The 230,686-nt window shown below is 39.4% G+C and carries 185 protein-coding genes and 6 pseudogenes (2 of these 191 only partly in view); 95 read left to right on the forward strand and 96 right to left on the reverse strand.

What is annotated here, in order from left to right:
* The 7 genes from GFH32_RS00300 to GFH32_RS00325 form a co-directional block, all read left to right on the forward strand.
* Nucleotides 1–990, forward strand: partial view of a SusC/RagA family TonB-linked outer membrane protein gene (locus GFH32_RS00300; protein ID WP_194285655.1) — the end only. It extends 2,259 nt beyond the left edge of the window; 990 of the gene's 3,249 nt are visible here — the last part of the coding sequence; the start codon falls outside the window, past its left edge; its stop codon occupies nt 988–990.
* Between the two features lie 12 nt (nt 991–1,002).
* Entirely contained in the window at nt 1,003–2,772 is a 1,770-nt protein-coding gene (locus tag GFH32_RS00305) for a RagB/SusD family nutrient uptake outer membrane protein (RefSeq protein ID WP_153509183.1), read from the forward strand.
* A 953-nt stretch (nt 2,773–3,725) separates the two neighbouring features.
* The gene (locus tag GFH32_RS00310) at nt 3,726–4,409 is read left to right on the forward strand and encodes a DUF421 domain-containing protein (RefSeq protein ID WP_153512962.1); all 684 of its coding nucleotides are present in this window, start codon (nt 3,726–3,728) and stop codon (nt 4,407–4,409) included.
* Between the two features lie 146 nt (nt 4,410–4,555).
* Nucleotides 4,556–4,807 carry a hypothetical protein gene (locus GFH32_RS18255; protein WP_228384174.1) on the forward strand — a complete coding sequence of 84 codons (252 nt, stop codon included), beginning with the start codon at nt 4,556–4,558 and terminating at the stop codon, nt 4,805–4,807.
* Nucleotides 4,808–4,827: 20 nt separating this feature from the next.
* A complete protein-coding gene (locus tag GFH32_RS18260) occupies nt 4,828–5,133 on the forward strand; it encodes a YciE/YciF ferroxidase family protein (RefSeq protein ID WP_262884796.1) in 306 nt (101 codons plus the stop codon).
* Between the two features lie 138 nt (nt 5,134–5,271).
* The gene (locus GFH32_RS00320) at nt 5,272–5,526 is read left to right on the forward strand and encodes a hypothetical protein (RefSeq protein ID WP_153509184.1); all 255 of its coding nucleotides are present in this window, start codon (nt 5,272–5,274) and stop codon (nt 5,524–5,526) included.
* A gap of 262 nt (nt 5,527–5,788) precedes the next feature.
* Nucleotides 5,789–6,217 (forward strand): metallophosphoesterase family protein, encoded by a 429-nt coding sequence (locus GFH32_RS00325; RefSeq protein ID WP_153509185.1) that lies wholly within the window; start codon nt 5,789–5,791, stop codon nt 6,215–6,217.
* A 15-nt stretch (nt 6,218–6,232) separates the two neighbouring features.
* On the opposite strand, the gene GFH32_RS00330 is transcribed toward GFH32_RS00325, so the two are convergent.
* Together GFH32_RS00330 and GFH32_RS00335 are read right to left on the reverse strand one after the other, a co-directional pair.
* Complete coding sequence (locus tag GFH32_RS00330) at nt 6,233–6,967, reverse strand: metallophosphoesterase family protein (protein WP_153509186.1); 735 nt, start codon at nt 6,965–6,967, stop codon at nt 6,233–6,235.
* 3 nt (nt 6,968–6,970) lie between these two features.
* Nucleotides 6,971–7,708, reverse strand: coding sequence for a nucleotidyltransferase domain-containing protein (locus GFH32_RS00335; RefSeq protein WP_153509187.1), 738 nt, complete (start codon nt 7,706–7,708; stop codon nt 6,971–6,973).
* A 318-nt stretch (nt 7,709–8,026) separates the two neighbouring features.
* On the opposite strand from GFH32_RS00335, the gene GFH32_RS00340 reads away from it, so the two are divergent.
* A complete protein-coding gene (locus GFH32_RS00340; RefSeq protein ID WP_153509188.1) occupies nt 8,027–8,698 on the forward strand; it encodes an SRPBCC family protein in 672 nt (223 codons plus the stop codon).
* A gap of 3 nt (nt 8,699–8,701) precedes the next feature.
* Nucleotides 8,702–10,867, forward strand: a complete 2,166-nt coding sequence (locus GFH32_RS00345; protein ID WP_153509189.1) for a mechanosensitive ion channel family protein — start codon at nt 8,702–8,704, stop codon at nt 10,865–10,867.
* A gap of 13 nt (nt 10,868–10,880) precedes the next feature.
* Here the strand turns inward: GFH32_RS00345 and GFH32_RS00350 are convergent, their stop codons facing one another.
* Nucleotides 10,881–11,042 carry a hypothetical protein gene (locus tag GFH32_RS00350; RefSeq protein ID WP_153509190.1) on the reverse strand — a complete coding sequence of 54 codons (162 nt, stop codon included), beginning with the start codon at nt 11,040–11,042 and terminating at the stop codon, nt 10,881–10,883.
* A 12-nt stretch (nt 11,043–11,054) separates the two neighbouring features.
* Nucleotides 11,055–11,654: a hypothetical protein gene (locus GFH32_RS00355; RefSeq protein WP_153509191.1), complete on the reverse strand. Its 600-nt coding sequence runs from the start codon at nt 11,652–11,654 to the stop codon at nt 11,055–11,057.
* Between the two features lie 186 nt (nt 11,655–11,840).
* On the opposite strand from GFH32_RS00355, the gene ligD reads away from it, so the two are divergent.
* A complete protein-coding gene (ligD, locus tag GFH32_RS00360) occupies nt 11,841–14,267 on the forward strand; it encodes a DNA ligase D (RefSeq protein WP_153509192.1) in 2,427 nt (808 codons plus the stop codon).
* Here the strand turns inward: ligD and ku are convergent.
* On the reverse strand, nt 14,259–15,014 hold the full coding sequence (gene ku / locus GFH32_RS00365; protein WP_153509193.1) for a non-homologous end joining protein Ku: 756 nt from the start codon (nt 15,012–15,014) through the stop codon (nt 14,259–14,261). The genes ligD and ku overlap by 9 nt on opposite strands.
* 91 nt (nt 15,015–15,105) lie before the next feature.
* Complete coding sequence (locus GFH32_RS00370; RefSeq protein ID WP_153509194.1) at nt 15,106–15,612, reverse strand: RNA polymerase sigma factor; 507 nt, start codon at nt 15,610–15,612, stop codon at nt 15,106–15,108.
* Between the two features lie 275 nt (nt 15,613–15,887).
* Between GFH32_RS00370 and GFH32_RS00375 the strand changes: the two genes are divergently transcribed.
* Together GFH32_RS00375 and GFH32_RS00380 are read left to right on the forward strand one after the other, a co-directional pair.
* Nucleotides 15,888–16,382 carry a hypothetical protein gene (locus tag GFH32_RS00375; protein WP_153509195.1) on the forward strand — a complete coding sequence of 165 codons (495 nt, stop codon included), beginning with the start codon at nt 15,888–15,890 and terminating at the stop codon, nt 16,380–16,382.
* Between the two features lie 58 nt (nt 16,383–16,440).
* Nucleotides 16,441–16,641 (forward strand): type 1 glutamine amidotransferase family protein, encoded by a 201-nt coding sequence (locus tag GFH32_RS00380; protein WP_153509196.1) that lies wholly within the window; start codon nt 16,441–16,443, stop codon nt 16,639–16,641.
* Nucleotides 16,642–16,650: 9 nt separating this feature from the next.
* Here the strand turns inward: GFH32_RS00380 and GFH32_RS00385 are convergent, their stop codons facing one another.
* The gene (locus GFH32_RS00385; RefSeq protein ID WP_153509197.1) at nt 16,651–16,902 is read right to left on the reverse strand and encodes a SemiSWEET transporter; all 252 of its coding nucleotides are present in this window, start codon (nt 16,900–16,902) and stop codon (nt 16,651–16,653) included.
* A 182-nt stretch (nt 16,903–17,084) separates the two neighbouring features.
* On the opposite strand from GFH32_RS00385, the gene GFH32_RS00390 reads away from it, so the two are divergent.
* The 4 genes from GFH32_RS00390 to GFH32_RS00405 all read left to right on the forward strand — a co-directional run bounded on the left by GFH32_RS00390 (nt 17,085) and on the right by GFH32_RS00405 (nt 19,676).
* Entirely contained in the window at nt 17,085–17,603 is a 519-nt protein-coding gene (locus tag GFH32_RS00390; RefSeq protein ID WP_153509198.1) for a YciE/YciF ferroxidase family protein, read from the forward strand.
* 234 nt (nt 17,604–17,837) lie between these two features.
* Nucleotides 17,838–18,485: an alcohol dehydrogenase catalytic domain-containing protein gene (locus GFH32_RS00395; protein WP_153509199.1), complete on the forward strand. Its 648-nt coding sequence runs from the start codon at nt 17,838–17,840 to the stop codon at nt 18,483–18,485.
* 28 nt (nt 18,486–18,513) lie between these two features.
* Nucleotides 18,514–18,795, forward strand: a complete 282-nt coding sequence (locus tag GFH32_RS00400; protein WP_153509200.1) for a transposase — start codon at nt 18,514–18,516, stop codon at nt 18,793–18,795.
* Between the two features lie 14 nt (nt 18,796–18,809).
* Nucleotides 18,810–19,676 carry an IS3 family transposase gene (locus GFH32_RS00405; protein WP_262884797.1) on the forward strand — a complete coding sequence of 289 codons (867 nt, stop codon included), beginning with the start codon at nt 18,810–18,812 and terminating at the stop codon, nt 19,674–19,676.
* A 45-nt stretch (nt 19,677–19,721) separates the two neighbouring features.
* Here GFH32_RS00405 and GFH32_RS00410 read toward each other — a convergent pair whose 3' ends face one another.
* From GFH32_RS00410 to GFH32_RS00420, 3 genes are all read right to left on the reverse strand, one after another.
* Nucleotides 19,722–20,930, reverse strand: coding sequence for a glycosyltransferase family 4 protein (locus GFH32_RS00410; protein ID WP_153509202.1), 1,209 nt, complete (start codon nt 20,928–20,930; stop codon nt 19,722–19,724).
* A gap of 146 nt (nt 20,931–21,076) precedes the next feature.
* Nucleotides 21,077–21,418 carry a four-helix bundle copper-binding protein gene (locus GFH32_RS18575; RefSeq protein ID WP_153509203.1) on the reverse strand — a complete coding sequence of 114 codons (342 nt, stop codon included), beginning with the start codon at nt 21,416–21,418 and terminating at the stop codon, nt 21,077–21,079.
* 92 nt (nt 21,419–21,510) lie between these two features.
* Nucleotides 21,511–23,667: an ATP-binding protein gene (locus GFH32_RS00420; RefSeq protein ID WP_153509204.1), complete on the reverse strand. Its 2,157-nt coding sequence runs from the start codon at nt 23,665–23,667 to the stop codon at nt 21,511–21,513.
* A 356-nt stretch (nt 23,668–24,023) separates the two neighbouring features.
* On the opposite strand from GFH32_RS00420, the gene GFH32_RS00425 reads away from it, so the two are divergent.
* Entirely contained in the window at nt 24,024–24,251 is a 228-nt protein-coding gene (locus GFH32_RS00425) for a hypothetical protein (RefSeq protein WP_153509205.1), read from the forward strand.
* Here the strand turns inward: GFH32_RS00425 and GFH32_RS00430 are convergent.
* From GFH32_RS00430 to GFH32_RS00450, 6 genes are all read right to left on the reverse strand, one after another.
* Complete coding sequence (locus tag GFH32_RS00430; RefSeq protein ID WP_153509206.1) at nt 24,239–25,300, reverse strand: DNA topoisomerase IB; 1,062 nt, start codon at nt 25,298–25,300, stop codon at nt 24,239–24,241. The two genes, GFH32_RS00425 and GFH32_RS00430, sit on opposite strands and share 13 nt — an antisense overlap.
* A 2-nt stretch (nt 25,301–25,302) precedes the next feature.
* On the reverse strand, nt 25,303–25,647 hold the full coding sequence (locus GFH32_RS00435; protein WP_228384175.1) for a DUF7218 family protein: 345 nt from the start codon (nt 25,645–25,647) through the stop codon (nt 25,303–25,305).
* Between the two features lie 132 nt (nt 25,648–25,779).
* Nucleotides 25,780–26,949, reverse strand: a complete 1,170-nt coding sequence (locus tag GFH32_RS18540) for a glycoside hydrolase family 15 protein (protein ID WP_317162867.1) — start codon at nt 26,947–26,949, stop codon at nt 25,780–25,782.
* The gene (locus tag GFH32_RS18545) at nt 26,879–27,583 is read right to left on the reverse strand and encodes a trehalase-like domain-containing protein (RefSeq protein ID WP_317162868.1); all 705 of its coding nucleotides are present in this window, start codon (nt 27,581–27,583) and stop codon (nt 26,879–26,881) included. The genes GFH32_RS18540 and GFH32_RS18545 overlap by 71 nt, the downstream gene beginning before the upstream one ends.
* The gene (locus GFH32_RS00445; protein WP_153509207.1) at nt 27,555–29,807 is read right to left on the reverse strand and encodes a bifunctional alpha,alpha-trehalose-phosphate synthase (UDP-forming)/trehalose-phosphatase; all 2,253 of its coding nucleotides are present in this window, start codon (nt 29,805–29,807) and stop codon (nt 27,555–27,557) included. Before GFH32_RS00445 ends, GFH32_RS18545 begins: the two co-directional genes overlap by 29 nt.
* A gap of 61 nt (nt 29,808–29,868) precedes the next feature.
* Entirely contained in the window at nt 29,869–30,987 is a 1,119-nt protein-coding gene (locus GFH32_RS00450) for a baeRF3 domain-containing protein (RefSeq protein WP_153509208.1), read from the reverse strand.
* 211 nt (nt 30,988–31,198) lie between these two features.
* On the opposite strand from GFH32_RS00450, the gene GFH32_RS00455 reads away from it, so the two are divergent.
* Entirely contained in the window at nt 31,199–32,086 is an 888-nt protein-coding gene (locus GFH32_RS00455) for an SDR family oxidoreductase (protein ID WP_153509209.1), read from the forward strand.
* A gap of 60 nt (nt 32,087–32,146) precedes the next feature.
* Here GFH32_RS00455 and GFH32_RS00460 read toward each other — a convergent pair whose 3' ends face one another.
* Nucleotides 32,147–32,644: an RNA polymerase sigma factor gene (locus GFH32_RS00460; RefSeq protein WP_153509210.1), complete on the reverse strand. Its 498-nt coding sequence runs from the start codon at nt 32,642–32,644 to the stop codon at nt 32,147–32,149.
* Between the two features lie 420 nt (nt 32,645–33,064).
* On the opposite strand from GFH32_RS00460, the gene GFH32_RS00465 reads away from it, so the two are divergent.
* Complete coding sequence (locus tag GFH32_RS00465) at nt 33,065–34,129, forward strand: hypothetical protein (RefSeq protein WP_153509211.1); 1,065 nt, start codon at nt 33,065–33,067, stop codon at nt 34,127–34,129.
* A gap of 8 nt (nt 34,130–34,137) precedes the next feature.
* Entirely contained in the window at nt 34,138–34,800 is a 663-nt protein-coding gene (locus GFH32_RS00470) for a response regulator transcription factor (protein WP_153509212.1), read from the forward strand.
* Nucleotides 34,801–34,838: 38 nt separating this feature from the next.
* Here the strand turns inward: GFH32_RS00470 and GFH32_RS00475 are convergent, their stop codons facing one another.
* Nucleotides 34,839–35,306: a PA2169 family four-helix-bundle protein gene (locus tag GFH32_RS00475; protein WP_153509213.1), complete on the reverse strand. Its 468-nt coding sequence runs from the start codon at nt 35,304–35,306 to the stop codon at nt 34,839–34,841.
* Between the two features lie 197 nt (nt 35,307–35,503).
* On the opposite strand from GFH32_RS00475, the gene GFH32_RS18220 reads away from it, so the two are divergent.
* Nucleotides 35,504–35,671, forward strand: a complete 168-nt coding sequence (locus GFH32_RS18220; protein ID WP_194285656.1) for a hypothetical protein — start codon at nt 35,504–35,506, stop codon at nt 35,669–35,671.
* A gap of 988 nt (nt 35,672–36,659) precedes the next feature.
* Here the strand turns inward: GFH32_RS18220 and GFH32_RS18270 are convergent.
* From GFH32_RS18270 to GFH32_RS00505, 6 genes are all read right to left on the reverse strand, one after another.
* Nucleotides 36,660–37,508 carry an ISAon1 family transposase gene (locus tag GFH32_RS18270; protein WP_228384176.1) on the reverse strand — a complete coding sequence of 283 codons (849 nt, stop codon included), beginning with the start codon at nt 37,506–37,508 and terminating at the stop codon, nt 36,660–36,662.
* Nucleotides 37,509–37,622: 114 nt separating this feature from the next.
* Entirely contained in the window at nt 37,623–38,003 is a 381-nt protein-coding gene (locus tag GFH32_RS18275) for an ISAon1 family transposase N-terminal region protein (protein ID WP_228384177.1), read from the reverse strand.
* A gap of 11 nt (nt 38,004–38,014) precedes the next feature.
* Nucleotides 38,015–38,347, reverse strand: coding sequence for a hypothetical protein (locus GFH32_RS00490; protein WP_153509215.1), 333 nt, complete (start codon nt 38,345–38,347; stop codon nt 38,015–38,017).
* A 54-nt stretch (nt 38,348–38,401) separates the two neighbouring features.
* Nucleotides 38,402–39,337 carry an IS3 family transposase gene (locus GFH32_RS00495; RefSeq protein ID WP_153509216.1) on the reverse strand — a complete coding sequence of 312 codons (936 nt, stop codon included), beginning with the start codon at nt 39,335–39,337 and terminating at the stop codon, nt 38,402–38,404.
* Nucleotides 39,283–39,564: a transposase gene (locus GFH32_RS00500; RefSeq protein WP_153509217.1), complete on the reverse strand. Its 282-nt coding sequence runs from the start codon at nt 39,562–39,564 to the stop codon at nt 39,283–39,285. Before GFH32_RS00500 ends, GFH32_RS00495 begins: the two co-directional genes overlap by 55 nt.
* Before the next feature lie 72 nt (nt 39,565–39,636).
* The gene (locus tag GFH32_RS00505; protein WP_228384279.1) at nt 39,637–40,296 is read right to left on the reverse strand and encodes a recombinase family protein; all 660 of its coding nucleotides are present in this window, start codon (nt 40,294–40,296) and stop codon (nt 39,637–39,639) included.
* A 67-nt stretch (nt 40,297–40,363) separates the two neighbouring features.
* On the opposite strand from GFH32_RS00505, the pseudogene GFH32_RS18280 reads away from it, so the two are divergent.
* The 4 genes and pseudogenes from GFH32_RS18280 to GFH32_RS18285 all read left to right on the forward strand — a co-directional run.
* Nucleotides 40,364–40,567 (forward strand): annotated as a pseudogene (locus GFH32_RS18280) (plasmid mobilization protein); the annotation flags it as partial.
* A gap of 93 nt (nt 40,568–40,660) precedes the next feature.
* Entirely contained in the window at nt 40,661–41,386 is a 726-nt protein-coding gene (locus GFH32_RS00510) for a DUF6577 family protein (RefSeq protein ID WP_153509218.1), read from the forward strand.
* A 28-nt stretch (nt 41,387–41,414) separates the two neighbouring features.
* Nucleotides 41,415–42,461 (forward strand): nucleotidyl transferase AbiEii/AbiGii toxin family protein, encoded by a 1,047-nt coding sequence (locus tag GFH32_RS00515; protein WP_153509219.1) that lies wholly within the window; start codon nt 41,415–41,417, stop codon nt 42,459–42,461.
* Nucleotides 42,458–42,943, forward strand: a complete 486-nt coding sequence (locus GFH32_RS18285) for a DNA cytosine methyltransferase (RefSeq protein ID WP_202111308.1) — start codon at nt 42,458–42,460, stop codon at nt 42,941–42,943. The genes GFH32_RS00515 and GFH32_RS18285 overlap by 4 nt, the downstream gene beginning before the upstream one ends.
* 89 nt (nt 42,944–43,032) lie before the next feature.
* Here the strand turns inward: GFH32_RS18285 and GFH32_RS18580 are convergent.
* The 5 genes and pseudogenes from GFH32_RS18580 to GFH32_RS00540 all read right to left on the reverse strand — a co-directional run.
* Nucleotides 43,033–43,488 (reverse strand): annotated as a pseudogene (locus tag GFH32_RS18580) (phage integrase SAM-like domain-containing protein); the annotation flags it as partial.
* Nucleotides 43,489–43,556: 68 nt separating this feature from the next.
* The gene (locus GFH32_RS18670) at nt 43,557–44,093 is read right to left on the reverse strand and encodes an AAA family ATPase (protein WP_409994061.1); all 537 of its coding nucleotides are present in this window, start codon (nt 44,091–44,093) and stop codon (nt 43,557–43,559) included.
* A 441-nt stretch (nt 44,094–44,534) separates the two neighbouring features.
* Entirely contained in the window at nt 44,535–45,488 is a 954-nt protein-coding gene (locus GFH32_RS00530; RefSeq protein ID WP_153509221.1) for a collagen-like domain-containing protein, read from the reverse strand.
* 33 nt (nt 45,489–45,521) lie between these two features.
* Complete coding sequence (locus GFH32_RS00535; protein ID WP_153509222.1) at nt 45,522–46,772, reverse strand: OmpA family protein; 1,251 nt, start codon at nt 46,770–46,772, stop codon at nt 45,522–45,524.
* Nucleotides 46,773–46,933: 161 nt separating this feature from the next.
* Complete coding sequence (locus GFH32_RS00540; RefSeq protein ID WP_160366929.1) at nt 46,934–47,803, reverse strand: AraC family transcriptional regulator; 870 nt, start codon at nt 47,801–47,803, stop codon at nt 46,934–46,936.
* A 578-nt stretch (nt 47,804–48,381) separates the two neighbouring features.
* On the opposite strand from GFH32_RS00540, the gene GFH32_RS00545 reads away from it, so the two are divergent.
* The 5 genes and pseudogenes from GFH32_RS00545 (at nt 48,382) to GFH32_RS18590 (ending at nt 50,597) form a co-directional block, all read left to right on the forward strand.
* Nucleotides 48,382–48,756, forward strand: coding sequence for a glycosyltransferase family protein (locus tag GFH32_RS00545; protein WP_153509224.1), 375 nt, complete (start codon nt 48,382–48,384; stop codon nt 48,754–48,756).
* 50 nt (nt 48,757–48,806) lie between these two features.
* Complete coding sequence (locus GFH32_RS00550) at nt 48,807–49,016, forward strand: hypothetical protein (RefSeq protein WP_153509225.1); 210 nt, start codon at nt 48,807–48,809, stop codon at nt 49,014–49,016.
* 573 nt (nt 49,017–49,589) lie between these two features.
* A pseudogene (locus GFH32_RS18585) lies at nt 49,590–49,781 on the forward strand (transposase); the annotation flags it as partial.
* Nucleotides 49,782–50,085: 304 nt separating this feature from the next.
* Nucleotides 50,086–50,349, forward strand: coding sequence for a DDE-type integrase/transposase/recombinase (locus GFH32_RS00560; protein ID WP_228384281.1), 264 nt, complete (start codon nt 50,086–50,088; stop codon nt 50,347–50,349).
* 26 nt (nt 50,350–50,375) lie between these two features.
* On the forward strand, nt 50,376–50,597 hold the full coding sequence (locus GFH32_RS18590) for an integrase core domain-containing protein (RefSeq protein ID WP_370659318.1): 222 nt from the start codon (nt 50,376–50,378) through the stop codon (nt 50,595–50,597).
* Nucleotides 50,598–50,955: 358 nt separating this feature from the next.
* Here GFH32_RS18590 and GFH32_RS00570 read toward each other — a convergent pair whose 3' ends face one another.
* Together GFH32_RS00570 and GFH32_RS00575 are read right to left on the reverse strand one after the other, a co-directional pair.
* A complete protein-coding gene (locus GFH32_RS00570; protein ID WP_153509227.1) occupies nt 50,956–51,804 on the reverse strand; it encodes an SDR family oxidoreductase in 849 nt (282 codons plus the stop codon).
* A gap of 106 nt (nt 51,805–51,910) precedes the next feature.
* A complete protein-coding gene (locus GFH32_RS00575) occupies nt 51,911–52,345 on the reverse strand; it encodes an RrF2 family transcriptional regulator (RefSeq protein ID WP_228384178.1) in 435 nt (144 codons plus the stop codon).
* Between the two features lie 418 nt (nt 52,346–52,763).
* Here GFH32_RS00575 and GFH32_RS00580 point away from each other — a divergent pair, with 418 nt between their 5' ends.
* From GFH32_RS00580 to GFH32_RS00590, 3 genes are all read left to right on the forward strand, one after another.
* A complete protein-coding gene (locus GFH32_RS00580; RefSeq protein ID WP_153509228.1) occupies nt 52,764–53,006 on the forward strand; it encodes a hypothetical protein in 243 nt (80 codons plus the stop codon).
* Nucleotides 53,007–54,246: 1,240 nt separating this feature from the next.
* Nucleotides 54,247–54,819 carry a hypothetical protein gene (locus GFH32_RS00585; RefSeq protein WP_153509229.1) on the forward strand — a complete coding sequence of 191 codons (573 nt, stop codon included), beginning with the start codon at nt 54,247–54,249 and terminating at the stop codon, nt 54,817–54,819.
* 908 nt (nt 54,820–55,727) lie between these two features.
* Complete coding sequence (locus tag GFH32_RS00590) at nt 55,728–57,026, forward strand: DUF389 domain-containing protein (protein WP_153509230.1); 1,299 nt, start codon at nt 55,728–55,730, stop codon at nt 57,024–57,026.
* A gap of 643 nt (nt 57,027–57,669) precedes the next feature.
* Here the strand turns inward: GFH32_RS00590 and nhaA are convergent.
* From nhaA to GFH32_RS00605, 3 genes are all read right to left on the reverse strand, one after another.
* The gene (nhaA, locus tag GFH32_RS00595) at nt 57,670–58,863 is read right to left on the reverse strand and encodes a Na+/H+ antiporter NhaA (RefSeq protein WP_153509231.1); all 1,194 of its coding nucleotides are present in this window, start codon (nt 58,861–58,863) and stop codon (nt 57,670–57,672) included.
* Nucleotides 58,864–58,866: 3 nt separating this feature from the next.
* The gene (locus tag GFH32_RS00600; protein ID WP_228384179.1) at nt 58,867–60,297 is read right to left on the reverse strand and encodes an alanine/glycine:cation symporter family protein; all 1,431 of its coding nucleotides are present in this window, start codon (nt 60,295–60,297) and stop codon (nt 58,867–58,869) included.
* Nucleotides 60,298–60,402: 105 nt separating this feature from the next.
* On the reverse strand, nt 60,403–60,648 hold the full coding sequence (locus GFH32_RS00605; RefSeq protein ID WP_160366928.1) for a TrkA C-terminal domain-containing protein: 246 nt from the start codon (nt 60,646–60,648) through the stop codon (nt 60,403–60,405).
* A 285-nt stretch (nt 60,649–60,933) separates the two neighbouring features.
* Between GFH32_RS00605 and GFH32_RS00615 the strand changes: the two genes are divergently transcribed.
* The 3 genes and pseudogenes from GFH32_RS00615 to GFH32_RS18490 all read left to right on the forward strand — a co-directional run.
* A complete protein-coding gene (locus GFH32_RS00615; protein WP_228384177.1) occupies nt 60,934–61,314 on the forward strand; it encodes an ISAon1 family transposase N-terminal region protein in 381 nt (126 codons plus the stop codon).
* A gap of 28 nt (nt 61,315–61,342) precedes the next feature.
* Nucleotides 61,343–62,026: an ISL3 family transposase gene (locus GFH32_RS00620; protein ID WP_458296207.1), complete on the forward strand. Its 684-nt coding sequence runs from the start codon at nt 61,343–61,345 to the stop codon at nt 62,024–62,026.
* Nucleotides 61,918–62,276: pseudogene (locus GFH32_RS18490) on the forward strand (transposase); the annotation flags it as partial. The gene GFH32_RS00620 and the pseudogene GFH32_RS18490, both read left to right, overlap by 109 nt.
* A gap of 141 nt (nt 62,277–62,417) precedes the next feature.
* Here GFH32_RS18490 and GFH32_RS00625 read toward each other — a convergent pair.
* Entirely contained in the window at nt 62,418–62,609 is a 192-nt protein-coding gene (locus GFH32_RS00625) for a cold-shock protein (RefSeq protein WP_153509233.1), read from the reverse strand.
* A 284-nt stretch (nt 62,610–62,893) separates the two neighbouring features.
* A complete protein-coding gene (locus GFH32_RS00630; protein ID WP_153509234.1) occupies nt 62,894–63,955 on the reverse strand; it encodes a fatty acid desaturase family protein in 1,062 nt (353 codons plus the stop codon).
* Nucleotides 63,956–64,670: 715 nt separating this feature from the next.
* Between GFH32_RS00630 and GFH32_RS00635 the strand changes: the two genes are divergently transcribed.
* The 4 genes from GFH32_RS00635 to GFH32_RS00650 all read left to right on the forward strand — a co-directional run bounded on the left by GFH32_RS00635 (nt 64,671) and on the right by GFH32_RS00650 (nt 71,266).
* Nucleotides 64,671–65,789: a DEAD/DEAH box helicase gene (locus GFH32_RS00635; protein ID WP_153509235.1), complete on the forward strand. Its 1,119-nt coding sequence runs from the start codon at nt 64,671–64,673 to the stop codon at nt 65,787–65,789.
* Between the two features lie 23 nt (nt 65,790–65,812).
* Nucleotides 65,813–66,007 carry a cold-shock protein gene (locus GFH32_RS00640; RefSeq protein WP_153509236.1) on the forward strand — a complete coding sequence of 65 codons (195 nt, stop codon included), beginning with the start codon at nt 65,813–65,815 and terminating at the stop codon, nt 66,005–66,007.
* Nucleotides 66,008–66,502: 495 nt separating this feature from the next.
* Nucleotides 66,503–69,772 (forward strand): SusC/RagA family TonB-linked outer membrane protein, encoded by a 3,270-nt coding sequence (locus GFH32_RS00645; RefSeq protein WP_153509237.1) that lies wholly within the window; start codon nt 66,503–66,505, stop codon nt 69,770–69,772.
* Between the two features lie 9 nt (nt 69,773–69,781).
* Nucleotides 69,782–71,266 (forward strand): RagB/SusD family nutrient uptake outer membrane protein, encoded by a 1,485-nt coding sequence (locus GFH32_RS00650; protein WP_153509238.1) that lies wholly within the window; start codon nt 69,782–69,784, stop codon nt 71,264–71,266.
* 100 nt (nt 71,267–71,366) lie between these two features.
* Here GFH32_RS00650 and GFH32_RS00655 read toward each other — a convergent pair whose 3' ends face one another.
* Nucleotides 71,367–72,383, reverse strand: a complete 1,017-nt coding sequence (locus GFH32_RS00655) for an acyltransferase (protein WP_153509239.1) — start codon at nt 72,381–72,383, stop codon at nt 71,367–71,369.
* A gap of 296 nt (nt 72,384–72,679) precedes the next feature.
* On the opposite strand from GFH32_RS00655, the gene GFH32_RS00660 reads away from it, so the two are divergent.
* The 6 genes from GFH32_RS00660 to GFH32_RS00685 all read left to right on the forward strand — a co-directional run bounded on the left by GFH32_RS00660 (nt 72,680) and on the right by GFH32_RS00685 (nt 81,663).
* Nucleotides 72,680–73,417, forward strand: a complete 738-nt coding sequence (locus GFH32_RS00660) for an SGNH/GDSL hydrolase family protein (RefSeq protein WP_153509240.1) — start codon at nt 72,680–72,682, stop codon at nt 73,415–73,417.
* Nucleotides 73,418–73,609: 192 nt separating this feature from the next.
* The gene (locus tag GFH32_RS00665) at nt 73,610–74,770 is read left to right on the forward strand and encodes a Pycsar system effector family protein (RefSeq protein ID WP_153509241.1); all 1,161 of its coding nucleotides are present in this window, start codon (nt 73,610–73,612) and stop codon (nt 74,768–74,770) included.
* A 1-nt stretch (nt 74,771) separates the two neighbouring features.
* Nucleotides 74,772–75,644, forward strand: a complete 873-nt coding sequence (locus tag GFH32_RS00670; RefSeq protein ID WP_153509242.1) for an SdiA-regulated domain-containing protein — start codon at nt 74,772–74,774, stop codon at nt 75,642–75,644.
* The gene (locus GFH32_RS00675) at nt 75,644–76,714 is read left to right on the forward strand and encodes a metallophosphoesterase (protein ID WP_153509243.1); all 1,071 of its coding nucleotides are present in this window, start codon (nt 75,644–75,646) and stop codon (nt 76,712–76,714) included. Before GFH32_RS00670 ends, GFH32_RS00675 begins: the two co-directional genes overlap by 1 nt.
* A 29-nt stretch (nt 76,715–76,743) precedes the next feature.
* Nucleotides 76,744–79,074: a hypothetical protein gene (locus GFH32_RS00680; RefSeq protein ID WP_153509244.1), complete on the forward strand. Its 2,331-nt coding sequence runs from the start codon at nt 76,744–76,746 to the stop codon at nt 79,072–79,074.
* 6 nt (nt 79,075–79,080) lie between these two features.
* Nucleotides 79,081–81,663, forward strand: a complete 2,583-nt coding sequence (locus GFH32_RS00685) for a BamA/TamA family outer membrane protein (protein WP_153509245.1) — start codon at nt 79,081–79,083, stop codon at nt 81,661–81,663.
* A 188-nt stretch (nt 81,664–81,851) separates the two neighbouring features.
* Here the strand turns inward: GFH32_RS00685 and GFH32_RS00690 are convergent, their stop codons facing one another.
* The 23 genes from GFH32_RS00690 to GFH32_RS00800 form a co-directional block, all read right to left on the reverse strand.
* Complete coding sequence (locus GFH32_RS00690; protein WP_153509246.1) at nt 81,852–82,880, reverse strand: carbohydrate kinase family protein; 1,029 nt, start codon at nt 82,878–82,880, stop codon at nt 81,852–81,854.
* A gap of 26 nt (nt 82,881–82,906) precedes the next feature.
* Complete coding sequence (locus GFH32_RS00695; RefSeq protein WP_153509247.1) at nt 82,907–84,058, reverse strand: Gfo/Idh/MocA family protein; 1,152 nt, start codon at nt 84,056–84,058, stop codon at nt 82,907–82,909.
* Entirely contained in the window at nt 84,055–84,894 is an 840-nt protein-coding gene (locus tag GFH32_RS00700) for a class I fructose-bisphosphate aldolase (protein ID WP_153509248.1), read from the reverse strand. The genes GFH32_RS00695 and GFH32_RS00700 overlap by 4 nt, the downstream gene beginning before the upstream one ends.
* 27 nt (nt 84,895–84,921) lie before the next feature.
* Nucleotides 84,922–85,689: a PIG-L deacetylase family protein gene (locus GFH32_RS00705; RefSeq protein ID WP_153509249.1), complete on the reverse strand. Its 768-nt coding sequence runs from the start codon at nt 85,687–85,689 to the stop codon at nt 84,922–84,924.
* A 7-nt stretch (nt 85,690–85,696) separates the two neighbouring features.
* On the reverse strand, nt 85,697–86,626 hold the full coding sequence (locus GFH32_RS00710; protein WP_153509250.1) for a sugar phosphate isomerase family: 930 nt from the start codon (nt 86,624–86,626) through the stop codon (nt 85,697–85,699).
* Between the two features lie 55 nt (nt 86,627–86,681).
* The gene (locus GFH32_RS00715; RefSeq protein WP_153509251.1) at nt 86,682–87,764 is read right to left on the reverse strand and encodes a Gfo/Idh/MocA family protein; all 1,083 of its coding nucleotides are present in this window, start codon (nt 87,762–87,764) and stop codon (nt 86,682–86,684) included.
* 13 nt (nt 87,765–87,777) lie between these two features.
* Nucleotides 87,778–88,377, reverse strand: coding sequence for a 3-keto-disaccharide hydrolase (locus GFH32_RS00720; RefSeq protein ID WP_153509252.1), 600 nt, complete (start codon nt 88,375–88,377; stop codon nt 87,778–87,780).
* A gap of 21 nt (nt 88,378–88,398) precedes the next feature.
* Nucleotides 88,399–89,223, reverse strand: a complete 825-nt coding sequence (locus GFH32_RS00725; RefSeq protein WP_153509253.1) for a 3-keto-disaccharide hydrolase — start codon at nt 89,221–89,223, stop codon at nt 88,399–88,401.
* Between the two features lie 164 nt (nt 89,224–89,387).
* On the reverse strand, nt 89,388–92,321 hold the full coding sequence (locus GFH32_RS00730; RefSeq protein WP_153509254.1) for a PVC-type heme-binding CxxCH protein: 2,934 nt from the start codon (nt 92,319–92,321) through the stop codon (nt 89,388–89,390).
* A gap of 38 nt (nt 92,322–92,359) precedes the next feature.
* Nucleotides 92,360–93,805, reverse strand: a complete 1,446-nt coding sequence (locus tag GFH32_RS00735) for a neutral/alkaline non-lysosomal ceramidase N-terminal domain-containing protein (protein ID WP_153509255.1) — start codon at nt 93,803–93,805, stop codon at nt 92,360–92,362.
* A 35-nt stretch (nt 93,806–93,840) separates the two neighbouring features.
* On the reverse strand, nt 93,841–95,301 hold the full coding sequence (locus GFH32_RS00740) for a neutral/alkaline non-lysosomal ceramidase N-terminal domain-containing protein (protein WP_153509256.1): 1,461 nt from the start codon (nt 95,299–95,301) through the stop codon (nt 93,841–93,843).
* 176 nt (nt 95,302–95,477) lie between these two features.
* On the reverse strand, nt 95,478–97,004 hold the full coding sequence (locus GFH32_RS00745; protein WP_153509257.1) for a hypothetical protein: 1,527 nt from the start codon (nt 97,002–97,004) through the stop codon (nt 95,478–95,480).
* 23 nt (nt 97,005–97,027) lie between these two features.
* Nucleotides 97,028–98,662: a RagB/SusD family nutrient uptake outer membrane protein gene (locus GFH32_RS00750; protein ID WP_153509258.1), complete on the reverse strand. Its 1,635-nt coding sequence runs from the start codon at nt 98,660–98,662 to the stop codon at nt 97,028–97,030.
* A 26-nt stretch (nt 98,663–98,688) separates the two neighbouring features.
* Complete coding sequence (locus tag GFH32_RS00755) at nt 98,689–101,919, reverse strand: SusC/RagA family TonB-linked outer membrane protein (RefSeq protein ID WP_194285657.1); 3,231 nt, start codon at nt 101,917–101,919, stop codon at nt 98,689–98,691.
* A gap of 587 nt (nt 101,920–102,506) precedes the next feature.
* Nucleotides 102,507–103,661 carry a sialidase family protein gene (locus GFH32_RS00760; RefSeq protein ID WP_153509260.1) on the reverse strand — a complete coding sequence of 385 codons (1,155 nt, stop codon included), beginning with the start codon at nt 103,659–103,661 and terminating at the stop codon, nt 102,507–102,509.
* A 12-nt stretch (nt 103,662–103,673) separates the two neighbouring features.
* Nucleotides 103,674–105,515: a family 20 glycosylhydrolase gene (locus GFH32_RS00765; RefSeq protein WP_160366861.1), complete on the reverse strand. Its 1,842-nt coding sequence runs from the start codon at nt 105,513–105,515 to the stop codon at nt 103,674–103,676.
* 68 nt (nt 105,516–105,583) lie between these two features.
* Nucleotides 105,584–106,804 (reverse strand): AGE family epimerase/isomerase, encoded by a 1,221-nt coding sequence (locus tag GFH32_RS00770; RefSeq protein ID WP_153509262.1) that lies wholly within the window; start codon nt 106,802–106,804, stop codon nt 105,584–105,586.
* A 1-nt stretch (nt 106,805) separates the two neighbouring features.
* Nucleotides 106,806–108,875: a GDSL-type esterase/lipase family protein gene (locus GFH32_RS00775; RefSeq protein ID WP_153509263.1), complete on the reverse strand. Its 2,070-nt coding sequence runs from the start codon at nt 108,873–108,875 to the stop codon at nt 106,806–106,808.
* Complete coding sequence (locus GFH32_RS00780) at nt 108,859–110,082, reverse strand: MFS transporter (protein ID WP_153509264.1); 1,224 nt, start codon at nt 110,080–110,082, stop codon at nt 108,859–108,861. Before GFH32_RS00780 ends, GFH32_RS00775 begins: the two co-directional genes overlap by 17 nt.
* A 5-nt stretch (nt 110,083–110,087) precedes the next feature.
* Nucleotides 110,088–111,182: a hypothetical protein gene (locus tag GFH32_RS00785; RefSeq protein WP_160366862.1), complete on the reverse strand. Its 1,095-nt coding sequence runs from the start codon at nt 111,180–111,182 to the stop codon at nt 110,088–110,090.
* Nucleotides 111,183–111,214: 32 nt separating this feature from the next.
* Complete coding sequence (locus GFH32_RS00790) at nt 111,215–112,138, reverse strand: dihydrodipicolinate synthase family protein (RefSeq protein ID WP_153509266.1); 924 nt, start codon at nt 112,136–112,138, stop codon at nt 111,215–111,217.
* 65 nt (nt 112,139–112,203) lie between these two features.
* Nucleotides 112,204–113,778 (reverse strand): RagB/SusD family nutrient uptake outer membrane protein, encoded by a 1,575-nt coding sequence (locus GFH32_RS00795; RefSeq protein ID WP_153509267.1) that lies wholly within the window; start codon nt 113,776–113,778, stop codon nt 112,204–112,206.
* A gap of 10 nt (nt 113,779–113,788) precedes the next feature.
* Nucleotides 113,789–117,085 (reverse strand): SusC/RagA family TonB-linked outer membrane protein, encoded by a 3,297-nt coding sequence (locus GFH32_RS00800; protein ID WP_153509268.1) that lies wholly within the window; start codon nt 117,083–117,085, stop codon nt 113,789–113,791.
* A gap of 141 nt (nt 117,086–117,226) precedes the next feature.
* Here GFH32_RS00800 and GFH32_RS00805 point away from each other — a divergent pair, with 141 nt between their 5' ends.
* Together GFH32_RS00805 and GFH32_RS00810 are read left to right on the forward strand one after the other, a co-directional pair.
* A complete protein-coding gene (locus tag GFH32_RS00805; protein WP_153509269.1) occupies nt 117,227–117,943 on the forward strand; it encodes a FadR/GntR family transcriptional regulator in 717 nt (238 codons plus the stop codon).
* Between the two features lie 150 nt (nt 117,944–118,093).
* Complete coding sequence (locus GFH32_RS00810) at nt 118,094–118,978, forward strand: glycoside hydrolase family 16 protein (RefSeq protein WP_160366863.1); 885 nt, start codon at nt 118,094–118,096, stop codon at nt 118,976–118,978.
* 74 nt (nt 118,979–119,052) lie between these two features.
* Here GFH32_RS00810 and GFH32_RS00815 read toward each other — a convergent pair whose 3' ends face one another.
* Nucleotides 119,053–120,537, reverse strand: a complete 1,485-nt coding sequence (locus tag GFH32_RS00815; protein ID WP_153509271.1) for a RagB/SusD family nutrient uptake outer membrane protein — start codon at nt 120,535–120,537, stop codon at nt 119,053–119,055.
* A 23-nt stretch (nt 120,538–120,560) separates the two neighbouring features.
* Nucleotides 120,561–123,665, reverse strand: a complete 3,105-nt coding sequence (locus GFH32_RS00820) for a SusC/RagA family TonB-linked outer membrane protein (protein ID WP_160366864.1) — start codon at nt 123,663–123,665, stop codon at nt 120,561–120,563.
* 603 nt (nt 123,666–124,268) lie between these two features.
* Between GFH32_RS00820 and GFH32_RS00825 the strand changes: the two genes are divergently transcribed.
* From GFH32_RS00825 to GFH32_RS00835, 3 genes are all read left to right on the forward strand, one after another.
* Nucleotides 124,269–124,985 carry a GntR family transcriptional regulator gene (locus GFH32_RS00825; protein WP_153509273.1) on the forward strand — a complete coding sequence of 239 codons (717 nt, stop codon included), beginning with the start codon at nt 124,269–124,271 and terminating at the stop codon, nt 124,983–124,985.
* Between the two features lie 503 nt (nt 124,986–125,488).
* Complete coding sequence (locus GFH32_RS00830; protein ID WP_153509274.1) at nt 125,489–128,998, forward strand: SusC/RagA family TonB-linked outer membrane protein; 3,510 nt, start codon at nt 125,489–125,491, stop codon at nt 128,996–128,998.
* 11 nt (nt 128,999–129,009) lie between these two features.
* The gene (locus GFH32_RS00835) at nt 129,010–130,653 is read left to right on the forward strand and encodes a RagB/SusD family nutrient uptake outer membrane protein (protein ID WP_160366865.1); all 1,644 of its coding nucleotides are present in this window, start codon (nt 129,010–129,012) and stop codon (nt 130,651–130,653) included.
* 138 nt (nt 130,654–130,791) lie between these two features.
* Here GFH32_RS00835 and GFH32_RS00840 read toward each other — a convergent pair whose 3' ends face one another.
* From GFH32_RS00840 to rbsK, 6 genes are all read right to left on the reverse strand, one after another.
* Complete coding sequence (locus GFH32_RS00840) at nt 130,792–131,649, reverse strand: hypothetical protein (RefSeq protein WP_153509276.1); 858 nt, start codon at nt 131,647–131,649, stop codon at nt 130,792–130,794.
* A 213-nt stretch (nt 131,650–131,862) separates the two neighbouring features.
* Nucleotides 131,863–133,389 (reverse strand): RagB/SusD family nutrient uptake outer membrane protein, encoded by a 1,527-nt coding sequence (locus tag GFH32_RS00845; RefSeq protein ID WP_153509277.1) that lies wholly within the window; start codon nt 133,387–133,389, stop codon nt 131,863–131,865.
* Between the two features lie 3 nt (nt 133,390–133,392).
* The gene (locus tag GFH32_RS00850; RefSeq protein WP_153509278.1) at nt 133,393–136,683 is read right to left on the reverse strand and encodes a SusC/RagA family TonB-linked outer membrane protein; all 3,291 of its coding nucleotides are present in this window, start codon (nt 136,681–136,683) and stop codon (nt 133,393–133,395) included.
* 57 nt (nt 136,684–136,740) lie between these two features.
* Entirely contained in the window at nt 136,741–138,294 is a 1,554-nt protein-coding gene (locus GFH32_RS00855; protein WP_153509279.1) for an ADP-ribosylglycohydrolase family protein, read from the reverse strand.
* A 50-nt stretch (nt 138,295–138,344) separates the two neighbouring features.
* Nucleotides 138,345–139,349, reverse strand: coding sequence for a GRP family sugar transporter (locus GFH32_RS00860; protein WP_153509280.1), 1,005 nt, complete (start codon nt 139,347–139,349; stop codon nt 138,345–138,347).
* A 32-nt stretch (nt 139,350–139,381) separates the two neighbouring features.
* A complete protein-coding gene (gene rbsK, locus GFH32_RS00865; protein WP_153509281.1) occupies nt 139,382–140,299 on the reverse strand; it encodes a ribokinase in 918 nt (305 codons plus the stop codon).
* A gap of 175 nt (nt 140,300–140,474) precedes the next feature.
* On the opposite strand from rbsK, the gene GFH32_RS00870 reads away from it, so the two are divergent.
* On the forward strand, nt 140,475–141,944 hold the full coding sequence (locus GFH32_RS00870; protein ID WP_153509282.1) for a hypothetical protein: 1,470 nt from the start codon (nt 140,475–140,477) through the stop codon (nt 141,942–141,944).
* Between the two features lie 49 nt (nt 141,945–141,993).
* Here GFH32_RS00870 and GFH32_RS00875 read toward each other — a convergent pair whose 3' ends face one another.
* Nucleotides 141,994–142,497, reverse strand: coding sequence for a hypothetical protein (locus tag GFH32_RS00875; RefSeq protein ID WP_153509283.1), 504 nt, complete (start codon nt 142,495–142,497; stop codon nt 141,994–141,996).
* 417 nt (nt 142,498–142,914) lie between these two features.
* Here GFH32_RS00875 and GFH32_RS00880 point away from each other — a divergent pair, with 417 nt between their 5' ends.
* Nucleotides 142,915–143,874 carry a hypothetical protein gene (locus tag GFH32_RS00880; protein ID WP_153509284.1) on the forward strand — a complete coding sequence of 320 codons (960 nt, stop codon included), beginning with the start codon at nt 142,915–142,917 and terminating at the stop codon, nt 143,872–143,874.
* Nucleotides 143,875–144,582: 708 nt separating this feature from the next.
* On the opposite strand, the gene GFH32_RS00890 is transcribed toward GFH32_RS00880, so the two are convergent.
* Both GFH32_RS00890 and GFH32_RS00895 read right to left on the reverse strand, forming a co-directional pair.
* Complete coding sequence (locus GFH32_RS00890; RefSeq protein WP_160366866.1) at nt 144,583–146,226, reverse strand: fimbrillin family protein; 1,644 nt, start codon at nt 146,224–146,226, stop codon at nt 144,583–144,585.
* Nucleotides 146,227–146,273: 47 nt separating this feature from the next.
* The gene (locus GFH32_RS00895) at nt 146,274–146,459 is read right to left on the reverse strand and encodes a hypothetical protein (protein ID WP_153509287.1); all 186 of its coding nucleotides are present in this window, start codon (nt 146,457–146,459) and stop codon (nt 146,274–146,276) included.
* Nucleotides 146,460–147,240: 781 nt separating this feature from the next.
* Here GFH32_RS00895 and GFH32_RS00900 point away from each other — a divergent pair.
* The 6 genes from GFH32_RS00900 to GFH32_RS00925 all read left to right on the forward strand — a co-directional run bounded on the left by GFH32_RS00900 (nt 147,241) and on the right by GFH32_RS00925 (nt 156,963).
* Entirely contained in the window at nt 147,241–147,765 is a 525-nt protein-coding gene (locus tag GFH32_RS00900) for an RNA polymerase sigma-70 factor (RefSeq protein ID WP_153509288.1), read from the forward strand.
* 64 nt (nt 147,766–147,829) lie between these two features.
* Entirely contained in the window at nt 147,830–148,969 is a 1,140-nt protein-coding gene (locus GFH32_RS00905) for a FecR family protein (protein WP_153509289.1), read from the forward strand.
* Nucleotides 148,970–149,166: 197 nt separating this feature from the next.
* Nucleotides 149,167–152,796 carry a SusC/RagA family TonB-linked outer membrane protein gene (locus tag GFH32_RS00910; protein ID WP_160366867.1) on the forward strand — a complete coding sequence of 1,210 codons (3,630 nt, stop codon included), beginning with the start codon at nt 149,167–149,169 and terminating at the stop codon, nt 152,794–152,796.
* 11 nt (nt 152,797–152,807) lie between these two features.
* Nucleotides 152,808–154,268 carry a RagB/SusD family nutrient uptake outer membrane protein gene (locus tag GFH32_RS00915; protein ID WP_153509291.1) on the forward strand — a complete coding sequence of 487 codons (1,461 nt, stop codon included), beginning with the start codon at nt 152,808–152,810 and terminating at the stop codon, nt 154,266–154,268.
* 2 nt (nt 154,269–154,270) lie between these two features.
* Nucleotides 154,271–155,647, forward strand: coding sequence for a substrate import-associated zinc metallohydrolase lipoprotein (locus GFH32_RS00920; protein ID WP_153509292.1), 1,377 nt, complete (start codon nt 154,271–154,273; stop codon nt 155,645–155,647).
* A 2-nt stretch (nt 155,648–155,649) separates the two neighbouring features.
* Nucleotides 155,650–156,963 (forward strand): DUF4302 domain-containing protein, encoded by a 1,314-nt coding sequence (locus tag GFH32_RS00925; RefSeq protein ID WP_153509293.1) that lies wholly within the window; start codon nt 155,650–155,652, stop codon nt 156,961–156,963.
* 145 nt (nt 156,964–157,108) lie between these two features.
* On the opposite strand, the gene GFH32_RS00930 is transcribed toward GFH32_RS00925, so the two are convergent.
* Nucleotides 157,109–158,119: a nucleoside hydrolase gene (locus tag GFH32_RS00930; protein ID WP_153509294.1), complete on the reverse strand. Its 1,011-nt coding sequence runs from the start codon at nt 158,117–158,119 to the stop codon at nt 157,109–157,111.
* Nucleotides 158,120–158,439: 320 nt separating this feature from the next.
* Between GFH32_RS00930 and GFH32_RS00935 the strand changes: the two genes are divergently transcribed.
* A complete protein-coding gene (locus GFH32_RS00935; RefSeq protein WP_153509295.1) occupies nt 158,440–158,721 on the forward strand; it encodes a hypothetical protein in 282 nt (93 codons plus the stop codon).
* A 148-nt stretch (nt 158,722–158,869) separates the two neighbouring features.
* Nucleotides 158,870–159,880 carry a LacI family DNA-binding transcriptional regulator gene (locus GFH32_RS00940; protein WP_153509296.1) on the forward strand — a complete coding sequence of 337 codons (1,011 nt, stop codon included), beginning with the start codon at nt 158,870–158,872 and terminating at the stop codon, nt 159,878–159,880.
* A 1-nt stretch (nt 159,881) separates the two neighbouring features.
* Here the strand turns inward: GFH32_RS00940 and GFH32_RS00945 are convergent, their stop codons facing one another.
* The 4 genes from GFH32_RS00945 to GFH32_RS00960 are packed head-to-tail and all read right to left on the reverse strand — an operon-like array spanning nt 159,882 to nt 164,288.
* A complete protein-coding gene (locus tag GFH32_RS00945; RefSeq protein ID WP_153509297.1) occupies nt 159,882–161,222 on the reverse strand; it encodes an MFS transporter in 1,341 nt (446 codons plus the stop codon).
* A 26-nt stretch (nt 161,223–161,248) separates the two neighbouring features.
* Nucleotides 161,249–162,043 (reverse strand): alpha/beta hydrolase, encoded by a 795-nt coding sequence (locus GFH32_RS00950; RefSeq protein WP_153509298.1) that lies wholly within the window; start codon nt 162,041–162,043, stop codon nt 161,249–161,251.
* Between the two features lie 5 nt (nt 162,044–162,048).
* Nucleotides 162,049–163,167, reverse strand: coding sequence for an alcohol dehydrogenase catalytic domain-containing protein (locus tag GFH32_RS00955; protein ID WP_153509299.1), 1,119 nt, complete (start codon nt 163,165–163,167; stop codon nt 162,049–162,051).
* Nucleotides 163,164–164,288, reverse strand: coding sequence for an alpha/beta hydrolase (locus GFH32_RS00960; RefSeq protein ID WP_153509300.1), 1,125 nt, complete (start codon nt 164,286–164,288; stop codon nt 163,164–163,166). Before GFH32_RS00960 ends, GFH32_RS00955 begins: the two co-directional genes overlap by 4 nt.
* Before the next feature lie 121 nt (nt 164,289–164,409).
* Here GFH32_RS00960 and GFH32_RS00965 point away from each other — a divergent pair, with 121 nt between their 5' ends.
* The gene (locus tag GFH32_RS00965; RefSeq protein WP_153509301.1) at nt 164,410–165,255 is read left to right on the forward strand and encodes an AraC family transcriptional regulator; all 846 of its coding nucleotides are present in this window, start codon (nt 164,410–164,412) and stop codon (nt 165,253–165,255) included.
* A 7-nt stretch (nt 165,256–165,262) separates the two neighbouring features.
* On the opposite strand, the gene GFH32_RS00970 is transcribed toward GFH32_RS00965, so the two are convergent.
* Both GFH32_RS00970 and GFH32_RS00975 read right to left on the reverse strand, forming a co-directional pair.
* Nucleotides 165,263–166,846, reverse strand: coding sequence for an alpha-amylase family glycosyl hydrolase (locus GFH32_RS00970; protein ID WP_153509302.1), 1,584 nt, complete (start codon nt 166,844–166,846; stop codon nt 165,263–165,265).
* Between the two features lie 20 nt (nt 166,847–166,866).
* Nucleotides 166,867–167,685, reverse strand: coding sequence for a phytanoyl-CoA dioxygenase family protein (locus tag GFH32_RS00975; RefSeq protein WP_153509303.1), 819 nt, complete (start codon nt 167,683–167,685; stop codon nt 166,867–166,869).
* Nucleotides 167,686–168,113: 428 nt separating this feature from the next.
* On the opposite strand from GFH32_RS00975, the gene GFH32_RS00980 reads away from it, so the two are divergent.
* Genes GFH32_RS00980 through GFH32_RS01005 form a run of 6 tightly spaced genes read left to right on the forward strand, consistent with a single transcriptional unit; the run spans nt 168,114 to nt 178,548 of the window.
* Complete coding sequence (locus GFH32_RS00980; protein WP_153509304.1) at nt 168,114–171,077, forward strand: SusC/RagA family TonB-linked outer membrane protein; 2,964 nt, start codon at nt 168,114–168,116, stop codon at nt 171,075–171,077.
* 17 nt (nt 171,078–171,094) lie between these two features.
* The gene (locus tag GFH32_RS00985; protein WP_153509305.1) at nt 171,095–172,675 is read left to right on the forward strand and encodes a RagB/SusD family nutrient uptake outer membrane protein; all 1,581 of its coding nucleotides are present in this window, start codon (nt 171,095–171,097) and stop codon (nt 172,673–172,675) included.
* Between the two features lie 17 nt (nt 172,676–172,692).
* Nucleotides 172,693–173,709: a SusE domain-containing protein gene (locus GFH32_RS00990; RefSeq protein ID WP_153509306.1), complete on the forward strand. Its 1,017-nt coding sequence runs from the start codon at nt 172,693–172,695 to the stop codon at nt 173,707–173,709.
* A gap of 13 nt (nt 173,710–173,722) precedes the next feature.
* Complete coding sequence (locus GFH32_RS00995) at nt 173,723–175,561, forward strand: glycoside hydrolase family 13 protein (protein WP_153509307.1); 1,839 nt, start codon at nt 173,723–173,725, stop codon at nt 175,559–175,561.
* A gap of 4 nt (nt 175,562–175,565) precedes the next feature.
* Entirely contained in the window at nt 175,566–176,216 is a 651-nt protein-coding gene (gene pgmB / locus GFH32_RS01000) for a beta-phosphoglucomutase (protein WP_153509308.1), read from the forward strand.
* 22 nt (nt 176,217–176,238) lie between these two features.
* On the forward strand, nt 176,239–178,548 hold the full coding sequence (locus GFH32_RS01005) for a family 65 glycosyl hydrolase domain-containing protein (RefSeq protein ID WP_153509309.1): 2,310 nt from the start codon (nt 176,239–176,241) through the stop codon (nt 178,546–178,548).
* A 189-nt stretch (nt 178,549–178,737) separates the two neighbouring features.
* Here GFH32_RS01005 and GFH32_RS01010 read toward each other — a convergent pair whose 3' ends face one another.
* A complete protein-coding gene (locus GFH32_RS01010; protein WP_153509310.1) occupies nt 178,738–179,790 on the reverse strand; it encodes a sugar phosphate isomerase/epimerase family protein in 1,053 nt (350 codons plus the stop codon).
* Nucleotides 179,791–179,954: 164 nt separating this feature from the next.
* Here GFH32_RS01010 and GFH32_RS01015 point away from each other — a divergent pair, with 164 nt between their 5' ends.
* On the forward strand, nt 179,955–180,365 hold the full coding sequence (locus tag GFH32_RS01015; RefSeq protein ID WP_153509311.1) for a hypothetical protein: 411 nt from the start codon (nt 179,955–179,957) through the stop codon (nt 180,363–180,365).
* A gap of 49 nt (nt 180,366–180,414) precedes the next feature.
* Here GFH32_RS01015 and GFH32_RS01020 read toward each other — a convergent pair whose 3' ends face one another.
* Entirely contained in the window at nt 180,415–181,632 is a 1,218-nt protein-coding gene (locus tag GFH32_RS01020) for a glycosyltransferase (RefSeq protein ID WP_228384181.1), read from the reverse strand.
* A 77-nt stretch (nt 181,633–181,709) separates the two neighbouring features.
* On the opposite strand from GFH32_RS01020, the gene miaE reads away from it, so the two are divergent.
* From miaE to GFH32_RS18595, 6 genes are all read left to right on the forward strand, one after another.
* Nucleotides 181,710–182,291 carry a tRNA-(ms[2]io[6]A)-hydroxylase gene (gene miaE / locus GFH32_RS01025; RefSeq protein WP_153509313.1) on the forward strand — a complete coding sequence of 194 codons (582 nt, stop codon included), beginning with the start codon at nt 181,710–181,712 and terminating at the stop codon, nt 182,289–182,291.
* Between the two features lie 74 nt (nt 182,292–182,365).
* Nucleotides 182,366–183,397, forward strand: a complete 1,032-nt coding sequence (locus GFH32_RS01030) for an LLM class flavin-dependent oxidoreductase (RefSeq protein ID WP_153509314.1) — start codon at nt 182,366–182,368, stop codon at nt 183,395–183,397.
* Between the two features lie 178 nt (nt 183,398–183,575).
* Entirely contained in the window at nt 183,576–184,472 is an 897-nt protein-coding gene (locus GFH32_RS01035) for a DUF4349 domain-containing protein (RefSeq protein WP_160366868.1), read from the forward strand.
* A 181-nt stretch (nt 184,473–184,653) separates the two neighbouring features.
* Nucleotides 184,654–185,724: a 23S rRNA (adenine(2503)-C(2))-methyltransferase RlmN gene (gene rlmN, locus GFH32_RS01040; RefSeq protein ID WP_153509316.1), complete on the forward strand. Its 1,071-nt coding sequence runs from the start codon at nt 184,654–184,656 to the stop codon at nt 185,722–185,724.
* A gap of 50 nt (nt 185,725–185,774) precedes the next feature.
* Nucleotides 185,775–186,257, forward strand: coding sequence for a ComF family protein (locus GFH32_RS01045; RefSeq protein WP_153509317.1), 483 nt, complete (start codon nt 185,775–185,777; stop codon nt 186,255–186,257).
* Nucleotides 186,233–186,475: a ComF family protein gene (locus GFH32_RS18595; RefSeq protein ID WP_370626519.1), complete on the forward strand. Its 243-nt coding sequence runs from the start codon at nt 186,233–186,235 to the stop codon at nt 186,473–186,475. The genes GFH32_RS01045 and GFH32_RS18595 overlap by 25 nt, the downstream gene beginning before the upstream one ends.
* Nucleotides 186,476–186,590: 115 nt before the next feature.
* Here the strand turns inward: GFH32_RS18595 and GFH32_RS01055 are convergent, their stop codons facing one another.
* Nucleotides 186,591–186,977 carry a VanZ family protein gene (locus tag GFH32_RS01055; protein WP_153509319.1) on the reverse strand — a complete coding sequence of 129 codons (387 nt, stop codon included), beginning with the start codon at nt 186,975–186,977 and terminating at the stop codon, nt 186,591–186,593.
* Nucleotides 186,978–187,165: 188 nt separating this feature from the next.
* Here GFH32_RS01055 and GFH32_RS01060 point away from each other — a divergent pair, with 188 nt between their 5' ends.
* From GFH32_RS01060 to GFH32_RS01075, 4 genes are all read left to right on the forward strand, one after another.
* Nucleotides 187,166–187,504, forward strand: coding sequence for a PadR family transcriptional regulator (locus GFH32_RS01060; RefSeq protein WP_153509320.1), 339 nt, complete (start codon nt 187,166–187,168; stop codon nt 187,502–187,504).
* Between the two features lie 21 nt (nt 187,505–187,525).
* Nucleotides 187,526–189,313 carry a PspC domain-containing protein gene (locus tag GFH32_RS01065; RefSeq protein WP_153509321.1) on the forward strand — a complete coding sequence of 596 codons (1,788 nt, stop codon included), beginning with the start codon at nt 187,526–187,528 and terminating at the stop codon, nt 189,311–189,313.
* Nucleotides 189,314–189,410: 97 nt separating this feature from the next.
* Nucleotides 189,411–191,828, forward strand: a complete 2,418-nt coding sequence (locus tag GFH32_RS01070; RefSeq protein WP_153509322.1) for an outer membrane beta-barrel family protein — start codon at nt 189,411–189,413, stop codon at nt 191,826–191,828.
* Between the two features lie 275 nt (nt 191,829–192,103).
* Nucleotides 192,104–192,691, forward strand: coding sequence for an LOG family protein (locus GFH32_RS01075; protein ID WP_153509323.1), 588 nt, complete (start codon nt 192,104–192,106; stop codon nt 192,689–192,691).
* A gap of 6 nt (nt 192,692–192,697) precedes the next feature.
* Here GFH32_RS01075 and uxaC read toward each other — a convergent pair whose 3' ends face one another.
* A complete protein-coding gene (uxaC, locus tag GFH32_RS01080) occupies nt 192,698–194,101 on the reverse strand; it encodes a glucuronate isomerase (RefSeq protein WP_153509324.1) in 1,404 nt (467 codons plus the stop codon).
* Between the two features lie 130 nt (nt 194,102–194,231).
* Between uxaC and GFH32_RS01085 the strand changes: the two genes are divergently transcribed.
* The gene (locus GFH32_RS01085) at nt 194,232–195,053 is read left to right on the forward strand and encodes an SMP-30/gluconolactonase/LRE family protein (RefSeq protein WP_153509325.1); all 822 of its coding nucleotides are present in this window, start codon (nt 194,232–194,234) and stop codon (nt 195,051–195,053) included.
* Nucleotides 195,054–195,131: 78 nt separating this feature from the next.
* Here GFH32_RS01085 and GFH32_RS01090 read toward each other — a convergent pair whose 3' ends face one another.
* Nucleotides 195,132–195,797 carry a TlpA family protein disulfide reductase gene (locus tag GFH32_RS01090; RefSeq protein WP_153509326.1) on the reverse strand — a complete coding sequence of 222 codons (666 nt, stop codon included), beginning with the start codon at nt 195,795–195,797 and terminating at the stop codon, nt 195,132–195,134.
* Nucleotides 195,798–196,061: 264 nt separating this feature from the next.
* Here GFH32_RS01090 and nagB point away from each other — a divergent pair, with 264 nt between their 5' ends.
* Nucleotides 196,062–197,981 (forward strand): glucosamine-6-phosphate deaminase, encoded by a 1,920-nt coding sequence (gene nagB, locus GFH32_RS01095; RefSeq protein ID WP_153509327.1) that lies wholly within the window; start codon nt 196,062–196,064, stop codon nt 197,979–197,981.
* A 258-nt stretch (nt 197,982–198,239) separates the two neighbouring features.
* On the opposite strand, the pseudogene GFH32_RS01100 reads toward nagB, so the two are convergent.
* A pseudogene (locus tag GFH32_RS01100) lies at nt 198,240–199,766 on the reverse strand (IS1182 family transposase); the annotation flags it as partial.
* Nucleotides 199,767–200,083: 317 nt separating this feature from the next.
* On the opposite strand from GFH32_RS01100, the gene GFH32_RS01105 reads away from it, so the two are divergent.
* Complete coding sequence (locus GFH32_RS01105; protein ID WP_153509328.1) at nt 200,084–202,504, forward strand: TonB-dependent siderophore receptor; 2,421 nt, start codon at nt 200,084–200,086, stop codon at nt 202,502–202,504.
* Between the two features lie 230 nt (nt 202,505–202,734).
* Here the strand turns inward: GFH32_RS01105 and GFH32_RS01110 are convergent, their stop codons facing one another.
* A complete protein-coding gene (locus GFH32_RS01110; protein WP_153509329.1) occupies nt 202,735–203,676 on the reverse strand; it encodes an AraC family transcriptional regulator in 942 nt (313 codons plus the stop codon).
* Between the two features lie 171 nt (nt 203,677–203,847).
* Between GFH32_RS01110 and GFH32_RS01115 the strand changes: the two genes are divergently transcribed.
* The gene (locus GFH32_RS01115; RefSeq protein ID WP_228384182.1) at nt 203,848–206,187 is read left to right on the forward strand and encodes a TonB-dependent receptor; all 2,340 of its coding nucleotides are present in this window, start codon (nt 203,848–203,850) and stop codon (nt 206,185–206,187) included.
* 16 nt (nt 206,188–206,203) lie between these two features.
* Nucleotides 206,204–207,559, forward strand: a complete 1,356-nt coding sequence (locus GFH32_RS01120; RefSeq protein WP_153509331.1) for a hypothetical protein — start codon at nt 206,204–206,206, stop codon at nt 207,557–207,559.
* A gap of 85 nt (nt 207,560–207,644) precedes the next feature.
* Here the strand turns inward: GFH32_RS01120 and GFH32_RS01125 are convergent, their stop codons facing one another.
* Nucleotides 207,645–207,992: a phage holin family protein gene (locus GFH32_RS01125; protein WP_153509332.1), complete on the reverse strand. Its 348-nt coding sequence runs from the start codon at nt 207,990–207,992 to the stop codon at nt 207,645–207,647.
* A gap of 152 nt (nt 207,993–208,144) precedes the next feature.
* Between GFH32_RS01125 and GFH32_RS01130 the strand changes: the two genes are divergently transcribed.
* The 4 genes from GFH32_RS01130 to GFH32_RS01145 all read left to right on the forward strand — a co-directional run bounded on the left by GFH32_RS01130 (nt 208,145) and on the right by GFH32_RS01145 (nt 212,270).
* Nucleotides 208,145–208,558, forward strand: a complete 414-nt coding sequence (locus GFH32_RS01130; protein ID WP_153509333.1) for a DUF2147 domain-containing protein — start codon at nt 208,145–208,147, stop codon at nt 208,556–208,558.
* Between the two features lie 157 nt (nt 208,559–208,715).
* The gene (gene kbl, locus GFH32_RS01135; protein ID WP_153509334.1) at nt 208,716–209,906 is read left to right on the forward strand and encodes a glycine C-acetyltransferase; all 1,191 of its coding nucleotides are present in this window, start codon (nt 208,716–208,718) and stop codon (nt 209,904–209,906) included.
* Between the two features lie 123 nt (nt 209,907–210,029).
* Nucleotides 210,030–211,835 (forward strand): translational GTPase TypA, encoded by a 1,806-nt coding sequence (typA, locus tag GFH32_RS01140; RefSeq protein ID WP_153509335.1) that lies wholly within the window; start codon nt 210,030–210,032, stop codon nt 211,833–211,835.
* A gap of 78 nt (nt 211,836–211,913) precedes the next feature.
* The gene (locus tag GFH32_RS01145) at nt 211,914–212,270 is read left to right on the forward strand and encodes a Rieske (2Fe-2S) protein (protein ID WP_153509336.1); all 357 of its coding nucleotides are present in this window, start codon (nt 211,914–211,916) and stop codon (nt 212,268–212,270) included.
* Here the strand turns inward: GFH32_RS01145 and GFH32_RS01150 are convergent.
* The 4 genes from GFH32_RS01150 to GFH32_RS01165 form a co-directional block, all read right to left on the reverse strand.
* Nucleotides 212,267–213,676 (reverse strand): aldehyde dehydrogenase family protein, encoded by a 1,410-nt coding sequence (locus GFH32_RS01150; protein ID WP_153509337.1) that lies wholly within the window; start codon nt 213,674–213,676, stop codon nt 212,267–212,269. The genes GFH32_RS01145 and GFH32_RS01150 overlap by 4 nt on opposite strands.
* Before the next feature lie 241 nt (nt 213,677–213,917).
* Complete coding sequence (locus tag GFH32_RS01155; protein ID WP_153509338.1) at nt 213,918–214,430, reverse strand: ecotin family protein; 513 nt, start codon at nt 214,428–214,430, stop codon at nt 213,918–213,920.
* A gap of 69 nt (nt 214,431–214,499) precedes the next feature.
* Nucleotides 214,500–215,252: an aspartate/glutamate racemase family protein gene (locus tag GFH32_RS01160; RefSeq protein WP_153509339.1), complete on the reverse strand. Its 753-nt coding sequence runs from the start codon at nt 215,250–215,252 to the stop codon at nt 214,500–214,502.
* Nucleotides 215,253–215,397: 145 nt separating this feature from the next.
* The gene (locus GFH32_RS01165) at nt 215,398–216,492 is read right to left on the reverse strand and encodes a DUF4407 domain-containing protein (RefSeq protein WP_153509340.1); all 1,095 of its coding nucleotides are present in this window, start codon (nt 216,490–216,492) and stop codon (nt 215,398–215,400) included.
* A gap of 161 nt (nt 216,493–216,653) precedes the next feature.
* Here GFH32_RS01165 and GFH32_RS01170 point away from each other — a divergent pair, with 161 nt between their 5' ends.
* The gene (locus GFH32_RS01170) at nt 216,654–218,780 is read left to right on the forward strand and encodes a M3 family metallopeptidase (RefSeq protein ID WP_153509341.1); all 2,127 of its coding nucleotides are present in this window, start codon (nt 216,654–216,656) and stop codon (nt 218,778–218,780) included.
* 249 nt (nt 218,781–219,029) lie between these two features.
* On the opposite strand, the pseudogene GFH32_RS01175 reads toward GFH32_RS01170, so the two are convergent.
* From GFH32_RS01175 to truA, 3 genes and pseudogenes are all read right to left on the reverse strand, one after another.
* A pseudogene (locus GFH32_RS01175) lies at nt 219,030–220,550 on the reverse strand (IS1182 family transposase); the annotation flags it as partial.
* 270 nt (nt 220,551–220,820) lie between these two features.
* Nucleotides 220,821–222,584 carry an ABC transporter ATP-binding protein gene (locus GFH32_RS01180; RefSeq protein ID WP_153509342.1) on the reverse strand — a complete coding sequence of 588 codons (1,764 nt, stop codon included), beginning with the start codon at nt 222,582–222,584 and terminating at the stop codon, nt 220,821–220,823.
* 10 nt (nt 222,585–222,594) lie between these two features.
* Nucleotides 222,595–223,383, reverse strand: coding sequence for a tRNA pseudouridine(38-40) synthase TruA (gene truA, locus GFH32_RS01185; RefSeq protein ID WP_370626527.1), 789 nt, complete (start codon nt 223,381–223,383; stop codon nt 222,595–222,597).
* Nucleotides 223,384–223,460: 77 nt separating this feature from the next.
* Here truA and GFH32_RS01190 point away from each other — a divergent pair, with 77 nt between their 5' ends.
* Nucleotides 223,461–223,934: a DUF4293 domain-containing protein gene (locus GFH32_RS01190; RefSeq protein ID WP_153509343.1), complete on the forward strand. Its 474-nt coding sequence runs from the start codon at nt 223,461–223,463 to the stop codon at nt 223,932–223,934.
* Nucleotides 223,935–223,947: 13 nt separating this feature from the next.
* Nucleotides 223,948–224,415 carry a hypothetical protein gene (locus GFH32_RS01195; protein ID WP_153509344.1) on the forward strand — a complete coding sequence of 156 codons (468 nt, stop codon included), beginning with the start codon at nt 223,948–223,950 and terminating at the stop codon, nt 224,413–224,415.
* A 203-nt stretch (nt 224,416–224,618) separates the two neighbouring features.
* Here the strand turns inward: GFH32_RS01195 and GFH32_RS01200 are convergent, their stop codons facing one another.
* On the reverse strand, nt 224,619–225,158 hold the full coding sequence (locus GFH32_RS01200; RefSeq protein WP_153509345.1) for a tetratricopeptide repeat protein: 540 nt from the start codon (nt 225,156–225,158) through the stop codon (nt 224,619–224,621).
* A gap of 94 nt (nt 225,159–225,252) precedes the next feature.
* On the opposite strand from GFH32_RS01200, the gene ung reads away from it, so the two are divergent.
* Nucleotides 225,253–225,924, forward strand: a complete 672-nt coding sequence (gene ung, locus GFH32_RS01205; protein WP_153509346.1) for a uracil-DNA glycosylase — start codon at nt 225,253–225,255, stop codon at nt 225,922–225,924.
* On the opposite strand, the gene GFH32_RS01210 is transcribed toward ung, so the two are convergent.
* A complete protein-coding gene (locus GFH32_RS01210) occupies nt 225,921–226,985 on the reverse strand; it encodes a DUF6695 family protein (RefSeq protein ID WP_153509347.1) in 1,065 nt (354 codons plus the stop codon). The two genes, ung and GFH32_RS01210, sit on opposite strands and share 4 nt — an antisense overlap.
* A 7-nt stretch (nt 226,986–226,992) precedes the next feature.
* Nucleotides 226,993–227,463, reverse strand: coding sequence for an Lrp/AsnC family transcriptional regulator (locus GFH32_RS01215; protein ID WP_093101265.1), 471 nt, complete (start codon nt 227,461–227,463; stop codon nt 226,993–226,995).
* A gap of 331 nt (nt 227,464–227,794) precedes the next feature.
* Between GFH32_RS01215 and sufB the strand changes: the two genes are divergently transcribed.
* The 3 genes from sufB to sufD all read left to right on the forward strand — a co-directional run.
* Nucleotides 227,795–229,246, forward strand: a complete 1,452-nt coding sequence (gene sufB, locus GFH32_RS01220) for a Fe-S cluster assembly protein SufB (RefSeq protein WP_153509348.1) — start codon at nt 227,795–227,797, stop codon at nt 229,244–229,246.
* Between the two features lie 61 nt (nt 229,247–229,307).
* Nucleotides 229,308–230,066: a Fe-S cluster assembly ATPase SufC gene (gene sufC, locus GFH32_RS01225; protein ID WP_153509349.1), complete on the forward strand. Its 759-nt coding sequence runs from the start codon at nt 229,308–229,310 to the stop codon at nt 230,064–230,066.
* Between the two features lie 48 nt (nt 230,067–230,114).
* A protein-coding gene (sufD, locus tag GFH32_RS01230) for a Fe-S cluster assembly protein SufD (RefSeq protein ID WP_202111307.1) crosses the window boundary here: on the forward strand, nt 230,115–230,686 show its beginning. Its footprint extends 733 nt past the window's final position; 572 of the gene's 1,305 nt are visible here — the first part of the coding sequence; the start codon lies at nt 230,115–230,117; its stop codon lies beyond the right edge, outside the window.

Below are 230,686 nucleotides of genomic sequence, written 5' to 3' on the forward strand. Positions count from 1 at the left end.
AATAAATTGAATGGATCAATCGAGGTTTTCAAAAGAGCAGAGACACACATTTTAGGTCCGAGGACAGTTTTGTTACCAGACACTTATGGTAGATCTTTAGCCCCCGAAAACTATGCTGCAAGGAGTTATAAAGGAGGTGAGCTTTCTGTGAATTGGAATGACCGCATAGGAGAAGTAGCTTATGGTATTTCAGGAAATTTAGGCTATGCTGTCGATCAATGGGATGTATTTGATGAACCAGCGGCCTATGCAGCAGGAGGGTTAGAACATTTTAGATCTAGAATTGGCCAACCTGCAAACATGTTATTTGGTTTTAATTCCTTAGGAATTGTTAGAACCCAAGAACAACTTGATCAGTTACTTGCTTCAGGTTTCAAAACATATGGTAGAGATCCCTATTTGGGAATGATTTTATATGAAGATGTTCGCGGACAAGGTTATTCTGAAACTCCTGACGGTAAAGTCGACGGAAATGACGTAGTTCTGTTATCAACAAACAACTCCCCACGTTGGGACTATGGTTTGGGATTGAACGGTTCATGGAAAGGCATTTCGGTGAATGTGTTGTTTCAAGGTGTTTTTAAATATGATCGTATGATTTCAAACCAAGAGGGAGGTGGTATGCGTCAGCATGGTGGAACATTCCGTCCGTATTACCCAATTTGGGCTGGAGATGTTTGGACACCCGAAAATCCAAATGCACAATATCCAAGACCAGTTGGTTACAACTGGGCAGAATCAGGGACCGATCCATCCTCTTTTTGGATGCGTAGCGGGTCATTCTTCAGATTGAAAGATTTGAATGTTGCCTATCAGTTACCCACAAGTTTCACAGAAAAAATCAAAATGAACAGCATCAATGTATTCTTCAATGGCACAAACTTATTTGTCTTTTCGCCAATGACGGAGTTTCATGACCCCGAACAGCTGAATTATGACTCATACCCATTAATGAAGACATTTACATTTGGATTGGACATTAAATTTTAATCGGAATTAATCATGAAAAAGATATTAATAATAGCATTGGGACTTTCAGCTCTATTTTCCTCATGTAAGAATGTGCTGGATATAGAGGATTTACAGTCGCTGGATGAAGATAAAGTGTGGCAGGATCCTAACTTGGTTAATGCTTATATGGCTAACCTTTATACGGTATTCGGAAACTGGAGCTCAGGACAAGACTCCTACAGTGAGCAACTGGTAGGAATACCCTTTCAATTAAATACTATTGCACCAACAACTGGTGCTTTTAAGACCTGGAACTACACAAACATCAGAAAAATAAACACGGCTATCCAAAAGGTTCAAGAGAGCGCGAATTTAACCCAAGATATTAAGGACAGAACTTTAGGAGAAGCTTATTTCCTTAGAGCATTTGTGTATTTTGATATGCTGAAACAATATGGAGGTATTCCGTACATTACTGTTCCACAAAATGCAGAAACAGATGATTTAAATACGCCAAGAAACTCAACAAAAGAAACTTTCGATCTTTTGGTGAAAGATTTGGATGACGCTATCAAATTATTGCCAGAGACCATAGAAAAATCCTCTGCGAATTATGGGAGGATAGATGGAAACTTTGCTGCAGCTTTTAAAGCGAAAGTTCTATTGTATAAGGCATCCCCACAATTTAACCCCTCAAATCCATATAACAATGCATACTGGAATGAGGCACATACAGCTAATAAAATGGCTTATGATCAATTAAAAAAGAATAATTATAGCCTAACCGCTGACTATTCAAATATAACCTTAATTGAAAAAGGTCCCGAAGTAGTATTTGCTGTTATTAACGCATACCCAAACAAAGTTGGAAACTGGGACAATGGAGTTAGACCAGGATTTGAAAGCCGTGGTCCTGCAAGTTCTGTTCCTACCTGGGATTTTGTTAAAGAATTCCCTATGAAAGATGGAAAACTGTATACAGATGCATCAGGGAAATACCATAAATCAGATGAAGAATTCTTACAATCTTATTGGTTGAACAGAGATCCAAGATTTGATAAATCCATTGTTTGGAATGGGAAAATCTACGAAGTTTCTGGGAAGGCAGGAAAACGTCAATATACGTCGTTAGGAATTGCCGATGCATTAGATAACTTTGGCGTCAACCCAGCAGCCGGTATCAACTCGACTAATCAAGATCGCTACAGTGGCTTCTTTATTTTGAAGAACAGCAAATTATCTCTAAAACAAACGGAGGTAGAAACACAGTATGATGTTGATTTTGTGTTAATGCGTTTAGCTGAAGTTATGTTGAACTATGCTGAAACAGCAAATGAAACGGGAGATTTTACAACAGCCCTAGACATGCTTGTTCAATTAAGGAAACGTGCAGGCATTGAAGCGGGAACTGATGGGAAATACGGAATCTCAGCAAATTCTCGTGACCAAATGCGTGAAGCTATTCTAGCAGAAAGAAACATCGAATTATGTTTTGAAGGACATCGTTTCTGGGATTTAAGAAGGAGCCGAAAACTAAACCTACTAGATAAATCAACAAAACACGGTGTTGAAGCTGTAGCCATCAATTCCAATGGTACAGAAATGGATATAAAACAAGCTGCTGAATTAGCTAAGACATATCAACTTAAAGAGGCAAATTTTAAATACAGTGTCTTACAGGTTCCCAAAAATGGAGTAAAGGTCATGGAAGTTCCTAATACCTATTATTTCTTCCCAATAGGTCAGTCAATTATTGATCGTAACCCTAAAATTTTGCAGAACAAAGATTGGGGTGGAGACTTCAATCCTACCATGGAATAGAATAAATACAGATAAACTCAAATTTTAACACCTCTAGAAATTTAATTTCTGGAGGTGTTTTTTTATCCGGTTAATAGGCGATAGAATCTAACTGAAATTCATTTCCTTCCAATTAGCTATAGACGACACGAGGGCGGCCCTTGCTTATACATGAATACTTTTCGCTGTTAATGCTTTTGATGAGTCCTTTACAGTAGGACATCGTTATTCTGCTCAAGATTATAACTTTAGATAAAGAGAACTTGTAGCTAAAGGGCTTGGCCACCTTCCTCATGCACAGTCTTGGGACAGGTAATAGAACGTTTTTAAGCCAATCAAATGAAACCCATTGAAGAAGATAAAGAACTATAGCAATTCCTCGCCCTATTGGACGTGATTAGGGTGGGCAAGATGCGTGAAAAAGTCGTATCAGAAAAAGGGTTGAACTAACAATTAGTGTAATGTTAAGAGCCTTTTCTGAAAAAAGTGGAGTTATAATCTTAATGGAGTTTGAATAAATAAAAATGCCTTTGTCATTGACCAAGACATTTTTTATTTTGACTATGTATCGTCCTATTATAGGTTTACTCTGTGCAAGTCTTATCAATCTATTGACTGCTGTGAAATAATCATTATAACTTTAGTACTTATTAATCAAAGTAAAAATTTTCAGTTGTGCATTCGAGTCTTTTTTCTACACTAATCGTACTCATTAGTATGGTCCGTTATGTACTTATTAAGATAGTTTGTTGTGACATTTAGCATATTGGAAATAGAAGTGGTATTAAAAACAAAAAAATTGAAACTATTATTGGCTAGGATTGTTCTATGTCCGAAACAACAATTAAAAATCAACAATAGGTAGTGCGCTGGACTCCCACTAACAGTTATGTGAGTCAGGAGTTTAGTGTGTGCAAATGGAGATGTTTTTTCATTCAAGAAGCATAACCTTTTTCTTTTTATGTGATTTTTGTATGATCGATTTGGAGGATATTATTGGCCGCGATTCGGAGATGATTTTTCTAGGAGAAATTGCTATACGCACAGTAGTTATGTTTTTGCTGATTCTTACCATCCTCCGTTTGTCCGGCAGGCGCGGTGTTCGCCAGCTGACAGTTTTTGAAGTTGCCATTATCATTAGTCTAGGTTCTGCAGCTGGTGATCCCATGTTTCAGAGCGATATACCAATTGTATATGCTGTCATCGTCTTTACATGCGTGATCCTGGTTTATAAATTGGTGACTTGGCTCGCATCTCGCTCTCAAAAAGTAACCTATCTGTTGGAAGGAAAGGTATTGCAAGTGGTACAAGACGGCATGTTTGATATTAAACATGAAAATGATAGTGAATTTTCAAAAATGGAGTTCTTCTCCGAACTCCGAAACTTGAATGTGGAGCATCTTGGACAGGTGCGCGAAGGCGTGTTGGAAATCGATGGGACACTGAGTGTACTTTTTTATGCTGATGAAGAAGTGCGATACGGCCTTCCGTTGTTCCCCTCAAGCTATATAAAAGTTGATATTGCCAACAGTGAGGGCCCTTTCGCCTGCATGTATTGTGGAGTTGTCGAACACGAATTAAACAAAGCATTGCCACAATGCAGGCGTTGTGGCAAGGACAATTGGACCATAGCTATTAATATCCAGAGGTACAGTTAATAGGACGTATCATAGGTGTTTGTACGTAATGTTAAGCAAATAGTACGCTTTTTGATTGGTAGGGGGCAACGTTCATCTCACAGTGTTGTTCAACGATTGATCATGGCTGCTAAAGCCTTAAATTATATCATATTATGGCAACAACGATGAAAAGTCTGACAAAGACTCCAACTACAGGTTCTAAAGCAAAGACAGGAGCAAAAGAGTTATCCACTTTGAATATGAAGAAGGAAAAAACTAATACGAACGCTACAAGCGCAAAGGTAAAGGCAAAAGCTGATTTAGCAAAGGATCTGCAGGATCTATCTGGAGACGGTCTTAAGGAGATTTTATTGGCTAAAAAGGCACTTTTGAAAGCACTTCCAAAGATGGAGAAAATGCTACGTCTGAGAAGCTGAAAAAAGCTATTACCCAACATATCAAAGAGACAGAAAGACATGTAAAGGGTTTGAAAGCGTGTTTTGAAAGTATCGATAAGAAGGCGCAGACGCAGAAATGCGATGCGATGGGAGGATTGATTGAGGAAGGGATCAGTATCATGGAAGAAACGCAATCTGGAGCAGTACGCAATGCTGGCATTATCGCGGCCGCTCAAAAGGTAGAACATTACGAGATTGCAACATATGGCACACTTGCTGCTTTTGCTAAAGTCTTAGAACATGAACAGACGCTCAAATTATTGATGCAGACCTTGAAAGAAGAAAAAAATGCGACGAGTTATTGACGAGTATAGCGGATACCAATCTCAATGCGAAAGCCGAGTAGAGGTTTACAGGTAGAGGCTGCCCAGCACAACATATGTTCTTCTTTTTTATTATATATTATAGGGCAGTCTATTTTTTAATTTTAGATATAGCCAGAGATGGAACAAGTGGTCACCAATAGAAATATCAAAATAATTAAACGTGTAGAAGCGCGCGATAAACTAACACATAGTGAAGTGTTATTCGGTGAGTATAGCGATGGCGATCAGGTTTTAAAAGCTTTAAAGGAGCTTGAATGCTGGTATTCGGAGAGTCTCATCTACGAGAAGTTGCATGGGCTTGAAGATCATCTTTCGATAAGTTTTAGACATAAAGATTCGCATGAGATCATCAGCTATGCGACCGAAGACTGATTTATACGGCGTTACACCTTGTTTAGGAAGCAGAGACGAACTAGTGCCCTCTGTTCTGGACACATTAATGCCTACTGCGTATCACTCGATAATGCGTTTTGCGAGGCATAAGCCGATACCTGTATCCTGATGTTCCGCGGTGTTACTCGATCTACTGAAAATACATAAGTTTTTGTTAAATTCGGATGAATACCTATACCGTTGTCTTTTATGAAGTATACCACCCTTTGTCCGTTTGCTCACTATAAATATCAATTTTCGCATGATCGAATATCTCTTTCATTCTACTTGGAATAGCGAATGGGACGAATTTGTTGTATATCTACAACAATTTAAGGATATATCATTTATTCTAACCAAGGGCAATCATGATATTCTTCCTAAAGCGGTATTGACCCTGTCTCCACTCCAAGTGGTAGATTACTTACAGCTTGGAGATCGTCTTATTCTATCGCATGAGGTTATACCGGATATTCCTCGCCATACCATGAATATAGTAGGACATCTTCATCCAGGTGTACAGATCCAGAGGCGCGGGAGACAATTGTTTCGTTTGCCTTGTTTCGTCTTGCAAGATAATGTATTTCTACTTCCAGCTTTTGGTCGGTGGACGGGGCTTCATATCCTAAAGAACACAGCCTACAATCAGGTATTTGCTATCGTCGGAAATGGAGTTATAGAGGTCTTTTGAATTTTTGTCAATTCATCATACTTCTATCACCATATAGTGTTTACCCAATTGTTGGTTTTTAAGTAAAGGCAGAGCAACATTGTAAACTGGTATATTACTTGAGGTCTGTCCAAATACCGTTCCGCCGTGCGCATGACCATGAAAGGCAACAGCAACGTTTCTCCTATTTAAAGCTTCTCCAAGATGTGAAGAGCCCAAAAACGGATACAGCTGTTCGGGCTCACCCTTTACAGTGTTTCTTATTGGAGCATAGTGGAGTAGGGCAACCTTAGGCAAAGTTGGATGTTCTTGCTCCAAGCGGGTAAGCGCACGATCAAGCTGCAAAGACTCATTCACTGCTTCATGGACAAACTGCTTCATCATGTCCTCGCCAAATACAGAGAGCATAAACTGGTCAAACCCACCGCCAAAGCCCTTTGTGCCTGCAAATCCTATATCACCCGCTACCGCATATTCCCCGTCGAGCAGTATCATCTTGTGCTCAGTAAGTATTTGCTTGATTATCTTCTGTCTTCCTTTTTCAAAATCGTGATTGCCCAATACGCCGATCACGGGTATATGTAAACTATTCAAAGCCTCGCCCAGTACGCTAGCTTCATCCTCATCCCCGGTATCGGTGAGATCTCCACAAATGACCAAAATATCTGCTTCTGCATTTAAAAGCTCAAAAGTATCTCTCCAGATACCGCGATCGGTAGATTTTACATGGATATCCGCCATCGCTGCTATTCTTTTTTTAGTTCTTTCCATTTTTTAAATTGTGGTTATCGTATACGATTTATAATCCCATTCTTTAATATCTACTTGGTACTGCGTTTGATCGATAAGAGGACCTCTACATACTTTTTCACGAGGTGGTGGCAAGTCATACTGTTCTTTGGCCCGTGCTAATAGTTCGTCAAAAATTCTTTTGGGAATGATATCCCGATAGTCTGCAGGATACACAAATTGAAAGATCAATAGTGCCGCAAGTAACAAATGCCAATGCCCATCCAATCGGTAGAGAAGATGGTCCCAGTCCAATTTTTGTCCGTATTGTAGTAGTATATGATTGATGTCTGCATTGTCATAGCGTTCTCTGTTTTGCACGTACATCTTGCACCATATCAGCTCTTCGGCAGGGATAAAGCGAACGGGGATGTCAAAGAGAATACCTTCGGCCGAGCGCTCGTACCAGTTATCTTCAACGGTGCATATGTGATTGACACTATCAAAAATAATATCGATAAAATATGCACCTCTAATTACTTTGGCTAGCCAGCGAACATCCGTCAGCTCGACCTGATAGCCTGCATTTTCAAAAAGTTTAAGTATTCTGGGGTATTCACTGCTTTTGCAGAATATATCCAAATCTTTAGTATCGCGATAAATGCCAGCGTAGTGGTACATCGCAAATGCTCCGCCAAGCATATAATCGTATTCGCTTTCGTGGAGCAGTAACAATACGTCCTTATAGAAGGATGTTGCTTCCAGTCTTTCACTATCCGTCATATTTATTTTTTTATATGAACAATTGGTTCTCATTTTCGTTGTTGGCCGTTTTAAATGGTCAGGATCTAAGGTGGGTAAACCTTTTTAGAATACGCCTGTTCACTCATAGAAAGAAGCAGTATGGCACATTCGAATGTTAAACGAAATAAGAGTTCAGGTTGGTATCTCTGGTTAATCCTCTCCATTGTCGCATTATTGGTGTTGCTTATGTGGATCAGGGGATGTACTAGCATTTCGAATACTAGTGCTGATTTTGTGGTTAACAGGTCTATTGTCCAGTTGTTTAAGAAGTATTGTATTTCATAAGTCCACTTCGTTATGGAAATTAAAAGTCTAATCAAGTCAAGAAATGAAAGTCTGCAGGATGAGTTGCTACGCTTGCTGGCGTTGTATGCAGGTCAGCGATTATTAAGGAGCAGTAATAAAAGACCTCTGTCCCTTTGGCGGTTGGCTTCTGGAGGCGTTTTACTTTATATCGGTGCTACGGGCAGGGTGCCATTTTTGTCAATTATGCATCGATTTAATACAAATCACGGTCAGGTTAATTTTAAAGAGCAGCTTATCATTCAGCGTACGCCCCAATATGTATTTTCATTTTTTCATGATCTACGAAATATGAAGCAACTTTTGCCTTGGCTGAAAGGAGTGAAAGCGCTCGATATTGAAAAGAAACATTGGGAGATGCATTGCGAAATATTGGGCAAATCCTTTATAACAGAATTATTTGTCGTGAAGGAAAAAGAAAATGAGTTCTTGGGATGGTCCGCTCGTCAAGATGCTTTTATATATTTCACCGGACGGATCGAATTGCGGGAGGGCGTAGTGCCGGGAGTTACTGTGATGGATTTTGTATTCAGTTATACACCACCGGGCGGGAAACTAGGAGACCTAGCGCTTAGTGGGTTGAGACATATTGTCAGACGACGAGTGCACAACTTTTTAAGAGATTTTAGCGTTTTGCTTAATTCAGGTACTGACTATACGTTCTAGCGAATGAGGAAGTTGCTGATTTGTTTAATCCTAAATTTGTTTATTGCCTATTGCGAAGCACAGACGATCGATTCTGCATTAGATAGCCCGAAAGTCTTAAAGGAAGAATTTTCTAGGACGAAGGTTCAGCAATGGCAGGACCTGCTAAATCAATGGTCTGGAGTGGTAGACAGTGTGAAGCGGAGACTATCTTGGGCAAAAAATCTCTCGGACACCTTATTTATCGACAGCGCTCTGGTATTCTTCTCAGATTTACAGTCACCCATAAGAGATTTGAGCCAAATCCTACACGAAGCTCGCCTGAAAGAGGAAATCATACGGAAGAAACAGAATTCCAATGATACGCTAGGGTTGGTCGAAATTGCGATTAGTGATTCTCTTAAAGTTCAAATCCCCAATTTGTCAGATTCTCTTCAGCGTATGGAGAATGGATTGGAAAGGCTGCATCGAGAGGTGGAATATCTTCAGGAATCTACCCTTAGACGCAGAGACGAACTTTTAGCGATAAAAACCACAAGTAATACCTATTCTACCCGGAGGCAGATCCTTAAGACTATGGAGAAAAACTGGATCAAGGATGGCGCTTCATTAACCTACTTTGACATGCCTTCATGGAGTAACCGTCTTTTTGTGCTGTTACTCAGCTTCTTTTATTTTTACTGGATATTTAAGATGGGAAGAAGGGCTCCAGAGGATCCAGAAGAATTGCCTATTCATAAGAATGACCCTTTATGGATACCAATCCTAAAAGCATTGATTTTATTTTTGATACTGTTACCCTTTACCAACTTGACCTTACCGGTAGTTGTATTGGAGGTTAGTTACCTTCTTATATTTATATTTTTAGGTCTTATTCTGTACAGTGAACTCTCTGTTTTAAAGAAGAGAGTCTTACTTTTTACGTTTGTTTATTATGCCGCAATAGTTGTCGCCAATCTCCTGTTGTCCGAGTCTGATTGGACCAAAATAAGTGCTGCTGTGGCAAATTTGGGAGGAATTTATCTATTATGGAGCTATGGGAAACGTACGGATCTAGACAATCCAATTGGCTATTTGCATAAATATACACGCACAGCGATTGCACTAGGTCATTTTGTAGCTGTTGTACTACTTGTGATGGGGTATTTAAACATTGCTCGGATGTGGAGTTTGGTTTCGGCCATAGGGTTATTACAGGGTTTATCTTTGCAGGCTTTTCGCGACATGCTACTCCATGATCTGGAAAAACAATATGAAATAGCTCGGGAAGAATCTTGGTTCAGAAGATTTGATGTAAGACAAATGCGGGCTACAGCCGATAGGGTGATTCGCTTTTGCTGTGCATTGTTAGTCGTTTTAGTGTTGCTGAATGGGCTACACCTCACCCGGGAAGCAGCCGTTATATTTGATAAACTTTTCAATAGTGCACATAAATTAGGAAATATTACGTTTTCCTATGGCAACTTGTTGTTGGCAGTCCTTGTAATCGCAGTCGCCAATTGGCTCCAAAAGAATCTGAAGAAGATAGTTGACACACCGATAGGCAAGGAGCAGCATCACAAAAAGCTGCCTTTATTTCCGATATTTAGGCTACTAATTGTGGTAGTGGGCTTTTTGATCGGAATAAGTATCCTGGGGCTGGGGATCGATAAGTTAACCGTAATTATAGGTGCGCTGAGTGTCGGGATAGGATTGGGGTTGCAAAATATCATCAATAACTTTGTGTCAGGTATTTTCCTTGTGTTTGAAAAGCCTTTCAAGATAGGAGATTACGTAGAACTTGCTGATAAGAAAGGACAGGTCTTGGAGATCGGTATACGTTCGAGTACGCTATTGACAGATCAAGGAGCCCGTGTTATTATCCCAAATGGAGATTTATTATCGGGCAGGTTGGTCAATTGGACGTTCTCGGACTCCGATATACGTGTCAACATGCAGTTATCAATAGAAAAGGGTTTAGAACTCGAAGAATGGAAAAGATGGCTAAGAGAACAAATTATGTCTTTTGAGGAAGTTGACAAAAATATACCTATCAAAATATGGACCCAATCCATGACAGCTGATAATTATCAGCTATCGCTTCAGGTAGGTATAAGTAATGTCGGGTTAATCGATTCGTTTAAAAGCCGCTTTCTAGAATCTATACAAAAAGAGATGGATGCTAGAGGTATCAAAATAGCCTCTTCGTAATCTATTTATTTTTCTACTCATCGTGGTTATCTACTTTGTTCGGATTTGGGGGAAGTGGATTGGTGTCTTTCTCTGGACGTTTGCCTGTATTGCTTTCCACTTCTGTTTTGGGCTTACGTTCTTTGTACTCTTTTTCTTTTTCTTGTTGAGCTGTTGTTGATTTTTGCTTTTTCATGTTGATGTGTATTTAATGTGTATTACCTAAACCTTCTACTAAAGCTTTCCACTGGGGGAATGATGCTCCCATCTTTGCACCAAGACCTATCATAAAATTCCTGACATTGTCCATTAATGAACTGTTATCCGTATTGATCACTTCATTCCGACCTGCATAATGCAAAAAGATGTGTTTGTCTTTTTGTTCAATTAGGATGGAGGAGGTCGCCAATCGCTTAAAAAAATGAGCTGTATCTGTGTTTTCACTTGTAGGGTCTGGGCTTGGTCTTAATGTTAGGCAGATCTGTCGACTTTCAGCAGTAGATTCTTCATTGATAGACTCGACGCGTACCCAATCGGACCCCTCCGCCGAGGGCAGGCCTGGTCCGGGTATATCTATCTGTATATAGTCGCCTTGCCGCACCGGACGATCCAGTTCCAGTCCGTATTCATCTTTTGTTTTAAATGTAGCAGAGGGGGTTCCCGCGATATCGTCCCAATGGTTGACATCCAATAACCTATTTTTAGCCTTCTGAAAAAACTGGTCGGCTTCTGTGATGCTGGAAAAATCTACGCTTTTAAAATAATCAAAGGCCTTGCCCTCAATTTGTTCTGGAATTTGTTCAGCCATAATTGTTTGATTTATGTGTACTTAAGTCTTTAACAGTTCGATTAGCATCAGGTTGTGGTATAAAACACCTGTTTTTGATGTATAGTACCTAGCGTCACGCGGGTAAATACCTAGATGTGAGTCACTATCAAATTTTATTAAAAACCTTCGCAACAGTCGATTGTTCAGCAGCTATAGGATAGGGATATGGTTAAGCTTACGACATACAATAAGAAACGGGATTTCGAGAATACAGATGAACCGAAGGGAGCCCCTTCTGTCTCTAAAAGAAAAAGTGCACATAAACTACGATTTGTGGTACAGCGTCATCATGCATCGAGGCTACACTATGATTTTCGACTTGAATTGGATGGTGTATTAAAGAGTTGGGCGGTTCCTAAGGGGCCATCTCTGTATCCCAAAGACAAACGATTGGCTATGCAGGTCGAAGACCATCCGATAGATTATGCTTCATTTGAGGGAAGCATACCTAAAGGTAATTATGGCGCAGGTACGGTTCATATTTTTGATTCAGGCTATTACGAGTTTTCAGAGGCAAAGGATGAAGCCGAATTTTTGAAAAACTGGCGAAAGGGATCTTTGAAATTTAAACTTTTTGGCCACATTTTACGTGGAGAATTTGCATTGGTACAGATGAAAGGCGATGAAGGCAAGGCTTGGCTGCTAATCAAACATCAGGATAGATACGCTACCGATGCTCCATACAATAGCGAAGATTGTATAGCGGATAGTATTAAAGAGGCCGGTATCGTTTTTAAGGAGCAACCTCCACCCAAACCTATGCTCACCAAGCTTGTCGATAAGCTCCCAACCGGAGGTGATTGGGTATATGAAAAGAAATATGACGGTTTCCGGATAATCGGGGTACGAAGTTCGCAAGCAGTACACCTGTATTCTCGTAGTGGAAAAAGTATGAATCATTTATTTCCTTCCATTGTTCAGGAGCTAGCTGCACTGGATAAGGAAGTGTGTGTAGATGGCGAGCTACTGATCGAAGACATGGAGGGACGCTCACACTTTCAACTTATAGCCAGTGGCGAGCCTGTACCCAGCACGCTGCATCTCCGCTACTACGTATTCGATATTCTACGTCTGGAAAATGAGGTGCTTAACGAATACACCTTGGTACAGCGTAAAGAACTACTGAGATTACTTCTTAAACGTTTGAAGAAAATTAAATTTATCAAGCCTGTCGAGGAGTTGCAAGGGGATATAGATACATTACGGCAAAAAGCGGAACAACAAAACTGGGAAGGAATTATTGCTAAAGAAAAGGAAAGTCGCTATCTCGAAGGCATACGTAATGCACAGTGGGTGAAGTATAAATTGAGACATAGCCAAGAGGCGATTATCTGTGGATACACCACACCGCAAGGTAACAGATCGCATTTTGGTGCACTCGTTTTAGGAATGTATAAAGAAGGCGTATTGACATATATTGGTAATTGCGGGACAGGATTTGACGAAGCGTTATTAGAATCCACCTATAAGCGGATGAAAAGGATAGTAAGCGATAAAAAGCCCTTCCCAAAAGCGATACACGTGGCAAAAGAGAAGGACGTGACCTGGTTGAGCCCCGAACTTATCTGTGAGGTCTATTATTCCGAATGGACATCGGATAAACATTTACGCCATCCCGTATTTAAGATGTTACGTACGGATAAGAAACCTCGAGAAATTGAATCAGAAGAATTATTACCTATGGAAAATAAAGACGAAAGTATTACTATTGGGAATAAAACGGTACAGCTTACGAATCTAGATAAGGTGTACTGGCCACAGGACAATTATATAAAAGGCCAGATGATTGCTTATTACGAGGAAATGGCAGATCATATGTTACCTTATCTGAAAGATAAACCAATCTCATTGCACCGCTTTCCAAACGGGATCGATGCCGATAGTTTCTTTCAAAAAGACGTAGACCCGGATAAAATTCCAGATTGGGTAAAAACAGTACCAATTCATGCCGAGAGCACAGGCAAGGATATTGATTATATTATTTGCAACGACAAGGCGACCTTATTATACATCGCGAATCTGGGGTCTATCGAAATAAATCCCTGGCTCGCAACTTACAAAAATCCAGAGAATCCAGATTTTGCAGTATTGGATTTAGATCCCAACGGAGCCGATTTTGAGGAAGTGATCCGAGTTGCAAAACTCGCCAAGGAATTCCTGGACAAAATGGGGGCATCTTCCTTTGTGAAAACATCGGGATCTACAGGTATGCACATTTATCTTTACGTTGCTAAAAAGTATGATTACGATATCGTACGCGATTTTATTCAATTGTTGGCGGAGATGCTGCACGAGAGGTGTTTAGAAACAACCAGCATTGTAAGGGATCCCAAAAAACGTAAGGGAATGATTTATTTGGACTTTTTGCAGAATAGAAGAGGGCAGACGATTGCTTCTCCCTATTCCTTAAGACCCAAGGAAGGCGCTACGGTCAGTGCACCACTTGATTGGAGCGAGGTACGACCTGGACTTGATATCAAAAGCTTTACGATTAAGAGTATGTTAAAGCGAGTGAAAGAAATCAAAGACCCATGGGCAGGCATTTGGAGTAGCCCCGTAGATATTAAAAAATCCCTGAAGCGACTAGGCTAGACTAGCTTTAAGTTTTTCCAATAAATCGGTCGACTTGGTGCTTTCGACATTGATTTTCCGTATCGATGTATGTTTGCCTTTAGCCTTCTGCTTGATGATTTTGAGAAGATCTGCAGTATATTCATTTTTGTAGGCGGATATATCGAATGCCTGCGAATGCTGCTTTATTAATTGCAACGCCATATCCATTTCTTCTTTTTTCATTTTTGTATTAACAGGGAGTCGTAGCTCTTCGGGGCTACGGATCTCTTCTTCAAAACGTAGTTTGTTCAGAAGCAATAGATTGCTGTGCGGTCTGACCAAGGCAAGGTTTTCAACGCTACGCATTACAAACGATCCCAACCCCGCGGTTTTACTTTTCTCAAGAGCTTTAAGTAACAGTTGGTAGGCTTTTTCACCGCCCTTGGCAGGTTCTAGATAGTAAGGGGTTTCGAAATATATACTATCGATTTCTTCTATTTTGACAAAAGAATGTAAGTTGATCATTTTATTCTTTTCCGGACTCGCTTCCTCGAAGTCGCTGGTCTCCAGCACTACATATTTATCCTTTAGTAAGTATCCCTTCACAAAATTGTCCCAGCTCACCTCTTTGCCCGTATTCTCATTTACTCGTTTATATTTTATGTTGGATTGGTCTTTGCGATCCAACATATCTAGATCCAAGCTGCTGCTCTGTGTGGCGCTGTAAATCTTAATAGGGATGTTTACTAAACCAAAACCGATAGCCCCTGTCCATATTGCTCTCATAATAATTCTCCTTGCAAATTTACCTTATCAAACAAGCAAAAGGCGGATTAGTTTACGCCGCCCGCCTCGTATGATAGATCTTGTTTTATCGCTACATATAGTGCGAAAATTGTTTTTGTAAACTCTTGCGTATCAAAAAAATCCTTGATTTAATCGTTCCCTCCGGAAGTCTGTACAATTCGGACAATTCCTTGTATTTATACCCTTGTACATGATACTCAAACATTTCTTTATGTTCTGTGGACAGTTTTGTTAATGCAAGCTCCACATCTTTTAATACCAAGCTTTTTTCCACAGTATTCTCAGTGAAAGGCTCGTGGCAGCCCAGATCCTGCAATTGGGATACTTTATGATTTTCATAAAGATGCCTATGCTTGCGATTCCGATAATGATTAATGTAGATGTTTTTCATAATAACAAACAACCAGGATATCACCCTTGGGTTATGAAAAAACTGATCTACGTATTTTAATGCACGCATTAGTGTCTCCTGTACCAAGTCTTGGATGTCTTCAGGATCATTGGTAAACTTGTAAGCAAGACTTTTTAATACCGAACGGTATTCAATAAGCTGTAGGTTCAAATCTTTGTTTTCCATGTTGAAGTTATTTTAGATGTACCAAGCCTGTTACAAAAAATATGCGAGAAGCATTAATTTTCAAGATTTCAGGTATTCACCGCCCGAGAAAGGATATATATACGCAGGTTGGATGAAAATACGCCTGTTAGTATGCTTGTGGGGTTAGCAAGCAGGTATTTAACAGGTCGGTAGTCGGTGTAAGTACGGTTTATCTTTCTGGGACAAGATAATGTTGAACAAATCAATTAGATAATTGTTAGCCTGTAAAGTATGTTAATGTAAATGAGTTGATTATGAATATCGAGGTTTGGGCATTGTTGTTTTTGTTTATTATTCCGATGCCGCGTTCTGAGGCACAAAGTGACGCGCGTGAATATGATGTTCTCCGCACAATTGTATTTATGCGAACGGAGGGCTTGGGCATGATTGATCTATTACATTCCCATAGTCACAATAAAGAAATAAAAGCACTCTGCCTCCGTATGAAGTCTTATTATACAGAGACCCAACCAGAAACCGTCGAATTATGCCGAGGTAAAGATTTACAACTTTCAGAGAAGGATGTAGACGTTCTGTTGGATCGGTTGAAAAAGGGCTTTGAGAATTATAATGTCGAAAGAGAAAGCGATTACCAGCATTTATTTGAAGAGCATATCAATAAAAGCATACAGCTTTATGCAGAACTCGTTCAAGAGCAGCGATGGGAGAATATTACTCATTTCTCCTTTACGGCATTACCTGAACTCTTTAACCTACAGCAAGAGATCCGTAAAATAAAGAAACGATAAAGGCACATTCAGGTTTGAATACAATACCTGGATACATTAATATATGGAAGAATCGATTGTGATGCGGAAAGATAATATTCCTTTTGAGCTCGAGACGAGGCTGGTTGATAATGGCGCAGACTTTACACATGCAGTTGTACCGTTTATGGCACATGTGGTGTTGGATGAAAACCTCATTACGGGACAAAATCCGCTTTCAGCAGCTCCAGCAGCGCGAACACTAATCGAACTGATCCGATCCCCAAACCGCTTTAATTGATTTTGCGGACTATTCTCTGTAGATTAAATAATAGGTTAGGAGGGTTGCATTCACCAGTACGGAGAATGCGTTGGATAATATAATCGGCCATTCGGATTTCATAATTCCATACACGACCCATAAGGAGACTCCCACTAATAATACAACGATCATGACCGGAGATAAGGTCTGTACGTCTTTTTCTTTTATGACTTTGATCAACTGGGGCAACATGGATACCGAGGTGAGTATTCCTGCAGCGATTCCGACTAGCATTTCCATACATAAGGGTTTAAAGTATTGTGTTGCTAGTGAAACAAGTCTCGGGCCAAAGCGTTTAGACGCGGAAAATTTTACCGTGTATTTACGGAGCGATAGGAATAAATACGCAAATTGAAGATATAACCAACCAAACTACCATTGAAATGTTTTAATCGTATTAAATCAATAAAACAAATATTATTATGGCACAAATGAAAGAATCTAATATGCCCAATGCGCATTTGCACGAATTATTTGTCGATGAATTGAAGGACATCCTTGGGGCGGAACGCCAATTGCTTACTGGACTGAAGAAAATGGCAAATGCCGCCAGTAGCGAAAAATTGAGAGGTGCATTTGAAGTGCATTATGGGCAGACAGAAGGGCAAATCGAACGTTTGAAAAGTATTTTTTCTTCATTGGGTTTAGCCCCGCGTGGAAAGAAATGTAAAGCAATGGAAGGCCTGCTCGCGGAAGCAGAAGAGATTATAGAAGATTATCAGGATAGTCCGGAAGTGATCGATGCTGCGCTGATCGTGGCTGCCCAAAAAGTAGAACATTATGAGATTGCGAGTTACGGTAGCCTAGCGACCTTTGCAGATCTTATGGAACATGCAGAGGCACAGGAGCTTTTGGGACAGACTTTGGCAGAAGAAAAAGAAACGGATGTGTTATTGACCGAATTAGCAATGAGTCGAGCCAATAAACCATCAAATGCATAAGCGGTGTTAAGTTAATTTGTTGTTTAGCGTGTTTACCAGATGATTCGTTTGTCTGGTAACACGCTTAATTTTTGAGAGCGGGCACAAACATAAAAGCTTGGCTCTTTTTATTTTATGGGGGATCACTACACAATAGATTGGGGTTTAAATACGCTTTCTGAAAGCAAACTCAACCTTAGCTGAATTAACATGTTCGGGTACTATTAAGTATAAATGCTTTAAAATTATTGGGATATGAAAGCAATGAATTATAGAGGGCCATATCGTGTGCGTATAGCAGAAAAGCCCTTGCCAGAGATCCAACATCCCCAAGATATAATACTCCAAGTGACGCGCGCCTGTATCTGTGGCTCCGATTTACACCTTTATCGCGGAAAAGTTCCGGATACTAGGGTCGGAACGACTTTTGGGCATGAATTTATTGGTGTCGTCAGAGAGATTGGAACGCAAGTGCAGAATCTCAAGATAGGGGATAAGGTTTTAGTACCCTTTAATATATCTTGCGGTAAGTTCACTTTTTGTTTGCAGGGCTTGTATGCTTACTGCCAGGAATCAAATGCGATGTCGGCTACAGTTGGTGGCGTGTTTGGCTACTCCCATCTTGCTGGCGGATTTGATGGAGGACAGGCGGAATATGTCCGAGTCCCTTATGGCGACGTAGGTCCGGTACTGATACCAGAGGGTATGAGCGACGAAGACGCTTTACTACTGACGGATGTCGTACCTACTGGATATAGCGCGGCGGAGATGGGAGGGATTAAAAAAGGAGATACTGTCGTTGTATTCGGTGCTGGACCGATTGGTATTATGGCGGCACGGTGTGCATGGTTATTTGGCGCAGCGCGGGTTGGAGTTGCTACCTTTAAGTGGAGACAGATTTAAAATAAAATAGAATTAAATTTGTTAAGACATGGCAAGAATATTTGATGAGTCATTTAAAAAAATGGCAGTAGAGTTGTCCTATCTAAAGGGCTCGGTTTTGGAAGCAGCAAAAGAGTTGAATCTAGATGCAAGTAGATTAAGTAAATGGCGTGTAGATCCTAGATATAATGGAGGTACACTATTACCAAAGAATGATAAATTAACTCCAGAGGAGCAAGAGATTAGGGAGTTAAAAAAGCGTTTAAATGAAGCAGAATTAGAAAACGTAATCTTAAAAAAGGCGGTAGCCATCTTTTCCAAGGGCGACTGAGAAAATATGAGTTCATAAAATCGCATATGAACCTATTCGCAGTTGAAAAGATGTGCAAGATTATAAATACAAGCAGAAGTTCGTTTTACAAATGGATTTCTAGACCAAAAAGCAACAGAGATAAGAGAACAGAGGAATTATCTATACTGGTAAAACAAGCACATCAGGACAGTGACCAAATATACGGCAGTCCTCGAATTACTTTAGAACTGAATAAGAAAAATCATAAAATATCACGTTCTTATGTCGCCAGATTGATGAGAAAATTGAATCTAAGAAGCAAGATTCGGAAGAAATTTAAGATAACGACAGATTCCAAACACAGTTTTCAACTTGCTGAGAATCTCCTTGGAAGAAATTTCTTTACAGATGGCCTATCGCAAAAATGGGTTGGTGATATTACCTACATCAAGACTGGATCAGGATGGCTGTATCTTACTACTGTTATCGACTTTGCCGATAGAAAAATCATAGGTTGGTCGTTCAGTAATGACATGACGGCAGAGCATACAACTTTAAAAGCACTTAAAATGGCTATTGCACAAAGGAATGTAAAACAGGGTCTGATTTTCCACTCAGATAGAGGTGCTCAATATGCATGCAACGAGTTTAAGTCTTTATTAGGAAAAAATGAAATTATCCAAAGTATGAGCAGGAAAGGTAATTGTTGGGATAACGCAGTCGCGGAAAGCTTCTTCAAAACACTAAAATGTGAATTAGTTTATCACAGAAAATTTGCAAACAGGGAAGCTGCGAGATTAGAAATCTTTAGATACATCGAAGGATTTTACCATCAAAAAAGAATCCATTCTGGATTAGGTAATAAAACACCAAATGAAATGGAAAAATTTTATAAATCAACTAGTTTATTAGTGGCATAAAAAGTCTCCACTTTTAAGTTGCAATTCCATTTCATCGCGTTTTACTTAAGAGGACAATTTTTGGCTTGAGGTATGCAATAGATTATTGATATGGTGGTGGACACCATTGAGTGGTAAAGTCACTGGTACAGTTGCTTCTTTTGTTATTAATCGTCTAAGAAGTTTGGACTGCAGCTTGCCTATATTACTCCAGCTCATAGATGCGCCATAACGGACCGCATTCTGTCTGTACTTGGCCAAGAGTTGTGGTTCATCTAAAAGTGCGCGGATAATCAAGCTGAGGGCTACGCTGTCTTTAAAGTCGAACAGTAGGCCACGGTCGTCTTTCAGCAGATCCTTAGCATACCAATACGGCGTAGACACGACAGCAGCTCCTGCACCTATCGCGAAGGACAAGGTACCGCTACTGATCTGATTCTCGTTGGGGTAGGGGGTGACATAAATGTCGCAGGCGCTGAGGTACTGCGTAAGCAATTCTTCGGAAGCAAACTCGTTTACAAAGCAGACCTTATCTCCTATACCCAGGTCTTGGGCTTTTGTCTGCAGATATTCGCGGTAAGATTCGCCGGCCTCGCGGAGAATATTGGGGTGTGTACTCCCTAAAATAATATAAATGAAGTCCTCATTCGGGACAGAAGCTACTGCTTCTATAGCGGTTTCGAAGCCTTTACTTGGCCCCAAAAAACCAAAGCTGAGCATAACTCGCTTGCCGCTGAGTCCCAGTTCTTGCTTGGCCTCGCTTTGACGGTAGGAAAAATGAGGTACGCCATGCGGGATAAGTTCGATCTTTCGAGGGGCGATGTGGTAGATGTCTTGAAGCATGTTTACGGCGGTATCGGTCATGACGGTCACGTTCTTGCTATAGGCAGAAAGCTGTTGGAGTACCCGAAGTTCTGCAGCGCTGGGTTGCTGCAGTACCGTATGAAAATTGGTAACAACAGGTATAGCGAGGGCGCGTACAAAATCCAATATATAGTCTCCAGCCTCGCCCCCAAATATGCCATACTCGTGCTGGACTATCACCGCATCAAAAGTCTCATTAATATGTCGGGCGGCCTGCATATAACTCGCTCTTTTGTTTTTTTCGATGCTGGTGTATACCTCCGACGGAAAGAAATCTTCGCTACCATCCGAGATGGCTATAATAGCCGGAGCTAAAGTTGGGTCTTGGTGTAAGGATTTAAACAAATCCTGAGTAAATGTAGCGATACCGCACTGCCTAGGTGGGTATGTTCCGATAATGGCGATATTCATAGTGACGTTGTTTTTCGTTTCTGCTATAAAGAACAGGAAATGAACGACTATGTTGTCGGAGAAATGTCGAAAACATAAAATGCCGTATTAAATCCGCACTATCCGTACAAATACTTACCTCGTAGAGCAATCGCTAAGCTGAGGCGTTACGCTACTGCACTCATCGATATACAGATATCGGCACATTCGCGACATAACCGCGCACACTCCCGGCATTGTTCCATACCATGAGTGGCATGCTTTTCACACTCCTCGGCACATGCGGTACAGATCTTTGCGCACAGTTCGCATAAGGCGTGGCTATTGTTACTATCCAATTGCATCAGCTCAGCCGTCGCTTTACATAAAGTGGAACATTCCAGATCCAATAGGATACACGCGCGCAACATTTCGATCTCGGACTCGTTAAGACAGGCTGATGCACATTGCATGCAGGCGCTGGCACAGGCCAGGCATTTTTCTATACATTCTTGCATTTTCTCTTTCATGATCTTGAGAATTATCGTTTAAAAAATAAGTATCCAACCAATCAATGAACACCGAAATACGTATTCGGTTTAAAAATGCATGAGAGAGATGACTACAACATGGAAGGTGGGAAAGGAGCTGTAATCGGAAAGTATAACCTAATGGCCGTACCCGTTCCTTCGGTAGACTCCACCTGAATAAGCCCTCCGAGCCGATCCATAATACGTCTGACTAAAGACAGGCCGACCCCTGTACCCTGAAAGGCCTGCGCATTATCGGCACGGGCAAAAATATCAAATATATGAGGAAGCTGAGCTGCAGGAATACCGATACCATTGTCTTTGATCGTATAACATACCTGCTGCTGGTCCATCGTGCTGTGTATCCATATCTTTTGCCGGTCGTTGGTACAGGAATATTTGACCGCATTATTGATGATATTAAGAAAGATCTGGTATAAGGCGCTCTTTTCTCCCCAAAGTGGCAACAGACGTCCGTAATAAATCTTGCAGGAAGCCGCATCGTGCAACAGGAGAGCTTCTTGCAGGATTTTCTTTATGGTATAGGACATCGGAATCGGATCCTTGGCCATAGCAGCAGTCTTGCTCTGGCTGATAGCGACAATGTTGTTGACAATGTCTTCAATATTAGCTACACTACCCGATAAGTTTTTAAGCCAATCTTCTTTCATGCCTTGCGATAGGGTCTCGCCTGCAGAACGCAGAAACTGTAATCCCATTTTAAGGATAGAGAGGGGATTTTTGAGGTCGTGCGAAAGGCTGAATGTAAGCATTTCAAGTTCGTTATTGAGCAGACGGAGCTCATCTGTCATGAGCTGCTTCTCTGCAGCTTTACTCACTATGGATTCTTTGATGCTTTGTTGGAGGTAACTGATAAACTTAAGGTCATTATCATCCCAAGGTCGGGCAGAGTCGTGAATGGGCTCCTCCCAGGTATGTACCACATAGTTTTTATTTCGTTGTTCGACATCCAGCTGAACCACCGTACAGAGATGTTCTTTGCGAAACCAGACCACGTAATAGTCTTTGTAACTGCCTAAAGTATAATACAGAAGTCCAGCAAAAGGCAGGGCTTTGGAAAGATTTCTCCGGTGATTCAGCCGGAAATTGTAATCCTTGAACAAGGTTTTATGGCTCGCCGTTTGGAGATAGGTGATAAGCTCGTAAAAAAGATCTACATCGGGTACCTCGCCATGAAAAAACACGTCGCCCTGATTATAGATAGCCACACCGTCTGCGGCAACCATATCCTGCAATAAATCCATATGTTGCACCAGAGCGCAATTGATCGTCTTGTTGTTGACTAAAGATTCCTTTAGCGTAAGATTGGCCGCAACTAGCTGCTCATTATGTTCGATCAAGCCTTGTTTGAAGAGGCTTTCAAATTTGGTCATCGCACTTTGAACAATAAACGTACTCAGTTTGCGCTGCTGCAGATCGACTTTCTTAGGCTTGGAATGCTGTGCAATGACCAAACCCCAAAACTCATCCTCCAGATAAAGGGGAAAGAATAAGGCAGAAGAAACACCCAAGGTATTAAGATAAATCTGATGTAACTTGGGGGGCGGCGCTAGCTGGCTACATAACAGATGTATATCCGGGTCTAGACTATATAGTTTTTGATGGGAACCCTCTAAATTAGGTATATATCGGTAGGACAGACTTTTATAGTAAGGCATCACTTCCTCAGGAAGAAAAGTTTCCGCAAACTCTTTGCCTATATATCTCATTTTATGATTCTTTTGATACTCTGCAATCACTGTACTATGGCCGGTCTCTTGAACCTGAAGGACAAATACGCGCTCGAATTTGAGTAGCTTCTGCAATGCCTTACAAAGAAAATTCCAATTGTTGGTGTAAGTTTCGTCGAAAAGAAAGCCCAGTTCATTCATGCGGGAGACCGAGATATTTTTATGGTGCTGCTCTTCCCATTCGACATAGACACGACCTTTATTGAGGCTGAGTTTGAAATAATAGCGGTTGTAGTTTATTCGCTTGGAAAAGACTTGACTCGGAATTCTTTTGTCCAGAACGGCTTGAACGGTATCTAGGAATTTGCCGCATTCGCCATTCCACAAAGAGGAGAAGAAATCTTCCAAAGGCAGACCCAAGAGATCTGATATGGTTAATTTGGTGAAAGAGCAGGCAGACTGACTAATGGCAATAACTGTTAAACTGGCATCTGTAATCATCAGATTGCCAAAGGTCTGTAAGGAAGCCTCCACAATAGGACAGTTAGTATCTTTCATAGGGGTCTGGATTGGGAATTTATACCTCAAGCCGTGATTATATCTTACATAACGTATCGTGTTGATAAATATTGTATTGCTGCAATTTATGTCATTTATTTCTTCTATTCTGTATAGGTTTGGCGCTATACATGAGGATAAAAACAAAAAGCAAAAATACCGAAGTAAAAAGTATAACTAACATATCAATCTCTTTTCTCTTTTTAGGTTATTATCAAAAATCAGGCATTTATTACCTTAACCAAGACATACCCGTATTTAAACAATATAATTAGGTAATATTACGTTAATTGCATCCTGTTTTTAACAATTTGATGGCCTACGCGTTCAATTAGGAGAACAAAATATCAAGGCGTATGAAAACGAATTATTTTTTTGCAATAGGTATTAGTGCTTTTTTACTCACTGGATGTGGGCAATCTAAAAAAGAAAAAACAGGAGGCCCAGGTCCAGTAACGGAATCGGATAAAACCCGATATAATATCAATCCAAATGATGAAGTACGATACGGTACGCCAGACACGGTGCGTAAAGACAGTACAAAAGGGGATACCGTAACCGATGTGAAAGACTATCCGCTATAACCCGCAGATCGGATCAATTGCATCAGTTTCTTTTTGTATGCAGCGTCTGTAGGGGAGCGTTCAGGATTCAGGGACACCCGTTTTATCCAGTTGTCCAATGCTCCATCAAGGTAGCTTTTCTGTATATAGGGATGTATATAATGACTACGGGTAATGGATCTGGTATTTCCCAATTGCTGTGCTACCTGATCGATAACGGTCACGAGTTGCTGTTTGCGTGCAGTGGCACTCGTAGGAAGTGCGGATTGGCCAAGGTAGTGGAGTGCAAGGATACAGCCGTACCAAGTACGGAAGGTCTTGCAGGTGATGTCGGCATCGGTGGCTGCTTTAAGATAGGCATTTAGCGTTCCGGAATCTAATGGTGTGGGTTGACCATCATGATCATAGTATTGAAAAAGACGTTGTCCAGGGATTTCCTTTACCTTAGCAAGCAAACGCACCAGCGATTTTTCCGTAAGATAGCTTTGTTGGCGGATACCTTTTTTACCTATAAATTTAAAAAATACTTTGTTTGTGCTGATCTGTACATGGCGATTGCGCAGGGTGGTAAGGCCATAGGACTTATTCTCCTTTTCGTAAGCCGTATTGCCGACTCTGAAGTAGGTCTTGCTCATCACGGCCAGCGCTAAAGCACAAATACGTTCTTTGGATAGCTGGCGCGAAGTAAGATCGGACGTGATATGTTTTTGTAAACGGGACATTCGCTGACCGAATATATAAAGTGAACCAAATTTATCCTTTTTACGTAGCTGGCTCCATGCCGGATGATAGAGGTACTGCTTTCTGCCGCGCACATCTATTCCGGTAGATTGGATGTGACCGTTGCTCGTAGCACAGATCCAAACCTGTTCCCAAGCAGGAGGGATCACCAAAGCCTGAATACGGGCAAGCGTCTGTGGATTTTGAATAGGCTTGCCTTGCTGATCGAGGTATTTAAAGTGTTTTCCCTGACGTACACGCTGATAGCCCCGCCCTTGGCACGAAACATAACGAAGCCCTGCTTCATGCAAGGCTTCGGAATCTGCTATTAAATTTTCTGATGTGGGCATAACTAGTGATTTCGAATAGCGTTTATTAATTCACTTTTCGTCATATCATGCCGTCCTGTTATGCCAATTTTTTTTGCTTCGCTCAATAGTTCCACTTTCGTGCGTTCGTCCATAGGACTGCTTTTGCCGCCTTTTTTGCTGGCATTGGGTGAATTGGCTATACGGGCAGCCTTTTCTTTGCTCGCTCCTTCTCGACGTAAGGCCTCATACTTGGCATCGTCTTTAATCTGTTTTCCGTGATTCTTTGTCATACCTTTCGATTTTGAATCGTGACTACCTACATTGATCATCGCAATAATCAAGCTTCTCATTTGGCCTGCTGTAATTTTCAAATCTTGTATATTCATAATAGTATGTTGAGTTGTTTGCATATACTATTTCAAAAAACAGGCCGAAATGAGGGGGAGACTACCTATTTTGAATCCGGAATCTACGGGTTTGCAACAGGTATTTATCCCTATTGCAGCGTAGAAAGCACATCATTCATACAGGCTATCAAAGAATGTCGGATTGTCCAATTTGATGGCGATGCGGTATGCTGCGTTGACAAGGCCCACATGGCTATAAGCCTGAGGGAAGTTGCCCCATTGACTCCCGTCCTGATCGTCGACGTCTTCACTGAATAACATGAGGTGATTACCAAATGACAGCAGCTGCTTAAAGACATCCTGCGCCTCTTCAAGACGGCCCACACAAGCCAAGGCTTCTACGTACCAGAAAGCACATACCAAAAAGGTCGATTTGGGACGACCGAAGTCATCCTTATGCAGGTAACGGTAAAAGAGGCCATGCTCTCCCTTCAGTACTTTTTCCAATTGGAGGAGATGCTCTTTGGCCTTGGGTGAATTGGGATCTAGGTAACCCATCATGATCAGCTGCAGGGTAGAGGCATCAAGATCGGTGTTGTCTTGGGCATTGGTATATACCTTTCGACGGTCATCATAACAACTTTCAATATGCTCGATAGCCCGCTCGCGTATGGCATTGGCCTGAATGGATATATCTTCCAGGCTATATTGACGGGCTATCTTTAGCGCCGCCGTGGCACCTGCCCATTGAAAGAGATTGGAATAACAATGTCTCTTTTCCATATTTCGGAATTCCCAGATTCCGGCATCTTTTTCATCGATGGTGAGTTCGATCTTTTTCAGGATAAATCGGGTCCATTGGGCTGCAAAACCGGTGTTTTGATGGCGGAAGCGATGATCCGTAAAAAGCGGAAGTAAAGCGATCATGGCCTGTCCATACACGTCATTCTGAATGTGTTCAGAGGCTTGATTGCCGATACGGATGGGTTTATTGCCCATATAGCCGTTAAGAAAGTCTAGTGTTTTTTCTTCCAAGTTGGATTGTCCCAGGATACCATATAGGGGCTGCAACCGACCTGCATCCGACTGGGTAATGTTGGCGATGTAAGAAGCGTATTTTTCCATTTCTTCAAAATGACCGATATGACTTAAAGCGGTCAGCACGTAATAACTGTCGCGCACCCAGCAGAAGCGGTAGTCCCAATTGCGACCTGCACCGGGGTGTTCTGGTAGACTGGTGGTGCTGGCTGCAATGATAGCTCCGGTGTCTTCATACTGATGTAGCTTTAGGGCGAGGGCCGACCGTATTACTTCCTTTTGGTAGAATGATGGAATGGACATTTTTTACCCAGCGGTGCCAGTATTGACGGGTACGGCTCAAAAACTCTTCGGCCGTACGTTCGATAGGTGCCTCAAAGGGATTGCCAAATGTGAGAATGAGATAGACCGGCTTGTTGATCAAGTAAGCGATATTGTCGAAGAAATGGCTGGTCGGCATATTTGTAACGAGGCGCATCTTTACATCACCGCATTCAAACTGAATGTGATTGCTGCCTCTATTTTTTTGAAAAGAAGATTTGCCGTAGTGGTATTTAGGATCGCAGACGACACGCACTTTGGGGTGCCCTGATATAGGCTCAATCTTTCGGATCAACATGAGCGGTTTGTAGTAACGCTCGAACTGCTCAAAGCGTGGGGCATAATCCGTAATCCGGTAACTCCCCTCTGCACTTTCTATAGTAGTACAGAGTATATTGGTGTTTTCTATATAGTACTGGCTGGAATGGATAATGCCACTAGGAGGCGTGATGCTAAATCGTCCTCCTTGGTGTTCGTCCAGCAGCGTGCCAAACACAAAGGAGTCTTCAAAGGAAGGCCAGCATAACCAGTTGATATTGCTGTCTTTGCCCACATGGGCTATGTATGCACAATTTCCGATTATGCCGCTATTGTATATATGCTTTTGTTTTGCCATTGGTGTCATTTATGGGTTTTCTGAATACTTTATTAGTCTGCGGTGTCAACTCTTGCAGGAGGTTGGTCACTTCTTCTTGGTTTTCGATATAGTAGCGTGCTAGGGTCTGTTTATTGCCCACCTTGATAGTTACCGCGGAATCGGGCAGTTCGTAAAACATATCTTCATCGGTCGAATCATCGCCAATAGCAAATATGAAATCGGGCTTATAGTGATCTACGACTTCTAAAGCTGCCTTTCCTTTATTCAAGCTGTTTATTTTGACTTCAATTACTTTATCGCCCATGAGCAATTGCAGGTCGTATTGCGGTAGGAGATAGCGGAGAGCATCCGCAAGTTCCTGCGCCCGCATCATGCCTAACCCTGTATGTACCTTGCGGTAGTGCCATGCTAATGAATAGTTTTTCTCTTCGATAATAGAACCGGGCGTCCGGTCGGTAAACTTGGCCATGATGCGTCTCACCGGAGCTTTCCAAGTGGTGGGCATACTGGGCTTGTCTCGCCATAGCCCATCAGGTACGTTGCTCCAGGCGCCGTGTTCACCGATAAGATAGTAACCGGTATCTCCAAACCACTTGTTGAGATCGGTATGTGGCCGGCCACTGATTATAGTGACCTGGTTGGCAGCATCACTCTGAAGATCCGCTAATAACTTCAATACCTGCACGGTCGGCTTAGCAGCGCTGGCATCATTCTTAAATCCGACCAAGGTACCATCATAATCGAGAAAAAATAGGCGTCGCTTGGCTTTTTGGAACTGATCGGTCAACTTCTTGAGCGTAGCCCCCTGCATTTTTCGGCTTGCGGACGTTTTCTGCTCCGTTTTCACCTCATGCAATCTGTTGAAAAACAGTTTTACCCAATGCGTGATGTTGAATTTTTTGACCATAGCGACATTGGCCCGCATGCGCTGCTGCCGCTCCATCTTGGGCATATAAATTGCGAGAGGTATCGCTTGCATAATGTCTTCGATGGCATTTGGGTTCACTTGGATCGTCTCGGGTAGTTCTTTGGCGGCACCTGCAAATTCGCTTAAAATAAGTACACCATTGTGATCTTGTGCTTTGCTGGCGATGTATTCCTTGCATACCAGGTTCATCCCATCCCGTAGCGACGTCACCAAACAGATATCTGCAGCTACATAGAGTGCCGAAAGATCTTCGATAGGCAACGAATTGTAGAAGTAGGTAATAGGAGTCCAGTCGTCCGAACCATAAACGGCGTTGATGTGTCCGACCATACGGTCTATTTCGTCCCGTAGGAGCTTGTATTGTGCCACATTGTCCCGGGAAGGAACAACCAGCATATACAATACCACCTTATTGCGCAGCTCGGGGTATTGCTGTAACAGGCTTTCGTAGGCCATTAACCGCTCTAAGATTCCTTTGCTGTAATCCAAACGGTCGATGGATAGAATTAATTTGCGCTTTTGATATTGTTCTTTCAGGACTTGTACTTTGTTCAGAACTACGTTGGATCGGGACAACTCTTCGAACTTATCAAAATCTATTCCCATGGGGAATACTTCGACGTGTACCCGACGGTCGCGGCAGCGAACGCTATTGTTTTTGGGTGAAAGCCCCAGAATATTTAAACAGGAATTGAGAAAGTGCTGGGCATCGTGGTAGGTATGAAAGGCGATTAAATCTGCGCCTAATAGACCTTTTAAAAGTTCATTACGCCAAGGGATACAACGGAATATCTCATCTGCGGGAAAGGGAATGTGCTGAAAGTAACCTATAGTCAAATCACTTCGCTGCTGACGGAGCAATTGCGGAAGTAGCATGAGCTGGTAATCATGTACCCATAATTCGTCTTTGGAAGTAATGTTCTGCGCCAAGATAATGTCACAGAAATGCTGATTCACTTTTTGATAAGCGAGCCAATAGGACTTGTCGAATACAGCATAGGATAAACGATAGTGACAGATGGGCCACAGTATCTCATTGGAGAAGCCCTCGTAATACCCCTCTAGATCTTCGGCGCTTAGAAAGACAGGGATGAGGTTTAATTTGGCAAGCTCTGTGCGAATCAATTGCACTTCGCTTTCATTCTCCGGAATGTAGCCCGGCCAGCCTACCCATATATTACTGCCGGTCTTGTAGTAAGATCCCAAGCCGGTAGCCAGCCCACCCTCGCTCGGGATAAAATGTAATTCATTGGCACGCTTTTCAATACGTACCGGTAATCGATTGGAAATAATTATAGTTCTTTTTTTTTGCATAAAAGGTAAGGTAACAAGTCGTCGACCTATATGATTTGGAAAAATATAGTGCCCGAGGGCATTAGTAGCGGGCTACACTGGCCGCTCCCTCTGTTAGCAGAAATTCTCCGGGATGTATAATGTGTGTTTTAGCACCGGTTTTATGGGCCAGTATAGCTAGTCTGTTTAAGATGTCTATGCTACTTTGTGGATCAGGTTTGACAGCGCGTTCTTCTAAGTATATATCGCCGTATATTTTTCTGCTCTTGCCCAATAAAAGGTGCTCGACCCGGGCATCCATTACTTGATTTGCAACCTTTCTCAACTGATCGGTGGCCAGATTTTCCGCTTTGGCTTTTTTGAACAATTGGATAATATTTGCCGATTCGTGCGACTGCTGATCTTCGATAATCCGTCGCACGGCCTGAAGCAATTCGGCGTTGGAAGCGGTCGTCGCAGACAGTTCGATATGTTCGTGCTGCAGCTTCGTGTTTTTGGAGATCTTTTTGAAAAGATGTAGATTTTCGGAAATCGTAGCCAGATATAGGGGGAAGTTGTAGGGCTTACTGTAATGCTCATATACGGCCCCGTCTACTATTCTGAAAAAACGCTCGTTGTCTATTTCTTTTTCATCTGTTATTTCCATATACCCATGGAGGGTCGCTGAACCACCGGCAGCGGCATGCAGATGATTGTCTGTAAGATCGTGGCCCAGCGCTTCTTGCATGGTGCGCGGTATCTCCGGTGCCAGTACAATCTCTTCTATGCCGTAATAGTTGCCTTGATACATCCGTACTGAATTTTTGCCCAAAGCCAGCACATGGTAAGGAGCAAGTTTCGGAATCAGATCTACCAGAGGCACAATATAAAACACCGCATCGACCTGATAGAAAGCATCACTACACGCAGGTAAGTAAACTGTTTCAAAAAGACCGCTTGACGATAGGAAAAACCCAATACAACCTTCGTGTCCCTTGAATAGCTCGGTATCCTCTGCTTTTTTCTCCAGTATAGATATAAGTGAAGCTAACTCCGTATTATCGCTGTTGGTAGATTTGATCTCTTTAAGCAGATTTTTTAACTGAAGTATATTGCTATTGACATCGGCTACTTCTCTGCCTACTGGGATATATATGGTAAGACAGCTTGATGCTTCTTCATCGATAAGTTGTTGAAATAGGGCAGTGTCTAATGTTTTCATGCGCATAAATTTTAGATGTTTTATATGTTGTACTATTATAAAAACGTCTTAAAGAATGTGAAAGTTTACCAGGGAAGCCATTTAACCTCGAAAGAGGTATTTACTACGGCAGTCTACTGGGGGTAAATACCCGTACGTATATTTGCCCGTAACTATTTAGTGGATGTTTTGTTCATAGATAACTTTTTGGGATAGATAAAAACAGTTGATTATGAAAACAGAACATAACAATCCGATCGATAAATTTGCGAAACCTCCTTTTGAAAAGCAGCCTCAGCCTGTACCTGGCGTAACAGCAAAGATGAATCCGAGACCGGATCATGGCGAAGAAGGATATCAAGGCAAGGATTTATTGATCGATAAAACCGTCATTATTACAGGAGGTGACTCTGGAATAGGAAAGGCCGTAGCTATTGCAATGGCGCGGGAGGGAGCTGACATCGTAGTATCTTATAAAGACGAAATTGAAGATGAGGATGCAAATGACACTAAAAAATGGGTGGAACAAGCGGGAAGATCCTGTATTTTGATACGTGGGGATATCCGATCCGAAGAGCATTGCAATGCCATTGTCGATTCCAGTGTAGAGCGATTTGGCAAAATCGATGTATTGATAAACAATGCCGCCTATCAAATGACCTATAAAACGGTCGAAGAAATTACGGCTGCAGAATGGAATAAAACATTTGAAACCAATATGAGTGCCATGTTTTATCTGGTGAAGGCAGCGAAAAAGCATATGCGACCTGGCAGCTCTATTATAAATACAACATCGGTAAACGCCTATGATCCGAACCCGACACTATTGCCTTATGCAGCTACGAAAGGGGCTATTCAGAACTTTACAGCGAGTTTGGCACAGCTATTTTTGGAGGACGGATCGGGGATACGTGTCAATGCCGTGGCTCCGGGTCCGGTTTGGACTCCGCTGATACCCAGCACCATTCCCGATCACGAGAAATTTGGAGATAATACACCTATCGGCCGACCTGGTCAGCCTGTAGAAATAGCGCCTGTATATGTGTTCTTGGCTTCGGAGGCTGCCTCTTATGTGTCTGGTGCTACAATACCTGTAACAGGAGGAAGGGTAACCATATAAAAAAAAGTGTCTCTCTTCGGGTCGAAGGGAGACACATAATATTCAACAGCAAAGTGTTTATTAAGCTGTGTATCCTTTTAAATCTTCTTTGAGCATTTTGCGCGCAATATGTATTCTTGTTTTTACCGTTCCTTCGGGCACCTGTAAGTAATCGGCTATCTCATTGTATTTATAACCTTCTACAAACATCGTAAAGGCTTTGTAATTGGACTCTGGAAGTTTCGAAAGCGCACCTTGAATGTCTTCTATCACGAATTTTGACTCCCCTCTATTAAATGACTTACTTTCAAAATGGGGGACACTCTGGAGATCGGATTCTATGGCCCTAAATTTTACTTGTCTACGGTATTTATTGATGTAAATATTCTTCATTATTGTATAAAGCCACGCGACTAGTTTGGGATTGTGAATGAATTTCTTTAATGAATTCAGCGAACGGATAAATGTTTCCTGAACAAGTTCTTCTTTTTCGTATGGATCGCTGGTAAACTTTTGAGCGATGCTATTAAGGATAGGACTGTTCTCTAAAATTGTTAAGTTTAATTCTGCTGTTCTCATATCGATATCTTTTAAGTTGTACTTGTTGTCTTGTTTATTGGATTACATCAAATATGGTGCAGAATTATGGCACGAAAGGAAACGGATAACACCGACGAAAGAGCAGAAGGTAAAAATACCCAGCATTCGTTAACTGGATTAAATGTGTGTGTGTAAATTATTGTTATTCAAATAATTGAGTTGTTTTTAGATCTCTTGATCTTACCTGTACGGATGAATATTTGGACAGATAGACAGGATCTAAAAACCGTATTTGTACACGATAGTTTGGGTGGAAATAATTCTGAGCACGTATAAACCGCAACAAAAAATACATAATGGGTATTAAACAGGGGAGAATGGGTTTGATTTTTGCTTAGAAACGGTAATACCTCAACATATAATCACTTTATTAGGAATCGTATAAATTTTTGTAATTAGATGGCCATAAGTAAAAAGAAAGAAGAACGGGAACTTTTCGAGCGATCAAAATTATTGATTAACCATTCGCCCAATGAAGTTTTTGTGATTAAAGAGGTATTTCCACACGGGGCGTGGGGAAGGATGTTGCTGAATAAAGCCTACGAGATAATCGAAGCAGATAGACAATTGGCAGACAGGTTAGGACATAGTCATGGGGAAGAGATGATTGGTCTTTCACTTTTTAAATTTTTTAGTGCGAAAGAGAGGATGAGGCTAAGTCATTTTTTTAAGAACTCCAGCCCGCACTATCTTTCTGTCTTATCTTATATTCAACTTTCCAGAGGAGTAATGGGGCGACAATGGGTAAGCCTGTATGCTAAGAAAATAGATATTAATAATGGTGAGATCGGCTACAGTATTGTTTTGCTCGATGAGGTAGATAGTTTTGCGACCCTCACGACGGACAAGTTTGATACGCTGTACCGTTCTTTTTTTGACATGTACGAGGCCGAGTTAGCGCAGATCGGGTTGACTTTACGGGATGATATTGCCCAAGAGCTCTACGCTTTGCGGGTAAGTATGCAGAATTTTATACTTACAAACGGTTATGAAGGTGAAATAACACTTTTAAAGAAGCGGCTAAATGACACTATACGTAAAATCTCAGAACTTTCGAACGATCTGTTACCCAATGTATTTGTAAATATGGGATTTTTGCCCGCTATGGAGGATATGGTATTTGCAGTAAAGCGATTGGGATACGATCTGCGTTATAAGGTAGATTCCTGTATTAAAGATAAGTCGCCAGAGTTTCAATTTTGCTGCTACCGTGTGGTACAGTCTTTACTACAGAGTTGGAAACAAAATGTCTTTCCCTATGAAGCTTCTCTGACCATAACTGTAAAAGGAAATAAGGTAAGTATCAATTTGAGTGAATCTAGAAGTGCATTGAACAGCAGTGTTCATCATTATTCGGAAGCTATATTGCATAATGTTCGCAACCGCATTGCGCTGTATGATGGTGCAATGGAGGCGAATCGGGTTTTAGAAAATAGTCAGTTAAAAATAACAATGTATAATTAAGGTCATATATGATTAAGATAATTTTAGTAGAGGACCATCTCGTGGTCCGCAATGGAATTAAATTATTATTAGACACACAAGAGAATGTACAGGTGGTAGCGGAAGCCAATAATGGCGAAGAAGCTATTGCTTATTTGGAAGAGAATAGTATTCCGGATATTATTATCACAGATATTAATATGCCAGGAATGGACGGTATTCAACTTACTGAAAAGTTGGTCGAGTTGTACCCGAAAGTGAAGGTTATCGTATTATCGATGTTGAACAATACACAAAATGTATCGCAGGCGTTTGAAAAGGGTGCAAAAGGCTATTTGGTAAAGAATGTAAGTTACGATGAACTCCTGTTTGCGATTAACCACATCGCCAACGGCGGTCGTTATCTTTGTGAGGAGCTGGCTATGCTACTACTCGAACGAGTGGTGGCGAAGGCTCCAGGCTTTGCAAATTACGAAAAAGATGTCTCAGCCAGTGGTGTAGAGCTGAGTGAAAGAGAACTGGAGGTACTACAGCTTATCAGCGAAGGATATACCAATGTGGAAATAGCGGATAAGTTATTTCTAAGTAAACGAACAGTCGAAGGACATCGACAGAATCTCATCGAAAAAGCAGGCGTTAAAAATTCCGCCTCGCTCATAAAATATGCAGTAATAAATAGGCTCGTAGATTAACAAAGAAGGCCATCCTTGCGGATGGCCTTCTTTGTTAATTACAACTCTATATTGTCCCTCAATTCTTTAATATGGTCATGGGCCTGTAATTGTAAACTGGCCTGACTTTGGATAATCGACAATATGTTTAATGGCGCAAGCTGTGAGTTGTTGAGAACGTCTTTGTAGACTTTCTTGAACTCATCTTCTCCTCGCACACAGCTTTCTAATATTGCTTTCGCCGTATAAGGCGCTATCGCTGATTTAATCTCCATCCAGGTTCTGAACAACTTACCACTGGTTTTGGTGTCGTCTGTCGGTTTATCACCTTCCCGAAATACAAGTGGAATAAGATCACTCTTGAATTGAATAGATTGGTCGCGGTATTTTTCAAATATAGCTTGTAGACCGTAGTTACTTTCGGTAGGGAGCAATGAAATTGCTTTTTCATATCCTTCAATGCGGTCGTTGTTGATCTCGACCAACTGATTTAGCAAATCTCCCGTTTCTTGATGTGAGTTTTCCATGTCTTTATATTTTTTACAATAGTGGACAGATGTAGGAGCATATGGTTGAGCTCGAATTTCAAATAGGGTATAAATACCAGCATTAGGGAAGAAAACCGCAATCGGAATGTTGTAATTACCGGGTAATAAGTGGTATCCAAACTAAAACAGCTTTAAACTGTTTATTCTTTAATATTAAAACTAAAAATTATTAGAGTATGGAAACCAACGATAAACAAGAATACGAAGGCCAAATTCCTGAGGTAGTGAAAAATGAGCCAGATGATGAACCAGCTGGACGTGGTATCATATGGGCATTTGTAATCGCAGTTATCCTATTGGCCATTATTTATTTCGTGTTTTTTAAAGAAGATCCTAAGGTTTAATCTTTGTAGTTTATGGATCTAAAATCTTCGGAAACTTTCTGGCTAGTGAAGAACGGATTGATTAATTCTTTCCCTTCTTTAAGAGATGACATAGATGTAATGGGTGCTCTTCGGCGGCATCAACGAACTTGAATTGTAAGAAGATAGTTATTTATACGACCTATAACCCAATGCTAATATATACGTCTATGCTTAAAGCACGAAACAATCGTATCCGAGTCCAAGGAAAAACCAGAATAATGGAGAGAATATCTCAACAAAAGTAAAAAAAAAATGCTATCAGCTGATTGTCCCTGATACTGTAGATGAGAGGCAACTAATAACAGAGTATTGGCCGATCTTAATTCTCAACTTGACCTGCGGTTAGCCCTCAAGTAATGGAGGTGAAATTTCAGATCGTCAAAGAAAAATAAGATCTTGAATATTCAGATCTTATCTGATCTTTTAAATTTCTTCGTGAGATGAACATCTAATCAATCCATATTCATTGACGAGTCCAGCTATTCTGGCAAGATAGAAGCCGAGCATTATAAAAAATTTCAAACAGATGTCAGTAAGATGACCCCGCGCCTTCCTGCTTCATTGACTTAGTATGTCTAAAGAGAAGCGTCTGTTAAAAGTGTACGTTATCAATGATGCAAAAACAGAATAAACCGACAATTGTTTCAATATTTATCAAACCACCCATTCGCAAGAGCAGATGGATTCTTTTGGGATAAAGAACGGTTGCGATTCCACAAAAAGTTTCATATCTTAGCCAAATAGCAATTGCAACTAAAACGTATGTCAAACCAGTGAGCTATTCGGTGAGTCGGGAAATCGATAGTTTGTAAATAACTGATAAAGAAACAGATGCTCAAAAGGTGTTATTCCCCTACGGGCTACTAAACAGGACAAATGAAATTAATTTTCGTTTGCCCTGTTCTTTTTTAGGGGTAATTCGTTGTTAATCTGAAAGATATTGAGGATCAGTGTCAAAACCTGTGGACTACGCAAATAATTTGGTCAATCTGAACAGGAAGAAATTGATGTCACCTACACCTCTAAACTGACTTCTGAAAGCTTTTATCTTTGCATTGATAGATTCTGCTGAAGCATTAGTACTCCTGTTATCGAAGTAGTTCAATATTTTTTTGTGATGGATATTTATGGTTCTGGAGACGGTGTTGAATGACTTGAAGCCGGCCTGTTCCACTTTATCCGCCCATTTTGCCAACCTAGTAAAGGCGTAGATCTTATCTATGGTGGTGTTGAATATCCAAGAGAGTTCTTGGGATAACCTGTACGCCTTTTCAATATCGGGATATCGCTCAAATAGTACAGCGGCCCTTTCTCTTTGCTCGGAAGTCCATTTATGTTCACTTTTATAAAGCAGGTATCGGCTTCTTGCAAGTAACTGTTTGATGGTGTCATTGTTGGATAGGACTTCCGGAAAAAAGGTTTCCTTATTCTTTCGTGCTTGGTCAATTGCCTGGTTTTCATCGTCAATGGCCTGCCAGCGGTGCTTTATCCTTATTTCCTGAAGCGCTTCGGTAGCAAGTTGCTGAACATGGAAACGGTCTATTACCTGAACAGCATTGGGAAAACATCTTTTGGCTATCAATCCCATATTACCGGCTAGATCAAGCGTTATCTCTTGAACTTTATTGCGTAATCTCTGTGGGATCTTTTGAAGGATCGGGATAATGTTCTCTGATTTTGTGCCGTTCAGTATGGCTACAATGGTCCCTTTTTTACCTCGTGTTTCTTTGTTGGTGACAACGGTATAGAGCTCGCCATGAGATAGGCAGGTCTCATCAATAGAAAGTGGGCACTGACACTTTTGTGGGAAGATCAATCCATTCGTGCATTTTCGCGATGCTCCCAATCCTGGAAACCGCTCAGCTTATTGCGGTAGTATCTCCTTAGTTTACTGGCCGATATCCCATAGAATGAACTGATAGTCTGAATGCTATGTGCCTGACTGTCCGCTGATACCTTTTAAAAAAGCTGCGAAATCCTGTGTGATGCGCGTTCCTTTGGCTACTAATTCCCAGTTTCTGTAAACTACTTTGTCCGTATCTTGGTTGAGCCATCTACGGCGCTTGACATGAAGATAGACCTGCATGCCACGAATAGGAAAATCTTGAAGGGTAATGGGGTCGAAAAATCCCTTGGAAATCAACTTCTGGCCTTGATATTCTTCAGGTGTAGTGTTGAGTTCTTCCAAAAAGATGTCCAGTCTTTTATCTTCTTTGGAATAGTGGGTCATCTCAAAATAATCGGAAACTCCTTCGGGAATAATTAAGGGCATTAAAGCGTTGAAAGATTCGTGCATCTGTATAAATATCAAAGCACAAATATCTAATTATTTCTTATCCCCTCCACAACTTTTGTAAATGATCCAATATGGCTTGCGATTACATTAATTCTGGCGGTTCGATACGTCTTTCCATCAAACTCCAATTTTTCAGGGAATATCGAACCGATTATCGCCCTCTTTGTATTGATTTCTCCCTCTCTGTACAGCTTCGGGATGTTTGCGATATTTTGTAACGCCCTATCTAAAGACTTATCAATATTGATTTTCTTAGAGTCAGAACCGTCCTTGCTCAACTGTTCTTCCAGACTTTCAATTCGTTCCTTACATTCCTTTTTTATTTCAAGATAATCCTCATCATCAATTGTTTCCGACAACAGTTTATTTCTCGCTACCGATAGTTGGAATTGCAACTTAAAAGTGGAGACTTTTTATGCCACTAATAAACTAGTTGATTTATAAAATTTTTCCATTTCATTTGGTGTTTTATTACCTAATCCAGAATGGATTCTTTTTTGATGGTAAAATCCTTCGATGTATCTAAAGATTTCTAATCTCGCAGCTTCCCTGTTTGCAAATTTTCTGTGATAAACTAATTCACATTTTAGTGTTTTGAAGAAGCTTTCCGCGACTGCGTTATCCCAACAATTACCTTTCCTGCTCATACTTTGGATAATTTCATTTTTTCCTAAGAAAGACTTAAACTCGTTGCATGCATATTGAGCACCTCTATCTGAGTGGAAAATCAGACCCTGTTTTACATTCCTTTGTGCAATAGCCATTTTAAGTGCTTTTAAAGTTGTATGCTCTGCCGTCATGTCATTACTGAACGACCAACCTATGATTTTTCTATCGGCAAGGTCGATAACAGTAGTAAGATACAGCCATCCTGATCCAGTCTTGATGTAGGTAATATCACCAACCCATTTTTGCGATAGGCCATCTGTAAAGAAATTTCTTCCAAGGAGATTCTCAGCAAGTTGAAAACTGTGTTTGGAATCTGTCGTTATCTTAAATTTCTTCCGAATCTTGCTTCTTAGATTCAATTTTCTCATCAATCTGGCGACATAAGAACGTGATATTTTATGATTTTTCTTATTCAGTTCTAAAGTAATTCGAGGACTGCCGTATATTTGGTCACTGTCCTGATGTGCTTGTTTTACCAGTATAGATAATTCCTCTGTTCTCTTATCTCTGTTGCTTTTTGGTCTAGAAATCCATTTGTAAAACGAACTACTGCTTGTATTTATAATCTTGCACATCTTTTCAACTGCGAATAGGTTCATATGCGATTTTATGAACTCATATTTTCTCAGTCGCCCTTGGAAAAGATGGCTACCGCCTTTTTTAAGATTACGTTTTCTAATTCTGCTTCCTTTAAACGCTTTTTTAACTCCCTAATCTCTTGCTCCTCTGGAGTTAATTTATCATTCTTTGGTAATAGTGTACCTCCATTATATCTAGGATCTACACGCCATTTACTTAATCTACTTGCATCTAGATCCAACTCTTTTGCTGCTTCCAAAACCGAGCCCTTTAGAGAGGACAACTCTACTGCCATTTTTTTAAATGACTCATCAAATATTCTTGCCATGTCTTAACAAATTTAATTCTATTTTATTTTAAATCTGTCTCCACTTAAAGGTAGCAACTCCAAGTCTCGCATTCAGTTGGTCGATCCTTTCTTTTCCTCAAATGGGTTTTGTACGAATTTTTTATAATTGTCTAACAGCAGTTTCTTAAGAATCTTATTGATGCCATCCTTTAACTCCAATTGATTCAATTCGTTTTCAAAAGCTTCGTTAGCTATTTCGGCTTTCTGGCGAAAACCACAAGCGGAAACGCAATGGTAGTAGTAATAGCGGTTCGTTCTGCCTTCGGAAGCACTTCCCGTCAAATTGCGACCACATTCAGGGCATGACAAAAACCACGTAGGGGCAGGTTCGCATCTGAAAGTATTTTGGTATTGGGACGTTCTACCCTTTTTGTTGCCATCCAATACCCATTGAACATGATCAAAGTGTTCTTTGCTTATCAATGGTTCGTGTTGCCCCTGTACCACATGGGCTTCTTCGACCTGAAATTTTGCGATGAATATCTTCCCATAATATAAAGGATTGCGAATAGCTACGTGGTGTGCCCTTCGGCTCAATTTTGTTGGATTTTGTGTGTTCATTTTCTGCCGTACTTGGTCAGCAGCGAACACACCCTTAGCTATTTCATTGAAAGCCCACCGGGTAGCCGAAGCTTCGGGGTCTTGTATGGCAACGTATTTTCTTCCGTCCTCTTTACTCCTGTTGATATAGCCAAATGGAGCTTTACCCATCAAACGCCCTTCTTTCCTTGCCCTGCGCACTCCATAAAACGTATTCAACACCCTGCGGTCATTTTCCACTTCGTTTCACAGCCAATTTCGGTCAGTAGGCATCAACTATAACCAAATTGTAAAGCTTTTATATAGTAGGTTTTCAGAGAAAAAAGCATCGGCTTATCTTTATAAATTGGAAAAACAAACAGCTGAAATGGAGCAGATATTTGAAAAAGTGATAGAATTAATGGAGGAGTTTGATAAGAAGTATTTGGGAAAAGAGAGATAAGAAGTTCAATGATATATAAATATATTTTTGATAAAAAAAACGAATTTATGCCGAACTTATATTATTTTGCACTACATTTACAATAAAAAAATCTTGGCAGAAACATTAGAAAAACATATTAATCGCTATTTCAAAGGAAATGAAAGACTTTCCAAGCAAAAACTTGTTGGGGCAATCAAGAAAGATTTTCCCGATTGGGCTGATAATACTATTAATATGTACCTGTCAAGGCTGAAAAAGCAAGGCATTGTGAACGCGCCTTCAAGAGGGATTTATGAAATGGATAGCCACACTCCTTTTCAGCCTAATATTTCAATTCGTTTAAAAAGAATGTATAATAAAGTAAAGCGTGAATTTCCTTATATCTCGTTTTGTATTTGGGATACAGTATGGTTGAATGATTTTATGCGTCATCAACCGTTTAAACATTATGTAGTTTTGGAAGTAGAAAAAGATGCTGCTGAATCTGTGTTTACGTTTTTAGCAGAAATCTATAAAAGCATTTTCTTTAATCCTGATGAAGAAATATTCGATCGTTACATTCATAATCAAGATGAAGTTCTTATCGTTAAGAACATGGTTTCTGAAGCTCCTCTATTAGAAAATGAGAAAATTGTTATTCCTGCATTGGAAAAACTATTAGTGGATATGTTGATTGATACCGAACTTTTTTCAGCTCAGCAAAATGAAAAGGAATTTATGATGCGGACTGTGACAGAGAAATACACTTTAAATGAGCTAAAAATGCGTAGATATGCTGTGCGAAGAAATCGAGAACAAGAAATCAACGAGCTTTTAAATATAAGTTTGGCAAAATAAATTTATTTACGCCAATATTATACAAATTATGATAGATAAAAAGACTTATACTATTGAATGGATTACCGACTTGAGAAATAGGTTAGGTAAACGCATTGATCCTAAGCTGGTTGAAAAGGTGGTATATGCTTTGACACTTTTGGAACAACTGCAATTGAATAACCTAAACTTTGTATTTAAGGGCGGAACAGCTTTATTATTAGCAACAGAGACTCCAAAGCGATTTTCAATAGATATTGATATTATTACAGAGGAAACCGAAGATAAAATCAAGGAGATTTTAGAAAGAATAAGTCAATTGGAAATGTTTATTCGCTGGGAAGATGACAACAACCGAAAACATAGTCCAGATGCCCCCATTGGTCATTTTAAGGTTTTTTACAAAAGCGTAGTGGATGGTAACGAAGAACCCATATTATTGGATTTGTTGTACACGCCTAATCCATATCCTGAAACAAGAGAATACCCAATAAATCATAGTTGGTTAGCGACATCAGGAAAAGAAATCTCTGTTGTGTTACCAACGTTTGAGTCTATTCTGGGAGATAAATTAACGGCTTTCGCTCCAAAAACCACAGGAATATTGTATTCAAAAAATCGTCCTGTCGAGATCATTAAACAGTTGTATGATATTGGTTTCTTGTTTGAACAGATAACGGACTTCAACGTAGTAAAAGAAAGTTATGCAAGAGTGGTACAGGAAGAAATCGGCTTTCGAAAATTAAACATGAATGCCGATGAGGTACTAAAGGATACTTGGAATGCTTGTTATTCCTTGGCAGAACGAGATACAAAATCTGACGAGTTCAAACATTTGCAATTGGGTATTAAGAATTTTACAAATTTTATTATCGACCGCTTTTCAATTGAAGAAGCTATAATAGCATCCGCTAAAGTCGCTTATTTAACCTCATTGCTAAATAAAGAAAATCAAGAAATTGAGCGGTTTAAAAATCCGATAGAAATTAAGGATTGGTTGATTGAAGACCAAGCCTACAATAAATTAAACAAATTAAAAAAGACCAATCCAGAAGCGTTTTTCTATTGGTATAAGAGTATTAGGTACAAAAAATGAAAGAAAATATTTTCAAAATATATCATCCATTGACAACAGTCGATTTCTTCTGCGGAGCAGGAGGCTTTTCAGAAGGTTTTAGGCAAATGGGGTTTAATATCGTACAGGGTTATGACCATTGGAAGCCAGCTGTCGATACTTTTAATCACAATTTCAACCTTCAATGCGAAGTGAAAAATATTTTAGACTTTGAAAATTCGATTGAAGAAATTGAAAACATTCCTAATACATCTGTAATACTGCTTCATTCTTACGACTATTATGATCCCTCGGCTGGCATAGGCAGGTTTATTTATGTTCCTACGAAAGGTATTGTCGCTGGATCCTATGATTTCTATTTTCAGTATCCCCCAAAGGCATTGAGAGAATCGGTGACGAAGTACACAAAACCACATAATTTGTCGCACGAGGCATGGGATCAAAATGTCTTAGACGAAAAGTTAATACTTGCGGAGGGGTTCGTTATTTCTGGAACGCACTAAAAAAACGCATTTCAATTGTCGATTTGAGCTGCAACTGATCTCTAAATGCAGATGGTGATTTCCTGTTTGTCCAGATTGTTGGGGTCAGATTACTTAATGATCCATCTTTCCTGTTTGAGTCCGATCTTTATAATATTGGACGGACTTAGACCAAAGACGTCCTGAAGGACAAATCCGTAAAAGCACTGGAAAATGAATACGTCCCGAACTACCTCCAGGCGCTTCAAATCGAATTCCTTTTCCCAGATCGACCTGGTCGGGTCAAATTCTAGCAGGATGATGTCCGTATCGTCACCTCCACATCGGAATCTCTGGATTGGGTTATGCTCGATTAAACCTTCTGATTTGTCCATGGACAGGATCTGCTTGGTGTTCTTGATCTGTTTTTTAGCAGCAGCTTCCTGAAGCACCCTTTCTCTCTCAATGGTCAGGTAACGGTAGAACTTGGTCGCAAAGGAATGTTCTATTTCCTTTAGTTCGATATTGCCTATCCGATACTCATATTCGATGAATTCCTGTATCTTGTTAAGGGTAGCTCGCCATTGACGTAGGGTCTGCTCTTAACGATAGCCTTTACTGACCATTTTTTGAAAATCCTCAATTTACCTTTCGGTCAGCTCCAATAGTTTGCACGAAACAGGAACGGTCCGTTTTGAAATGCCTTTTTTGTGATCGGCAGCAAGTCCATTGAACACATTCCGGACCTACCAAAACGGGGAAGTCTACCAATTAACTCCGAATCACCATTTACTGGAATGTTAGCATTATGAGTAACGATAATTAATTGTCTCTTATCTTTTACTATTTTTAATCTATCAACAATCAACTCATAAACTAATCTATTGTCTAAATCATCTTCAGGTTGATCTAGAATTAAAGGTAATTCTCCATACGAAAGAATAAATGTCAAAATAGCTGTCGTTTTCTGACCAGCTGATGCAGTTGATAATGATTTAAATGCTGCAGAAGATGTTGTTTTGTATTGAATTTCTATCTCATCTTCTGATAATAATATTTGAAGCACATCAATTTGTGCATCATTCATACTTTTTATGAAATTAATAAAATGTCCACTTAAGCCTAAATGATTAATGTTTTCGTTGCGAATATTTAAAATTACTTCTCTAAACTCCTTAATTTTATTTTCCACATTTCCGTTGAAACATAAATCAAGTAATTTATCTATATCAGATTGAAAAGTATCTCCTTCCCGTTGAAACAGTTTTCTAATTTTTGTCTCAAATTCAGATTTATTTCTAAAAGGTTTGATTGAAACTTTTACTTTGTCTCCAGTAACAATTTGATTCAGAAAGTCTCTTCTTTTAGTTGTGATTTCTTTTGTTAATCGTGTATATTCTCTTAAATAACTTTCTTTGTCTGCAACCTCCTTTGCTCTAGTAGAAGTTTGAAATTCAATATCTGAAAGTTGTTTTTCAAGTTCTGCTTTTTCTTTATTGTATTTTTCAAAATTATCTATTACATCAATACCCGGGGAAGTCTACCAAAACGGGGAAGTCTACCATAGAATATAATATCCTTTTCATCTGTTTATGATTTTAAAGGCTTATAGATATCTGTATTATTTCCTGATTTACTCTTGAATTCCCAGTATTTGCTTCATTTCGGAGTAGCTTTTTTTGCTCCAATCTAGTTTTCCAATTTTATGATGAGGAACTGTACCAGAAAGTTGTCTACCTGGAGGTATCAATACAAAACGGAATCGATTACCTCTTGTTGAGCTGTATTCCGTATCCTGCAAAGTGGCTCCGTTAAGACTTTCTATGGCAATAAAAAATTGATAATTTGGAATCGCAGAATGTGCAACAGCTAAGGAATAACGAGCATTGCGAAACGAATAATCAAATAGAACATTATGACTCGTTCCGAAATTTCTACCGTATACCAAAAGCACACCTCCCGCATTGTAAAAAAGCTGCAGATTCGGGTATCCCACAGCATTTAATATGGGAGTTGGAATACTATAAGCCATGATTTTGTGCGTGATTGAGTTTGTGTTGTTCCAATTATAGTCTACCCAAGTGCTCGCTATCACATTTGCAGTTCCTTTAAGATTGATCGCTGTCCCCCAACCCGAAGCTGTTTTTGGACCAAATAAATCTCCCGAACTTCGGTTAAGATAATAATCACCCATCACTCCTGAGGTTTCTACTGGATTCGATGAGCCAGACAATATTCGAGAACCGGCAATACCTGCTGGCCCTGTTGCACCTACTGATCCAGTTGCACCGGATGTACCTGTTGCTCCAGTAGATCCTCTCAAGTTCAATGGAGTACCCCATCCAGTAGTGCTTTTTGGTCCATAGAGATTGGATGTAGCTTTGTCTAGATACATATCTCCCAGCTTCCCCAGACTAGAGGCCGGATTACCATTCCCGTTAAGGATTAGCGCGCCGTCTTTACCGGGTATTCCTGGGGTGCCTGTTGCTCCTTGTGGTCCAACACTTCCGTCTTTGCCGCAGCTTATAACTAGTGTTAGCATTGCAAGGATAAAAATCCCTTTTCTTATGATTTTCAATGGTTTCATTTTTTCTAATTTTAAAAGTCCCTTACCGTGTTTCTACAATTTAATAAACTCCACTCTTCGGTTTTTGGCTTTAGCTTCAGGGCTAGCGATCCTCGAGAAGGGTTCAGAGGAACCTTTTCCATCAATCGATAGGCGATTAGCGTTTATGCCGAATTCCTTTTCCAGAATCATTTTGACGGCTGCTGCCCGCTTGCGAGACAGCTCCATATTTAACTGTGTCCCTCCGTCATTGTCTGTATGTCCAATGATTTTTAACATCATATCTGGTTTTTCAATCAATATATCAGCCATATCTTTGAGTATTCCGAAGGAATGAGGCATGATATTGGCCGATCCAACCTCGAATAATATGCCTGTGGTGCTGTATTTTCCGCTGTTGACGAATTGGCTTCTGGCGTCCAATCCTGACTCCGCAATTCGCAGATTACGGAGATAAAATCCATCTTGAGGTTTGGGGATGAGAGGTGCTGCACGAAAATGAAAATTATTCCGAAGTTCATTAGCGTCAAATGCTTTTGGAAGATCAAATATTTTTCTTGCGTCGATATACAGACGAATGCGGGATGAGTTAACGGCAATACTTATTCGAATGACTTTTCCTGCCATTTTATTTGCAGGCCAAGACTGAGTAATTTCTCTACCAGAATAAAGGCTGGTTGAATAACCAACATTATCTTTTATTGTTGGCGGAATATGAAAATAGAAAATCTTTTTATGCTGAATTGATGTTTTGGCAGGATTTACTACTTCCGAAAATCCAAAGGTAATAGGGGGCCGTGTGGTCCCATCTGGGTAGAAAAGGTCAAACTCGACGGTGAAATTTTGTGGCAGCGTAGTATTTAATTCCGGAAAACTAATCGCATTGTCTGGTATTTTTAACCAGTTTCCTTTTAGATTATGGATAGTTACAATTTCACCTGATCCATTTGTATTCCAGTCTAGGGGAAAATCTCCTTTTTCTTCTTGGTCAAATGCATCGACAAACAGGACTTTATCTCCTGAGATAAAATCAAATTTTGAAATTATATAATCATTTGGATCGATTTGTTTAGATGACTGGTTATTTTGTGGAGAAGCCTTTTCAGACTTCCCCATCTTCCCATCGATTCCTTCTTCGACTTTGTCTAGCCCCTTATCAATAATCTTATCTGTTTTCCTGTTGATTCGTTGATTGACTTTCTGTTCGATTTTTTTTTCGAGTTTTTTTAATATCTGAGCATGGTTATCCTGTGCAAAAGCAAGGACAAAACATAACAAAATAATGGAAGTAATATAATTTTTCATGGTTTTATACCCTCAATAGTTACTGCTAATTTTTTAATACAATTTCCGTTAGGCAGTTTAAAAATTGCTGTCTAGTTGAATGTAAAATTAGGAGGAAGAGAGCCGAGTGGATTGTAAAAAATCCCAAATATTAGAGCGGTAAGGCGATCGTTGTTCTCATTCTAATAGAATCTTCTGGTATTTTTTGTTCCCAAGGCAGAAACATGTCCGGAAAGATTTTCTAAGCTCTTATGGATTTGAGAGGGTGTATATCCAAAAAAATGCTTGAATTCATGGATAAAGTGGGCTTGATCAAAATATCCGTAGCGATAAATGATTTCCTGCCAGTCGGAACTTGCGGAATTTATCAAAAACTTATTTGCTTCATTAAAACGAACCACTCTACTGAACGTTTTGGGTGAAAGTCCTACCTGCTCCTTAAAGTGCTGTTCTAGGGAGCTTTTAGACATATTGGAAAGGCTATACAACTCTTTCATGGCCAGATTTCCGTTATGTAATGTGATCTGTTGACAGGCGTGTGCAATCCTGTCTGTATTAAGCAATTCATTTTTTTTTAGCTGTCCGATTAACCAGTCTTCAAGCAGTTTTAAGACATAAAGCGGATTGGTCGCATAATCTTCCATTTTCCTGCATAACGTGTTGATTTGATTGCCTAGCATATCCGAAATCAACGTGCATTCATTAAGCAGAAGCTGTTGCGGGATGGCTAGAAGTTTAAAAGCTCCAAAAGGTTTGAACATAACATAAATCATCGAAGCAGATGAAGTTGTGAGGTGAAGGTGATGATCTAACTGTCCGGTAAAATTAAAGCGCACATTATAATATTTATTCCGCTTAGAATTATATAAAAAATGTTCCTCATCGAGTATGAAGGTAAGTACGCCATGTCCTACAGGATACAGGTCTAATTCCATCAGTTGTGATTTGTTTCCAATGCTTGAATGCATGTACATTTCAATGTATGGCTTCAATAACAGATGTGGAATATAACCGACGGTGTTCATCGTATAAATATACCTATTATATTCCATGTCCAACATGGTATAACCATTCTTGCTGGATCTCTAGTCGATCGATAAAATGAAAATATAAGATCAAATCAAAAACATATGATTCTGATTTAATGTGTTTTGTCCTTTTTTTTCCATAACTTCATACCCCTTCCTACTTACAAAGCTTGTAATAATAGGAGTCGAAAGTATGCAAGGCTCAATAATCAAATCATGATATCTTCATCAAAAAAAGGAATAGTATTCCTTTCTACTTTCCCTCCTCGTGCTTGCGGAATTGCTACTTATACTACTGACCTTGTAACAGCAATTGCAGACAAATTTCATTCTTTTAACCTTATTCGCATACTATTGAGACGAAGCCAGAGGAATATCACTATGCATTCGATACAGCACATCGATTAGACGTATCAGATTCCCGTTCATTTGAATGTATACAGGAATATCTAAATAGCTCTGAGGATATAGATTTGGTATGTGTTCAACATGAATTCGGATTGTTTAAAGATAATGAGCATGCATTTCTTTCGCTTATTAAGAATCTGGAGAAACCTGTAGTCATTACTTTTCATACTGTCTTACCATGACCAGATCTACTGATGAGGGAACAAGTGAAGGCCTTATCAGAAGCTTGTTCTTGTATTTCGGTTATGACCCCAAGTTCAGCAAACATCTTGATTAACGATTATAATATCGCTGCAGACAAGATTAATATGATACCTCATGGCACCCATTTAACACCAGTCGTCGATAAGAATCAGATTCGGCTGCGGTATAAGCTAAGCAACAGGATCGTGCTCAGTACATTTGGTCTACTAGGACCTGGGAAAAATATCGAAACCACCTTGGAAGCACTTCCGGCTATTATTGCCCGAGCACCAAATGTTATGTTTCTCATATTCGGTATAACGCATCCTAGCCTGGTCTTACAGGAGGGTGAACGGTATAGGAATATTCTGTCGCTTACACTATAATTGCGCTAGATCGGTTTTATAAGCTAAGCGGGGAGAGCCGGTATAGGGAAATGATACTGTTAGCATTTGAATGGTTTCTTGGCCACAACCATCTTAGGCAAATCATTTACAACCCTGTTACTGGAGGATGCTTTTATGGACTCGAAGAAGATACGATAAATATTAATCAAGGAGCTGAATCTACCCTCAGTTATTTAATAGCTAGACTTATCATGGAAAACTATATTACGCCTGACCACGCTACTGTGTCTGTTGAATAGATAAAGCGCTGAATGCCAATTATTATCTTTACCTTGTGCTAATCTGGTTTGCCTATTACTTAACCCCATTCGGCAAATCAGAACTGAGCTAGAGCAATTTATTTTTCTAGAAATTTTTCAGATTACCTTTTCAGCATTCCCGCAATTTTAAAGCAAATTACATTTCGCCAATGACAAGGATAGGTTGATTTACTTGTAGAACTACTGGTTGAAGCTGCGAAAGATAATTATTGGGAATGATTAATAATCAAAACAAATTTTAAACTATACCTATCATGAGTAAAGATCAGAAAAAAACAAAAAGCACGAAAGAGAAGACACAGTCTTCTTACCAACAAGAAAAAGATTCGTCTTCAAAGGATACAACAGCAAATGTCTTTAGCAAAAAAAAGAAATAGGTTTATCATGATTTCAGTTCACATGGTAGACTTCCCAGTTTCGGTAGACTTCTCAGTTTTTCAGACGAATTAAAAATGTTAAATTAGTTTGTTAATCATTATGAAGAAGAGCAAATTTTCAGAGCATCAGATTGTCAATATTCTAAAGGAGTATGAGTAAGATAAGTCTACAAAAGATATTTGTAGGGAATATGGTATTTCAGCACCAACATTCTATCAATGGAAGCAAAAGTATGGTGGGATGGGTGCGCAGCATTTAAAAGAGTTGAAGGCACTACAAGAACAAAATAGTCGTTTGAAGTGTATGTTTGCAGATTTGAGCTCGAATCATCGTATTTTAAAAGATATAATCGAAAAAAAGCTCTAAAGCTCTGTGAACGTAAATAGCTGGCAGAGGATGTTATTTAAGCAGAGGGGACCAGTATTCATAGAGCCTGTAAAATTGTTTGTATGAGTCGCAGTATGTATTACTATGCTCACAAAAAAGATGATCAAATCGTTATTGATAAACTGATGTATCTCTCATCCAGGTATCCTACATGGAGATTTGAGATTTATTTGGGTAAATCCGTTTAGAAGGCTTTCTCTGGAATCGTAAAAAAGTTCTTCGAGTATATCGAAATATTAATTTAAAACTTAGGGTGAGGCATTAAAGACGTCTTCCTGCAAGTATTAAAGAGCGACTCTTTGTTCTTAGTTCAGTTAATGACACATGGTCTATTGACTTTATGAGCGATTCTTTGGCTAATGGAAGACGATTTCGTGTGTTCAATATTATTGATGATTATAATCGAGAGGCATTTCTAAATGAAGCTTATTATTCGATTCCCTCAACTGGGTTAGTTCAAAAGATAAAAGAAATATTACTTCATCGAGCCAAACCAAAACGCATACGAACAGATAATGGCCCAGAATTCATTTCTAAAGTATTTTAGGACTTTGTGCGGAACAAGGAATTAAAATCCAAAATATACAACCCGGTAAACTTGCTCAAAATGCATATATCGAGCGTTTCAACCGTACATTTAGAGAAGATGTATTGGACGCGTATTTATTTGACTCTATAAATCACGTTAACGCATTAGCTTATGAGTGGAAAATTGATTACAATAGTAATCATCCACATAAAGCTTTAAATGGATTAAGTCCTTGGTTATTCGCTAATGAAGCTTTGGTTTCATAAAGCATATTTTTATTCACTGTTTGAAAAAGGGAAAGGCTACACATGGATATGCAAATATTTAGTGAAGTATTAATATTGATCGAGAGATTCAATTAAAGGTGTTCGAATTACTATTTTTTTATTTGACTTCATTGAAGGAAATAGTTTTAGATTAAAAGAGTTAAAATTTGTGGAAGGTGTTAAATTTGGAACTCTCCTTTGTATAGCCACAAAATTGGAATAAACACAAGTTGCAACATCGATGATAAAAATATACTAGGATTTATAATGGAATTTTACCCACCTATCGAATCGTTTTGAATAGGTGGGATAAAAGATAGCTACTGAGTTATGAAGTTTTTACAACCCAAAATGAAGACTACTGTTCTAGAAAGATTCTAATGGTGTCTTTTAAAGCTGTTGTTGGCCTGCCCAACAATGTAGATAAAGTGTTTGTCTCATAAAATAAATCATCTTTCGATGCCCCGATATCCCAACTAGCGATCGACGCAGCCAAAGCGTCCGGAAGACCCTGTTTAATTAAAATTTCGGTGTATTCCTTTTCTAATACATTTTGGTATTCAATAGTTTTACCTGTCTGTCTAGACGCCTCTGCTGCAAGATCAGACAATGTATATGCTTTATCTCCTGCTAACTCATAAGTTTTGTTAGCATGTATTTCGTTTGTTAATACGTTAATTGCAGCCTCAGCATAATCTTCACGCGACGCTGATGATATTTTCCCCTCGCCCGCTGAACCAACCAATGTTCCCGATTGAAGGGCCCCACCTAATGATCCTAGATAGTTTTCTGTATACCATCCATTTCGTAAAATGGTATAGGTAATTCCTGATGCCTTTAACGCCAATTCCGTTGCCAGATGCTCTTTTGCCAGATTCAAACTAGAAGTGTCCGCGTGTAACAAACTGGTGTACACAATTTCTTTGACACCTGTTGCCTTAGCTGCATCGATTACATTTTTGTGTTGAATTTCGCGTTGGCCCATTTCGCTTCCGGAAATAAAAAGCAACTTATCTATATCTTTTAAAGATTCTACTAAAGTTTTTGGTATAGAATAATCAAATAAACGTGATTCAATTCCCAGATCAGCAGCTTTTTCGGGTGCTCTTACGAGAGCAACTAGATTTTCTGCAGAAGTAATCGCTTTTAATTTTGCAACTGTTATTCGGCCTAGTTGACCTGTTGCTCCTGTAATTCCAATTTTCATATGTTTTTGTCTATTTATTTTCTTTTGAATTTTTACGATGCTGTCTAAAGCTTAATTATTGTCTTACGATATGTAACAACATTTATTACATTTTGTGAAAAAAAAATTAAAATTGCTTTAGAAAATCAGCTAAACTTAATTTCCCCAAACTCTCTTTGACAACATAGTCAGTCCGTTCAAATATTACATCTAGTTTTTTATTAATCTGCTTTCCGATGATACATTTGGAATTGGTGCTAAGGTTTTTTCTTCCCAACAAATCTGAAGTACTCACGATTTCTAAAATTTCAGAAAGGTAAATTGTACTAGCAGGACGATTTAATTGTGCCCCCCCTTCTTTGCCCTTTTTAGTCTGAATTATGCCCGCCGCTGTCAATGCAATAATCTCTTTACGTACGATTACTGGATTGATATTAATACTTCCTGCAATAAATTCAGAACTAAGCCATTCTGCGGGCTTAAGCGCTAATAGAGTAAGAATATGTATTGAAGTTGCAAATCTTGTATTATTCATTGGCACAAAGGTAGGACAATTTTTCATATGTAACAAATATTATTACATATAAATTTAATGATAGTACATTCTTTTGTGAGAATAATATTAATGATTAAGAGAAAACGAGGGGAATTATAAAACGCACGAAGACTCAAAATCTTACCTTTTTTTGAATGTAAAAGAATACATGAGCTTCTTTCTAATAGTATGCCTTATTCTATTTCGGAATATCTACCGCGCTTATAGATCTAAATAAAATTTAGTTTCACTATTTATGATTTAAAAATATTTTAAACAATAATGAACAGACGGTTACAAGAAGCGTCGTGATAAATTACGAAATAAGGCTATAAGGGTGTATAGGCGACTTTTAGTATATTACGTTTCGCAAAACCAAATGTTACCGGCAAGCTTATGACGACAGCGTTAACATTGGAGACCAACCTAAAAGAACAATACTTAAATGGACAAACAAAAAATAAAATACAAGGGAATTATTCAGCGACATTGGGGTGACCCTGTTCTTAGTCAATTGATCTCAGTAGGGCTGTTTGCATTGTTGACGGTTTTTTATTCATTATGCGAAAAACTTTTAAAAGACATATTATTTGTTCAAGCGTTAAAAGACGGGTTGATTTTTAAGGTTGGACACTATAAAATTTTAACCTTCCTTGCGCTAGCAGTACAAAAAAAGACGAATTGGTAAATTTGATGTTCAACAACGCGTTGGCAACTTTTCCTTCAGAGAGCATTTGTAATGCATAATTGACACACAAAATTGATCCTCCAATGAACTTGATGGGGCCTGATACACTTTTGGACGGACAACACGTCATAAATAATTCAGACGGAAATTGCGAAAGGAATTATTACACTAGTTGTTGCGGACTTTGATTTAAGTCCTGACGTTTTGTATGGTGACGAACTAACAGGAATATATTTTCAAACTGAAGATGAACAATACGGACGTATAGCGTTTAAAAACTTAGACGCTTGGAAAATTTGCAGAGGAGAAAATTTACCATATACCGATAATTCGGTGGAAGGGCAAGAATATATTTGGGTATATAAAATTGATAATTCAAGATGGCTAAATGAACGTTTCGACTATGAGTATGAAAACTATGGAAGTTCTTACGAATTTCTTAAATATGAATGCTCGTGTTTTCAAAACAACCACGTACATATATGGGTTTTTGGTGATATTAACCTATTTCTACAAAGAAAATGCATGTTGTTTAGTGTAACAAATTTGTAAAATCTATTTTCAAAATGTGAACCATGTAAAAAGATTCGATAAAATGCGTAGTATATGTTAAGATTCTACGATTTTGCGAAGCATTAGAAAATGAAATTCGGTCTTGACACGAATATTCATTTATAGTAATTTTGGGAGGAGAGCTGACTATATTTTAAGTATTCCCTGTTGAATTATGCTTTGCCAGGGAATGATTTGAGTTAATATTTGGTTTGCCATTTTCCTATAATTACTTTCTCAATAATTCCCCTGACGATTACAAAATATTGTTAGGGGATTTTTTATTTAGAAAAAGTCACGATTGGGGCTTCGGAAAACTAAAGGGTTAGTTTTTGGTGTTTTTTAGAAACTTAAAATTAATAAGTCGAATTAAGTATATAGTCAATTTGTTGTTAAATAAGGGGATTAAGCATTTTAAATAAATATTCCTCGGCTTACAATAACTGTTTATGTAAAAACGATTATAACATATACGTTACTATTACGGTCTCATATTTCGGAACAATTGTGTCCAAATAATCATTTTTAAAATCAAAAATTGAAGAGAATAGAAAAGTTGTTATGACATATTACAAAACACTTCTCATTGAACATTATCTAATTGAAAACAAAATGCACACAAACATGCGAGGAACTCCCCTCAATTTGATTGAAGCTATGATTGAAGCGCTAATTTTACGATTTAATTATGGCTACTTTAGGACCTTTTGGTTTACAGGTGCGCGACCGATCGTTGAGCTTTACCATCCTAACGGCGGTGGGGATTAAGATCAATTACTTCTATATGGGATCCATAACATACAATCCGGATGGGACTCGTTTTCGATGGTATATACTCAACCCTAGCTGGCTTAAGGAAAAAAATGTCCTATATTTTATTGAGTTGATCAAGAATGGGGAATCGGAAAGTCCCCTGATGGCTGCTGCATGTGCTGTTTGGCGGAAGTCTTCTGCGCTGGTTGCAGGTTTGTATAGTGGTGGAGGGTTTACTGGCGAATCATACATGTTCTTGGATAATGAAATGTTTTCATCGTTCTGCAGAACAAGTTATGGCCCTCCCATCGAAAACATGCAAAAGATAAGATCTCTTTTGAGGGATGGAATAATCCGAGTGCAATGCCAAACGCCTGTCGAAATATCATACGACAGCATCACAAATCAGTTTTTGCTGGTTTCGGAAAATATGGAAGAAATGGTGGAAGATTTGGTTGAAGCTTATAAAAAGGAAGATAGCCTTCCGGAATTTCCCAGAAGTTGGTGATTTGTTGATTATCCCGAATATAGCAGGCTACATGACCCATTCTTTTGAATCAGAAGCACATTTATTTAGTCTCGCTGTCAATCTATTTATAGATGGGAAATAAATGTCCTCCGAAAATTCACACATCTAAACAGATCTATCAAATAGTGCATAGAAATATTTATATGTCAAATAATTGTGCAAAGATATCGTAGTGAACAACTGTTTCCGATAAAAGCATTAAGATATCGACACTGTCTTTTTTTCTTGGATTTGATTTTGTGTGATCATTTTTTTGCCTACTAAGTAATTCTACATAATTTCTATTAATTTCCCATTTTGATCAAATACTTTGCTATTTACATTTTGTCATGTCCTGCTGATCCCGTTCTTTTAGATCTCTGTATAATGCTTTGTCATCATGATCGTCTTATGTCTAAGTATCACGATGAAATTGTCAAGGGCAAATTTATATACATTGTACATCATATGTCGGCAAAGGTAAGCGCTACTAGGTGCGTGCTGAGCTCTCCCTTACTCCGCAGATCTTCTCAACCTCATTCGGATAGGCATTCTACTTTGAGTTGCTGCTCACCGGAACTATCTACTGAATGCCTTTGAGAAATCGTGGTCACTGTATTTAGTGATTGAACATGTATAATATTCTCAAAATAATCAAAAGATTAGTCCTCGGTTCAGACTTTAAAGTGAGGATTTTTGTACTAGGCTCTTTCTTAATTAATTATTTCTATGACTTCAATAAAACCATCAATATTAGTTTTAAACATTTATCATAGAATATCTAAGTGTTTTTAGTAACCTAAATTTTGGACTAACCAAAATGAAGAATATTTTTAGGAAGCTTACAGAAAAATATGATATAATTGTAATAGATTTGAAGCATTTATCTCCAACCATCTTTCATATATATGATTAAAATTATACGATTTTTCAACCTTCATTATGGTGAGGACGAAAAAGACAAGGTACTGGAAAATGTGATCTCGAATATTTCCTTCCGCGGAGCAAACCTTTGGGTGTTGGCTTGTGCTATCGTAATTGCTTCTGTAGGTCTAAATGTTAATTCAACTGCTGTTATTATTGGAGCGATGCTTATTTCGCCCTTAATGGGACCGATCGTAGGCGCAGGATTCGCGTTGGGAACTTATGACTTTGATTTGTTGAAGAAATCTGCAAAAAACCTTGCTATTGCTACTGCAGTTAGTTTACTGGTTTCTTTTTTATATTTTTTATTAAGTCCATTTAAGGAAGCACAGTCAGAACTCCTGGCGCGTACCTCTCCAAATATCTATGATGTGTTGATCGCCTTTTTTGGAGGTTTGGTCGGTGTTATTGCCATAACAAGGAAAGAGAAAGGCAACCCCATTCCAGGTGTGGCGATTGCAACAGCATTAATGCCTCCACTCTGTACTGCTGGTTACGGACTTGCTATTGGTAATCTTAGTTATTTTGGAGGAGCAATTTACCTGTACACCATCAACTGTTTCTTCATTTGTATATCGACTTTCCTGATCGTCAAACTACTTAAATACCCTAAAGTAAAATTTGTAGATACAATACGGGAAAAGAGAATCACCAGGACGATTACAGCGCTCATTGTCATTATGCTTGTTCCTAGCTTTTACCTGGCTTATAGTCTTTTGCAGGAACGTAAGTTTGTCCAGCAGGTTAACGCTTTCATCGAAAATGAATTTAGCAATAAAGGGTATACCCTAATTTATGAAAAGACACATTTTAACAATAGAACTAAAAAAATTGAATTAGCGTTTTTGGACAAGCGGTTTGGCAATGATGAAATAAAAGATCTTCAAGCCCGTTTGGGTAGCTACCGTCTTGACGGAACTGAGTTAATTATTCGGCAGGACACGAGTGACCTGAAAGGGGATATTCTTGCAGAAATCCAGAAACATTCTCAACATGTTTCGGAGAAAGACATTGCTATTCAGAATCTCCGCAATGAGCTGTCCGGATATACTTTTAAAGATAAAGAAACCATTAAGGAGATTACAGCCCTGTACCCTGACCTTGCTCCATTTTCAATCGGGAAGCAGACTGTCTTCGTGACTCCCGATAGCAGCTTCAATAGGACGGTTCTGCTGTATGATGCCGGTAAGGAATTTTCGAAGGAACAAGTAGATCGCTTGTCTTCGTGGCTCAGTGTAAAGCTGAAATCAGATAGTGTGTTGGTCATGCAAAGTGCTAATTGATTTAAAGTCTGATTTAAACCTAAAGAGATTCCCTCATCCTAGGAGAGAAATAACTTAAGGTAGGCAAAAGTATTGAATAGTACTTTCGGTAAATATTCTACTTTTTTTAATCGTCGATTGGTTTCTTTTGATAAATTTTCAATTTATGATTTGATAATTTACAAAGTTGGTTTATTTTTGGTTTATGAAAAACATAGGCGTATATTTTATATACGCCAAATTATCAACTAAATCATATATAATTGGAGCTGTGCAACGACATTCCTTGCTGTTGAAAAAACTTACAAATCGATTGGAGAATTCATCTAGTCATTGCTGAATTTTTAATAGAAAATATTAGAATATGAGACAGAACAGTCAGTTTTATACCTTGGTGGTTTCAATTTTTATTGCAATATCTACTTTTGTGGCGATTTGGTAATGCTTAAACTATCTATTTAACTAAGATCAATGTATACTAAATTCGATCCCTAAATACTTCTGTCGTATATCTGCCTTTTAGATACTGACTAAACTGCATTTAATGTTCATACGCTTACACTTTTACACTTGTATCTAAATCTAAAATCATCCACCAATTGATTAGCAGTCGATGATTTTCAGATGGGAATTCCTTTCTTTTCTTTGATTGAATAGTTATCTTTTATTTACTTGCGGTTCCAGAGGTGGTGTTCCAGTTTTTACCAGACCTCAAAACTAAATATCCAACAGTACCCGCGAGCAGCGAAGTGAGCAAAATTGCTAATTTTGCTTCCGCAATATGTATGACAGATTCAAATGATAGCAAGGCAATAAAAATCGACATCGTAAAGCCTATACCAGCCAATAATCCAACTCCAAGAATATGTCTCCAAGTTGAATTTTCAGGTAATGTAGACAGCTTTAATTTTTGACATAGAAAAGCGGTGAGTAAAATCCCGACAGGTTTACCTAATAATAAGCCTAGGGATATTCCCAATCCCAAAGAAGAAGTTAAGCCCTGTACCATAGAACTTTCTAAGGTAATATTTGTATTTGCGAAGGCAAAGATAGGGATGATTAACAGGTTAACAGGTTTTACCAATGCATGCTCCAGTCGTTCTAACGGTGATTCTATGTCCGTGTCGTTGGTAGGGATGGTCATGGCTACTAATACACCTGCTATAGTTGCATGAATACCCGAGTGATGAACAAAATACCATACAAAAACCCCTGGAATTAAATAAAGGTAAGGATTTTGTATGTTTAGTCTGTTCATAGCGATTAATACGGCTAATGCTATTGCAGCATAACCAAGGTACGTTGTCTCGATACCCGACGAATAGAAAAACGCGATGACTAAAATCGCGATAAGGTCGTCAACAATGGCTAAAGCAGCTAAAAATATTTTCAGACTAGCTGGCACCTTGTTGCCGAGCAAACTGATTACGGCTAGAGCGAATGCGATATCTGTCGCCATTGGAATTCCCCATCCCGACGCGGTCTCAGATTCGGCGTTCAAGCTTAAATAGACTAATGCTGGAACAACAGCTCCCCCCAATGCGCACAATATGGGTAGAGAGGCTTTCTTAGGTGAAGAAAGTTCTCCTTCGACAATTTCTCGTTTGATTTCCAGCCCTACCATTAGGAAGAAGACGGCCATCAATCCATCGTTTATCCATAGGAGGATGGAATATTTTAAGTTAATCGGCTCATTTTCGAATCCCAATTGTCGATCAAGTAGTTGTTGCAAAGGTTGAGCAAAACTGCTGTTGGCTACAATCAAAGAAATAATGACAGCGAAAAATAGCAAGGTACCTCCTGCATTACTAGAACGGAGGAAATTTCTAAATACGTTGAGGTTAATCAATTGAGGCATAATTTATTTTTTAGGTTCCCAAATAGGAACATTTGGTATATTATAAGTTTTGTTATAAAATCGGGGATTTTGACCTACGCTTTTTTGCATTGCATAATCTTGTTCTAAAAGAACTACTTTTTTATGGAGTAATAGAATTGCAAGCATGTTGAGCCAGGCCATCAACCCAACACCGATGTCGCCCAATTGCCATGCTGTAGATGCTGTCGTTATACAGCCTTGGAAAATTGAAACTAATAGCAAGAAGCGTAATCCCCAAATATATAGGCTGTTCTTTTGTTCTTGGAATAGAAAGTTAACATTTGTTTCGGCGATATAATAATACGCCATAATGGTAGTAAATGCAAAAAATGCTAAGGAAATCGCTACAAAAGAACTTCCTAATAGCGGAAAGTGCCGAGAAACGGCCATTTGGGTAAATGTGGGGCCCATTTCAATACCTTTCAAATTTTCAATGATAAAATTACCATCTGCACTCTGAACGTTGTATTGGCCCGTAAATAATATCATCAAGGCCGTGGCGGTACATACGAACAGTGTGTCGACATAAACCGAAAATCCTTGAACAAGCCCCTGCTTGAATGGGTGATTTACTTCGGCCGCAGCAGCGTGCGGTGCGGTGCCTTGCCCAGCTTCGTTACTGTAAATTCCTCTTTTTACACCCCAAGAAATGGCCGCTCCGACGATTCCGCCAAAGGTAGCATCCAAGCCGAAGGCAGATCGGAAAATCAGAGAAAATACGGATGGAATATCTTGATAATTGATGCCAATGATCACGAGTGCCATTAAAATATAAATACCTGCCATAAAAGGAACGACCAATTCAGAAACCTTCCCAATGCGTTTTACCCCTCCAACTATAATGAGTCCCATGAGCATGATTAATAACCCAGCGGTTACAAATCCTGAAGTGCCAAATGCGGTATCCATGGCTACAGCGATGCTGTTTGATTGGACGCTAGGTAATAAGAATCCTGTGCTTACGATGGTTACAACTGCAAAAATTATAGCAAAAGCTTTGTTTTTCAAGCCATAGCGAATATAATAAGCTGGACCGCCTCGATATTCGCCATTAATTTCCTGTTTATATAGTTGACCTAATGTGGCCTCGACAAGGGCTGAGGCACTCCCAACAAAGGCAATGACCCACATCCAAAATATTGCTCCTGGGCCTCCCATCCCTATGGCTGTCGCTACTCCAGCAATGTTTCCTGTTCCTACCCGTCCAGATATTGCCAAGGAAAAAGCTTGGAAAGATGAAATGCCTTTTGACGATGCTTTACCTGAAAATAATAGACGAATCATTTCATTGAGGTAGCGCAATTGAGGCAAACGGAAACGAATTGTAAAATAGGTTCCTGTCAAAAGACAGAGGTAAACCAATACATCTGACCAAACTAAATTATAGATATTATCAACGATTTTTTGCAGCATTTCCATAGACGATGGCTGCAAAATATAAAAAGATGAGCGATTAAGTTAGAATTATTGTATAGATTATATTTATAAAGTTTAATACCTGTAATAATGTTTTGTTAATTAAAGTTTTAGAAATTCCTTAATGTTTCGGTTATCGCCATAAATCACAATGATTACACCTTGTTGCAATACAGTGTCTGGTTTTGGTATTCCACGTAAGACCGTAGTCACGATCTTACTTTTTCCAATCAATGAATCGCGCTCTGTTTTTTTGAGTATGGTAAGTACCAAAATGTCATAATGTTCCCGGAACCCAATTTCTTGGATTGAACGGCCAACATACCTTTCAGGAACGTCAGCTTCCACAATGCTATAATTCGAATTTAGCTCAAAAGAGTCTAGAAAGAGCTGGATTTAGATCATTCAATGTGGTGTCAAGAACCATGACTAACCATCATAAAAATAGTGTACAACTTCTACAACAGAGATACCAATGCTTCTAAAGAGTCATTAAATGCAAATATAAAAGCTTTCAGAAGTCAGTTTAGGGGTCTAGGAGATATCAATTTCTTCCGGTTCAGATTGACCAAATTACTTCGGATCATTTACAAAAGTTGTGGAGGGGATAAGAAATAATTAGATATTTGTGCTTTGATATTTATACAGATGCACGAATCTTTCAACGCTTTAATGCCCTTAATTATTCCCGAAGGAGTTTCCGATTATTTTGAGATGACCCACTATTCCAAAGAAGATAAAAGACTGGACATCTTTTTGGAAGAACTCAACACTACACCTGAAGAATATCAAGGCCAGAAGTTGATTTCCAAGGGATTTTTCGACCCCATTACCCTTCAAGATTTTCCTATTCGTGGCATGCAGGTCTATCTTCATGTCAAGCGCCGTAGATGGCTCAACCAAGATACGGACAAAGTAGTTTACAGAAACTGGGAATTAGTAGCCAAAGGAACGCGCATCACACAGGATTTCGCAGCTTTTTTAAAAGGTATCAGCGGACAGTCAGGCACATAGCATTCAGACTATCAGTTCATTCTATGGGATATCGGCCAGTAAACTAAGGAGATACTACCGCAATAAGCTGAGCGGTTTCCAGGATTGGGAGCATCGCGAAAATGCACGAAATGGATTGATCTTCCCACAAAATGTCAGTGCCCATCTTTCTATTGATGAGACCTGCCTATCTCATGGCGAGCTCTATACCGTTGTCACCAACAAAGAAACACGAGGTAAAAAAGGGACCATTGTAGCCATACTGAACGGCACAAAATCAGAGAACATTATCCCGATCCTTCAAAAGATCCCACAGAGATTACGCAATAAAGTTCAAGAGATAACGCTTGATCTAGCCGGTAATATGGGATTGATAGCCAAAAGATGTTTTCCCAATGCTGTTCAGGTAATAGACCGTTTCCATGTTCAGCAACTTGCTACCGAAGCGCTTCAGGAAATAAGGATAAAGCACCGCTGGCAGGCCATTGACGATGAAAACCAGGCAATTGACCAAGCACGAAAGAATAAGGAAACCTTTTTCCGGAAGTCCTATCCAACAATGACACCATCAAACAGTTACTTGCAAGAAGCCGATACCTGCTTTATAAAAGTGAACATAAATGGACTTCCGAGCAAAGAGAAAGGGCTGCTGTACTATTTGAGCGATATCCCGATATTGAAAAGGCGTACAGGTTATCCCAAGAACTCTCTTGGATATTCAACACCACCATAGATAAGATCTACGCCTTTACTAGGTTGGCAAAATGGGCGGATAAAGTGGAACAGGCCGGCTTCAAGTCATTCAACACCGTCTCCAGAACCATAAATATCCATCACGAAAAATATGGAACTACTTCGATAACAAGAGTACTAATGCTTCAGCAGAATCTATCAATGCAAAGATAAAAGCTTTCAGAAGTCAGTTTAGAGGTGTAGGTGACATCAATTTCTTCCTGTTCAGATTGACCAAATTATTTGCGTAGTCCACAGGTTTTGACACTGATCCATTACTTCCTTAGTCCACAGTTTTTAAAACTGATCCCTATTATTAAAGTATTTGACAAAAAAAGCGATTATAACTTTACATTATAATCGCGATCTCATTAATAACAAATGGAGTATGGTTATGCTATACGTACGTTCGTTGCGTTAAGACCTTTTTGGCCTCTTTCAACATTGTAGGTAACGTGGTCATTTTCTCTAATATCGTCTCTTAATCCTGTACTGTGTACAAATAAATCATCTCCACCATCATTTGGTGTAATAAATCCAAATCCTTTTGTGTTGTTAAAGAATTTAACTTTTCCTTCTTGCATTGTGTTGTGTATTAAATAAAATATCTTGTTAGTGAGCAAACGCTCATATTTCGGGACAATTGAGTCCAAATAATCATTTATAAAATCAAAAGTTGAGGATAAGAGAAGGTTGCTATGACATGTCACAAAACATTTCTCGTCAAACATCATCTAGATGAAAACAAATTAGCAACTGAAAATGCGGAAACTAAAAAAGATGAGTGAACTGATCGGTTTCAGAAAGCGTCGGCAGGGCCTGATTATAACACAAAGATAATAAAATTTAATTAAAAACAAAATTATTTTTATTTCGACATAGCTTTTATCACTTTTATATGCGATTGGAAAGCAGCATAGAATGTGGGATATTCATTATATTTCACATTATATTCTAGGCAAGTCGCTTTAACAATTTCGTTAATTTTCGGATAGTGAATGTGACTGACCTTTGGAAACAAATGGTGCTCAACTTGAAAATTCAATCCCCCAAGCAACCAAGTTAACACCCGGCTATCGGTAGCAAAATTCGCCGTAGATTGCAATTGATGTATCATCCATTGTGCCTCAACACGTTCGTCAACCAGGGTTTTAAACTCAGTTTCGTCAACGACATGCGCTAGTTGAAATACGGTGGCCAAACAAATTCCGCAGACGATACTAGTTAAACATAAGCCTACAAGGGTTGGAATCCAGCCAACAAAGATGATGGGGATCACGACGAACAACGTGAAGTGAATAATTTTGCTAATCCAAAAAATTATTCTTTCATTGATTGGAAAGTTAAATTTTTCTGATGATATGCTCAACCTCTGTCTAAAATATTTTTCATAATCTTGATAAAAGATCCACGCCAAATATGAAATCGAATAAAGAAATATAAAATACAGATGTTGATATCTGTGATGTTCTTTTAGCGGTTGGTCATGGTGAATTCTCATGAATTTTATCTCAATATCGTGATCCTCACCATCGATATTGGTGTATGTATGGTGCGCTATATTATGCTTCAACTTCCACAAAAAGATATTCCCGCCTAGCAAATTTAAAGAATAGGAAAGGATCGTATTTATTGCCTTATTCTCTGAAAACGAATTATGTCCAGCATCATGCATAATATTGAATCCAATAGCGGCTAAATTAACCCCCAATAGAAGGCATAACACAACACTGACTATCCAATGTGGCTGAACGAATATAAGAATTGAATAGATTAGGAATAAAGAAGAAAGAAGGATGATTGCTTTTACTATTAATAGCCGATTACCTGTTTTATTGATCGATTCTTCTTGGAAATAATGGTTGACTTTTTGTTTCAATGATTTCGAAAACAATGCATTGACATTGTTAAACTTTACTACGGTACTCATGTTTTACTATACTACTTTTATGCGTTAAGCGATTCACAATTAAATGAATGGCTTTAATGTTACTAATTTAAAAAATTGTTCTCGGATATAAAAATCGGTACATAACATTTAGAGTTAATATCTCCTAACATGTCACTATATTAAACACTAAGCAAGTGCAGCTAAAAGATATATCAATCCAATGTGTGATTCGGGAGAAAAATGTTTATTAAATAACTGATAATAAAACTAACTCCGCAAAGGCGTTGTTTCCTACGGGCTACAAAAAATAAAAGCTTACAAAGTAAAATTTGCAAACTTTGTTGTTTTACAAAACCTTCAAATTTTGCGACGCTTTATAATCGCTATCGCGGACTACTAATCGATGGGATTTACTAAATAATGTGAGAATACATAAATGGATTAATTTTTTTATAAATCCTCTTATAAAAAAATAATAGTACCTTTGTTGAAACACAAGGCGTTGCCAAGCAATTTTTCTGACGAGTTTGGTTTATCTTCAACGTTCAGTTTAGTTTTTACAGTCGCCATTTAATGTTATCAACGGTATATATAGCATAAGTTTGCTGCGCGACATTGAAGTTCCGATTTTAAGTCACCCTTATATTTCTGTTAATAAATAGACAATTGTCTTGCTGAGTGCGCAAGCAATACCTTGTAAGTAGAAATCTTGTTCGTTAGAATGAAAGAGCAGGATGATCGTTAACTAGAACAAATGGATTTTAAAAACATCGGGATTATAGCGCCCATTTTAAAAGCTATCGCAGAGTTGGGGCATACGTCTCCTACCGAAATACAAAAACAATCTATCCCTCCAGTCCTTTCAGGCAAGGATATCATTGGTTGTGCGCAAACAGGAACAGGTAAGACGGGAGCTTTTTCAATCCCGATGTTGCAATTACTATCTTCAGAACAAAATAAAGGTAAACATCCAAGGGCCTTAGTATTGGCTCCTACCCGAGAATTGGCCTTACAGATCGCTCAAAATATCAAAGGGTACAGTAAACATCTTCCGATTGAATATGCAGTTATTTATGGGGGTGTTAAGCAAGGGAAACAAGTAGCGCAGCTTCGCAAGGGTGTGGATATTATCATCGCAACTCCAGGAAGATTGTTGGACCTTTTAAACCAAGGAATTGTAAATTTAAGTTCAGTTCAAAAGTTGGTGCTAGATGAAGCAGACAATATGCTTGATATGGGCTTTATCAACGATATTAAAAAGATACTTAAACTCATTCCGAGTAAAAGGCAAACGCTGTTGTTTTCCGCAACAATGCCTAAAGCTATTCGAAAATTCGCCAATGAAATTCTGAATCAACCCGTGGAGATCAATGTTACTCCGGAAACATTCACTGCTGAAAAAGTAAGCCAATCTGTTTATTTTATCGATAAGGGTCAAAAAGTAAAGCTATTGACTAGAATGTTACTCGATGGGAAAAATACACAAACGCTGGTGTTTATGCGGACAAAACATGGTGCTGATCGTCTATCAAAGTCTATTGGGAAAAGTGGAATCCAATCGGCATGTATTCATGGTAACAAGTCTCAAAATGCTCGTGAGAACGCTCTATTATCGTTTAAGAATGGCAAGATTAACGTTCTTATTGCGACAGATATTGCAGCACGTGGTATTGACATCAAAGAACTTCCACAAGTTATTAACTATGATTTACCAGCAGACTCCGAGACTTATGTTCATCGGATTGGCCGAACGGGACGTGCAGGAAAAGAAGGTAAAGCGGTCTCATTCTGTAGCGATGACGAAAAACCTATGCTATTAAAAATCCAAAAGCTAATAGGCTTTTCGGTTCCAGTAGCGCAAAAAATCAAATAAATTATCAATAAAATATAATAACAATGCAAGAAGGAACAGTAAAATTCTTTAACGAAACAAAAGGTTTCGGTTTTATCACACCTACAAATGGCGGTCCTGATATTTTTGTTCATACAACAGGACTTATGAGCAACATCCGTGAAAATGATTTAGTAACGTATGATGTTGAAAATGGGAAAAAAGGGCTTAACGCCATTAATGTCCGCGTAGCGAGATAATTAAGAGCATTTATTAACAAATGCATAAAGAGCGGAGCAATTTATTTTGCCCCGCTTTTTTATTGGAGTTAAATGGTATCTGTATGGCCTTTTGCCCATTATCGGCAGTTTTCGTTACACTTCAAAATCACCAAATATACCTCTATCTATGTCCAGCCTAGTTTATCATCTCATTGTCAGGATAGCACAGGATGCCCTTTTTTTGGTCGTTTGATATATTTGGTTATAAGGACATCAACAAACCTTTACCAATTTAAACAGAGTGTTTTGAGATCGCTCTCGCCCAGTGGCTACAACATTCTAAGAGCTAATAACTGTTAAATATAATATTTAAGGAAGGAGGATTTAAGCAGAAAAACGTTCAATCAATAAACCGTTTTGCTTAAAAAAAATACCGATAGTGTTCCAGCACTATCGGCAATGTTTTTACAGCACACACCTAAATCAAGAGGTTCGCGTCTCTTAAATGTTTAACCATTAAACTTTTGCAAAGTTATGCAAACTGACCAATTAAACAAAACTAATACCTTTAGTTATGCCACTACGAAACAACTTATTTACAAAGTCGAGCAGTGCAAGAATCGCTTAATAGATAAACAAAACTTTTTAAAAGCAGCATTCATTGTTCCGGCTGTATTATTTAGTCAAATTTCTTTCGGTTACTCCAGTAACGTTGAAAAGAAAAGCGAATTCAATAAACTAACAAAAGAAATTACATCCGGAGCACTTTATAGTGCCGGATTACAGCAAGAAGTAACTGTCAAAGGGGTAGTTACGGATGCTAGCAATGCCCCTATAGCTGGTGTTTCAGTTATGGTAAAGGGGACTTCCATTGCAACCTCCACGGATGCTAAAGGAGCATACGAAATTGAAATGCCTAAGGGACAAACGCTAGTCTTTCGAAACATTGGTTTTACAGACGTAGAGCTTGTTATTTCGGCAAGCGGAACACGTAACGTAACCCTAGAGTCTTCTGAACAGGACATTGGTGAGGTTGTCGTTGTCGGCTACGGTAGCCAACAGAAGAAGGATGTCACGGGATCAATTGCTACAGTTTCGATGAAGAATGTTCGTGGACAAGCGATAATTAGTCCTGATCAAGCGTTGACTGGACAAATCGCAGGTGTACAAGTGAGTACATCGAACGGTACACCAGGGGGAGGACCTAAGATTCAAGTGCGTGGTATCGGTGCTATAGGTGCCGGTAGTCAGCCTTTATATGTAATTGACGGATTTCCAGTTCCAGCCTCGTCTAGTGAAAGAAGTAATCCTTTAGCAACCATTAATCCGAATGATATCGAATCGATGACGGTATTAAAGGATGCGTCTGCTACCGCAATTTACGGTTCTCGTGGATCGAATGGTGTCGTATTAATCAACACCAAAAAAGGAGCCGTAGGTAAAATGAAAGTGGATGTGGCGGCAAGCTCTGGATTACAGCAAGTACCTCAAAAAGGTCGTCCAAATTTAATGAACGCACAAGAATTCGCACAATTCCGAAAAGAAGCGATTGAAGATAAAATTCGCTTTGAGGAAGGACGAGAGCCAACGCTGAATGATATCCCAGAAGAATATAGAAATCCAGCTGCTTTAGGAGCGGGAGTGGATTGGTACGATGCGGTATTGCGTGTTGCACCGATGTCTGACATCAATGTTAGTCTTAGCGGGGGAAATGAAAATATCCGTTCGTTTGTTTCGGCAGGGTATTTAAATCAAACTGGTACTATGTTGAATACTGGTTTCGATCGTTTCTCGGTAAGAGCAAATGTAGACGGTAATATATCGAATAAATTTAAAGTTGGAATCAATCTATCACCAACCTTATCATATTTGAAAGGTGGAGTTAATGGTCAAGGACGTGATGAGTTCTTTGAAATTACAACTCCGGTTGCAAAAATCTACAACGATGATGGAAGCTATGTGCCGTACATTCAATCGCCAGGATCTTTTGGTAACCCGAATCCAATGATGTTCTTGGAGCAACGTGTAAACAAGAGTACGGAAATGAAGTTATTAATGAGCTCATATGCGGAGTATAGCATTTTAAGTAATTTAAAGTTCAAGACAACTTTCAACGTGGATTATCTTGACGAGAGTAGAGAAACGTTTCGCCCTTCCACTATTCCGAATCAAAATGCACCAGGATTATCAATTCCAAGTGGTGGATATTACCGCGAGCAATACTTGAACTGGGCTAATGAAAACACATTGAATTACGACTTGGTCTTAGAAAACGGACATTCCATCAGTGCATTAGCAGGTTATTCAGTGCAGGTTCAAAAAAACAAGGGAGCGAGTTTCAATGGAACACAATTTCCAGATGATGACATTCAAACATTGAATGCTGCCGCACGTATTACAGGTGGTACTGCAATAGAAGATTGGGCATTATTGTCTTATTTGGCGCGCGTTAATTATTCATATAAAGACAAATACGTTCTAACGGCATCTTATCGTGCAGATGGTTCATCTCGCTTTGGAAAAGATAACCGCTGGGGATCATTTCCATCGGTGGCAGTTGGTTGGAGATTATCCGAAGAAGAATTCTTAAAAGACAAGGAGTGGATTAACGAATTGAAATTAAGAGCTTCATTTGGTCGTAGTGGTAACTTTAATATCGCCAATTATGCTTCCTTAAGTAGTATTGGTACAGGGAACTATGTCTTCGGAGGTGTCTTAGCACCCGGAAGAACGATGAACAGTCTAGGAAACCCAATGCTGGGATGGGAGCGTATGAAGGAGTTAAACATTGGGCTTGACTTTGCGACATGGAACAATCGTTTAACATTTACAGCGAACTATTATAAACGGAATACATTAGACCTTTTATTGAATACGCCAGTTCCGCAGTCCTCGGGATTTGCTAACGTGACGGAGAACCGTGGAGATGTAGAAAATAAAGGATTTGAGTTCTCTGTTAGTTCAGCGAATATTCAACGTGATCGATTCACTTGGACTACAGACTTTAATATTTCATTTAATAGAAATAAAGTAATTGCATTAGGTAGAAGTACGGATCCAATTTATTCTGGGCAGAGTTCCGAAGGGAACTTCACCAACATCACCCGTATCGGCCAACCTGTTGGTATGATTATCGGTTATGTGGTGGAAGGCATCTATCAAAACCAAGCAGACTTAGACAAGTATCCTAAATTCCCAGGAGCGATCCCAGGAAACTTACGTATGAAAGATGTCGACGGTGACGGTGAGATTACTCCAAACGATGACTTTGACGTTATTGGTAATCCATATCCAGACTTTACCTGGGGTATGACAAATAGCTTTACGTTTAAGAATTTCGATCTACGTTTGATGATGGTGGGAGCGATGGGACAAGAGTTCCTACATGCTACTCGTTTTTATACAGACAATATTGATGGAGTTTTCAATGTGCGCAAAGAAATTGCTGACCGTTGGAGATCAGAAGATAACCCAGGTTCAGGTTTAGTGCCTACTACAAATGGATCAGGGCGCGGTCGAGTAATGTATCGCGATACGCACTCGCTATTTATTGAAAAAACGGACTACCTATGGGTTAGAAATATTACTCTTGGTTATACTTTACCAAAACCAGTTGGAGGGGTAGTTAACAATGTACGTATTTATGCAAACTTACAGAACCCATTCATGATTTCAGGATACGATGGTAATCCAGAGGGAACAAATATGAATAGAGGGGATACAAGTCCATTGGTACCAGGTATCGATTATGGTGCATATCCAGTACCGAGAATTTACACATTAGGGTTGAATTTCAATTTTTAGGAGAAGGTTATGAAATTAAAATATATAATATTGAGTTTAGGGCTTTTGAGCTTTACTTCATGTACACATCTGTTGGAAGTAGATCCTTATACCTTTTCGAGTGGGGATAATTACTATGAGAATGAAAGCCAAGTATTACGTGCTGTAAACGGAGTTTACGGTCGTTTGCAAGGGATCTATACCTCAGACTTTAACGCATTGGTGGAGATGCGCGCAGATAATACAAACTATCAGTATAGTGAGTCCGATCGTGGTGCACAACAAAGGGAGGAGATTGATGAATTCTTAATAACCTCTTCCAACAATTACGTGAACACCCAATGGGCGAATTTCTACGGAATTGTAGCCCAATCAAATGTAATATTAACACGTATTGATCAAGTAAGCTTCGCTGACGCGGAATTGAAAAAAAGATATGTAGGAGAGGTTAAGTTTTTAAGATCCTATGCTTACTTCAATTTGGTGCGTTTGTTCGGTTCGATACCCTTGCATACTGTTGAAGTTACTAGTCCTCAAGGAGCGTTTACCGATGGGAAGAAAGCAAGTGTAGAAGAGGTTTACGCCGTTATCATTCAAGATCTTAAAGATGCAGCGACAGTTTTGCCGGCAAGCTATGATAAAAATAATGCAGGTAGAGCAACAAAAGGTGCGGCCTTAACGATGTTAGGGGATGTATATCTAACTAGAAAGCAATATACAGACGCGGCGAGCACGCTACAGCAAGTTACTACTCTAGGCTACTCCTTAATGCCAAACTACGCAGATTGTTTTAGCCCAACATCTAAGAATAATGCGGAGTCGGTTTTCGAGGTTCAGTATAACTCTGCTGTCGAAGGGGAGAACAGTAACTTTATTTTTATGTTCGGACCAAGAGACGCAAAGCTTAAACTAGTAGGTTTCACTGGCAATTTGGGTGCAAGCAATATACCAACCCCAAGCATATACAATGCTTATGAGACAGGGGATAAACGTAAAGATGAATCCATTCAATTGTTTGATGATCCTTCAAATGCAAAATATCCAGAAGCCAAAGCATTTGGGGGTAAACTACCGTTCATTAAGAAATTCTATCATGCGCCATATGCGGAAGATGGTCGTTCCAATGAAAACTGGCCGGTATACCGTTACGGGCATGTGCTATTAATGCTTGCGGAGGCCTTAAATGAAGCCGGAACGGGGGATCCATATGTTCATCTAAACGCTGTAAGGAAGCGTGCGGGATTGGCAGTAAAATCAGGACTTTCAAAAGAACTTTTACGTAATGCGATTGCCGAAGAGCAGCGTGTCGAAGTCGCTTTTGAAAACCATAGATGGTATCAGCTGTTACGTACTGGCAAAGCAATATCTGTAATGAATGCACACGGAGTAGAGGAGAAGAAGCGTCTGACACGTTTGAGTTCTGCTTCCTACAATGTGCAAGAATTTATGCTCTTGTATCCGATTCCATCGAGGGAGGTTCAGATCAATCATATAGAACAAAATCCTGGATATTAATCCAAATAAGTAAAAAAGCGAATCATTTGATTCGCTTTTTTACATTAAAGTCTTGTTATTTTGAGGGCTTATGAACGGATACTGTTAAGCTAAGCATGTGCTATCCACTCACATATTTACCATATGGCATCTTTCTTAGTAAGTAAGTAATCATCACCGAAGCGACGACGGTTCCTGCTGTTGCCAATGGAATTACCCAAACGGTGCTGAAATGTTTGGAGATCAACGGATGCAGGAAATTTAAAGGTATGATATGACTTAGGTATACGCCAAAGCTATACTTGTCAATAGTTGAAATCCAACGAGGAGTTTTTAGACGTTGGGAAGCCTCTTTTACCCAGAGGAATAGTGCACCAGCGGCAATCGCTGTGGTTACAAAGACATAGTTGTAGAAAAAAGTATTCAACTTGCTCGCGTTCTCATTGAGTAGGTTTGTTCCTACCGCACCAATCACAACCATAAGAAGATATGTCGATGCGAATATGATTTGCTTGTAATTGAAATTAAACGTACGAATACGGATATAGTAGCCCAATACCAAGTAACCAGCATAACCCGAAAAAAAAGTAAGATCGAACTTAGGCATTGCTTTGTATAGCGGTTTACTTGTGAAACACATGGATAATAACCAGAGAAGCAAGAAGAATTCAATCTCTTTTTGTGTTGATTGAAGCAGAATCTTACGAAGAAATGGGATCGCTAAATAGAGTCCGATAATCATATAAAGATACCACAAGTGCGCATTGGCACCATGTAGAATCTTATCTAAGCTAATTGACCATATCTTTTCGGTAGAAAGAAGATTGAAATTCGTGTAGCGATAGAAGTAATAAATCAGATATATAATGGTCCAAAAAATAAATGGATACAGCAATTTTGGAATACGTTTTCTATAGAAAGTCCAAGTATCTTCATCTTTGCTAAACAAAAGACTACCTGAGATAATAACAAAAATCGGTACCGAACATCTTGTGGCAGCATTTATCCAGTTGGCGTAGTTCCAATCAAATGCGTTTGTGTCAATTTGATACAAAAACCCTGTAGAGGCATGAATTAAGACCACAAAGATTGTTGCAATTACACGTAAATAAATGATGTAGTTGTTTTTTTCTGCCATACCGTAAAAATATATATTATTGCATGAAGTTTGAATCTATTCTATACTTATACATTCCTGAAAGCGATATATTATACGGTAAATCGCTAACAAAGGTTTTTTAGCCCCTTGAACCATCAATACTCACTAGAAGAAGCTTTTCGACGAGTTCATGGTTCCAAGTATCTTAAAACCTCCGAAAAACACATCAAACAACAAACTACTTTAAGTCTTCGGGATTATTTCTAACTTAACGGGCAGATTTCATCTGCTGTTTTATCGCTGCATGATTGAATGGTACCCTGACCTAAAATAAAATGAAAAACAGAATCTATCTAATCGGAATATTGTTGTTATGCTTCTTCACGTCTTGTCGTTCCAGTTATCAAGTATTAAACAAAGGAATTGCGGGAAACAACTCTAGCGATTTGCTCGCTCGCGTTGATAAGGATGTTGTAGCGAACAATCCAGATCTTGTTATTCTAATGGTAGGAAGCAACGACATGATCAATTCTAAAAAGTTTATTAGCATAAATGATTATTTATCGAACTTAGACTCGATTGTTAATTTAATAAAAGCAGGAAGACCGAAAGTTAAACTTGTGGTATCCAGTATCCTTCCTGTTGAAGAATCCTATCTTTTTCAGCGTCATGATCCCGAGAAATTTCCGGTCAAACCGAATACGAAGATTAGTCAGCTTAATAGTGCAATTGAGCAATTTGCGAAGAAGGAGAATTTGATTTTTATTCCTTTATATGATGAGTTTGTTAAGTATGGAACGAACTATACGAGTCAAGAATCGCTTCTTGTTAACAGCAAAAACAATACTGTTGACGACGGGGTACATCCAACAGCTGATGGCTACAAAATTATTGGTGATTATTTCTATCGACAATTGAAAGAAAAGAAGCTATTACGCAGGAATATGCTAATTGTTTGCTTTGGAGATAGCATCACATATGGCGCCTTTATGCTAGGCCGGGGAACGTCTGAAGGGGATACTTATCCGGCGGTATTGCTTAGGAATCTCAATCAAAGTAAAAAGGTAAATTAATCCATTTTGATGTTGATAAACGAGAAGATTCTATAGGTTTACTTTTTTTCTTATAACGATTCGCTCGGTGTTTTAAAGGAAAAAAGGGCTTCAATAATTGATGTTTGCAGGTCATTTTTACTGTTCTATATGTTTAAAACAAATAATGTCAGTATTTTAGTTGGCTAATAGTCAAGCTTTAAAAGTATTGATATGGATTTCGAGTCATTAATTCTCAAAACACAAGAGTATGTCAGTAAGTTAGCCAACGATCAATGTGGTGACTATTGCTTTCATAACGCTCTACATACGCATGATGTTGTCGAAGCCGCGGAAGAGATGGCAGCATACTATCAGTTAAACTCCCAAGATCGATTTATAGTTATTTGTGCTGCTTATTTTCATGATATCGGCTATCTCTTTGGAGGGGCGAAAGATCATGAAAACAGAGGGGCAGAATGCGCCGCGCAGTTTCTTAAAGAGCAGGAGGTATCGCAGGATATAATTGAGCAGGTTAAAGGATGTATTATGGCAACTAAAATGCCACAAGCGCCGAGAAACCTTCTAGAAAGCATTCTTTGCGATGCAGATCTATTTCATCTAGGTGGTGCTTCCTTTGAAGAAAGGAACAAGCTTATGCACCAAGAAGCTGAACAATACAAGGCAGACAAAATTGACAAAAATGAGTGGCGTACAAGAACCATCGCCTTGTTGCAAAATCATAAGTATCATACCGATTATGCTCAAAATAAGCTGAATCAAGGAAAGCAGATCAATCTGGAAAACCAATTGAAAAAACAAAAGAAGAATCTCGCGAAAACGGAAGCCGAGAGCGATAAACTTAGAAAGCCTGAGCGTGGTATTGAAACGATGTTTCGTATAACATCCTCAAATAGCCAACGTCTCAGCGATATGGCGGATAATAAATCCAATATTCTACTAACCGTCAACTCAATTATACTTTCAATCATCGTTGCGGTTTTACTGAAAGCCTTGGATAGCAATCCACATCTAATTGTACCTACAGTGACGTTAATGGCTTGCTCTGTAACAACGATGGTATTAGCGATTCTTGCTACTATTCCAAAAATTCCTGATGGTTATTTCAAAGATGAGGACGTGAAAAACAAGTCTGTTAATCTTTTATTCTTTGGGAATTTCTATAAGACAAAATTCGAAGATTATCAGGGAGCCATGAACAAAGCTATGGATGATAAGGAGTTTTTATATGGCATGTTGACAAAAGACGTTTATTCTCAGGGTGTAGTCCTTGGACGCAAATACAAATTACTGCGATACGCATATGGCATTTTTATGCTTGGTTTAATTTTATCTGTCGCTGCTTTTTGTGTAGCAATCATTATAGCAAAATAATATGAAATTAGAGCTAATACTCAGCATGTTACTCTTCTCTGGTTTGGCATCTTGTCAACCTTCGGGAACGAAACAAAATGAAGAAAAAAACAAGGAAAATACGACAGAGGAAGTGTCTGCATTACATGCAGATAAAACTTTTGTACTCCCCAAGCAGTTGAACGAAATTTCGGGAATCAGCTTTCTAGCAAATGATACGGAACATATTTATGCTGTTCAAGATGAAAGTGGTATAGTCTATTCTTATCATCTAACAAGCGAGAAAATTGTGTCGGAATATGAGTTTGCACCCGCTGGCGATTATGAGGAAATCACAAACGATGGCAGCTACTTTTATGTTTTGCGTAGCGATGGAACAATCTTTAGTTTTCCAGTAGATTTGAAGGCAGCACAAGCAAAGGTTAATGTTTTTGAAGGACAGTTAGGCAAAGGAGAATATGAATCGATGTCATATGATTCGGATAAGAAAGAGTTGTATGTACTGTGTAAATCTTGTAGTCAAGACAAAGGAAAGGCAAGTGTATCGGGCTATACGGTCCAGGTACAAGCGGATGGCATTCTAACCCTTGGCGCCCCATTTGAAATTAATTTAGATGCGGTAAATCAGCTTGGCGGGAAAGCGCTAAAGTCTTTGAAACCATCGGCAATTGTAAAGCGCTCAGCCACTAAAGATTGGTACGTTTTATCGTCGGTTGATAAGCTATTGTTAATTCTCGATGCATCACTAAAGCCTAAAAAACTGATTCGTTTCGATAAAAAGCAATTTGAACAACCCGAAGGAATTACATTTGACCAAAGCGATCGGATGTTCATTAGTAGCGAAAAGAATAAAGGCGATAATGCTTTACTATTTCAATATACTAAACAGCCTTAATGCGTAGTCTATTCCTCGTCCTATATGTTTTTATTTCTTACTTCAGCTATTCGCAAGAAGTAGAACGAAGACTTATTGTGTTTGGAGACGCAGGAGAGATTAATACGAAACAGAGTTTTCTGATTCAAAAAGCTCAGGATCTTTTATTGGAACAAAAGACTACCGTATTTTTTGTAGGGGATAATATCTATCCGTTGGGGATGGCATTGACTGCACCAGAAAACGAAGAAACCGCAAATATTTTACGCTCACAATATGAAGGATTCAGAAGATTAGGCGCGCCGGTATACTTTCTTGCAGGAAATCATGACTGGGACAAATCTAAAGAAGAGGGCTTGGCGAAAGTAAAGGCGCAAGGTCAATTCCTCAAAGATCAAGGAGATTCCGATTTGCAATTTGTTCCAGAAGCTGGAACCTTAGGCCCGAAGGCGATTCAATTGAGCGAAAATCTAGTTGTTATTACTTATGATAGCGAATTTTGGTTGTTTCCCCATCATGGACGAAGTATAGATCAGGATAAGATTCAATTCGAACAGGAACTGAAACAATTATTAGATCAATATAAGGACAAGCGTGTGATTATGATGTCTCACCATCCGATGTTAACCTTTGGCGAACATGCATTAAAATATAATTGGAGGGATCATGTTTTCCCATTGACGCGTCTTTGGAAGGGAGCTTATGTTCCTTTGCCAGGCTTGGGGTCATTATATCCACTTTTTCGCTCGACACTTCTTGCATCTCCCGAGGACATCAAGCATCCCGCATATGCTGATTTAAGAAGCCGAGTCCTTGAAATCTGTAAACATCATCCGAATTTGATTTATGTCTCAGGACATGATCACGGTTTACAATATATTGTTAAGGATAATCTCTATCAAGTCGTAAGTGGCTCAGGATCTAAAACATCAGAAATCCGAAAAGACAAATCCTTAAAATATCGATACAATAAACAAGGCTTTTGTATACTTGATTGCTTAGATAATGGAGCGATAGCGATTCAATTTTATATTGATGAGCCTGAAGACGCCCTGACCAAAAGCTTTGAAACAAAAATAGAATTTCAATAACACATTAACCGAAGAACGCATTTACCTATATGTTAGTTAAAACCACACCTATTGATAGCCATGTGGTTCCAGTCAACGGATTGGAGCAATCGCTATCCTTGTGGCCATTTTTGAATCATTTGCAAAAGACGATAGAAGAACAAGCGGAAGGTATGTTGGTGCCGAAAATCGCGAATGAACTTATTCTAGCGAAGATTCAACAGCATGGAGATTTAAACTCCGAAAATTTAGGTAGTTATCATGATTTACTCGAGAGCCTTTACCATCTAGCGAAGGGTGTATCCACCGATAGAGAAATTAAATGGGCATTAGGATACCCTATACCCGATCGTGTTTTTTTTGGAACTTCATCCTTTTTTGAGCTTATTGATCATGATTTTCAGCGAGTAGAATCCAATCAAAACAAAAGCTTCTTGGATGTAGATTTTATGAACAAGCAGCTTTATTTACTAATTTTAGAACGCTTCTATCACATTCCGGCCATTAGTAACAAGCTGCGCTTCAAGAAAACAACAGGTGAAATTAGCAGGTTCTTTGAGTTAGAAATAGATTATGCTTATGTGGATATTCAACCGAAGGAAGCATTACCCGAGCTGGATCTTAGTAGCTTTAAAAATAAAGACACGTTTAATCAAAAGGATATAGAGCCCATTCTCGAAGCCTTCGATCTTTCAAAATTCTCTTTCAGAGGTTTTACCATTTGTACGCTCGTAGATTGTCATGATGCCTACGTTACAGAAAAATTGCAGGAGCTCATTAATAATATTAGTATTTATACTGGAGAAGACGGGATAGATAAATTGAATGATATTCTCGCTAATATAGTCACATACGAAGGTGTAAAATCCTCTTTTTACCCTATTCTCAAACTAAACGGCATACCTGTTTTGTCTCCCGATATGTCAAAAAGTAGTATGCTTTTAGGCGATTCGGTATTCTACGATAAGGATATTATGGCGGGAGGATTAATGAAATATCTCGATAATCCATATATCCTCTCCTTTGGCGTGGATGGCGGAATTGAGTCTCAGTCGTCGGAGCTAAAAAGGAGCTTACAGAAAACCGGGTTGACTTCTTATATCTGTTTTCCCTTGATCCATAATCAAGATTTAGTTGGCATTTTCGAAATTTATACACGAACAAAACCTGGTTTAAATCGTAATATGTTAATTCAAGTACGCTCTTTTTATACCCTTTTGGCGCAGTTAGCCTATGACATCGTACTTTCATTTAAGAGTGAACTCAATAACGTTATTTTACATAAGTATACCTCTCTCCAACCAGCAGTTGAATGGAAGTTTAATCAAGTTGCCGCAGCATACCTTGGCGAGCTAATTCATTTAAGTGCAGAGCCAGAATTAGAAAAAATAGTGTTTAACGAGGTGTATCCTTTTTACGCAGCAGTTGATGTTAAGGACTCTAGTTTATTACGAAATAAATCTTATCGCGAGGATATTCTAAAGCGTGTAGATTACATTGGCTCTTTGATCGAACGCATGGACGAACAGAAAGTAAAGAGCTTGAACGAGAACTTTATAAATCGCTTTAAAGAAGTTGAAGCATGGACAAATGGGGCTAATTTAGAGCATTACTTGCTCGACGTGCTTTCCTTCTTCCAAGAAGATGTGCCAGCTTTCCTAGATAGCGTAGAAAAGAAAGTCCCTGCTTTGCATGATTCGTTGGCGACTTGCCGACGTAAATTACAATACAGTTACGCGGATATGAATGCCAGTAATGAGGCTTTCGAAAGGTCTCTTCAGAAGGTTAATCAGGCCGTGAAAAACGAAATGAACCAATTTAATGCGCAAGTTCAAGCGATTTTTCCGTCCTATTTTGAAACCTTTAGAACCGATGGAATTGAATATGATCTATATGTCGGGCAATCGATAGCTCCACGTCATAATTTTAAGCTCAGTATATTGAATCAGATTCGAAAAGAGCAGATTATCAGCATTGCGCGAATAGGACAGCAGACCTTTAACCTGAGAAAGACATTGAGTATTCCATTAGAAACGACACAGTTAATCTTTATCCACCCGAATGCAATTGATATTAGCTTTCGAGAAGACGAACGTAGATTCGATGTAGAAGGCTCTTATAACATCAGGTACCAAATGATCAAAAAGCGGATTGATAAAGCCTATGTTTTAAATAGTAAGGAACGTTTAGTTCAACCAAATACCATTGCAATTGTTTACAGTAGAAACCAAATTGCGCGCGATTTGCGGATTTGTCTGAAGCAGGTTTCCGAACTGGGCTTGATTGAGCCAGAAATTGAAGAGCTTCAATTGGAGAATCTGCAAGGGATAAGCGACTTGATGGCGATGCGCGTCAAAATTGTACTAACAGAAAGAAATTAAGACAGAATGATATCTAGTGCTCGTTTTATGTCGTTGAAGAATATATTGATGCTGGGTTTACTTTTTGTAATAAGCGAGAGCTTTGCACAGAAACAAGACAGCATAACAACCGTAATTGCGTCTGAATATGATCAAGTCGGCGCGGTACATCGTTTTTGGCTCGGCGACAGCTATCGAAAACTATATAATACCCCGGTTAAAATGCGCATCATGGATCTGTCGAAGGAAAAGGGCGGATTACATATCGTCAAGCTAGGTGGAGGCATGCAAACGCAATCATTACGACTTGCCGATTCAAGTGGTGTGGAGTGGGTGTTACGGTCGATTCAAAAATATCCAGAACGCAGTTTACCGGAAAGCCTTCGGAAGACGATTGCGAAAGATATTGTGCAAGATCAAATAGCGATCGCACATCCCTTCGGTGCGTTAACGGTTCCAACTTTTAATAGCGCCTTATCGATTCCACATTCAGCACCTGAACTTGTTTACGTGGCGGATGATCCCCTCTTCGGAGAGTATCGACCGATATTCAAAAATCGGCCGTATATGTTTGAAGCAAGAATGCCCTTTGAAAATGAAAAAACAGACAATACACTTAAGGTCATTGATAAGCTATTAGAAGATAATGATGCGAAAGTCGACCAAAAATTGACTACTCGTGCTCGTTTGCTTGATTTTGTTCTAGGAGATTGGGATCGCCATGAAGATAATTGGCGTTGGGATCCTGAAAAAGAGAAAGGTAAAAAAACCTATAGTCCAGTTCCTCGGGACCGTGATAAAGTGTACTACAAAACCTCTGGTGTTTTTCCTGTTTTGCTTTCTTATCAATGGCTAAAAGCTAATGTTCAGCCCTTTAGTCCACATATTAGAAATGTAGCGCACTGGAATTTTAATGCACGACATTTCGATCGTTTCTTTCTTAATCACTTGGACCGAAACGATTGGAAAGAACAAATTTCTACCGTGCAGAAGGTTCTGACAGACTCATTGATTCATCAGGCGATGTTGCAAATGCCGGATACGATCGTGAAGCTGAGTGCTGTAGAACTGGAAACGAATATTCGGTCGCGTCGTGATGAATTGGACCAATCAGCAGATGAATATTATTTATCATTAGCGCGCGTTGTCGATATCCCGCTTTCTGCTAAGCGTGAATTTGTAGAAATTGTATATCAAGAAGATGGAAGTATCCAGGTCGATGTCCATAATAAAAAGAAAGACGGAACGGAGGGGGCACGCATTATGAAGCGTCTTTTTTTGCCAACTGAGACCAAGGAATTACGAATTTATGGAATCGCAGGTGAAGACGAATATACCATACGAGGAAACGGAAAGTCACCTATAAAACTTCGATTAATTGGAGGAAAGTCGCACGATCAATTTCTAGCAGATGAAAAACTGCTGTCAGCAAACAAACTGTATGTTTACGACAATAAGGGAGATACGGCGAATACGTTCAATAATATGGTTGGCGCAAAATTTCGATTGAAAAAAGATAGCACGGTGAATGCGTTTCAATATGATAATTTTGTGTACGATCGCAAAGGTGTTTTGGTTAATTTGAGCTATGGTGTCGATCGCGGATTAATCTTTGGACTAGGCTATCTGATCGAGAATCAAGGGTTTAGAAAAACTCCCTATGCCTATCGACATGAATTTCTTGCCAACTATCTAACCGGCCGTCAATCATTTATCTTAGAATATAAAGGGGAGGTAAAGAAGCTGTTTGGAGAGCAGGATCTAAAAATGCATTTACGTGCTTTAGGACCATTCAATCAGAGTAATTTCTTCGGGTATGGGAACAATACGATATTTATAAATGATGAAGAGCATGAAATCTCTTTCTATAGAAATCGTTACGACCATGTCAATGCAGATATATTCTTAGGTTATGAAGTTTTTAAGAACACATCTGTATTCTATGGATCTACATCTGAACTTTATCATAGTAAGGAAGATCATAATGAGGAGCGTTTTTTCAACGGTTTTAATCAAGCGTTTCCAAACGAGGAAGTTTTTGGCACCAAGTTCTCAACCGGTCTTGCTCTTGGGTTTGACTTCGATACAAGAGATAATCATAGTAATCCTAAAGAGGGAATTCGCTTGTTCTCGCGCTTGGACTGGAAAGCTGAGCTTGCTGGTCAAAACCGGAAGTTCGGGGCGTTAGAGAGCTCCTTAAGCCTCTATAAAACAATTTTCAACGACTATCTTACATTTGCTAATCGAAGTGGGGTTCAAGCGGTCTTTGGAAACCCTTATTTTTATCAGCATGCACAAATAGGCGGAGAATCAAGCCTAAGAGGCTTTAATTCACAACGTTTTACCGGAAAAACAGCCTTTTATAATAACCTTGATGCACGATTGAAGATTGCTAGCTTTAGCTCATACTTACTTCCGGGGACACTGGGCTTGATTGGTTTTTATGATGTAGGAAGGGTTTGGATGAGTCACGAGCAATCTAATAGTTGGCATATGGGTGCCGGGGGAGGTTTTTACTTTATGCCAGGCGACCTGATGGTTATTCAAGCGACAGTCGGCGCAAGTAAAGAGGCTGTTCTGCCTTATATTCGTATTGGCCTTTCTTTCTAAAGTTTGATTATTTAACAGTCGATTCGGTAAAGCCTACCGTTTATCGTGAAATGGACTAAGGTTATAGATAAACCCTTGTTATGCCCAAATAAAGGGAATAGCAAGGGCTAATGTACGCCTAAGCAAGGCTTAAGGTACGGTTAATGTTAAAATGAAATTCTTAGATATTATGATTTTTGTTTCTTGAATTATTGTCGATAACCAAATCGCTCATCCAAATTGAGGCATGCTTCGATATCTAATACGCCATCTGAACAAGTTACATGCGTTAGACTTGCGGCGGCGGCACAAACCCCAAGCTTCAGATTTTCTTCCATCGTCCACTCTTCGTGTAAACCATAAAGTATAGCTGCTGCTAAGGCATCTCCAGCACCATTGCTTCCTACAATCTGTTCCGGGTTAAGTTTAACACTCGGTTGAAAAAGCCGAGCACCCGCTCTATGCGCTGCAAAAACTCCCGCAGGATAATGAATAATAATCCATTCATTCACCCCCAAGTCGAAAAGATGCGTGAACACTTCTTGGCAGCTTTCGTGCATTAGCTTCGGGTTTTCTTGGTTCATGAGGTTAATACCTGAAAGCTTGCTGGCTTCAAATTCGTTGAGAAAAAGATAATCAACGTAAGGAAGCGAATTGGGTATTACCGTTTTAAATCGTTCGGAGTCTTCGCTGACTAAATCGATGGATGTTTTGAAACCTTCGCTTTTTGCTTTTTCCAGCAGTCGAGAAGCGTCAGTACGACCATCCTCTCTCACTTCGTCGAGACTATCGAGGAGCAAGAGATAGCCTAAATGAAATATTCGAGCGTTAGATTTTTTGAAATCAAAATGTCCCGGTTTTAATTTGGAACTGGCACCACGATGGTGAAAGAAGGTACGCTTTCCAGTCGTTTTTACTGAAACAACAGTGGTGTATGAAGTGGCGACATTGGGAATCATGGCGATTTGTTGTGTATCAATGCCAATCTCCTTACAATGGTCGATGATGCGGATCCCTTGGAAATCATTGCCAACTAGCCCTATTCCCGCTAAGGGGAAATTGGCACCTAGTTGAGTAAGATCCGTTAGAATATTATAAGCAGATCCTCCATTACTGGTATATTCATCTAATATATTAACAAGGGCTTGTTCTTCGGGGAATTTGTCGATTACTTTAACTTCATCTAAAATCCAATTTCCCCCGGCTAAGATCCCTGATCGCTTTGTTATCTCCGTCATATATTGCTGCCCTTTTAGGATGTCCTTTAGTCTTGTACTACCGTTTCTTCTAACTGCACGGTTTTATTGTGTTCATGCGATGCTAATGCCGCTGCAAATACTTCGTGGCTGGCAATCGCTTCTTCTAAAGTCACACAGCCAAACCTTCCTGTCAATTCACCTTCTCGCTCGGCGAAATAGGCGGCAAGCATTTGTTGGAATACATCTGGGAAACCAGGTTCAAAAATACCGCCAGTCACAGTAGGAAATGGCACTTCGAATCCTAAATCGGTACGTTGCCAAGACTGCTCTTTACCGCCATTCCAATTGTAAGTCCATAAAGCTTTAATATCCTTTGTACTGTAGCGGATTCCACCTTCTGTACCGAGTACTTCAATGTACCAAGTATTGGTTTCTCCGGGTGCGAGACGTTTCATTTCCAAAGACATCGGAACGGTATCGCCGTTTTCTAAATTCACACGTGTGCTCAATGTCGCATTGTTCCACGTGTCTGCGTTTGCCATCCCGCCTTTTCCGTCAGGACGTTGCGTGATTATTTTCTGTAAATGCGCATACACCGATTGTGGCTTCCATCCCAATCGTAATGGAATATGTAAGGCATGTATACCGAGGTCTCCCATTACACCAATCTCACCACAGTAGGCAGACTGGCGCTTCCAGTTTATTGGCTTGGTGGGATTCATATCGCTAGCATGTAAAAAGCCAGCTTTAATTTCGATTATTCGACCTAAACGCCCGGAGTTTACTTCCGCAACGACGCGTTGTGGGCCAGGAAAGAAAGGCATTTCAGAACTGCATCGAGCAAATCTTCCATTTTCTTTTGCGACTTTAGCAATGCTTTTAGCTGCGGCAAGGTCAATTCCGAATGGTTTTTCGCCAAGTAGATCCTTACCCGCTTGTAGGATGTCGATGTACATCGATTCATGCATATGATGTGGTACAGCAATATAAACTACGTCCACTAGTTCGCTATGAATAAGCTCGTTGTAATCCGTGGTCAATAAACTGACACTGTCAATCTGCTTGTACCAATTTAAGGCCTTTTGATCAATGTCGCAGACTGCGGTTAATTGAACCTTGACAGGATAGTCTTTCAACGCGAACCATCTTCCAAATGCACTTGCGGCTTCCTTGCCCATAAGGCCGCCGCCGATTATACCGACATTTACAGTTTTCATATTCCTCCTTTTAATAATCCAATGACGTCTGCAGGTTTTGCTCCTTTATGTACAATTTCCATTAAAGCACGTGTCATACCCGCCGGATTTGGATGTTGTATTACATTTCTTCCGTACACAATTCCACGAACACCTTGCTGCATTAACTGGTAAGTGCGTTCTAAAATCTCTTCATCACTTGCTTTTCCGCCACCGCGAACAAGGACTGGAATATTACCTGCAATTTCAACGATTTTATGGTAAATGGAAACATCGTCGGTAGGGTCAGCTTTGATAATATCAGCACCTAATTCTACGCCTTGGCGTACAAGGGGGATGATTTTTTCAGGATCACCGTTAACCATGTAACCTCCAGCTTCACTGTTCGGACGAAAAACCAATGGTTCGACCATTAATGGCATGCCATAACGTTCGGCCTCTGGCTTGATCTTCAGAATGTTTTGGATACATTGATCCGTAATTTCTGGTTCATCGGGAATGCTAAATAGGTTTACGACAACACAAGTTGCATCTAGACGCAATGCTTGTTCGACTGGGTTTTCAATCATCCTGCTGAATATGGTTCGAGGAAGTTGTTTTCCATAGACGTTTGCGACGTCTGTTCGTAAAACTAAGGATGGTTTCTGACGTCCCTGGATGCGTTGAAGGTAATTAGCCTGTCCAACGGTTAGCTGAATAGCATCCGGAGCGGCATCAACAAGCACATCGACAGCTTTTTCGACGTTTTCGATTCCATTTAAGAAGGAATATTCGTTGAAAAAACCGTGATCAATGGCAACGTCAAAGCAGTTGCCCGACTCTTTATTAAATAGTCGATTTAAGCGGTATAATTTCATGTAAGTAGCTTAATTTAATTCTAATTTTTATGAACGTTCATGTACGAGTTCCCCAAGTTCTTCTTGTAGAATGTTGTTTTGCGGGTAGGCATGACCGAGATGTTGTCTATAGCCTTCGCCGTAAGCAACACTGATTTCCTTTCCGCGCTTTTCGCCAAAACCTCTCATCGCAATGATGTATTCATCCATACCATGATGTTCGCGTAGCCAGTCGCGTTGTGACGCATGTTTTGCCAGCATTTCTTCTTTGAGATCAATCTTGGAAGAGATGTCAATTATCATCCCCGGCTTTACAGCTTCTCCGAAACGATCTTTTCCTTCCATCGCATCGACGTAATATAGATGTGGGGTGTAGAAATATGGTTCTACTCCGGGAGTTTCTATATTAACAATCCCTGCGCTAAAACAAGCCGTCTGGATAATTTTGCTAGTCATCTCATGATCCACCATATAACATGATGGGCTCATTGTGATAACAACACTCGGTTTTGTTTTCCGAATCAGCTCGATCGCTTTGACAATAGTTTGTTTATCGTACATTACGAATACATCATCGCATTCCAAACAATAGTATTCCGCATCGAGGAGTGCCGCGGCATCGGCAGCTTCTTGTTTACGGATTTTACTAATCTCTTCACGCGTATGTACAGTTGATCCGCAATCACCAGGAGTCATGGTGGCCATTACAACAGTCCATCCTTTATCCTTTAAGAGTGCAAGCGTACCTGCGCAGCTGATTTCTGCATCGTCTGGATGCGCCACAATTGCTAATACAGTTTTATTGGGGTTCGTCATAATAAATTTAGTGCATTTCTGTAGTTACGGACTTAATTGCCGGACGGTAGTAGTGGAACTCAACGTTCGGGTGATCGGCTAATAGAGACATTGGCACAGCCGTATCAACAAGGCCTTTCGATATCATAAATGGGGTTAACCGCATACCGAATGCATTGTCATGGTTGCCCGCTTGCCAGATTGAAACACGTTCTGATTTCCAGGTTTCTACAGGACCTACGGTTAAGGCTTGTTGCGGAACTCCAACAACATATCCTCCGCCCGACGTTCTTGCGTTTTGCATTAACGTAATCGGATGTAAATCCACAATCCTAGCGCTTAATTGTCTGTACTCCTCAGGAGTTGGCGGATTGTCGATGTACTTACCACTTCTTGGAAGCGGATCATTAAACGCCCAGTGTTTTGCATCGCCTTGACCACCTTGCATAGTGACACAACGAATTTCATCGAAGCTTTTCGTGTATTCAGCAAGCGTTGAAGCAAGCGGATAATGTATGTTTTCATCCGGCATGCGAAGCTCTGGTTTGATATGATTAAATAACAAATCGTTATTTGCTTTTACAAAGGATAGGGGGTGTGTTGCAGGAACTTCTGTTCCGTTTTCGTACCACTCATCCATACCCCAGAAGTGACAGTTTTTGAGGGAGATATCTAAGCTATTTACTAATTGGGCTACCAAGGGTAACTGTTCAGTAGGTCCAATTGGTCCACATATTCCCGTAGGTGCGGAAGGCGTAGCTTGTTGCCAAGCATCAATGTATTGTAAGGCCTCCGCTAAATAAAAGGATTCTAAGGTATCATGAAATATAACTTTGAAACCTGGTCTAGAAAGTTGAAGGATGTCTTCTGCAGTTAATTTTGCTGCATCGCGCATAATCTGTTCATCAATAGTGGTATAATCCCACCAGCTCTCGGCCAACATGCTCTTTTTTCTCATTGCTCTACTTTAGATTTAGGATATATTGTTTGATTAGAACTTTTAAAATTGAAATTTATAAACGGACAACCTGTCCTGTTTTCACGGATTCATCCGCGGCAAATGCTATTCTTAAACTGTTAACCGCATCTTCCATGTGGTCACGTAGATCGATGTCTTCTTGTATCGCTTTTAAGAAGTAAGCTTGTTCACGATCACATAGTCCTTGGTGATCGGGTTCGTCGGTTAAGTCTAACCACTCATCAGCCAATGCGAATTTCTCATTGGCGTCCAATGCTGAATGGTGACGTAGGATAGATTCGGTTTTCGTATGTGCTTCAATAGATCCGGATTTTCCTGTACCTCCAGCTTCTTTTGCTACAATTGATACGGAACCTTTTGGCCCAACGACATCTTTTACGAAGAAAGCTGTTTCAGATACCATTGGCCCCCAACCCGCTTCATACCAACCCACAGATCCGTCTTCAAAGCGAATTTGTAAGTTTCCATAGTTGTAATTGTCTTCGGGAATTTCGTCCGTTAAACGAGCGCCTATTGCGTAGACTTGCGTTGGTTTTGATCGCGTCATTTGACACATCACGTCGATATAGTGAACACCACAGTCAACAATTGGGCTTAAACTAGCCATCAAGTTGCGGTGTAAAGTCCACATCGCGGTGTCGCTTTGCTGATTTAAGTTCATACGCATCACTAGTGGTTTCCCGAGATCTGACGACATTTCGACAAATTTAATCCAAGAGGGATGATGTCTTAATATATAGCCGACAACAAGTTTTTTTCCGGTTTTCAAGGCCACCTCTTGTACATGCTCGGCGCCTTTTACTGAACTTGCAATCGGTTTCTCGACAAATACATGTGCGCCGGCCTCCATTGATTTTACAGCATACTCTTCATGAGTGTCTGGATAGGTGGAGATACAAACCGCATCAGGCTGACTTGCGGCTAACGCGCTATCAAAATCATCATAAAGGGGATATTTGTTTCCCATTTTTTCATTGAGGATTTCTTTACTTTTTCCTCGGGATACAATGCCACATATTTCGAAGCCGTCCATCTTGTGATAAGCCCAAGCATGGGATGCTCCCATATTCCCGCAGCCTACCACTAAAACACGAATTTTCTTATTTTCCTTTTCCATAGTTGATCCGCTTTTATAGTTCTTTAATACAGATGTTTTTCCATCTTACTTTAATACCGCCACCATCGTGAATCTGTAGTGCAATGAAGCCTTTTGCTTGACCAATTTTTTCATCGTCTAGTTGCACCATTTGTTTTCCATTTAGCCAAGTGGTGATTTTATTCCCTTTGGCGTGAATCTTCATGGTGTTCCAGCCTGTAGGGCTCAATGCTTTCTGAGCCTCCTCGGTAGGTTTAATTAACCAACCGCGACCATAAGATTCGTAGATACCACCTGTATGTAATCCTGGAGGGGCAACTTCTACTTGCCATCCTTTGATTTTAGTGCCTTCAATATCGGATCGGATGAAAACTCCGGAGTTACCGTTTGCTTCTAATTTGAATTGTACAGTTAATTCGAAATCCTTATAAGGACTATTGGTTGAAAGATAGCCATAACCTTTATCTGGCCCACTTTCACAGACAAGTTCTTTCTTGTCTACATACCATTTTTCAGTTCCATGAATGGTCCAGCCAGTTAAGTCTTTACCATTGAATAATTGCTTGCATTGTGCCATTGCATTACTGCTCATAAGCAGAAGAGCTAGGCCGATGGTTGACAGTATTGTTTTCATAAAAAAGCTTTTATCAGGTTGTTATTTACTGTTTTTCAAAGGGATCATGTCTATTTTTCGAACAAACATTTCTGCTCCTTCTGATTGGACTTGAATCTTACCTTTTGAAGGTCTTACGTGAATCGCTTGATTGACTAGTTTGCCATTTAGATAAATGTCGATAGTATCGCCTTTAATGACACATTTAAGCGTGTTCCACTCACCTACAGGTTTTTCAACATCTTTTGGACCACGGAAGCCTAATACGTCTTTCCAGTTCGGATCTCTACCCGACCAATTGATACGTCCTTTGTTTGCGGTTACTAATTCACCACCTTTTTTATAAACAGGGGTTGTCCCGTGACGCTCTTTCGCGATTGGGCTAGTAATGGAAAATTTATCTGTGCCATCACCGACAACAATAAAATCACCGGTACCTCCTTCGATAATATTGCATTCAATAGAGTGCATCCAAATTCCTGAATAGCCACCATCTTCTCCAATAGAGTGAAAGAGTAAACCATTATCACGTGCTGCCGCTTTACGTTTTCCGTGTGTGATTTCTCCCCATTTATATTCCATGATTAAGGTATAGTTTTCATATTCTTCATTGGTGGTGATACACCCCCATTCTTCTCCTGTAATATGTAGAATACCGTCATTTACTGTGAAAACACCCTTTGGATCTTGGTTTCTGCCGCGATCTTGAATAAATACATACCAATTGTCTAAATTTTGTTTATTAAACAATGCGATTTTCTTAGGTTTTGGTTTTTCACCTTCAGGATTGTTTTTAGGGTTTGAATGTGCAAATGCCGTTGAACTAAGCATGATGAATAGGCATACTATTCCGATTAGTTTTTTCATAATTTAACCTCCTTATTTATTATAATTAGTCTCTCGATTTAAGTATGACATCCTGGAGTTCTAATTTACTCCAAGATGTCAATAACGAATATTATCGTTGTTGTTTTAGGTTGTTAATACAAATATATCAATTCTAGTTGTATATACAAGTTAAAATTGAATTTTTACTTAGAATCCCCCTTTTTGAGGTATTCAATTAAGTTTGCCATATCTTCTTTGGACATTGTTTTCTCAAGTCCATCGGGCATTAATGACAATCCAGAGTTGGTTAAGGACTCAATATTACTTCTCAGAACGGCTTCATCGGCACCTGTCGCGGTACGTAAAGTTAAGCCATTGTCGGTCTCTGAAACCACCCATCCAGACTTTGTGCTACCATCTTTTGTTTTCACAATAATCGATTGATATTGTGGATATACTTCATAGTTTGGCACTAATATATGCAATAACAGGGCGTCTGCTGGCTGATTTTTAATGCCAGAGAGGTCTGGTCCGACTTGTCCTCCTTTACCGCCATAGGTATGACATACAGCACATTGAGCTTGAAACATTGCGGCTCCTTTTGTTGCAATGGGTTTCGCATTTTTCAATACATTTTTATACTCTTCGTAGACAGCCATGCGGTCTCCGCCTTCCAATTCTTTGAATAGGGTTGTCGCTTTATCTGCAATCGCCTTATCCTTCATTTTCATGAGTCTAGTTCGATCAATGGATGATATCTCTGCCGCTGCAATTTGTCCCTTTTCAATAGAGTTGAACAATACGGGCAAGAATGAACTATTTGAAATCAATGCCGCAATTACGGATGGTTTTACCTTAGGCGAATAGGCTTTCCATTTGCTCTTCTCTGTTAATAATTCTGCTCCTTTAGGATCTTGTAAGTTGGCCAGGGCATTAATTGCTTGAATTTGTACCTGTGGTGAATAATGAGCGTCCAACAATTGTTTTAAGGCATCATTGGACTGCTCATAGTTACTGTAACCTAATAGTGCGATTGCGCGGCTTTGTTTCTCGGCAGTATCTTTAAGAGCGACCTCTTTCAGTTTGCCGATAAAGCCGTCTAGATTATTGTTTGCTCCAGCTCCGATAGCGTAAAGTAAGCCTTTACTGTTGGGCTTCAACTCTTGTTTTCTTCCTTTAATACCTTCGGCTAAGCCAAGCATTGCCGATATTTTCCATTCATCAACCGCCTCCGGCGTTACCAATCGATTAAAAAAGCTAGAAGCTTCTGCAATGGTTCCACCATTTCCGAGTAAGCGTCCTAAATCTTGCATAACCGCAGCGTAAGCTTTCGGTTCGGCAGACTGTATACCGGCAAATGCGGCAATAAATTCCTGTGTACGTCCGGATAAACCGCTCAATACGGCTGCTCTACTCCATTTATCGGCACCATCTTTTGCTGCAATTTTCGCTAATGCTTGTACGGATTCGTTGCTGTTAATATTGCCTAGGGCAATTGCCGTGTAGAAACGAACGCGTACCGATGGATCATCTGCTAATTTGAGAAGAGATGCTTTTGCTGTATCATATTTTGTATTCGTTGTCAAGATTTGAACAGCTTGTTCGCGAATTGGTGCATCAGCACTCGCTAGGGCTTGATTTAATGTCTCTACATTCAGGAGGCCAAGATTGTGTGCTAACCAAAGGGCGCGAGCTTTGCTTTCTGCATGGGTAGCGTTATTAATCGTTTCCTTCAGTTGTTCTGCGATATCTGTTGCTCGAGATTCAAGTAATAAGCGAAAAGCTGTTGCTCTTTTCCACTCATCAGCAGAACCTAATGCTTCCACTAGGTCTTTGCTGCTTGATCCGGTTTCAACTTTTCCTGTTTTGTCTTCATCATCCTTATCGAAGTCTTCGCGAACTACTCGGTAAATTCTACCATCAGTTTTCCCAGCTTCGAAGTCTAGCTGACCTCGCATTTCCTCAGGAACATAGGCTGGATGGTCGATAACCTTTCTGTGCATATCAACGATATACAATGCTCCTTCAGGACCATGCTGCGCGTAAACAGGACGAAACCACTCATCTGTTGAAGCTAGAAATTCTTTGCCGTCGTTAGCAATTGAAGAGCTGAAGCTGGCACCGTTTTCTTTGACAACCTGACGTTGTACTAAGTTTTGTGCCGATTCACAGATAAAGATGTTTCCTTTATGTTCAGGCTTGAGCGCTGTACCGTTATATACAACTAAACCACTTGCTGCGGTAAAGGTACCTGTATGCGATTTTCCCATCAAATTGGGGATGTATTCTGCCGTTGTAACAGCCTTACTAATCGGATAGACTACAGCGTTGGCTTCTACGGGCGATACATTCTGCACCATATCGTTGAATGTCAGGTGTGGGTTGCGCGATAGATTCCAGGGTTCCATTACGATTTGCATCACAGGATGTCTATTGGATGTTCCAAATCGGTGTCCGAAAGGATCTATTGTTAAACCAAACTGACTCTTTCCACCGGTGGATTGAAACTCCAAAGTTTCTGGATTAAATCGTCCATCTGCCGCAGTATAAACCACTGGAGGGCGATCCGGATGCTCGGGAGATGTTATGCTTCCTCCGTTTAATCCGCCAGTAACATAAATCCATCCATCTAAGCCAATGGTTGGATGGCTCATTCGTATTTGTGAAGTTTTGGTGTCATTAAAGCCTGTTAGCACAGTCTTTTTAATATCTGCAACACCATCCCCGTCAGAATCTTTATAGTAATAGATATGTGGGGCACAGGTGATAAAAACACCACCTTTCCAAGGTAAAATACCATTTGGATAGGTTAGGCCTGATGCAAATTCGTTTCTTTTATCATAAACGCCATCCGCATCCGTATCTTCGAGTAAAACAATTCGACCTAAGGTAGTTGCTTCGCCTTCTTCAGCCGGATCTGGATATCCTCGATCCTCCACCACATACATCTTTCGATTTTCATCAAAAGCGAATGCAACCGGGTCAATGACCATCGGTTCATAAGCTACAGGCTCAATTCGAAGACCCTCTTCCAGTTGGAAGGCGTCAAGCGCTTTCTGTATGCGCTCATTTTCATGTTTTTGTTTACAGCCGGCTAGCAATACAATCAGGGACGCGGCTAGGATAGGGTATTTCATTGGATTCAATTGATTATAATTTTTTTGCGGATAACAAACTATTTATTGGCTTTATGATCGTTTAACAATCTCAACAATACTGCTAAAATCTTATCAGCTGCCGTTTCTTCTAAATAGCTAGAACGCGCTCTCCATGTTTCGTAACCGCCAAGTTTATGATGTTTAGCCGTTGGTAAGTATCCATTGTATCCATTTGCTAATTCAATATTGAAGGTCGGCTTGAATGGACTTTTTGCTTTCAGCTCTAAACCGATTTCAACAAATACTTCAGCAGGTATCGCCGTAATTGCTAGGTCTCCAATTTTGAATACTTGAAGGATTAAATCGACTTGATCAGGATAATCTTTCATCAGCAATGTTTCACGTGCATAAATTTCCTCCATTGATTGCATGGTTGGACCAGCAGCTTTCTTTACGATTGCTTCAGCGCGTTTAATCTCTTGAGCATTTGGCTTTCTAACGCCGAGTCTGATTTCTTCTTGTTTTGCCGCGAGTATAATGTTTTTTTGCTCAGGCGCATCTTTGATTGCTGAATAGGAAGCTTGAGCTACTTTATCTGCTACTTGACGTAACTTCTCATATGGGGCCAAGGATTGTGTTTTTTTTCCTGGCCAATTCACGTTGTTAATATCACCACTTGTACCGTTACTCATAATACCAACGAAAGGAGGATCGTTCTTTGTTTTTTCATTTACGATTAAGTCACCAATACGTTCGGCGAATGCACCGTAATAATCAGCGGATATTTCTCCATTTCCAGTACCACCCACATAGTGTAGGGAGTAATTAGCAAGTACAGCAATTGGTTTTCCGTCTAAGGTTTTTAAATAAATACTAGGAACCTCTGGATCTATTGGTCCGGCCGGTTTTAACATATTTGGGTTTTCTACACCAGGGTTCATCTTTACTTGGTCTTGACCACCGAAAGGGTTAGGCATAGGCGTGCCCGGTTTCATATACCAGCGGCGGTTGAAGACTTCAGTTTCTTCTTTTCCAACTCCCCAAGCAATTTCTGCTGGGGCTCTATTTTCATAAGCACGAATTAAGGCGTCAGCAGTTCTTTCAACAAGAAAGTCTAAATAAGCCGGTTCTGGATCGCTCTGAAATACTCCGCAGGCTGTTCCTGCGGAGTGAGTATGTGTTGCTGACATCATCATGTTTTGAACTGGAATCCCAGTAAATTCTGATGCTCTTTTTTTTGCTTTATCCAAAGTTTCTCGAGAAACCATACATAAATCTAAGACAACAAAGCCCAGTTTGGTCTGACCATCATCTAGCACTAATGCTCTCGCATGGATATCATCGTGAATATTTCTAATCTTGGTGTCCTGCATGTTTCCATTGATAGAATATCCAATCTTTGGCGTAATATTGCTCGTTGCAGCACCCGCTTGAAACCCTTTCGCTGTCTTATTGTTTTGAGCGAACGCATGACTAGAGAAGAGGACTAAGATGAGTAGTAGTTTACAGACTGATGTTTTCATAGCTTTATTGGTTTTTATTATTATGCTGATTTTGATTAGTTCATCAAGGAGAAGAGATTGGTTAGCGTACCGAATATCTTTCTGGATGCTTCGATCTCTACACGATTTGTGCCCAACCAGGTCTCATAGCCACCTAATTTATGCTGCTCTGGAGTCGGTAAGTAACCATAGGATCCATTCGCGAAAGTGATAGTGAACGTTTTATTTTTTGGATATTGGGCTTTCAATGCTAGACCGCTTTCGGCAAATGTCTCAAATGGTATAGCGGCAATTTGAAGGTCTCCAATTCGGAAGGTTTGAAGGACAACAGATATTTCTGATGGCCATTCATTTTGAAGTTGTGTGATACGATCAGCGTAGGTGCGCTCCAAGGGATGATTGATTGGTTTAGCACCTTCTGGTAAAGCAAAGATTTGTTTTGCTAAAGCTAGCTGCTTCTCAGTAGGTTTTCTAACTGTGAGTTTTTGTTCCGACTGTTTTGCTTGTAGTTTCAACCAAGGTTGGTATTTCACACCTTGCAAAGAACGGTGTACTTTTTCAGCGATATCATTTGCCACAAACTTCATCTTTTGATAAGGCGCGTCTTTAGGTGACTTTCCTTGTACATTGACGTTGTTAATGTCGCCAGAGGTACCGTTAGTCATGATGCCTACAAATGGCGTTTCTGTATTATCTTTTAACAACAGTTCTTGCATGCGATTCGCGAAAACTGCGAAGTAATCGGCGGAAATGTCATGTTTCGGAACACCACCAATGTAGTGCAGCGAATAATTTGCAAGAAGTGCTATGGAACGACCATCGAGTGCTTGGATGGATAGAAATGAAACTTCAGGATCCGTTGGGCCAGCAGGCTTTACAATTTCTGGATTTCCAATTCCGGGATTAAAGCGAACAGGTTCTTTCTCACCAAATGGATTCACGACTAGTTCTTTCATGTGCCATCTTCTGTTAAATACGTGTTCTGGAATATTAACAGAGCCCCATCCAATTTTTGCAGGCTCTAGTCGGTAGACCGCCATGTCTACAGCATCTGCTATTCTAGTCGCGAGCAGGTCTTGATAGCGATCAAGTGGTTCGCCTTGCGACCAACCTCTACGTTTTGGACCTTCTCCTTCAGCGCTTGTTGCAGAATGGGTGTGAGTTCCAGCAATTAGAATATGATCGGTAGGGATTCCCGTTCTTTCGTTAATCTCTTGCTTGGCAGCATCGCATACTTTGCGCGCTAATCCAATATTATCACATATGATGAATGCAATTTTACTCTCTCCATCATCTAGGACTAGGCTTCGAGCGTGTAGCTCATCATGAATATTTTTTGCTTCAGGTGGAATTCCGAAATTTCCAACGATACCACCACCTAGATATGGCGTAATAACGGTTGTTGCAGCACCAGCTTTAAAAGTGCGCTGTTGTCCATAGCTCATCGTTGCTGATAGCAAGCAGAGCACGGCAAGTAAGAGTTGACTTACTGTTTGTTTTTCAAGTTTTCTTTCCATAATTATAAGGTTATTGTGTAAGCCTTACAGATATGATGTTATGCTTTGTTCAGGTATGAAGTATAATTGGAGTCAAATTTAGGCATGATTGTTTTCAATAGACTCGTATAACAAATATACAACTTGTGTAGACAAGAACAAGGGTTTCACATCTTTTATCTAATAATTTATTCTATTTATTTATGTTCAGGAGGCACATTGCCATATCCCCATGCTTGTTTGAATGCTGGAGGAGCAGGTGGGCTTGGTACTTTCCCTGGTGTCATCTGATTTGCTAATTCGATCCCGGTATTTGCGATTTGCCGACCGGCTGAAACCTCTAGGTTTGAATACGAAGTTAGACGCGTTTCATAACCCCCTCCGTTAGGCCCCATGGCTTCCTCGGTTGGAACATAACCTACGCAACCATTGGCTAGCTCCACGATAAAGGTAAATGGGAATCGGCTACCCTTTTTTATGTCTAGACCAAATTGAACGAAGTATTCCGCTGGATTGGAAACAAAGGCAACGGGACCGACCTGTATTGCTTGGACTTCCACCTCAGCTTTGGGTCTTTTTTTGATCATTGCGTCTAATAGAAGCGTTTCCTTTGCAAAAATCCAATCTACGCTTCCCGCCTTTTCGGGGCCTAGTTTTATTAATTCCCAGGATTTTTTAACTTTTTCTTTTGTTGGTATACGTCGGTTTACCGTCCATACTTTTTGTCTAGAATCTAAAGGAATATCCTTTCCAGCACCTCGTTTAGCGAGTAACATCGTTTTGTATGCCTCTGCGCCAACGCGTCCGCCCACTAATTCCCACCATTCTTCCGCGGAAGGGTTAGCTGTTGTCGCTTTGTTATCAACCTGGGTGATATCTCCACAGGCACCTTGCGTGAATACAACAGGTAGTGCAGCATTGCCGGTAACCCCGCGTAGTGTTCTTTCCATGGCGCCAATCCAGTTCGCAGATATTCCATCAGGATTGGTGGTCGCGTGGCAAGCGAAGTTGACAACCATGCCCAACAGATTGTCATTCATATCCCAAACGCCAATGGTGCCTACATCGGGGTCGATGGGTCCGGCATAATCTAACATATCGGGATTTCCTACACCAGGATGAGTGTACGTTAGCCCGTTTTTCATGCGCATTCGTCGATTAAAGGAGACTTTATCCTCGTGGCCTACACCAACTGCGAGTTTCGCATCTTGACGATTTGCATCGGCTTCTACTACCGCAGCAATTATTTGTTGTTGTAATTTTTGGATAAAGCCGGGGTCTGAAACGATGGACATATTTGTCGCCAAATGTTTAATCGTAGGATCAGCATCATCAAAATCTCCAGGCTCGGACATCGCGATAGGACCAGAAGAATGCGAGTGTGATGCCCCGATCATGATATCCTTTCCAAGGATACCACAAGCGGCTTCAATTTCAGCACGGCTGATTTCGACTACCCTACGCGTGACGAACAAGAGATCCAGACCAACAATGGCAACTCTTTTTTTGCCATCGTCGAAAACGACGGCGCGGACTTTACATTGATCATGAAACTTTTTATGATAGCTTTTTCCATAGTTTCCAGGTTGTTCCATTCCTATATCTGGGGTAATGTCTTTTTCAGAGAATCCCGCTTTAAAGGTTGGATCTGCTCCTTCGAACGCGCTTGCGAACATGGGAGATAGCAGCAAGATTGTAAGTAATGAAGTGATTATATTTTTCATCTTAATTTCATTTAGTTAAACGGCTATTGCCATCCTGGATTTTGTTTCAAGTTTGGATTCAATGTGAGCTCTTGTGTAGGAATTGGATATTGATACAATCTGTTATTCCATTTTCTTGCAGTGAATCCGGGGTAAATTTCTCTAAGCTTTCCATCGGCTGGATTTCTTGCCCCTAGAATCGTTTTTGGGTTTTCAAGTAGCTTACCAGCTTTCCATCGTACGATATCATTCCATCGATCACCCTCTGCAGAGGTTTCGATTCTACGTTCTCGACGTATTTCATTTAAAAGAGGAGAAATTGCTTCTTCCCATTGTGGCCAATTTGGATCTGTAAAGCCAACATTCACCGTTAAGTGAGGCATCTTTACGCGATCGCGTAAAAGATTGATAGTGCCATCGAGGATAGCTTGTGTACACTCTCCAAGTTCCGCTTTCGCTTCCGCATAATCGAGCAGTACTTTTCCGTATCGGAAGATAAAATCATCGATGATAGACGTACTAGGGAGACGGTCTTTTTCGTAGGGACTGTATCCCTTGATAATAAAATAACTTGTCGGACAATTCGCATTTAAGAATTCAGGCATAATCTTATTATTGACCGTGCCGTTATCATAGATTCTGTAGGGGCGGGCTTCATGGTAAATAGATTGACGCATCCTAGGGTCACGATTTACAAATTCTGCGGCAAAAGTGGCATCTCCTTGATAAAGGGGGCTGATTCCGATTGGCAGACCATCAGCACATAAGTAGGAATCTACGAAGTCCTTACTATAGCCGGTTTGTGGCTCACCTAATTGACGTACATTATTATGCATGCGCTTGTCGGTAACGAAGCGTTGCACCATGATGCCTTCTGTATTACCTTTCAGTTCATATTGAACAAATAAATCGAAGAAATCATTCTCTGCTTTCCCTGTTTTGTAGACTGAGAATAGTTTCGAGTTAATAATCTGTTCTGCGGCACTTGTTGCTAGCTTTAGAAGTGCTTCATGCCCTGTTCCAACTTTATGATATTTGCGGAAGGTACCCTCGTATAGGGCAACTTCTGTTTTCAGCGCTAATGCGGCATATTTAGTAACTCGGTCTGTTGCAGAATTCTCTGGAAGATTCGCAATTGCAAAGTCTAAATCTGCGATTATGTTATTGGTTACCGTTTCGCGGGTATCTCTTGGAGCGGTTAATTCTGCCGACTCGGGTGTTAAAGCGCTATTAATCCAAGGAACTTCACCAAACATCTTCAGTTTTTCAAAGTAATGGAAGGATTTGAAAAAACGTATTTCTGCTTCGGCGGTCTTTAGAGCAGCATCTGTTATCGTCATTGCCGCGATGCGGTCTAACGCATAGTTACATCGACGAATTTGAAGCCAGTCTGCTTTTCCCCATCCTCCGTCTGTTGCTGGAACGTTATATTCATTCCAGGTATATATATTTCTGCTACTAGGGACTTGATTGTCACTCGCGTTGTCAATATTAAACCATGCTAATCGAGCGTCATAAAGTGTCGCATAGAATTGATTAGCATACATTTCAACGTCTGATGCGCTTTTCCAAAAAGTGGCATCGCTAATTTCATCAAGGGGGTATTTTTCTAAGAAATCATCGTTACAGGACGTGGCTAAGAGTATAGCCAACAAACCTATTTTATATATCTTGTTCATTATGTTTGTTTTTAAATGAATCCTGATTAAAAGCTGAAATTTGCACCGAATGAGAACGAACGAAACATCGGATACGCACTCGGCCCTGGTAGTTCTGGATCTGAAATTTTGATCATCTTCGTCCATGTAAACAAGTTGCTTCCTGTAAAGAATACCCGAATTCGATCAGAGCTTATTTTCTGTGTTAACTCTTGAGGAAGGGTATATCCTAAGGTTACTTGTTTTAGGCGGAGATAAGCTGCATTCTGAAGATATCTTGTTTGGACGGTGGTAATGTCAGCGGCTCCTGCAATAATTGGTCTTGGGTAAAAAGCATTTGGATTTTCTGGAGACCAATAGTCCATGGCTGTTTTAGGAATACCCACCCATTCGTTGGAATATTGTGTTAAGTAGTACAGATTCGAAATTACTAAATCACGCTTTCCAACACCTTGAAAAAAGATATCCATATCGAAACCTTTCCAAGCGAAGTTTGTGCGGAGTCCAAAGCTATAGCGAGGAGTATTATTTCCAATGATGCTCATATCGCCAGGATCACCTAAGGTTTGAGTCCCTCTCGTAATCTTTCCGTCTCCATTGATGTCAACCATCCACAAATCGCCAGCTTGTCTTTTACGGCCATTAATATTGGATTGATCCAGTGCTAGGGCTTCTTGATCTGTTTGGAACAAGCCTCCCGTAGTTAGACCCCAAATATTACCCATTTTTGCTCCAACATAATAGTCTGAAATCAATCCAACAGGGTTGTTGAATCTGGTGATCTCTGCATAGTAATCTGATAGAATCCCCGTGATACCATAGCTGAATTCCCCAACTTTATCATTCCAGTTTATGCTTAGGTCAAATCCGGTCGTTCTAAGATCAGCTGCGTTTGCTTGTGGTTCTGTTTCAGCTATAACAGCCGGTAATGTTTGCGACTTAGTAAGCATGTCTTTTGTATCCCTAGTATAGAAATCAAATGATCCGTTAAGTCGATTATTTAGTAATCCAAAGTCTACACCGAAGTTCTTCTGAGTTACGGTTTCCCAAGTTAACGTTGAGCTAACGAGGCCTGGAGCATAGACTGACATCGGTCTGTCGCCATTCAGTAGATAGTTAACTTCCGCTGCCGACATTGTCGCGATATAAGGGTAATAACCTGTCACATTTTGATTTCCTAGGTTACCGTATGAAGCTCTAAATTTCAGTTGATTTATGCTTGATTTCAACGGTTCGAAGAATGCCTCATTGTCTATTCTCCAACCAACGGATACCGATGGGAAGAACGCAAATCGATCACGTTGCGCAAATTTCGACGTCCCGTCATATCGACCATTGAATTCAATTAAATATCGATCTGCATAGCTGTAATTAATACGAGAGAATGCTCCGCGGATAGCATATTCATCTATACCGTCATACGCAAAGCGGTCTCCAGAGGCAAGATTCATATAAGGGACATTGTTTATGATTAAGTTGCGGCGCTCAGCGGTTACAGAGTTGTATTGCGCATGCTCTTGGTTGAAACCAACCATGACCTTAAAATTATGTTTTTCAGCGAATGTCTTCGTATAATCCGCATAGGCATTGAATACGTAATATCGATCATCATAATTTGAGCGAGAAACGCGACTTGGATTACTTCCTCCATAATAGCCCATTACATCACCTTTTACATTGTAGAAGGGTTGTTTTGCTAAATAAGACATTTGTTTGGTAGTCTTATTGTTAAAGGAATAATCAACGTTAATTGTTATTTCCTTGATAGGGGTAATCTTGACTAATCCCGTCATCCACATATCATTGACGTGGCGTGTTTGATATCCACCTTCGCTTAGCATTTGCGCCGGGTTAAAGATGGAACCCTCATGCGCCCAATTTCCATTCGGATCTTTTACCGGTTGGGTTGAGTATACGTTGGTTTGATATATTGTTCCATCCTCAGGGAATGAGCTTCTAAATTGCGAATCGTTAGGCGGGAAATGCTTGTTTCCATTGTTGATACTAACCTTTGTGCCGACTGTAATCCACTCTTTAATATGGTAGTTTAAGTTGGTCATGAAGTTGTATCGCTTATAGTATTCATCAAAAAGGTCTTTGTTGGTTAGGCCATTTTGTTTGATAAATGAAAAAGATGAATAATAGTCGAATTTTTCTGAGCCCCCTGTGATACTCGCGGTATGCTGTTGCATAGGATAGCTTTTGCTCATCAAAACATCCTCCCAATTCGTATTGGCGACACCGCGCCACTCATCTAATGAGCTTGGATGAATTATTGAGTTTGGTTTAGATGGATCATTATAATGAGCCATCATGGCTTCCATGGTAATGTCATCGAAGTAATTTCGTCCGTTTACACGCATAGAAGCCTCATTCATGTAGGCGATTCTATCCTTTGTGTCAATAAAGTCGATTTTACTGGTTGGGGTATTGGTTGAAAATAAAGTTGATAAACTAATAACAGGTTTATCGTTCTTACCTGATTTCGTTGTGATCAAGATAACGCCATATGCCGCACGAGCTCCATAGATGGCCGCTGAGGCCGCATCTTTTAATATGGTAACACTTTCTACGTCAGACGGACTAATGAGGTTAGGATCCATTGGAATACCATTGACGAGGACTAATGGTCCGCCGCCATTGATTGAAGTATTTCCGCGGACGTTGAATGTTGCTGCTTTACCAGGGGCACCAGAACTTTGAGTCACGTTTAAATTGGGAGCCGTGCCTTGTAAACCTTGGCCTAAGGTTGTGATTGGGCGACTTTCCAATACTTCCGATGTTACGGTTGATACTGCACCAGTAAGGTTTTCTTTTTTCTGAGTACCATAACCAATGACAACGACGTCACCGATAGAAGTCACATCGGATTGTAGCGTTACATCCGTTATTCCTGTGCTGGAAATCGGTAATTCTTGGGTGACATAACCAACTGTACTAAATACAAGCGTTTGGTCTGTACCGGAGGATTGAAGGCCATATCCACCTTGAGCATCTGTTGATGTGGCGGCGGATGATCCTTTAATCTTTACGCTGACACCTTCAAGCGGTACACCTTCCGCATTTCGGACGGTTCCAGTCAATGTTTTTTGTTGAAAAATGTTGTTGATTACAACATTTGTTTTCTTGAGCGATTTGCCCTTCATGGAGGACAAGTACGTATCACGATCCGTGTCGGAATAAGCCGATAAGGATCCCGTGCACATTACCAAGCCAGCGCTGATAAAGAAAACACGGAGGATTCGCGATAGATGCTCTTGGCTGCTAATCTGTTCCATATGCATTGTTTGAATTAAACTTGACTCAAACTCAGAAACACCGATTTGATGAATCCGAGTTATAGCGAAATTTGTACATAAGAGTTCCATGTCCCTCTTTTTCGCTATCAAAAAAGGGCTTTTTATTTTGGACAATCTTGTAAGTCTTCGTTCGGTGAATCCAAATGTATCTAATGCACGGTTTAGGGTTCTCTTACGCTAACCATTTGGACGCATCATATTAGTTTCAGCAAGTATGGAGAAGGGTTTTCAGTTGTGAAAGTTGTGGTCTTCTCATAATTTTTTTGGATATATAAATATCCATTTTTCATAATCAGTTAAGTAAATATAATAAAATACTTGTATATACAAGAAAAATATTCATAAAATAGATTTTAATATAATTACACGATTGGTAATCAATGTTTTAAATGTAATCTAATTACAATAGTATCAATATTTCATGTATATACAAGGTTGATTAATTATGAATGTTTAGAGATTTAATATACAGGAAATCATGAGGGTTTATTTTATAAATCTTCGTCATTCATAAAATAAAAAAGCAGCGGGGTTTCCGCTGCTTCAACACTAAATTACTATTACTACTAAATTTTTTCTGTTAAAAAGACGATCTCTTTGTAATTGTCTTTTTCATAAAGCACACCAATCTTCTTCTTGTTAATCAAAACAATATCCGAATAAGCGGAGTATGAACCTTTATACCCATTAGGTGCCTTTGCTACTAGTTTACTGTAAAACCAAGTTTTTCCTTGATCTTTTGATAAGCGCAACGTTAAATTATTTCGGTCAACTGTATCTGCCGCATTTATATGTGCTAGAATAAATTTCTTGCCTTTTTTCCAAGATAAGACAGAACCCTGATTGATAGGGTCAGGAAGATTTGCATCTGGTAGTGAGGAGTCCCATGTTTCTCCTGAGTTTGAAGATCTAGAAATTATTCTTGTCTTAGGAGTCAATTGTTGATTTCTAGAACTCATGTATACAGCGTTATCTGCAATTTGAGCAGCGATTGATTCGTTTGTGCCAGGAAACAATACATTTTCACTTAATTTAAACGTTTTCCCATGATCGTCGCTGTAAAAAGCATGGGCTACCCAATCTTTTCCATTCTTGTCGGGATTCCCAGCAGAGTGGTTCGCCGCAACGTAAATCCGTCCCTTTTTGGGGCCTGAAACAAATTGAAAGGCATGACCCGGCGTATTGGCATACGTGCGCCAGTCTTCATTAAAGTTATAAGCGGCATTTATTTGAGGTTGTTTCGGACGATGGGTCGACGTCGTGATATTTACCGCTTCGGACCAGCTCTTACCGCCATCATTAGATACAATATACCAAGACTCGCGAAGTCCTTTTCCTTTTCGTACTTCACCTTCATGATTATTTCCAGTATTGTAAAACAAAAAGATTCTGCCTTCTGGATATTGCGGATCCAATAGATCGACTACTGGAGCGGGATTGCCAGCCTGAAGTTTTTCATAATCTACGGCCTTCTGTAATGCGCTCCAAGTTTTCCCTTCATCTTTTGAGATTTTAAGAACAATGTCGACGTTTCCATAGTCGCCCGCATGGTCAACACGTCCTTCAGCAATCGCTATTAATTCTCCGTTTTTATTTTTTATGATTGCTGGAATGCGGTAGCTCGCATAGCCTTCTTCTCCGGACTTAAATACTGTTGTTTCTTGTGCGTGTGCGATAGTTAAAGTAGCAACGGCACATAAAGCAAAAAATAGTTTTTTCATAGTATATGTATTTTAATAAGTTGGTACAAATGTGAACATCCATTTTGTAGGATTTTGCCAGTCTTTCCCTTTAAAATCACGAACAGGAAGCTTAATCACAACTTCATTCCATCCCTTTTTAAGGTTTATCATTGTTGGTTTTCGAAAGGAATAACCTTCATCGAGAAGTGGCTGTTCGATATTTCCTTTTTTTCCTCCTTGTTTCCAATTGGGTGCAGCAATTTGGGTCCCATTGACAAAAACTGCACTTTGCAGTTCATCCCATGCTCCAATGGGAGGGGAATCGCTAGCGTAAGATCTAGAAAGGTTTGCAAAACCAATCCAAAAAGGGTAATTACCGGCTTTATCGCTATATATTCGTGTTTTAGCATACCACGTGGTATTTTCTCTTGGGTTCGAAATAGCACCCGGCAACACGTCGGACCACCAATGACGGAGAATGACGGTGCCTCCAATCGCTCTTACGGCAGCTTTGCTCGATATTTCTTCTTCACTGAAGTTTTTACTCAAATCTCCCTGATTGTCAAAAGGTCCATATAGATTCCATTCTAATCCACTTTGTTTGACATAAGGAAAGGGACGATTATGGAAGTATAAATCCTTATGAAGTAATAGGCGAGATTCAAACTCTTTAAATTCGGATAATAGGGTGGGGTCTACTGGAATATTTGCCTTCCATTCCGCTTCTCCTTTTCCTCGCCATATCCGTTCTCCAAAACTTAATATACTAGGATAAATCGCATTTTGAATAAACATATCTTCAGGACTTGATACTGCGCGGTCTGGCCAAGCGCATAAAGTAGCTCCTTTTAGTGCCGCGGACTCCTGATCTTGAAGACTTATTTGCCTAAAGAATAAGGTCGTAACTGTCTCAAGCGGATCCATATGGTTTATATATAGATGTTTGGAGTCAATATACTTAATCTGAGAATTGGGGGCTATCGCCGTTGCCTTTCCCATCCAGAGCTGACGAATTGTGGAGTTCTCAAGATTGCTTCCTGGATCCCATCCATAAGTTTGATAACCCAGAGACTCTACAAAACGTGTAATCTCAGGCATAAAGTTTTTGTTATTTATTTTTACTTCGTCTCCTCCAATATGTAAATGCTTAAGTTCAGGATATGTTTCATGAAATTCTTGAAGAAGCTCTTTTATCTTTTCAATGCCCTTCTCGGTTTGCATGTTTACTCCGAAATATCGCTCAAATGCTTCACTATGTCCAGGCATGTCAATCTCGGGAAGCAGTAAGATATGGCGCTCTTTACAATACGCGATGAGCTCTCTAAAATCTTCTTCGGAATAGGATCCATTAGGCCACCGGGTGATATTGTCGGGCGCATTTAATTTAGGGTATTTTTTACTTGCTAAGCGCCAAGCGATATCTTCGGTGAAGTGAAAATGGAGGACATTGAGCTTATATGATGCCATCACATCAATTTGCTCTTTTAACATGCTCATTGGTTGATGATTTCTACCAACGTCTACTAAAAATGCTCGCCATGAAAAAGCTGGCTTATCTGTAATGGTTGCCATTTGAATGGATTGCTTGTCTAGAACGAACTGCGATAATGTCTGAATTCCATAGAAGATGCCGGTTGTAGTTGCTGCATCTATATGAATTCCTTTTTGATCAATATGGAGTTGATATCCTTCTTTACCAAGTGAAGACTGTAAATCTCTATTGAGCTGAAGCGTCAAGGAAATGGAGCTTTGATCGTTTTTTTTGATATTGTTCTTCTCGAAAAAGCGATTTAATAAATCCTTTTCATAGGTTAGCCCCTCAGCCATGATTTCAATGCGAAGCCCTTTAGCCAGATTTAACCGATCGGATTTCCAATGACTTTCTATTGGCATTGGAATTAGAGCCTGTTGAGATCTAACTTCGTTAATAATGAATATCATTATCAACAGTAAGAAGCAATTTAAACTGTTGCTTTGTCTGCGCATGTTGCTACTGATTCAAGATTCTTTAAATGCGTTTGTAAAATACTCCAACAATACCATTCTTGCCTTGGTAAATGGAAAGGGCCTTTGTAGAGATTTCCTTTTGCTGTTTGCGCAATGCTACCGTCTCTATGTAAATAGCCAAACCATTCGCCACGTTGTTTATCATGAAACGTACTGTAAGCATATTTGTGAATTTCACTGTGCATTTTTGCATATTGCTCTTTACCGGTCACTAGGTATGCGAGTAAACAAGCAATAATCGTTTCGTTTTGAGGCCACCAAAACTTCATATCTTGCCAATATTCTTGGACAGGTTTGTTATAAACATCACGGAAATACAAGATTCCGCCATGTTCTTTATCCCAGCCACGTTCCCACATATAATCTAACATGCGACAACCCAAATCAATAAGATTCGAATCGTAATTTCGATAGACGGCTTCGTGCAAAATAAACCAGGCCCCTTCGATAGCATGTCCCGGATTTAATGTTCTGCCATCAATATGATCAACAATGCTTCCGTCGAAGGCAACTTGCTCCATGACGCAGCGGATATCGTCTTTTACAAAGTTCTGCTCAATCTCCTTAATCCATTCAAGAATAGCATCATCACAACGAGGGTCGCCAATGGTTTCACGTAACTGTTGTGCCGTGTTCATCATGATCATAGGAATACCAATTCCTTTTGTTTGTCTTGTTTCTTCAAATTTAGGTGCTATCTTCTTTTCGCCGGATGCATAAGCTAAGCATTTCCCGAAGAGTTCACGAGCGAGTCCCGCAGCATCTTGGTCTCCCGATGCTTTTGCATAAGCTGCAAATGCGATGACTGCAAAGGTCTCGGAGAAGAAGTAACGACGCATGCGAATGGGGTTTCCTGCCTGATCGACGTGAAAATACATTTTGCCCTCAGAATTGAAACATTTGTCTCTCAAGAACTCATACCCAAGTTTTGCGCCCTCCAGCCATTCCTTTTTTGGCTCTACTGTGTTATACAACGTAGCGAGTAGCCAACATGCTCGGCCTTGAATCCATACGGCTTTGTCGGTATCGATTAAGCTTCCATCGGCATCGCGCATGAGTAAGTATCCTCCAAATTCTTTGTCATATGATCGAGGAAACCAAAAAGGGACAGTATCTTCTGTTAGTTGTTTTTTATAAAATGAGGCTAACTCATCGAGGTCATGATTAGTGTACATATTATTTTTCTAAGGATAAGAGGAATGTGCTTACAGGAATCGAGGAATCGCTTTCTAAATTCGCTCGACTAAACGGTTTGTAAGCATAAAGTAGTTTATGAAGAGATTGAGCATTTGAGATAAGGAGACTATTGCCTTTGATTTCTATGTGATTTATCGGCACAATCCGCCCCAAGGAATCGACACCTTCAAAACCAATGAGTTGCTTTCCGTCGGTTGTTTTTAATTGTTTACACTCGGAGAAATCTATTTTTAGTAATCCATCTTTACTCAAGGTATAGGCTATAGGCTGTGGAGAGTCCGCTTGAATTTGTTCATGATATACATGTTTTCTCACCAGGTTTGCTAACCGAATTCCGATTGGAATTTTGTTTGTCGGATGTACATCTAAGGAATCACCCAGATCTGAAGAAACAGCCATGTAGACCTGATCTAGTTTATTTGACATCAAGCGTTGGCTATCGCGAAATGCAGGCCATGACGGACGATCAATACTTGATAGTTGGACAATAAAGAAAGGTAGATTCTGTTGAAAACTAGTTCTCCATGAATCAACGAGAACAGGAAATAGACGTTCATGAAGCTCTAGATTATGGGTGTTGCTTTCCCCTTGATACCATAAAACCGCTTTAATATTTGTGCCTAGCCATTTAGAAACGCCGGCTTCATAGTTATATGCGGGTTGATAAGGATGTCTTTGGTTTTTAAGCGTGCTGTTTTTTGAATTTACTGCTGCGCGTTCGCGACAAAACTCTTGGATATAACCAGAAGTTCGCCAGTTGTGAATATAGGTTGCGAATTGGTAATCCGCTTCTAGTGATTGACGTGGAATCCAAGACTCTGCGTTAGTACCACCTACAGCAAGCTCGATAATGCCGATTGGCACTTTTGAAGACGATGCAATCTGATCGGCAAAGCTGTATGCAATTGCAGAAAAGGCAGCAATGTTTTCAGATTGAGGGACTTCCCATTGGCCACTGAAATATTCTAAGCGATTAATTTTATCTAGGTTCGCTTGATCCCAACTTGTATTGTTTGTTTGAACAGTCGTTTTATTCTTAAATAATCGTATTGTTTTTCCGGCTGTCGATTTATGGATTAAGTCGTTTGAATTTTGTGCTTGGCTTAATGTAAAAGCCATATTTGATTGGCCAGAGGCTAGATAGACATCGCCAAAATAAATATCCTCTAGTTCAATATGTTCTTTTTGGGATTCGAAACGTAGTTTATAGGGCCCTCCCGCAGATTGTTTTGGTAATTCTATTGTCCATCGACCAGTTTGATCAGCAATAGCCTTGATTTTAAGCTTGTTGAATTTTAATAGGACGGTTTCATTACTAGATGCGAGCCCCGTTATTTTATTCAGCACACCGCGTTGTAGTACCATATGTGAGCCAATGGTTTCTGAAAGGCTAAGGGCATGATTGGTTTTTCCCAAATGTCTGAAAACATTGTTCGCGATGATAGTTGCTCCATCAGCATTTGGGTGTACAAAATCATCAAATAGATCTATTCGCGTATAGAGTTCGGTGTGGTTGTCGATTAATGGTAAATGATGATTTTCTGCAATCGATATAATTTCAGATTGGATTTGTTGAAACCAATCTCTTGTTCCAGAAAGGAAGCGTTGATGACCGCTAAAAATGGGCGTCATTTTACAGATGTAAATCTGCACTTTTGGGTTTTGCTGTTTAAAGGATTCAATTAGCGAATCGTAATCGCTTTTGAAATCTATTTTATAGTTTGGCCAATTTCGAGGGTCAGTATCGTTAAGACCTAAAGCAATGACTACAATATCGGGTTGGAAAAGTAAGGCCTCGCGGTACTCTGGAGATGCCATATATGGATTGTGGCCGTTTTTCAACAGCGTTGCACCATTACGACCAAAATTACCAACGAGATAATCTTCCCCTAGTAGTGTTTGCAAATGTTCCGGATAGGATTTCCCTTTCGCAATACCATAACCTTTTGTGACAGAGTCGCCAATACAGGCTACCTTTTTCGATGCAAACCCCTGTAGGTTTATTAATAAAAGAACAAATATGAAATAAGTCTTAATTGCTCGTTTCATTAGCTTTAGGTTTTAAAACAATCAATTGAAGGACTAACACGGCAAGTACAATAAGGGCTAGTAATGCGAAATCACTTCCTAATTTGCCATCGTCTGCAGAAGCTCCCAAATATTTTGTAATGTATGCTCCCGCAAATACACCAACCATGTTCATTAAGCCATAGGCAGTTGCGCGGAACTTGGAAGGTACAAACTGACAGAGTATGGGCATATTGTTGGCGTCAAACATTCCGAAGCCAAAGCCAAACATAATACCTGCAGATACAATCGCAACGACCGTATGACCGTATCCTATAAGGAACACCGCAGGAATAGTAAGCGCCAGCCCTATAGCACTGGTATAAATGCGACCACGAATATTCTTCTGAATCCAACGATCCGAAAGGATGCCGCCGAGTATGACCCCAAAGAATGATGATACAGCAATCGTAATGGTTGCGAGCGGGCCCGCCTGTTCCATTGGAATATGTAAGTTTTCAGAAAATAAAGTCGGTAACCAGTTCTTCGTTGCCCATCCCGGTAAGCTTGGTATAGCGAAGTATAGTAGGATGACCCAAAATGAAATATTACTTAATAAGACGGCTAATCCTTTTCCAATATTGGTTTTTTCTTTTACAGTCTCTACCGTCGTACGATGTGTTGTTTCGCGAAGGAAGAATAATAAAACTAACGAATAGACAACGCCAATAAGACCAAATAAACCAAAGGTATGCTGCCATGAATAAGTGGATGATATGGTTGCTCCGAATCCTCCTAAGGCTTGCCCGAAGTAGAAACCAGTCATATGTATGCCGATTGCTAATGATCGCGTTTTATCTCCGTGATAATCAGCAATCAACGCTAAAGCAGCAGGTATATATAGCGCCTCACTGACCCCCATAACGGCGCGGAGGGCATAAAGCTGTTCATAACTAGTGGCATGGCTCATTAAATATGTTACGCCAGACCACACGAATAAACTTCCTACGATTATATTTTTACGGTTCCATTGATCCGCAACGATGCCTGCTACAGGACTCATAAATCCGTATATCCATAAAAATATCGCCATCAGGTTGCCGAACACTTCTGCGCTCTCTAAAGCTTTAATATCTTGGGCTATAGTCGGACGCATGGTTGATAGAATCTGGCGGTCCATATAGTTTAATAATGCGACAAACCAAAGTAAACCGACAACTACCCAAGGATATATTTTGTTGTTTTTCATGGCGTTTAGTGTTTTATTGTTCCCATCAATAGTTGGTCAGTTCGAATTCCTGCCTTAACTTCCCCAGAGGGGATGATTATTGTTTCATCATGCACTAATGCAGTCGTAGTCACTGGACTTTCACCCTTGATGTTATTCAATTCGCTCCAAGTAAGGTTCGTTAAATCTAATTTCCAGACTCTCTTGCTAAAACCAGGATGTTGTACTTGTATTTGGTTTTTTTCAACGATTAAGCGTTTCTTCGCTTCGTTGTCGGTCTCTTGTTGAATCTTCGCCAGGTATTCTTCTACACGGTGAAAGGTCGAAGCGTCATCTCCACCAAGCACTAGCAAGTTGTTCTGCCAGTATATTCCGGTTCCGGCAGCTAAGCCATAAGGAAGTTCCGCAATCTCTTCAACGGTTTCCTTAGTTAGGTCAACTTTTAAGACAGCTCTATAGATATCACTCTTCGCTAATGGATTCTTTTTGCGCCCCCCGACGATAAATAATTTTCCATTTCCATCGCCGGCGACGATAGCATTACTTAGGGGAAAAGGGAGTTCAATTGCAGCTTCCCATTTAGCATCCGTGTTGTTTAAATTTAATCGATAAACCAAATTCGACACTTCTTTTGCGTCTTCTCCACCTACGAAATACAAGTTGTTGGAATCATAAACGAGCCCTCCGTTTGTTAACGCTCTTGGTAAACTTGCCAAGGATTCAATTTGAACTTCTTGATTTTCTGCCAAGTGAATCTTCAGTGCTTTTGTCCGTGGTCCATTTTTATCTTCTCCACCAACTATATACATGTAATCATCTCTGGAAGCACAGCCTGCGTATGCGAAAGGGTCTTCTAAAGTAAATTCACTTTTTAATTGCAAACGGTCAGCGTCTATTTGATAGATAAATCCCTGATTTTGGTAAGTCTTCTGTCCGTTTTCCCAGGGAAGGCCATTTGGAAAATTGGCTCCGCCAGCTAACACTAAGTAATCACCTAATACCGCAGTAATCGGCCCAGCAACACCTAGATGGGCCTGATTCTGCTGTTTTGGTAAATGTTGATCTGCTCCCCAAGAAATACTTGATAGACTTCCTTGTTGAGCACATGCTGAAAGTAACATAGAGGATAGTATAATAGCTGTGTGAAAACGCATTAATTACTTGATTTAAAACCTTCGAATGCTAACGCATTAACATCCTGTTTGAAGTTTTCGAATTTTTCGGCACTCATATTACTTACAGGTAAACGGAATTCACCGCAATTTAGGCCGATAAGTTTCATGTAGGCTTTACCTGTTGCGATACCACCGTATTTCCCTAATAATTGAATCATGTCTATCGATTTTTGCTGTAGCTGGTTTGCTAATTCAAAGTCTCCTTTATTGTAGGCATTGATTAAGTCATGATATAAAGGTGCGGCATAATTGTAAGTACTGCCAACGCCTCCTTTACTACCTAATACCAACGCGGATAGCATGTTTTCATCACGTCCCCAAAGCATATCGTATTTACGATTTGCGTAATTGGTACAGCTTAAGAAATCCATAAAATCTTCATGGGTATATTTGATGCCCTTGAAAGTTGGAATGTTGCCATCCACTTCTTTTAATAGGTCAATCATATTAAAGAAACCTCCAGACAATACTGGAATGTGGTAGTAGTAGAATGCTGTATTTGGAGCTGCTTCAGCAATCTCCCGACAACATTTCGCCAATTGGACTACGTTTGATGGTTTGAAATAGTAGGGCGAGGTAAAGGATATTGCATCTGCGCCTTCCGCTTCAGCGATTCTCGCAAGCTCTTTACATTCTTTCACATTGGTTCCGCCCAAGAACATCATTAAAACAAAATCATCGTCTGTTTTCGTTAGCGATGTCCAAGCGCGTAGGGTTTCCACTTTTTCATTAAAGGTTAAGGCAACTCCTTCTCCTGTAGAACCACAGATAAAAGCGCCTTTAATGCCGTTTTTCTTTAATGAGGCATAGTATTGAGGAATCAACGATAAGTTTAATTCGCCGTCAGTGTCGAATGGTGTAAAGGGTGCTGCAATTAAACCTTCAATTTTTTTGTTTAGCATGTGATAAAAATTTATGTAGTAAGAGGTCCTACCTTGGTTATGATTGATAGGACCAAATATATTAATTATGTACCAGGATATCCTGGGTTTTGATCGTTTGTTAATAGTGGGTCGGCAGCAAGGGTCTCTTTGTCAATTGGCCAAAGCAATTTATGACGTTGCGCATCGCTATTTGGCAATACACCAACCAATGGTAAGTCTTGGCGAAATACTAATGGATTGCCAGAAGCATCTTGCATGCGGCGCAAATCGTACCAACGCTTTCCTTCTGCAACAAATTCTTTTGTACGCTCATAAAATATCGCTAACTCATTCGCTTCAAATGAACCATTAACAAATAATGGAGCATTCGTTCCATAAGCTCTATTTCTAATGGTCATAATTTCTTGAGTAGGATCTTGACCTAGTTTGTTTTTCGCTTCTGCCAGCAATAAATAGGCGTCTGCAAGTCGATAGATAGGGAAATCATCGGAGTAGTTTCGGATGCCTTCTACAATTGTTCCTAGATATTTACGTAACACGACTGCATGAACGTTGCCTTTGTTGAAGTTCATAAACGTTGCGTTTGCACGTTGATCCTCTTTATCATATAATTCATACAAAGCGAATTTATATTCGTTGCGCAGCAAGGTTCCAGAGGAAGCAACCTGTAAGGGGTCTTTACCCACAGCTACACCCTTGTCGTCTACATATCCTGATAAATCATCCGTAGGGGCGTAAAGGAAAGCACTGAACGCAGATGCTGCTTCTCCCTGTTGATATCTTACTGCGAAAATAACCTCATTGTTTCCCTTTGAAGCGGCAACACTAGCCGTAGAGAATATCTCGTTGAACTTAGGTAGTAGGTTATACTTAGGAATGATAGTTTCTAATGAAGAAATTGCCGTTTGTAAGTCCGCTGTTGTATTGGTTGGGGCTTGATTGTCTGTTTTTACTTTCGCAGTCCATAAATAAACTTCTGCTTTCAACATATGACTCGCGGCCAATGACCACTGCGCCTTTTGAAATAGCGTTGTGTAATCGTTGTTAAAGCTGCCGATAGACTTATCAATATCCGCTTTAATCAAATCAAGCGTTTCTTTTTCTGTTTTGCTACGTCCGGCAAAAACTTCTTCCGCAGAAGTAGGCGTACTGATCGCTACTTTTGCTTCTGTTATCAATGGAACACGACCATAGGTTCTATATAAGTGGAAGTAGTAGAAAGCGCGCAATCCATAGGCTTGACCAAGGAAATATGACTTTTTCTCCGGGGTTAGGTAGTCGGCTTTTTCAACTTGAAAAATAAAATTATTAATATGGAAAATCTGTCCGTATAAGTTAGCCCATTTTGACATTCCGGGGTTGTTTTCACGGATATCTTGAATTACTTGAGATGCGTAGTTCAAAGATGCGGTACCTGTAAAACTGGTGCCATCACGGAACGTACCGCCACGAATTTCCCCTAATAAGAATAGGTTATTTTGCGCATTTCTTAATTGTGTATGTAATCCAACCATCGCTCCATTGACTTGGTCTGTGTTTTTCCAAAAAGTATTGCTCGAGAAGTAATCTTCTGGAGCTAAGTCCAAGTCCATCTTATCGCAGGAAGCGAAAAATAGGGAGCTGCTTATGATAGCTAGAGAGATAAATATCTTTTTCATTATTCGTCGATTAAAAGGTTAATTGAACACCGAAAATCACTGTGCGTGGTAAGGGGTATCCACCACTTCCTTGCGCAACACTTCCACTTTCTGCAGAGAATAGTGTGTTTTTCGTCCAGTATTGTAAATTTTGACCGCTTACTGTCAGTTTTAAATCTTCCATTTTTGCTTTGTTAGCGATCGATTTAGGAAGGCTATAGGCAAGAGCAATTTCACGAAGTGCTAAGTAGTTTCCCTTGTTGAAGAACATACTACTACTTCTCGCTACATTGTTCTTAAACAATTGATCTGCCCAATAATATGTAGGATATTTAGCATTAGGATTCTCTGGTGTCCAAGAATCTAATACTTCAGTTGTCGTGTTAAAAGTTCCTTGCATCATTCCTAAAAACCATGCTCTAGGACCGTCGTACGCGATAAAGCCGAGTGCATAGTCAAAACGAGCACTAAGAGAGAAATCTTTGTATCTCGTGTTCAGGCCAAAGCCTCCAGTAAAACGAGGGATAGTGTTTCCCATCTTTACTTGGTCATTCGTATTTATTACTCCGTCACCATTAACATCACGCCACATGACGTCGCCAATTGCAATAGGAAAATGCTTGTTCTTATCGTCTTGAGACATTGCGTTGAAGACATCGGGGTGTACCAATGGTCTAGCGCCTGCATAGTCAATTAAGTTGCGCGCATAAGAGTCTAGATCAGCTTGATTACGGATAATACCTAGCGCTTCATATGCATATGCTACGTTTGGATCTTGTCCTTCTTGGAATCCACCAACCCATTCCAGTTCTTTGGTGCTTGGATTATAAACTTGTATTGAGTTTTGTCTATTGTTTTCTAATCCATTGCTCGGAAGTTTTAGGATCTTATTTTGATTGTAAGCGGTGTTCCAATTAAAAGATAGGTCCCAATTATCACTGCGTACAGCTTGGTAATTTAAATCAATCTCAACCCCTTGGTTTTGCATATCACCATTATTCGTTCTAATGATATCCCATCCAGCAGATGAAGGAAGTTTTAAGTCTGCAATCTTATCTGAAGTTGTGCGGTGATAGTATGCTACTGATAAATCTACACGGTTTAATAAACGTGTCTCTAGTCCAACTTCTTTAGTAATTAAACTTTCCCATTTAAGATTCGGGATATTTAAGCTGTTCATCAAATAACCAACATTACCATTGTATTTTGACGTTCCGAATGTTCCTTGCAATAAGTAAGATACATCTTTCGTAATGTCGCTGATATTACCATTGGCTCCATAAGAAGCTCTAAGTTTTAGTGTATTTACAATATTGTCTTTACCTATGCTATTCGCGAAAAACTCTTCGTTATGCATATTCCAGCCGAAGGATACACCAGGGAAATTACCCCATCTGTTATTTAATAAAGCAGAATATCCATCACGGCGAAGCGTTAGTGTCATTAAGTATCGTTGCTTGTAATCATAGTTGACGCGTCCGAAAAACGATGTGATTCTTTGGCGGTCGTGCCAGCTATCGATGCTTCTTCTGTTTGCTTCCGAGTTGGTTAGCTGTAAGTCCATGAAGTCATCTGTTGGAGCTCCATTTCCTGATGCGCTTAATCCATTTCTATAGGCATCATAGAATTCCCAACCAGCCATGGCGTCGAAGTTATGATCGTCTTGAATAGTTAAATTATAATTCAATACGGCGTTGTAGGTTTGATTAAAGCGCTTATCGTTTGATGCTGCAGATGATCTACTTCTAACCCAATTGCCAGGACCATTTAAATAGTCTTTTGCGAAAGATTCTCTACTGTCTTGATGGATGTACCAGTTAGCACTCGTTCTTAAGCTTAGCTTTTTGGCTAAATTTATGGTAAATGCTTGCGAGAAGGTGAATTTCTGATCGAGGTTATTTCGAATAAATTTGTCAATATTAACCATCGGGTTTCCATCCCAATTATCGCGACCTAACAATAAATCACCATTTGCATTGGTTCCACGCATCGTTGGAGGAGCGCCAAGTGCTCTTGAGAAATAAAAGGTTTCATCATTGTTTGCATCTTTCCATTTCGTATGAGCAAAATTTAACCCCGAGTTTGATGTCAACCAAGGCTTAATCTTATAATCGCCGTTCAACACAAAAGTTAAGCGATCATAATAGGTCTCAATTGGAAGACCATCTTCTTTATACTTACCAATGCTCGCGTAATACTTACCCTTATCATTACCACCTTGCAAACCTAGATTGTAGTCTTGTGTTACTGCACCGTCGTTCACAGCATAGTCCGCATAATTAAAATCTTTAAAGATTAGTTCCTTACCAGTTACTGGGTCAATCATCGTCTGCCAACCTTGGCTAAGTAGCTCACGATTCGTGTCATCAAGTAGCATTGTGCTCCATACCGCAGTATTTACTTGGTTTCCGTCAAGAATATTCCCATTGGCATCTTTATACTTATTCCCGGTACCAAATGGATTGACAGCCGTTAACTGATTAAGCTGATTCGGTTGGTATATTCCCGATGTTTGAACCGCTTTACGCGACCAATTGATATAGTCTTTTGCACCTAAGAATTCAAAAGGTTGATTGATATAATTTAAACCAGTTTTAGAACGAAGCGTAATATTGGATACACCTTCTTTACCGCGTTTAGTCGTTACTAAGATAACCCCGTTAGACGCTCTAGCACCATAGATCGCTGTTGCTGATGCATCTTTTAAAACATCAATAGATTCAATGTCGTCTTGGCTTAAATCGCTAAAACTTGCACGAATTACGCCATCTACGATGATTAATGGTTCGCCTCCACCTCCGTATGTCGTACCACCACGTAGTACAATTTTAGGAACAGCTCCCGGTTTACCAGAAGTTTGTTGAACGCGAAGTCCAGGAATCGTACCGGCTAGCGCCGACGCAGGATTTGAGCGGACACCCGTCTCTAAAACTCTTTTGTCTAATCGCGATACTGACCCCGTTAAATTAGATTTTTTTATCGAACCGTAGCCTAAAACAACAACCTCTTCTAAGTTTTGATCTTCTGGAGCTAAAGTAATTTGAACATTGGATAGATTAACCACTTTTAGCGTATAGGATGCATATCCGACATTACTAAATAGTAGTTGGTCTCCAGGATTTGCGCTGATACTAAATGTTCCATCTTCACCTGTACTGCTGGAGGCTTTCGAGGATTGGTTTTGAACTGTAACAGCTGACAGTGGATTGCCCGCTTGATCTGATACTTTCCCGCGAAGTACAGATTGTGCCCATGCAACGCAGTGCAATAAGCATAGAAAAAGCAATAGGATAAGCTTCTTCTGGTTTTTAAAGTAATTTTTTGTCATAATGGATTATATTGGATTATGTATAACATAATATACAATACTCAAATGTAAGACATAATACTTTATTTCCAAATTTTTTTTAATATACTTGTCTAAGTTTTAGCAATAATTGAATTGCGTAATTAATTAGTATACTACTATATGGAAAGTCTAACCAGTATAGATACGTCGAGCTTAGTAGATAAAGCTGAAGCTAGTATTATCAGTTATATTCAAAAGAATAAATTCAAAGTAGGGGACGTTTTACCTAAAGAACTTGACTTAGCGGAGAGTTTGGGAGTTAGTAGAACTGTCATTCGCGAAGCCTTATTGCGTTTACGCGCGATAGGTTTATTAGAGTCAAAAAAGCATAAGGGAGCTGTTCTAACAAATCCTGATGTTCTTGGATCCCTTCGGAAAGTGTTTCACCCATCGATATTGGACGCCGACACATTAAAGGATATGTTCGAGATGCGTTTGGCATTGGAAGTCGGTATGGCGGATTTCATCGTCAATAATATTACAGACGAGGATATTAATGAGCTAGAAGAAATCTGTAAGGATATTGTTTCGGGCGATACAGCCTTTCCTTGGCAGATTGATGATGAAATTAGGTTCCACGGGAAATTATACAAGATCTCGCAAAACAAAATTTTATTAGAGCTTCAGGAGATGCTGTATCCTATATTTCAGTATGTCCATCAGTCAGGAATTCTGGATCAACCAATCAAGGATGTTGAATTTATTTCTCATAAAGACTTGGTTGAGGTACTAAAAAGTAGAGATGCAGACGCGTATCGAATTGCTATTCGCAAGCACCTAAACAACCATTTTGCTAGAATCTTATCGATGCGTTCGGAGGCTAATTCGAGCCGCTAATCATTGAAACCTCAAGGCTGAAGAAGCGACCCTAGATTCTAAAGAGAACTTGCAGCAGTTTCTGCTTTATTTTTTTAAATGTTGAACGTATAGCGTTTCAACATCATGGCACCGCCATGTTCATTTGTAACCCTATACCTAAACAAAATAATGATGATACGTACTCCATACCTGAAAAAGCGAATCTTAACAACTATCAGTATTTACTCAATTATACTGCTAGGCTTATTGAATTCTCTGGGCCAAGCATTTATGTTTCAGGCGAATGCCCAGAGTAAAAGCAGCTTTATTGTAAAACAAGAGAGCACAGAAAACGATAAATATGAACTTATTTGGTCTGACGAGTTTAACACATCAGGAACTTTTGATAGCAGTAAATGGTCTTATGCGGATCGAGGTAAAGTTGCGTGGAATAAGTTTTTAACTTCTTCTGAACGTTATGTGTCACTTGATGGGAATAATTTAAATCTGCGAATGGATAATGCTGTTATTGCAAACGATGCGGTTCCCTATCATAGTGGAGGTATTCAATCCAAAGGAAAATTTAGCCTTAGTTACGGTCGGGTTGAAGTTCGAGCAAAATTTACACAAGGTCGCGGCTCATGGCCTGCGATATGGATGATGCCGGATCCTTCGAAATCCTATGGGACTTGGCCGAATTGTGGTGAAATAGACATTATGGAGCATGTAAACAATGAATCCGTGATACATCATAGCATTCATAATGCTAAAGTGACGAATGCTAACGGAGGAACGACGGCAACGAAGCAAGTTGCTTATGAAAAAGATGCTTTTAATGTATATAGTATCGAATGGGAGCCGACTTCGATTCATTTTTTCGTCAATGATGTGCTGCATTATACATACAAGAAAGACGCCGGGGCAAACTGGGAACAATGGCCATTCGACGTACCCTTCTATATTATTTTAAACCAATCTGGTGGCGCTGGATGGCCGGGGCCAATTACCGACGCCGACTTACCTTTCAGTATGCAGGTGGACTACGTTCGTGTGTATAAGAAACCCCATCACTAAGGATGGGGTTCTGTGGATTGGCCTGAAGGCTTTTTCCCCTCAATATGCTATTTTAAGTCTTATAAATTACACTTTTAAAAGCCTGTGTTTTGCTTTAGTTTTCCTTGACTGATGTCGATTTCAGACTGCGGTATTGGGAAGAGTTCATTAATACCATCACGAAAATTCTTTCCTTTATTACTATTATATTTTAAAGAATAGGCGCGCATGACAAGACCAGCTCTCTTTTGTCGAATAAGGTCGAAGTAGCGAATGTTCTCCATGGCATATTCAACCCTTTGCTCTTGCCAGATCGCTTTTTTCAAATCTTCTTTATTTGTTACCGTGACAAGAGGTAATATGTTGTTGTTTCCCTCTCTCGCACGAACACGAACCTCATTGAGTGACTTTAAAGCATCTTGTGTTTTACCAACTTCGTTGGCCGCTTCAGCATGCCATAATAACAACATACCATAACGATAAAGTAGCTCATTCTTTCCAGAATGTCTAGCGTCGCCAGTAACCGGAAATTCCGACTCCAAAAGATATGCTTTCTTGTTCATATATCCCGTTTCGCTAATTCCAACATCAGCTGTTACACCGTCTGGCATAATATCATTCTGCTTATAAACCGTATGTCCCTTTCGAGGATCTCCTGGTTCGAAGGCATCCACAAGGTCTTGTGTAGGATTTGCAAAGCCATAGCCATACATTGCCGTGCTGCCTTGTCTTAGTTGATTCAGATTCGTTGTGTTGTTGAATTGAGCGTCGTATACATAATTTACTTCAAATATATTTTCGCGTCCAAAGTCAGATTCTGTACTAAATATATCGTAATACTTAGGGGTCAAGCTATAAGCTTTGGAATCTATAACTTTCTTTAGCCATATTTCCGCTTGTGCGAAGTCGCCTTTATAGAGGTAGACTTTCCCTAAATAAGCCTCAGCGGCTCCTTTCGTTGCCCGTGCTTTTTCACCTGCAGCTAAATTTGCTTTTTCAGGTAGAATTCCGCTAGCGAAAGTTAAGTCTTGAATAATTAAGTCGTATACCAATTCCTTTGAGCTACGCTCAAAATTTTGTTCAACCTGTTCTGCTTTATCAATCAAAGGAACATCGCCGTATAGGGTCACTAAGTTGAAATAGTAAAAAGCGCGAAGGAAGCGCCCTTCTGCAAGAATTCTTTGTTTAGCATTGTCATCCATGGCAATTTGGGGCACCTTCTCAATGACAATGTTTGCGCGACGAATTCCCAAAAATGAACTTTTCCAAACTTGCGACGCGATGGTGTTTGATGAAGTTAAAGTAGAATAAGCAATCTCGTTAAAATAGCCTCCATCACTAGGTCCTTCTCCGCCTTTTTCGGCATTGTCGGCAGCAATGTCGTAGATAGAATAGCCACTCATTCCATTGTAATTTAACATAGGGTTGTATGCCGCAACAAGGGCTTTATTGGCATCGTTAGCTGTTGAGAATGCCGATTCAACCGACATCTCACCTAGGGGTTGCTTATCGAGGAAATCGCCGCAACTTAAGAATAAAGTGCTACTTGCTAATATGATGATCTGATGAAATCGTTTCATGTCTTTTCAATTAATAGTTTTTTCTAAAATCCAAATCCAAGACCTAAAGTCACAATTCGGGGTTGTGGGTAAAATCCATTATCCACACCAAGACTTAATGGTGTCGATGGTGCACCAATCTCAGGATCATATCCCCGATATTTGGTGAACGTTAATAGATTTTGTCCGGAAGCATATACTCTTAGATTCTTTACATGACCTGAAAATGCTGTCGGGAAAGTGTAACCCAATTGTGCATTTTGTAGGCGGAGGTACGAACCATCCTCGACGTAATATGAAGAAGGACGCATGTTATTGTTTGGATCATTTACATTAAGTCGAGGGTATTCATTAGTCGTTCCGGCTCCTTTCCAAGCGTTGAACATTTCGGTGTCGTAATTATAGAAATTACTACCATGGGTGAAGTATTTCCAATGAGCAATCAACTCGTTGCCCCAAACTCCATTGAACGCAAGACTCATGTCAAAATTGTTCCAGCTGACACGTCCATTTATTCCGTAATTGAAGTCTGGCCATGGGTTTCCAATAGTTGTACGATCGCTTTGGTTAATGATTCCATCGTTGTTTAAATCTTTGTATCTAATGTCTCCAGGTGCTGTGCTTGGAGCTTGAGTTGCGTGTGCTTTTACTTCATCTATTGTTTGGAAAATGCCATCCATTACATAGCCATAAAATGAAGCGATAGGTTCTCCAACAGCCGTTCTCGAGTAGCTTCCACTGAATAAAGCAGCTTGTTGATTACTCAACTTGGTGACTTCATTGATGTTTCTCGCGAGGTTGAATGAAACTTCGTATCTGATGCCTTCCGAGTTGCCGTTATTGTAACCAATCATAAATTCGAAACCATGATTGCGTACGTCTCCACCATTCACAAAAGGTGCTGTCTGAATACCTAGGTAATCGGCCACAGGAACACGTAGGAGCATGTCCATCGTGCGTTTATCATAGTAACCAGCAGCGATATTTATTCGATTGTTGAAACCAGTGAAGTCAATACCCACCTCTGTTTCTTTGGTTGATTCCCATTTTAGATTTTCATTACCGAGACTTGTTGGAGCGTGTCCTTGCGTTACTCGATCTCCCATGGGATAGACTATATTTTGTGCTACGCTATTCGCAAAGGCGTAGTTAGGCAATGAGTTTTGGTTACCTAACATACCCCATCCAGCGCGTAATTTTAAATCATTGATAAAGCCAACATCTTTTAAGAATTCCTCATCCGATAAGCGCCATCCAACAGAAAATGAAGGGAAAATACCATAGCGGTTATTTTTTCCAAATCTAGAGGACCCATCGACTCTCATGTTACCGGTGAATAGGTACGTTCCTTTATAATCGTAGTTTACTCTTCCTAAGAAAGATACCATACTATAGTCGCCAGCTCCCCCAGTAGCAAGATTGCCACTACGTGCCAAATCTAGGTATCTAAGGTTTTCGTCGAAATTGGCATTTTCAGGAAGCCCCTCACCACGAGCAGTAATGTTCTCTTCTTGATTTCTGAGTACAGTAAAACCAGCTAAAGCATCGAAATGATGATCGGCAAAGTTTGTATTATAGGTCAATGTATTCTGCCAGTCCCAATTGGTAAATTGTGTATTGGTTCTACTAATGCTTGATACTAGATTTCTTTGTAATGGAAAGATGTCATAGGTAGGGACAAAAACATAGCCGTTTGAAATACCGAAGTTCAAATTGTATTGGCTTCTAAAAACCAATGATGGTAGTAGTTTTACGTCAATAAATGCAGATCCATTTAAAACAGGTCTTTTTATCGTGTTATTATACAACTCGAGCTCTGCAACAGGGTTTTTCGTGTCTGAAAATTGTGGAAAGCCCCAAGAACCATTTGGGTTCTTAACCGGAGTGTTCGGATCCATTGCCCAAGCATTCGGAATAGGGTTTCTATCGCCAAATTCTGGTATCACGTTACTCTTTCCCCGACTCAAGGAAATGTTCTCACCAATTTTGACAGCAGGACTTAAATTGTATTCCGAATTAATACGAAAGGTAATTCGCTCATAATCGGATTTCATGACAATACCCTCTTGATTAAAATAGCTTCCAGAAAGATAAAATTTGCCATTACTGTTGCCGCCGGAAAGAGATAACTCTCCACTATTGATTTTTGCCGTGCGGAAAATAGCATCTTGCCAATCTGTACCTACACCTAAGCTTTGAACATCAGAGAAAATAGGGCTTTTACCTCCGTTAACGAGGGCTTCGTTATAAAGAGTTGCATACTCTTGTCCATTTGCTACGTCTAATTTATTATGAATGGATTGAATCCCGGAATAATAACTTACAGAAGCATTAACGCCTTCTTTTCCAGATTTTGTGGTAATGAGAATAACCCCATTTGCACCTTGCGCACCGTAAATCGCCGCCGCTGACGCACTTTTTAATACTTCGATAGATTCAATATGGTTAGGGTCTAAATCGCGAGGATCAACGCCTATATTGCCGTCCACAACGTAGAGCGGAGAAGCGTTGTTCACCGTACCGGCACCGCGGATTCGAACCATCAATGAAGCGCCAGGTGAACCTGAGTTTTGAATAATTTGCGCGCCGGGTACTTTTCCTTGAATGGCTTGACCAGCTTGTAATACCGGATAATCCTTAATTGTTTTTGCAGATACAGTGGAGATTGAAGAGGTTACATTCCTTTTCTTTTGTGTTCCATATCCGATTACAACGACATCTCCTATGGAGGTCACATCAGATTCTAAAACAGCGTCCGTAACGCCTGATGAAGAAATAGTAATTTCTTGAGAAAGGTAACCTACAGCGCTAAATACAAGTGTATTGCTGTTGCCTGTAGATTCTAGTTGATACTGTCCAAGTTCATTTGTAGACGTTCCAGTGTTAGATCCTTTAATTTTGACGCTGACACCTTGAATGGGACCACCATCCGTACTGCGAACAGTTCCAGATAATGATTTCTGCCATCGATGGTCCGAATGGTTATTTGCGTTGAGTTTGAGCACATTGACCTTGAATGATGACAAGTGCGCGTCGTTGGAGCTATCGGAGTATGCCGATATATTTTCGCTGCCGAGTAGCAACCCGGCGCTGATGAACATTACTCGTAGAATACGGGATAATGGCTCTTGACTACTAATTTTTTCCATATGCATTGTTTGAATAAAACGTGATTGACACCATCATTGCTCAAATGAACTTAGCGGGTGATAGCGAAATTATAAACACAAGAATCCCGGGTCCCTTTTTTCGCTATAGAAAATGGACGGTCAAATTCGAAAAATGTGTTAATCATCGTATGGATCCAAATGAATCTAATGCACGGTTTAGGTGTATGTCAACTCAGTCATTTGGACGCATATTAAATGCTTCAGCATGTATGGAGAAGGTTTTTCCAATAGTGGATGGTCGGTCTTCTCATAATTCTTTACGGATCAAAATTATCCGTATTCATAATCAGTTAAACAAATATAATAAAATACTTGTATATACAAGAGATTGAATAAAAATATTTTATTTTTATTGCAAATAATGATATAAGTGCAATTAAAGCAATTGTTTAGGTTGGTTTATACAATTAGTTTTAATTTTTATATGTATATACAAGTTTGTATTTAATTGTAATTTACGTGAAATCAGAAGCTTAATTCATTGCCGTTGAATCATGTCTGTTACATGGGCCTGTATATACAAGAAAAGGCTTGAAAAATCATTACAGTTAACTATATTTGTTGTTACTAATTGTTGTGCTTATGCAAAGATCATCGGGGACTCCTCTCTACAAACAGGTATTCGAAGAGTTAAAAAGTAAGATAGATTCGGGTCTATATAAGATGGGAGATTTACTTCCGTCGGAGAATGAACTTTGTAAAATGTACTTTACAACGCGTCCAACGGTTCGCCAAGCGCTTAATGACCTAAGTAATTTAGGCTACATTGTTAGGCAGCATGGTAAAGGAAGTATCGTTTCGGAACCCAAGAACGGTTTAGGGATTCTTTCCTTAAAAGGGTCTACAGCTGGTGTTGGTAAACATAATTTAAAAACAGCAATTATCACTAAGCCTATCAAGCAGCTCTGGCCTGAGGCTTTTGAATTTGAATTAACGCCGGAGGAAAAAGAAGCTGGAGCTATTTATCTCTCACGTCTTCGCTATGTAGATGGCTTACCTACTTTATTTGAAGAAACGTATATTTCCAATATCGATCTACCGCGTTTTACATTACATAACTTAGAGAAAAATTCATTGTTCGATACCTTAAAGAATTACCACGATGTGGAAGTGAAAGAAGGTGAGCAAAAAATATGGGCAATTGAGGCGTCTAAAGAATTAGCTGAGATGTTTGATATCAAAGCGAAAAAGCCGGTCTTACATATGAAAAGGCGCTTGAAAACCAATAAAAAGAACCTTTTTATCTATTCTTTCCTGTATTGTAATACACAAGATTTCTTTATTCAGGATTATTTTTAATTCAAACTGCAAAAACGGTTTATTAAATGTTTTGCTTATTGTGATAGGTTGAATAAATCGCGTATTTAACCATTTTGCTCATTAACATTTAGGTTTCACATATCGTTATAATCATGCGATCTCATTAAGCATGTTGATAATTAATCCTTAATCATTCATCTTCCCCTGTTTTTTATTGTCCGCTAGGGGCATTTTTATTGAGGATTACTTCTTATAGACTATCCTGTTCGGGACAGCCTCAATTGTAAAAGCTAAGTAAGTCAAAATCAGTATGAAACGTTCGGTCAGGACAGTTCAGGATGGTGATTTCAATCGATGTTGATTTGCGAACAAATACGTTTTAGCAAAATTCTGTATATCAAATTGTTACAAACTCCTGTTTCTTAATATTTGCAGTTTGTGTTTCTTAAAAGGCTTGAATTATGGTCAATAATTCAAGCTAACGTTCGCCTATATTTGAGTTGATAAGACCAATATTATTTACTAACCAAAATCTATAAACTATGAGAAGAAGATTACATTTCTTTTTGATGCTGGTTATCCCTTTATTATCCATGTCGCTAGCGCAAGCACAGCAACGGACATATTCCGGCGTGGTAAGGGATACAGAAGGCAAACCAATTGTGGGAGCTAGTATCCTTGTTGTTGGTACGACTGTCGGAACCTCCTCTTCGGAGACGGGACAGTACAGTATACAAGCAAATCAAGGAAGTAAAATTAGCTATTCCCTTGTTGGGAAGGAATCTGTCATGATTACCACCACGGGCAATGGTACAATTAACGTGACACTGAAGGATGCTGACCAAGAAATCGAAGATGTAGTGGTCATCGCCTACGGTACGGCGAAGAAAAAAGACTTAACGGGCTCGATCAGTACGGTTGACTCGAAAGTATTAGGCGCACAAGCAAATTCAACCTTAACGAAAGCTCTAGAAGGCGCGGTACCGGGAATTCAAGTTTCTTCGGTCGATGGACAGCCAGGCTATGATATGGGGGTTCGCGTGAGAGGTATTGGCTCTTCAAGTCAAAACAACTCAAATGCGTTAATCGTTATTGACGGAGTCCCTGTAACTGCAGGTTTTAATCCATTAGCGACGATGAATCCGAAAGATATCGAATCAGTTACTATTCTGAAAGATGCAGCTTCGACAGCGTTATGGGGCTCTCGTGGAGCGAATGGTGTCATTATGGTGACATCCAAAAAAGGAGTTCGCGGTAAAGCGAGAATTGATTTCGAATCTAAACTCGGAGCGAATATGATTGCCAATAATCAGCCTAAACTTATTCGTGGCGTAGAAGATAACTACGAAATGATGTGGGAGAGTATCTATAACTCGGTTAGATACGGTAGTACAGAGAAATACAAAACGAACTTTAGTAATCCGAATATGTCGCACGATGAAGCGGCTTTATTCGCGAGTCAACACTTGTTTAATTATACAGGTAGCAATACAATTTTTGCGGGTCCAAACGGATTATCTAACTGGATGTACTACCGTGTACCTGGTGCACGATATGAATCTACCGGTACCGGAAATACAATATCGGCTACAATGTTGGACAATTATTTAATAGATCCTGCAACGGGCAAGATTAATAAAGATGCGGTAAAGTTATATGACGTAGATGACTGGAGGGATATTGCTTACAAAGATCGTTTTCGTCAGGAATATACCGTTTCGGCAAATGGAGGAAATGAGAAAACCGACTACTTTATTTCTACTGGGTTTTTATCAGATCCATCATTTATCGCAAATTCCAATTTTAAACGATATAATGTTCGCTCGAATGTGAATACGCAAATTACAGATTGGTTAAAGGCAGGTTTGAATGCGACGTATTCGAATCGTGCTACGCGTTTACAAAATGGTCGATTTAGCTCGCGTAATCCAGGAGCTGCCGTAGCGAATGTATTTCGTTGGACGGATGGTTATAGACCTTTAGCTTCAATCTATCAGCGTGATGAAAATGGACAGATGGTGTATGATGGAAGTGGAAACCCTCAAGTGGTTCGTCTACTGGGACAACAATATTCACCGCTAGGCCCGGTTACACCAAAGGCAGGTGGCGATCGCACGATGGGTTATGATTTGGAATATCAAATGGAGAACTCACAGTCAGAATATGTTTCCAACGATATCTCCACTATTGGATACCTACAAGCTAAGTTTTGGAATGATTTCACGTTTAATGTACAGATGTCAGTTAACCAATCTTACCATATGCGTTATGTTTCCTTACCAAAAGCCTGGGGTGAATCGTCTAATGCAGAGCAAGGCATGATTGGTCGTTACCATACGCAGTATATGGATCTTAATTCTCAGCAAACCTTGAATTGGGGACATGACTACGGTAAACACCATGTTGACGCGATGATTGGTCATGAATTTACTTGGATGAAAACCGAGAATATGAACTATCGTGCTTCACTATCATTGATTGATAATTTTACCGGTTCGGGAAACTATTTGTTCTTAAATAATGGCGGTACGTTCTCGGGAGTAGGATTTGGAACCAATAAGGAAGCACTAGAAGGTTATTTCGCACGTGCAAACTACATCTATGATAACAAGTATATTGCAACCGGATCTGTTCGTCGTGACGGTTCATCGAAGTTCCGTTATAACGAAGACCGCTGGGGAATATTTTGGAGTTTAGGTGGTGCATGGCGTATATCGTCAGAATCTTTTATGGAGCCGACCAATGGATGGCTAAATGACATGAAAATTCGCGCAAGTTATGGAGTTATTGGTAACCAAAATGGTATAGGTAGATATCAGGGATATCAAATTTGGAATTATTCGGCATCGGGTTATACAACTCCTGGTTCATATGCTCCAAGTGGCTATACTTTATCAATGGGGTCTGCTGTAAATAAAGCCCTAACATGGGAGAAAAAGAATACAATTGATGCGGGTCTTGATTTGAGAATATTTGATCGTATTACCGCAACAATCGACGTGTATAAAACTAATACTACAGATCTTCTTCTAGATGCACCAATCTCATACGCAATGTCAGGACAAACAACTTTATTGCAAAACGAGGGTGAAATGGAATCTAAAGGTATTGAAGTCGATTTAAATATTGATTTAATCAAACGTTCGGATTTAAATTGGAGTTTTAATGTTAATGCGGGGAACTACGAAGCGAAAATGGTTTCCATGCCAGAAGCGATGATTAACCAACAAGATGCGTTACATAGCCAAAAATGGTGGTATGCGACTGCGGATGCTTGGGGAGCCGTTGGGAACACAGGTTCAGGTTCGGGTGCCGCTTACCGTCGTTGGTTAGGTGGAGATTATTATAACGTAATCTTTGCTAAATACATGGGTGTCGACAAGGGCACAGGATTGCCTTTATTTGGTGCGCTTGTAACAGATGCAAACCAAGGTTTATTTCCGAATGCGAAAGTAGGCGAAGTGGTTTCTACGACGGACTATTCGCAAGCTTATATGTTTGATTATGGCGATGCTACACCGGATTTAATCGGTGGTTTTGGAACGTCTTTACGTTGGAAAAACTTTGACTTTGCAGCGAACTTTGCTTACCAATTGGGTGGATTGTTCTTCAGTAATCTAAATGGGAACTTTATTTATAATACATCCGATATAGGTAATCAAATGTTGTCTGAAGACTTATTACACAATACCTTCAACGAGTCTAATTTAGATGCGAAGTATCCGATGTTGATGGTTAATTCTCCTAATGGAAGTTCAGTTTATTCAAATGGAACGCGTGTATCAACAGGGAATACTTATAGCGATATGTCTGTTTTTGACGCGACTTATCTAAGTGTAAAGAATATTACGGTTGGCTATACTCTTCCAGAGAAGTGGACGAATAGAGCAAAGATGTCTAGCGTTCGCGCCTATGTATCACTTGATAATATGTGGGTGTTTGCGAAGAGTGGTATTGATCCGCGAAATTCTATAGTGGGTGGTCTTGACGTAGGAGCATATACTTATCCAATGATGCGTTCTGCCTCGTTTGGTTTAAAAGTAACCTTTTAAAAATGAAAACTATGAAATACTTAATAGCACTAGTAATGTTGGCGATGTTGGCCACCTCGTGTAATAAGAAATTAGATATTACTCCACCAGACAATATAATTGACGAACAGGTTCGTGAATTGTTAAGAACTGCAGATGAAGAGACTGTGAAAAGCCTTATGAAAGGTATGGCAGATGGATTACCTCCGCATTATCGCGGCAGTGGCTACAATTTTCGATTCTCCAGTATGTCAGATAATTCTTGGAGCGGTCAGCTTGCTGCACGTATGATGTTAGGCAATGATATAGTGGTTGGAAACTGGAGTATGCCAGCTGAAAATGACTATTATACTGGGCAAGACTTAACTTCGGAAAATAGCGCTTCCACGCCTAGTTGGTGGCATCGAGCGTATGGAATGACAAACGCGGCAAATAAGGTTTTGAATATCATTACTCCGGAGGTTTTACAAAATAATCCAAGTGTAAGTCTCAAGGAGTATGTAGGCAGAGCCTATTTAACGCGAGCGTTTGGATATTTATATGCGCAACAAAATTTCGGAACAAACAAACTGGGTCAATCAATATATGTGAAGTTTGATGTAACTCAACCTTTGCAAGAGCGTTCGTCGGCCTTGGCAACGCTAGACTCAATTATTGTTTGGGCGACTTCTGCCGATGAGATGTTTGCGGCAGCCAATGTTGGCTTTAAGGCAACCAATACATCCGATTTAACACGCGGATTAACGAATTATGTAATCGCTAAAGCGGCATTACTTGCAGTAGAAGCGGAAGGCGCCACTGCCTCGAAGTATTATACCATTGCACAAAATGCATGCGATCGTGTAATAAATAGTGGGACTTTAAATTTCATGTCAGAAGATCAATACGTGCAAAAGCAATCAGGTACGGTGACTTTGAATGGGGTAAATTTGCCGATATTCTTAGCAGAGACTTCTGGATTTTTAAATTTAGCGAAGAATCCTGAGGCGGCATTCGGCTTTGGTTGGCAATTTGGTGGTAATGGAGTGGCAGCCGAAAGTAATCCTTGGGGTGGTTCGTTCCGTATAGATGACCGATTGTTTAATAAAATTGACGACAAAGATTACCGTAAAAAGAACTTCCATAAGGAAAGACCAGCTGATTTTCCAGTTATTTACAGTGCTGGTTCGGGCAGTTTTATGAACGGTCCACAATATGAAGTTCCGACTTATTGGGTTTCTAAGTTTGCAAATAATGTGGGCTTAGGAAGTGCCGTCGGTGCGCAAAATACGTCAAACCGTGGACGAGCGGATTACGCAATGGTACGTTTGTCAGAATTTTATTTAATGAAGGCAGAGGTGCAGGCGCGCACAGGAGCAGAGGCAGCGGCGAAAACTACGCTTAACAAACTTTTAGCTGCTCGTACTGCAGCGGGAAGCGCTACGCTGACCTGTGACAACTACGCGGGAATGAGCGGCCTGACGGCCCTTCAAATGGTTCAATTGCAATCGCGTATTGAATTGTGGGGAGAGGGAAGTCATGAGTGGGATAACAACCGTCGCTGGAATATTCCTGTGGACCGCAAAGGTTCTACAGTTCATTGGAATCCAAACCTTGTGTATCCAGTATCTTTAATGACCATGAAGATTCCGTCTGAAGAGATATCAACGAATCCGAAGAGTCAACAAAATCCTTAGTAAATAAAGGCAATACATAGATAAATCATTTGTCTATTGCCTTGCTCGACTTGCCTCGAGATTATTAATGAGTATCAACAAAAGAGGACGTATTTATTACGTCCTCTTTTTATGGTTCATAAAATTAATTTATGGCAACTAGATTCCAATATTCACTGACAACCAGTCATTTTCCGGCAGAATCTCTATGCGCTGCTTTATGCTTTTGCCCTCAACGAGCAGTTCTAATTCAGGAACAGCTTCTGTTCTCTTAATTTTAAAGGCAAAGAATCCCTCTTTATTGGTTCGAGTAATTGTTTTTCCGTTCAGCTTAATTTCTATATTGTTGATCTTTTCCTTATTTACATTATTAAGTATGTGTCCGAAAATGGCAAACTCATCTTCCTTCAGAAATATGGGCGTGTATTCGTTTTTGAAACTCGCAATATCTTTTTGGAATGTCTCTTTTAGCCCAATTTTATTGACCAATTCTGCGGCGTCAGCAGTCAAAGGATAAGGAAATGTTCCTTCGGTCCCCGCGTTTTGGTAAGCTTGCGTAAGATAATATTGCGCTTTATTTCGCTTAACCCGAACTCGATCAACAAAGCGAGCGTATTCAACAGTATTGATTACTTTTTTTTCAAATAGTTTTTCAACGAAAGATTGATATTTTTCTTGCTGTTCAATTTCGGCATGTTGTATAATATAATAAGCACCATTTAATGCCAATGGACTTAATTCTATTGATCCGATGGTATATTGGTCGATTAAAGGGAAAACAAGGTTCTGATTCTGGGCATCCTGCTTCTTAAGGTCCATAATTTTAAGAACCAAACTGTCTTTCGGATAATCGCTTTTGTTGATGACTTTCATCATTTCCTCTCGCTTTATTTGATCAATTCGATAGGCATTTATGATGATGGAATCTGCTGATAGTTTTGATTGGCTATTCAAGTTTTGTGCGTAGGAAAATTGAGCCGCCAACAAGGTGCAGATTAGTAAGACAAATACTTTCATAAGTTCGTTTTTTGGTATCAAAGTGTGGACTCAAGTTAAAGAAAAAGAGTTAGGAAAATCATGTATCTCGGTGAGTGGCTATATATTAACGGTGAAATGAGTTTTTCTTCGGTTAAAAAAGAAGAAATAACAAAGGCGCCTTCTTTCGAAAGCGCCTCCTGACCAAGTTATATAAACAAACTAATTGTATATATACGATAAACTAAACAAGTTCTAAGGGTTTTGTTCTTGAATTAAGTCGTTATAACTCAACTCAGTATTCAAAGGGATTTGCAGGGTGAAATCTTTACCTGCTGGTACTACTTTCTTTTCACTATGGTTGATCGAACTCGTTCTATCGACAGCGATATTCCAGCGCTTGTTATCGAAGAATTCATGTCCACCTTCACCCCATAGTTCAATTCTTCTTTGAAGTTTGATCTCATCAAATAAGGCCGTTCCAGTCTTTGTACTTTTGACATAGCTAGGGTCTCTTTTTGATACTAATTGGAATAAAGCAGTTTGGGCTTCCGCGTCTTTATTTGCACGAACTAATGCTTCAGCTTTTGCTAAAATAATCTCAGATGAACGGATGAAAATCTCGTTCTGGTTGTATTCTGGAATAGCTGCTGATATCTTTGGTGCCGCAAATTTTAAACTATAGTATTTTAAGAACTTAACTTTGGCCCCAGAAGTAGGGTACGTGAAGTCAATCGATTCATCTTGAACGAAGTTTTTCTTTCTGTAGTCTGTTGCAGATATCTTGTCAAAAAGACGTTGATCTATCGCCATCCAATGACCTTGCGATCCACCGTAGCCACCCTCGGATTTAGGGTTCATCCATCCGTGGAATGAAGATGTTCCTTTACCAGACGTACTTGAATATTCGTATCCAAATATTGTCTCTTTACTCAAAAGAGACATGCCAGAAGTAGTGTAGTCGTTCTCATTAAAAAGCTCTGGATAAAACGTCAGGATATCATTGGCGGCCGCAACAGCTTTGTCCCAATTTCCTGTCGTTAAAGCTGCACGAACTAGAAAGGAAGAAGCCACACTTCCGTCGACGTCGGTTCTTGATGTAGTATAGAAGCCATCAATTTTCTTGAATAATGAAACGGCTGTTTCAGCATCAGACATGATTAGGTTCCATACTTCTGCAGAAGTTGCGCGAGGCTTTGGATCTCCCGTGGCATCAGTGATTGGTACCCCTAATTTATCCTTTCCGCCATTCATGTAGTCATTTTGATAAAGCCACATTAAGTTTGTGTATGCGAATGAACGTATCGCTAATGCAGTTGCTTTATAGCGTAAAATGGACTTATTCGCTGCGGTCAATTCGGATTCATTGACTTCTGGAATCACAGTCAAAATTTGGTTAGCCAAGTAAATATAGCGGTAAAACGTGCCCCAATAAACTTGTACTCTGCCGGTACTTTCTTCACGATAAGAACGCATTTCATAATCGCCTTTTAACCAACTTGGAGAATTGGCAAGAACCATATCGTTACCTTTTAAACTTAACAATAAATTATTTACTGAATAGTTTTTGGTGTCGACTGAATTGATATTGCTATACGAGTTTATTGACGCTACTAAATTTGCTACTAGCGGCTCTAATATTTTGTCCGGGTTTTTCTTAACGATTTCTTGGATGTCGTCTTGAGTAAGACTACTTTCTGGATCAATTATCAATAATTTTTGACAAGATCCGAAGGTTAAACTAAGAATGGCTAAGCCTAAATATATCTTATTCTTTTTCATGATTTACAGGGTTAAATTGATGGCGAAGGATACAACTCTAGATTGTGGATAACCGAAAGCGCTTACACTAGATCCGTCGTCAAAGGCAACACGAGGGTCAACACCTTTTTTCGCAGATAAGAAGAATAAGTTTTCTGCCGCTAATGAAAAACGAAGACGTTCTAGCTTCAGTTTTGTTAAAGCATCTTTAGGTACGGTATAGCCTAAAGTGATTGATTTCAAATTCAAATAACCTGCGCTAAACATCGCGAAATCTGAATATTGACCTGCGCCCCCACCTGTTGGTTGACTACCGAAATTAGTGCCTCCTAACATACGCATTGGGATGTTAGAACTTCTGTTCTCAGGTGTCCAAGCATTTAGTAAATCGGTGTGTATGCCGCGGCCGATACTATTTCCTGTTAGTCCTTGATATGATAACGATACGGTTTTACCGCCCGTTTGATAACTTGCGTATACTGATAAATCGAAGTTTTTGTACGATACATTCGTATTAAAACCTCCAACGAAATCTGGAGTCGTTGTGCCTAATTCATAACGGGTTCCATCGTTCCCTGTCGTTGTTACGATATCTCCAACGTTGCTTCCAGGATATTTGGATAAATCATCACCTTCTTTCAACGTTTTATAGGTCATTCCTAATCCGGTATTTTGATCGACGCCGGCATAACGATAGATGTAAAGGTTATAGTAGTCTCTACCAGGTCCGCGAAGGAAATTTCCTTGTGGGAATCCACCGTTGTAATCGTCACTTCCTACACCTTCAGGCATGGAAACTAAGGTCGTTCTGTATCGAGAAGCATTTGCGCCAACCGACCATCTTAATCGATCATTGCGGATGATTGTATAATTAAGATCGAGTTCGAAGCCTTTATTGTTTAATTCTCCCGAGTTCTCCATTCTAGAACCACGCCCTGTTGAAGCTGGAAGTGGCTTCGTGAACAATAGGTTTTTAGTGTCTCTGTTAAAATAATCGAAAGTACCCGATAGTCTATTGAAGAAGTTGAAATCAATACCAAAGTCTACAGTATAGTTATTTTCCCAGGTTAAATCTAAATTAGACCAATTCGTTTGCGATATGGAAGGTACAGGTGTTATTAAATTACCTGCATTCGAAAGGCTCCAAATATCTGCCCAGTTTGTCGCGCCAACAGCGTTATTTCCTTGAAGGCCATAACTTGCACGAAGCTTAATCTCGTCAATCCAGGATTGGTTAGCTAAGAAAGATTCTTTAGAGATACGATAGGCTCCACCAATCGACCAGAAAGAACCCCATTGATTATTACGGAAATAGGAAGAGCCATCGGTTCTAAAGCTCCCAGATAAATAATATTTCTCGGCATAGTTGTAATTTACACGACTGAAATATCCTTCAATAGTCGAAGAGCTCGCTCCACCTGTTAGGTAGTTTATTCCGATCGAGTTATTGAAGCTTGGTTTATCATAAGCAAGCATCATGTAACGTTGCCCGCTTTGATTGTCGCTACGTTCCCAACGGAATTCATGTCCCAACAATGCGTCTACATGGTGATCTCCAAAATCTTTAGCCCATGATAACAACTGAACTGTATTAACCTGTGTGCTCTTCGCCCAATAACCGGAGATAGTTCCCTGAGAATCTCTTGCTGCAGCACCACTCTCGTTATTTGCATAACTCTTGTTGTACGTGTAGTTGTTGTCGATAGAAAAGTCAACTTTAAATTTGAAATCACTTAAGAAACTTGCTTCTAAAAACCCTCTACCAGATAATACATCACGTTTGTTGTTTGCAAAGTCTTTCTGAAAGTAGATCCCTGGTGAATATCCGTTAAAGGCAAGTCTTGTTGTCGATCCATATGGAGAATAAGTCTCTCCATTTCCTAGGTCAAACATCATTTTGCCAGATTGATCGTATCGTATTGCGCCGGTTTCGTCGTGCGCGAACAAGGAATTAACTGGACTAAAATAGTTTAACCAAGTAAATAAGTTGGTGTTAACCGTTCCTCCAGTGTAGCCCGGAATATCAGAGTTTGTCCTCGAATAATACATGGATGCTCCCCCTTTCAACCAATCTGTAACTTGCGTATTTAGATTAATACGGCCAGTGAAGCGATCAAAGTTAGACGCCATAACGTAGGCAGGCTCATTCATATATCCCAACGACACAAGGAAGTCGGTCTTTTCTGATCCTCCATTTAGTTGAACGTTATATTCTTGACGAATCGGGTTTTTGAAGAAATAGTCCTCCCAATTATCTTGATATAACAATTGTGCATCTGTACGTAATTTACCTGTAGCAGGGTCGATAAGCGTTGTTCCGTCAGGGATCTTATATAACATATAATTTCCTAAACCATTTCGTTGCGTTAAGGCATTCCCATTTGCTTTAAACAAATTGTCGGATGCATATTGACGTAATTCTGTATCGCTCATATTCTTGAATTTCACGTCGCGATCTGGGAAATATTTTGCGTAGTTGTAAATTCCTTGCCAAGTGTATTCGTAATACGTTGCAGGGTCTGTTACTTTGTCGAAATCACTTTGGCCAATGCTACTGATACCTACACGAGAGTCAAAAGAAATCTTAGTCTTTCCGGATTTCCCCTTTTTAGTGGTTACCAAAATTAAACCGTTTGAAGCTCTTGATCCATATAAAGCATTTGCTGCTGCATCCTTCGACACTACAATTGTTTCGATATCTGCAGGGTTCAAAGAATTTAAACCATTGCTGTAAGGAGCACCATCAACGACGATTAAAGGCGAGCTAGAAGCATTTAGCGAGCCTAATCCACGAATCCTCAAAGCTGCATCTGCGCCTGGTTGGCCAGAGTTTGTTGAGAATTGGATACCTGGAATGGCTCCTTCAAAAGCTCTAGAGATAGTTGAAATTTGACTTTTCTCTAAAGTCTCTGCGCCAATTGATGCGACAGAACCTGTTAAGTCTTTTTTCTTCGTTGAACCAAATGCTACAACGATAACTTCTTCCAAGTCAGCTTGGTCGGGTTGCAGAGAAACTTGTAAATTAGTTTGAGTTCCTGCTTGAATAGTCGCTTGTTTATAACCTATAAAACTAAAGGTTAGCGTACTACTTTGGGTGACAGTAATTTGAAACGAACCATCGTCTTGCGTTGCTGTCGTTTTTTTTGATGCCCGATCAGTTACCGAGACCCCACTTAGCGGCGTTCCAGTCGAAGCGTCTTTCACGACGCCGTGGATCAGGAGATCACGCTGTGCGTAAGCATTTTCTTGCCAAGAGAAGACAAAGAAAAGACACAGCAATAGAGGGAGTAACCCCTCTAGCTTTAATTTGTTCATGGAATAGATTAATTTAGTTAATTGTTGGATTTATTTATTGTTTGTATTAATTGCTATTTAGTGAGCATGTTGTTCAATTCCATGATTTGGTTCATCAGAATAGATGATGTAGTTGTTTAAGTCTACCCAATAACCTTCTTTTTCTTCGGTTTGTTGTAGTCTTACCTTATGTTTTCCTTTGGGAAGATCATACACCCAGAACACTTCGTCTTTACGAGTTAAGTAATTTGTTGGATGAATGAAAGATGCATGTTTTTTACCGTCTATGTATATATCCAATGGGATATCGAAGTCTTTCATTGATTTCTCTTTCTTTTTGGCGGAACCTACAATCACAAATCCAGTGCCTTCAATCTCAAATTCGTAGCTTCCTTTTAATTGTCTGTTTAAGCCAACTTTTCGAACAGGATAAACACCATCGAATGCTTTCTCATAGCGAACAGCAACAGGCTGTTGAACTTTGATCTCTACATCATTCTTGTTTATTTTGCCGCCGTTAAGTTTAATCATTTGTACTGCATGATTGAAGCTCATTGCGTAAACACGGTTCAATGATGTTTTTGTGTATTTGAAATCAAGATCTTCCGCTTCTGCTAATCCCATTTTCCAATATTTTGGAATATTACTGTATCCGTACATTGTACCTAATATACCTGCTGCGCTAGCTGGATTACAATCAGAGTCTTGACCTGCGCGAGTTGAGATTTCTAATGTTTTAGTGAAATCTCCTGCACCATATAATAAGCCGAGTACAACGTATGCTGCATTCACTTTTGCGTCGATATTGTAAGGCATATGAACTCCTTCTGGGCAGCCAACCTCTTCAGCCCATTTTTGTTGAATTTCAAACCAATTACGTTTCCAATTGTCTGGGTGCTCTTTGTGCCATTGAATTACATCAGCAATACACTTGTAGAATTCGCTTTCTGCAGGAATAGTCTTTAGCGCTTCCGTGACAATGTAATTTATGTCTTTAGAGACAAATGCTAAAGTATACATTGCGCCGATATATACACCACCATACCAGCCATCACCATAATTCATAATGTGACCAATTTTATCGCTAATTTCCGAGGCTGTGTTTGGCATTCCTGGGCTCATTAACCCAGCGAAATCAGCTTCGATTTGATAGTCAATATCATCAGCATGTGGATTATTTTTCCAATGCCCTGATTCAGGAGCCTTAATGCCTGTCAAGATATTGTAACGTGCTGCTTGATTCGCATGCCACAGGGAATAACTGGCATTTGCAAAAGCATTCGCAAAAGAATCTACTGGGGCATGCATACCAACACGATCGTAAACCTCCACAAAGGTTAAATCCATGTAGATGTCATCGTATAAATGCGGGTTATGAACCATCGTGCTTTTTATATAGCCATCATACCAAGATATATTCTCATAATCCTGTATGAAAGTTCCGCGGTATCTGAATTCTGTCGGTCCACCAAAGGTTACTCCGATGGTTTGTCCAGCCCATCCTCCTTTGATTTTATCTTGTAATTCTGACTTTGTAAGCTTTATCTTTTCATTTTTCTGTGCAATTAGCATACTGCTAGAACAGATGATGCTAATGCCTAGTAGTAGGCTACTCCAAAGTGATGTTTTCATGTTTTTCGTGTTAATATAGGTTTGTATTAATTTAACTTAAATAAATGCTTTTAGCTACCAGACCAAATAATAAGGCCTAATCCAGCAATAAAGCAAAGGAACATTGCCAACAGTAATGAGTTTACCTTTCCATCGGCGCCTTTAAACTCTTTCCACACCAATACTCCCCAAAGTGCAGCGATAAGTGTTGCTCCTTGTCCTAAACCATAAGAGATGGCAGGTCCCGCTTTTCCGGCAGCAATAAGGTTTAATATGTTTCCGAGTCCCCAAATGCTTCCCCCAAGAATTCCAATTAAGTGGTAGCTGAAAGAACCACCGAAATATTCGCGATAAGACAGCGGCTTTCCTTCTAAAGGTTTCTTCATCAAGATGCTGTTAAAAACGATATTACTTAAGAGTATTCCGACGGCAAAAACCACAAAGGCACTGTATGGAGTCATCTTACCTGCGGCAGGTTGCTGAAAGTTTTCTAAATCCATTCCAGAGGCAAGAAAAGGGTAGAATGATGACATCAGAAAGCCGGCGATAACTGAGATGATAATCCATTTTCCAATTCCAGCTTTTTCGCTTGCGCCTTTATGTTTTTTAAATGCGATCGCATTTAATACAATCGCTAAGGTTACGAGTCCTACGCCGATAAATAATAAGGTCGGATCTCCCTTCTGTTGAATCATATAGTTGAAAAATACACCGGCGACTAATGCAATTCCAATTCCAATTGGAAAGGCAACGGACATACCTGCTGCTGCGATTGCGGCAGTAAGAAGAATATTTGCCAAGTTAAAAAGGACACCGCTTAATAAAGCATTTCCAATGTTACTACCACTTGTTTGCGCGATGTCAGTAAGAAATGGTCTTCCTTGATCACCCATGCTACCGAGTGTAAAGGCGCTAAGCAGTGAAAATATTAAAATACCGAGCACATAGTCCCAATAGAATAATTCGAAACGCCAGCCTTTTTGACTTATTTTTTGCGTATTTGCCCAAGATCCCCAGCATATCATGGTGATAAAGCAGAAGATAACAGCTGTATTATAATCAGATACAATAAACATAATTTTTGGTTTAGTACGTTGATTAACTAAGCTTAATCAAAGTAAGTAAGTAATATCTCGTTACGATAAGGTATCGAAGATTGCGCACCCATTTTTGTCACTGCAATTGCAGCAGCGCGGCAGGCAAATGTTACAGCATTTTTCAGAGACTTACCTTCTGACAACGCTACGGCAAACGCACCGTTAAATACATCGCCTGCTGCGGTACTATCGATCGCTTCGACTTTTGGTGTACTGATATGGTGGACTTCATCTTCTGTTAATAGAATTGCACCCTCTTCCCCCAAAGTTATAATGACTGTTTTTACACCTTGCTGTTGAATTTTTTTCGCAGCAACTATTGCGCTGTCCACATCCGTAATGGTATGATTGGATAAGGCTTCCGCTTCATGAGCGTTTGGTGTAATAATATCTATTTTATCTAAAAACTTAGCGACCGCTTTGTTCATCGGTGCCGGGTTTAAAATCACAGTAATCGATTTGCTCCGAGCATAATTAATCGCTGCTTCTACAGTTTCCATTGGAATTTCTAATTGAACAAGTAGAACAGAAGCTTGCGGATACTTATCAAAAGCAGATTGTACGTTGTCAGCGTTTAAAAAGGCATTGGCACCAGGAGCAACAACAATACTGTTCTCTCCCTTGTCGTCAACGGTAATTAAGGCAATGCCTGAAGGGCTGTTTACTTCTGCATAAATGCCACCAATATCAACTCCCTCGTCGTCGAAAATCTTGGTGGATTGCTTGCCAAAAATGTCATTCCCAATTTTACTAATAAAAGTGACATCGCCTCCTAAACGAGCGACAGCAACGGCTTGGTTTGCTCCTTTACCACCAGGGTTCATAAAGAAGGTGCCTCCGAGAACAGTTTCCCCAGGTTTAGGAATATGCCCTGTTTTAACAACCATGTCCATATTTGTGCTGCCAACTACGACGATCTTATTTTTCATGTTTGGTTAGGTTTATCTAAAAGTTTCCTAAAATTAACACCTAAGTTTTCAATAAAAAGACAATATTGTTTATAATGTGATAATTCTGATTATTAAAAATAGCCAAAAAATAGAATATATTTGTTTAATTATTAATATATTAGCGCTGTAAATTCTTATAGATACCAATAAACCTATGTCGTACCAAGACCTTGAGAAATTGATATATTCGCTTTCTTCATCAGAGAAAAAGCAATTCCAGCTTTATTCCAATCAGTCGAAGAATGAAAAATATTATGCCTTGTTGTTTCAAATTATATTAGAACATAAGAATAAGCAAGGGGTAGTCTGGCAGCAATTGTTTAAGGAGAAGTACCCTGCGGTTTCGTTAGAAAGTACCGCTAACTATCTCTTCAAAGTGCTTACTGACGTGTTATTGCAGATTCGCATTGAGCAGGATTCTTGGTTTCAGCAGTATTACGGATTAATGAAGGCGCGCTTATGTTTTGAGCGTTCTATACCCGATCGCGGGATGAAGGAGATTCAATCGGTTTATAAAAAGGCGAACCAAACAGAGAATTTTATTAATAAATACAATGCTCTTCGAATGGAATTGGATGTCTTACATAGTTCCAAATTTTCTGACTACGATGAGCAGCAAATTGTGGATAAGCAAATGGAAGCTAAGATGGCTATTCAATCCATTCGCGAAATTCAAGAGCATTATTCTCTTTATGAGCTTCTGAACATTCGCCTTGCCAATAATCCCACCCTCGACCAATATACTGATGATTTAATCCTTGGCGAGTTAAGTCTGTCTTTTCGAGGGAATAAAACAAGATTTGAAACTCAGAAACTCCATTTATTATTTCAAGCATTTTATTTTATTCATAAAACAGAGTACCGTTCTGCTTTAATGATCTTTAAAGAGCTCTCGAATTTATTTGAAGAAAATCTTTCCATGTGGAACTTTCCACCCTACGATTACTTGTCAACCTTAGATGGTATTTTGAATAGCCTCGCAAATATGAAGCAATATACCGAGATGCAGGCTTATATTGATAAGCTATCGGGTCTTGGAAAAGGCGATTATACAGAGCACTTTCATAATTTAGTCCATCTCTCATCGGCTTGCTATCAATTGCAAAGATTGCTTGGTGAACGAAAATATAAGGAGGCTGCTACTTTCATCCAATCAGCGAAGGAAAATCATTTGCACATTCATATTGGTGACGTTGAAAAGGCAATGGAGTGGTATTTCCTTCAAGCCTTGACGAACTTTTATTCGGGGAACTATACCACAACAAAAAAAGTATTAAATGAAATGTTCGATAGTTGCGTACATGGAACTCGACATAATATCTTCCGGGCGGCAAAATTACTGTATCTGAAGACCATTTATGAAATACATGACTGTGACTATATGGAGTCTGAAGTTCGAGCATTGAAGAGACAATTGCAAAAGCTGGGTAAGCGATACAATATTGAGAATCTTGTTTTTAGGTTGTTAGCCACTGAACCTAAACGGAGAGGGAATGAATGGAAGAAGAAGACATTAAGTCTTTATCAAACTCAACTCATGGAGCTACAGGCGAAGAGGAAAGAAGAGCCTTTATTAAAATATTTCGACTATGATGGGTGGATTTCCCGATTGCTGAAAAGCTGAGTAAAGGAGCCCGCCTTTCATAACACCTTGATTTAATTTCTATCGGATGTTAGATTTTGTGTTTTGCTCTTTCGATCAATTTGAGTAAATACTCTCTATTCTTAGCGATTCCAACCCATTTCGGCAAACGGCTTCCAATACTTCGATTCATATGGAATATGTTGGAACGTGGTCTCAATTTGTCTTTTATATAAGATTCAATAACGGAAAGGTGAGCCTCATTGTATGCCCAAAGAAGACCATGCGCACTATCAATCTGATACCAAACGTTAAACCCAAAAAAAGGGTCTATTGGGGCATTTAAATGAAGAATTCTTCCATAAACTGACTTCCCACGACTCGTTCGATAGAATAATGTTTTGGGAGTATTTGCCAATTTTAGGCTATAGCTACAGGAATGGCAAGCAAAGCGCACTTTTTCTTCCTGCTCCTCACGTGAAGCATTCGTCGAAACGCCAATCACGAGGGCTTTCTTGTGGCATTTAGGGCAAATGACATCAACATGGTCTATGAAGTCAGAATTTTGACAGGTATATGCTTTTAATGGTTCCATAGCTTCGGTCTAGCGAAATCTCTCTTCAAGAATAGGCTTACTGTTTTCAGCAAATATAATAGATGCGCGCTGGAGGAAGTATACCTACGGAAAGGTATTTTCCGCTGTAGGGGTTAGCGTGAACTAATTGATGATTCGCTTTAGTTCCCTTTCACATCCCTTTCAAACCCAATTCAACTCCAATTTATATCCCTTTTCGATGGGATGTGGTTTGAATTTGGGAGGATTGTAGAAAGAAAATAGAGCGTATGTGTTGTTTGTCTTTTTCAATAATAGTAAACCGCTGATGGTTGAGTGTTAACTCATTATGCGATGAACAATGTTGTCTTATATTTCCTAGGCGATGCTTTTTATGCATATAAAAAATGATTCCTTATGGAATTGTTCCGACTGTTTCATCTACTAGGTATGAGGTTAATGTTCGCTATATTATTATTGTTGCCGAGCTTTTCTGTAAAAGCTCAGCAAGATTCGATCTTGGAATTGATCGGAAAAGAGGCTGCTGTTGAGATGAAAGACCGAAATATAAAAAGTCGAATTCTTAAAGTCGGTTTTACTATTGACTCGTTGGGGATGATTTTATTTGATAAGAGTGAAGATGAATGGAAAAAAAAAGAAATCGAAAAGTTTAATACTGTCGCAATAAGATACAAGAGTCAGTTGCCTAGCGGATACCGATTTAATTATGAATTTTACTGGGATGACTATGATGAGGATGTTTTTTTTGTTAATCAAAAATGGGCAATAAAAAATCTTGACAGATCTGTTACCCATTATTTCATTAACTGCGAGGTATTAATGGATTATCCTGGAGGGTACAATGCGTTTCGACGAAAACTTCAGCAAGAACTTTTAACCCAGCTTGATTCTGCGAAAATGTATGAATACGATTGGGAAAAGCCAATCGAGGGAGTAGTTCATTACGATGGTAGAATGGAGTTTTTAAAGACGAATGACTTAGTTGCTTCCTTGGATCTAAGTGCGTTTAAAAAGTGGGCGCCAGGTGTGTTAAATGGTAGTGTTGCAGCGACTTATTTTTCCGTCGGAGCTAAGCTTGATTCTGCGGCTGACACTTCGAATATAGTAATCGGTGACTTGGATTACGAAGATATTGCTGATTCCTTGTTTAATGAACGACCTGTCTTTTTATGCTCAAATCTTCATAGGGCATTATCTATGGGTGATATTGTCGTTTCATTCATTATGAAGTATGAAAATAAGCTTCGGTTTAGTCCAGTCGTGCATAAAGGCGACGTGCGCTTATCGAAAGAGTTGATTTCGTTTTTAAGGGAATTGCCAACTGCTGGCAGTACGCTGTTTGAATGTGATACAGCGGAAGCATTCAAAAGAATATATTTTGCTTATTCGCCAGAATAATCCTCTGGAATGTTTGCTTAATAGCATTAAATAAGAAGATTCAATTATAGAATAAGTATTTAGAAACAGAAATGCCAGACGTTTGTCTGGCATTTCTGTTTTATCAGAATAAATTAAGAGGCGCTTTGCAGCTTTGCTCTAATTTCAAGATTTATTTGTCTAAGTTTCAATATAGCTGGGCCTGTAATTAGGAGTGAGGCAGCCACGAGAACCGGAAGCAACATTTCTTGTTGTTTGTGTAAGAAAACTATCGCAAACAAGATCATCAACGTTGTTATCAATAAGGATGCTAAAACGAAGCCGTAGCTGTTTCTTCTTTGGATATTAAGTTGTTTTAAAGATAAATTTGATACTTGTAGCGTTTTCATGTCTCGACTTTAATTCCAGTTCATAGTTCTTTTAAAAAGTGTGCCTTCTATAAAAGATGGTTAAACATATGAATTATTGAAATTAAATCCAATACAGAAAAATAATTTTTATTACAACCTATGGAGAGGTTATAACTTTAAATGTAGTCTAATCGCTATAGCTAGCGGATTATACACTGTTTATACAATATGAGGGTACTTTGTGATTGTAACAACCGCCATTACGCGCTCTGCCGGACGCGCAATGGCTATTGGGGATAATCTTAAACAAACAATACGTCAAAATCATCAAAATTACGTGTTGCTTAAGCCAATTGGTTGTGTGTTGTTTAGCTCCTTTTTAATTTCCAGCAGTTCTTACGCATCGAACATTTTTAAAGGGTGTTTGTAGCACATTGACGCTTCCTAATAGCGAGATGTTTAAGAGTTCTGTTGCCATCGTATTTAGAATAGAAGTAGATCTGTAGTAGCGTGAACCCGCGGAGATAAATGGAGGTACTGCTAAGATTTCATCAGTTGTCCATAAGTTCGCGCTGTTGCCATATGTTGTTCCTAAATCTAAGCTAATAATCTCGGCTAAACTCGCTGCAATACCCTGTCCATTGTAGTTGAAACGTAAGTTGTTGCTAGGATAAGGAGACGCAGTTCCCGTTGCAGCATATTCAATGTAGTTTAGTCCTCCGACATCTCCGCGACTACCTGTATGAGTTAGTAGGTCGTCGTAGTCGTCTTCTGTCGCATTGCGCCATACGCCTTGTGGATAGACCAAGCTACAAGGGTCAATTTCAGCATCTCGTACGGCCCAATTTTCAGGAAGATGGGCTTTAAAAGCGAAATAACTGTTTCTATTGTTACTGTGAGCATAAGTATGATTAAAACGATAAGGATTATGTCCTGCTTGATAATAGATGTTTTGTCTAGCCCATTTTACCGATCCCACCGTTAGTGCGGATTCGATCAGGTCAACCTTTACTGTTCTACTGGTTCCTAAAGTGGAGGTTATTAAATTCACCGCAGGCAAGCTGACCGGGCTATTAAAAGTTCTAATTGTGCTGTTGTCGATGTGTATGCTCAAACTATTCAGAATGACTTGAAAAGAGTTGATCGCCGCTGGATTTGACGTGTAGAAATAGGCCACATTTCGATCCCCGTAGCTATAGTTAGGTACGCGCTGGAAGTTGCTGGATACGGGGGCTGCTGAATAATTCTGCTCGTTTGTAACTGTGCCGGTAAATAAGTCTATGGATCCTTTTCCAAAATAATTTCCTGCAAAAGTAATCTGCGCCGCGTTAAGATCGGCGAACATGCCCATGGTATTGAGCTCAACCGCTACTCTTGATAGCTTATGTTTAAATAGGATGCCTAGGGGCGTGTTACCTGTGTTGGATATATTTATTGTGTCTGTCGCATATAGAAGATCGTAGCCTTCACCTGTTGATAGGCTTGGAGCTAATGGGTTGGCGACGTCTGGCAAGGTTACAGAATTGTCGCGATTATAGGAGTAGGCTATCCAGCGATAGCTTGCGCCTTTGACCACATCAATTTTTAATTCGGTGTTCGCCGTGGCTTCCACATTTTCATGCAAGGTGCCATCCATATTGTAGATCAGCATCCTGAAGACGATTCCTGGTGCCATTGATTCCGCGCGGAGCATTTTGGAAGAAGCGCCGCTCTGTTTGCTTGAAAAGAGCCTGGTGTCTCCGTTTACTGAATAGTCGTCTTTTTCAACTGTCATAGCGAGGTCGATATCTCCAGCGGACTGTATCGCTAAGTGCTTTTTAATGGGGTTCAATCTTTCGTTGGAAGCTTTAGGGGCTTCAGTTTCTATATCAATCTGTTCACTATCGGTTCCTAATACGGAGACCGATAATCCAGTTAATTGTGGCTTTTCTATTTCGTTATTGACTTCCCTAGAGCAGGCGCTCAAAGTCAGTAGAAATAGTATTGCGAATATTCTTAACGTTTGAATATTGCAATTCATCATAAGTTGTTTCATTTGATTTACTCGGTAGAATTTGGGGTAATGTTGGGTTAAAGATCTCCGCGGACACTATCTTGGGATTGTTCTGCTCCCCAAGAATCTACAGCGGGTGTAAACTCATTTGTTAAATTCTCTCCTCCAGAAATTGTTGTGGAGGATTGAGCAATACTGGATTCTAGTTCTATGACTTCCCATTCGACTTTTGGGCTTTCATAAGGGGTTAGTTTTTGTTTCATTTCTTTCAGTTAAGTCCTATTGTGTTTCTATTATCGCTAAGTAGCACAGTAGTCATATAACTCTGAAGACGTCATCACAACGCTACCAGAGGTCGCTCGTTGTATCCGCGCTAAAAATGAGCATAGGATATTCATGCGACGCAATGACTTGTTCGATGATTTTTGAATTTGAAAAACGTTTTAAATGCGCTAGATACTAACCTAAAGGCAGAAGGTTGTTTGCGCGCATAGCATTTGAAAGCTCGTTGTTCTTTCTTTGTATTAGCAGATGTTGGTTAATATTGTTGTTTGGCAAACGCAATTATATCTTATTACGTAAATATTATCCTCTTTAAATATTTTAGATACAATTTATGCAAATATAACAACTAGATTGTTATAATTATTTGCTTGTATGTTTTTTTTAGTAAAAAATGTATAGAGATTAATTTTGACGCGTATTTCAAGGAGTATATTTAAATTTTGTAGCTGTATCGCTACAGGTTTTAGGGGTGAAAATATGCTTATGGAGTATGCATATCAAGTTTTTTTGATTTTGAAATCTTGATTTCATTTCTAACCTAGTAACTCTAATTCTTAATTTTTATCTACTTTCAACTATTAAATATTTGATTGAAAATCATAACATCTTTTAGAAAATTACTATCATTTCGCTGGACTCAAATAAATTTTAATATTGTTGAAAAATTTATACTTTTACTTTGAGCTTATAAATTATGAAGATCTGACGATTCTTTCGCTTACCTGAAATCACTAAAAATTAATAAGGAGAAAGCCTGTAATGATTGTTACGGATAAGATTTTATTTAGTAAATACTATAAATTACTCTGTTACTTTGCCTGGAAGATGGTAAAGGATCAATCTCTTGCAGAAGACTTGGCTCAGGACGCATTTGTTTCTTATTTCCAAAATAAATCACGCGTCTCGACAGATGAAGCGGCTATTAGAGGGTTTCTTTATTCTTCAGTTCGTTTTTCAGTATTTAATCAAAACCGTAAAAGTCAATCTGAGAAGAAATATTGGGAGAGAATTCATTTTACCGAACAAGATAACATTGACTATGAGCATCAGATCATTCAAGCAGAATTTACTTTTGAAATAAATGCCGCTTTGCAAAAACTACCGGAAGCCTGCCGGAAAGTATTTTCGCTAAGCTATCTAGAAGGCATGAGCAATGAAGAGATCGCAAATGAGCTTGAAGTAAGTATAAATACAATCAAGACCCATAAAAAAAGAGGCCTTAAAGCGTTGAGAGAAATGTTACGCCCAGAATTCTTCTCTCTATTCCTGCTCTTTTTAAAATAATTTTACTTTTTTTCGATTTCCTGTCACCCCTAATTCTTCTTTGCGTTTCTTAGTCATATATAACATGATTATAACCGCAATCAGAATAGCTAAACTATTGGTCAAAAAGTATCGTAACGAACTAACTGACCAGGAACGAATGGAATTAGAAAGTTGGCGTGCTGCGCATCCGACTAACGCGCCGTTTGAAGAGAATCTTATGACCAATTCGGTAGATGAGCAAGAGCTCGCATGGTTAGATGCCATCGATACCGAAACAGCATGGCGGAAGACTCAAGAGCGTCGTCCTAAGAAGAGAAGACTTGTCTATTGGAGTGCTGCTGCGGCGGTCTTGCTGATAGCAGGCAGTGCATATTTATTTCTAAATCAAAAAGACACCAAGATCTCTAGTGAAAAGATTGAATACACGACAATTATTAAGCAAGATGTAAATCCAGCGCTTCTCGGCGCTAAGATTATTTTGGCTAATGGAGAACAACGACAGGTCGATGCAAAGTTAAGTTTGTCGGATAGCTCTGGAGTGCTAGAGAGTGGGTCTTCAAATACTGAAGAAGCTAGCCGCCCTAAGGTTTCCATGCTGAATACCTTAGTGGTGCCGATGGCAAATCACTTCCAACTAACCTTAGCAGACGGAACATCCGTATGGGTTAACGCGAATAGTGAGTTGAAATTTCCTACCAAGTTTGATGGGAATGAAAGAAAAGTCTATCTACAAGGAGAGGCTTATTTTGAGGTGGCTAAAGATGCTAATAGACCATTCTATGTAGTTACCCAAAATGGAACAGTAAAAGTTTTGGGAACACATTTTAATGTTTCAACTTATGGTAACAGTTCCAAAACCACGCTAGCCGAAGGATCAGTAGAGGTGTCAAAGAATGAGCATAGCGAAATCATAAAACCGGGTCAAAAAGCCGAAGTAAGAGGCAATGAAATTCAAGTGAAGAAAGCAAACTTACAGAAGGATCTTGCATGGAAAAACAATGAATTCTATTTCAAGAAAGACAATATTGTTGACATTGCTACGCAGTTGAAAATGTGGTATAATCTGGATGTATCTTTCGCGTCAGATGTTTCATTAACAGAAACCTATTCGGGAGAGATTAAGAGAGATTCACGATTATCTGAAGTGATTAAGATGTTGGAATTTGTCAGCGACCTAAAGTTTACACTAGACAAGAACAAATTATTAATAACCAAAAAATAGATTATGAAAATAAAGATTTACACCAACCCATAGCAATAAAAAACAGGAGTGTTGCAGCACCCCTGTATGCTTATTCAGTTAAAAAACAAGTAGTAACCTAATTCATTAACTCAATTATCAAATGTATGAATAACTTCTCATTTGGCAAAAGGAGCCGATATCCATATGGTCCTCCTTTTGGCATAATTATCCGAATTATGAAAATTACAACATTCTTATTGTTGATTTTTATGTCTTGTGCGTATGCAGATGGAACAGCACAACATGTCTCCTTGCGTTTGAAGGGCGCGAAAATAGAGGATGCATTTCAGCAGATTTCTAAGCAGACGAAATTTAAATTTCTATATAGCGATGATGTCGTTCGGCACGCCTCATCCATCAATCTGAATGTCAAGAATGCGCCATTGAAAGAGGTGCTTTCTATGTTGCTAGACGACAATTCGTATTCTTTTAAAATTATTGCAAATACAATCTCTGTTAATTACAAAGCTGGTGCCGCTAATTTAGCATCCGCAGAGATTATTCAGCATCAAGTTTCAGGTACTGTCAAGGGGTCTGATGGAAAAAACCTAGCAAACGCTTCTGTGCAGGTAAAGGGTAGTTCTGCCGGAACTGCAACAGGCGAGAGTGGTAATTTCAGCTTTGCTGCCCCTGCTGATGCTACACTTGTTGTTCGTTATGTCGGATATAAAACGAAGGAAGTGGCTGTAGCTGGCAGATCGGTTGTACATATTGTGTTAGAGCCAACAGAACAAGCGCTAGATGCTGTAAATGTTGTTGCGACAGGTTATCAGACATTAGATCGCAAATTATTTACAGGAGCAACATCAAAAATAGATGCAAAAGACGCTGAACGTGCGGGGGTTCCCGATATTTCTAGAATGTTGGAAGGGCAAGCTGCCGGGGTTTCGGTGCAGAACGTTTCAGGTACATTCGGTGCAGCACCTAAGATTCGTGTGCGTGGAGCAACTTCAATTACTGGAGATAACAAGCCATTATGGGTTATTGATGGAGTTATCTTGGACGAGGCGGTAAACATCTCGAATGAAGCATTGTCGACGGGAGATGCAAATACGCTATTAGGATCGTCTGTAGCTGGTTTAAATCCTGACGATATCGAATCGATTACCATTCTAAAGGATGCGGCTGCAACTGCGATGTACGGGGCAGCAGCAATGAACGGGGTTGTTGTTGTAAACACAAAAAAAGGTAGAAATACCGATGGAGCCGTAAATATTAATTACACCGGTAATTTTACCACATACATTAAACCTTCGTATCGCCAGTTCGATATTATGAATTCGGGTGAGCAAATGGACCTTATACTAGACTTAGAACGCAAAGGTTTCTTAAATCACTCCGGTGTTTCTCGTAGCGCTACAGGTGGTGTTTTTTGGAAAATGTATAACCAAATGTACATTTATGACGAGAAAACAGATACTTATGCCTTAAGAAATGATGCGCCTTCTCGTTACGAATTTCTACAACGATATGGAAATGCAAATACCGACTGGTTTGATTTGTTGTTTAAAAATTCTTTAGTTCATGAGCATTCATTGAGTGTTTCTTCAGGAACGGCAAAATCTCAAACCTATGCATCAACAAGTTATATGGACGATTCAGGCTTTACGCAAGGCAATCGTGCAAAGCGTTTTACGGCTAACTTAAGGAATAACTTTACGATTAACGATAAACTAAAAGCGGAAATACTATTTCAAGGTAATATTCGTGATCAAAAAGCACCAGGAACTATCAATCGCGCTTCTGATGCCGTTTATGGTAACTATTCACGTGACTTTGATATCAACCCTTATTCTTATGCTTTGAACACTAGTAGAATCATAACACCTTATCATGAGGATGGTTCTTTGGAATATTTCATTCGTGACTATGGCGATTTCAATATCTTAAATGAGTTAGACAATAACTATATCAACCTTAAGCTGATGGATTTGAAAGTTCAAGGGGGAATTACTTATAAAATCATACCAGAATTAACATACTCCGTTACGGGGATGTACCGCTATTATAATTCGGAGAGACAGCATTATATTACTGAGAATTCTAATATAGCAAAATCTTACCGCGCTAATGGAGATAATACCATCAATGGTTCGAATAGATTCTTGTATAAAGATCCTGATTATCCAAACAGAGATCGTTATGTAATTTTACCGAATGGAGGTTTTTTCAATACCTCAAATAACAATATGATCAGTTATTATTTGCGTCATAATTTAGAGTACGATAAGAAGTTTAATGATCACTCCGTTAATTTCTTCGGAACAATGGAGCTCCAATATGCAGACAAGCAAAATCATGATTTTACAGGCCCAGGTATTGAATACGGGAATGGTAACTTGGTGATGCCGACTTATCGCTTTTACAAGAAAGGGATAGAAGGAGGAGATACTCCATTTAGTATGTGGTATTCTTACGACCGGAAAATTGCCTATGCGGTAAGAGGAGCTTATAACTATAAAGACAAATACTCTTTCAACTTTACGACACGCTACGATGGATCCAACAAAATGGGAAGTTCAAAGGTGGCACGTTGGCTACCAACATGGAACGTCTCAGGAGCATGGGATATCGACCAAGAGGAGTTTTTCAATAAAGAGAGTTCTGTTTTTTCTAGTGCAAGAATCCGTGGTACTTACGGTCTAGTAGCAAACATGGGAAATGCGTCTAACTCGGCTGCGGTGTATTATAACGCTGTCGCTTATCGCCCTTACGAAAGCGAACGTGAAGGAAAAATTGATCTATCGGGTTTAGAAAACAAAGACCTTACTTGGGAGAAAATGTACGAAGTGAATATCGGTACAGATTTAGGTTTCTTCAATAATAAAGTGGATGCCCATATTGATTATTACCGTAGAAATATTTTCGACTTGATCGGTTCAGTTAGAACTTCAGGAATCGGAGGCCAATATACAAAGGCGGCAAACTATGCCGATATGACTGGAGAAGGAGTCGACTTCGAAATTGGCGGATTTCCATTCCGTAATCCTGATGGTTTAACCTGGAGAACCCAGTTTTCTTTCGGTTATAATCGTACTAAGATTACGAATATGGACGTCTCTAGAAATATCTGGAACTTAGTTTCAGCAGAAGGCGGCGCACGTTTAAATTATGCACATAGAGGTTTGTATTCTTTAGACTTTGATAAGCTTTATGATGAGCGTGGATACCCTACATTTATTGGTCCTGATGGTACTCCCGGAGCAACTTATTTCTGGTTACAATCCGATGAAATCGAGTTCTTAAAATACGAAGGCCCAGTAGATCCTGTATATACAGGAGGTTTCTTTAACCGGTTTGAATACAAGAATTTCTCGATGTCTTTCTTGTTGAAATTCGGATTTGGTAATATGGTGCGTTTACAGCCTGCCTATTCAGCAGTATATTCCGATATGTACAATGTGTCGAAAGACTTAATCAACAGATGGATATATAAAGGAGATGAAATTCTAACCGTGATTCCATCATCATTAGATACTTATGGCTATGAATATGAGGTTAAGGATCGTGAAGGCATACGCACTTCCGGTGTTTATACTTACAATGCTTTTAACTATTCCTCAGAGCGCGTTGCGAAAGGTGATTATATTCGATTATCTCAGGTAACATTAGGATACAGTCTGCCTAGTAAATATGCTTCAGCAATCAAGTTTAGATCGGCACAATTTAACCTTGTTGGAAACAATCTTTTCCTATTGTACTCCGATAAGAAATTAAACGGCGTAGATCCGGAATTCTATAGCAATGGTGGTGTGGCATTACCTGTACCACGTCAGGTTACATTCTCACTTAAACTAGGATTTTAACACCTACAATTATGAAAATTAAGAACTTATTATATGTTTTATTAGCGTGTTCAGTAGGACTTTCTAGCTGTAGCAAGTTTCTAGATAAGAACCCAGACATGCGTGCGGAAATTAATTCCGTAGAAAATTTGAAAAGATTAGTTGCTTCGGCCTACCCAAGTGCAAATCACTTGTTAATGACAGAGGTTTATTCCGATAATGTTGAAGATAAGGGTGTTGGGAGTTTAGAGCAAATGATTACCAATTTTTACAATTGGCAAGATATCAATGATAACGGAACAAATACACCGACGGATTACTGGAACAAGTGTTATGAGGCGATTTCGGTTGCAAATCATGCGTTGAAAGCGATTGAAGAAGGTAATTTTGGAGAAGATGTATTACCCTATAAAGGAGAAGCGCTCGTTGCTCGCGCATATGCGCACTTTATGTTAGTCACCTTATATTCACAAGCCTATCAAATCGGAGGCGACAACAGTAGTCCTGGTGTACCATATGTGACAGAGCCTGAAAATGTTGTGATTAAACAATATGAACGAGGAACAGTAGCTTCAGTTTATGAAAATATTCGCAAGGATTTAGAAGAGGGTTTACCCTTGTTAAAAGGCGGTAAGTGGGAAGTGCCCAAGTATCATTTTACGCCAGAATCTGCCAATGCTTTCGCCGCAAGATTTTATCTTTTCACAGGCCAATGGCAAAAAGTTGTCGATCATGCCAACGCCATATTTGCAGGAGGAAACTTTGCAGGAAAATTGAGACCTTACAATACAACCTTTAAGACATTAGGATTTAATGAGGTTAATATCGTTTATACGAAAGCGGACCAACCTTACAACCTGATGTTGAGTGAGACCTACAGTACTTACCAACGTTTTAGTTCTGTAAGACATGGGATGGGCGTAAATGTGTTTCAAAAGGTACTGAACGGAATAACTGCAGCAGGACAACAATTCTACAACTTTGGTCTTTCTTACGGAACTCCACACTATACAACATATGTTTGGAAGGAGTTTTTCTACATTACGGACGCAGCGGCAAATACTGGATTCCCTATGCTGATGGTGCCTACATTTACTTCTGATGAAGCCTTGATGAACCGCGCAGAGGCATACGCACAATTAGGACAAAACGCAAAGGCTATTGCCGATTTAAATTTACTTGCTAGTAATCGTATCGATCGGTACAACCCTACGGCTCATGAAGTGACATTGGCAAAAGCACAGGCGCATTTCGAAGTAACAGATCCCAAAAAAGCCCTCATAAACACAGTGTTGGAATTTAAACGCGTGGTATTTATGCAAGAGGGGATGCGCTGGTTCGACATCATAAGACATCGTTTGCCAGTTAAGCATATCGTTATCGATGACCAAGGGAATGAATCGTTTATCGAATTGGGGCCCGATGATAAACGTCGCGTATTCCAAATCCCGCAAGAAACCAAGTTGTCAGGTCTTGAACAAAATCCTAGATAATCATGAAAAGCATATATAAAATACTAGTCGCTTTAGCTGTTGCATACACTTTTCAAGGATGTAACAAAGAAGATAAGCTCAATTATAAAATTGAAAACCCCGATGAATTTACAGCGGGAGAATTGGATAAATGGATTTCAACGAATCTAACCGATCCTTATAATATTGAGGTGATTTATCGTTACCAACGCAATATGCACGATGTGAATAAGAATATCTCGCCGCCTGATGAAGCGAAGGTGCAGCCTCAAATGCAAGTGGTAATCGATGGTTTCTTGGACGTATATAAAAATGTAGGAGGAGCAACCTTTATGAAGACCTACACGCCGAAGCAATTCGCGCTATTTGGTAGCGGAAATTACGAAACAGATGGTTCCGTAGTTGCTGGAACTGCAGATGGAGGTCGTCGTGTTACCTTGTATGGTTTGAATAACCTGAATGTTAACAGTGTATCCTCAGTAATGGGAAATCTAGGAACTATTCATCACGAGTTTGTGCATATCCTCAATCAAACTCGAATGATTCCAGAAGACTTTTTGTTAATAACAATCGGAGACTATTACGCAAACTGGACTAACACGACTCAAAACTCGGTTAAGATAAGTAGAGAGTTAGGTTTTATTTCTCCCTACGCCAGAAAGAATGTCGGCGAAGACTTTGCGGAAGTAATGTCAACGCTAATTACGGACGGACAAGCCTATTATGATTCCTATTCTGCAAACTCAGGCGAACTCGGAAATTCTAGATTAAAAGCGAAAGAAGCGGTTGTACGTGATTATGTTCAACGCAACTTTGGGATGGAATTAGTAGATATTCAGCGAGAGTTTCAGAAAACGATGGAGGAGAAATACGGTTCCAGAGATTTTAAGTTTTCAACAGCTGTTTCAAAAGGTTTTATTAAGTCAATCAATCTAGATTCTCGCCAACCATGGGCATTATCGAGAGGGGTATCTGCAAAACAGAGCAACATTACAGAGGCGGTATTAAACGGTGTCGGAAACTATGTTGTAAGGGGTTTAAATCTTCGATTTATAGATGCGGGAAAAGCTACCTTGGATGTGCTTTTCGCTACTGATGCGTCAACAACCAATATTTGGACTGCGAGCTATGATTTCACCATAACGACAAATAATGATGTTTTCTCGTTCGCGTTAGCTGCAACTCAGGGTACTGGCAATCCTTATGATTATGCAAAATTCGGATATATCGTTTCCGATGTGAATCCAATTATTGACTACTTTAAGAGTACCTCTTTCAAGTATGATTATATGGCTGGTGACGCGGATCCAAATATTCTAGAAAATTACAAGAAATATGGTGGTTTGATTGATGTCAAGAACAGTGCGAACACAATTTATGGACAACTAAACTTCAAATAAAAATGAAAAGTATAATCTATTATATCGCCCTATTCTGCTTTGCTTTTTTATTCAGTTGTACAAAAAGTAATGATGTCGAATTAATCAATGGTGATCCTAAAGAAAGAATAAATGATACCATTAACATGGTAAAGAGTGCGTTAGTTGATGCGCCCAATGGTTGGAAGGCCTATGTCTCAACAGATGTTGGGAAGGAATTTGGTTTTTACATGACTTTTGCGGAGAATGATCGTCTGAAAATGTATGCTGATATCAATGATGATGCAGCGATCACATCGAAAGAATCAACCTACCGCGTACGCCAAATTATGGCTGCGACATTAGTGTTTGATACATACAGCTACATTACTACGCTACAAGACCCTAACGGTGCCGTAAATGGAGGAAAGAATGGTGTTGGATTAGGTAGTGATGTTGAGTTTGAGTACAGATATATGAGGGGAGACTCGATTGTTTTCCAAGGTAGAAAATTTGATGAGCCACTAGTGCTTGTTAAGGCAAGTGAAGCTGAGAAAAAGAAGTTTGAGGCTGCGGATTACCTAAAGACAATTCAAAAAATAACACAAGATCTTGGCCTGCTAAGTAGTCAAGTGGTTGATATCAATGGGAAGAAGTATAACGTTTCAATTAATCGGTCTTCAAAAATGGTAACATTGATACACATCACGAGCGATGGGAAATCCGAAATTATCAATGGCTATTATAGCTACTCAATTGACGGGGTTGAATTTGTTAAAGGAGTAGAGGTCAATGGAGTGATGTTGAAATCGATAGGAATAAAGGCCGACAAGTATGCCGTGAAGTCAATAGACAATAAGGAATTTAATATTGCCTATGATGTTACAGCAACTTTACCGTTGGAAATGATATACGGTTTTGATAAATCGATTAAAACTTTCGGATCGATCGGTAATACGAATACAATGCCTAAGATTACTCAGCAGACAACTTTTGACAAAATTCTAAGTGGTATTACGACAAAATTTGGAACAGTGAAGTTTAGATATTTCACGCTAAAAATGGACTCTAGAACGAAGATGTCGGTCAACGTACATTATACTTCATCCGCGGATTTTACTGCGACAATGATTGTAGATTATACGATAAGTAACGGAGTAATAACCATTTCAAATCCTTCGGGAAATACTACTGGAAATTGGGATGTCAGACGCAGCGCTCTTCGGGAGTTTGAAGACTATTTATTAAATAATAAATCTTTTAAACTCGAATGGGTACCAACTACAGATGGTCCTCCAGCGATAGGTTGGAGATCTACGACGAATCCAAACGATTTGATCTATGGGTTTCCAATTTAATGTTAGTGCCGTTACCTAGCGATAATATTCCTAATTCAAATTCAGAAGGTCCACGACCATAATTAAACAGCAATTGTTTGATTGAACAATTTTTTATTCCCTAATCATTCATGCAAAAAGAGAGGCTGCCATTTGGCAGCCTTTCCTATTTTTTCTTTGGCTGATGCATCATCAATTCTTCGATAATTTCTTCGATTTTTTGATATGGATATTTATGAATAATAAATTGATGATTACCCTTATCGTCCGGTATCCAAATATTCGAACCGTCTTTCGCCACATCGATTTTCCCTTTACCACTCAGATAAAAATAATCTTCTGGATTGCGTGCAGCAATTAATACAGCCGTCTGATCCCAGGAACTTCTGTTCTTGACAGGTTTTTCTCCGTATTGATCCAAATTGAGCTTATAGCCTACAGAAACAGGGCTATTTTGGTCATTTTTGCTAGCAATTTTTGCACCGCTCTTTATTTTGTCTCCAATTTCGAAGCCGCTAAATAAAATTGGTTTCGGAAAATGTTGAAAGACGTAATAGGATGAAACGGAGTCTTTAAAAACATTGAATTCTTTTCCTTGAGGAAATGCCGCTGCCATTGCAACCCAGTTTTTGACCTTCTTTTTCACTAAATCCATACCATTCAAATTGGAATGTTGATCGGCTGTTGATTTCAGTAGTTGGGCTAGATTAGTCATAAAACCAACCGTAATAATCGTCACGGAGTTATCGGGCTGCTTGGCGAGGACTTCGCGGTAAACGTCAACTGCAGCTGGGAATGTTTGATTTTTCAAATCGCTGTCAAACCGCTTGATGAGCACATCATTCCAGTTTGTTTTCGCTGTAAAGGAAGGTGCAAGTGTTTTATCAGCCTCTCCCACGGGAATATGGGGTTTGTTGAAATAGCGATTATAAAGTGCTATGGTTGGTGCGATGTCCACATGTGCATCGCTAGCCACTGTCGCCAATATTTCTAGCTCATTTTGATCCGCCAAAGCATGGAGCAGCGCGATAGCGCCTATATCGTCGTAATCAGGCCCCATGTCGGTGTCAAAAATAACCTTAACAGGTTTCTTTATCTTTTGTTGAGCACTGGTCATAGTTGGCAGCGAAATGGCCAATGCAATAGCGATGGATAATTTTTTTAGCGTTAGGCTCATTGATGGAATAAGTTAGGTTTACCTTAGTCTAAAGTTAGCTAAAATTATGTCGATAATTCGCTTGAACGAATTTGACCGTTCATAAGTCGAAAATACCGAACACAATTGACCAAGAATGTTTCCGGAAGTCAGATGTGGGATAGCCGTGGATTTTGAATAATTTTCCGTCGTAGCTTGTTCGTGCCTCAGCCCTTTAATTTCAAACAAATACGAGCTTGGTACGGCTAGGGTAGGACGAAGATTACTACTAGCGCGTTATAGGTAATGTATAGCTAAATTGGAAAATCATTGCTATTTTTAGGTATAAGCAATCCTTAAATATGCAAGACAGTAAAAAGATGTTGGCTTATGTCTCTTTAATTTTGAACTTAACATATTATGGTTATTGGATTTACTGTGGTCAATTTTTCACTTCTTTTGAAGCCGCAAAGGAACAGTTTAGCAAAATTCCAATATTCGGACATTTCTATTGGGATATCATATTCTTTATTGCGACTTTATTTTCTTTAATTGTTTTTTCAAGAAGGAACGGTGTGTTAAATAAGCTTTTCGTAGTCTTACAGACGCTCTTTGCTTTTGGCTACCTTTGGTCAAATCTGTAGGTTCAGTCTACACGGATTTACAAAGCAAATATTTCAATAAATTCCTTGTATAGTACGTACTCAAATTTGCTATATTAGCACACTCTCAATTCTCCGGAGGAATCACAACTTAGAGAATCGCAGTATTTAGATTTAGAAATACGCTAGAATGGCAAAGATTGATATTATCCAATTAGCGAAGGTGTTAAACCTTTCGAAATCGACGGTGTCTCGCGCCTTTCGGGATAGTAGTGATATCAATCCAAAGACCAAAGAGCGTATTCTAAAAGTGGCTAAGGAATTGAATTATCAACCCAACCACTACGCCAGTAATCTACGAGAACAGAAAAGCAAAACTATAGCGGTTGTACTTCCGGAACTAGCGAATAACTATTTTACCCAGATCATTCAGGGTGTTGAAAAAGAAGCGAAAAAGCAAGGGTATCATATACTAATCTTTGTTACCGATGACGACATTAGCAAAGAACGCGAATTCATACGTAGTTTAGCCAACGGTCGTGTGGATGGTGTTATTATGTCGGCTTCTGGAGAGTCGACTGACCATAGCTATTTGGAGCAAATTAACTACGAGCATCTACCCATTGTACTTTTTGATCGTATTTATGATGACATCGATCTACCTAAGATTGTAACGGATGATTATCATAGTAGTTTTACTGCCACGGAACATTTGATTAAAAATGGATGTCAGCGAATTGCTTATCTTGTTATTAACAAGGAGCTTTCGATTGGTAAGACGCGTATGCAAGGGTATGAAGATGCGTTGAAAAAATATAAAATCCCATTGCGTAAACGCTTGGTTGTAGACTGCTCCAATTCCTACGATGAGAATAGTGAGATTATTGAAACAGCAATCCGTAAGCAGGAGCCCGACGGAATCCTTGCTTCCGTGGAGCGACTTGCATTCTCAACATACTATGTTTGCAGACGCATGGGGCTAAAGATTCCACAAGATTTAAAAGTAATCGCATTCTCGAGTTTGGAAATCGCAGGATTACTTCATCCACCACTTTCTGTAGTGCGCCAACCCGCGGTGCAGATTGGTGAAAAAGCTGCTGCAACTTTGTTGAAACAGCTTTCTGGAGATGCATTATCGGAAAATGAAAAATACGTTATTATGCAGTCAGATCTTGTCGTTCGGAATTCCACTCAGGGCTAACCTAAACGGCCTTCACGCTACGTGTTGAAACGGCCGCCAATAACATAAATACACCAGCCATCGTCAGACAATAAACCGCTTGATGTTGAAAAACATATTTTACCAGAACCGTTCCCAGAACACCATTGACTAATTGTGGGAGGGTAATAAAGAAGTTAAATAAGCCCATATACAAACCCATTTTCTTAGCTGGTACCACACCTGAAAGCATAGAGTAGGGAGTAGCAAGTATGCTTGCCCAAGCAATTCCGACCGCAATCATTGGAATATAGAGTAAATTCGGGTTTTGAATGAATAAAATTGAAATCAATCCTAATCCTGAAGTGGCAAGTGCAATCATATGCGTTTTCTTTTTGCCAATAGCCTGATAAAGTTTCGGCAGTAATAGCGCAAAAACGGTTGCCACCAAATTGTAGACTCCAAAAAGTACACCAGTTAGATTTCCGGCATCTGCATATGCAGAAGATGCGGTGTCCGTTGCGGGCAAATGATAGATATGTTGAGCGATTGCGGGAGTGGTAAAAACCCACATTGAAAATAATGCAAACCAAGAAAAGAACTGAACTAACCCTAATTGCTTCATCGCTTGAGGCATGTTCTTAAAATCGCGAAAGATCGAGAAGAAGTTGTGACTTGCCGTTTCTTCTTCCTCCTGATGCTCTTCAAAAGATTGAAGTTCCTCTGCTGTATACTCTTTAGTGGTAATGACTGTCCACAACAGGGAGAGAACAAGTACGATCGCTCCAGCATAAAATGACCAGATTACATTATCTGGAACATGCCCTTGCTCTGCCACTTTTGAAACCCCGAAGTATGTGGAAAGTACATAGGGTAAAAAGGAACCAATAATTGCACCAGCCCCGATTAAGAAGGTCTGGACGGCATAGCCATATCCATGTTGTTCCTTGGGCAAATTATCTGCAACTAAGGCTCGGAACGGCTCCATAGAAACATTAAAAGCGACATCCATAATCATTAACATCCCTGCTCCAATAAGTAGCGGGGGGATTAACAGTGCTAAGACAGATGCGTTTGGCATTAGTGCTAATGCTGCAGCGGCAACGAGTGCCCCTCCTAAAAAGAAAGGTCTGCGTCGCCCTAATCGTGTCCATGTTTTATCCGAGAAATAGCCAATTATTGGCTGTATTAACATTCCAGATAAAGGGGCAACTAACCAAAATAGTGAGAGATGCTCTACATCGGCACCAAAAGTTTGAAGTATGCGAGAGGCATTCCCTGTTTGTAGAGCGAAGCCGAACTGTATACCAAAGAATCCGAAGCTCATATTAAAAATTTGAGCACGGCTCAGCCTTGGCTTAGAGCGTTTTAAAGGTTGTTGCATGTTTAGTTTCGTTTAAAAATCGGTGTTTAGAAACGTAAATTAAAAAATAATATCGTTTTCATCACATTATTTTTCCAATAATCCCAGCTATGTCCACCTTCATATTCTTGGTATACATGTGCAATATTGGCTTCCAATAGCTGTTTATGTAGTTTTCTGTTTTGCTCTATCAGAAGATCATCTCTTCCACAATCAAAACGAAAGAATGGAATACCAGCTCGGTTAGCTACAATAGTATCTATAAGGGATAGTTCTGTATCCATTTGATAATTCGAAAGGCTCTCTTCTACAAACAACGAGAAATCTGAAATGTCCGTTATGGAAGAAAGTCCTGAGAATGATGTAAACAGGTTGGGATGACGAGCGCCAAGACGTATTGCACCATATCCCCCCATGGAAAGGCCTGCAATAAAGAATTTGGAAGCCTCTGTGACTTGTTCTGTTGCTATTTGTCGCGTTGCTTCAATAACTTCTTCGACAATCCATTGTTCAAAATCTTGCTTTTTCTGTTTCATATAACCGGAGCCATCTCCCCACAATCCATCGGAGGGCATAACGAGTATGAGCGGTTTTATTAGACCAGCTGAAATCGCTTGATCTACTTGCTCGTGTACGCCAGAGGAAAGCGCCCAGCTCCACGCACTACCATAAACTCCATGTAATAGAATGACAACAGGGGCATCACTCGGACAATTGTCAGGAATATAAAGGCAGATGTCGCCACGCCCATGGAGATTGTCGGATTTAATCGTTACAAATCGAAGATTTTTAAAGCCATAGCTTGGATCAGATTGTTCGAATGATCTAAATTTTTTCTCCATCGGTTTTAATCAAATATGATGACACCTTTAGCATTTTTCCCGGCTAACATGTCGTCGAATGCTTGTGGCAACTGTTTTAAAGAATAACGAGCCGTAATCATTTCGTTTAATTGTAGCTCTCCTGCTAAATAGTGATCAATGATGCGGTCGAAGTCGCGAGCGGGATTACATTTCCCATAAAGTGGATTCAAATACAATTTATCCCATTCGAATAAGTTCATATCGAAAGGGATTTCTTGTTCGATTCCGCTGACTTGTACTGCGGTTCCCGCATTACGGATCATTGCCAAAGGTGCTGCCCCAAGCTCAGGTCTCGCTGTACATTCAAAAGCATAATCTGCACCGCGTCCTCCGCAGAGGTTTTTAACTTCTTGCGCGATGTTTAATAGGCCTTGATCTTGCGGATCAGCTTGTAAGCAATGAGTGGCTCCGAATTGCTTCGCCATCACTAAACGATTCGGGTTAATATCGATCGCGATAATCATGCTAGCTTTAGTTATCTTGGCGGCCTGAATAACACTTAAACCAACTCCACCGGTGCCTAAGACGACAACATTGCTGCCCTCTTTAACTTGGCCTGCATTGACAACAGATCCATATCCAGTCATGACTCCGCAACCAATAATTGCAGCACATTCATGCGGTAGCTTATCCGTATGCACTTTTGTTACTGCTGCCACCTTAACCAAACTGTATTCTGATATTGTCCCGATATGAAATGAACGAGCGAGAGGGCTACCTTTCCAAAGTGTTCCCTTTGGATGTGCGTGTCCGAGTTGACTATTATGCCCCTGACCGGTTACTGGAGACGTATTTTCACAAATATGATAGTTGCCCAACTGGCATTGGAAACAATGCAAACATGGAATCGCCCAGTTGAGTAATACCCGATCATTTACTTGTACATGGGTGACATTTGAGCCGACTTGATATACAATTCCGGCGCCTTCGTGGCCTAAGACCAAAGGTTTGTTCCAGGTCAATGAATCGTAGTCGGTATGACAGAGACCGGCGGCCATTATTCTAACTAATACTTCGTCTGCTTCTGGCTCAGCTACTTGAATTTGATCAATAAAAAATTTCCCTTGACCATCTGTGATCGCAGCATTACATGTCATCATCATTTTTTAGAAAATAAGAATTTATAAGGAATATGTAGTCTTTTAGACCAAGCTACTTCATTATGTGGATCGTTTGGAAATTCTTCATATTTCAGTCTGATTTTTTTATCCTTCGCCAATATGCTGTTTACCTCTTGGTTGCTAGGTAGGAAGTCGAAATCTAGATCTTTACCTCCACAATCTAAATAGACTGCACTATTTTCTAATGGCTTGAGGTCTTTTTTTAGAAGATCTACGATTTTTCCGTCGTCGAAGAAGAAACCAGAAGATAAACAAGCTGCTTTGGAAAATACCTCAGGGTATTTGTATAAGGCATAAAAGGAAATTAATCCACCCATCGAGGAGCCGATTATAGCGGTATTCTCCCGATCAGGTTTCGTCCGATATGTTTTGTCGATAAAGGGTTTTAGTTCTGTGGCCAAAAACTGCAAATAGCGTTCTCCTTCTGGCGTGCCGTTGTATTCTACCCAGCGATCTTTTGTATTTGCGACACCAACCAAAATAAACTCCTCAATGTCTCCTTTTCGCATCATACTGTCAGCTATTTCATCCATACGCCATTCACTTCCACTGAGGTTCGTATGATCAAATAAGTTCTGTCCATCGTTGGCATATAAAACGGGATAGTTTTTGTTTTTTTCTTTAAAATAGCTGGGAGGAAGCCAAACCACAACATTTCGTGTATTACGTAAATAGCTGCTTGCGAAATTATGATGATAACGAACGTCTCCCACGATGCTGCGTTGATAAATATCATTCCAATTGCTCGGGCTCAGGGTTATTGTGGTGTCTTTTGTTAATGTGAGTTTAACAGGCTGTGCACTCTGTCCGTTGCCGTTGTACAATGCCTCTTCATAATATGATCCCCGGGTAATTTTAAATTCAAGTTGGCTGTTTAGGGGAAACGTATAACTTTCTTCCCATACGTTGTTTCCTTTTGACTTTAGTGATTTGCTTTTGGGATAGATCCAGAAGCCCCAAACCCCTTGGTTTCCAATTGGTCGAATAGAATCTTGCGCTGGCGTAGTTGGCGGTGCAATGACGCGGATAGTCAACTTGGCTTCCTGTGAATTCGCAGAAAAGGCAATCACAGTCAACAGAAGGATTGAGATCAGTTTATTCATTGTTGTTTATAACGGTTACACTAATTTATTTGTTTTTCTTCAGCTAGCACGCTGTTATTTTATTCTAAATATGGCTTATATTGGAAAATTCAGTTAACTTAATGCATATAAAGTCCAATTTATGCTCAAAGCGAAGCCGGAAATATTACAAAGTGGTTTGCAGGAATCCTTCCTGATCAGAGCCTTTGGCCATGAGGCTTTTTTTGCACCCTATCACTATCATCCCGAATATGAACTTACGTATATCGTCCATGGAAAAGGGAAGCGCTACGTAGGAAATCGTTTGGATGACTTTAGTGACGGTGATTTTGTATTAATTGGCCCAAATCAACCACACTGTTGGAAGTTGGATCAACCAGACATTAAAGCGAGTGCTGTCGTTATTCAATTTACACACGATTTCTTAGGAGCGGATTTTTTTGATAAACCTGAGTTTGCCAACATTAATGCACTGCTAAAAGAAAGTCAAGCCGGCCTTAGTTTTCTACATCCTAAAATGATGACAAAGTATATTTTACGTCTTCGAAAGTCTGAAGGAGTAGAACGAGTACTTCATTTTTTGGATTTGCTGAATGAGCTTTGTCGTCAAAAATACGAGACTATCGATATTGGCGCATTGGAAAATAATGCCGATAGCCAAAACGATAGCAATCGCATCAATGTTGTAATGGCCTACATTGTTGAGAATTTCAAGAACGATATTAGCCTAGACGATGTTGCGAATGTTGCCAATTTGACGCCTAATGCATTTTGTAAATATTTCAAGAAGCTAACGCGCAAGACTTTTGTCGAGATGCTCGTACAGTATAGAATGAACTTTGCAGTTCAACAGTTGCTGCATACAGATGACACGATCAGTGCTATAGCGTTAGCTTCTGGCTTTAATGATATGTCTTATTTCTATAAAACGTTTCGTGGAAAAATGGGCATGAGCCCCCTAGCTTATCGAAAACAGTTTATGGAATAAGAAGGTGCTACTTCAATAGCCATACCTGGGTTTGATATCCCTGAATGTTAATTTCTTGTTTGCCCTGTTTAGCGGAACCTGTGTTTTCTCCATAGACTAATTTTGCCTGCTGTTTATCAACGGGGATTTGTAGTGTCGTTGCTTCTGGAGATAAGTTGATGAGAATCATCGCTTTTTCTTTACCATTATCTCTTAGGAAACTAACTATGCTTGGATTGTCATTTGTGAAAGACTGATAAGAGCCGCTAATTAGTACAGGATAGGCTTTACGGAGCTTTAATAGATTTCTATAGGTCGATAATAAAGAATTTGGATCAGATTCTTGTTCTTCAACTGAAATGCCATCGTTACTTTTAACCGTGCTAGTATCCCACCAAGGGCCGGAGTTTTTATACCAGTATGCCATGCCTGGGCTATCCTTGTCTTTTTTCCATTCGAAGGCTTCTCTATACGGTATTTCATTTGCATCTGTGATACCACCATACTTTCCAAAGAAGCTATCGCCCAGCATACCTATTTCTTGCCCGTAGTAAATAGAAGGTACACCGCCGATAAGTAAGTTTAATGAGGCGCCAACTTTTTCTTTTCCTTTGTCTTGCTTAACAGCCGTTGAAAAGCGAGGGATATCATGATTCTCAACAAAAACAATTTGGTTATTGCCTTTCGGAGTATCGCGAAAAGTGGTATCTGCATATGCAGTTATTTTCTCTTTGTCCATACTTCGGATAGCCTGTTGTATGCGGAATGCAAATACCCAGTCAACCTTAGCTTTCGTTAAATAATCTATTCCGTATGAGCCCCAATCGGCTTGTTCCGCCATAATATGGATTTTGGGGTTAATACCTTTTAACGTATCGATTAAGGGTACCCAGAAGTCGCGAAATAGGTTTGTAAGACGCCCCTTATTGTCCAAGTCATCCATCATATGATCCAAGCGAAAACCGTCTACACCGTCCTCAAAATTTCCATCTTTATTGGGATCTAACCAATAGGAGAAGAGTTCCTTATTGTATTTAATAACTTCTTTATTAAGTAGGTTAACGGTGGTAATTTTCTTACGTTTACCATCAAAGCCTTTTAAATCATAGAGATCGAAAACAATACTTGAGGGTTTTAATTGTGCTTTATCATCATAGAGAAGATAGTCGGAAAATGCCGATTTAGGGTTGCCATAGGAATCTTTATACCAGAGATGATCTTCTGTGACATATTGAGTCTCCATGTCCATATAAAGCTTCATCCCTCGTCGATGGAGTTCTTTCACTAGGCCGAGGTATTCATCCTTGCTACCATAAGTAGAATCGATTTTTTCAAAATCACTCGAATAATAATTATGATAGTAGACTGATTCGTATAAAGGAGTCAATAGGATTGATGTGACACCTAATTCTTGCAAATAGTCTAACTTCTGCTGAAGACCAAGTAGATCCCCATGTTGATCATTATTGCTGTCAAAGAAGCTGCGCTGAAAGACATGGTAGATTACTTCATCTTGCACGTCTTCTTTTTTTATTTGCTGCTGTTGACAACTGCTGAGCCAGCCAATTGCACTGAATACAGCCAGCAGGAAGTATTGTTGTAGTCCTTTCATTTCAGTTCCCCCCTCTTCTTTTATAATAATAATGGATTGATTTCGGAGTCTGCAGCTGTACCTACCGTTTTACCCATTAACCACTGTTGTCGATCATTCTCTTGCCATTGATGTTTTGGTTCTGTTACTTTTGCGCCATCGGCGTAATAAATGATGGTCATTACAGCACGCATTTTATCCGACGAGTTACCTGGGGCGTTATGAATAGTATAACCATAATGCCATGTAGCGTCACCAGCATTCATATATTCTGGATGAACAACGGGGAAATTATTCTCCTTAACATATTCGGCAAATGTTTTTTCTGATTCGTCGGAGATAATTACTTCAGACACATTATTCTGCTGATGCGATCCTGTCGCAAAGGTTAGCATACCCATCTCTGGATTTGGAATATCGACTAAAGGCATCCACATGGTAATCGTGTTATTGGTGTCAAGAGGCCAATAGTTTTGATCTTGATGCCAAGGTGTGGGACCGCCACCAGGTTCTTTAAAAAGTGCTTGATCGTGATAGAGCCTTACATTTTCAACGCCAAGAAGGTCTGCGGCAATATGTGCAAAACGCTTCGCTAATACGAAGCGTTTTACTTCTTCGTCAACACGCCAAAGATTCATGATTTGCAAAAAGGCCTTCCCATAAGTATCTCTTTCTTCAAGTTTTCGTTTTTCCTCATTATGCTTTGCTGCCGCGTTGCCAATCTTGTCGCGGTAATAAGCGGCAGTGTCTTTGTCGAGTATGTCGCGGATGAGGATATGTCCATCTTTTTGAAATTCGGCAATCTCTTCTGCAGAGACAGATTTTATCTGATCAAGGATTTGATTCTTTGTTGTGCTCATGATTTATAATTTTGGTTTATACCCAAAGTTACGGTCGAAGCGGAATTAGGTTTCGGGGGAATTTAGGCTACTATATGGTTTATATTATCATCATTCATTTCAACACTGGCTAAATTGATAAAATAAGCATCAGAAATATAGTGTGAAATATTGGTGTCGAAAATCGGTAAATGTTAGATTTTGGGAAGAAAATGTTGTTTTCATTCGGGAACGTTCTCGAATTAAGCGATGTGTTTAAGTGTCATTTTGCTGAACGTCATGTTTGTAAGTGTTTATATATTAGCACTTTGATGTTTTGAAATAAAGTTTTTCAAGGTAAAATAAAAAAAATCAAAAACTCTTTTTTTTATAAATATTCTGCAATAATTTAGTGATAACCAAAAAGGGTGGCAACGCATGCCTCCCGATTATAAACAAAAAATAAAATTATGGTTAGGGAATTTTACAATTGGCACTTTCGGCTGATAGTTATCTTCGTCTTCAGTTTTCAATTTGTTTCGGCTCAACAGAACTTACAACTTTCGGGGAAGGTTGTAGATGATATGGGTAAGGAGCTTGCTGGAGCGACGGTAAGTATTAAAGGAACAAACAAACAAGTTTCTACTGATGAGTCGGGGAACTATGTATTAGAAGGAATAAGCGCAGGAGCACTTATTGTCGAGGCCTCCTATGTTGGTCACGCAAGCTCTGAGCAGCGAATTCAACTAAAGGCTACACAAACATTAAACTTTACTTTATCATCGAATGCGGCCGAAATTGGTGAGGTGGTAGTCATCGGGTATGGTTCCGTAGAACGGAAGCACGTTACAGGAGCCGTTTCCAATGTGCAATCAAAAGATTTTCAAAAAGGTGCAATAACCTCTCCCGACCAATTAATTCAAGGTAAGGTGTCAGGTGTGTCCATCACTTCGAATGGAGGGGCGCCAGGTGCGGGAAGTACTATTCGTGTGCGCGGAGGAGCTTCTTTGTCGGCGAGTAATAATCCATTAATTGTTGTTGATGGTAATCCATTGAGCGGAGAGGGAATTTCTGGATCTGCAAATCCTCTTTCATTAATCAATCCTAATGATATTGAATCCATGACCGTATTAAAGGATGCGAATGCAACCGCTATTTATGGATCTAGAGCATCTAATGGGGTTATTTTGATTACCACAAAGACGGGGAAAATGGGAAGACCAAAGCTAAATTTGTCAACAGTTAACTCATTGTCAACGATTGCTAATCAAGTTGAGGTGCTTACTGCTGACGAAGTAAGATCTTTTGTTAATGAACGCGGTACTGCAGCACAAAAAGGATTATTGGGAACTGCAAACACAGATTGGCAAGATTTAATTTATCATAACGCAATAACCACGGACAACAATATTTCGCTCTCTGGCGGAGTAAAGAATATGCCGTATCGTGTCTCTATAGGATATTTAGAACAGGCAGGTATTCTAAAAACGGATATGCTTAGAAGAGGAACTGCTGGTGTAAATCTATCTCCTCGTTTCTTTGATAACCATTTAAAACTGGACATCAATTTCAAAGGAACAATGACAAATCAGGAGTTTGCAAATACTGGGGCAATTGGTTCAGCGATTGTATTCGATCCTACGCAAAACGTATATGATGCAAATAGCCCATATGGAGGATATTTTGAATGGCAAGAGGGAGCTGTTCCAAATACGTTATCGCCAAGAAATCCAGTTTCATTGTTAGATAATTACAGTAATAGAGCAGGAGCAAATCGAAGTATCGGAAATGCGCAATTGGATTATTCATTCCACTTTCTTCCTGAATTACACGCAAATATAAATGTAGGTTATGACATTGCATCAGGTAAGGGGGCAACGAGCATTCCGGATTTTGCAGCATCTAACTTTGGTAATAAGGGACTATTTCAACGCTATCGAGGTAAGCAAAACAACACATTCATTGAAGGTTATTTAAATTACGTTAAGGATATTGAGAGTATCAATAGTAACATTAACGTAACGGCGGGATATGGATATTACGATAATAAGGAAACGAACTACAACTTCAGTTCTTATAATGCCCACGGAGATGTAATAACAACTCCTGTTTACGCCGATAATGTACCTCAGAATAGATTACTTTCTTACTATGGTCGTTTAATTTACTCGTTTGCTGATCGTTATATTCTTTCCGGTACCATTCGTGCGGACGGCTCTTCGAAATTCAATCCAGACGGGCGTTGGGGTATTTTCCCTTCAGCGGCATTTACGTGGCGTATCAAGGGCGAAAACTTCTTGAAGGATAACAACAGTATTTCTGACTTGAAGCTTCGTGTAAGCTATGGAGAAACGGGTAATAAAGATGGGATTACGAACTATGGTTATATTCCTGTTTACTATTACAGTACAAATGAAGCTCAGTACCAAATTGGGGATCAATTTTATCATGTTTATTCTCCGATTGCTTACGATAAGACACTACGTTGGGAATCTACAGCAACGACCAATATTGGATTAGATTATGGCTTCTGGGGAGGTCGTATCTATGGTAGTATTGATGCATACCAAAAGAAAACGAAAGATTTATTAGCAACGACCGAAATATCTGTAGGTACGAATTATAGTAATCAATTATTGACCAATGTTGGTAATATGGAAAACCGTGGTATTGAAGGTAGCATCAATATTCAAGCTATAAAATCTGAGAATTTCAATTGGGACTTAGGATTCAATATGACCGTCAATGAAAGTAAGATTACTAACCTAACTTTAAACGATAACCCAGGTTATCAATTAGCGGCAGGTTGGATTACCGGCGGTACAGGGAATGTGATTCAATACCATACTGTTGGTTCGGCACCTTTCCAATACTATGTTTACAAACAAGTTTATGACCAACAAGGTAACCCATTAGAAGGTGTATATGAAGACTTAAATGGCGATGGCGCTGTAACTCCTGCCGATCGTTATTACTATCAGAAACCTGCTCCTGATTACTTTATGGGCTTCACGACTTCCATTAATTATAAGCGTCTTACTTTAAATACCGTATTGAGAGCAAGCTTTGGTAACTATGTTTATGATAACATCTCTTCGAATTTCGGGGTTTCAAGAAATATTCTAAACCCGTCGCGATTCATTAACAATGCGACTACCGATATATTCAATACGAATTTTAATAACAATCAGTATTACAGCGATTACTATATAAGCAACGCTTCTTTCTTGCGCATGGATAACTTAGGATTAGTTTATAATGTTGGGAATCTAGATAAAGAGGGAACCGTGACTATGACGGTCAATGCGAATGTACAAAATGTGTTTACGGTTTCTAAGTACAAAGGCGTAGATCCTGAGTTGTTCAATGGTATTGACTACACATTATATCCAAGACCTAGAGTGTATTCCTTAGGGTTAAACTTTGGGTTTTAATATTAAATAAGAAATTCATGAAAAGATATATTAAAAATACGATTTGGGGCAGCATGCTAATCTTGTCTGTTACTTCATGTAGTGAAGACTTATTGAATTTAAGCCCAAAGAATGATATTACAGCCGATCAGGTATACTCAACGGAACAGGGATATAGAGAGTCCTTTCTAAAAGTCTATGGAAGTTTATCGATGACTTCTGGGGGAGGTGAAGGAGCTAGTGATTTAGCGGGTATAGATGCTGGGCAATCCGATTTCTTTCGTCTGTATTGGAATATTCAGCAATTGACATCTGACGAGACGCTATGTGGTTGGAATGACCCCGGTGTTCCAGATATGGTTTACGGAATGCCGGATGCGGATAATATCATGGTGAAAGGATTATATACGCGATGTATTTATACAATCACTGTCGCAAATGAATTCCTTAGAGAAAGTACACCTGAAAAATTATCAGCAAGAGGAATTGGCAATACGGCAGAGATCGATGCATATCGCTCGGAGGCTCGATTTGTTCGCGCTTATCAATACTGGGTTTTGCTAGACTTGTTTGGGAATCCTCCTTTTGTTACCGAAGATAATTTAATTGGTAAAGTTGCGCCGGAACAAATACAACGGGCCGACTTATTCAAGTATATCGAAAAGGAGCTATTAGAAATTGAACCACTTATAAAAGCGGCGAAACAAAACGAGTATGGTCGCGCTGATCAAGGAGCCGTATGGACTTTATTGACAAGATTATACCTCAATGCAAACGTGTATACTGGCGCAGCTAAATACACGGAAGCAATAACCTATGCGAACAAAGTTATTAACGGCGGATACGCACTAACAAGTAACTATGCGAATCTCTTCTTAGAAGATAATAATGTTACCAGCAAGAATGAGATTATATTCTCTATCAACTATGATGGAGTGAAAACAAGAAATTACGGGGGCACAACGTTTTTAATAAACTCTTTGATTAACGGAGAAATGACACCTGTAAACTATGGTGTTCCCACTGGTGGTTGGGGCGGTAACCGTTCAACAAAAGCAGTTCCTACCGCATTTCCAGATTATAGTGGCAAAACGGATAAGCGCGCCATGTTCTTTGGCGATAAGCTGGAGAATGATGAGTTAGGCGAGTTTAAAGATGGGCTTCGCGTTACGAAGTTTAAGAACGTGAAATCGAATGGTACGCCTGGAGCATCGCAAGGAGGAACATTCAGCTCATTGGATTTTCCATTGTTCCGATTGGCAGATGTTTATTTAATGTATGCTGAGGCGGTATTGAGAGGAGGAACAGGTGGTTCAACTGCGCAAGCCTTAGGTTATTTTAATCAAATCAGAACAAGGGCCTATGGAAATGCAACCGGTAATGCCTCGGCAATTACTTTGGACGATATTCTGAACGAAAGAATGAGAGAGCTTTATTTCGAAGGCTATCGCAGAACGGACTTAATCCGATTCGGGAAATTTACAGGTAGCAATTATATCTGGCCATGGAAAGGTGGCGTTAAAGACGGAAGATCAATCGAGAGTTTTAGAGCGCTTCTTCCACTACCATCGTCCGATGTTATTGCCAATACGAACTTAACTCAAAACCAAGGCTATTAACATTAACACAAGAAATTATGAACCTTATTAATAGACTTCTGATCTTATTTTGCTTAAGTAGCGTGCTATTTGTATCCTGCGAAAAGGATGAAGTGAAAACTATAGCAAAAGACGGGCAATCAGGAAACCTGACTAGCTCGACAACGAATGTTGCCCTTACTAAAGCAACATTGAATAGCAAGGTTATCGAATTTACGCACACAAACTCTGACTTTGGGTATAATGCGGGGATTACGTACTCCTTACAATTTGGACTAAAAGGGACCAACTTTACTCCAGCGAGAGAGACTGTATTTGAAAATGGAGTAACAATGAAATCCTACACCGGTCTAGAGTTAAATAATCTACTTTCTGCAATGAACCTTTCGTTCGATGAAGACTCCGATGTTGAAGTTCGTTTGAAATCTAGTATTTCTAATAGTATTGCTGTCTACAGTAATGTTGTTAATATCAAATCAAAACCTATCCCGTTAACGTCTTGGATTTATCTTCCTGGTGCATATCAAGGTTGGGATCCCGCAACCGCAGATAGTTTAGTTTCTGCAACTGGAAATGGAATTTACACAGGTATTCTGCGTTTCCCAGCGAAAGATTCTGAATTCAAGATTACAACAGCGAAGAACTGGAATGTAAATTTTGGAGATGGTGGAAATGGAACTATTAGTCCAACGGGAGGCAACTTTAAATCAATCGCTGCGGGTACATTACTAATTACCATGGACATGAATAGCAATACATGGACAATGGAGGCCGCACCAACTTGGGGAATGATTGGTGATGCGGTTCCTAATTCTAACTGGGCTGTTGATGCAGACATGAAGTTTGTGAACGATGGTGCCGGTAATTGGGTATTAAAAACGGTGTTAAATCCAGGGAAATTCAAATTCCGTAGAAATCATGATTGGGGAACCAACCTTGGCGGAAGTGGTGGCATATTAACCCTTGCGGGAGCAGATATTGCAATTACTGAAGCGGGAACTTATACCGTGACTATGAATCCAACCGCATTGACTTTTTCAATTGTTAAAAACTAAACAACAAACAAATATGAGGATCGTTATTGCCATAATCTTTATTTGCTTCCATCTGGTCTCCTTTGCACAGGTAAATCGGATAGAACCGCTGAACTGGTGGGTAGGCATGAATAACCCAAATGTTCAACTTTTGATCTATGGCGATAACATCTCAAAAAAAACCGTTGAGATCGATTATACGGGCGTGGAACTGATTAATCAACACAAAGTTGAAAATCCTAATTACTTGTTTTTAGATCTCAAGATTCTACCAACGGCAAAGGCTGGAAATATTTCTCTTTTGTTTAAAGAGCAGGGAAAGAAAACTTTTGTTAAGAAGTATGAGCTGAAATCTCGTGATGAATCAAAGCGTGCGTTGCAAGGCGTAAATGCATCTGACTTTGTGTATTTGATTATGCCAGATCGATTTGCAAACGGTGATCCCTCAAACGATCGTGTGAAAGGAATGGCAGACCAGTCGCTCAATCGAGATAGTATGTATTATCGACATGGCGGGGATTTACAGGGAATCATCAATAATTTAGATTACCTACAAGAATTGGGCGTAACAGCGTTGTGGTTAAATCCGGTGCTTACGAATGATCAGCCATTGACATCTTATCATGGTTATGCAAATACGGAGAGTTATCATGTTGATCCTAGATTTGGAGGGAATGAGGCTTACCGTAAACTGATCGATGCCTGTCATAAGCGCGGGATTAAAATGATTCAAGATTTGGTCCACAATCACTTCGGAACCGAACATTATACAATTAAAGATATGCCCATGAAAGATTGGGTACATCAATGGAATACGTTTACCAAAACGAATTATAGGGAGCAAGTTCACATGGATCCCTACGCCGCAAAATCGGATAAAGACATCATGTTAAATGGTTGGTTTGATCGACATATGCCCGATATGAACCAAGACAATCCTTATGTGAAAAATTACATCACGCAAAGCCATATTTGGTGGATTGAAGAGATGGGAATTGACGGATTTCGATTAGATACCTATGCGTACAATGACTTAGCATTTATGTCTGAATGGGGTAAAGCAATCGATGCTGAATATCCAAAGATGACATATTTCGGGGAGACGTGGGTTCATGGGATTCCAAATCAAGCCTACTTTACCAAGTCGAACCGGATTAATCAAGGAATTGATACAAAATTGCAAGGGGTTACTGATTTTCAAGCCTATTGGGCTATTAACGAAGCACTGAATGGCAAGTTTGGATGGATGGACGGCGTCGTTCGTCTGTATAATACTTTTGCGAGCGATTTCATGTATGAAGACCCTTATCAGAACGTTGTCTTCCTCGATAATCATGATCTAAGTCGGTATTTATCTGTCGTTGGTGAAGATTTTAACAAATATAAGTCTGGAATCGCTTGGTTATTAACTACGCGCGGGATACCACAACTGTATTACGGTACCGAGATCCTAATGAAAAACTTTGCAAGTCCAGATGGCTTGGTTCGAGAAGATTTTCCTGGAGGCTGGTCGAAAGACAAAGCGAATAAATTTAATCGAGCAGGACGTTCTGAAAAGGAGAATGAAGCATTTGACTACGTGAAAACGCTAGCAAATTACAGGAAGAATAATCCGGTTTTACAGGATGGGAAAATGTTGCAATATATACCAGAGGATGGCATTTATGTTTATTTCCGCTATGATGATCATAAGCGTATAATGATTGTGATGAATAGTAAACAGGAAGCGATTAATCTCCAAACCAAACGGTTTCAAGAGGGAATTGCTGGACGTCAGCAGGCGATTAATATCGTCACTGGGGCGCAAATAAATAGTTTAGAAGAGCTTGCTATTCCTGCAGTTAGTACGCAGGTGTTTGAGTTAAAAAAATAGTAGAATGGGATTAGAAGCATGTTTATTTGATCTTGATGGAGTTTTAGTAGATACAGCGAAGTATCATTTCTTGGCCTGGAAGAAATTAGCGAACTCGTTAGGATTTGATTTTAGTGAGCAACAAAACGAACAGCTAAAGGGAATCAGTCGGGTGGAGAGTTTGAGGAAAATACTTTCATGGGGAGGGTTAGATATTCCACAGCAAAGGCAGAATGAGTTAGCGAGTTTGAAAAACAGTTGGTATGTAGATATGATCGCTAATATGAGGCACGAAGATTTGCTGCCGGGCGCTGTTGAATTACTGAACGAGCTACGAAGCAATCACGTAAAAATTGCTTTGGGTTCAGCCAGCAAGAATGCAAAACTCATTTTAGATAATACGAGGCTTACCCCATATTTCGACGCGCTTGTGGATGGAAATATAGTGAGTCAGTCAAAACCTGATCCCGCGGTTTTCTTAAAAGGTGCCGAATTGTTGCAGGTATTGCCGTCTGCCTGTGTGGTGTTTGAAGATGCTGTAGCAGGTGTGGAGGCAGCGCTCCGAGGAAATATGAAAACCATTGGAATAGGAGACCAAAGGGAGTTAGCAAAAGCTCATCTAGTCGTTGACGATTTAACACACATTGATTTGAAGACCATTCAAAATCTGTTTTAGTATATACCTTATTATTGAGTTTATGAAAAATTACATCCAAGCCGATCCATGGAATATTATTGAAGAGGGATTTGACCCTAGCCTAAATAAAATATCCGAAAGTTTATTTAGTATCGGTAATGGTAAAATGGGGCAAAGAGCAAATTTCGAGGAGGCTTATTCCGGCGAGACTTTGCAAGGCTCTTATGTTGCTGGAATTTATTTTCCAGATAAGACTAGAGTGGGATGGTGGAAGAATGGCTATCCTCCAACTTTCGATAAAGTTATTAATTCAACGAATTGGATTGGTCTTGATATCTACATCGACGACGAGCGGTTAGATTTGGCAAAGTGCAAGATAAAGCAATTCAAGCGAGTGTTAAATATGCAAGAAGGCTATTTACAAAGAACATTCGTTGTGGAGTTATCAGGATCAAGAACAATCGACGTGAATAGCATTCGTTTTTGTAGTATCGCTGATGATGAGATTGCGGCTATTCAGTATAGCATCACTCCTTTAAACTTTGATGCTAAACTTAAAGTGCTGTCAATCGTTGATGGTGATATTGTTAACCAAGACAGCAATTATGATTTTAAGTTTTGGGATGCTGTAAAAGACCATTCCTCTGAAAACGGTATTTTCTTGCAAACGAAAACTTTAAAAACTGGTTTCGAATTGTGTGTCGGTGCGAAGACTGAATTGTTTAGTGATGGACACCTCGTGATTCCAACTGAAAAGGTAGTTAAGAAGCAGGAGAAATGGATTGCAGAAGAGTTTATTTTGGAACTTAATGCCGGTAATACCATTAACATCGTGAAAATAGCGTGTGTTCAGTCCTCATTAAATCATTCTGTAGATCAATTAATTTCTTCTTGCGAAGAGAAACTTGCTGTAGCAAGTCGGGTCGGTTTTGATAAACTTAGAGAACATCAAAAGCTTGCTTGGGCTAATAAATGGGAGCAGAGTGATATTAAAATTGAGGGGGATATCAAGGCGCAACAAGCGATACGCTTTAATATCTTTCAGCTTTTCCAAACTTATACTGGCACAGACTCTAGACTGAATATCGGTCCTAAAGGATTTACGGGAGAAAAATATGCTGGAGCAACCTATTGGGATACCGAGGCCTACTGTATTCCATTCTATTTATCAACAGCACCTCAAGAGGTGGGTAGAAATTTATTAGTATATCGGTATAACCATCTGCAAAAGGCTATTGAAAACGCAGAAATGTTAGGGTTCAAAAATGGTGCAGCATTGTATCCTATGGTGACAATGGATGGTACGGAGAGCCATAACGAATGGGAAATTACATTTGAAGAGATTCATAGAAATGGCGCCATTGCCTATGCTATTCATAATTATATAACGTATACGCAAGATTGGGACTATCTTGCCGAATATGGGCTGGAGGTTTTAATCGCCATTGCCCGATTCTGGAAGCAGCGAGTGAATTGGAGTGAAGACCGAAAAAAGTATGTTATACTTGGTGTGACCGGACCGAATGAGTATGAAAACAACGTTAATAACAACTGGTATACGAACTATTTAGCCGTTTGGTGTTTAAACTATACCCGAGAAGCATTGGACTATGTGAATGCACATAATCGCTCGCGTTATGAGGAAATTTTAAAATCTATTGATTTCATTCCTGTGGAGATCGAGCAATGGAAAGATATCGCTGATAATATGTATTTCCCATATCATGAAGAGCTAAATATTTATCTACAACAGGACGGATATTTAGATAAAGAGCAGTTGTTGGTGAAAGATCTTCCAGCTTCAGAAAGACCTTTAAATCAAAAGTGGAGTTGGGATAGAATTCTTAGATCATGTTTTATCAAACAAGCGGATGTGCTTCAAGGGATGTATTTCTTCGAGGATGATTTTGATCTAGCTGATTTGCGAAGGAATTTTGATTTTTATGAACCGCGAACAGTGCATGAGAGTTCATTGTCGCCATGTATCCACAGTATTTTGGCGGCCAAGCTAAATGATGAGGCTCGAGCTTATGAGTTCTATTTGCGAACCGCACGCCTTGATCTAGATGATTATAACAATGATACGGAAGACGGTTTGCATATTACATCGATGGCAGGTACATGGATGAGTATCGTGCAGGGCTTCGCCGGAATGCGCGTGAAGAATAATCAATTGTATTTTCAGCCTTTCCTTCCAGAGCAGTGGAAGTCCTTTACATTTAATATCGGTTTTAGAGAGAAAATTTTATCTATTCAAATTGACAAGGAGACTATCGAGATAACAAATAGTTCAACGGAATCCTTGTCCGTCACAGTAGGTCATTCACAATATGAGATTGAAGGTACTAGTTCATTAATAATACGGTTGTAAATTTTACTTTTTAAAGTATGTAAATTAAGAAAGGCAGTTGATTAGACTGCCTTTTTTATTAGTATCGTGCGAATAGCAAGTTGAGCAATCCGCCAATCTTATTATGAATGTTAATTATCTAAGCTTGTTAAGTCTTGTTTTTAAGGTCGTTTCATTATTTACACTGACTTTATAAACGATCAGACTATCTTATAGGCCTAAAATTTTTCTGTTAAACGCCTCATCTGTACCTGTCGCGGCGAAATCATCAAAAGCTTTGTCCGTTACTTTGATAATATGGTTTTTGATAAATTCCGCACCTTCTATTGCACCGTCGACACTGTTTTTCAATGCACACTCCCATTCGAGTACAGCCCATCCCTCATAGTCGTAAGCTGCAAGTTTACTAAAGATACTTTTGAAATCAACTTGACCGTCACCTAAAGAACGGAAGCGTCCCGCTCGTTCAACCCAACCGCTATATCCACCATACACCCCCTGTTTTCCTGTAGGGTTAAACTCTGCATCTTTTACGTGGAACATTTTGATACGCTCATGGTAATAATCAATATAAGATAGATAGTCCATGCCTTGTAATAATAAATGCGAAGGATCGTACAATAGGCAGGCGCGTGGATGGTTATCCGCAGCTTCTAAGAAGCGCTCGTAACTAACACCATCATGTAAATCTTCACCTGGATGGATTTCGTAACAAAGATCGACGCCATGCTTGTCGAACTCGTTTAATATGGGGAGCCAACGATTCGCCAATTCTTTGAATCCTGTTTCTACGAGTCCCGCTGGGCGTTGTGGCCAAGGGTATACCATATGCCATAGTAATGATCCAGAAAAGGTAGCATGAGCATTTAAGCCCAAATTTGCGGAAGCCATCGCAGCATATTTCAATTGCTGAGTTGCCCATTCTGTTCTCGCCTTCGGGTTATTCCTAACTGCTGCAGGTGCAAAACCATCAAATAGTTCGTCGTAAGCAGGATGTACAGCAATTAATTGACCTTGTAAATGTGTCGATAGTTCAGATATTTCTAGACCAATTTCAAGAAGTTTGCCTTTTATTTCATCGGCATAGGTTTTACTCTCTGCTGCTTGTTGTAAGTTGAAAAAGGAGGGGTCGTTCGTTGGTATTTGAACAGCTTTATAGCCTAAAGCTTGTGCCCATTTTCCAATATTTTCTAAAGTGTTATAGGGCGCTTCTTCTGCTATAAATTGAGCTAAAAATATCCCTGGACCTTTCAGTGTTTTCATACGGGTTTATGTTTTGCTAAATATAGTGAATTTTAAATTTCTAGCTCGTGAAGCTTGCTGAAACTAATTGTAACAAACGTTAAAATCTTATGTATTCAATTAATTGGCATAATGATTGGAACTGTCCCTTCATAATAAAGATGTTTAACTAGAGGAATGAAACTATGAAAAAGGTAATGATGCTATTATTTGTTGCGATTAGCTTGGCTTCTTGTAGCAAGGATACGTTAGATAGTATCGAGCGCGATACAGCGCAGAACATTATCCGTATTAACAAGTGGTATGATGTTATTAAGACAGTAAGTGTTGCAGGTACGGCAGATGTTTCTACAGTACTTGTGGGTACAGGCGATAATAACTACATGGAATTTAGATCAAATAACAATGCTTATATCATGAAGTCAGATCAAAGCTGGTCAGATCCTATTCCTTACAAATTAGAAGGTGAGAAAGTAATGTGGTTTGATGGAGTTGAGTATCAAATCCAAGAAAGTATTATTTCTACGGTTGCAAAATTCACGTTGAAACGTGTTGATGGCCCTACAACTACCATAATACAATTTAGAAGACGTTAAATACAAACTTAAGATGAGAGCTGAGGCTGCCCTTTTTGGGTGGCCTTTTTTATTGCTTGTTTTTTGCTTCAATCCATAAGGACATATATTTCGTTGCACTAAATTGATTCGTCCAAAGGATTTGCCCTAGGATATTCTTTCTTCTATGCGCCTCGATGTGTTCTTTCAAATACTCGATTCTTTGAAAAAAAGCATCGAAATATGCGCCAGAATGAAGCTTATTCAATAGTTCTCTTCCATTTGAAGCCGCTTCTTCCCAGGTCAATTGATCCTCGTATAGTCGAATACATTTTTCAACAAACTCATCCACGTCCTCAACGATATAGCCATTCCATTGTTCTGAATAAGCAAACCCTTCTGCTCCAATTGCGCTTGTAACAGAAGGAGTGCCGGCCCGTAATGCATCGATGAATTTACCTTTTAAACCGGCTCCGAATGGAATTGGAGCAATAAGCGCACGATATTTTGATATGGACTCTATAGCATTTGTTGCGCGGCCTTTAATGATAAAGCCTTCTTTTGGCTTGTTTAATTCCCAAACTTTTTGACTTGGGTAGGCTCCATAGATATGTAATTCCGCTGCTGGTAATGCTTTTCGGATTTTAGGCCATAACTCTTTTAAAGCTAAGACAGTTCTCCAATTTGGTTCGTGTATAAAATTCCCGATAAATACGAAGTTCTTCCGTTCGCTAAAGTCAATATCCATAGGATTTTCGTCTCCAACAAAAAATGGAAGCAATTGCAATAAGTACGATTGTATATTTAATTGGCTTTTTAGGGTTTCGATTTCAATCGTAGAAATAATAAGGGACATATCGCACCTCAGGATGGACGCCAACTCGCGTTTAGCATGTTCATTATAATATAAGTCGTTGGAAAGCGGGACGTCACTTTTATAAGCTTCTTGACGGGCATAACGAATAAAATGTAAATCCTCCGTGTCTAGAATCAGTAAGGCTGTAGGACAGATTGCTTTTACGCGCCAACTGTATTGCTCTTCAATCATGAAGCGATCAAATAATACGATGTCTGGCTGTAATGTTTCAATAAAAGCGTCGAACGAACTGTCGTTTAGTTGAATTATGTGCTCTTTAACATCTAGATCAATTAGTGGAAATGAGTGTTCAGATTTGCATGCAGCACATGCGAAATGCATTTCATAACCACGCAAAAGAAAGTTGTTAATTAATTCCAGCATTCGCCATCCAGCGGCAGATGACGTTGGTTCGGGCCAAACTAAACCGATTACTAAAACACGCTTACTCATTTTGCAAATTAACATAATTAGGTTGACTCCATTGGATGAATTTTGTTTTTGTACCTTTGCATCATAATTTGAAAGCTATGTTAGGATTAAAATTATTGACCGATCCGCGTTGGGCAAATATTGCGGAGTCTAACTTGGAAGAAATTTTAACAGACCACGCTTGGTGTGAGCAGAAAGCAGCATCTAATGCAATCTCGCTTATTACACAGAACTCTGAATATGCTGATCTAGTTCATGAATTGACAGCAATTGCGATAGAGGAAATGGAACACTTTAAGATGGTAATTGACATTATCGAAGAACGTGGTTATACCTTGGGCAGAGAGCGCAAGGACGACTATGTTGGCCGTTTAATGAAGTTCGCGAAGAAAGATGGTTCCCGTAACCAAGCTTTTATCGATCGACTGTTGTTTGCAGCAATGATTGAAGCGAGAAGTTGCGAGCGTTTCAGGGTGTTATCAAAGAATATAGAAGATAAAGACTTGGCGAAATTCTATCATGATTTGATGGTTTCAGAAGCAAATCATTATACGACTTTCTTAAATTTTGCGAAGAAATACACTGTTGATGTTGACGTGGATAAACGTTGGAAGGAATGGCTTGATTTCGAAGGAGAGCTGATTCAATCGTATGGAACGAAAGAACAAATTCATGGATAATACTTTCTTATCATATATCAATGTATAGCCTGTTTATTCAGGCTATTTTTGTTTTATCATTTAAGGAATAAGATATGGAATTAGGAATTGGAATGTTTGGCGATTTACAGATAAATCCACAAACAGGCGAAATACAAAATACACAAGTACGTTTAAAAGAAATCATCGAAGAGATAAAATTGATGGATGAGGTTGGCGTTGATTTCTTCGGAATGGGTGAGCATCACCGGGCAGATTATGCGGTTGCATCACCAGAAATTATATTGGCAGCAGCGGCTACGGTTACAAAAAATATTAAGTTAGGTAGTGCTGTATCGGTATTAAGTTCTGCGGATCCGGTAAAATTATATCAAGATTTTGCAACAGTTGATTTGCTGTCGAACGGGCGCGCTGAAATTATGGCGGGTAGAGGGTCGTTTATTGAGTCATTCCCATTATTTGGTTTTGATTTGAAGGACTATAGTTCACTGTTCGAAGAAAAATTGAATCTGTTAATGCGGTTGAATAATTCAGAAACAGTAACATGGACTGGAAAACATCGTCCAAGTTTGATTAATCAGTCGATTTATCCACGTCCAACCAATGGTAAAATGCCGATTTGGGTCGCAGTGGGTGGAACTACGGAGTCGGTTATCCGTGCAGGGAAATTAGGTCTTCCAGTTATGTTTGCAATTATTGGGGGTTCTCCTATTAATTTTAAGCCATTATTTGAAGTTTATGAGCAAGCGTTTGTAGACTCAGGTCATAATCTTGAAGATATGCAAGTTGGAGTTCATATGCATTCCTTCTTTGGGGAGGATTCTCAAGAAATTTCCAATTGGTACTATCCATTTTATGCTTCGCAAATGGATCGCATAGGAGCATCTCGTGGTTGGCCGACCTACCAGCGTACGCAATATGACTATGGACGTTCAAGACATGGGCATTTAATTGTTGGGGATGTCAATGAATCGGTTGATAAGATTTTGCAAATGCAAGAAACTTTTGGTTTGACTCGATTTTCAGCACATATGGATGTCGGTAGTCCCGATCATAGTAAGATGATGAAAGCGATTGAGCTTTATGGTACTCAGATTATGCCGAAAGTAAAGGCCGCAACAGCATAGCGCTTCTTTCGGATAATTGAGCTTTTGGAGTAGAAAACTTCAAATGTATTCGAATAATATATTAGTTAGATTATCTCTATTTCAACGGGGAAGAATATTGTAAGATTGTTCTTCCCCATTTTTTTTACATAGAATTGTGGAATATTAGCAATTAATGCATCCTCTTAGAAATTCTATTATGAAAAGATTCAATTTATTAGTTATAGGGACCGCACTGTTTTTTAATTCTTGCAGTCAGTCTGATAAAATGGAAAGTACTGCAGACGCTGCGGTAGCGGAGGTGGGCGCTGAATATTTAGACAGTCCTAGTCCAGTAATGGCGAGTAAAGCCGTCGAAGGAAGTGCTGCTGATGTGGTGACAATGCAGACTCCCGAGGCAATTAATCCTGTAGTGAATAAAAAAATAGTTCGTACAGGAAATATTTCTATTGAATCGAAGGACGTTAAGGCGAGTAAAAAGACTTTAGATGGGCTTTTAAAAAATGTACAAGGTTATTATGAGAACGAAACAGTAAATAACGCTAGAGCGTATACTTCATTCGACCTAGTCGTTCGAATTCCGTCAAATAAGTTGGATGCACTATTGGCGAATCTTGAAAATGGTACAGATAAAATAACCGAAAAGAATTTAAGAGCTGAAGATGTCTCTGCACAGTATTATGATACGGAGTCAAGATTAAAAAGCAAACGTGCTTATTTGGAGCGTTATCAGCAAATGGTGTCTTCAGCAAAATCAGTGAAAGACTTGTTGGAAATACAAGAGCAGATCCGAATGTTACAAGAAGAAATAGATGCAAGTGAGGGTGTTCTGAGAAGCTTGAGTGGGCAGGTAAATTACAGTACATTGACGATTCATCTTTTCGAAGAGAATGCGAATTTACCAATGGGAAGTAATTCATTTTGGACGCGTGTGAAAGACTCATTTGCGTTTGGTTGGGATTTAATCGAAAACTTAACGATTGGAATAATAGGTTTATGGCCGCTACTCATTGTCGCAGTACTTGTTATTTATGTGATTCGTTCTATTCGTAGAAGAAAGAGATCCAATAAAATGGATAATAATTTACACGGATAGATTGTGTAGTCGTTTATTCGGAACGGCCTCAATTTGCAGGTGTTAGTATGGTAGTTAGTTTAATATATTTGTTCAAATAGTGAAGGGCCCATTTACGTGTAGATGGGCCTTTGTTCTTGTTCTCCAAGCTATTCCAATCAAAATTACCTTGAGCTGATAAAAAATAACTTATCTTTGCGCTGTGGAAAATGCAACAAAATTAGTAGACATTAGGAGTTTGAGCTTAGATCAAATAAAAACTGCTTTAGTAGAAGCCGGTGAACAAGGGTTTCGTGCAAAGCAGATTTATGAATGGTTATGGCAAAAATCAGCTACTGATTTTGATCAGATGAGTAATTTAAGCAAGTCGCTACGTGAGAATCTTAAATCACGTTTTTCCATTAATGCGGTACAAGTACGTCAATCCCAAATATCTTCTGATCGAACTATCAAAAGTAGCTTTACACTTTATGATGGCAATGTTATTGAGGGAGTTTTAATTCCTGCAGAGGACCGCATGACCGCTTGTGTAAGCTCCCAAGTTGGCTGTAGCTTGACATGTAAATTCTGTGCGACTGGCTATATGGATAGAAAGCGTAATTTGAATGCTGACGAGATTTATGATCAAGTTGTATTAATCAGCAAGCAAGCCGAAGAGCAATATGGACATCCGCTTACTAATATTGTTTATATGGGTATGGGTGAACCTTTGTTGAATTATAGCAATATGATGAAATCGGTTGATAGAATTACATCAGCAGATGGATTGAATATGGCGGCAAAACGGATCACCGTATCGACAGCTGGGATTGCAAAGATGATTAAGAAACTTGGTGATGATCAAGTTCGTTTCAATCTTGCGCTATCACTACATGCTGCTAATGATACTAAACGTAATGAAATCATGCCAATTAATGAGCAAAACTCATTAAAGGCGCTCGCTGAAGCATTAAAGTATTTCTACGCAAAAACAAAAAGTCCAATAACATTTGAATATATCGTTTTTGATAATTTCAACGACGAATTAGAGGATGCTAGAGAACTTGCAAGGTTCTGCAAGCATGTGCCTTGTAAAGTTAATATCATTGAATATAATCCGATATCATTGGCAGATTTTGTTAATGCTGAAGCGGATAAGATTGAGCAGTTTGCAAGTTATCTACGAAGTCAAGGTATCACAACGAATGTACGTCGAAGTAGAGGAAAGGATATTGACGCTGCTTGTGGTCAATTAGCAATCAAAGAAAAAGAGTCAGATAAGGTTGAAGCTTAAAATTAACTATTAGGTAAATTTTACTTGATGTTATTTTGCTAGTTTTCGGCATGAAAATGCTAAAAAAATATGCAAAGGCTGTACTGGATTTATTTTTCCCACCTTTATGCGCCGGCTGTGCAAGAGTTCTATTTCTCCAAGAACGATTTATTTGTACGAAATGTTTGTATCATCTTCCATATACCGATGATCATTTAATCCCAAACAACGAAAGCTATATTTTAATGCGAGGTAAGCTCAAGGTTGAGCGCGCAGTTGCTATGCTTCGTTTCAGACCATCATCGCGCGTCGAACACATTATTTACCAATTAAAATATGCAAACAAAGCACAACTTGGCTATTTCCTGGGGCAAATGTATGGAACACTCTTGATTGAGAGAAGCTATTATAAAGACGTAGATTATTTAATCCCAATTCCCTTACACCCGCTACGTTTCGCAAAAAAAGAGGATATAATCAGAGTGCTTGTTTTGGAAAAGGACTATCAGAGCGTTTGTGTAAGCCTTTATTGGAGAATGTATTACGTCGAGTAAAAAATAATCCTACACAGACAAAGAAGGATTCCACCGATCGAGTCGACTCAGTCGATCAAATCTTTTATTGTTCCAAAACAATCAATCTCAATGGAAAACATATTTTATTGCTTGATGATGTTTTGACGACAGGATCTACCTTAGCATCAGCTGGGGTTGCTATATTAAAAGCGTTCCCCCACTGTAAAATCTCGATAGCGATCATCGCTAAAGCTTAACGCCGAACTTTACCATTGTGGACTGATGGACAGTCACAACGATTAAAGATGGAACAAGAACTTACGGAGAAGCAGAGAACAACTGCAGCGAATACTATTTTAAGAAACTTCTTCATTATTGATATTGTGCTCTAGGACTATAAAATAATAGGAAACTAAATAAGGCCATTCCAATGCCGACCATGTCAGCAAACACATCCCACCAATCAGCTTGGCGTGTACTAGTGAAATACATTTGTCCTAGTTCGGTTAGCGCAATGAATAGTATAGCAATTAGAAAAACAATAGACATTGTTTTCATTTTTGCGGCTCTGCGCTTCGTTTGAATAGCGCTTCCAAAAAGCATCAAAGTGGTAAAAAGGTAAAAACTTCCGCAATGGACCATTTTATCAGATCCACAGAAATAATTGCCTGAGGGCAGGTCGGTTGCGGGCATAAACATAAGTACGCACATTAAGATCGCCCATATGATCGCCCAAGCATAATTTAATATCCAATTCATTATCGTTAAAATTCGCTTTTTTAATCGGTATTAAAAAGGACTCAACGCTTTTTTATCGTTTTTAGAGCTTGGTATAAATTTTATTAAAAATTATATAGTTGAAATACAGCGTGTTACAGCTTTACTTTGCTTTTTTATAGTACTATGTATTGCAAAGTACCATCCAAAGGATATATCTTTGTATTGTTATGGTAGCAGAAAACACACAAACCCAAATGAGGAAAGGAATACTAGAGTATTGTATTCTGTCTATAATTTCTCGGGGAGAGATATACGCCTCAGACATCATCGGTGCATTAAAAAAAGCCGAGTTGTTGGTGGTCGAAGGTACATTGTACCCTTTGCTGACGCGACTTAAGAACAATGGCTTGTTAAGTTACAGTTGGCAGGAATCGACTTCGGGTCCACCACGCAAATATTATCAGATTACAGCTGAAGGTACGGAGGTGTTACATAAGCTAGATGTAACCTGGAAAGAATTGAACTTTGCCGTGCAAACCGCTATTGGAGATCGCCAAATTGACTAACATAATTAACTAAATATTGCCATGAACAGAACAATAATCATTAATATAAACAGCATAGTCTTTCATATAGAGGAGGATGCTTACGAAATACTTCGATCTTATATGATCGAGATTAAAAAACACTTTGGTAAGACGGAAGATAGCAAGGAAATACTTGAGGATATCGAAAATCGAATTGCTGAGATGTTTGCGGAGAAAATTCAAAGTGGACGTAAAGAAGTTATCAACGTTCAAGACGTTAATGAGGTTATAAGCCAAATGGGACGTGTGAGCGATTTTGAAGCAGATTTTTTAGAGGAAGTTCGTGAGGAATCGGAGCCAGCAATTGCTGCAGAGACGGAAGCTGAATCAATCCCAGAAGTAGAGGGAGAACCCGAGGCCGCTAAACCTGAGGAGACTATAAATGAGCCTGCCTTTGCATTTGCTGCTTCAAAGAAGTTGATGCGTGATATGGACGATCGTATTTTCGGTGGCGTGTGTTCAGGTCTTGGGCATTATTTTAATCTTGAATCAAAATGGATTCGAATAATGTTCGTTCTATTTTTCCTATTTGCAGGTTCTGGAGTCTTGTTGTACGTTGTTTTATGGGCGGTAATGCCTAAAGCAATAACGCGTGCAGATAAGATGGCTATGCGCGGAGAAGCAGCTAATCTACAGAATTTTAAAAAGTCTTTTGATGAAGAAATGAAAGGACTTGGAGAAAATTTTTCGGGTGCCGGCGAGCATTTTAATAGAGGAGTTCGTACGGTAGGCGATTTATTTGGTCGCGTTCTCTCGGCGTTTGGTAAGTTCTTAGCCATTATATTCTTAATCGCTTTCGGATGCGCAATCATTGGGTTATTTGTAACCTTTGTATTCTGTACGCTAAATCTATTAGGAATTAAGAATGATATTATGTTACCACCATTAACAGTGATGACACCTGTATCCGCATTCTTTGCCTTACTCGCAGGATTTATGGCTATTGGAATTCCATTTTTCGCGATCTTTTATCTTTTACTACGTGTTGTATTTAAAGTACAGCGAATGAATAACTATTTAAGTATGACCTTGTTTGCGACTTGGATTATATCTGTCGTAATGATCTTATACTTTGTAGTAATAACACAACAGGAATTTAAAGAGGTCAGTACCATTAGTGTCGAGAAGCCTTTGGATAAAAGCGACAGTTATATATTTACTGAGCATGACGTGCGTGTAATAAAAGCTTCTGATGAAGAATTCAACAAAAAGAAGTTTAATATCAATGTAAAAGGAGAAAACCTAGCGGATTATCTACGTCGCGATATATCTATTCGCGTTGAAGCTATAGATTCTTTAAAAGCACCTTATATACAGTACAATTATAGAGCGAAAGGGAATACCTATAAAGAAGCATCAGATCGCGCTTCTCGTATATCTTATCAAGTGAAGCAAGACAAGAATGTTGTTTCTTTCGACAGTCACTTTGCAATGAATCAACAAGATAAAGTTAGAGATCAACATGTCGGAATCATCGTTTATCTTCCAGTAGGGACCAAAGTTTCTTTGACTAATTCAATAGGTCATCGTATACAAGATATTTCCGCATGGGAGTGTAATCAATATAATGAAAATGCAAAGTCTTCCGAGTGGATTATGACCGCAAATGGCCTTCGATGCATTCTTAAGATGCAAGATGACAAGTTAAAGGCCGAAAAGGAAGCGATTGAAAAAGCAGAAGAGGAAGCAAAACAAAAGGAGGAAGAGGCTAAGGAAAAGGCAAAGGAGCTGGAGGAGTTAAAAGAGAAATCGGAAAAAAAAGAAGAGGCTGCTGCAACCAAAGCTTAAGCATCAACGTCATTAAAGAATAATAAATAACCGGCTTTTTGAATATAAAGGTCGGTTATCGAAACAAACCAATAACGAAAACACTAGAAAAACAACAATGGGAAGAGTAATTGTGCTAATTGTCGCAACAATGGTTTTATTTTTAAACCAGGCATTAGCAAAGGCGCAAGACGCCGATATTAAGGGAAAGGTCGTCAACCAGGATAACCAACCAGTAGCTGCGGCCTCTATTTATTTAATGTCATCAACAGCAAATGTATTGATCAAAACGGCTGTGACTGACGCTGATGGTAATTTTATAATCTTAAAAGCACCCAAAGGGAACTATTATATTGAAGTATCGTCTGTTGGATTTGCTAATGCAAAATCGGCAAATTTTGATCTAGGCGATGACGTTTATTCAGTTCCAGTAATTAAACTTACAGCAGCTAGCCAAACGATAGAAGCGGTTACTGTCAAGGGGCAAGCGCCAATGGTTCAAAACAAAGATGGGAAGCTAATCCTAAATGTAGAAAATTCAACTTTAGCAGCAGGGAATAATGCCTTAGAGGTTGTAAAGCGCGCTCCTGGAGTTAGTGTAGATAAGGATGATAATCTACAATTAATGGGGCAACAAGGGGTCACTGTAACCATCGATGGACGTCAAACGTATATGACTGGAGAGCAATTGGCTACTTTCTTAAAATCAACGGATGCCGCACAGATAAAGAGTGTTGAGGTGACTACGACACGTCAAGCGAAAGACGATGCTGAGGGAGCTGTAGGAACTATCAATATTGTGCTCAAGAAAAATAATACCGAAGGTTTTAACGGATCTTTTATTGCAAGTGGTGGCTATGGTAAACATTTTAGAGGTAATAGCTCATTAAACCTAAACTACAAGAAAAATAATACCACACTATTTGGATCTTATGCCTATACCGATAATAAACGTGAAACGGAATTAAACTTAGAAAGAACGATTGCAAACCACGGTAAGTCAACAATATTCGATCAAAAAGCGGGCTTAATCGAACGGGAGAAAAATCATAATTATCGTTTTGGTGTTGAACAAAAGACTTCTGCGAAAAACACGATGTTAGTTCAATTTACTGGAAATAACAACGAGGAAGGCGGGGATAACTTGAGTGCTTCATTTATCGGTCCCTCTGCAAATATCACGGATTCTATCATGCGTGCAAATTCCTATAGTTTAGCGAAGTTTAACCGCTATTCTGTAAACTTCAATAATGAATTCAAAATTGATACAACCGGGAGTAAATTGACATTCGACTTTGACTGGAGCATGTTCCGCACGGCCTCTGATGTAGATTATTTCTATCGTACAGAGACGCCATCAGGAGCATTGGTGCGACCAGAAGAGCAGGAACGCAGTAGCATGCCAGTAGATATTGATATCTATGTTTCTAAATTGGATTATGTGAAACCATTCAAAAAAGGAAAATTAGAAGCAGGGATAAAATATAGTAACGTAAAGTCCGATAACGATCTTGGCTTTGAACGTCTAGTTGGCGGTCAATGGGGGGATTATGAAGGTAGACCAAATCATTTTGTCTATACGGAGCAAGTCTCAGCCGGATATGTGGATTACAGTACGGAATTTGGTAAATGGACAACGAAATTAGGTGTTCGCGCAGAATACACTATATCTGATGGGAACTCGATTACAAAGAATTCTAGAGTGAAGCGTGATTACCTGGACTTCTTTCCGTCAGCAAATTTAGGATATAATATCAGCCCGAATCATATATTGACCTTGAGTTACGCACGGAAAATAAGTAGACCTAATTATCGCTATTTAAATCCTTTTCGCTACTATATCGACAAGTTGACTTTCCAAGAAGGTAATCCATATGTCAACCCGCAATATACGCACGGACTATCCTTGAACTACACGCTGATGCAAATGTTCAATTTTACACTAGGAACGGACATTACTAATGACGCGATGGTGGAAAGTATGGGACAGAATAAAGAAACGAATGAAACGTGGATTACACGTGATAATTTGGCTAAATCAGTAACATCATATTTAAACATGAATATTCCTTATCGTGTTGGAAAATTCTGGACGATGAATAATAATTTCACAGGTATTTACATGCACTTTAAAGGTCCAATTGCTGGATATTACGCTGATTTAGGCTCTTTCTTCATCCAAGCAAATAGTATGCATACCTTTAAGTTGAATAATCAATTTTCAGCTGAAGCCAATATTAATGGAAATACACCGTTTATATATAATGTATACAAAATCAGTGGCCGTGTAAACGTAGACCTAGGCTTAAACTATAATTTCAAAGATCAAAAAAGCTCGCTTAAGCTTGCTGTAACCGACGTTTTCAGATCGAATAAAAATAACATAAATACGGATTTTGAGGAGTTTAACTCGAAAATCCGTCAATATAATGACAATCAGACGGTTCGCCTTACCTATTCTTATAAATTCGGGAATTTAAAACAACAAATTCGTCGCCGTGATTCTAATAATGAAGAAAAGGAAAGAGCGAACTAATTAAAAGAGTTTTGTTTCAATGTTTAGTTAAGTTAAAGGCCCGCAGGTTCTCCGCCTGGGGCCTTTCTATTTTATGCACACTAGTTGATGGCGTTACACTAGCAGCATGAAAAGTCTTTTGTTAAGTATTCTTTGTGACTTAAATCGCCGTTAAATGGATTTTTAATAGTAAAATTCAACCGGCTTATTGACCCTTGGTTAGTTTATCAAACGTCTTGAAGAACGGTCTACCTACACTATTCGAAATAATAGCTACAATTTCCTATACTTGTCTTATGAAATTAAAGCAAATTGTTGTCTTCTGTGCGTCCAGTGCTGGTTTTGGGAATTCTTTTGTTAATTCTGCCAAGGCAGTAGGAAAAGCATTCGTAGAAAGAAATATTCAATTAGTTTATGGAGGAGGCCGCGTTGGTCTGATGGGGGCTGTCGCTGATAGTGTGATGGAGCATGGTGGTGTTGTAGTCGGTGTTATTCCTCAGTTTCTAAATAGCAAAGAGATTGGACATTCTGGAATTACTCAACTGATTGAGGTTGATACCATGCATGAGCGGAAAGCTAAGATGAATGCTTTATGCGACGGAATAATAGCGCTACCAGGCGGTTTTGGAACAATGGAGGAGCTCTTCGAGATGATTACTTGGGCTCAGCTAGGCTTACATAAGAAGCCTGTAGGTATCTTGAACGTTGACGGATTCTACGATCACCTAATTCAATTTATTCAACAAATGGTTGAAACAGGTTTATTGAAAGAAGAAAATCAAAAGATGCTTCAATATGCGGATAACATCGATGAATTAATCGACCTTATGGAGCAGTACGAAGCACCTCCTGTGCCTAAATGGTTAAATATTGAGCGGTCTTAAATCTTGTTATTTAAAAGGGAAATAAGCTTTCGCATTATAGTAGCAAATGTCTTGAACGATCTTTCCTATCCATTCCATGTCATGCGGTAATTCGCCTTTGACGATGTCTTCAGCGAAGATGTCACAAAGAATACGTCGGAAATACTCATGTCTAGGGAAGGATAGGAAGCTTCTAGAATCCGTTAACATTCCTACAAAGCGGCTGATTAAGCCTATATTGGATAGTGCGGTGATCTGTCGAGTCATTCCGTCCTTTTGATCATTATACCACCAACCTGATCCAAATTGCATTTTGCCAATGATTTTTCCATCGTTGAAATTTCCGCCCATGGCAGCAAATAGCTCGTTATCCATTGGGTTTAAATTATACAAGATCGTCTTCCCTAATGAATCTTTACTATCCAGGCGACTTAAGAATTTAACCAAAGCCTCTCCTTGCTTATAGTCACCGATACTATCGTATCCAGTATCTGGTCCTAAATTCTTGATGGCTTTCGGATTTGTATTGCGGAATGCCCCAACGTGGAATTGTTGAACCCATTCCTTTTCATGATCCCACTCCGCAAATTGTACGAGCATTGCAGACTTGAATATATTGATCTCATGTACATTTAGATCTTCTTTCCTTCGAATCTTTGCAAAGATGTCTTTAACAGCTGATTCCGTATAATCTTCAGCGTACAAGTGGCTTAATCCATGATCCGATACGCAGCAACCTTGAGCAGCAAAATAATCATGACGAGCCTTTAAAGCATCTAGAAACTGTTGGTATGATTCGATTTCATGACCACTTACCTCCGCAAGTTTATCAATATATTGATTGAAGGCAGCATTATTCTCTGGACTCATTGCTTTATCAGGGCGGAAGGCAGGAAACATCTTGACTTTTTTCCCAAGATTCGCATACGCCTTATGGTGCTCCAAGCTATCAATGGGGTCGTCGGTAGTACATATCACTTCGACATTCATGCGATTCAATAAACCGTCAACCCTGTAGTTTGATTCTTGTAGCTTCGCTGTTGTCTCCTCGTATATACGATCAGCATTTTTCTCACTCAATAATTCATGAATATCAAAATAGCGTTGTAACTCCAGGTGAGTCCAATGGTATAAAGGATTTCTAACCGTGTAGGGAACAGTCTTCGCCCATGCGCGAAACTTATCTTTGTCCGAAGCCGAGCCAGTAATCAATTGCTCGTCTATTCCATTTGCCCGCATAGCGCGCCATTTATAATGATCACCATGCAGCCATATAGCTGATATATTCTCAAATTGCATATTGCTAGCAACTTGATCGGGCGGTAAATGATTGTGGTAATCTATGATCGGAAGGTCTTTTGCATAGTTATGGTATAACTCTTCAGCTACAGAGCTTTGCAGCAAAAAATTATCATCCAAAAATGTTCTCATGTTTATGGGTTTTGGTTATTTCTAAAGTAATATGAAAATCAAAATACGGTTTTCCTAAATAAAATGAGTGTTAAATTAGTATTAATGAGTATATTTATTTCATAACTAGATAAATATTAATGATTTAGCCATGAGAAAATACGTACTATCCCTTTCCTTACTAATCTGTCTAAGCACAGCTTTTGGACAAAAGAAATTAACCCAACTGTGGGAGTCCAAAGAGCAACTGCCTGTACCCGAGTCTGTACTTTATGTACCGGAACGTTCCGAGTTATTTGTTTCTCTAATTGATGGCGATGGTTCAACGGCGGATGGCAAAGGTGGTGTAGCTATCTTAAATCTAGACGGTTCTATAAAGGATGCTACTTGGGTGCAAGGTTTGAACGCTCCAAAAGGAATGGCTTTATATAACGATCAACTGTATATTGCAGATATTGATGAGGTTATTGTTGTTGATATTATTACTGGAAACGTAATCAATGAAATTAAGGTGCCGGGATCTAAATTCTTAAATGATGTAACTGTTGATCGCGCAGGTAAAGTATATGTTTCTGATACTCGTGACTCGAAGATTTATTTACTTCACAACAATCGACCATCCTTATTTATGAGCGATGTGCCAAATGTAAATGGACTCCGCGTTATTGATGGCAATTTGTTTGCAATGGCTGGACCAGAGCTATGGAAAATAGATGCTAAGGCGAATAAAACTGTGATAGCAAAAGGCTTAAAGTTAGGCGGTGATGGATTAGAACCTGTTGGTGACGGTAGCTTTTTAGTAACTTGCTGGGGAGGTTTGATTTATCACATTACTGCACAAGGACAAGTTACAGAGCTTTTAGATGTGCAAGGGAAGATGAATACAGCTGATCTTGGATATAATCCAAAAGATAAAATTCTATATGTACCAACTTTCAACAGTAATTCTGTTGTAGCCTATCAATTGGATTAAACAGATATTAGAAAATTGACACAAAAAAGCCGATGCTGTTTTCAAACAAAGCACCGGCTTTTTTATTGGAATTCTTTCCTACTTTAATATTTCTTGAAGCTTTGCATTGAGCGCGTCCCCATGAAGATTTTTGGCAACGATAATACCGTTGGGATCAATTAAGATATTTTGAGGAATAGCTTTAACGCCATAAGTTTGGCCAGCTGAATTATTCCAACCCTGTAAGTCAGAAACATGCTTCCATGTTAAGTTGTCGTCTTTAATCGCTTTGTCCCAAGCGGCAAATTCTTTATCAAATGACACGCCTAGAATCTCGAAATTCTTGTCTTTGAATGTAGCATAGGTCTTTACGAGATTTGGATTTTCTTTACGACATGGAGGACACCAAGAAGCCCAAAAATCAACTAGCACATATTTTCCTTTTAGATCGGATAGTGCATAAGGTTCTCCCGCCAAATCTAGTTGTGTAATACTAGGTGCTTTCTTACCGACTTGTGTATTTTTTAAGGCACTTAAGTAACGCTCAAATAGCTTTCCCGAGTTGCTTTTACGGACTTTTTTATCCAAGCCCTTAAAGAGCGTTTCCAATTCTTTATGGTTGGGGTCATAAACACCAATACGTTGCAACGTTTGTAACGTCTGCGGGTCCTTTGAATTTGCTTTAACGGAGGCAATTAATTCTTCTTTTGTTTGCCCAAATAACAAACAAGGGATGAATGAAAATATGAATAGTAATTTTTTCATGCTGATGCTAATTAATATTCAAATATAAGGATATACGTCTGGAGGCTCCTATTTCCTTTGTAAAATTAGCATAATCTTTCCCTGAAATCGATTGACTGAGCGTTTGAACTAAGCATTTACAGGAGTGATAATTATGATTTTTTCAATACTCCTTTGAGCAATTCGAGGAAAAATTCGCGATTGTGTAAAAGAAATTGCAAATTTTATGCTATCAGCCCAATTTATTAGTAAATTTGTTACTCACTAAGGTATTTTTCAATTTAAATGGCAAGATTAAATTTATTAGAGGAAACCCGTTTTGAGAAAGTGCCGGTCTCGGTATACCCCTCTCAAGATGAAGCTTCTATCCAAGTTGCACAACGTATTGCCGCTATCATCCTTGATAAGCAGGCAAAAGGAGAAAAGGCCGTACTTGGTTTAGCAACCGGTGCGACACCTGTCAAAGTTTACAAAGAGCTTGTACGCCTACACAAAGAAGAAGGTTTAAGTTTTAACAACGTAGTCACATTCAACTTGGATGAGTACTATCCTATGCTTCCTAATGCTGAGCAAAGCTATGTAGCTTTCATGAAAAAACAATTGTTCGATCACGTTGATATTCCTCAGGAGAACATTAATATCCCTGACGGAACGTTAGCGCCAGAAGATGTACAGGCATTTTGTATCGCTTATGAACAAAAGATCTCGAACTTCGGAGGATTGGATATCCAGATCTTAGGAATTGGACGTACCGGTCACATTGGTTTCAATGAGCCTGGTTCTGCGCCAAACTCTGGTACTCGCTTGGTAACCTTAGATGACCTTACTAGAAGAGATGCTTCTCGCGATTTCGGTGGTAAGGAAAATGTACCAACAAAAGCGATTACAATGGGGGTGGGCACAATCTTCAAAGCGAAAGAGATTGTGTTAATGGCGTGGAACGAAAAGAAAGCGGAAATTGTTAAGAAAGCAGTTGAAGGCGAAATCTCTTCGGATATTCCAGCGACCTATTTACAAATGTCAGAGAATGTTGAGTTTGTTTTAGATACAGATGCAGCGTCTGGCTTAACACGTTTCAACCTTCCTTGGTTGGCGCATGATGTCGTTTGGGAAGACAGCTTAGTTAGAAAGGCAGTTGTTTGGTTGTCTCTTCATTTGAAGAAAGCAATCCTGAAACTTACTGATGATGATTACAATAACTATGGTATGGCTCAGTTAATCACAGAGCAAGGCCCGGCTTATAGTATCAACATCCGTATCTTTAATGAGCTACAACGTACAATTACTGGCTGGCCAGGTGGTAAGCCTAATGTTGACGATTCTAGCCGTCCTGAACGTGCTGAACCGGCGCGTAAAAACGTTATTTTATTCTCCCCACATCCGGATGATGATGTTATCTCAATGGGGGGTACTTTCATTCGTTTAGCAGATCAAGGACATAATGTTCATGTTGCTTACCAAACATCTGGAAATACGGCAGTTTGGGATGATGACGTTTTACGTTATTTAGAGTTTGTACAAGACTTCGCTGTAGCAGTCGATGACGACAATGGTGTTACAAGAAATATTTATGAAGAAGCTCGTGAGTTCTTCAAAGTGAAAAAACCTAATCAAGTAGATCCTGAGATTATCCGTACAATCAAAGGCTTAATCCGTAAAGGAGAGGCAATTGCGGGAGCTCGTTTTGTTGGTTTGCCAGATGAAAACATTCATTTCCAAAACCTACCTTTCTACGATCGTGGTAAATTCTCTAAAGAGATTGACTTTGAGGATGATATCCAACAAACAATGGAGCTATTGCGTCAAGTAAAACCACATCAAATTTTTGCTGCTGGTGACTTCGCCGATCCACATGGAACTCATAGAGTTTGTTTTGATATCGTACTAGAAGCAATTTTACGTCTTCGCGAAACAGATGAATGGACAAAAGATTGTTGGTTATGGTTGTACCGTGGTGCTTGGCACGAATATCCAATTCATGAAATTGAAATGGCTGTACCACTTTCACCTCAAGAGGTTAAACGTAAGCGCTTAGCGATCTTCAAACACCAGTCTCAAAAAGACCTTCCTGTTTTCCCTGGAGATGATCCAAGAGAATTCTGGGTGCGTGCGGAAGACCGTACGAGTGAAACTGCAGGACTATACCATGAACTTGGATTAGCAAACTACGAGGCGATTGAAGCATTCGTACGTTGGAAGTTTTAAGTCGTATAATCTTTCTAATAAATAGTATTTGCTATACTGATCTGTGGTTAAATACTTAAATAGAATTTTAATAAAAAGAAGGTGTCTAAAAAGGCACCTTCTTCTGTTTTATAGCTTTTGCGATTCCATTACTGTTTTCATTTTTGAGTTTTAAGCAGTAAGTCTATATTTTGTGGTTTTAACGCTCCTGACTCCAATTTTTATCGTATATAGTGTTTTATCGCTATAACCATTTCGAAACAAGACATCGTTTGCCCACTTTTTTGCCCATTTTCTGAGGTTATGAGCAATGGCCATCAAACCGAACTCTACAGCGACTTTCTCCAGTCCTTTCATCGTGAACCGGGTAAACTTGTTGTTGCTTTTCATCTGACCGAAAACAGCTTCCACTTCTATGGGTCGCTTGCTTCGATGGTACATTCCTCTTCTGATAGCAGTCTTTTTCGGGGGGGGGGCTTTAGCCTTGAGCTGATCAAGCCTGTGGTTCACTTCAATAATACGATTGCCTTTTGCTTTATGGCACCCACTGCGCATTGGGCAGCCTTCGCATCGCTGAGCCTGATAACAGCTTACCCGGGCAGTATATCCATTGGTACTAACTCTGGTTGCATGACCGATATAGCTGAGCTTCTGTCCGGCCGGACATACATAATAGTCATCTTGCTGGTTGTAATACAGATTCTGTACCGAGAAAGGATCCTGTTTATGCTTGCGCTTCTGTTCCACATGAAAGTAATTGTACTTGACAAAGGCAGTTATGCCCTGTTTTTCCATCAATTCATAGTTCTGTTCACTACCATAACCGGCGTCTGCTACAAGCTGTTCGCTTTGTTTTCCGTAATGGGACTCAAAGCCTTCCAAATGTTCCGGCAGGGTTGTGGTGTCGGCAGTTGTTTGATGGATGCTGTAATGGGTGATGAACTGATCTTCGGTGCTGATTTGGGTATTATAGGCTGGCTTAAGCTGGCCATTCTTCATGTGGTCCTCTTTCATCCGCATAAACACAGCATCGGTATCGGTCTTGCTATAACTATTGCGATCTCCCAGTACTTCCAGTTGCTCTTCATATTTCTCTAGTCGAGGCAAATAGTCCTCTTCAAGTTTCTTAAGCTGCTTATCAGTAGATTTATTGGCTCCTTTGAACTTGGCATTGATCGCTTCGATCTTTTCCTTCAACCGACTGCTATCAATGGCCTTGCTAACTTCTTGATGCCCTAATGAAGATTGGTCTTGGGCGATCTGAGCCTCGATTTCCGAAAGAACCGAAGCAATGTTTGCTTCTAGCTTTACCTTATTCTTCTCGACCGATTTCTTCCAAACGAACGTATAACGACCAGCGACCGACTCGATCTTGGTGCCATCAACATATTGAACTTTCAGGCTAACATACTCCATATCATGCAGCATACGAACGATACTTGCAAACAGCTCTTGTATCTGTCCTTTAAGACGCTTTCCTCTGAAATAATTGATCGTACGATAATCAGGTGTGCTATTGCCCGAAAGCCACATGAAATGGATATTCTCTTGTAAGGCGCGCTCAATTTTTCGGCAAGAATAGATATTGCTTAAATAGGCGTAGAACAGCACCTTAATGAGCATTCTAGGGTGAAAACTAGTGGTGCCTCCGCCTTTATACTGACGGATAATATGATCTAGATCCAACTGATCAACAACCTGACTCACCAACCGAACCGGATGGTTCATTGGAATACGATCTAAAATATTCTCAGGAAATAGACTCGGACTATTGGATGGAAGCGCTTTGAATTGTATGTTTGCCATATTGTTTTTTTGGGTGCACCTTAAGATACAAAATCTTAAGGACAAAAAAACAGAAAAACCCCGCCATTTTTTAATGACGGGGTTCTTTCTTTAAGAGACCTTTTTAGACAGCCCCTTTTTTGTAATATATGGTATTTGAAGTTTAGATAGTGAAAAGGCTGTCAAAGACGCCGTTAAACATTTATTTGAACAAAACTGGAATACGATGTGCAATTTTCCTATTTTTCCGATTATTAAAGTTTTTAGCCGAATCTTTATTTTATCTTAAAAGTTCAGAGTCTACATTTGTACTTTATTTAGATTTAGTACAAATAAAGATGAGAGTCGCTAAAATATTAATCTTGTTACTGATGCTGTCAGCGGGAAGTACCGCTTTTGGACAAACCACTGTAAAAGGTAAAGTCGTTAATCCTACAGGAAAGGGATTAGCTGAAGTTAACATTTCTTCAAACGGGAATTCGGTGAAAACCAATTCTACTGGACATTTTGAGCTTTATGTCGCTCAACCAGGTCAATTTGTGTTAGTACTGAGCGCGATTGGTTTTGAATCTCGAAATATTCAAGTGAATCCAGAAGGGTTGGAAACCAAAGTAGCGGATTTAATCTTAAATGATAATCATAACAGCATCGATAGTGTAGATGTTGTCGGATATCACACCGTAAACGATAAGAAATTGGCCGTAGGTAAGGGAGGGATTCTAGTACGTGATCTTCCACAGTCCGTTCAAATTATTAATGCACAAGTTATTCGCGATCAGCAAGTAAATAGATTAAGTGATGTACTGAAAAATGCCAATGGAGTTGCATTAGGAGCTAACCGCGGTGGTGTTAATGAGAACTTCTTTGCGCGTGGTTACAGCTTGGGATCCAATAATATCTTCAAGAATGGAGCGCGAACAAACAATGGCGGTTCGATTGAAGCAAGTACATTAGAATCGGTAGAAATTTTAAAAGGTTCTGCAGCCCTATTGTATGGCGGGGTTTCTGGTGGTGCAGTTTTGAATTTAGTGACGAAGAAACCAAAGTTTGAATATGGAGGCGAGGTATCTATGCGTATGGGTAGCTTCAACCAGTACAAGCCAATTGTTGATGTTTATGGTCCTATTAGTGATAAATTGGCGTTTCGTGTGGTTGGAACCGGAGAGTACGCAGAAAGCTATCGCGATAATGTAGAAAGTAAACGTTTCTATGTAAACCCATCTTTGCTTTATAAGATCTCAGAAAAATCGACACTGAATGCAATGTTTGATTATCTAAAAAGTGACTTTACGCCAGACTTTGGAATCGGTTCTGTCGGTGGAAAGATTGACGAGCGTGTTGGGAGAAATACTTATTTGAATACTGAATGGGCGTACAATAAAACCAATTCTAGTAATGGTCAATTAGCTTTTTCTCAGGAGTTTTCATCCAACTGGAAATTAGACGTCAATGCGAGCTACCAAAACTATACTAGAAATTATTACGGTGCTGAACGAATCCAGGCGGCAGAAAATGGCAATATGCCAAGAGCATTAAACCGAACCCAATCGGATGAACTATCGTTTAACCAACAAGCCAATTTAAACGGAACAATTTTTACCGGTAAGATTAAGCATCAAGTTTTAGTTGGTGCTGATTTTGACCAATCAAAAACAAAGAATTATGCGTTTGATATTTTTGCCAATCCTCTTAGCGATACGACAGTAATTAATGCCTACGATAATATAAATATTTTTGAAAAGGATGCCTATAAATCCAGAACGGACATCCCAAAAGCTAATTTAAAGACAAGAACAACCACAGATGTTTATCGTTACGGCGCATTCGCTCAAGATCTAATCAGCTTAACTGATAAATTTAAGGTGTTAGTAGGCATTCGTTATACGCGTCAAATCAACAAAGAGGGACAGGGATATTTGTACAGTAATGGCTCCTCGTATGTTGTGCGCAATATGACAAAAGATAGTCTCCCATTGGGTGATAAGATAGAAAGCGCTTGGTCACCAAAATTTGCCTTTATTTATCAACCCATTAAATCGACAACGTTCTACGTGAGCTATGCAAATAATTTCACACCGAACTCTGGCTACGATCGCGAATTCAGACCAATGACCCCTTCAATTATTGATCATTATGAGGCCGGTGTAAAAAATGAATTGTTTGCAGGGCGCCTAACCGCCAACCTAACCTGGTATCGCATTGTAAATGATCGCTTTGCTCAATCTGTTATGGATGAAAACGGCAATATTGCTGATTCTAATATGAAAGAGTTTACTGGAAAAACAGCATCTGATGGCTTGGAGTTGGACGTGACAGGTACAATCGTTAATGGCTTGGAAGTCATGGGAGGTTACGCTTATAATTTTATGCGTTATCTAGAAACGAATGATAAAGGAAGTGTTGAAGATGTGCGTCTGGTGGGTACAACTGCTCATACGGGAAATGCATCGGTATTCTACACTTTCCAACAAGGCGGCGTTCGTGGATTGAAATTAGGCTTTTCAACGTACTACACGGGTAAACGTAATGCCGGATGGAACAATACAAAAGTTAACGTTTCAAAAAATGAAGATCGCTTAATTCCAATCGATCCTTTTACAACCTTTGATTTCTCTGCGGGATATACCTACAGAAATTGGAGCATTTTAGGAAAAATCAGCAACATTAGTAATGAATTTAACTACTATGTCCATGAAAACTACAGTGTGAACCCTATTCCACCAAGAAGTTTTACGACAACATTGAGCTATAGATTTTAAGGATTAAGGTGTGATTTAATCTCCTTCATAAGTTAAACTACACTAAATCAAAGCCCTTTCAATTCCTTTTTCCGAAGGATTTGAAAGGGCTTTGATTTGGATATGAAAGGGATATGAAAGGGATGTAGAACGTACTTCGTTCGGAATATGAACAAAAAAAGTGGATGCACAAATACTTAATACATCATGTAAAAAGTGATATACTTAAAAGAGAAAAAATAATGCTGTTTTTAGAAAGGAAGTGTGTGGATCATCTCGACCATCTCCGCAATTCCTTCGTGTGCGATAAGGAAAGTGTAACGTAGGGAATTTGGGATTATCCCGTAATATTTTTTGAATGCTGTTGTAAAGTGCGTCGAGTGTTTGTATCCCGTCATGCGAGCTACGTCGGAGATGCGATGCTTTCCAGTCATGATCAATGACTTTGCATGTTCCATCTTTTTCTCCGTAATATAATTCATAATAGTTTTCCCATAGTATTGCTTAAAATGTTGTTTCAAATATTGTTCATTGGTTCCAACATGTTTTGCAAGACTCGATATACTATGGTTTTGTGCAAGATCTTCGTCGATCAGTTGCTTTACTTGTACTATCTTTTCATAATGGTTTTTATTGCTGATCAATTCTTTATTCTCATTCTCGGCGTAAAGTCCCTCAATTTGGTGTACAATAGTTTCTAACAGTAAGGCCTGTATTTTTAGCTGATTGATAAAAGAATCTGCGGCGTAAAGTCCAATAATTTGATTGATAGAAAGGCTGATACGTTTGTCGGATTTGGTTAACAGTCCGTTTTCGAAGCGTTCACTTTGTTCCGTATACGTTTTATGAAAGGAGAGGATTTTTTCACTGGGAATTATCACCATGAGCAAGGTGCAATCTGTAGAGAGGCTTTTTAAATCAATTGAGCTTCCTTTGCTCAAATGTTTTAATAAGTTTTCGTCGGCATGTAAAACAAAATGTTGATCATGAATTTGTAAGCTAACATTTGCGGATTTTTTAGAAATTAAGACATTGATATAGCCGTCAACTGGACTGTTAAAGCAAAAGCGTTGTCTACCTTCCAAAACGCTAAAATACATCTCTGTACCAAGTTCGATAATGCAGTCATCTGCACTTGCTTGGGGGATTCCCAATATTTCCGAATGTGTAGCTTTTTTTTCCGATTGCGTCATTTTGCTATTTAGAATAATTCTAGATTTGCAACAACATTTATTTAGACTTGTTCTAAATGATGTTCCAAAATTAGGGATTAATCTGGTATAATGAAATTTTTTTACTCAACCTGGGTCTTTTTACTGTGTTCATTCGCTTGCTTCGGGCAAACAGCAAGCATAAAAGGGATCGTGCATTTGTTAGATGGGACGCCAGTAAAACAGGCTACGGTACGTATTAATGGGACTGACATCGCTTCCGTGTCTAACGAAAAGGGAGAATATTTGTTAAAGGAAGTGCCTTATGGTTCGCAAGTGATTTCCGTAACTTCTGTAGAGATTCAAAGCAAAAATCTTCCACTTTTTGTTGATAAATCAAAATATGACCTCCATATCCATATTGATCCGCGGGGTGATGTTAGTCTAGATGAAATTCGAGTAACTGGGAATTCAGTGAAACGAGAAATCGAAACGAAGGGATTCGCGGTCAACGTTATTGAAACAAAAGAGGCAGCCCTACGAAATATCCAAACGAACGAGTTACTTGATCGCACTGTTGGAGTTCGCGTTCGTCAAAGCGGGGGTTTGGGCTCTGAAGTCCAATATAACTTGAACGGCATGACGGGACGTTCGGTAGGGATATTTATTGATGGTATAGAAATTTCAACATACGGATCTTCATTTAATTTGAACAATATCCCTCCTGCGATGATTGAACGTATCGAGGTTTACAAAGGGGTTTTGCCAGCACATTTATCAGGCGATTTGCTTGGTGGAGCCATTAATATCGTTCTTAAAAAAGCGGAACTTACCAATAATCTCTCAGCAGCAATTTCCTACGGATCTTTTAACACACTACAATCCGACATCAGCGCAATTTATAGAGATGCAAAATCTGGATTCACGACACGCGTTGCGGGAACTTATATGAGTTCTGATAATGACTATGAGATCTGGGGTAAGTTTTCCAAGTTTATCGAACCGAACGGAGTTATGCGTCGGAATTATCGTACAAAGCGATTTTTCGATGGATATAGGTCAATTTCTGGTCGCTTTGAGTTTGGTTTTACGGGTGTGAAATGGGCAGATTCCTTTTTCCTTGGCTACAACATCTCTGATTCGTATAATGAGATTCAGCATGGGCAAACCATGGGAACACCATATATGGGAAGGACTTCAGAGGCAAATGCCAATGTGTTGAGTCTTAGCTATAACAAACGAAATTTAGGGCTTGAGGGATTGAATTTAGCAGTAAATGGAGTTTACAGTTTTCGAAATACATATATACAAGATACTATTCCTTGGGCGTATAATTGGGACGGAAATATACGTCTAGATTTGAATGGTAATCCCATCCGTACAGCTGAAGGGGCGCAGCAAACGCTTCCATCCATGACGGATATCGATCGTAAAGTCGCTAATATTCGTTCGAATTTGAGTTACGATATCGTATCGGGACATAGACTTTCGGTAAATCATGTCTTTTATTCCGTTGATCGTTCTGATCAAAACCTTTTAACTCAAGTTGGGAAAAACGGATTGAACAGTAAGAATGATTTTTCTAAGAATGTCGTATCCTTCAATTATGAGGCGCAGACCTTTAACAACCGACTAACAACGAATCTCTTCTATAAACTCTACCAACAATCAATTGGTAAAACGTCTTTTACCGGTTCTGTGAATAATGGACAAGTACAGATTACAGAGCAAAAGGAGAAGAACCATCGCACAAATACGGGCTATGGGTTGGCGGTGTCCTATAAGGTAAAACCAAATATCGTCCTCTTAACTTCTGCGGAACGGGCTGTGCGTATGCCAGACGATGGGGAGACTTTTGGTAGCCCTGAAGAAAATGTCTTAGCCAATACAAATATTTCTCCCGAGATCAGTGACAACTACAATCTCGGTTTCAGATTAGGAACATTTGATCTCGATGGTCATAAATTTTCATTCGGTGCGAATTCTTTTTGGAGAAACATTAAAGACCGAATTATGCCTTTTGCAAATGAACTATTGAATTCCCAAGAGATTGAATTAACACAATATGTCAACTTATCATCAGCACAATCCTTAGGGTTTGAAGGCGAACTAATGTATACCTACAAAGATCTGGCTGTGAATTTCAATTTCTCCAAATTCAATTCCAAGAATAAGCAAAGATATAGCCCGAAAACAGGTTTGGAAAGTGATAATTATAATAAGCAAATTCCTAATGAGCCATTTTATACGATGAATGGTAATGTGCATTACCGTCTAAAGAACGCCATACAGAAATCCTCGGAATTAAACTTGTTTTATACGATAGGTTATGTAGCACCGTTTAGTACGGTTTGGTTTGATTCAGATTGGTTTATTACCCCCACGCAAGTAGCTCAGAATTTTGGAGTTAGTTATACCTTCCCAAATCGAAAATTGATAGCGAGTGTAGATGTAAAGAATCTATTTAATGCAGAACTCTATGATAATTTTGGCGTGCAAAAGCCAGGAAGAGGTTTCTATCTGAAACTGAATTATTCAATAAATAAATTTTAACAAATTATATAGCAAGATGAGAAATAACATTTTAAGATTTGCCCTGTTTGGAGCCGTAGCGACTAGTGTATTGTTTAGCAGCTGTGAAAAAAGTGGCAATGATGGAGATAATATTAAGGAAGTCGATCGTTGGATTACCGTTTCTGGCGCAAAGATGCAAACGGAACCAGGTGATGGTGATGGCGGTACTATGGTATTTAGTATGACACCAGAGGAAGCAAAGAACCCGAGTTTTTCGATAAATGTATTTGATCAAGGAGAGGCAGTTCGCTCAGCAAGAACGGCACGCTTACAGGCTTCGACAGATGGGAAATACCTATATAACATTCAGTATACAGGCGACGATGGTGGTGTTTTCAACAAATATCGCGTAAACGGAGGTAAGAATATTATTCCAGAAGGGAATGAGGTTGCAACAGCTGATTATGTTAGTAAATCACCGAGATGGTTGGTTGCCGCACCAGGCGTAGGTATCGCTGTGCGTGGAACGGCCAATCCAATCGTTTACACAGGAACGTCACCGAACTTTGCTTACAAAGAAGTTACTACGAAGTTGGATGCTATAAGTTTGGATTTGAACGATCCGAAGATTACGCAAAATTCAACTGCAGAAATTCGTTTATCGGAAGCAGAAGTAAATAATGGATATCATATCTCTCGTATTGATGCGCCGGTAGTTAATAAAAAAGGGGATAAGGCTTACGTGGGTGTCCAGATATCTAAATACAATGTAGCATCTTTTACCTTAGATAAAGATGGTAAGCCAGTTTTCGCGGTTGATAGAGCAGCGGCTAAATTAGCGGCTCGTACGCTTGTATTTGATTATCCTAGCCTTAAGAACCCTAAATTAATTACCTCAACAAAAACCAATGCAAATACAAATGGATACCGCAGTACCATGCAATATGTTGGTACGGATGGTCATGTGTATCAAGCGACGTCAGGAGAAGCTGCGGGTGCAGGTGGCTCTAGAATCTTGCGTATTAGCTCTGCAACCAATGACTACGATAATGGCTTTGAATTCAATCTAGACAAAGCTTTAGGTGTTACGAATTCATATATTGAAACTTGGAAATATGTTGGAGATGGAATTGGATTCGTTGTATACTCAATCAATGGTCAAGACGGTGGACATATTGCAAAAATTGATTTGAATAAAAATTCAGGTACTAAATACGTGATCCCAGGAGAAGATAAATTGGAATTTGGTCAGATCCAAAATATCGCTACTTATGGAGATGAAGTTTTTATTGCTATTGCACAAGTTGGACAAGATGGCAATATTTATATCTTTAATAGAAAGAATGGAGATATGAAGGTTGGTGCTAAGTTGTTAAATAAACCAGGAAACCAATACATTGGCGTGTATTAGGCCTCCAGATAAACAGATTAAAAAAAGCCGGTATCAAATCATGATACCGGCTTTTTTTTAATTCCTTTATTCCTTAATTATGAAATTACTTTTTGTCTGAAGTTACCTTTCCAATTATCATCTCGATAACGGCAACCGCAATAGCGAAGATGACCGCAGGCCAAAAACCATCAACATCAAACTTAGTACCCATGATTTTGTCAGATAACATAATCATTAAGACTGTTATGATAAAGGAAACTAATCCGAAAGTTAACCAATTCAAAGGGAATGTAAATAGTCGTAGAATGCCTCCGACAACTGCATTGACTAGGCCGATAACAAGACCTGTTAATATTGCCCAACCAAAACCTGCAACATGTACACCTGGGCTAACCCAAGCCGCTAGTGCAACGACTAAACCTGTTACTAAAAGACTGATGATAAACCTCATAATTTGTATGTTTTGACTTTCGAAGAGGTATTCAAATTTAGTGCCAATACGCAGTGCGCAATCGGTTGTTAGGTGTAGGTAACAAAAATAATATTATGCTAACATAGAATATTTTTATTAACTTGACATAACAATTTTAAACTGTGTTGAGTATGAAAAGATTAATGATAACATTGTGCTCGATGTTTATTGGGCTAATGGTCTTCGCACAAAGTAATGATTCTATCCTTGGTAAATGGCAGAATCCCAGCGGGGAAGGACGCATAGAAATTTATAAAAAGGGAGAAAAATTCTACGGGAAGCTGTATTGGATTAAGGACTCTAATAAGAAGGATGCAAAGAATCCGAACGAGGCCTTACGCTCGAGAAACATTCAAGGATTAGAAATATTAACAAATTTCACAAAAAGTGGTTCTAGTTATGTGGACGGACAAATTTATGATCCTAAATCCGGAAAAACATACAGTTGTAAAATGACATTGAAAGGGACTGATGCCTTGGATATTCGTGGATATGTCGGGGTCAGCTTATTAGGTCGTACTGAAACCTGGAAAAGAATTAAATAATATTTTCAAAAGACTCGGTCTTTTGTATTACGTAGAAAGAGCCGTTGTTATGCAACGGCTCTTTCTATTATTTAGGCTTTTGCGAAATTTACACAAACGTTTTCGTGAATTAGCCTTTAAAAAAAACCTTATCTTTATCGCAAATAAATTTACCGTTATGTACAAAACCTTAAAGCCCGCTTTAGAGAAAGAACTAGCTGGAATTAAAGATGCTGGTCTATATAAAGAAGAACGAATTATCACTACGCCACAAGCTGCTGATATTAAAATCAGTACTGGACAGGAAGTGATTAATTTCTGTGCAAATAACTATTTAGGATTGTCTTCACATCCAAAGGTTGTTGCTGCAGCAAAAGCAGCAATTGATTCGCATGGTTACGGGATGTCATCTGTACGTTTTATCTGTGGTACTCAAGATGTCCATAAAGAATTAGAGGCTAAGCTTTCTACATTTTTAGGTACGGAAGACACGATATTGTATGCAGCAGCATTTGATGCTAATGGCGGTGTTTTCGAGCCTTTGTTTACGGCAGAAGATGCAATTATTTCGGATGAATTAAATCACGCTTCGATTATTGATGGCGTTCGTCTATGTAAAGCACAACGCTTCCGTTACAAAAATGCAGACATGGCGGATTTAGAAGCTCAGTTGCAGGCAGCAGCAGGTGCTCGTCATAAAATCATCGTTACAGATGGAGCGTTCTCTATGGATGGATCGGTTGCTCCTCTAGATCAAATTTGTGACTTAGCAGATAAATATGAAGCTTTAGTGATGATTGATGAGTCTCACTGTTCTGGATTTATTGGAAAAACTGGTCGCGGTACGCATGAGTTATTCAATGTTATCGACCGAGTTGATATTATTACTGGGACTTTAGGTAAAGCTCTAGGTGGTGCTTCTGGAGGATTTACTTCTGGTAAAAAAGAGATTATTGATATGCTTCGCCAACGTTCACGTCCTTATTTATTCTCAAATACCTTAGCTCCAGCTATTGCTGGCGCTTCAGTTGCGGTTTTAGATATGTTGAGTGAAACAACGGAGCTTCGTGATAAATTAGAAAGCAATACTAAATATTTCCGCGAAAAGATGACAGAAGCGGGCTTCGATATCAAGCCTGGATTCCATCCGATCGTTCCTGTTATGTTGTATGATGCTAAGCTTGCACAAGCTTTTGCTTCTAAGATGTTAGCCGAAGGAATTTATGTTATTGGTTTCTATTATCCTGTTGTTCCTCAGGGAAAAGCACGTATTCGTGTTCAAATTTCTGCCGGACATGAGCTTGAACACTTAGATAAAGCAATTACTGCGTTTACAAAAGTGGGTAAGGAATTAGGCGTTATTAAGTAATTCAACCTGTATTTTTAAGGCTTTGATGAAAAGCTAATAAAATATTAATAGGAAAATACAAAAATTGAGGTGCAAAATATATATCTTTGCACCTCTTATTTTTATATAACACATTATTGCTCAATGCAGAACATCAGAAACATAGCGATTATTGCGCACGTTGACCACGGAAAAACGACTTTGGTTGACAAAATTCTTCACTTTACGAACCAATTCAGAGACAATGAAAATGCCGGAGAGTTAATTCTGGATAACAATGATTTGGAACGTGAGCGTGGGATTACCATCGTATCTAAAAACGTATCTGTAAAATATAAAGACACAAAAATCAACATTATTGATACACCAGGTCACGCCGACTTTGGCGGTGAGGTAGAGCGTGTATTGAAAATGGCAGATGGTGTTGTATTATTAGTAGATGCTTTTGAAGGTCCAATGCCTCAAACTCGCTTTGTAACGGGTAAAGCATTAGCATTAGGAATCAAGCCTATTGTTGTTGTAAATAAAGTAGACAAAGAAAACTGTCGTCCTGATGAGGTTTATGAGAATGTATTCGACTTATTCTTCAACTTAGGAGCAACAGAAGATCAATTGGATTTCCCAGTATTGTATGGTTCATCAAAACAAGGATGGATGTCTCAAGACTGGAAAACACCAACGACTGACTTTACAGAGCTTCTTGAAGCAATCATTGAACATATCCCTGCACCTAAGGTATCAGAAGGTACGCTTCAAATGCAGGTTACTTCTTTAGACTATTCTACATTCGTAGGTCGTATTGCGATTGGTCGTGTTGTACGTGGTACAATTAAAGAAAACCAACCAGTTTCTTTAATGAAACGTGATGGTAAAGTGGTTAAATCTCGCGTAAAAGAACTTCAATTATTTGAAGGACTTGGTCGTGTAAAAGTTTCTGAAGTAAAGGCTGGTGATATCGTTGCTGTAGTTGGTATTGAAGGTTTTGAAATTGGTGATACAATCGCGGATTTCGAAAACCCAGAGCAATTAGAAGTAATGCACATTGATGAGCCAACAATGAACATGTTGTTTACGATCAATAACTCACCATTCTTTGGTAAAGAAGGTAAATTCGTTACTTCACGTCATATCTATGATCGTTTACAGAAAGAATTAGAGAAAAACTTAGCATTACGTGTTGTTCCTACGGAATCTCCGGATGCTTGGTTAGTATATGGCCGTGGTATTCTTCACTTATCTGTATTAATCGAGACTATGCGTCGCGAAGGATACGAGTTACAAGTAGGACAACCACAAGTAATCGTTAAAGAAATCAACGGTGTTAAATGTGAGCCTATTGAAGAGTTAGTAGTTGATGTACCGGGTGATGTTTCAGGAAAGGTTATTGAACTTGTGACACAACGTAAAGGAGAGTTATTAATCATGGAATCGAAAGGTGAAATGCAACACTTAGAATTCTCTATTCCTTCACGTGGTATCATTGGTTTACGTAATAATGTATTGACTGCAACAGCTGGTGAAGCGGTAATGGCGCATCGTTTGAAAGGATATGAGCCATGGAAAGGTACTATTCCTGGACGTTTAGCTGGGGTATTAATTTCCTTAGATACTGGTAGTACAACAGCTTATTCTATTGATAAATTACAAGATCGTGGTCGTTTCTTCGTTGATCCAGGAGTGGATATCTATGAAGGACAAATCTTGGGTGAGCACATCCGTGATAATGACTTAACCGTGAATGTAACGAAAGGTAAACAGTTGACAAACATGCGTGCTTCAGGTTCTGATGACAATACGCGTATTGCTCCTGCGATTAAATTCTCGTTAGAGGAGAGCATGGAATACATTCAAGCTGATGAGTACATTGAAGTTACTCCACAAAGTATGCGTCTACGTAAGATTTATCTTACCGAAAATGAGCGTAAAGTGAACTCGAAAAAATTCCAATAGTAGTTGGATTACTCATATAAAAAGGCCATTCGAAAGAATGGCCTTTTTTGTTTGCAAAAAAAGATGGACATTTAATGAATGGAAGAGATTGAGGACGATGATTTGACTTGGCATAAAGTTCCAAGTAAGATCGATGACAGTCGGAATTATGTAAAAGCACTGCATGTAGCTGGTAAAAAGCTTTGCTTGATTAGCGAGGGTGGAAAGCTCTCGGTTACTTCGAGCCGTTGTCCTCATGCTGGGGCTGATTTAACACATGGTTGGTGTGAAGATGGAAAGCTAATTTGTCCGTTCCATAGACATCGGTTTGATGTTGAAACAGGTAAAGGAGATGAGAGACAGCATAATTTTATCCGTATCTACCCCTTAAAGCAGGAAGATGGAGACTACTATGTCGGAATAAAGCGCAGTTTATGGGACAAGATTTTCGGTTAAAGTATACGCTTAATCCATTTCAATAGTTTATAGGTTTTTTCAGTATATGGAAACCAAAACATTTTTGACATCGGTATAAGCTTAACATCGGCCACCGCACGCTCGTGTGAAAAAGATTTAAACCCATACCACCCGGTTGACTGCCCAATACCAGAATTATTAACACCACCAAAAGGTAAATTAGGATGAAGTATTTGTATCATCGCGTCGTTGATGCAAGTTGATCCTGCACTTGTTTGTCGGATTACATGCTTACAGAATTTATTATCCTGGCTAAAAACATACAATGCAAGTGGTTTTTCTTTCTGATTTACAAAGGAAATTGCCTCGGCGATTTGATTGTAATAAATAATGGGAAGAATTGGTCCAAAAATCTCGTCAGTCATCAAGGGATTTGACGTCGCTACGTTACTTAGCACTGTTGGCGCTATATAGCGCTCCCTCTCGTCTAAACTTCCTCCAGCAACCACTTGGGCACCTAGGGATTTTGCGTCGCTTAGAGCTGAGCTAAGGCGCTTGTATTGCTTTTCGTTAATTATCCGAGCATAGTCCGGTGAATGCTGAGGATTTTCCCCGAAAGCGTGTTCAAGTTCTTGTTTAAAAAGCTGTTCAATTTCGCTCTTCAGTTGTCGTGGAGCAAGCAGATAATCGGGGGCAATACATGTTTGCCCTGCATTCACAAACTTTGCCCATATCACATTTTTAATGGCTTTCCTCAAGGATATATTCCTGTCAAATATGGCCGGGGACTTTCCTCCGAGTTCTAGTGTGATATCCGCAAGATGTAGGCTTGCGGCTTGCATAACAATTTTACCGACAGCAGGGGATCCCGTAAAATGAATGTGATCAAATCGTTTGTTGAGCAGGTGGGTTGTCTCTGTAACTTCTCCTTCGATAACGGCAACATGTTCCGGTTTAAAGATCTTTTCGATGATTGTACGGACGACTTGGTTTGTATTTGGTGCAAATTCGGATAACTTAAGCATCGTTACATTTCCAGCCGCAATAGCAGCAGCCAAATGAACCATTGGTAATTGGAAGGGGTAATTCCAGGGAGTAATGATGAGAACCTGTCCTTTTGCCTCGTAATGAAGATATGCTGAAACGTTGGGAAATAGTAGTGAACGACCTACTGATTTGTCTTTCATCCACTTGGTGAGATGTTTTATAATTTGTTTTAATTCATGCTCAACGGCAAATACTTCCGTGATTGCAGTCTCCATCGCAGACTTGTGGAAGTCTAAATAAAGTGCTTTCTGTATCGCATCTTCATTTGATAAAACTGCTTTTAGCAATTCTTCTAACCATTTTGTCCGCTGTTGAGCGGTACTGTGTTTAACCGTTTCACGGTGTTTTGCTTGAACGGAATATAGATTGTCAATATCGCTAATCGAGGTGTTTGCCATGTTGATTAAAGATAGGAAAATAGTAGTTAGTATTAAATAGTTAATGAGAAGCAGTTCCTTTTAGTTATCGTAATTCAACAACAAATATTAACTGTTCGATAAATGAGAATATTGATTCGTTCTTGGGAGAAACCTTGCCTTATCTTCTAACGGGTATATCTTCAGAAGAAGGGCTAAAGAAAAACAACCTGAACAAATCGTCTTTGTCCAGGTTGTGCATGTTTCATAGGATTTAATCTCTTTATTTTGTTTTTTGCATTTCTTCCGCGGCTTGATATACCTCAGGAGATGCGGTGTATATTTTGAATTGTACACTATATTCCTCTGGAACATAAATAACAATCGGCATTTTTCCATTGTATCTTAGCATAGTAGGCTGGGCCGAAACGAAAAGGTTCCTTTTCGGTAAGTCTGGGCATCCCATTTGTGTTCCAATAACAGCCCCGTCGGTTTTGAATACATAGTATTCGTACCCCCATCCTTGCAAATCTTTTTTCTCGACGCTGCCTTGTAGTGCGAAATGGTTACATCCGTCTACTTCCATGTATTTACCAATGTTAAATTCAATGCGTTTTGATTGATCCTGATCTGAATAAGGAACTTCAATAATCATTTTCTTATAACCCTTCTCTGCTTTAGGGAAGATGTCGGTATTCACTTTCGAGATCGTTTCTTGTGCCACTGCTGTCGATCCAACAAAGGTTATTGCAACTAAGATTATTGCAAATAACTGAAATATTTTTCTTTTGACCATAGTCTTTGATGAAAATTTTAATAAACAATCAAACTAATTATTGTAAAGAGTCTTTTTTTCTTGGAAGGTTTAATGTAATTCAACTTTTAATTTTTCAGGATTTTCTGCCTTGATCAGCGCCCTTGCTAGGATTCTATTGGGGTCGAGCACGAGAATGCCGTAATAAGATTTCTCGCGTAGTGCTAATGGGATATCCGTACAGCCCATAACGATGAGTTCAGCTCCTTGTCCCTTCAGCTCTTGTATGGCTGCAACCAAAGCATCGTGAGCTCGGTTTGTAACAGGAGAGGAAACGTGTTTTAATCCATAGGTTTTATCATAAATGGCTTCATGAATCTTACTTTGTAAATTTTCATTGGTATCAATATAAGGGATTCCCTTTGTATTGAATATGTTTTTGTAAAGTCCGTTGTTTTTCGTTCCATTGGTCACTAAGACGCCAACAGACTTACCCTGGTATTCTTCATTGATATAGTTGGCCACTTCCTCAACCATGTGTAGAAATTTAATTTGTGAGCCTCGCGAATTTAGTTCTCCGAGGACGGCATCAAAAATAGGACTAGTATGTGCTGTATTACTTGGCATGCCAATCACTGATGCTCCAGCTTGTTCAAGTTCGAGGGCAATTTCAGCAATTGCGATTCCAGGGTTTTTAGGTTCTAAGCCAAGTAAATAATCGACTCGATTTGCTATTCTGTTCGGCTGAGAGGACAATAGTACAGGCAGATGACCTTGGTCATTCTCTGCATTACTCTCCTCAATAATTTTTCTTACAATATCAATCCCTGCTAAAGGGCCTAAACCTCCAATAATTCCGATCATAACTCTAATATTTTAAATTCGTTTTAATCGCATATACTTTGTACATGTGGATCTCTTGTAAGACATTCAAAAATAGAGCCAATAGCTGAAAAAAGCGACGGTTTAATGTCGCTCTTTATTTTGGAAATATTTGTAAATGAGTTATCTATGCGTCGTCTTTGCTGAATTCATGGGTGAGCTTATCCATTCTTCGTTTGATAGAGGCATCTACTCGATAGTCTTCAATTTTGTCAATTGCTGTTTTTTCCACACGGACATTGGTGTCGGATTCATAGTTGTGGATCTCCTTCTGATTTTTTAACGCATTATCGTAGGCATCCCTTCCGCTCATGAGTTTGACAAAAACGGGGAGACATTCGAAGAAAATAAATAATAATGCGATAAAGATCACAGCATATTCTGTTGATTTATTAATCGTGCCGTCGGGTTTCTTATGTAGATTACTTAGAGCAGCATTGCGGTCTGCAAATCCTGCAACGTTGACTGCACTGTCAAGTGATTGATTCGAAAGGATACGTTGATCCATCAAGCCCTCATCTTTTTTTCGTTGAAGCAATACTGATTCCTTTTGCTGAATTTCACTTCTAAGTGTATCTAAATAGGACTGTTGCTGATTTAGTGAATTTTCTTTCATCTTCGCATAAGGACCATAGCCCATCACACCAGAGGTTTCCTCCGTTTTTGTTCCGAAGATTTCGTGATTAAGTTGTTGACGTGAAGTTTTGAGGGAAGACTCCAGCGAATCTGCCTGTGTTTTTAAGACACTCAACTGTCCATATTCTACCAAATATTTGTTCTCAAAAGTCTTATTTAATGTGTCAATTTTCGCGTTTTGTTGAATAAGATATTCCGCACGTAGGTGCTCTCGGATTTCTTTATCAAATATTTTTAACTCTAAAGGTCGCGAAATTATCAAGCCGATTAGAATTGCTAATAAAATACGTGGAGCTGCTTGCAAGAGTTGCATTCCAGAACTACGACTTTTATCAATACTTAAAACGATATATCGGTCTAAATTGAATATGGCGAGTCCCCATATCAATCCAAATATTAGTGCATAGAAAATAGCGAAAGCACTCCCACTGAAGACAAAATATAATGCGTAACCACCTGCTAGAGCCGCAAATAGTCCAGTGAAGAAAATCGTTGCTCCTATGCTAACGTATTTGTTTTGTTCTTCTGGGTACCTCTCCAATGTCTCGCGGTGTACTCCTGAGCACCACCAAAAAAATGATTTCATCGTTAATTGTTTGCTTGTTAGACGCTTATCGCTAGCATTTGTTACATCAAATGTCAAAAAAAAATAGCATATTTCCGATAGGCCCAAAAGAATAGCTTTGTGGTGTCTTTATTTAAATTATCTTTACCTTTGCACAAAAAATTGAATTAAATCATCTAATAATGAACAAAAAACGTTTTCTACCCTATCTAGTTATTGTTGCTAGCTTAGTCGTAGGGTGTAACAATCAAAACAGTAAACAAAAAACGGTAGATTTGAAAAACCCATTATTAATCGCATACGATACCCCATTTGAAGTACCTCCATTCGATCAAGTTAAGGATGAACACTTCAGACCAGCATTCGAACAAGCATTATCGGTTCATAATTCGGAAGTCGATTCCATTATTAACAACGATGAGGCAGCGACATTTGAGAACACAATTGTAGCGTTGGAAAATGCAGGACAATTATTAAATCGCGTTTCTACAGTTTTCTATAATTTAAATTCCGCGAATACAAACGATACTATTCAAGCTATTGCAAAAGATATGGCGCCAGTTATGTCTGCACATGGCGATGAAATCTCTTTAAATCCGAAACTATTTGCGCGTGTTAAGGCCGTTTATAGTAAAAAAGCGGAGCTTGGATTAGATGCCGAGGATCAAAAGTTATTGGAAGAAACTTATAAAGATTTTGTACGCTCTGGTGCGAACTTAAAGGATGCTGACAAAGAAAAGTTGAAGAAAATAAACGCTGATCTTTCTGTATTGACGACTCAATATGGGCAAAATTTGTTGAACGAATTGAATGCCTATCAATTAATTGTTGATAAAGTTGAAGATTTATCTGGATTACCAGAAGAATTGAAAGCGGCGGCGGCCGACGAAGCAAAGGCAAAGGGTAAAGAAGGCAAATGGGTCTTTACGTTGCAAAATCCATCGATCATGCCTTTTCTTCAATATGCTGACAACCGCGAGTTACGTAAGCAAATTTGGGAAGCCTATCAAATGCGTGGCAATAACAATAATGATCAAGACAATAAAGAAACATTAGTTAAGATTGCAAACCTACGTTTAGAAAGGGCGAAGTTATTGGGATATTCTTCACACGCGGCCTATGTTTTAGAGGAGTCGATGGCAGAGAATCCAACGAATGTGAACAATCTGTTGAATAAAATTTGGGCGCCTGCAATCACTAAAGCAAAAGTGGAAGCAGCGGATATACAAAAAGAAATAAAAGCAGCGAAAGATACGTTCACAGTCGCTCCTTATGATTGGCGTTACTATCAAGAAAAGATTCGTAAAGCAAGGTATGCTTTGAATGAAGAAGAAATAAAACCATATTTTAGCTTACCTGCAGTTCGTGAAGGCGCTTTTGAAACTGCTAAGAAGTTATGGGGCATTAGCTTTGTAGCATTAAACAATGTACCCGTTTATCATCCAGAAGTGGAAGTATATGAGGTTCGCGATAAAGATGGTTCTCATTTAGGTCTACTTTATGCTGATTTTTTCCCGCGTGAATCGAAGCGTTCTGGAGCATGGATGACATCGTATAGAAGCCAAGGTAGAAAAGATGGAAAACGTGTTGCACCAGTAATTTCTATTGTTTGTAATTTTACTAAGCCTGTAGGTGATAATCCAGCCTTGTTGACTTTCGATGAAGCGACGACATTATTCCACGAATTTGGGCATGCATTACATGGTTTGTTCTCTAATGTAAAATATAGAAGCCTAGCGGGAACTTCTGTTCCACGTGATTTTGTTGAGCTGCCATCTCAAATAATGGAAAATTGGGCCGGTGATCCAGAAGTATTGAAGTCCTATGCAAAACATTACCAAACAAAAGAAGCTATTCCTGATGCTTTGATAGAGAAAATGCAGAAGGCAGGTACATTCGATCAAGGTTTTGCAACAGTTGAATATCTTGCTGCTTCGATTTTAGATATGAATTACCATGCTTCAACAAGTCCTATCACTGCGAAAGCAAATGATTTTGAAAAAGCGGCTATGTCTAAAATTGGATTAATCGATGCGATTATTCCTCGTTACAGAAGCACTTATTTTCAACACATCTTCTCTGGAGGCTATTCTGCTGGATATTACAGCTATATTTGGTCTGAGGTCTTAGACGCAGATGCGTTCGCTGCATTTAAAGAAAAAGGCTTATACGATCAAGCAACTGCCGCTTCATTCCGTTCAAATATTCTTGAAAAAGGAGGGACAGGAAATCCTGCAGAGATGTACCGCAAGTTCCGTGGCGCTGATCCGAATCCAGTTCACTTGATGGTGAAAAGAGGATTGAATTAATCATTTTATGTAACAGTTCTGAAATATTAGTGCGTTTCGCCTAATGTTTGAATTTGAGAATATATGAAGAAGGTGTCTAAAAAGGCACCTTCTTCTGTTTTATAGCTTTTGCGATTCCATTACTGTTTTCATTTTTGAGTTTTAAGCAGTAAGTCTATATTTTGTGGTTTTAACGCTCCTGACTCCAATTTTTATCGTATATAGTGTTTTATCGCTATAACCATTTCGAAACAAGACATCGTTTGCCCACTTTTTTGCCCATTTTCTGAGGTTATGAGCAATGGCCATCAAACCGAACTCTACAGCGACTTTCTCCAGTCCTTTCATCGTGAACCGGGTAAACTTGTTGTTGCTTTTCATCTGACCGAAAACAGCTTCCACTTCTATGGGTCGCTTGCTTCGATGGTACATTCCCTCTTCTGATAGCAGTCTTTTTCGGGCTTTAGCCTTGAGCTGATCAAGCCTGTGGTTCACTTCAATAATACGATTGCCTTTTGCTTTATGGCACCCACTGCGCATTGGGCAGCCTTCGCATCGCTGAGCCTGATAACAGCTTACCCGGGCAGTATATCCATTGGTACTAACTCTGGTTGCATGACCGATATAGCTGAGCTTCTGTCCGGCCGGACATACATAATAGTCATCTTGCTGGTTGTAATACAGATTCTGTACCGAGAAAGGATCCTGTTTATGCTTGCGCTTCTGTTCCACATGAAAGTAATTGTACTTGACAAAGGCAGTTATGCCCTGTTTTTCCATCAATTCATAGTTCTGTTCACTACCATAACCGGCGTCTGCTACAAGCTGTTCGCTTTGTTTTCCGTAATGGGACTCAAAGCCTTCCAAATGTTCCGGCAGGGTTGTGGTGTCGGCAGTTGTTTGATGGATGCTGTAATGGGTGATGAACTGATCTTCGGTGCTGATTTGGGTATTATAGGCTGGCTTAAGCTGGCCATTCTTCATGTGGTCCTCTTTCATCCGCATAAACACAGCATCGGTATCGGTCTTGCTATAACTATTGCGATCTCCCAGTACTTCCAGTTGCTCTTCATATTTCTCTAGTCGAGGCAAATAGTCCTCTTCAAGTTTCTTAAGCTGCTTATCAGTAGATTTATTGGCTCCTTTGAACTTGGCATTGATCGCTTCGATCTTTTCCTTCAACCGACTGCTATCAATGGCCTTGCTAACTTCTTGATGCCCTAATGAAGATTGGTCTTGGGCGATCTGAGCCTCGATTTCCGAAAGAACCGAAGCAATGTTTGCTTCTAGCTTTACCTTATTCTTCTCGACCGATTTCTTCCAAACGAACGTATAACGACCAGCGACCGACTCGATCTTGGTGCCATCAACATATTGAACTTTCAGGCTAACATACTCCATATCATGCAGCATACGAACGATACTTGCAAACAGCTCTTGTATCTGTCCTTTAAGACGCTTTCCTCTGAAATAATTGATCGTACGATAATCAGGTGTGCTATTGCCCGAAAGCCACATGAAATGGATATTCTCTTGTAAGGCGCGCTCAATTTTTCGGCAAGAATAGATATTGCTTAAATAGGCGTAGAACAGCACCTTAATGAGCATTCTAGGGTGAAAACTAGTGGTGCCTCCGCCTTTATACTGACGGATAATATGATCTAGATCCAACTGATCAACAACCTGACTCACCAACCGAACCGGATGGTTCATTGGAATACGATCTAAAATATTCTCAGGAAATAGACTCGGACTATTGGATGGAAGCGCTTTGAATTGTATGTTTGCCATATTGTTTTTTTGGGTGCACCTTAAGATACAAAATCTTAAGGACAAAAAAACAGAAAAACCCCGCCATTTTTTAATGACGGGGTTCTTTCTTTAAGAGACCTTTTTAGACAGCCCCTTTTTCTTTGATTATTTTATCGTCGATACGCTAGAATAAAGCGAAGAACAATTATCTAGGTTCGTTAGTAGACTTTAATTTCACCGAGCTTCGTTTTTGTAGGTGATAAATGTGAGCACGGTCTTAGATCCTATTTTCAATCGATAGGTTTCGGATTAAATTCCCGCCGAGTTAAACTGTAATTCGTATAGTTTTCTATAGTGACCGTCGAACTCAAGTAGCTCATGATGGCTTCCCATTTCCATGATTTCGCCTTTATCAAGCACAATAATTTTATCAGCTTTTTGAATGGTGGACAAACGGTGCGCGATAACAATGGAAGTTCTTCCATCCATCATTGTATCGATTGCATGTTGAATCATCATTTCCGTTTCTGTATCGATTGAAGATGTTGCTTCATCGAGGATTAGAATTTTAGGGTCGTGTACTAATGCACGAATAAAAGATATTAGTTGCGCTTGTCCTGCGGAGAGGGTAGAACCACGTTCCTGTACTTGATATTCAAAATTGCCCGGAAGGCGCATAATAAAGTCGTATGCTCCAACTTTTTTGGACGCATCGATGATGCTATCCATCGAAATATTGGGATTGTTTAAACGAATATTATTCGATACCGTGTCTGAGAAAAGGAAGACATCTTGAAGTACCGTCGCTATGGTTTGCCGCAAGTACGTTAAGTCGTATGTGCGAATATCAACCCCATCCAATAATATTTCGCCTTTTTGAATTTCATAAAATCGACTCAGTATATTGATCACCGATGATTTACCAGCGCCTGTTGCTCCTACAAGAGCGAGCGTTTCTCCTGGTTTGACCGAAAAACTTACATCCCTTAATACCCATTTTTCATCGTTGTAGGCAAACCAAACGTTTTTAAATTCGATTGCACCAGCAACATGTTCTGGTTTATAATCGCCATGGTTTGGTGTAAACTCTTCTGTGTCTAGGACATCAAAAATGCGCTCCGCAGAAACCATTCCCATTTGTAGGGTGTTGAATTTATCAATTAGTTCTCGTATAGGGCGGAAAATCATGTTGATATACATAATAAACGCGACGACAACACCTGGAGAGATAACATCTGCTAAGATTTGTTTTGATCCGTACCATACGAGTAAACCGGTAGCAACTGCGATAATAATCTCTAATACAGGGAAAAATATAGAGAAATACCAGTTTGCACGAATATGAGCATTTCGGTGTTCCTTATTAATTTCTTTAAATTTCCGCATTTCCTGCTCTTCCCGCGCAAAATATTGAATGACTGCCATTCCAGTAATATGCTCTTGAAGAAAGGTGTTTAGGTTAGAAACCCATATTCGGACGCTTTGGAAAGCAGACTTCATTGCTTCCTTAAAAATATAGGTCGCAGCAATCATCAAAGGCATTGGTACCAAGATAACGAGCGTCAATTTCCAGTCAGTATAGAACATGACACCGAGGATGACGACTAATTGTAAAAGATCACCAATAATCTGTATAAGTCCTTCGGAAAAGATATTTGCTATAGTTTCTAAGTCAGAAATTGTACGTGTTATTAACCGCCCAATGGGCGTGTTGTCAAAATACTTAAGGCGTAGGTTGGTAATATGATTAAAAACTTGGATCCTTATATCTCGGATTACGGACTGCCCCAGGCTGTTTGTCATTAATGTGTGAAAATATCGGATGACCGTCTGGGCAACCAATAATGCCAACATAAGTAACAACATTTGCGTAAGTCCTTTGCCAGATCCTGATAAGATATAATGGTCTAAAGTATATTCAATCAATAGTGGCAACGCTGGTGCTACAGCGGCCAGTAAAATCGTCAGTACGACTGAAACCCAGAAAATAGTGCGGTATGGGCGGATATATTTTGCTAAACGTCCAAGTAGCTTACTGTCGTATGCTTTTCCGGAGATTGATTCTTTTTCCAAGTTGATGCGATTAATCTATATAAGGATACAAAACTTTTGTTAAATATAAGCCGCAGGCCGGAACTGAGGTGCCTGCCATGGATCTGTTTTGACTTGCAATGACCGATTTTACGTGGTCCACCGGCTTTTTGCCCATCCCGACTTCCATAAGGGTGCCAACGATTGCTCGAACCATGTTTCGGAGAAAACGATCTGCAGTAATATGAAATACAATATGATCATTCGCGGTTTGCCACTCAGCATGTGTAATATTACAGATATTAGTAAATACCTGAGTGTTCGATTTGCTGAAACAGCTAAAGTCCTGTTTCCCTAATAAGTCTTTCGCCGCCATATTCATCTTGTCGATGTTTGGGAAGTCCCGCAACAACCAAGACTGTTGATGTAAGAAGGGATCTTTGATGAAGTGAACATGATATTCATAGCTTCGCGATGTGGCATCAAAACGTGCGTGAGCATCGGGTTTCACGTGGATTAATCGATAAACCACAATATCAAAGGGTAGCAGGGCATTTAATGAATGAACAAAGCGCTCCGGATTATTTAAAATTGGGGCTTCATGATCAAAGTGCACATAAAGTTGTTTTGCATGTACTCCTGTATCGGTTCGACCTGCTCCAATCGTTTCAATAGGCGCTCGAAGTAGGATTGCCAAAGCTTCGTTGAGCTTTTGTTGGACACTCACTGCATTGTCTTGCACTTGCCAACCGTGATATGCGGTTCCATTATAGGCAATTTCTAAAAAATATCGTGTTGATGTTCCTTCCACTATGCAAAGGTACGCAAATCTGCGCTTCACAGAAACCAAAAGGAACTGGAAACTAAACCCAATTTAACTTGTTTATACTATATTTGTAGATATATTAAAATTAAACTATGATACAGCGTATTCAGACCGTATGGTTGTTATTATCTAGCCTAATTCTATTTGCCTTATTTCTTTTTCCGTACGTTAGCTACATCGATCTTGTAGGCTTAGGGAAGAATATTTACGTTTCTGGTGTATATTCATCGGTCAATAATGTCGCAACAAAAGAGTCTACATTTTTGATGATGACAATTGCAACAGTTGTTTTGGCACTAGTACCTCTATTTATCATTTTTAAATTTAGGAATCGTAAAGTACAATTAACACTGATTCTAATACAGGTTATTTTGATTTGTCTTTTTGCGATATGGATGTTTATCGCTGCGAATAGTATTTTAAATTTGATAAATCAAAGTATTGGTGCGAGCAATATCGGTATTGGATTCTTCTTATTGCCGGTGTCTATTGTATTTCTAGGTTTAGCTGTTCGCGGTATTCGCAACGATAATAAATTGATTAAATCTGCCGACAGATTACGTTAATACCTTTTTTATCATGAAGTGTTTTTTTTACAGTTTACTTTTTATTGTCCTTTTCAATACGCCTCAATTCGTTTTTGCACAGGAGGCTGAAGATCCAAGTGTTCATGTTGTAAATGAGGTACAGTTTGATTTGAAATCCATTAAGACTGGAGGTGATACGTTAGTCGTTGATCTTTTTGCAATTTCTTATGAAAAAGATCCTCGTGAGTTTAGGCTTAATGTGTTTGGGACGAATCTAACAGATTCTGATGGCGTTGAGCATTTGTTTACATCTGTTCAAGTTGGGCGTGTAATCGTAAATATTTCGGAGAGACAGAATTATTTAAATTATCTACTTAATCAAGATGTTCCGGTTGCAATTCAACTAAAACTCACTCCTACAACGGATGCGATCAAGAAAGCAAAACAAGTTAAGCTTGTCTTCGCCGCCTTTGAAGAGGAAGGGAAGTTTGTGGAGGCAAGATTGAATCTCGGAAAATAGTTTTAAAAATATTTTTTTTTTGGACGCCCATTGGCGTCTTTTTTATTGGAGCAAACTGCATTTATGAAGAAAATCTTTAAGGACTTGAGCTTTCATAAAACTAGCTTCGCAACATCAGATATCTGATGTCCTTTCGGATAAGAGCCAATAACAAAAAAAGACGCCGAATGGGCGTCTTTTATCTAATATCTAACGTGGAAAATCTATCTGGAATAGCGGAATTGTTGTTTATCCATCATTCCCATTTGCGATTTCATCATCTTGATTTGTTCTTCGAGAAGTTTGTTTTTATCGGCCTTTTTCGCTTCAGCAAGTAATTTCTCCGCCTCGCGTTTATTACGTTTTGCCATTGCGATGCCCGCTAGGCTTAGTTTTGCTAAAGCAACGTTATGGTCCATATGTAATCCCATGGAAAGTGCTTTTTTGAAGTATTTCTCCGATTGCAATGGTGCACGTTGCGATTCAATTAATCCTAAAAGCATGTGGTAGTAACCGTGTTGAGCAGAAATTAGCTCTTTCTCATAGTTGTTAATCTTTTTCAACCATATTTCTGCTTTATCCATACGTTCTTTCCGTAAGAACCATTGTGCTAAGAGCATTTTTTCATTGAAAAATACGGTAACCCAAGCTAGAATAGTTATCAAAATGGCTAGAATTCCCCAACCCCATTGGCCAATCCAAAACAATGCGACTGTGCCGACTACCAATAAACTACAAATTATAATTCGAACAATATTTGACATAATTATACATTATACTGTAAGTTTGCAAATATCCGTTAATTTGCTGTCTCTTACAAATATGGACGGTAAAAATTCAAAATAATAACGTTAAAAGATGTCAGATCGTTTCGATTCCTCATGGGATGCTATCATAAAGCCATTGTTTGCAACAGAGAAAATGAAAGGCTTGTCTACATTTGTGCAGAACGAAAGAGCAATTCATCAGGTGTTTCCTCCAAAAGACTTAGTATTTAATGCTTTTCATTTGACGCCGCTTTCGAATGTTAAGGTGGTTATCTTAGGTCAGGATCCTTATCATAACGATGGACAAGCGCATGGGTTATCCTTTTCTGTACCAAAAGGCATTGCGATCCCGCCTTCATTAAAGAATATTTATACCGAATTGGTGTCTGATATACCTGGTTTTACCTATCCAAATCACGGCGATTTAACGGCCTGGGCAAAGCAAGGAGTATTATTATTGAATGCAACCTTGACTGTACGTGCGCATGAAGCTGCTTCGCACCAAAAGCATGGATGGGAACAGTTTACAGATACAATCATTCAAGAGATATCTGAAAACAAGGATCACGTTGTTTTTATTTTGTGGGGAAGTTACGCTATCAAAAAATCTGGATTGATTGATTCAAAGAAACATCTAATTCTTACAGCTGTGCATCCTTCACCTTTGTCTGTCTATCGAGGCTTTTTCGGGTGTGCTCACTTCTCACAAGCAAATGAATTTTTAAAGCAACACCAATTGGAGCAAATTGACTGGCAAGTCTAAGCGTAACGTTCTTGAAGGTTTTTGTATTTGAATTCTTCTATTGGAAGTGATTCTAGGTGTTTTATGCGAATTCTGCGACCATGTTGAACTACATGCGTAAACAAAAGATGACTATCGTATGCAATATCCCAATCCTCTTCTAGACGGATTGGTTCTGTCGATTCGCCTAAAATTACATATTCTATTTCACCATGGCTTGTGTAACGACTTATTTCTACATAGCTGTCGTTTCTTTGATTTAAATAATACCAAGCACCATCCCCAACGCCACCTAGATATCGTGCATGTTTTGGAACTGATATCGGTTTTGAACCGAATGCCATCGCACCGATAATTAAGTCGGTCGGAAGCTTTTTAGCTCTGTTTTTAAATACATTGTCACCCAGTTGTTTCAATAAAAACCCAAATGACTGCCATCGACTCATCCGAAAGCTTTTAAAGCCTTCCTCAGGTGAATAGCTATAGATGATTCGGTCTTTGTTCGCATTTACTATGTTACTGATAGGGCTTGCCTTGATTGTTTCCGGCAAGTTGATACCATGCCAATAACTGTATTTGTCGGATGCTTTCATTAGCATTCGGGTAATGAATCGCGAACAGTTATTGTTGTTTTTTGCTACTGCGCCATATGGATAGGTGCCTTGTTCGACACAATAATCTCCATAAGCCTTTGCATGACGATAATCGATTTCGTTAACGATATTGTAAAATACGCGCCCCTCACCATACATCGAGGATTTCATATCTTCGAAATATTCGATGATTTGCTCGATATTGCTAATTCTCTTGTTCTCAAATTTTGCTCTGAGTGGAATGTTCAATTTGGGGTCTGAGTCTTTAGATCTTGCTCGTCCATATCCTCGTGGAGTAATGTAGCGTCCAAAGTCGTAGAATAACATTTCACCCGAATGATGGTCGACAATCACGACACCGGTATGTCCAACCTTAAAATTTAGATTTTTGACTAATCCGATTTTTTTGAAAAACATCATCCATTTTTCATCTCCTCGAATAGTCGCATCCGGCCATGTTAATATGATAGCAAAATCTTTTTTACTCATTCTTTGATTAATATTCCAAAGGCACTATGGGTTCCTTTTTACTCGTAGACATGATCATCATCGTTTGAAAGGTTTTTACGAACGGTATTTTCGAAATCTTCTCCATGATGACAGCTTCGTAGGCCTTAATGTCTTTCACATATACTTTTAGCATAAAGTCGCAATTTCCTGTTACATGGTGGCATTCTGTGACTTCAGGGATTGCACGAACAGCCTCTACGAACTCAGGGATGGCATTATGCGTGTGAAAGTCTAAGGATATCTGAATAAATGATTTGATCCCCAGTCCTAGCTTTTCTTCGTCTACAAATGCATGGTAGCTCTTAATAAATCCAGAGTTTTCCAGCTTGCGGACGCGCTCAAGTGTAGGAGCGGGTGAAAGCCCGATATTAGTTGCTAATTGCAAATTGGTAATTCTGCCATTTTCTTGTAATAGCTTGAGAATTTTTAGATCCGTCTTGTCTGGTTGGTACGACATGGGCATTTCAAATTTGTATTAGAAAGATAAATATACAAAATTATATTTGGTTTATTTGGCAAATTGTTTTTTTAACGATTAGAGGTAAATATCACATAGAGTAAATTTATTATTTAGCGAACACATTATCGACGCAAACTATATTAATCACGCCATTGTCATAATATTTTTGATAAAAATGCTCTAGGGGCAAAATAAATGATATTTGTCATTTTTTTTTATACGAAACTGCGTTCTAAGCGTACGAAGTGTACTGTTTTATGCTTTTTTAGTCGTAACTTTGCCATTCAAAACATGGGGCTAACTGCCTCGGTAATTAAGTGAAAGCGATATGAGCACCAAAGACGACGATTTATTAAAAGAGTTAGAGCTCGAAGAATATAAATACGGATTTACGACGGATATCGAAATGGATATTGCGCCAAAAGGGCTCAATGAAGATACCGTGCGTTTAATTTCGGCGAAGAAAAATGAACCGGAATGGTTGTTGGAATGGCGACTAAAAGCGTTTCGTCATTTTTTAACTATGAAGATGCCAACTTGGCAGAATTTTGATAACCCTGAGGTAGATTTTCAAGATCTTTCTTACTATGCTGCACCAAAAGCGAAAAAGCAATTGGAGAGTATGGATGAAGTGGATCCTGAGCTAATAGCAACATTTGAAAAATTGGGGATTCCATTGGATGAACAAAAGATTTTAGCAGGTGTTGTTGCCGTCGATGCAGTGTTTGATTCTGTTTCTGTTAAGACTACTTTCCGCGAGAAGCTAAAGGAGAAAGGTGTTATTTTCTGTTCATTTGGAGAAGCTGTTCAAGAACATCCAGAACTTGTTAAAGAATATCTAGGTACTGTCGTTCCTCAGACGGATAATATTTATGCAGCTTTAAACTCTGCTGTGTTTTCTGATGGATCGTTTGTTTACATTCCAAAAGGTGTACATTGCCCAATGGAGCTGTCGACATACTTCCGTATTAACGCACAAAATACCGGTCAGTTCGAACGCACCTTGATTATCGCGGACGAAGACTCGTATGTTTCATACTTAGAAGGGTGTACAGCACCAATGCGTGACGAGAATCAATTACATGCTGCAGTAGTAGAGCTTATTGCTCTTCGAAATGCGGAAATTAAATACTCTACTGTTCAAAACTGGTATCCTGGAGATAAAGACGGTAAAGGAGGGATTTATAACTTCGTAACTAAGCGTGGTATTTGCAAGGGTGATCATTCTAAAATTTCATGGACGCAAGTTGAAACGGGGTCTGCAATCACTTGGAAGTATCCTGGTGTAATCTTAAAAGGGGATCATTCTGTTGGGGAGTTCTACTCCGTGGCTATGACTCGTAATATGCAGGTTGCAGATACTGGAACGAAAATGATTCATTTAGGCAAGAATACGCGTTCGAAGATAATTTCGAAAGGTATTTCTGCAGGGAAAAGCCATAATAGTTATAGAGGATTAGTGAAAATTGGGCCTAATGCCGATAATTCAAGAAATTTCACTCAGTGTGATAGTTTGTTGATTGGCGATCGTTGTGGAGCTCACACATTCCCTTATATTGAAAATAAAAATAGAACAGCAACGTTGGAGCACGAAGCTACAACCTCTAAAATCGGTGAAGATCAAGTATTCTACTTGAACCAAAGAGGGATTGATTCGGAGAAAGCGGTTGGTTTAATTGTGAATGGATACGCCAAAGAGGTGTTAAATCAATTACCGATGGAGTTTGCTGTTGAAGCACAGAAGTTACTAGCGATTTCGCTAGAGGGTTCTGTAGGATAATAATTTAAGAAGTACGTGCTTGGGATGTGATATCCCATTCAAAATACGCAATAGAAAGAATATGTTAAGCATTAAAAATTTGCATGCGTCTGTCGAAGACAAACAAATATTAAAGGGATTAAACTTAGAGATTAAAGCTGGAGAAGTTCATGCGATTATGGGTCCTAACGGTGCTGGAAAGAGTACATTAGGAAATGTTCTTGCAGGACGTGATACCTATGAGGTAACAGACGGTCAGGTGCTTTTAGATGGAGTAGATTTATTAGATCTATCACCAGAAGACCGCGCACGTGAGGGATTGTTCTTAGCTTTTCAATATCCAGTAGAAATTCCCGGTGTTTCGAATATCAACTTTCTAAAAACTGCAGTAAACGATATCCGTGAATACAAAGGTCTCCCACCTATGGAGGCGAAGGAATTCTTACAGACAGTTAAAGACAAACAAAAATTAGTCGAATTTTCAGCAAACCTAGCGAATCGTTCATTGAACGAAGGTTTTTCAGGTGGTGAGAAGAAGCGTAACGAGATTTTTCAATTAGCGATGCTAAATCCTAAATTGGCAATCTTAGATGAAACCGATTCAGGTTTGGATATTGACGCTTTGCGTATTGTGTCAAATGGTGTAAATCAATTGCGTTCTGAAAACAATGCTTTCGTAGTCATTACACACTATCAGCGTTTGTTGGATTATATTGTTCCAGATTTCGTACACGTATTATATGATGGACGTATCGTAAAATCTGGCCCTAAAGAATTAGCTTTAGAATTAGAAGAAAAAGGTTACGACTGGTTAAAAGAAATAGATACGCAAAACGCCTAACCGGAAGGATTAATTAAAGAGGTAATGAGCGGATTGATAACAAATAACATGAGCACACTAGTAGCAAACTCCTTATTCCAACAGTTGACTGCAACATTTCAGGAATTGGAAGCGAGCAACGAGTCAACGGCTGTAAAGTCGATTAGACAAGAAGCTTTTGCACGCTTTCAAGAATTGGGTTTTCCAACTGTAAAGAACGAGGATTGGAAATATACGAACATCCATAATTTGGTAAACAAGACTTATTTGTTGAATGAGGATGTGGATGTTGCGAATTTAGATTTCGATGCTGCCGATATTCCAGGATTAGATGCACATCGTATTGTCTTAGTAAATGGACAATATGTTCTTGCTTTCTCTTCATTGGAAGATGAGATCGGTTTAACTGTGAAATCGATTGAAGACGCCCAAGATGAGGCAAACTTTCAAAAGCATTTTGCACAGCACGCTGATAAAACGGGTAGTGCGATGGTTGCTTTGAATACAGCGCTACATACTTCAGGTGTTTATATTGGCGTTGCAAAGAATAAAGTTGTTTCAAAACCTTTACACATTGTTCACGTTGCAACAGGTGGTCAAGAATTCTTTGCACAAACAAGAAATTTAATTGTTGTTGAACC

The organism is Sphingobacteruim zhuxiongii (assembly GCF_009557615.1).
In the GTDB taxonomy this organism is placed as follows: Bacteria; Bacteroidota; Bacteroidia; order Sphingobacteriales; family Sphingobacteriaceae; genus Sphingobacterium; species Sphingobacterium zhuxiongii.

What these genes read in the sequence shown, in the direction of transcription:
- GFH32_RS00305 (WP_153509183.1), top strand. Translation starts at nt 1,003, where the DNA reads ATGAAAAAGATATTAATAATAGCATTGGGACTTTCAGCTCTATTTTCC.
- GFH32_RS00310 (WP_153512962.1), top strand. Translation starts at nt 3,726, where the DNA reads ATGATCGATTTGGAGGATATTATTGGCCGCGATTCGGAGATGATTTTT.
- GFH32_RS18255 (WP_228384174.1), top strand. Translation starts at nt 4,556, where the DNA reads ATGAAAAGTCTGACAAAGACTCCAACTACAGGTTCTAAAGCAAAGACA.
- GFH32_RS00320 (WP_153509184.1), top strand. Translation starts at nt 5,272, where the DNA reads ATGGAACAAGTGGTCACCAATAGAAATATCAAAATAATTAAACGTGTA.
- GFH32_RS00325 (WP_153509185.1), top strand. Translation starts at nt 5,789, where the DNA reads ATGATCGAATATCTCTTTCATTCTACTTGGAATAGCGAATGGGACGAA.
- GFH32_RS00330 (WP_153509186.1), bottom strand. Translation starts at nt 6,967, where the DNA reads ATGGAAAGAACTAAAAAAAGAATAGCAGCGATGGCGGATATCCATGTA.
- GFH32_RS00335 (WP_153509187.1), bottom strand. Translation starts at nt 7,708, where the DNA reads ATGACGGATAGTGAAAGACTGGAAGCAACATCCTTCTATAAGGACGTA.
- GFH32_RS00340 (WP_153509188.1), top strand. Translation starts at nt 8,027, where the DNA reads ATGGAAATTAAAAGTCTAATCAAGTCAAGAAATGAAAGTCTGCAGGAT.
- GFH32_RS00345 (WP_153509189.1), top strand. Translation starts at nt 8,702, where the DNA reads ATGAGGAAGTTGCTGATTTGTTTAATCCTAAATTTGTTTATTGCCTAT.
- GFH32_RS00350 (WP_153509190.1), bottom strand. Translation starts at nt 11,042, where the DNA reads ATGAAAAAGCAAAAATCAACAACAGCTCAACAAGAAAAAGAAAAAGAG.
- GFH32_RS00355 (WP_153509191.1), bottom strand. Translation starts at nt 11,654, where the DNA reads ATGGCTGAACAAATTCCAGAACAAATTGAGGGCAAGGCCTTTGATTAT.
- ligD (WP_153509192.1), top strand. Translation starts at nt 11,841, where the DNA reads ATGGTTAAGCTTACGACATACAATAAGAAACGGGATTTCGAGAATACA.
- ku (WP_153509193.1), bottom strand. Translation starts at nt 15,014, where the DNA reads ATGAGAGCAATATGGACAGGGGCTATCGGTTTTGGTTTAGTAAACATC.
- GFH32_RS00370 (WP_153509194.1), bottom strand. Translation starts at nt 15,612, where the DNA reads ATGGAAAACAAAGATTTGAACCTACAGCTTATTGAATACCGTTCGGTA.
- GFH32_RS00375 (WP_153509195.1), top strand. Translation starts at nt 15,888, where the DNA reads ATGAATATCGAGGTTTGGGCATTGTTGTTTTTGTTTATTATTCCGATG.
- GFH32_RS00385 (WP_153509197.1), bottom strand. Translation starts at nt 16,902, where the DNA reads ATGGAAATGCTAGTCGGAATCGCTGCAGGAATACTCACCTCGGTATCC.
- GFH32_RS00390 (WP_153509198.1), top strand. Translation starts at nt 17,085, where the DNA reads ATGGCACAAATGAAAGAATCTAATATGCCCAATGCGCATTTGCACGAA.
- GFH32_RS00395 (WP_153509199.1), top strand. Translation starts at nt 17,838, where the DNA reads ATGAAAGCAATGAATTATAGAGGGCCATATCGTGTGCGTATAGCAGAA.
- GFH32_RS00400 (WP_153509200.1), top strand. Translation starts at nt 18,514, where the DNA reads ATGGCAAGAATATTTGATGAGTCATTTAAAAAAATGGCAGTAGAGTTG.
- GFH32_RS00410 (WP_153509202.1), bottom strand. Translation starts at nt 20,930, where the DNA reads ATGAATATCGCCATTATCGGAACATACCCACCTAGGCAGTGCGGTATC.
- GFH32_RS18575 (WP_153509203.1), bottom strand. Translation starts at nt 21,418, where the DNA reads ATGAAAGAGAAAATGCAAGAATGTATAGAAAAATGCCTGGCCTGTGCC.
- GFH32_RS00420 (WP_153509204.1), bottom strand. Translation starts at nt 23,667, where the DNA reads ATGAAAGATACTAACTGTCCTATTGTGGAGGCTTCCTTACAGACCTTT.
- GFH32_RS00425 (WP_153509205.1), top strand. Translation starts at nt 24,024, where the DNA reads ATGAAAACGAATTATTTTTTTGCAATAGGTATTAGTGCTTTTTTACTC.
- GFH32_RS00430 (WP_153509206.1), bottom strand. Translation starts at nt 25,300, where the DNA reads ATGCCCACATCAGAAAATTTAATAGCAGATTCCGAAGCCTTGCATGAA.
- GFH32_RS00435 (WP_228384175.1), bottom strand. Translation starts at nt 25,647, where the DNA reads ATGAATATACAAGATTTGAAAATTACAGCAGGCCAAATGAGAAGCTTG.
- GFH32_RS18540 (WP_317162867.1), bottom strand. Translation starts at nt 26,949, where the DNA reads ATGTCCATTCCATCATTCTACCAAAAGGAAGTAATACGGTCGGCCCTC.
- GFH32_RS18545 (WP_317162868.1), bottom strand. Translation starts at nt 27,583, where the DNA reads ATGGCAAAACAAAAGCATATATACAATAGCGGCATAATCGGAAATTGT.
- GFH32_RS00445 (WP_153509207.1), bottom strand. Translation starts at nt 29,807, where the DNA reads ATGCAAAAAAAAAGAACTATAATTATTTCCAATCGATTACCGGTACGT.
- GFH32_RS00450 (WP_153509208.1), bottom strand. Translation starts at nt 30,987, where the DNA reads ATGAAAACATTAGACACTGCCCTATTTCAACAACTTATCGATGAAGAA.
- GFH32_RS00455 (WP_153509209.1), top strand. Translation starts at nt 31,199, where the DNA reads ATGAAAACAGAACATAACAATCCGATCGATAAATTTGCGAAACCTCCT.
- GFH32_RS00460 (WP_153509210.1), bottom strand. Translation starts at nt 32,644, where the DNA reads ATGAGAACAGCAGAATTAAACTTAACAATTTTAGAGAACAGTCCTATC.
- GFH32_RS00465 (WP_153509211.1), top strand. Translation starts at nt 33,065, where the DNA reads ATGGCCATAAGTAAAAAGAAAGAAGAACGGGAACTTTTCGAGCGATCA.
- GFH32_RS00470 (WP_153509212.1), top strand. Translation starts at nt 34,138, where the DNA reads ATGATTAAGATAATTTTAGTAGAGGACCATCTCGTGGTCCGCAATGGA.
- GFH32_RS00475 (WP_153509213.1), bottom strand. Translation starts at nt 35,306, where the DNA reads ATGGAAAACTCACATCAAGAAACGGGAGATTTGCTAAATCAGTTGGTC.
- GFH32_RS18220 (WP_194285656.1), top strand. Translation starts at nt 35,504, where the DNA reads ATGGAAACCAACGATAAACAAGAATACGAAGGCCAAATTCCTGAGGTA.
- GFH32_RS00500 (WP_153509217.1), bottom strand. Translation starts at nt 39,564, where the DNA reads ATGGCAAGAATATTTGATGAGTCATTTAAAAAAATGGCAGTAGAGTTG.
- GFH32_RS00505 (WP_228384279.1), bottom strand. Translation starts at nt 40,296, where the DNA reads ATGGGTAAAGCTCCATTTGGCTATATCAACAGGAGTAAAGAGGACGGA.
- GFH32_RS00515 (WP_153509219.1), top strand. Translation starts at nt 41,415, where the DNA reads ATGATAGATAAAAAGACTTATACTATTGAATGGATTACCGACTTGAGA.
- GFH32_RS18285 (WP_202111308.1), top strand. Translation starts at nt 42,458, where the DNA reads ATGAAAGAAAATATTTTCAAAATATATCATCCATTGACAACAGTCGAT.
- GFH32_RS00530 (WP_153509221.1), bottom strand. Translation starts at nt 45,488, where the DNA reads ATGAAACCATTGAAAATCATAAGAAAAGGGATTTTTATCCTTGCAATG.
- GFH32_RS00535 (WP_153509222.1), bottom strand. Translation starts at nt 46,772, where the DNA reads ATGAAAAATTATATTACTTCCATTATTTTGTTATGTTTTGTCCTTGCT.
- GFH32_RS00540 (WP_160366929.1), bottom strand. Translation starts at nt 47,803, where the DNA reads ATGGAATATAATAGGTATATTTATACGATGAACACCGTCGGTTATATT.
- GFH32_RS00545 (WP_153509224.1), top strand. Translation starts at nt 48,382, where the DNA reads ATGAGGGAACAAGTGAAGGCCTTATCAGAAGCTTGTTCTTGTATTTCG.
- GFH32_RS00550 (WP_153509225.1), top strand. Translation starts at nt 48,807, where the DNA reads ATGATACTGTTAGCATTTGAATGGTTTCTTGGCCACAACCATCTTAGG.
- GFH32_RS00570 (WP_153509227.1), bottom strand. Translation starts at nt 51,804, where the DNA reads ATGAAAATTGGAATTACAGGAGCAACAGGTCAACTAGGCCGAATAACA.
- GFH32_RS00575 (WP_228384178.1), bottom strand. Translation starts at nt 52,345, where the DNA reads ATGAAAAATTGTCCTACCTTTGTGCCAATGAATAATACAAGATTTGCA.
- GFH32_RS00580 (WP_153509228.1), top strand. Translation starts at nt 52,764, where the DNA reads ATGGACAAACAAAAAATAAAATACAAGGGAATTATTCAGCGACATTGG.
- GFH32_RS00585 (WP_153509229.1), top strand. Translation starts at nt 54,247, where the DNA reads ATGGCTACTTTAGGACCTTTTGGTTTACAGGTGCGCGACCGATCGTTG.
- GFH32_RS00590 (WP_153509230.1), top strand. Translation starts at nt 55,728, where the DNA reads ATGATTAAAATTATACGATTTTTCAACCTTCATTATGGTGAGGACGAA.
- nhaA (WP_153509231.1), bottom strand. Translation starts at nt 58,863, where the DNA reads ATGCCTCAATTGATTAACCTCAACGTATTTAGAAATTTCCTCCGTTCT.
- GFH32_RS00600 (WP_228384179.1), bottom strand. Translation starts at nt 60,297, where the DNA reads ATGCTGCAAAAAATCGTTGATAATATCTATAATTTAGTTTGGTCAGAT.
- GFH32_RS00625 (WP_153509233.1), bottom strand. Translation starts at nt 62,609, where the DNA reads ATGCAAGAAGGAAAAGTTAAATTCTTTAACAACACAAAAGGATTTGGA.
- GFH32_RS00630 (WP_153509234.1), bottom strand. Translation starts at nt 63,955, where the DNA reads ATGAGTACCGTAGTAAAGTTTAACAATGTCAATGCATTGTTTTCGAAA.
- GFH32_RS00635 (WP_153509235.1), top strand. Translation starts at nt 64,671, where the DNA reads ATGGATTTTAAAAACATCGGGATTATAGCGCCCATTTTAAAAGCTATC.
- GFH32_RS00640 (WP_153509236.1), top strand. Translation starts at nt 65,813, where the DNA reads ATGCAAGAAGGAACAGTAAAATTCTTTAACGAAACAAAAGGTTTCGGT.
- GFH32_RS00645 (WP_153509237.1), top strand. Translation starts at nt 66,503, where the DNA reads ATGCAAACTGACCAATTAAACAAAACTAATACCTTTAGTTATGCCACT.
- GFH32_RS00650 (WP_153509238.1), top strand. Translation starts at nt 69,782, where the DNA reads ATGAAATTAAAATATATAATATTGAGTTTAGGGCTTTTGAGCTTTACT.
- GFH32_RS00655 (WP_153509239.1), bottom strand. Translation starts at nt 72,383, where the DNA reads ATGGCAGAAAAAAACAACTACATCATTTATTTACGTGTAATTGCAACA.
- GFH32_RS00660 (WP_153509240.1), top strand. Translation starts at nt 72,680, where the DNA reads ATGAAAAACAGAATCTATCTAATCGGAATATTGTTGTTATGCTTCTTC.
- GFH32_RS00665 (WP_153509241.1), top strand. Translation starts at nt 73,610, where the DNA reads ATGGATTTCGAGTCATTAATTCTCAAAACACAAGAGTATGTCAGTAAG.
- GFH32_RS00670 (WP_153509242.1), top strand. Translation starts at nt 74,772, where the DNA reads ATGAAATTAGAGCTAATACTCAGCATGTTACTCTTCTCTGGTTTGGCA.
- GFH32_RS00675 (WP_153509243.1), top strand. Translation starts at nt 75,644, where the DNA reads ATGCGTAGTCTATTCCTCGTCCTATATGTTTTTATTTCTTACTTCAGC.
- GFH32_RS00680 (WP_153509244.1), top strand. Translation starts at nt 76,744, where the DNA reads ATGTTAGTTAAAACCACACCTATTGATAGCCATGTGGTTCCAGTCAAC.
- GFH32_RS00685 (WP_153509245.1), top strand. Translation starts at nt 79,081, where the DNA reads ATGATATCTAGTGCTCGTTTTATGTCGTTGAAGAATATATTGATGCTG.
- GFH32_RS00690 (WP_153509246.1), bottom strand. Translation starts at nt 82,880, where the DNA reads ATGACGGAGATAACAAAGCGATCAGGGATCTTAGCCGGGGGAAATTGG.
- GFH32_RS00695 (WP_153509247.1), bottom strand. Translation starts at nt 84,058, where the DNA reads ATGAAAACTGTAAATGTCGGTATAATCGGCGGCGGCCTTATGGGCAAG.
- GFH32_RS00700 (WP_153509248.1), bottom strand. Translation starts at nt 84,894, where the DNA reads ATGAAATTATACCGCTTAAATCGACTATTTAATAAAGAGTCGGGCAAC.
- GFH32_RS00705 (WP_153509249.1), bottom strand. Translation starts at nt 85,689, where the DNA reads ATGACGAACCCCAATAAAACTGTATTAGCAATTGTGGCGCATCCAGAC.
- GFH32_RS00710 (WP_153509250.1), bottom strand. Translation starts at nt 86,626, where the DNA reads ATGAGAAAAAAGAGCATGTTGGCCGAGAGCTGGTGGGATTATACCACT.
- GFH32_RS00715 (WP_153509251.1), bottom strand. Translation starts at nt 87,764, where the DNA reads ATGGAAAAGGAAAATAAGAAAATTCGTGTTTTAGTGGTAGGCTGCGGG.
- GFH32_RS00720 (WP_153509252.1), bottom strand. Translation starts at nt 88,377, where the DNA reads ATGAAAACAATACTGTCAACCATCGGCCTAGCTCTTCTGCTTATGAGC.
- GFH32_RS00725 (WP_153509253.1), bottom strand. Translation starts at nt 89,223, where the DNA reads ATGAAAAAACTAATCGGAATAGTATGCCTATTCATCATGCTTAGTTCA.
- GFH32_RS00730 (WP_153509254.1), bottom strand. Translation starts at nt 92,321, where the DNA reads ATGAAATACCCTATCCTAGCCGCGTCCCTGATTGTATTGCTAGCCGGC.
- GFH32_RS00735 (WP_153509255.1), bottom strand. Translation starts at nt 93,805, where the DNA reads ATGAAAACATCAGTCTGTAAACTACTACTCATCTTAGTCCTCTTCTCT.
- GFH32_RS00740 (WP_153509256.1), bottom strand. Translation starts at nt 95,301, where the DNA reads ATGGAAAGAAAACTTGAAAAACAAACAGTAAGTCAACTCTTACTTGCC.
- GFH32_RS00745 (WP_153509257.1), bottom strand. Translation starts at nt 97,004, where the DNA reads ATGAAAAATATAATCACTTCATTACTTACAATCTTGCTGCTATCTCCC.
- GFH32_RS00750 (WP_153509258.1), bottom strand. Translation starts at nt 98,662, where the DNA reads ATGAACAAGATATATAAAATAGGTTTGTTGGCTATACTCTTAGCCACG.
- GFH32_RS00755 (WP_194285657.1), bottom strand. Translation starts at nt 101,919, where the DNA reads ATGGAACAGATTAGCAGCCAAGAGCATCTATCGCGAATCCTCCGTGTT.
- GFH32_RS00760 (WP_153509260.1), bottom strand. Translation starts at nt 103,661, where the DNA reads ATGAAAAAACTATTTTTTGCTTTATGTGCCGTTGCTACTTTAACTATC.
- GFH32_RS00765 (WP_160366861.1), bottom strand. Translation starts at nt 105,515, where the DNA reads ATGCCAATAGAAAGTCATTGGAAATCCGATCGGTTAAATCTGGCTAAA.
- GFH32_RS00770 (WP_153509262.1), bottom strand. Translation starts at nt 106,804, where the DNA reads ATGTACACTAATCATGACCTCGATGAGTTAGCCTCATTTTATAAAAAA.
- GFH32_RS00775 (WP_153509263.1), bottom strand. Translation starts at nt 108,875, where the DNA reads ATGAAACGAGCAATTAAGACTTATTTCATATTTGTTCTTTTATTAATA.
- GFH32_RS00780 (WP_153509264.1), bottom strand. Translation starts at nt 110,082, where the DNA reads ATGAAAAACAACAAAATATATCCTTGGGTAGTTGTCGGTTTACTTTGG.
- GFH32_RS00785 (WP_160366862.1), bottom strand. Translation starts at nt 111,182, where the DNA reads ATGTTACTTTCAGCATGTGCTCAACAAGGAAGTCTATCAAGTATTTCT.
- GFH32_RS00790 (WP_153509266.1), bottom strand. Translation starts at nt 112,138, where the DNA reads ATGCTAAACAAAAAAATTGAAGGTTTAATTGCAGCACCCTTTACACCA.
- GFH32_RS00795 (WP_153509267.1), bottom strand. Translation starts at nt 113,778, where the DNA reads ATGAAAAAGATATTTATCTCTCTAGCTATCATAAGCAGCTCCCTATTT.
- GFH32_RS00800 (WP_153509268.1), bottom strand. Translation starts at nt 117,085, where the DNA reads ATGACAAAAAATTACTTTAAAAACCAGAAGAAGCTTATCCTATTGCTT.
- GFH32_RS00805 (WP_153509269.1), top strand. Translation starts at nt 117,227, where the DNA reads ATGGAAAGTCTAACCAGTATAGATACGTCGAGCTTAGTAGATAAAGCT.
- GFH32_RS00810 (WP_160366863.1), top strand. Translation starts at nt 118,094, where the DNA reads ATGATGATACGTACTCCATACCTGAAAAAGCGAATCTTAACAACTATC.
- GFH32_RS00815 (WP_153509271.1), bottom strand. Translation starts at nt 120,537, where the DNA reads ATGAAACGATTTCATCAGATCATCATATTAGCAAGTAGCACTTTATTC.
- GFH32_RS00820 (WP_160366864.1), bottom strand. Translation starts at nt 123,665, where the DNA reads ATGGAAAAAATTAGTAGTCAAGAGCCATTATCCCGTATTCTACGAGTA.
- GFH32_RS00825 (WP_153509273.1), top strand. Translation starts at nt 124,269, where the DNA reads ATGCAAAGATCATCGGGGACTCCTCTCTACAAACAGGTATTCGAAGAG.
- GFH32_RS00830 (WP_153509274.1), top strand. Translation starts at nt 125,489, where the DNA reads ATGAGAAGAAGATTACATTTCTTTTTGATGCTGGTTATCCCTTTATTA.
- GFH32_RS00835 (WP_160366865.1), top strand. Translation starts at nt 129,010, where the DNA reads ATGAAATACTTAATAGCACTAGTAATGTTGGCGATGTTGGCCACCTCG.
- GFH32_RS00840 (WP_153509276.1), bottom strand. Translation starts at nt 131,649, where the DNA reads ATGAAAGTATTTGTCTTACTAATCTGCACCTTGTTGGCGGCTCAATTT.
- GFH32_RS00845 (WP_153509277.1), bottom strand. Translation starts at nt 133,389, where the DNA reads ATGAAAAAGAATAAGATATATTTAGGCTTAGCCATTCTTAGTTTAACC.
- GFH32_RS00850 (WP_153509278.1), bottom strand. Translation starts at nt 136,683, where the DNA reads ATGAACAAATTAAAGCTAGAGGGGTTACTCCCTCTATTGCTGTGTCTT.
- GFH32_RS00855 (WP_153509279.1), bottom strand. Translation starts at nt 138,294, where the DNA reads ATGAAAACATCACTTTGGAGTAGCCTACTACTAGGCATTAGCATCATC.
- GFH32_RS00860 (WP_153509280.1), bottom strand. Translation starts at nt 139,349, where the DNA reads ATGTTTATTGTATCTGATTATAATACAGCTGTTATCTTCTGCTTTATC.
- rbsK (WP_153509281.1), bottom strand. Translation starts at nt 140,299, where the DNA reads ATGAAAAATAAGATCGTCGTAGTTGGCAGCACAAATATGGACATGGTT.
- GFH32_RS00870 (WP_153509282.1), top strand. Translation starts at nt 140,475, where the DNA reads ATGTCGTACCAAGACCTTGAGAAATTGATATATTCGCTTTCTTCATCA.
- GFH32_RS00875 (WP_153509283.1), bottom strand. Translation starts at nt 142,497, where the DNA reads ATGGAACCATTAAAAGCATATACCTGTCAAAATTCTGACTTCATAGAC.
- GFH32_RS00880 (WP_153509284.1), top strand. Translation starts at nt 142,915, where the DNA reads ATGTTCGCTATATTATTATTGTTGCCGAGCTTTTCTGTAAAAGCTCAG.
- GFH32_RS00890 (WP_160366866.1), bottom strand. Translation starts at nt 146,226, where the DNA reads ATGATGAATTGCAATATTCAAACGTTAAGAATATTCGCAATACTATTT.
- GFH32_RS00895 (WP_153509287.1), bottom strand. Translation starts at nt 146,459, where the DNA reads ATGAAACAAAAACTAACCCCTTATGAAAGCCCAAAAGTCGAATGGGAA.
- GFH32_RS00900 (WP_153509288.1), top strand. Translation starts at nt 147,241, where the DNA reads ATGATTGTTACGGATAAGATTTTATTTAGTAAATACTATAAATTACTC.
- GFH32_RS00905 (WP_153509289.1), top strand. Translation starts at nt 147,830, where the DNA reads ATGATTATAACCGCAATCAGAATAGCTAAACTATTGGTCAAAAAGTAT.
- GFH32_RS00910 (WP_160366867.1), top strand. Translation starts at nt 149,167, where the DNA reads ATGAAAATTACAACATTCTTATTGTTGATTTTTATGTCTTGTGCGTAT.
- GFH32_RS00915 (WP_153509291.1), top strand. Translation starts at nt 152,808, where the DNA reads ATGAAAATTAAGAACTTATTATATGTTTTATTAGCGTGTTCAGTAGGA.
- GFH32_RS00920 (WP_153509292.1), top strand. Translation starts at nt 154,271, where the DNA reads ATGAAAAGCATATATAAAATACTAGTCGCTTTAGCTGTTGCATACACT.
- GFH32_RS00925 (WP_153509293.1), top strand. Translation starts at nt 155,650, where the DNA reads ATGAAAAGTATAATCTATTATATCGCCCTATTCTGCTTTGCTTTTTTA.
- GFH32_RS00930 (WP_153509294.1), bottom strand. Translation starts at nt 158,119, where the DNA reads ATGAGCCTAACGCTAAAAAAATTATCCATCGCTATTGCATTGGCCATT.
- GFH32_RS00935 (WP_153509295.1), top strand. Translation starts at nt 158,440, where the DNA reads ATGCAAGACAGTAAAAAGATGTTGGCTTATGTCTCTTTAATTTTGAAC.
- GFH32_RS00940 (WP_153509296.1), top strand. Translation starts at nt 158,870, where the DNA reads ATGGCAAAGATTGATATTATCCAATTAGCGAAGGTGTTAAACCTTTCG.
- GFH32_RS00945 (WP_153509297.1), bottom strand. Translation starts at nt 161,222, where the DNA reads ATGCAACAACCTTTAAAACGCTCTAAGCCAAGGCTGAGCCGTGCTCAA.
- GFH32_RS00950 (WP_153509298.1), bottom strand. Translation starts at nt 162,043, where the DNA reads ATGGAGAAAAAATTTAGATCATTCGAACAATCTGATCCAAGCTATGGC.
- GFH32_RS00955 (WP_153509299.1), bottom strand. Translation starts at nt 163,167, where the DNA reads ATGATGATGACATGTAATGCTGCGATCACAGATGGTCAAGGGAAATTT.
- GFH32_RS00960 (WP_153509300.1), bottom strand. Translation starts at nt 164,288, where the DNA reads ATGAATAAACTGATCTCAATCCTTCTGTTGACTGTGATTGCCTTTTCT.
- GFH32_RS00965 (WP_153509301.1), top strand. Translation starts at nt 164,410, where the DNA reads ATGCTCAAAGCGAAGCCGGAAATATTACAAAGTGGTTTGCAGGAATCC.
- GFH32_RS00970 (WP_153509302.1), bottom strand. Translation starts at nt 166,846, where the DNA reads ATGAAAGGACTACAACAATACTTCCTGCTGGCTGTATTCAGTGCAATT.
- GFH32_RS00975 (WP_153509303.1), bottom strand. Translation starts at nt 167,685, where the DNA reads ATGAGCACAACAAAGAATCAAATCCTTGATCAGATAAAATCTGTCTCT.
- GFH32_RS00980 (WP_153509304.1), top strand. Translation starts at nt 168,114, where the DNA reads ATGGTTAGGGAATTTTACAATTGGCACTTTCGGCTGATAGTTATCTTC.
- GFH32_RS00985 (WP_153509305.1), top strand. Translation starts at nt 171,095, where the DNA reads ATGAAAAGATATATTAAAAATACGATTTGGGGCAGCATGCTAATCTTG.
- GFH32_RS00990 (WP_153509306.1), top strand. Translation starts at nt 172,693, where the DNA reads ATGAACCTTATTAATAGACTTCTGATCTTATTTTGCTTAAGTAGCGTG.
- GFH32_RS00995 (WP_153509307.1), top strand. Translation starts at nt 173,723, where the DNA reads ATGAGGATCGTTATTGCCATAATCTTTATTTGCTTCCATCTGGTCTCC.
- pgmB (WP_153509308.1), top strand. Translation starts at nt 175,566, where the DNA reads ATGGGATTAGAAGCATGTTTATTTGATCTTGATGGAGTTTTAGTAGAT.
- GFH32_RS01005 (WP_153509309.1), top strand. Translation starts at nt 176,239, where the DNA reads ATGAAAAATTACATCCAAGCCGATCCATGGAATATTATTGAAGAGGGA.
- GFH32_RS01010 (WP_153509310.1), bottom strand. Translation starts at nt 179,790, where the DNA reads ATGAAAACACTGAAAGGTCCAGGGATATTTTTAGCTCAATTTATAGCA.
- GFH32_RS01015 (WP_153509311.1), top strand. Translation starts at nt 179,955, where the DNA reads ATGAAAAAGGTAATGATGCTATTATTTGTTGCGATTAGCTTGGCTTCT.
- GFH32_RS01020 (WP_228384181.1), bottom strand. Translation starts at nt 181,632, where the DNA reads ATGAGTAAGCGTGTTTTAGTAATCGGTTTAGTTTGGCCCGAACCAACG.
- miaE (WP_153509313.1), top strand. Translation starts at nt 181,710, where the DNA reads ATGTTAGGATTAAAATTATTGACCGATCCGCGTTGGGCAAATATTGCG.
- GFH32_RS01030 (WP_153509314.1), top strand. Translation starts at nt 182,366, where the DNA reads ATGGAATTAGGAATTGGAATGTTTGGCGATTTACAGATAAATCCACAA.
- GFH32_RS01035 (WP_160366868.1), top strand. Translation starts at nt 183,576, where the DNA reads ATGAAAAGATTCAATTTATTAGTTATAGGGACCGCACTGTTTTTTAAT.
- GFH32_RS01045 (WP_153509317.1), top strand. Translation starts at nt 185,775, where the DNA reads ATGAAAATGCTAAAAAAATATGCAAAGGCTGTACTGGATTTATTTTTC.
- GFH32_RS01055 (WP_153509319.1), bottom strand. Translation starts at nt 186,977, where the DNA reads ATGAATTGGATATTAAATTATGCTTGGGCGATCATATGGGCGATCTTA.
- GFH32_RS01060 (WP_153509320.1), top strand. Translation starts at nt 187,166, where the DNA reads ATGGTAGCAGAAAACACACAAACCCAAATGAGGAAAGGAATACTAGAG.
- GFH32_RS01065 (WP_153509321.1), top strand. Translation starts at nt 187,526, where the DNA reads ATGAACAGAACAATAATCATTAATATAAACAGCATAGTCTTTCATATA.
- GFH32_RS01070 (WP_153509322.1), top strand. Translation starts at nt 189,411, where the DNA reads ATGGGAAGAGTAATTGTGCTAATTGTCGCAACAATGGTTTTATTTTTA.
- GFH32_RS01075 (WP_153509323.1), top strand. Translation starts at nt 192,104, where the DNA reads ATGAAATTAAAGCAAATTGTTGTCTTCTGTGCGTCCAGTGCTGGTTTT.
- uxaC (WP_153509324.1), bottom strand. Translation starts at nt 194,101, where the DNA reads ATGAGAACATTTTTGGATGATAATTTTTTGCTGCAAAGCTCTGTAGCT.
- GFH32_RS01085 (WP_153509325.1), top strand. Translation starts at nt 194,232, where the DNA reads ATGAGAAAATACGTACTATCCCTTTCCTTACTAATCTGTCTAAGCACA.
- GFH32_RS01090 (WP_153509326.1), bottom strand. Translation starts at nt 195,797, where the DNA reads ATGAAAAAATTACTATTCATATTTTCATTCATCCCTTGTTTGTTATTT.
- nagB (WP_153509327.1), top strand. Translation starts at nt 196,062, where the DNA reads ATGGCAAGATTAAATTTATTAGAGGAAACCCGTTTTGAGAAAGTGCCG.
- GFH32_RS01105 (WP_153509328.1), top strand. Translation starts at nt 200,084, where the DNA reads ATGAGAGTCGCTAAAATATTAATCTTGTTACTGATGCTGTCAGCGGGA.
- GFH32_RS01110 (WP_153509329.1), bottom strand. Translation starts at nt 203,676, where the DNA reads ATGACGCAATCGGAAAAAAAAGCTACACATTCGGAAATATTGGGAATC.
- GFH32_RS01120 (WP_153509331.1), top strand. Translation starts at nt 206,204, where the DNA reads ATGAGAAATAACATTTTAAGATTTGCCCTGTTTGGAGCCGTAGCGACT.
- GFH32_RS01125 (WP_153509332.1), bottom strand. Translation starts at nt 207,992, where the DNA reads ATGAGGTTTATCATCAGTCTTTTAGTAACAGGTTTAGTCGTTGCACTA.
- GFH32_RS01130 (WP_153509333.1), top strand. Translation starts at nt 208,145, where the DNA reads ATGAAAAGATTAATGATAACATTGTGCTCGATGTTTATTGGGCTAATG.
- kbl (WP_153509334.1), top strand. Translation starts at nt 208,716, where the DNA reads ATGTACAAAACCTTAAAGCCCGCTTTAGAGAAAGAACTAGCTGGAATT.
- typA (WP_153509335.1), top strand. Translation starts at nt 210,030, where the DNA reads ATGCAGAACATCAGAAACATAGCGATTATTGCGCACGTTGACCACGGA.
- GFH32_RS01145 (WP_153509336.1), top strand. Translation starts at nt 211,914, where the DNA reads ATGGAAGAGATTGAGGACGATGATTTGACTTGGCATAAAGTTCCAAGT.
- GFH32_RS01150 (WP_153509337.1), bottom strand. Translation starts at nt 213,676, where the DNA reads ATGGCAAACACCTCGATTAGCGATATTGACAATCTATATTCCGTTCAA.
- GFH32_RS01155 (WP_153509338.1), bottom strand. Translation starts at nt 214,430, where the DNA reads ATGGTCAAAAGAAAAATATTTCAGTTATTTGCAATAATCTTAGTTGCA.
- GFH32_RS01160 (WP_153509339.1), bottom strand. Translation starts at nt 215,252, where the DNA reads ATGATCGGAATTATTGGAGGTTTAGGCCCTTTAGCAGGGATTGATATT.
- GFH32_RS01165 (WP_153509340.1), bottom strand. Translation starts at nt 216,492, where the DNA reads ATGAAATCATTTTTTTGGTGGTGCTCAGGAGTACACCGCGAGACATTG.
- GFH32_RS01170 (WP_153509341.1), top strand. Translation starts at nt 216,654, where the DNA reads ATGAACAAAAAACGTTTTCTACCCTATCTAGTTATTGTTGCTAGCTTA.
- GFH32_RS01190 (WP_153509343.1), top strand. Translation starts at nt 223,461, where the DNA reads ATGATACAGCGTATTCAGACCGTATGGTTGTTATTATCTAGCCTAATT.
- GFH32_RS01195 (WP_153509344.1), top strand. Translation starts at nt 223,948, where the DNA reads ATGAAGTGTTTTTTTTACAGTTTACTTTTTATTGTCCTTTTCAATACG.
- GFH32_RS01200 (WP_153509345.1), bottom strand. Translation starts at nt 225,158, where the DNA reads ATGTCAAATATTGTTCGAATTATAATTTGTAGTTTATTGGTAGTCGGC.
- ung (WP_153509346.1), top strand. Translation starts at nt 225,253, where the DNA reads ATGTCAGATCGTTTCGATTCCTCATGGGATGCTATCATAAAGCCATTG.
- GFH32_RS01210 (WP_153509347.1), bottom strand. Translation starts at nt 226,985, where the DNA reads ATGAGTAAAAAAGATTTTGCTATCATATTAACATGGCCGGATGCGACT.
- GFH32_RS01215 (WP_093101265.1), bottom strand. Translation starts at nt 227,463, where the DNA reads ATGTCGTACCAACCAGACAAGACGGATCTAAAAATTCTCAAGCTATTA.
- sufB (WP_153509348.1), top strand. Translation starts at nt 227,795, where the DNA reads ATGAGCACCAAAGACGACGATTTATTAAAAGAGTTAGAGCTCGAAGAA.
- sufC (WP_153509349.1), top strand. Translation starts at nt 229,308, where the DNA reads ATGTTAAGCATTAAAAATTTGCATGCGTCTGTCGAAGACAAACAAATA.